This window comes from Pantoea sp. BS_8 (assembly GCF_041954965.1).
Classification (GTDB): Bacteria; Pseudomonadota; Gammaproteobacteria; order Enterobacterales; family Enterobacteriaceae; genus Pantoea; species Pantoea stewartii.
Genome location: NZ_JAVAXU010000009.1, coordinates 1 through 188,779, shown reverse-complemented (window position 1 = coordinate 188,779; position 188,779 = coordinate 1). Strand labels below are relative to the sequence as shown.

Below are 188,779 nucleotides of genomic sequence, written 5' to 3'. Positions count from 1 at the left end.
AGCGTACCCGTCGAATAAGTGGGTACGATACGGCTGTCCGCAGCGGGTGCCGGTGTGACAGCCGTGGACGGCTGCTGATGCACGACGGCAGAGGCTTTTGGTGCGGCATTCACTGTAGTCAGGGGGGCAGTTTTGGTTTTGACGTCTGTCGGCGTAATGACGGCGCGATTCTGCTTCGCCGTTGTGTGTGCAGCAGCTGCGGTTCCCGCTGAAACTAAAGAGGCTGGCTTTTGAGAATGGGCCGTTAAATTTCCGGAGGTTACTGACGACTGACTCTGCTGCAGTACCGGTGAGGGTACGCTGAGGCTCTGCGGTTTAAGCCCTGAGGGTGTGACCACATCGCCGGTGAAAGGGTTTCTGGCAAGCCCGGGTGCAGGCGTCTGTACTGATAGGGCTTTAGTCTGCACAACGGGAGCTGCGTATGGCCTGGTAACAGGGGCGCTGACCGCAGGGCGAATGGCCGGAAGGCTGGCAGCCGGCGCTGAAAAACTGCGGTACTGGTCACGGAGCTCGAAGCAGACCTCACGGTTTACTTCGTCCACCTTCAGACGCCAGGCGGGACCCGCGACAACCTGAAGCGCTTCGCTGAGCTTCAGCGGGCCGATGGTGCGCTGAACGGCGGGCAGCGGGCGGCTTAAAAGTTCAGAAAATGCAGCGGTCGTTGCTGAACACAGTGAATAGCCTGACTCAAGCAGCAGATAGCGGAATCCTTCACCGACCGTGCTGACCAGCTGCGCCGGCATAGTGATATCGACAACCTGATTCAGCGGGTCCAACTGCGCATCGGCAGGGCGGGTGCTGACCAGGGTATAGCGATCGTAGCGCACCACCTCAGGCGAGCGGTTGCGGTAGATATCATCAAACCGGGCCGGTGTGCGGCTGCGGGAATACACCGATGCGTTGTCTGTCGCGGCTGCATTCACACAGCCTGCCAGCATCACAGTGCAGGCAATGATGCCGGCACGTTTACCGGCCTGTCCGGAAGGTACTGCCATCAGGTTCCACCCCAGGAATAGTCTTAATCAGGATTGCTATTCTGGCTGTGGCGTAAAACCGGACAATTCAAAACTCTGACCGGGAATCTAACAAAAAAACTCGGGGCGGGCATTGAGAGAAAGAAGCGATAATTTACAGCTTGCGCTTTCATAAAAGGGGTTAGCGGACAAATGGATTGATGCTCTACGCAAAGAACTTATCTTACGAAATGTGTAAATGACTTAACCGTCCGTGGGAGATTTTTTTTCGCAGCAATATGACTCCACTGAATATCACCACGTGGGAACACCGCAAGCCCCAAAAACAAGTTTTGTGACCTAGCAGTGTTTTCATTTAGGTAGCGAGCTAATACTTTTTTGTTCGCGATTCGAATAACTCAATTTTTAGCTTTTCTGAGTGATCTAATACTTTCTGTATATATGCGGGTATTTTAGCTTTGTTTAGTCCCGCGCTATTAAATTCCGCCCCCGTACAAGCATCACATAGATCCAAATATTTTTCTTCAATCTTATTTAGTGGGTGAATCTTATACTCCTTGGCGAGATGGTTGATGAGCATTCCAACCTGACCTTGCCTTCCCAATATTTTTGCCTCTGTAATTTCTTTGTTTTCTTTGTTAGTTGACGACCAGTAAGAGCAAGACATTTCTTCTAAGGATTCTATTTTTTTTAGTACCTCTTCGACTCTTTTAGAAAAGTCCTGTGCTTTCACTGTATATCTTGTACGCCACCAGTTTGTAAATATAACCACCAAGCCGCCAATTAAAGCTGATGTAACAGCAATAGCTATTTTTTCATAATCCATTATTTCGCACCTTTAATATATCTAATGGCTTGTTCGGTCAAAAAAGGTTTATCACTTATGATGTTTAATTTTGATAAGAGCACATCTATATCATAACCGTTTTCACGGACTAAACCACCGAAAGCTTCTTCAAGGAAAGATGACCCGCAAGTAGAGGGCCCGTCTAATTCAAGGTTTACTAAATCATATTTTTCAAGAGCTGGTACAAGATGGTCTTCTCTCAAATGTTGACCGCTGGACGAACTATCTGATTTATAACGCCCAAAAGGAATTGATCTAAGTGTCTTTGAAAGAACGAGAGTGATTGATTTTGCTTCTGGCTCGTCGTGAAAATTTTTGCTGGTGACTTTGAAGGTAACTTTCGTCCCTTTTACTAAATCGTTCTTCTTTTGAAAAAGGATCTTGCCCGCTGAATTCGCCTCAAAATATGCAATTCCAGAATGTATCTTTAAGTTTAATATATTTTCATTTTCAAGTGCCCCTAGCAACGAGGGTAGTCCCTTCCCTCTGAATCCCCCTAAATCAAGTTCACCAGCCATAGCCATATTCAAAATTTGATCATCTTGCTGAGTTGTGGCTAAAGCAGGCAGTTTATTTAATATTGTAACCGGTATGGTAGCACCATAATCTAATAGAACAAGTTCAAGAGCGTCATCATCATAATTAACATATACAGAAAAGATATTTTTCTCTTTTGATCTGTAAGTGTCAGGGTAACCATGTTGCATGGAATTTAAAACTACTTCTGAGCCACAACTTAATAAATAACTAAGAGTAGAGTCTTCTAAATCACAGGAGCTAATTATTTCGACTAATTTCTCAATGATATCAAAACCAGAAGTTGACTCATTAAAATGATAAACACGCTCTTCCATTCTGTTTCCTTGTTATGGATGAAAATTAACACTAATGCTCAGGTGAGTTCTCCAGAGGGGGGCACTTGAACTTTTCCTTAAACATCAATCTATATAATCTTAATGGCTAAAGCAATGATCTTGCATCTTATTGATTTCAATAAGATATAATTACAATGGCGATAGTAACGAACTTGCTGCGTTAACTTGATCTACCACATTCTCTTATCAAAGATGATAAAAAGCCAGCATAAGCTGGCTGTGTTGATCCGTGACGAAACAGCGGCAGTTTTATTCCGGATAGAACTCCAGAGACAGGATCTGCCCCATATCCCAGATACAGTCTTCAGGAAACACATCAAGTTGCGTTTCCTGAGCGGCAGAAGAGACAGCATCGGCCCAGACGGTCGCAATCCAGTCTGGATCGGCCAGTGCCACTTTCAGACTCGGCGTACCTTTTATATGCAACGCCAGAGCTTTACGCTGCTCTTTAATGGTACGTTGCCAGCTTGATCCTCGGCGTCCAGACTGGAACTTCCATTTGAGAAGATGTGCAAGCAGAACCGCCATACGACTGGCTAATTCACGCTTTTCGCTTTTGCCCACGTCTTCGATCTCCTCGGCGATATTAGCAATATCAATCTCAGAGAAACGACCCGCACGCAGTAAAGCCGCCTGCTCCTGTGCCCAGGCAACAACATCGGCTTCATATCGTGTATTCATGGTTGATCTCCAGTGACATTCCTGATTTATGAATATCATTATAGAATAAAAAAGCGCCAGAAAAAACTGGCGCCGCGAGGGTGTAACCTAATGAATCCTTTACGAAATTGCGTAAATGGCCTTACGGCAGACTCCATAGCCGTGTCCGAGGAACGGTATGTCATCGTCAAAGTCCATTGGCGGCTCGTTCGCCGGATTACTCGGAGCCGTCTGTTGTGCCTGAGAAGGCTGAGGCTGTTGTGGCTGACCCCATCCGCTCTGCTGGCCTGACGGCTTATTGTTTCCACTGGTGTTGGTGCTGCTTTTAGCCCCGCCCAGCATCTGCATTGTTCCGTTTACATCAACCACGATTTCGGTCGTATAGCGTTTAGTACCTTCGCTATCCTGCCATTCCCGTGTTCTGAGTTTGCCTTCGATATAGACCTGTGAACCCTTACGCAGGTATTCACCGGCAATTTCAGCCAGCTTTCCAAACAGAACGACACGATGCCATTCGGTTTTTTCCCGGTTTTCACCGGTCTGTTTGTCACGCCAGGTTTCTGAGGTGGCCAGAGAAAGACTGGTCACTGCAGTGCCGTTTGGCATGTAACGAACATCAGGGTCCTGACCGAGGTTGCCGACCAGGATAACTTTGTTGACGCCGCGTGCGGACATAATGAATTCCTCTTAGAAATGGGGTTGAGAGGAACACACCCGCCGGGATGTGTTCCGGCGGTGTGTCCGTGACGCTTAGAAAGATTCCGGATCGTAAGCCTTTTGAGTGGCCGGACCGGTTTCTGGCGTCTGGGAAGCGTTAGGAGCCTTGTAAACAATGTCCTGCCCCTTTTTGATGAACTCGACCTTTATCAGGCGAGCCTTCAGGGAGGGACGTGATTCACCGGCGTGCTCACCGCTTTGCAGGGTAAACACATCGGCTTTCAGGCCACTGAGGACAAATCCAATCAGGACTTTTTCCTCTTCATCAACGGCTTTCTGGCAACGGTTGATGAGGGAGGTCGCTTCTTTACCCGATACAGTAATGTCGAAGCGGGTATAGGATGCACTGTCAGTCGGACCAGTCAGGGCATTGATAACGGCGCAGGTAAATTCACCTTTTTGCCCCTCAAGACGACGAATCGAACTGAGGTAGCCGATACCACTGACGTTGAGGTTGAAATACTCTTTCTGGTTGTTGCCGGTAGTGACAGAGCCAGCAGAGGCAGTGTTGTTTGAAGCAGGGGTGTTTGCAGTTGCAGTCATGATGTTATCTCCGGAGTAAAACGAAACAGGGTGCGGAGAAACATCAGTCCCGTGCGGGAGAGAGTTTCCCGCAGGGGGTCAGCAGATAACTGCCGACAGGCTGTATTGGTGAAGTGGACCTTGACCTTAAAAGGCACCTGTTTGCAAAGGTTAAACAGGTTTAAACCGCCCGAAAGCGCCATCTCTCAGGTTGTGATGGCATTGGCATGTGATTACCCGAAGGCGTTCCTCTCAAATCACCGGAACATTGGCAGTTGTCGGAAGGACAACGTTTAGCCTCTTTATCTTTCACGCACACGCGGCGCTTGTCAATCTGGCCGCGTATAAAAATTCATCAGTGCGCGGATAATAAAAAGCGGCACCTCTCGGCACCGCCATCGGGGTCTGCACCATCGACCTTTTGTTAACCTGCCTGAGGCAGTTGCTCCGCTGGCGTGTTCAGCGCCCGGCACGGGTTTCACGGAGTTTTCGTGCCTTACCGTCTCACGCTCAGGTGTGTGCATGGGCGGTCAGTCTGTACTCCGGCAACACATGCATTAGATGCTAACGGAGCCCGCAGTCACGGGGTGCGGCTTCAGAGCCGGCGTCACAATAACAAAGGCGCTACCCGCCCGCAATCGGATAAAACGGGTTAATTCTTTTTTGTTTTTGGCGACTTAGCGCGGGCGGGGCTTTTACGCCTGCCTGAATCCAGACTGATGATGCCTTTGCATTCCGGGTAACGCGTACAACTGCGGAATTCTCCTTTAGGGCTTCTGCGAAGGGCAGTTTTGCTGCCGCAGAGCGGGCACGGAGGCGAAGGCGGCACCCGGATGCTGATGCGCTGCTGCATTCCCTGGCTGACCAGCGTCGAGGTCCAGGCGGTCTGACGCTGCAGAAAGTCGTTCAGGTTCATACGGCCGGCAGCCACTTCATCAAGCGCCTGCTCCCAGAGCGCAGTCATACCCGGGTCGGTCAGCTGCGCTGGCAGGGCATCAATGACGTCCGCCCCCAGTTCTGTTGCCAGCAGTTTGCTGCCTTTGAGCGTGATGAAACGACGGCTGAGCAGTTGCTCGATGATGCCGGCACGCGTTGCTTCAGTGCCGAGCCCGGCGTTTTCTTTGAGGATTTTACGCAGCTGAAGGTCCGCGACATAAGTAGCGGCGTTCATCATGGCACCAATCAGCGTGTCAAAGCTGTAGTGCGCAGGCGGCTGGGTCATCAGCTGTTTAACGTCTGCGCCAGTAACGCCGCACTGTGACCCTTTGCTGAGCGGTGGAAGGGCTCCTGCGCTCTCTTCGTCATTAACTTTCTTATCCTCTTCATCCTTTGTAAACAGCAGTTTCCAGCCCTTTAAGACTTCAGTGCGGCCAGTCGTGCGGAACAGCTGGCCACCGATATCAAAGGAAATACGCGTTGCGTCCGATTCACTGAGTGGAAGGAACTGGGCAAGGTAGTTGCGGCGGATAAGCAGGTAAACCTGACGCTCAGTCTCAGTCAGGGTGGACAGCTGAACGGCATTGCGTGTGGGGATAATGCCGTGGTGCGCCGTGATTTTTTTATCGTTCCAGATGCGGGAAACAAATCCTCTGTCCAGCTGTGAAAGCAGGGATGCGAACTCAGGTGAGGGGTCAGTCCGCGCCATGGCATCAAACACGGCCGGGATTTCTTCCCGCATTGATTCCGGCAGCCAGCCGCAGTCTGTGCGGGGATAGGTTGTGGCCTTATGCTTTTCATACAGGCTCTGAGCAGTGTCCAGCACCTGCTGTGGCGACATATTCCACATCTTGCCGCAGGCCCGCTGCAGCGTTCCCAGTGAAAAAGCCAGCGGGGCGGGCTCTTTCTCGCGTTTTGTTTCGTACTCCGTCACCGTAGCGACACCCGCCTGACGGCAGAGCTGCGCCACCTGCTGAGCAATATTCTGAAGAATACAGCGCTTTTCCTCATCCGCATAGACGGCGGCCGGCACCCATGACGCCTGAAAACTGACACCTGAGGCGCTGAGCGTTGCCTTAACCTGCCAGTAGGGCTTCGGCACGAAAGCGGCAATCTCACGGTCCCGACGAACAACCAGTGCCAGCGTGGGCGTCTGTACCCGACCGACTGAGACCACGCCCTCAAAACCTGCTTCGGCTGCCCGGAGGGTATACAGCCGGGACAGGTTCATGCCGACCAGCCAGTCCGCGCGTGAACGACCCAGCCCGGCATGGTACATCCCGACCGAAGCCTGTCCCGGACGCAGGTCGCTCAGAGCAGCCCGGACGCTGAGCTCGTCCAAAGCCGAGAACCACAGGCGCAGAATTTTCCCCTCCCAGCCGCAGTAGTCCAGCAGTTCGCGGGCGATGACTTCACCTTCGCGATCGGCGTCGGTGGCAATCACCACTTCATCTGCCACCCTGAGCAGTTTCTCAATGACTTTGAACTGATCCTGCGTGTCCTTTTTAACGACAACCTGCCACGCTGAAGGGAGGATTGGCAGCGCAGACAGCGACCAGGGCTTGCCGTACTGCTGGCCATAGACCTCTGGGGGCGCGGTCTCCAGCAGATGACCGACCGCCCAGGTGACCGTCACGCCGTTACCCGTCATAAAACCGTCACCCCGGCGGGTCGCGCCCAGTACCCCGGCCAGATCGCGGCCCTGGGAGGGTTTTTCGCACAAGAATAACCGCATCACCGGCCCCCCGCTTACTGGCCAGCTTTATAGCGCAGGCGCAGAAGGTTCACGCTGGCTTCATTAACTGGCGGGGAGAACGCCGAGCGTTTGTCACCGAGCAGAACGGCCCGGTCGGGTTCACCAGCTGCTTCGCAAGCTTTTCGCCAGGTTTCATTATCTTCAGCGGCATCGATACGAGTGGCGTCAACATGACGGTATGAAAGTACCGCACCGTAAATCTGTCGTAGAAGACGACCACCTTCGCTCAGATACTGATCTCTTTTAGAACGTGTTATAAGACCGTAATGTGATGCCTGCAAAACCTTTTTGGCAAACTGATCGAATCCCATGAGCAGGAATACACAGCGATAACCCAGAGGGGTTCGGGTAAAGACATTAATGTCGAGTGGCTCAGCTGATTCAACGTCGCTGACCGACACACCTTTAGGCAGCATGCTCATGTCTTTATCAATCTGTTCCAGCAGAGAAGTCATGGCTTCAGAAGCAGACCTTATTTTTTCTTCAAGCTGGTACATCGCCTGATCTGCCCAGGGGTTATTCCTGAGCGAATCCTGATTTATCTGGCCTGCTCTCTGGAAAAACTGAGGCATACCGATGATCCCGTGTCGCCCGGGCTTATCAGACTCATTCTTTTCAGGTTTGCGTCCCTGCCAGAGTCCAATTGCATAATTAGTATGAAGCGCTATCGTCATTTCGGACTGCAATGCGCCCGTCCGCTTGTCCGTTTTATCAGCCATTGTTGTCACCTGCCGTCAGTTAAGATGAGGCGACATAGTCCTGAATTATCAGGTTTTACAACAGCCTGAAACTCATAATTCCAAACCGCTAATTATTATCAGTAAATCTCAAGACCCTAAAGCACCAGCTGAGCTGATTATATTTAGACACTGTTGCGCTCCGCATCTCTGTTTGCTATTTGACCGCTGTTGCGCCCCGCAACACTGGTTGTTATTTGATCGCTGTTGCGCCCCGCAACACTGGTTATTATTTGACCACTGTTGCGCCCCGCAACACTGGTTGTTATTTGACCGCCACTCCGCTCCCTTACATCGACTTTTATAAATCGCAGAATATTTGACCAACATAAACAACTCAGTTAACTGAACTGTCGTCTGATAGCGGCGATCGCAGCGCTGACCTGTTCAGCGGTCGCACGGTTTTCAGGCAGGACAGGAGCCGTATGTTTTGCCTCCGATTTTGGCGAAGACCTGCCTGCACCAGTGTTTACAGGCTTTGCAGAGCCCTGCGTAGAATGCGTCGCAGGAGCTTCAGACGGCCGGAATTCGCCCTGTCTGGCGCGTTTCAGCATGGCGAACATCCAGCCGGCTGGATTCGCCAAGCGGCCTTTGCGCAGCTGTTCCTGCAGCAGGCCGCTCAGCGCGTCAGCCACCTGCACCGGCAGCGCACCGAACTGCACGCTGACCATCTGGCTGTCCTCACTGCTCAGCATGGCCAGAAAGCTGTCAGGCAGCACCGGCGCGTCAGGGACGTACGTTTCTTTAATCACACTCTGTGTGAAAGGACGTACGTTACGGTTCGATTTTCGAACTCTGTTGTAAGTTACTGATTTCGTGCTGAGTTCGGATTCCGTACTCAGTGATTTTCGACCCTGCACATGACTGAGTTCGGATTCCGAACTCAGTGTTAAAGGGGATTTTTCAGAAGTTTTCTGACTGAGTTCGTTTTTCGAACCCGGTAGTGCCGAGCCGCTTTTCCGCACCATGGCGATCGGCGTCGACGGAGCATTCAAGCGACTTTCAATCAGCGCCAGGCGGCTGTGACGGTGGCGCATATTTTTGTCCAGGAGAATGTCGTTAACGATTGCCAGCGCCGTCATGCGCACGGATTTGTTCTTACTCTGGCAGCTCTGCTCAACCAGCGTCAGCCAGCCCGGGTCGAAGGTCTCTGTATCACGATAGCCCAGCGGCTCATCGTGCTGGGCATAGATGTTGCCACGTACCCGGCCGCCCTCGTCGCGCACCTTTTTGCACAGGCTTATCCAGCCCGTGAGCCGCAGCATCAGCAGAGTACGGCTCACCGTTTCCCGCGAGGCCCTGTCGGAATGCGCCGAGGCCAGTTGCGCCTGCAGTTCGTCATAGGTCGGAAAAACCGCCCCCTCATTCTGCTGGGCATAAAGGCGTATCATCACCCAGGCGGTTTTATCGAGCGGTGACAGGCGCGTGTCGAGAAATAAACGGCGGGGAAACGCGTCGTGGACGTTGCCCATAAACAGCAGGCCGCTCCGTTCCTGACCGGCTTCACCGTTAACAGCCCTGCGCTCAAGGCTTTTCTCCATACGTGACAGCGTGTGCGCCACGATGCTGTCGGCGGGTATGTTCATTTTTTGTTCCCCTTTTTAGCCTGAGACAGCACAGTGCCGGGATAAACCCGGCACTGTCTGGTCATCGCTGGTCTTCCGTTACCGGCGTATTTCACGGTTATACGTCTCATGGTCCATCAGCCACCACTGCCGTCCCCCGTCCTTGCTGAGAATACGCCAGCAGGGGCCGACGTCTATCTTGAGGTAGCCGTTGCGGGCCAGTCGCCGGAACACCTTTTTACCGCTGCAGACCGCCAAGAATAGCTGCTGAGCGCGGCGTCGTACCGACGGGGAGACCTGCTGACGCCTGGTGAAGTCGCTTAACCGCATCAGGCCCCCTTGCGCAACGCAGGTAAAGAGGAAGTATGCAATGCCTCCCGGCACCACTGGCAGACCTTCGTCCATACGGCGGTCAGCGACAGACCGTGAAGCTCTGCCGCTAGCATCATCGCCTCCAGCGCCTTGTGTGATTCCGGCGACTCAATTCCAGCGTTTTTCCACTCGTTCCACAGAAGCGCATCCTGCTCCTCGGTCAGAGACTGCGTCCGGCCCTGGCGGCTCTCGATGCCCATCAGCCGACGACGGCTGCTCACATCAGAGGGTGACATGCCAAAGTATTTGTCCATCAGCTCCATAGAGCCACCCAGCTCAAGGGCGCGGTCGATCATCAGCATACGGGCCTGCTCGTTGCGGGCCTGGTTGAGTATCAGCCAGAAGTTCTCGTGGTTTAATTTGACGTCCAGGACGGACACCTTTGACTGACCAATGTAATGCAGTTCGTCGAGGCTTAGGCCGCTGAGCACGCGAATTTCCTCAACTGACAGGCCCATCGATTCGCAGCGGCGGATATTCCCACATTTGATGTCCATGAGCAGTGAGTTCAGAATACTGGCTGTCGCGCCGGGAAGGTTTTGCTGGTTCACAGACCACCTCCCGTACTGACCTGGCTGGTCAACTGTATTGCATCAAAAAGCCAGCCTGACAGGCAGGCCCCCAATAAGAGTGTGTTAATCATTGCGTGTGTCTCCCGCCGTAAGCTGCTTATTAGCCTGCGCTCCTGCCAGGCCGTGACTGAGTTCGGCCTGACGGCCTGCGAACCATCCCGCCGTGCGTGCCGACATATCGCCGCGACAGCTTTTCGCCTCGCGCGTGACAAGCGTGGAGAAAGCCTGCCCCGAATGCCGCTGCGCAAGCCAGCGCTGTAGCACCTGATTCTCACTATCAGGCGTACTAAAAGACTGCAGAACCTGCCACACGCCGGAGACCCATCCTTCACGGAACTGGTCGGCGCGGCCGCGAAGCGTACTCTTCTTAATGCGCTGCCTGTGGTAAGTCGACATGTGCGAATCAGTTGCCGCCCGCACTTTGCGCTGCAGCACGGTATAGATATAGAGGGCCAGCTCGGGACGTTCCCCGAAGCCGTAGAAGTGGAGTGAACGACGGACCAGGCGCAACCCACCCTTGCTCACGTAACCGTACCAGCCGAACCAGCACCGGCAGCCTGTAGCCATGCATACCACTATGGCCAGCGAGTGCATCCAGGCGGGCACTTTCTCAGCGTTACTGATCAGTTGTTCGCAGACCGATTCACCTATCTCACTCAGCGTAATCTGATCGTCAGTCATGCCGTGACGGCGCATAAGCCGCTGGGCCAGCGCAACCGCCCGGGCGGCTTCATGATCGTTGCTGTTCTGCGTCCCAAGCGCCATCAGGTGACGGATGCGCCGGGTGAGTTTTGACTTATCTGCCATGATGAGCCCTCCTGTTACCGCCCGCCATGTGGCGGCTCTTTTTCTCCTTAAAGTCCTGACAGCCTGCGCAAAGTTTCGCGCCCGGCATCGCACGCTGACGGCCTGTGGGAATGTCAGCACCGCAGCACTCACAGAAATCATTTGACGGCTCATGAGAACGCAACTGCGAGCGGGCGGCGTCAATGCCGCGCTGAATGAATAAGGCCGTACAGGCCTGTGCCATTTCGTCGTTCAAATCATCAGACATTTTCTCCCCCTTTTGCGGCAAGGCGCTGCAGCTCTCGCAGCCGGCGAATGACGCGGATAAGGCGCATCATTTTGACCACCATGACGTCGTCAAACACCGGCGTATCAGCCGGTTCCTGTGAACCAAAGAAGTTCAGACAGAACAGAAACATGTTGCACTGCTGATTGGGCAGACGGCCGGACAGACCCGCAAGGAACAAGCTGAACTCGCGACTGCCGCCGGATACGGAAAAACCGGCAGACTCAGGGCTTTTGTCCTCACTGATGTCGCTTACACAGCCCATCCCCTCGGCAATTTCGAAGACCAGCCGGTAAGCCATGTCCTGAAGGTGCTCAACATCATCCTGCATAGCCGGGATCAGCCAGATGTCGCTGACGGGCTCAAGGCCGGTTTCGGCAAAGCTCACAGACCCGGCTGATACCGGTGCCGTATCGTCATGCTCGCTGAAGGCAGAAACAAGGGTAAGGCTGTCCGAAGAAACCATATCAACGCCGTGCTCACTGTTTGTGCTTACGGCATCACCGGTAATTACGGGGCGGCCTCCAAACAGGTCATTCTGGATTTCACTTCTGGGAAGACTGCCTGCGCTGATGCCAGTGCTGTCAGGCAACACTGTAAGGCCAGCTGGCTCAGGAGCGGGGTCGGGGCGGGTTGAGCCAGTGAGAGTGCCTGAGCGCAGGCCGGTGACGGGCGTGATGGAAGTCGTGTCATCCGGCAGAACGGTAAGGGGAGCATTGTGCCCGCCGGAACGATCCGGGACTGGACTGAGAGTAAGTGAGGGCATGGCCGGCGGCTCCCCAAACTGCTCGCGGCGCTTCTGTTCCTTAGGGTCGAGCTCAATCAGCCAGCGGTCATAGTTCAGGCTGGGGTGTGGCAGAGCCTTTATAAGATGACCAATAAATTCGTCACGAAAATGCTCAAGGGTAAAACTGTCAGGGTCGTTGAACTGGCTGCAAGTCTGAGAAAAAACTGACTGAAAATTATCAGTCGTGTCCACAGCTAATCCAAATTTCAGCCACACTTTCTCCGCGAGGGAACGAAGATTAAGTAATGGAATAACCTGACTCCGGCTCAGCCCACTTTCAAGTAACTCAGGCATAGAGGGATAAAGATATTTTAACGTATCCTCCATTCTGCTGATGCTGGATGCATGAATCGGATAACCCTCTAAATTCAAAAGGTCTGAAAGTTCACGAAGCGAAACAGAATGCCCAAGTAACTCCTCCTGAATAGTTCTCGCATTGTGTACGCCAAGTGCTTTATCCAGATATGTCAGATCCCCCCTGACCTCATTCTCAGCAAGATGGCCAACCAGACATTTAAGACGGCCCGGCCACGGTTTGAATATGGTGTGAACACGATAAAAACGCTCTTCGCCTGTTTCCTGCCACAGCTCACATAAGATTTGATAGCGGGTATTCCCGCCATCACTGAAAATATAAATATCGTCACCCTCTGGGTCACGGGTAACTTTGGGGATAGAATCCAGACCTCTCGCCCGAATTGACGCTTTAATTTCGTCAAAACGGGGATTTCTGCTTTTGCGCGGATTGTCGGGATTCGGACGAAGTTGATCCAGCGTCAACACCATGGCCATCTCGCTGACTGGCAAGGGGGCCGCTGAGACATTATCCCCCTGCTGCGCCGGTGATTTTCCCCGCAGCAGCATGGCTGATCCCAGGTTCAGGTTGCGAACGTTACTCATACATACCTCCCGACATCGCTCTGAAGATTTTCAAAGCGGGTATAGCGGCCTTCAAAGCGCAGGCGCAGTGTGCCGGTTGGCCCCTGACGCTGCTTGCCAATAATGAGCTCAGCCAGCCCTTTGTCCGGGGAGTTTGCGTTGTAGACCTCATCGCGATAAACAAAGATGATAACGTCAGCATCCTGCTCAAGCGCACCTGAATCGCGCAGATCGCCGTTGTTGGGGCGTTTATCGCCCCTACTTTCCAGTGCACGATTGAGCTGTGAAAGTGCCACCACAGGACAGCCCATCTCTTTGGCCAGCGCCTTCAGCGAACGGGATATCTCTGCGATTTCCTGGGTGCGGTTTTCCTGATCCGGACAGCGCATGAGCTGAAGGTAGTCGAGACCAATGATGTCAGGCTTACCGTAGCGGCGGGCATTACGTCGCGCACGAACACGAAGCATGGCTGGCGTCAGATCACTGGTGTCATCAATGAGCAGACGATCTTTAATATCCTCTGTGAGTAACTTAAAAACATTCGATACGCGGGCCCAGTCCTCTTCGTCCATCATTCCGCTTTTCATACGGGTCAGGTCAACATTGCCAAGCGACGAAACCACGCGCATCAGAATTTGTTCTTCAGGCTGCTCCAGGCTGTAAAACTGGCTGTTTGAGGCCACGTTTTTCATAAGAGAATTCATGATGATATTAATTAGGAGTGCAGTTTTTCCCATGGAGGGGCGTGCCGCGACGAGAACAAGGTCACCCGGCTGAAGTCCGCTTGTGAAAGCATCCAGGTCGTCAAACCCTGTTGGCGTGCCCGTGATGCCGTCAGGAGTCTGACAGCGTCGTTCAAGTTCGGCCGCCAGCTTTTCCAGCCCGTCAACGATGGTCACGCCCTGCTGTGGTTCGGCCCGCTCTGCAAGTTGCGTGATTTTCCGCTCGGCCGTTTCCATCGCGGCCGCGATGTCAGCGCCCGGCGCGGTGGCTGACGCATGTATCTCACTACCGATAGCTGCCAGTTGGCGCCCGCGACTGTAGCGGGCCACGATGTCGCAGTAGTGCGTGATGTTAGCCACGCTGGGGGTGTTTTTGGCGAGCTCAGCCAGATAGGCAAAACCGCCAAGTTGCTCAAGCAGGTTCTTGCCCCGGCTTTCAATGCTCTCGGTAAGCGTTAGCAGGTCAATCGGCCTGCCTGCCGCCACAAGATGCGACATGGCATTGAATATTTCCCGGTGAGCCTTATGAAAGAAATCATCAGGCCCAAGACGCATGACAACCTCATCCCAGCAATCATTGTCCAGCATCAGGCCGCCAATGACGCTCTGTTCCGCGTCCAGTGCATAGAGGCCCGGAATATTTCGGCGGTTATCAGACATGACACCCTCCACTTACAGCAAAGGCGTCAAAACGCTCTTTGAACTCGGGGAACAGTTCACTCGCAAGCTTGTGCATAGAGTCAAATGCTGAATCGCTGACGCGGGACGTTTTGTTCTCAAGCCGGTGAACGGGGAGTCCGCTGGCATGGCCCTGCTCATAGACGGTGAGATCGTAAATACGCGTCTGCAGCATGGATATGGCTATTTCATCAGCATGAGCGCTGTACTCTCTGCTGTTAATGATGGCTTCGGCCTGCTCAAAGGTTGTTTTTGCAAGAGCTGTATATTTCATGCAGTTAACGAGCATGCGCACAGCCGGCAGTCTTATCCCGAATGCAGAGTAGGAACGCAGGTCCTCCATCAGCGCGACCGTTCCGCGTAAAAACTCCCTGACATCTGGCAGCACAGGCTTGACCATGCCAATCATTTCACCCGTCGAAGCCAGTATAATCAGCTCCAGCATTACGGATTTGGCACCCTGTGAATCAATCAGGATCACGTCATAGCTTTTAAACAAAGGAGCTGAGAGCGCATTGCGCAGACGTACACGACCATCGGGCACATTAAGCATGTGGGTCGGGAGGAGATTACGGGGATCGTTCGATGCAATGAGATGAAGGTTATCGATGGCGGTGCGGGAGATGATGTTATCAGCCACTGACAGGTCTGCATTCTGCATAAGCAGTTCATACAATCCGCAGGGGGCTTCATAAGTCAGAGGAAATATACTGCTGGCCGTTGGCTGGGCGTGATCGCCATCAATGATGAGAACCTTCAGGCCGGCATCGGCCAGAAATCCACCAAGATTAGCGGTTTGAGTGGATTTACCTTCTCCCCCCTTAGTCGAGACAACAGGGATAACTTTGACGGTTGAAGGGCCGCTACAATTTATTGATTTTAAATGCATTTTAACACCTGAATAATTTCAGGTGCGCGTAAACATTTTTATAACATTTGTGCGTTGGATTTTACATTTCAACACGGGGATTGAAAATCCCCGTGTCCCTGGTTCGATTCCGGGTTCGGGCACCACAAATTTGAAACCCTCGCTTCGGCGGGGGTTTTTGCGTTTTAGCACTCATAATGCGCCTTAGCACCGCCAGAAAGTGAATTTTCTACGTTCATCATGACCAGTCGCCCTTTCTGCATGACAGCCTGCCTGTAATAGCGGTTGCATTCGCCATCTCCTCCTCTGTAGTCATGCGCCCTTTCCTGTATTGGATTCAGAGGCGTTGCCTTTTAACAAGAAAAGCGATGATACATTTTTCACTGTTCAGGATTCGCCATGAACGCTTCGACCAGCATCAACATCGGCCTGCTGCTGTTCCCCGCAAAGACGCCTGGCGACACAAAAAGCGGCGGCCTGGCTGGGTGATAACCGATTGGCGTAAGCGATGGCTTTCAACTGTGCGACAACAAACGCTGTCACTGCCGCAACCAGAAAGCCACCAGTCATCTGACCCGCATGTCGTTGATTTCCCCCCTGCTCACCGCTTCGTGACGCACGGGCATCGGTAAGAATGAAAAAGACATTCCATGTTACTTACACTCTGAGAAGCATGTCGGGCTGACATCGTGCTGCTCAGCACGTTGAAGGCGCGTCTCTACGTCGAGCATTTCGGATCCCTCTGGCAATTCAGAGCTGAACTAAATGCGTTTTTTCATGGCGAACATGCAAAGACACCTGGGTGTGATCTTCAGTATGCTGACGTTATCTGATACGTGGCAGAAACGGAGCGGCCGACGAGACGGATAAGCGTTATGGACAGCAGATATTTTCTGAGGTCGTCAGCACGATTCGGGCGCGTGGCCATAACTTCCACTCAGACGTGCTGAGAAGTCACACCCGGGCCTGCCAGTGCTGTGACGCGTCGGGAATAGTGCACCTTAAAGGAAACGCTTTCACGCAGCGACTCAGCAGGTTGCGTCGGCTATTCCGGGCCTGAAGGTCAATGCATAACGCCATCTCCAGCCTCGCCTTGCGTTTGCGCGCGGTCATCTTCGTTATGACGTTCACGATCAGGCTGCGGAATGAATGCAATGCCTGCCACGCATCGGGGACCGACGCGACAGTGAAAACGCGGCCCCTTTTCAGCATTGCGACATTTGACCCAACGTGGAATAGCAAAATACTGACGCGATAACAGAGCCCCCTACGGAAATTCACCTCGCCAAAATATGCGCCATTTCCGTCGAGGGCCCGACACTGAATGACAAAGCCGGAAGTTAAAAAAACCGTAATCTGAATAGCATATACAATACCAGATAAGCCACTCTGGCATTCACATTCATGACGTGGTACTTCACTTTCTCGCTTCTGTTTAATAATGCCAGTACGTTTGCCGGATAGCGTTTCTCTTTGATGCGTTTGATACTTTTCCGGATTTCATTAATGTTAAGCGTGGTGTAATACATGGCAGTAACGATTTGCATATCGAGGGTGAGCTTACGTTTGGTGACACCAGTAGAGAAAAGCGACAAATCCTCGTTTTTATATTTAACAAATAACCTTTCATACAGATCAGTCAGGTAACGCTTACGATCCAGCAATTCTTCATACGGGACGCGTCTTTTCGACAGCGAGTTTTCCACATCATCATAGTGATAAGATGCACTGTCAAAAATAAACAGATTATCGACATAGTAAAGACAGTTGAGATTAAACAGCAGGTCTTCACTCATCGATATCCCTTTAGTGAAGCGGAGCTGGTGATCCTCAAGCAACTTTCTTCTGTAGCACTTGTTATGGAGATAGCCAATGTTATCACTTAACTCAAGCTCATCCAGCACAGCAGGAATAGACTGATGGCCGAAATGGCCGTAGGTGGAAAGGCTACCCACGCGCGAGCACCTGAGGTTCCCCACCAGTAAATCAACAGGTTGTGATACGCTCGGAGAAAGGTGCTGATGAAACATAGCCAGAAAGTCATCATCCACCCAGTCATCGGCATCAACAAAAATAACGTATTCTCCCCTAGCCACTTCCAGGCCTGCATTTCGCGCTGCGCTGACGCCGGCATTACTCTGCGAGATAACATTAAAATTTTTATAGTGTTTAAATTCATCAAGAACAGAGGCGCAGTTATCTTTGCTGCCATCATTCACCAGGATAACTTCATAATCTTTGCATGTCTGAAGGAGAAGACTTTGCAGGGTACGCATAATCGTCTTTTCAGCATTATAAACAGGTATTATTATACTGAATAAATATTTATCATTCATTTCAAAACCTCGTAACCAGCCCTAATGCCTGCCGCCCTTAAAAAGGCGAAAAAGATAATGAAAATAAAAGCCTTTCCTTTTCCTGATAACCGAAAAGAAAATAAGCATCTAATTATTTATTAACCCACTCTAAGATTATAAAAGCGCGAAATTAAACTGACCGTAAACGGGCATTATTCGGATCATGAAGATACGCTTTCATTTTTATTAAGCGATAATTAAAAAAAAACAAACAGGCAGGGTACATCCTCCCGCCACATGGCAGGATATTAACGTTACTCACGCGCAGATAAAAAACGCGTTATATTAAAGATACTGTTCAAGACGTTTTATTTAAACGTCTTACAATGCATATCTTTAAGAAATATTTGCATCACCGCCCAGAAAAGAGCGAGCGATTAATGAGAAACCACAGTTTTCCGGGTTGAATGAATATTTTGTGAATTTTCATCATCGGCTGCCCACGGAAAAAATAGTTTAACAGCGTAAAGGCCATAAACTCAGTAATCACCACACTTATGGCGCCGCCAGTAATGCCGAAGGCTGGCACCAGTGTCACCGTCGTGATCAGACATACCGCCAGCACACAGAACGTTTTTTTGATCAGGTAGCGATAGCCATTGTATTTAATAATGAAGCGATCCATGACGCTGCTTAGTACACCAAACATGGCGCCGATGCTTAATAACACCATCGGAGCAATCGCTTCGGTGTAAGCTGCGCCGTAGAAATGCCGGATAAACCAGGGGCCGATCAGGGCAATACCGCCGATAACGGCCCCCGACACGGCAATGACCATTAGCTGTAGCTTCTGCGCGCGGACAATCGCCACATCAGGATCACGTTCGGCAAACAAAGCAGGATAAAACGAGGCAAGTAAAGCGTTGGGTAAAAAGACCCAGGCCACCGACAGCGTCATCGCGACAGAAAAGATGCCCGCCTCTTTTAACCCTAAGAACCATGAAACGCTGAGCTGGTTAAGGCGGGTATAAATCGTAATCGCAATCACCGACAGCACCAGGGATCGTCCGGCCTGCAAAATATACCCGCTGTAACGTCGGATATGAGTGAGTCGGGGAAGCGGCGGCTTCTCATGCGTACGTCGTTGGTGCCAGCTAAACACGCAGAGTTTGATCAGAAAAGGAATGAAGGTAGCCAGCACAATGGGAATGGCCAGCAATTCCGGTTTGAGCTGGAACCAGGAAATCCCATAACGGATAGCCAGACTGATCAGGAGACCGGTAAGGTTAGCCATCACGTTCAGCTTCGCATTCAACACCGCTTCATTGTAGATATTAACCAGATCGATAGCCGAGAACAGACAAGCCAGTGCCGCCGCGCAGATAAAGACAAACGCTTGCGAGTTCATCTCTTCCCGCATCACCACAATGCCAATGGTAGAGAGCACACAGTAAAGGCTAAACACCAAAATGACAGCCGGCACCATAAGGCGGATGCCAGAACGGTGATTCTGGGCAATGCGCTTGAGCAGGATGACGTCGCAGCCCATCATCGCCACAGACTGGATAAACTGAAATATCAGCATGGAAATGGCGATCACACCAAACGTGACAGGCCCGACGTACTTAGCGACGAAGGACGTTACAAACATCAGGCCAAATACCGCAACCAGCTTCTCAATGATCATCCATAACGAGTTTTGCAGCTTTTGTTTCACGAACGCGCCCTCAACAGAGTCTGTACGGCATGACGCAGCCCGGACACCAGGCGTGGAGACAGGTAGAAAAGCGTAAAATAAAGGCTCCAGGCATCTGGGAGCATGCCCGCGACAATATAGGCACGATAGTTTTGCCGGTAAAGTTCAATATACTGCCTGACGAATGCCGCGCTGAACGTCCCACTATACAGGGCTTTATAGATGTGCGAGGCCGTAACCTTCAGAAATAAGAAGTAGTAATAGCGTTCCTGCGGCCGTAGCAAGACGCGTTTAATCCCTGTAAAAGCCCGGACGTAAGTGAAGTGTTTTTCTTTGAGCGCCGAGCGCGTTGCCGAATCGTGTGACTCAACATAGTGGTAGACGACCCGAGGGCTGAACACGACCTGTCCCTGCGGGGCACCGGACAGGTAGCTGATCACAAACAGCAGATCTTCAAAGTTGAAGATATCTTCCCGAAAGCGTAACTGCTGCTGTTGCACGATCGTCCGGCGGAAAAACTTGTCACAGATACCGTGTTTCGGCGTGTAGTAGAGCAGTTCACCGATCGCCTTATCAGCGCGCAGACTGCGCAGTGCGGTCTCTTCAGGCTCCCCGGACAGCGGCTCGCCGTCATGAGAAAAGGTGCGGGATTCGCCTACGGCCAGAATGACGTCTTCATTCATCAGCCCCAGCCAGGTATCCAGCACACCTGAAGGCAGAAAGTCGTCGGCATCAATGAAAGAGAGGAATGTGCCACGCGCAGCATCCAGACCGCAGTTACGTGCCGATGAAACGCCGCCATTGGGCTTATCTATAATCTCTACGCCAGGATAATTCTGGTATTTTCTCATTAGCTCAAGTGAATTATCACTTGAACCATCATTGACTAAAATAAGCTGGCAATGCTCAGCATGAGGTTGCTGAAGAATACTCTCGACGCAACGTTCAATAAACATCGCGCCGTTATAAACAGGCACGATAAATGACACTAAAGGGGCGTGTTGATCATTAAACATATAACCTCTGGCGTGACATATTTATTAAAGTGTAGCGCAGGGAAAGTGTCGGTTAGTTCCAGCTATTTTTATTCGTAAAAATTTTTCGCTACTCTAAATCAGTCATCTGCATGCACATCGCCAATTTTTGTATCAAAATATGTACAGCATGAAACCAGAAAATAAAAGACAGCATAAACATGAAGATGACATCAAAACTAAGAGTATTCTGTAATTTAAAATGGCGTTACTGAACCCTGCGGAAATACAGAGATCCTGTCTGTGATACTCTACTCAGGCGCGGACCGTTTCCGCAATAAGCCACCTTCGCAATGTAAAGCGTAAAGAGAACATTCAGACAATAGCCAGTGAAGTGAAAAATGGAAGACACTTTTCCCGGAAAAAATTAATAAGAACTTCCTTATAAAAATCGACATATTTCAGATGACACATTAATAAAAAACAACGCGTGTCCAGTAAAAATAAATAAATATGCCAGAAGAAACAGAAGTGTTTAATTAACGTTTAACTTTTTGGGGCATATAAAAATTTCAGCGCCTGAAAATATGCGTGGACTGGCACACCCCGGGGCTGCATGGACTGGCTTTCTGCGGTGAGATTGATTCCGCCCGGGTGGCGGAGAGAATCGCTAAATATGCTTCCGGCATTGCCTCTTCGTTCAACGGCGCCCGAGGAAGCCGTGCGATCAGACTGCTAACCTTATCGTCATTGCTTTCCGGCGGCTCCGTCTGCCCACGGTTATCATGGGCAGCCGCACGCATCCCCGTCGTCCTCAGTCGCTGGCGTGCCGGTGCTCAGCACATCCTGCACAGCCGCTACATCCTGTCTTACGCGATGAGGTGAGCGGTGCGGAAACCGGCTTCGTGCGCGCACGTCCACCTGCGTGGCGCAGCAGGCTAATGACCAGACCGTTAAGCACGACCACACTCATCAGGCACAGCGCGCTAAACCCCGGATGCAGGCGAAAACTGACACTCTGATAAAACAGCGTAGCAACGGAGTACGCAACGTTCAGGCCCCAGAAAAAGGAAAACAGCATCCAGTTTTTCCCGGCTTCCCGGGCTATTGCGCCCATCACCGATACGCAGGGAACGTAGAGCAACACAAACAGCAAATAGCTGTACGCTGCGAAGCCGTTGCCGAATTTCGCACTCATCACGCCCATTTGCGTCGCATTGATTGTGCTGTCACCTTTACTCGCTTCAATGGGGTTGGCCAGCGCACGCAGGCTGAATGCGCTCTTCAGGCTGTCACCGGTTTCTTTCAGCGCGTCACCTAACTCACCCGACAGCGAAAAGTCCTGCGGGCGAAACGCGCCGCTTTGAACATCTTCGCCGACATAAAGACTGTTCAGCGTACCGACCACGACTTCTTTCGCCATGATGCCTGTCACCAGCCCGACCGTGGCCTGCCAGTTGTCTGATGTCACGCCGACTGGTCGCAGGGCTGGCGTGACGACTTTACTCACAGTAGCCAGCGCAGAATCATTGATATGGTCTACGGTTGCCCCACTAAACGAAAAGTTGCTGAGTAATCCGATCACCATGCTGACCACAATAATGACGCGACCTGCGCGTACGATAAACATCTTTAAACGTTGCCAGGTCTGGATCAACAGGCTTTTCACATGGGGGCGATGGTAGACCGGCAGCTCCATAAGAAAAGGTGACGCTTCGCCGCGTAGCAGCGTATTTTTCAGGATAAGCCCAGTGACGATGGCCACGATAATGCCCAGCACGTACAGAGAGAAAACCAGGCTGGCGCGCCAGGCGCCAAAAAAGGTGGCGGCGAAAACCGCAAAAATCGCCAGCCGCGCACCGCAGGACATAAAGGGCGCAATTAGCACGGTAAGTAAGCGCTCACGGGGTGTATCCAGCGTACGCGTGCCCATTACTGAAGGCACGTTGCAGCCAAACCCGACGATAAGCGGTACAAAGGATTTTCCCGGCAAACCCAGCGACTGCATCAGGCGATCAATTACAAACGCTGCACGCGCAATATATCCCGAGTCTTCAAGAAAAGACAGAAACAGGTACATCAGGCCGATCTGGGGCAGAATCGGCAACACCGTGTTAATCCCGGCCCCTATGCCCTGCGCAAGGAAGACCGTTACCCAGTCGGGAAAGTGGCAGGTATAGCCCAGCCACTGCGCGCCATGAATAAACAGCGCCACCGATCCGCTGTCGAACAAAGGCTGGAAGGCTGCACCGATGTTAATTGACAGCACAAACATCAGATACATCACGCCCAGAAAAACCGGTATTCCCAGGAACCGGTTCAGCACAAGGTTGTCCAGCCACTCAGTCAGCGCAGCGGGTGCGGCTTTATTGAGGTTACAGACCGCGGCGCAGAGCGCGTTGATAGCCTGATAACGACAGTTCACCACATGCATTGCCGGATCGCCGCCCGCCGCCTGCCTGATCGCCGGCAGTTGGGGGACGACTGTGGGACAGATGCGCTGACTGTTAATGTCACCCGCCAGCAGCTGTAGCGCCAGCCAGCGCTGCTTTTGCCTGGCGATGTCCGCAGGCATCATCGTTTGCAGGCGCGCGATGGCCGTCTCAATTTCACGAGGATAAACCAGAGGTTGTGGCGGTCTTTCTCCCTGCCAGTCGTCAATGGCGCGTTTAAGCGAGGCGATGCCTTCGCCACGTGTTGACGTCAGCGCCACGACCGGGCACCCCAGCCGGGCTGACAGCGCTGCCCTGTCGATGATGATATTCTGGCTGAGCGCGATATCCTGCATGTTTAACGCCACGATACAGGGCATGCCCAGCTCCAGTAGCTGAAAAGTCAGGAAAAGATGACTCTCCAGGTTTGAGCTGTCTACCACATTAATCACCAGGTCGGCGTGATCCTCAAACAGATACCCACAGGCGATACTTTCATCGATGGCGCTGTCCGCCGAAAGCGTTGTAAGCGAGCGCGTGCCTGGCAGATCAACCAGCCGTACATCCGTTTCAGCCGTAAAGAACTGCCCTTCCTTGCGTTCTACCGTCACGCCCGCCCAGTTCCCTACGCGCTGGCGGGCCCCGGTAAGCTGATTAAATAACGTGGTTTTACCGGTATTCGGGTTGCCGATCAGACCCAGGGTTAATGTTTTCATCAGCGGACTTCTTCCAGCAGAACCGAAGCCAGATCGCGTTGCCGCACCGCCAGACTGAGGCGACGCGTACGGATATGAACGGGATCGCCCAGTGGTGCAGTACGGATAATGTCAATCAGCGTGCCGGGCAGCACGCCCATGGTTAGTAATTTTTGCCGCCAGGCGGGATCAACAGAAGACTGGTAGCCTCTGACACGATAGGTGGTGTGTGTTTTGATTTTCACAGATATATCCCAACCGTTAACAACTAAGGCAGGAATTATACAAATGATAACTATTCTTGTTTCTTGATCTGGATGGGGGTGATGCGCAGGATAACGACAAAAACACGCTGATATGCCATTTCACCCTGACGGCCCGCTCGGGTTAATGGCCATCCGGAAAGAAGCATTGCGGAAGATTGTCAGAAACGTCCCTCAGCGGCAAACCGGCTGAGCGGCCTCAGCAGTGGGAAAATAACAGATGGTGTTGCCATACCTATTTTCAGCCCCCTGTCTGTGAAGCACGGCTTATACAGCGAAGACGGACACAACGTCAGATTGCGGTCACGTATGAGGGCAGCGAAAAATATTAACGCGCAAATGTCTCACCCAGGCCTTCATCTTATTATTGCGCGAAAAAACGTAACTTCCGGTACATTTCTGCATAAACGGACCCTTGATCACCCCGTTTTTGTGACTATGCCAACCCCTTAAAAAAACACGCTTTTCCTGAAAGCGTCATTTTATTTTTAAACTAATCGTTATAGATCACATTATTTATGGCGTCACTATTAAGGTAATCCGTTAAATACCGATATACCTGTATCCACGTTTATCAGGTATCGCCGCCATGTTTAAAAACCTTAAAATTACAACGGGCATTATTGCCGTATTGTTTTTGTTCAGTGCGCTGTTAATGCTTGCCGGGTCGCTTTTTTATTCGTCTGTCAGCCAGGCGGGACGCAACTTTTCTCACACTGAACAACTGACGCTACAACAACAGCAACTGAGCGACAGTGTGCAGACGCTGATAAAGACGCGTGTCACCGTCAGCCGGGTGGCTATTCGTTTTCTGAAAAACCAGAAGGATCCGGCATCTCTGGCCTCAATTGCCACACTGCTGGACACAGCGAAACAATCTGCTGAAAAAGCCGATGAGTATTTTTCAGCCTACAAAGCCGCCCCGCCCTTACCCGGACAGCATGCGGAACTGACCCAAAACGTTCAGACGGCTTACAGCAAAATGCACGATACCATGCTCGCGTCGGTCGAGTTCCTGCGAAATAACAACTATCAGGCTTACGGCAATCTTGATGCACAGGAAGCGCAGGATCAGCTGGATAAGGCTTATCAGGCCTGGCGGAGCGCTAACTATCAGCTGATGAAGGAAATCGCCGCAGAAAACGATCACAACTACACCAATATGCTGTGGACCTTGTTGATTATCGCAGTTATTGCTCTGGTGACCGTTGCCAGCGTATGGGCTGGCCTGCGGACACTGCTGCTGAAACCTCTGACTCTGGCAACCGACTACATGCGCGCGATCTCTGCCGGGGATCTGACCCGTGAGATCGCCAGCGACAGTCACAATGAAACCGGACGGCTCCTCAGCCAACTGGAAGAGATGCGCAGCGCGCTGGTGGTGACGATTCGTTCTGTCGATGATGCAACACAGTCCATTTTCACCGGCGCAGCAGAAGTGTCGGCCGGCAGCATCGACCTCTCTGCCCGCACCGAGCAACAGGCGGCCGCACTGGAAGAGACGGCAGCCAGCATGGAGCAACTGACCTCGACAGTAAAACTGAACGCGGAAAATGCACAGCAGGCCACCGCGATGGCGAACGATGCCGCGGTGATGGCGTCGCAGGGCGGCCAGATTGTGGCGAAGGTGATTTCCAATATTGAACAGATCAGTGAAAGTTCAAAACAGATTGCCAGCATCATCGGCATTATCGACAGCATTGCGTTCCAGACGAATATCCTGGCGCTTAACGCTGCGGTCGAAGCCGCGCGCGCAGGCGAACAGGGGCGCGGTTTTGCTGTAGTCGCCGGTGAGGTGCGTTCACTGGCGGGACGCAGTGCAAGCGCGGCGCAGGAGATCCGCACGCTGATTGAACAATCGACGCAGCGTGTCAACAGCGGTTCGACTCATGCCTCCGAAGCGGGTGATGTCATGGGAAGCATTGTGCATTCCGTTAACAGCGTGACCCAGTTGATGGCTGAGATTGCCTCGGCCTCGGCCGAGCAGACACGCGGTATTGAACAGGTGACGAAAGCGGTATCGGAAATGGACGGCGTCACGCAACAAAACGCGGCGCTGGTAGAGGAATCGGCCAGTGCGGCAGCCTCACTGGAAGATCAGGCTACGCAGTTACGTCAGTCGGTCTCCGTGTTTAACACGGGCAGAAAGCCGACCACAGGTCTGGCGACGTCCCGCAGCACAGCTTTGAAAAAACCCGTTATGACGCCTGTGCCTGCCGCACCGTCAGCGGATAACTGGCAGTCATTCTGATCGACTTGCCGCGGAGCGATGCCCTGCTCCGCGGCAAACGGCTTCAGGCGCGGTGGGCCATATCAACGACCTTCGTTTCACTGCCCCAGTCGGCGTCAAACACAGAAGAAACCAGGGCTGGATGAACGCCCGTAACAGCCACATCAACCAGTCCCAACGCCACAAAGGGATCCTCGGTCAACCTGTCGCGAACAGCCTGCTCATCAGAGGCGAGAAACAGCACAACGCCGCCCTGCTGATTTTCCAGCGGTCCGGCCAACACCACCTCGCCCGTCTTGATGTGCTCCATCAGCCAGCTTTTATGACCCGCGCTGTGTTTTTCACGTTCGGCGGCGGCACCACGATAACTCAGCGTAACAATGTAAAGCATAAGGTTCTCCTGTGGATTACAACGCAAGTGACTGGATGAGCGTGCTGGCGGCATTAAACGCGTTGCCGATTTCACGCTGTTGAATGGCTTCCCCTTTTGAAGCCCCTTCTGCACGGATAACATGAATATGCTCAACGCCTAAAAACCGAAAAAAAGCGGCCAGATACCGTTCCTGAAAATCCCACTCTTCAAGGGAACCGCCGTGGTAAAAGCCGCCTCGCGCCGAGGCCACGATCACGGTTCGCCCACCTGACAACCCCACCGGGCCTTGTGCCGTATAACTGAATGTTTTGCCTGCCTGCGCGATCCGGTCCAGCCAGGATTTTAGTTGGGCAGGCACCGAAAAGTTGTACATCGGCGCACCGATGACTATCACATCACTGGCAAGAAACTCCGCCACCAGCAGGTCAGATAAGCGATGCTGTTCTGCTATGTACTCACTGACGTTGTCGTCGTTTCCCGCCCTGAAACCTGCCGCGATGGCCGCGTTAAGAGGACGGATTTCCTCGGCCACGACATCACGGTAAGTCGCCTGAGCAGCGGGGTACTTTGCCAACAGTTTTCTGACGATGTCCGCGGTAAGCTGCCGGGTAACCGACGGCGTCTGGAAAATACTGGCGTCAATATGAAGTAATCTGTTCATGGGATTCCCCTGAGAGTGATGGTGCTATGACGATGGAAGGGTTCTGGCCGCGCGATCGATAAACGCAGCCACCTGTTCAGGATGTGAAACCAGCGATAAATGACTAGATGCGAGACGCTGAACGCGTGCGCCAATATGCGCAGCAATGTCAGACTGGACACGGGGCGGCAGCGCCCGGTCTTGCGTGGTCAACAAATACCAGGTGGGTTTGATTTTCCATGCGGCTCGCATCACCTTGTCAGTGAAAGCGCTCGCCGCAACAGGTTGTTGTACCGCAGCCAGTTCGCGCACCCGCGCATCAGGCACGTCGCCGGCCAGCATTTCACCAAACTGTTGGGCATTATCCAGCCAGATCATCCCGTGTTTATCCGGCCTCATTGCCGTCATCGGGGCATGAAGTCGTTGCAACAGCCCGGCAGCAGATTCATTACTGTCGGGCACCAGCGCAGAGAGAAAAACCATGCCCCTTACGCGCGAATCGTTGCCAGCATCAGCCACCACCACACCGCCCCAGGAATGCCCAACCAGCAGCACCGGGCCTTGCTGACGCGCAATGACCGCCTCCGTCGCCTTTACGTCATTCTGCAATGAGGTCAATGGATTCTGAACGGCGGTGACGTGATAACCTTTGTGCTGAAGGCGTGAAATCACTGCCCGCCAGCCTGAGCCGTCAGTAAACGCCCCGTGGACTAAGACGATGTTTTTCACCGTCGCCTGCGCAGCGAGCGGCACATTCAATAACGTCAGCCCCAGCAGCACCGCATGCTTTAATCTTTTCGCCTTACTGCTCTTTCGCCGCATCTCGCCTGTTCCTGTGGTCGTTTTCATGCTGACCATGGTAGATCGGGCGAAAAGAGTGTGTAAGATGGCGAATAAGACAACTAACAGGCAAAACTCGCCATAAGGAGTGACTGGCTATGCGCATAGCGATTGTGGCGCTTGAAGGCAGCCTGCCTTCTGCCGTCAACGGCTTTTGTGACACCTTATGGATTGCGCGCCAGGTGATTGCGTCTCGCCCCGATACTGCGGCGCAACTGACCCGCGCGCCGCTGGAGGTCCAAATCGTAAGTGCTGATGGCCAGCCCGTGCGCGATGCGCAGGGACGATGGCTACATGTCGATGCTGATTTCAGCCAGGCAGAGGCGTCAGATATCGTCCTGGTCGGGGGAATGGCGTTGGGCCGCGATCGGTTTCCGCACCATCCGGAGGCGGTCATACAGGCGGGGACCTGGATAAAAAAAATGTACCATCAGGGTGCCATCGTCGGTGCCGCCTGCGCGGGCTGTCTGGTGCTGGGCGAAGCGGGGCTGCTCAGTCGTCGGCGTTGTACCACAACCTGGTGGCTGTTTCCAACCTTGCGGGAGCGCTATCCGGATGCGCGTCCGGTATGGGGAAAAACGCTCGAACAACAGGAAAATATCATTACTACGGGTGGCCCACTCTCGTGGAGCGCGCTCACGTTGCATTTGCTGCACAGGATACTGGGGGCGGACGTGTCCAGACAGGTTGCTGATATGGCCGTTGCCGATGCCCAGCCCGTGTCGCAACGTTTGTATGCGCCGCCCGGGTTTATTAACACTCAGCACCCGTTGCTGATGCGGGCGGAAGAGATTATTCGCTATCAACAGCCAGGCATCACGGCAGAACGGCTGGCCTCTGCGTTACATACCAGCGAACGTACGTTGCACCGTAAAATGAAAATGCTGACCGGCGAAAGTCCTAAGGCGTTTATTACCCGGGTCCGCATTGAAGGTGCCTGTCTTCTTCTGGAAAACCCCACCGTAAGCATCCGTAAGGTGGCCGCCGATTGTGGCTATTCTGACGAAAGCAGCTTTCGCAAAGCGTTTAATCAGGTGATGGCGATGACACCCGCGCGTTATCGACAGTGGATTGCCGCCAGAGCGGCACCCGCAACGCGTTAATCAGCGTAGCGCATGCAGCGCTGCCCAGCTGGCGTCTTTGATTTGGCCGTCTTTAGCAAACAGCAACGGTCCGGTGGCCAGCCCATCGCTTGCCTTCGGCGTCGCCGCCGTCCGGTGGGGCGTGTCCCAGACACCCCACGTGAGCACTGCGTCGACACCGGCTTCCAGCACAAGCGAAAGATAGCGCTTATAGGTGCTGGCGACCGCCATGGCGCGGCGCGCCATCGGCAGGCGGCTGTCATCAACATCCAGTTCGGTGATATACACGGCCAGGCCCAGCGCTTTCACTTCACGAATAAATGTCGCCAGTCCCGGACCAGACGCGTACTGCGGACCGGCCTTGAGATGAGACTGAATGCCCAGCGCACCAATGGGGATCTGTCTGTCCTGCAAATTGCGCAGCAGCGCCAGCACAGCGTCGCGTTTTCGTTGCGCGTTGTCATGGTCGCTTTCCAGCCCGTAATCGTTATAGCAAATGACGGTGTGAGGATCGGTCTGATGCAGCGCGTCACAGGCGATATCCAGATAACGCGTCCCCAGACGTTGATACCAGAAACTGTTGCGCCATCCACCAGGCAAACCGTCAGACAGGTTGATAATCTCGTTCGCCACGTCCCAGCTCTGTATCTGTCCCCGATAGCGCCCCGCGACGGTATGAATATGGTCTCTCAACACTTTTTCCAGCTGCGTGGCATCGCGAATCGCCAGCAGCCAGTCCGGCACCGCGCGGTGCCAGCAAAAGGTATGCCCGCGTAGCAGCAGGCCCTGCGCTCTGGCAAAGGCGGCAAGCGTATCCGGGCCAGAAAAATCGTAGCGATTCTGCTCAGGCTGAACGACCACCCACTTCAGCGCGTTTTCCGGAACAATAATATTGGCCTGGCTGGCCACAAACTGCCGGTAATGCGCATCGGACCGCAAACGCTCGGGCCGGACCGCGAACCCAAACAGAAGATGACGCTGCGCGGCTATGCGCTTTAAGGGGGGGAAAGCCGGTTCGGCCGCGAAGGCCGGTATCGGCAATGCGGAACCCAGCAACAGTGCCGCGCTGCGTTTTAAGAACCGACGTCGCGGCGTGGATGTGAAGCCAGAGAGATTATGAGGTTTCATCAGTGCCACGTCTCCTGTGACGTTTTTGCCCGATCATCGTGAAGGTCGCATCACACCAGCCCGGTATTCTTATAACCCTAAGCCCTAAGGCCCGTCAGCAACGATTTTGTCCACGTCGGTAAAGCCAGATTTCTGAATGTAAAATCCCTCGCTTTACGGTATCGGGTTTTCTGGCATTCGCGGGGCTGTGTGCCTGCACGTTTCAGGACGGGCGCTGCCGTGCCAGCGGTAAAAGTGACCTTTGCTACCTTGTTATGCCGCACTGGCGGACAAACCGAATGAAAAGCTGTCGATTTACCTTTGCTAAGCTGATAAGTACACCTGATACGTTTAATAAAGGAGAATGCTATGACGCAGCCTAAAACCCGCCCCCTCGGCAACAGCGGCCTCTCTGTGCCGCTTCTGACCTTTGGCGGCAATGTCTTTGGCTGGACGGTAGACGAGAAAACCTCGTTTTCTCTGCTCGACGCGCTGGTGGAAAAAGGCCTGTTCTTTATCGATACCGCCGATGTCTATTCACGCTGGGCGCCCGGCAATCAGGGGGGCGAATCCGAAACCATCATCGGCAAATGGCTGAAGAAAAGCGGTAAACGCGACAGGATAGTGCTGGCGACCAAAGTCGGCATCGAAATGTCACCGGAGAAGCAGGGACTGAAACCTGGGTATATTCGCCAGGCCGTCGAGGACTCGCTGCGCCGTCTGCAAACCGACGTGATCGACCTCTATCAGGCGCATCGCGATGATGAAACCACGCCACTGACCGACACGTTAAGCGCCTTTGACGCTCTGATCAAAGCCGGCAAAGTCCGGGCTATTGGGGCCTCCAACTACAGCGCCGCGCGACTGCAGGAGGCGCTGGACATCAGCAAACAGCATGGGCTGGCGCGTTACGAAACCCTGCAGCCGCTCTACAACCTTTACGACCGTGAAGAATATGAAAGCGAGCTGGAGCAGGTAGCGCGTGAGAATCAGCTTGGCGTGATCAACTACTACGCGCTGGCCAGCGGCTTTCTCAGCGGCAAATATAAAAAACCGCAGGATGCCAGCAAGAGCGCGCGCGGTCAGGGTATTATAGATAAGTACCTGAATGAACGCGGTAAACGCATTGTTGAAGCGCTGGAAGACGTGGCGGCGTCACATGATGCGTCAGCCACGCAGGTGGCGCTGGCCTGGCTCATCGCGCGCCCGAGTATTACCTCCCCTATCGTCAGCGCGACCTCCTTGTCGCAGCTTGATGAACTGGTCAAAGCCACCGAATTGACGCTGAGCAAGCAAGAAATTGAAGAGCTGTCCCAGGCCAGCAAGCCATAAAACCTCCGGGGATGCCGCGGCATCCCTTTTACTTTGCCTCGCAATAAATGCCTTTTTAGCTATAAAAATATTCATTCAGCGATAACTGTCACAATTGCGTTAATTCCTTACCACTTTGCAGTTACATACGCACAGATTTGCAAAAATTGACATTTAGTCAGCATTATTCTCTGCCCTGTCTTTTCCTGTCATTTCATAAAGAATAACGCTGATGAATACAAAAAAAGCAGTGCAGTTTATGCCTCGCCTGGCCGCGGGCAGCCTGATGTTTGCGATGCTGAGCGCCTCCGCGCTGGCCGCCGATGCCTTTAGCTATGACTCACCTTACCTGTTTGGCGACTGGGGCGGTAACCGAACGCAGTTAGAAAACGACGGCATTAAGTTAGATGTTAACTACACCATGGAAAGTGCCGCCAATCTGGGTGGCGGAGCCGACAGCCATACCTCGATGCGCTACAGCGACCAGTGGGCGTTTGGTGCCAATTTCGATCTGCAAAAACTCCTCGACTGGCAGGATACGCAGTTCCAGGTCACCATTACCGATCGCAATGGCCGCAACATCTCCGATCAGGTGGCCGATCGCCGCACCGGGATGCTCTCTTCTACCCAGGAGGTGTACGGTCGTGGCCAGACGTGGCGCCTGACGCAGTTCTGGTTAAGCAAAGGCCTGTTCGATAACACGGTCAATCTGAAAGCCGGACGCGTTACCGTCGGCGAAGATTTCGATAACTTCGACAGCAAGTTCCAGAACCTGGCGTTTGGCAGCGGCCAGGCCGGTAACTGGCGCGGCGATCGCTGGTTTAACTGGCCGGTTTCGCAGTGGGGCGGCAGGCTAAAAGTCAACGTTACGCCAGAGGTGTTTTTCCAGGTCGGTTTCTACAATCAAAACCGTGCGAATTACGACCGTGGCGATGGTTTCCGGCTGGATACCAGCAACTCAGAGGGGAATCTGGTGCCGGTCGAGTTAGGCTGGAAACCGACGTTAGGCCCCGACAAGTTGCCGGGTAACTATCGTATCGGCTATTACTACTCGTCCGCAAATGGCGACAACTATGGCAGCTGGCGTGACGGCGCTTACCAGCGCAAAAATCATGCTTACGGCGGCTATGTCCTGTTGCAGCAGCAGTTGACGGCGCAGGGCGGCGATGCCAGCCGGGGTCTGGGCGTGACGGTTCAGGCGGTGATGAACGACCATAAAACCTCGAAAACCGATAACTATCAGTCCGTCAGCTTCACCTGGAAAGGACCGTTCGATGCCCGTCCGCAGGATGAGATTGGCATCGGCGCGGCGCGTATTCACGTCAACAGCGCCTACACGCGTTCGCTGCGTGAACAGAACGACGCCAGCGGGCAGACCGATTTTAACAGCCCGACCTATCTGCCTGTTCAGGACGGTTCGGAGTACAACTACGAAATCTATTACAACGCGCAGCTGACCAAATGGCTGCAACTGCGTCCTAACCTGCAATACGTTGTTGCGCCGGGTGCCGTTAGCGACGTGAAAGATGCCTTTGTCGGCGGAATCAGCGCTAACGTGAATTTCTGATCCGCCCTTCAGACCTGCCCGCAGGGCAGGTCTGCTTTCCCGCCTGCCCTGACGCTTTCATCCCGTACCTGCTCTGTTGATTCGCCTCAGTTTTCCGCAATTTTTTGCAAGCCCTGCCCCACTTCACGCGGTATAACCTCATCCATGTCTTACCACTGCGCATAACGGAAAAACCATGAAAACCTATATCAGCAAAGCGTTCTCAGCCGACCGGGCCTGGGGTGCACTCGACATCGCTAACTTTGATGGCACAACCGTACGGCTTCACTGGACGGATCAACCCTACAAGTGGCACATCAATGACGGTCAGGAAGTTTTTGCGGTGATGGATGGCTGTGTAGAGATGCACTACAAGGAAAACGGAGACATCAGGACAGTGCGCTTGCAGACAGGGGATATTTTTTATGCCAGCGTGGGCACGGAACATGTTGCCCATCCACAGGACGAAGCGCGCGTACTGGTGATCGAGAAAGCGGGATCGGTCTGACCCCAACCGGCCCTGAGGCACGATGGCTGGCGCACATTTTCCGCGTATACTGAGGCGCAAACACAGCCTTGACGGAGGTTTCGCCTGATGACACCGTTGCCGCCGCTTGCACATCTGGGTCCGCGCATTTGTATCATGGGCCCCTCAAACAGCGGTAAATCTACCCTGGCCGTGGCGATTGCGGAAAAGCAGTCGCTGCCCGTTATTCATCTCGATCAGCTTTATCACCAGCCCAATACCGACTGGCAGCCCAGAGAGCACGCCGTGTTTTTACAGCTTCACCGCGAGGCAATCAGTGCAGAACGCTGGGTTATCGAAGGCAATTATACGCGCTGCCTGCCCGAAAGACTGGCGCGCGCAACAGGCTATATCCTGCTGGATCTCGCGATGCCTGTCAGTTTACTGCGTTATATCCGGCGCTGCTGTGCCACCACGCCGCGTGCCGGGGCGCTGCAAGGCAGCACCGATCACATCAATCTCGCCATGCTCAGGCATATCACCTGGGTGACGCCGGGCAATCGCCGTCGCTATCACCTCCTGTATCAGGGACTTAGCCTGCCCAGGTGCCGTCTGGTAGGTGCAAAAGCGATAAACCGCGCCTGGCAGGAGTGGTATCTGACGCCCCGTCCTGCGACAGGGATCTTACCCGGCAAAACAGGCCGGTAGCCTTTCCTGCCTGTCTTTTGTATTGTCATGATCCTTACTGGCTCACTCCGGAATCGCAGAATGCACATCACGCTCGCGCAGGATGACCACATTCCCGCCCTGCAACAGATTTATGCTCACCATGTTGTGCATGGCACGGGCAGTTTTGAACTGGATCCGCCTGATGAAGCCGAACTCGCCAGCCGGTTAGAAAAAATCCGTGCCGCCGGACTGCCCTGGTTTGTGGCCATCGAAGACGGCCAGGTTTGCGGTTACTGTTATCTGGGCTTTTATCGTCCGCGCCCGGCTTATCGTTTTACCCTGGAAGATTCCCTTTATATCCATCCGGCTTTTCAGGGGAAAGGTGTGGGTAAACGCCTGCTGGCGCACGCGATTGACTGGGCTGAAAGCCGGGGCTTTCGCCAGATGGTCGGGAATGTGGGCGACAGCGCCAACGTGGCCTCCATCGCTCTGCACCGATCGGCGGGCTTCACCGTGGCCGGTACGCTAACCTCCGTAGGCTACAAACACGGGCGCTGGCTGGACACGGTATTGATGCAGCGGACACTTGGCGCGGGCGACAGTATCCCGCCTGAAAACGGATAACGCAGGATGCGTGCCAGGCGGGCCGCTGCCCAGGGCTCAGGCGGAAGCGCCCAGCTCGTGTGAGATCGCCTGGGCGGTCGCTACCACCTTCGCCATCAGGTTTTTTGCCCCAATCTGTTGCAGCTTGGCCGTCGGCAGCGAGACCGACACCGCATAGGGAACGCGCTGCTGAATATCAAATACCGGCGCGGCGATACAGGTCACGCCCAGCTCGTTCTCTTCGCGATCCATCGCGGTGCGCTGCTGCAGAATATCTCTCAGTTCCTGCTGCATCTCAGGCAAGGTGGTGATGGTGTTTTTTGTCAGTTGCTCAATGCTGTCCTGATGGCTTTGCCAGTAGTGCAGCAGGTATTCTTCACTGCCCCAGGCCAGAAAAATTTTGCCCATCGCCGAGCAATAGAGCGGCATATGCTGCCCGATGTAGGCGCGTGTGCGCATCATGCCAGTGGTAGGTTCCAGTTTATTGATCAATACAACATGATCGTCTTCACGGCTGGAAAAGTTAACCGTTTCGCCCACGTCCAGGTTGAGCTTTTCCAGATGCGGTCCGGCTACGTGGATGATATTGAGCGATGACAGCGCTTTCTGACCGACCGAAATAAATTTGGTCGTCAGGCGATAGCTGCCAGGCGACGGGGCCTGGGTGACATAGCCACTGCTGTGCAGCCCCTGTAACAGGCGATGGACGGTGCTTTTATTCATGCCGGACAGCTCAGCGAGATGGGCCAGCGGGCAGCCGTTCGGGAAATTGCTCAGTAACTCAATTAACTGAAGGCCACGAAACAGACTCTGTGTTCCCAACGGCTTATCGTTTTTATTTTCCTTCGCTTTATCCACTTTACCCACCATCCGCCGATCCTCTCCGTTTCTGACTTCCTGAGCGCACTATCGCATGATGTTAACTCATGGCATAACAACTGGGAATCTTTCGCTTTTTTAGTGTGGCCTGGCGATCGCATTCCGCCTGGCAGGAATTGCGCTGTTCATCACAATTTCAAAACAATATTTTAACCCTATGTTTCTAATGAGGAAATAGTCGCCTCGCTTCTTTGCTTTTCCGCATTTTCAGGGATAGTATTTTTTGGAATAGTATTTCACATGTTGAAATCAGCAAGAGCGCGTCACCACGCTTGCTGCCACTACTCACCAGGCGTCACGGGAGGCTGGAATGCAAACTAACCCGGATAAACCGGTCCTGACACTAAGCCATATCACCAAACGTTTCGGGGGGAACCCTGCCGTCAATGACGTAAGCCTGGATGTCTTTCCGGGCGAAGTGGTCGCGCTGTTAGGTGAAAACGGTGCGGGTAAATCGACGCTGATCAAGGTACTGGCCGGCGTTTATACCAGCGACGAAGGCCAGATAACCTTTAATGGCAACCCCATCCCCTCAGCGGCCGCGCTAAAAACCGCCACCAGCCAACCTGTCGCCTTTATTCATCAGGATCTGGGGCTGATCGAGTGGATGACGGTGGCGGAAAATATGGCGCTGATCATGGGCTTCAACCGTCGCCTGGGCCTGATTAACTGGCGGGCCGTGCGTGAACGGGCACGTTTAGCGCTGGAAGACGTCGGTATTCAGCTCGATCCCGATGCCCGCGTATTTGAACTGTCACGCACGGAAAAATCGCTGCTGGCCATTGCCCGCGCGGTAGCCGTCAACGCGCAAGTACTGGTACTGGACGAACCGACCGCCTCGTTACCCGCCAATGACGTACGGCATCTGTTTAGCGTGATAGAACGCCTGAAAAGTCGCAACGTCGGCATGATTTACGTGACTCACCGTCTGGATGAGGTGATTGAAATTGCCGATCGCATTTGTGTGATGCGGGACGGTAAACGCGTCGCAGAGGGCAACACGGCAGACTACAGGTTGCACGATCTGGTTGAAATGATTGTCGGCGAAGCGCTGGAAAGCAATCAGCGCCTTGTGCTGCCTGAGGGGCGTCCGCCCGTGCTGTCACTGAATCAGCTCTGCATCGATGAAGTGGGCCCGGTCTCGTTCAGTCTGCAACCCGGCGAAATGCTGGCGCTGGCCGGCCTGCGTGGTGCCGGTCAGGAAGAGATTGGCCGGATGCTGTTTGGCCTGAAACAGGCTACCCAGGGCCAGGTCATTTTTCGCGACAAGCCCTGCCATTCCCGATCGCCTCGCGAGGCTATGGCGGCAGGCATCTCGTTTGTGGCAGGCGATCGCACCGGTGAAAGTCTGGTTATGTCGATGAGCGTGCGTGAAAACCTGTTTCTCAACCCCTGCGCGAGCGGGCACCGGGTGATGTCCCATTATGGTCGCCGCGCGGAGGTAGGTGCCAGCTGGTGGAAAGTGCAGCTTTTCGACGTGCGCCCTAAAAACGTGGATCTGGATATCAGCGCCCTGTCCGGTGGCAACCAGCAAAAAGTGGTAATGGCCCGCTGGATGCACCTCAGTGCCCCGTTGCTGATTCTTGAAGATCCCACTGCGGGCGTCGACGTGGGCGCGCGCGAAGAAATTTATCACCTGCTCAACAAAGCGCTGGCAGACGGCGTGGCAGTGCTGGTGATCTCGAATGACCTGGAGGAAATCGCGCATATCTGTAACCGCGCGCTGGTGTTTAACCGGGGCCAGGTAGTGGGTGAACTGAAAAACGAACAGGTCACTTTTGCTAATTTACTGGAGCTGGCCTCAGCCAGCTCTGCTGCCCCCTTCGCTACCGTCTGAAAAGGCAGTCAGGAGAAACGCTATGTCTAAAACCTCGGTGAAATCTACTGCACTTGAACAACGGGTCAGCCTTGCTCAGCATGGTTTTGCGCCGTGGTCGATGCAGGTCGTCACCCGCTACGGATTACTGTTGTTATGTGTGCTGCTGGCGTTACTGTTTTCGGTACTGTCCCCAACTTTCGCATCCCTGCTCACCGTGCAGGCCATTCTGTCCAGTAAGGCCAAAATCGCCCTGCTGGCGCTGGCCGCCACCTTGCCGATGATTGTGGGCAAAATCGACCTGAACGTCGGTTTCGGGATCGTGCTGTGGCACATCCTGGCCATTACGCTTCAGGTGGAATACGGTTTTTCCTGGCAGATGGCGGTGCTGACAGTGCTGGTCTTGTCGGCGCTGTATGGCCTGCTGAACGGCATTCTGGTGGCGCTGGCGGATATCGACAGCTTCGTCGCCACGCTCGGTTCCGGCACGGTGCTGTATGCCATTGCGTTGTGGCACTCCGGCGGTCGCCAAATTGTTGGTGACTTACCGGATGCCTTTAGTGCGCTGCACAGTACCGAAGTGTTTGGCATTCCGATTGGTGCCTTCTATGTGCTGGGCCTGGCGCTGGTATTGTGGCTGATCACTGAGCACACGCCACTGGGAAGGTGCATGTATGCCGTGGGCGGTAACCCCGTCGCCGCGCGCCTCAACGGTATTGCCGTGAATAAATACGTGATCGGCGCGTTTATCGCCTCCAGTGTGATCACCGGCTTCAGCGGGGTGCTGATTGCGGCGGAACAGGGCGTCGGCCAGGCCAGCGTCGGGATGGATTACCTGCTGCCTGCGCTGGTCGGGGCTTTTCTGGGCAGTACCACCATTCGTCCGGGGCGGGTAAACGTCTGGGGCACCGTGGTCGGCATCGCTATCCTGGCTATCGGGATTGCCGGTATTCAGCAGTTTGGCGGCGCGTTCTGGGTGGAGCCGCTGTTTAACGGTGCCACGCTGCTGCTGTCGATTACGCTGGCCGGCTACGCTCAGCGCCGCCGTATGTTGAATCAAAAAGCCGTCGTGCGCAGTCAGAGCGCGCCGGCGACCACACCTGACTCACAGCAAAAAACCATCACACCAGGGAACTCATTATGAAAAATCCGGTATTTGGTCTTTCTCTCATCGCCATGCTGGTCGCCACCTTACCAGCCCATGCAGACAGCTATCTCGATCAGGCGACAGCGGCCGTGGCCAAAGCGACGGCCAGCGCCACGACCTGGGACGGTCCGACGACCGGGCCAACGCTACAGCCTAAAAAGAAACTGATCTTTATCGCCTCGGATATGAAAAACGGCGGTGTGCAGGGCGTTCAGCAAGGCCTGAGCGAAGCGGCGAAAGTGGCTGGCTGGACGCTGGATACGCTGGACGGCGCAGGCTCTGTCAAAGATCAACTGGCGGCGCTGAATCAGGCGATTGCCCAGCGCCCTGACGGTATCGTTATCGGCGGCTGGAACCCGAACGTCGCCAAAATGCCGCTGAAAAAAGCCCTGCAGCAAAAAATCGTGCTGATGGCCTGGCACGCAGAGCCTCAACCGGGCCCGATTAAGCAGTACGGGATCACCGATAACATTACGTCCGATTCTAATGAGGTTGCCCGTCTGGCGGCGCAGTACGCCATTGTGAAGTCAGGCGGCAAAGCGCAGGTGATTATCTTCACCGACTCGCTGTACAAAATCGCGCTGGATAAAGCCAATGCGATGAAGCAGGAAATTGAGAAGTGCAGCGAGTGTAAAGTCATCGACTTTATTGACACGCCGCTGGCCGATACCTCTAACCGTATGCCGTCGCTGACCTTTAGCCTGTTACAGAAGTACGGCGACCGCTGGCAGTACTCGCTGGCGATTAATGACCTTTATTTTGACTTTATGGCACCCGCGCTGAAAACCGCAGGGAAAGGCGGCAAAAACGCGCCATATAACATCTCGGCAGGCGACGGCTCGGTGTCGGCCTTCCAGCGCATTCGCAATGGTGAAAGCCAGGTCGCGACCGTCGCTGAACCGCTGAAACTGCATGGCTGGCAACTGCTGGATGAGTTCAACCGCGCCTTCGCCGGACAGCCCCCGTCAGGCTATGTCACGCCTGCGCACCTGATTACACCGGAAAATATCAGCCGGGATGGCGGACCGCAGAACCACTACGATCCGGAAAACGGCTATCAGGACCATTACAAAGCTATCTGGGGCGTGAAGTAACGGAGGCCAGCATCATGCAGGTAGAAAAACTGTGCTCCCCTGCCACCTGGGCCGAAGGCCCAGTCTGGTTACCGGCGCTGGATGGGGTGGTATTTAGCGATGTCAAAGGCAACCGTATGTACTGCTGGCAGCGCAATGGCGAGCTGAGTATCTGGCGTCATCATTCTCACTATGCCAATGGCAATGCCCGCGACCATCAGGGACGCGTGGTCAGTTGCGAACACGGTCGCCGGGCTATCAGCCGGACAGAAACAGACGGTACGGTGAACGTGCTGGTGGATAAAGTCGAGGGCAAGCGGTTTAACTCGCCTAACGATCTGGCGATCCGCTCCGACGGCACCATCTGGTTTACCGATCCGCCTTACGGGATCGTCAGCGATCATGAGGGTTACCTGGCTCCCAGCCAGGTGATCGGCTGCTATCTCTACTGTTTTGATCCGGAAAGCGGGCAGCTCAGCATTGCCGCCAGCGATCTGCAGCGGCCAAACGGGCTGGCGTTCTCGCCTGATGAAAGCGTGCTGTACGTGGCGGACATGTCGGTGGTGGATTTCCCGACGCTCGGCCGCCATGAGTTGCGCACCTATAAAGTGGACGGTCGCACGTTGTCTGCAGGGCAATTTTTTGCCGATGTCTCACCCGGTTTCCCGGACGGATTTTGTGTGGATGCCAACGGCGATATTTACTGTAGCTGCGCTGACGGCGTGATTATTTTCGACAGCAGCGGAAACCGTAAAGGCAAAATCCCGATTCCTGAAACGGTATCCAACTGCACCTTTGGCGGACCGAATAATGATGAACTTTATATCACAGCCAACACTTCACTCTACCGGGTAACGCTACGCTAACGCCCCTGCACAGGCAGGGCGAAAAGCAGAGCAAAACAGGTCAGCTGTCTCTCAGCTGACCGGCCTGACTGTGGCCGGAATCGGGCAAAAAAGCCCAAGATCACAGAAGTCAGAATTAATTATATCCTTCTGATTTAAATGAAATAATTTTTGAGTCATTTCTTTGACTCGCTGCATTTTTCCCCATAGCATTTAGTTGAAATGACATTCCACATTATGAAATAAATAAGACGCGGGGAGTATCAGTCAGATGAGAATCAGCTATCAGCAGTTGTATCAGGAGTTTCTTCGCGTACTCCTCAGCCGCAACGTGCCGCAGGCCAAAGCCGAGGCCTGCGCGCACATGTTTACTGAAACCAGTCTTAACGGCGTCTATTCCCATGGCGTTAACCGCTTCCCGCGTTTTATTCAGCAACTGGATGCCGGCCACATTATTCCCGATGCGGATGCGCAAAAAGTCCTGTCGCTGGGTGCGATTGAGCAGTGGGATGCGCAACGCGCCATCGGCAATATCACCGCCCATAGCATGATGGACCGCGCGATGGCGCTGGCCACGGAACACGGCATTGGGCTGGTGGCCTTACGCAATGCCAATCACTGGATGCGCGGGGGTAGCTATGGCTGGCAGGCGGCGGAAAAGGGCTTTGTCGGCATCTGCTGGACCAACTCCATTGCCGTAATGCCGCCCTGGGGCGCAAAAAGCTGCGCGATCGGCACCAATCCGCTGATTATCGCGGTACCGGGCGAGCCGGTTACGATGGTGGATATGTCCATGTCGATGTTCTCCTACGGCATGCTGGAAGTGAATCGCCTGGCGGGGAAAAGCCTGCCGGTCGATGGCGGCTTTGATGATGAGGGCAACTACACCCGCGATCCGGCCACGCTGGAAAAAAACCGCCGCATTTTACCAATGGGTTACTGGAAAGGCTCAGCGCTGTCTGTGGTGCTGGATATGCTGGCCACCCTGCTCTCTAACGGCGCCTCCGTGACTGAAGTCACTCACGACAACGGCGATGAATTTGGCATTTCTCAGGTGTTTATCGCCATCGACGTCGATCGGCTCATTCCGGGCGAAACCCGCCAGCAAAAACTCGATCGTATTCGCGCATCCATCACCGGTGCGGAACCGGCTGACAGCACACAGGCGATTCGCCTGCCGGGTGACAAATTCCCGCCACTGCGTGAAGAAAACGAACGCCTGGGTATTCCGGTTGATGAGCGCGTCTGGGCGCGCATTCAGGCGCTACAGGAGAAGGCATCATGATTACCGGACACCTTGCCAATACCGATCCCCGTCACTATCCCGCCGCGATTGCTCATGCTCTGGCCTACCTCGCCGGTCATGATCTGGCAAACATGGCCGCCGGCCGTTATCAGGACGAAGAAACCGGCTGGGTCGTACAGGTGTTAGATCTGCACACGGTTCCCGCCGCAGAGAATTACCCGGAGGCGCACCGCTATCACATCGACGTGCAGTATCTGGTGGCAGGCGAAGAAGTGATCGGCGTCGCCACACAACCGCTGGATCTGGCGGTGCATCAGCCTTACGACAGCGAACGCGACATCGTTTTTTATCAACATGCCCCCGATGAAACCCTGGTACGGATGCTGCCCGGCACGTTCGCCGTATTTTTTCCTCAGGATATTCATCGTCCTAACTGCGCGGTCAGTCAGCCCGGTCCGATCCGCAAAGTCGTGGTGAAGATCCCCACGCGCGATCTGGTGTAAGGCAGGGAGGCACGATGAGCATCACCACAAGCGCTGTCAATCATGAAAAGGTCCCCGCACTGCGCTGGCTGCGGATCATTCCGCCGATTCTGATTACCTGCATCATTTCGTATATGGATCGGGTCAACATCGCCTTTGCGATGCCGGGCGGCATGGATGCTGAACTGGGCATCAGCGCCTCGATGGCCGGACTGGCAGGCGGCATTTTCTTCATTGGCTACCTGTTCCTGCAGGTGCCCGGCGGCAGGCTGGCCGTTTACGGCAACGGTAAACGCTTTATTGGCTGGTCGCTGCTGGCCTGGGCGGTGATTTCCATACTGACCGGCATGGCCACCAGTCAGTATCAGCTGCTGGCGCTGCGCTTTGCGCTGGGGATTGCCGAAGGCGGCATGTTACCGGTGGTGCTGACGATGATCGGCAACTGGTTCCCGGATGCGGAGCGCGGTCGCGCAAATGCCATCGTGATCATGTTTGTGCCGATCGCCGGGATCATCACGGCTCCGCTCTCAGGCTGGATCATTACCGGCTGGGACTGGCGCATGCTGTTCTACGTGGAAGGCGCGTTATCTCTGGTCGTGATGGCCCTGTGGCATTTCACGATCAGTAACCGCCCGCAGGAAGCGAGATGGATTTCGCCAGCCGAAAAACACTATCTCATCACCACGCTGCATAACGAACAGTTGATGATCAAAGGGCAGAACGTGCGCAACGCCTCGCTGATGCGCGTGATGCGCGAACCGGTTATGTGGCGGCTGATTCTGGTCAATTTCTTCTATCAGACCGGCATTTACGGCTACACGCTGTGGCTGCCTACCATCCTGAAAGGACTGACGCACGGTAATGTGGAGCAGGTGGGCTTTCTGGCCATTCTGCCCTACATCGGGGCGATCGTCGGCATGTTTCTGTTTTCTGTTCTGTCGGACACGACCGGACGGCGCAGGCTGTTCGTGGCGCTGCCGCTGGCCGGCTTTGCGCTGTGCATGGCGCTGTCGGTGTTACTGAAAGCGCATATCGGGTGGTCCTACGCGGCGCTGGTGGGCTGTGGCGTCTTTATCCAGTCTGCGGCGGGCGTGTTCTGGAGTATTCCGCCGCGCCTGTTTAATGCCGAGGTGGCTGGCGGCGCGCGCGGCCTGATCAACGCGCTGGGCAACCTGGGCGGCTTCTGCGGTCCCTACATGGTGGGCGTTCTGATGGCGTTTTACAGCCGGGATGCCGGGGTTTACAGCCTTGCCATTTCACTGGCGATTGCCGCCCTGCTGGCGATGACGTTGCCCGCACGCTGCGATTCCCCTCAACAGGAGGCATTATGAAACGCTGGCTGGGACTGGACTGTGGCGGCACCTTTATTAAAGCCGGGCTGTACGATATACAGGGCCGCGAGCTGGCCGTCGCCCGGCAAAACCTGCCGGTTGTTGTACCGGAACCGGGTTATGCCGAACGCGATATGACGCTGCTGTGGCAACAGGCGGCAGCCGTCATCCGTGAGGTGCTGACCACCAGCGGCGAGGATGCGGCGTCGGTCGCCGGTATGGGCATTTCCGCACAGGGTAAGGGGCTGTTTCTGCTGGACAAACAGCACCGCCCGCTGGGCAACGGCATCCTCTCCTCTGACCGCCGCGCCCTGAGCCTTGTGCAACAGTGGCAACGGGAAGGCTTGCCGCAGAAACTCTATCCGCTGACCCGGCAAACGCTGTGGACAGGCCACCCGGTGTCGCTGCTGCGCTGGATCAAGCTGCATCAGCCACAGCGCTATGCGGCGATTGGCAGCGTCATGATGGCCCATGACTATCTGCGTTTCTGTCTGACCGGCGAGCGGGCATGCGAAGAAACCAATATCTCTGAGTCCAATCTGTATGACATGCAGGCAGCCGACTGGTCGCCTGCACTGGCAGAGATGTCAGGTATCCCGGAGATAATATCGGCACTGCCGCCGATTATCGGCCCGACGCAGATTGCGGGCTATGTCACCGCCGGGGCCGCTGCCGAATGCGGTCTGCTGCCCGGTACGCCCGTCGTGGGCGGCCTGTTCGATGTGATGTCAACAGCGCTGTGCGCGGGTTTGAATGATGCGACGCGCCTGAACGCGGTGATGGGAACCTGGTCAGTGACCAGCGGCATTACCGACTGCATCAGCGATGAAGCAGACTATCCCTACGTTTATGGTCGTTATGCCATTGAGGGCCAGTACCTTATCCATGAGGCCAGCCCGACGTCAGCGGCCAATCTGGAATGGTTTTGTGACCAGTGGGGCATTAAGGACTACAGCCAGCTTAATGCGTGGGTAGCAGCGCTGGCCCCCGCCAGCAGCAGTGTGCTGTTTCTGCCTTTCCTGTATGGCACCAATGCCGGCGCCGATCTGCACGGCAGCTTTTTTGGCCTGCAGGCAGGTCACACGCGCGCCCATCTGGTTCAGGCCATCTACGAAGGCGTGGTGTTCTCACATCTGACGCACCTCAACCGTATTCTGCAACGTTTTCCTCAGGTTACCGCCCTGCGTCTGAGCGGTGGGCCTACGCGCTCTGCGCCCTGGATGCAGATGTTTGCCGATGCCAGCGGCCTGACGGTTGAAGTTCCGCAGATCAGTGAGAGCGGCTGTCTGGGCGCGGCGCTGGTGGCATTAACCGGCACCGGGGCTTATGCCTCACTGCAGGCGGCCCAGCAGGCCCTGGCCCCTGACATCGTGTGCTGGCAACCGGACAGCACGTGCTATGACCGCTACCAGCAAAAGTATCAGCGTTATCAACATCTGATTCGCGTCCTGCGCGACGCCCAGGGAGACCTGCCATGAGCCTGCCCTTACTCCAGCTGGCGCTGGATCACACCACGCTGGATGCCGCGCTCACTACCGCCCGGCAACTGCATCCGCATGTCGACATTATCGAAGCCGGTACGCTTTTGTGCCTGAGCTGCGGTGTTGAAGCCGTACGTCATCTGCGCCAGCAGCACCCGGAAAAAACGCTGGTCGCGGATTACAAAGTGGCGGATGCCGGCGGCACCCTGGCGGAGATGGCTTTTGCGGCAGGGGCTAACTGGATGACGGTGATCTGTGCCGCGCCGCTGGCAACCTTTGCCAGCGCGCTGGCGGTGGCGCAGCAGTACCAGGGGGATATTCAGATCGAACTGTTTGGCAACTGGACGCTGGATGATGCCCGGCAGTGGCGAAAGCTGGGTCTGACCCAGGCTATTTATCACCGTGGACGGGACGCACAGGCCAGCGGGCAACAGTGGAATCAGCACGATCTGGATACCATGAAAGCCTTATCAGACCTGGGTTTTGCCCTGTCCGTCACGGGCGGTATCACCCCGGATGACCTTTCTCAGTTTCGCGATATCGATGTGAAGGCGTTTATTGCCGGCCGCGCCCTGAGCGATGGCGAGAACGGCATTGCATGCGCCACCGCATTTCACCAGGCCATTGGCCGCCATTGGGGGACAGTATGAAACGCCTGCACCCGTTAGGGATTTACGAAAAAGCCCTGCCTGCGAATCTCACCTGGCCAGAACGTCTCGCGCTGGCCAAAGCCTGCGGGTTTGATTTTGTGGAAATGTCGGTCGATGAAACCGATGAACGGCTGGGCCGGCTGAACTGGAGCAAAGAGCAGCGCCTGTCGCTGGTCAACGCGACCATCGAAACCGGCGTCACCATTCCTTCCCTGTGCCTGTCCGGCCATCGCCGCTTTCCCTTTGGCAGCCACGATCCGGCGATCCGCCAGCGCGCAGACGATCTGATCGATCAGGCCATCCAGCTGGCGAAAGATGTGGGGATCCGCACGATTCAGCTGGCGGGCTATGACGTCTACTACGAACCGCATGATGCAGGCACGGTCGCGCGGTTTGCCGAGGGCTTGTCACGCGCAGTACAGCGCGCAGCAGCGGCGCAGGTGATGCTGGCGGTGGAGATCATGGATACCGAATTCATGAACGCCATCAGCAAGTGGAAAGCCTGGGAACAGCAGCAGGCTTCTCCGTGGTTTTCCGTTTATCCGGATGTGGGCAATCTCAGCGCCTGGGGCAATGACGTGACTGCCGAACTGACGCTGGGCATTGATCGCATCGCCGCCATTCATTTGAAAGATACCCAACCGGTCACCGCCCATTCGCCGGGGCAGTTCCGCGATGTGCCCTTTGGTGAAGGCTGCGTGGATTTCGTTGGCGTGTTTCGCACGCTCAAAGCGCTGAATTATCGCGGATCGTTCCTGATTGAGATGTGGACCGAGAAAGCCGAGGAGCCGGTTGCTGAGATCGTACAGGCACGGCGCTGGATTGAACAGAAAATGCAGGAAGGAGGCTTACTATGAGCATTGCCATGATGAAAGAGCAGGTGCTGGCGGCAAACCTGGCGCTGCCGCGCCACCATCTGGTGACGTTTACCTGGGGCAACGTCAGCGCCGTTGATCGTACGCAAGGGCTGATGGCGATTAAGCCCTCCGGCGTGGAATACGACGGCATGACGGTGGACGATATTGTAGTACTGGAACTGGCAAGCGGCCGCGTGGTGGAGGGCACGAAAAAGCCTTCATCGGACACGGCCACCCATCTGGCACTCTATCGGGCCTTTGAGGACATCGGCGGCATTGTGCACACGCATTCGCGTCATGCCACCATCTGGGCGCAGGCGGGCCAGGACCTGCCAGCCTGGGGCACCACGCACGCTGACTACTTCTATGGTGCCATTCCCTGCACCCGACTGATGACGGAGGCCGAAATTACTCACGATTACGAGCACAATACCGGCGAAGTGATTATCGAAACCTTCCGCTCACGCGGCATCAGCCCGACGGCCATTCCCGCCGTGCTGGTTAATGCTCACGGGCCGTTTGCCTGGGGGAAAGACGCAGATAATGCCGTGCATAACGCAGTCGTGCTGGAGGAAATCGCCTATATGGGGATTTTTTCCCGCCAGCTGACGCCTGATATCACCCGAATGCAGCAGCCGTTACTGGATAAACACTTTCTCAGAAAGCATGGAGCAAACGCCTATTACGGCCAGTAATTCTCTTCTTTTTACTCAGCGGGAGCGGTGAAAAATGAAAACAGGGTTTTATCTGACGTCCCCGGCCGATCGGCATTACGGTGCGGCGCTGTGGGCAGGGTTTTGGGGCGGTAACGTCGCCAGTTTTGTCAAATGGGGCACGGAGAATCCGTTTCCGCCCAGAACGCCGGACAGGGCAATTCCCCCCGCCGAGATGCTCCAGGATATGGGAATCAACGTCAGCAACCTGGTCTATCACTATTCCGGTCATGTGGTGAACTGGGGCGTGGCCGGTGTTCATCATATGTTCTCGATTTTCTTTGCCCTGCTCTACTGCGCCCTGGCCGAGATTATCCCGATCATTACGCTGGGTCAGGGCGTGGCGTTCGCCCTGATCATTACCGTGGCATTTCACGCCGTGATCCTGCCCATAAACGGCTGGGCACCGCCCTTATGGCACCTGCCGCTGGCGGAAATTGCCTCGGAAACGCTGGGACATATTCTGTGGATGTGGACGATAGAAATCTTTCGGCGCGCCCTGGGTGGACACGTATCGCCGCGCCGTGCTGCATGAGTCTGTTGCGCATGTAAGTTATCAATTTTGGTTAAGAACCCTCTGAAATCCTGATGGCGCACTTTTCTCCTTGTGCGCCCAACAGCCTCGATCGCCGCGCTTTATTCAGCAAAAATACGCTATCGTTTGGAAATGTATTTTTCTGCCCGATAAACGGCGGTTGACCATTGTTAAGTCATTTTTACAATACGGCCTACGCTTAACCGTATCGGCTCGCCCGCGCGACTGCCGCTAATGAGTCAACCGACAGGCTGTAACATTCATGAAAATCGTCTCAATCCAGTATCTGCGCGGCCTTGCTGCGTTACTTGTGGTACTGGCGCACAACTCATCGCTGTTAGAGGGTCACTGGACCCGACACATTCCAGGCGCGCTGGGCGTGGACGTGTTCTTTATTATCAGCGGCTTCATCATGACCTTCATTACCCATCAGTTTAACGAAGCCCCGACCTCATTCATGGTGAAACGCTTTTTCCGCATCTGGCCGGTCTTCTTTGTCGTCTGGCTGTTGTCTTTCGCAGTGGTGTATCACGATCGCTCTCTTCATGATATGTCCTGTGCGCTCTATTTCTGTCTGCAGGATTACAGCAGCGCCGGACCGACGTTTGGATTCAGCGCGTTAGGGCCGCCCTGGACGCTGTCTTACGAGATCCTGTTTTACGCCGTTTTCACCGTAGCGATGTGCATCAACTACCGCTATCGCAGCTACCTTTGTGCACTGATTTTCATCGTCTCCAGTGTGGGATTTCAGCTTTACTACAACGGCAGTTTTGACTTTTCCTCACAGGTTTCGCCGCATCTGACGGTGACGCACTGGTGGCAGGCGTGGATTAAGTTAATCAGTAACACTATCTGTATGGAGTTCATCCTGGGGATGCTGCTGGCAGAATTGCTGGTGAAGCGTAAGCTACCGGAACTGGATAACAGAATGCGCCGACTGCTTCAGGCAGGGCTGGTGCTGGCGGTCATTACCGCCCTGATTACAGGACCTCAGCCCTTTGGCCTGCACGGCGGTTTCTGGCTGGCCGCCGCCATCATGATCATGACGGTGATGCTGAGCTACCGTGCCGACACCGGTCACAACCGTACGCTGATTTTCCTGGGGGATATCTCATATTCGCTGTATCTCATCCACTATCCGCTCATGGTACTGCTGATGAACAGCCTGGCAGATAAAGCCTGGACAGATAACCTTATGATTTTCGTACTGTCGGTCAGCGCCAGCGTGGCGCTGGCGTCGGTAATGTTTTTCTACATTGAAAAGCCCGCCATCAAAGCAGGTAAGCGCGTCGCCCGCTGGTTGTCTGCCCCGCTGACGCTGCATCGCAGTTCGTAATCCGGTAAACACAGTGGCCTGAACCGGTCACTGTGTTTGTTGTACTCAACACGCTGCCAGGATAACGGGCGTGAGGCTTGCCCGGCGCAACACCGGGCAAGAATACCGACTCAGAACAGCACGGAGTAGTTCAGACCAAACGTCCGTCCCCGGCCTTTGTACTGATACAGCGACGGTGAACCATAGGTCGGGCTGTAGTACAGCGGCGCGCGCTGGCCCCATACCGTGGTGTAATCACGATCCAGCAGGTTTTCCACGCTGAAGCTCAGCTTGCCGACAGGCAGTTCATAGCTGCCAATGAAATCAACAGTGGTGTAGCCGTTGATGTTGTAGCCCGCGTCGTCGCTGAGATTAAACGAGGTAGTGCTCTGCACCTTCAGGCTCCACGGATCCGGCGACCAGCCAACATAGGCGGTCGCTTTTGACGGGCTGGCGACTTTCACGTCATATTTTCGCCAGCTGCCATTCACTTTGGACTCGGTTTTGAGCACGTTGAAGTTCGCTCCGGTGCTCCAGTCGGTGTCCGGGATAAAGTAATCCACGGCCCCTTCCACCCCGTAAATGCGGCGCTTATCGTCAACCACGCTGATCGTCAGGTCCTGATTCTGCTGCACATTCTTGTCTGACAGCGAGTAATAGGCGCTGAGCTGCGTACGCAGATTATCGCCGGTATAGCGCCAGCCCAGTTCCCATGAATCGACTTTGATGCCCTGCAACTTGCTGGCATCCACATTAACGCTGTTGGTCAGCGGGAGATTGCCGTTAACCGCCCGGCCATAGGTGCCGCGCCCGTAATATTTGCCTGGATCGGGCAGCTCAACGCCCTGCGAGAAGTTAAACCAGGCCTGCTGCCGCGCCGTGATATGCATCAGGATACCGGCGTTATACAGGAAGTTATCGTAATCGGTAGAGCCGCCTGGAATCGCATCGGCGGAGCGCGCGGTACCGTTGGCAATCGCCTGCTGCTGAGCGTAACCGACGAAATCATCCACTTTGTTTTCGGTGTACTGATAGCGCACACCGCCACTCAGCGTAAACGTCTCATTGATGTCGTAGCTGGACTGCAGGAAGGTCGCCAGATTAGTAATGTCATAACCCGGATAACGGCCCGTGGTGTAGATGCTCTGGTTGTTCAGCCCGCCCGAGGCGGCTGACTGGCCCAGATCAAAGAACATCTGGTTGGAACTGAAACGCTCATGATCGGCGTCTACGCCGTAGGTCAGCTGCAGCCCATCGACCGGCTTACTGGTGATCGCCAGCTTACCGCCGTACTGATCGGTGTTTTGCTCTGAGGAGGACAAACTGGTGACGCGTCCGCCGGACACCGTGGGGAACGGATAAAACGCCAGTGACTCGTCCCGGTAGTAAACCTGCCCCACCAGCTCCTGACCAAGAAAATCAGTATTGGAGTACTGCAGGCTGACCAGATGGCGTTCGGTGCCGGGAAGGCGGTCGGAGTTCAGCCCTTTGCGGGTGTACGCGGTGCCTCCGCCCGTTACTGCGGAGAAGTTACGCCCAAGATAGAGGCCATAATCGTCATCGCCCTGACTTTTGTAGTACTGCGTGACCAGCTGCAGTTGCTGGTGGTCATCAATCTCCAGCGTGCCGGTGCCCATAATGTCCAGACGATCGGAATACTGCAGGCCCGTCTGGGTATTGTCCATCAGCAGTGAGTCGCCCTTGCCATCATACCAGCCGCCAAACTTTTGGTAGGCAACGGACAGGCGTCCGGAGGCACGATCGGTGCCGCCGGAGAGGGCAGCCGCCACGCGTTCATCATGGTCTTTGCTACTGTTGAATCCGGTTTTGGTGCCGGTTTCAAACTCAAACTGGGTCCCTGGCTGGCCTTTTTTGGTCACGATATTGATCAGGCCACCGGTACTGCCGCCGCCGTATAGCGAGGTGGAACCGGAGATCACTTCAATATGATCGATATTAAACGGATCGATGGAATCCAGCTGACGGCTGTCGGTACGCGAGGAGTTAAGGCGTACGCCATCTACCAGCACCACAATTGCGCGGCCACGCATGTTCATACCGTAGTTGGTGCGGCCCTGGCTACTGACGTCCAGGCCCGGTACCAGTTGTGCCAGCGCATCTTTAAACTCTTTTCCGCCCTGGACCTGTTGCTCCAGTTCGGCCCCTTCAATCACCCAGGTGGTCTGTGCCATTTCCGCCACGGTGCGGTGCGTACGGCTGGCGGAGACAACCATTTCATTCTCACTGGTTTGCTGTGCCACCGCCGGTGCCATCATGGCTAATAACAGCGGATTAAGCAGCCAGATATTTTTGTTTTTAGTCTTCATCGTCGTTCCTGCATGCGAGGTTAAGGTTTACCCCAAGGACTCGGTATAGTTTTGAGTGGATGCAGCACCCTGCTGCGGTTTTTCCCGGCTCGCGCTGCGCCACTGAATCAGGGCAGGCGGCGTGCTGAGATCGAATAAATCACGCCCCAGCGCGCGATTCAGAATACGGGCGGAACGCCAGGCCATCAGGCTGAGTTGCGGTTCAGCGATGCCGTGCGTTTGCATACTGGCGTTGACCGCAAAGATGTTAGTGTCCCTGGGTCCGTTCCACTCCAGCGTGAAATCTTCGCGCACGCTGAACGTGCACTCGTCTTTCATGGTCAGGCGGCTCATCAGCGGTGACAGTAGCTCGGGCAACGCCGGGCGATAACCGGTGGCAAAAATCACCACATCGCACTCAATCAGGTCATAACCCTGATCGAGCTGATGCTGTAACTGCAACTGCCAGCATTGCTGATGGCGGGTCAGTTCCACCACCGAGCGGCTGGGAAGCAGATGCGCATTGCGCGGCTGCCCCAGCACCTCAAAGCGATGATACAGCTCGCGATAAATCGTCAGCAGCGACGCTGCCGTAATGCCATCCGAAGTCATCTTTTGCTCATCCAGCATGGTCTGGCGCGCCTTCTCACTCAGGCCGACAAAGCTGGATACGTACTCAGGGGTGAAATATTCATTGGCAAAGGCCGCTTCATCCAGCGCGTTAAAGTTATTGCGGCGCGACACCCAACTGACATTCGCCGGTTCACCCCACTCTCCCCGGAAGGCGTTCAGGAACAGATCGGCACCGCTCTGCCCTCCGCCAATCACGGCAACGCGTTTGCCGCGCAGATCCGGCTTGCGCAGGCTCATCTCACTGGCGTGGAAACAGGTCGCACTGATGCGGTTGACGCACGGCGGCAGATAGGGCTGTTTACCAATACCAAGACAAATATTGCGTGCGTAGCGCTCACCGTCATGGCTGTGAATCACGAAACGCTGTTTCGTGTCGTCAAACTCGATGCGCTCCACCGTGTGATTAAAGTGCAGGTTATCCATGCCCTCGGCGGCCCAGCGCAGATAGTCAGAAAACTCATCCCGCGATACGGTTCTCAGCTCTGCCGTCATAAAGCGGTAGAATTTCTTACGCTTCACAAGGTAGTTCACAAAGCTGAACGGGCTGGTGGGCGCAACTGCCGAGACCAGATCCTTTAAGAACGAGGTCTGCATATGGCAGTCCGGCACCAGCATGCCGGGATGCCAGGCAAAATCCGGCCGACTGTCTAAAAACGCACTGGTAAAACCCTCGGCTTCGTGTGCCAGCGCCGCGATACTCAGGTTGAACGGGCCAATACCGATGCCAATAAAATCAACAGTGTTTGTCATGATTCAGTCCTTGGTGACCAGCCACAGCGGGTTTTGCAGATTTTCCAGGTAAGTGGGCAACATACGGCTCCCGCCATCCTGATCGGGCCAGGTGAGCTTTACCGGGTTCAGCACGACGCGAATGATTTGTGGCTTGAAGAGGGAGAAAAGCGCAAAGCGCGCCGACAGCTGCGGGTGCGCCTGCATGTAATCGCTCAACACTGCGGCAAGCAGTTGGTAAAAGCGCCGCTCGGGTACGCCAAGGCGCGCCATCAACGGCGAAATAAAACGCAGAACCGTGACAAAATGTCCGGTTTGCAGGTCATGAATCAAGTAGTCCGCGCTCAGGCGGGCCGTGACATCACGGACCGCCTGAGGCAGAGAGGCCATCTCGGGAAAATCGTCCTTCACCAGCCGCATGTCGCCCTGAAAATCCTTCAGCAGGACGCGCTGCGGAATACTGTCTTTCATCGCCAGGGTAATATTTTGTCCGTGCGCGATCAGCGCCACGCCGTAACGGCACAGCAGGTGATACAGCGGCACGACGACCACGCGAAACATCTGACTGAGCCAGGCCTCGGCGCTCAGGCCCGAGCGGGCAATGTAGGCACCGATAAGCGGCTGTCCCTGTTCATCGCACTCCATCAACGTCGCCATCAGAATCGGCGTTTCGTCCTGATGCAGCCAGCGCGCAGGATTTTCGCGCCAGATCACGCCCAGCATTTCCTGGTAGCGATAGGGGGCTTCGGCCAGCGCGGCGTAACCTTGATGAGCGACATAGCCTGCGGCCGGTTCGCCCAAAATCACCGCCCCGCTTTGCTGCAACGTTGCATCAGTGGCAAAGACATGTTGTAACCAGCGCGAGGCCAGCGGGCCCGCCGCGATGTATTTGCCAGGAATGCCGCGATAGCAGGAGGTGTTGTAGATAGTCAGCGGCAGTTTGATATCCAGTCCGCCCTGACGGCTGGCGTTGGTCAGCGTGCGCAGTGACTGCTGTGCCAGCCACCGATCGCCAAACTCGCCCAGCGAGACCATTTTGCCAGTGGCCAGATCCGCGACAAAATCGAGTGCGATTTTTTGCTGCCATTGCCAGGGATGAACCGGTAACGGCAGCCAGCTGTCGTCCAGTCCCTGTGCCTGCCAGGCCTCGGTGAACCGGGCATATTCGCCGTCATCCATCGCGGCATGCAGCAATTGCTGGATGTCCAGCGCGCTGTCGCAGCGCCAGACCAGATGCTCACGCTGAACCGCCAGCCAGTGCAGGCGGAACGTGTTCAGGTATTCCGGGGCGTAGCGCGCCAGTGCCGCCAGTCCCCAGCCGCGTCGGCCTTTGTTGAAGACAAATTTGGGATGGCCGCTGAGCAGGCACTGCAGGCGGTCGGCATCCAGATCGATAAGCGCGTCCGCGCTCATTCCCTGACGCGCCTGCATAAGCTGAAGATCGCCGCGCAAGGTGGCGTAGAGATCCTGCATATGCTCCGCTACCGTGGCATCGCTCATCGACAGCACCGGCTGTAACTGGCAGAGCAGGGTCTGGGCCAGTACCGGCGTATCCGCACAACGCAGGCTTTGCGCATCGATCCATAGCCAGCCCCAGATGCCGCGCTCGGCGGTGAAGTGCCACTCAGCGCCCAGCAGGCTGATGCAGTAACGGTTATCGCCCTGCGCCTGGGCCTGAAAGACCTGCTCGTACTCCAGCTCGGCCAGCATTTTCGCCACCAGCTGACGGTTCACGATTTCCCATGCGTGCGGATTCATCACAGGCCCACCTCGCTGAAGAAGCGGGCACGCCGGGTCATCACCAGGCGAGAGCGCTTGTGAGGGAAGTCGAACTCTTTAACGGTGGCATAGCCCGCAGGTGCCAGATGACGGAACAGGCGCTGATTATCAGCGCGTGGCTCCAGCACCAGGCGCTGGGTGTGCGGGTTATCCAGGAACAGGTAGTGGCTGATACCGCGCAGCCAGCTCTGCACATAGTGCGGTCCGCGCCACTGCGATTCGCCCACCAGCAGATGCAGGCCGCGGTCATACGGCTGCCAGCTATAGTGGCGTCCGATACGATCTTCGGCGGCCCAGTAGATTTCAAAGTAGCTGAAAGGCGCATCATCAAAGCAGCCAATCAGCGGAAAGGCATAGCTGCTGGTGAGCTGGCGTTGCAGGTAGGCGGTCTGCACCGCCAGCGATCCGCTCTGCTCCCAAAAATAATCCACGCGCGGATCGTTCATCCAGCGGGTGAACATCTCGGCATCCCGCGCAGGCTCGGCCACGCGGAAACTCAGCGTCCTGCGCACACGCGGATCGTAACGGCGATAGACTTCGCCTTGAGGGCGCGGCGGACGCTGGGGGAAGTAAATCTCACGTTCGGCATCAAAGACCATCTCGCCGAACGCCTGCTGACGCGGCGTGGACAGCCACAGCGGCAGTTGCCAGAACGCCTCGCGGTGCACGATATCGCTTTTCAGCGCGGCAAACAGGGCCAGCGCCTGCGGCTCTTCCCGCCATTCGGCATAGGGCAACACAATGGCGGAAAGCGACGGAGCCGCGATAAACATCTGATCCAGCGCATCACGCAACCAGCCTTCGGCAAGCGGGCCGGTATAATGCAGGACCGCACTGTTGTCCTGTCCCCAGCCCAGATTCAGGGCCTTACCAGACTTCTCGCAGCGCAAACCGTGGCCGCTGTGAACAATCGTTGCCTGAGACATTTAGCGCTCCTGGGACAGAAGAGGATTGGTGAAGTTGAAGTAGATTACCGACGGATCGACGATGGTGTTTTCGTTGTGATCGTGCAGGTAACAGAAGAAGTTGCCTTTCACATTCCAGTGCGGACTTTCCAGCACGTAATCGAGACAGTCCGTGTGCGTGACCTCGCAACGCAGCGCAGACAGCGCATCACGTACGCGCGCCATCAGGTGCATTTCGCTGTCCATGCCCGCCGCGCCCAGTGCCGCCGTGACCGCGAACGTGGAATTCACTAACAGGTAATAGGGGAAATAGCGCAGCAGCTGTTCGCGGCTAAAGACGTTTTCTGCCTGCGCTTCGCTAATCTCATCCAGCCAGCCTGCGGCGTGCGGCATAAAGGCGCTGCCCTGGCAATCGCGATAGATCAGGCCAACCGGCAGGTCTTGTGCCATTTCCACCAGGATATTTTGCTGATGCGCTAACAGCACCAGTCCGTAATCGGCTTCGGCCGTAAACAGCGGTTTCAGCACCTGCTGGCAGTATGCGTCCACCCAGGCATGGGCGGCCTGTTGTTCGCTGATACGCAGGCGCTGGCTCAGGCGCTTAACCGCCGCCGTCAGCAGTGCGTCGCCGCCGTCCGGCGCGGACTGCGTCAGGGAAACCAGCACGTTGGTCTGACTCTGCGGCTGGTCGACAATCAGGTTTTCACGCAGGGCGAACAGGCTCTCTTCCCTGATCGTGCCCTGCATATCACGCAGCCCGGCCCAGCCGTCTTCCTGCATCACACGAAACGTCGGGAAACGCGCCTGCATCGCCTGCCAGCGCGCGGTCTGCGCCAGCCGCGCCAGCCGCATGCCGCGTTTGACTTCTTTCACCGATAAAGTGCGGACGGAGTTAGTGAGTCGCACGCTCAGCGAGAACTTGATCATGTCACGACTGGTCGCGCAATAGAGCGAGCGTGATGACGTGGTGGGCAGCCAGGATGTTCCCGCCTCACCCAGATCTTGTAGCCGTCCTTGCTCCATCAGTTGCTGACACCAGCTCTGCTGCAGCAAATAGTCGGCCTGCCAGGGATGCAGCGGGAATAACCACCGCTGGTCCGTCAGCGCATGCAGCAGCTGCGGTGCGTTCTCGGCCGCAAAACGCGTCAGGCGCTGCTGTAAGTTCAGTTTCAGGCTGTCGCCCGCCAGGTAGTCTTTATCCACCGCGAACCAGCGCAGCGGAAAATGCGGGGCAAAATCGGGCAGGTAGCGTCTGGCCTGCTGCGGCGTGAAAGGTTCGTGCGATTTGGGGGCAGGATGGAAAGCGTGCCCGACCAGCAGCGCCTGTTCGGCCTCGGCAAAATTGAGTGCGTTTTCGCGCAGGCCGCCCCAGTCATGACGGGACGTCGCCGCTTCGCGGGTGTGAGCATGACTTTGCATTACGCGCTGGTAAAACGCCTCGCAGCCTGCGACGGGCAGCGCGTGCTGGTGTTGTAACTTATCGACAATCAGCCTGGCGACGGTTTCAAACGCCACCGGCTGGCTGCCCCGCTGCGTCACCAGCCGGGCCGGAAAGACAAAACGGTGGTGCTGCGTCGGAGAAAAGTAAGCCACCTTAAAGTGTAAGGTCTGCTGTTCATCCAACGGGATCGTCAGTTCAGCGGGGTCACTCTGGCTCAACTGCCAGTCCCTGGTTTCACGGATCAGGGCGTTCAGGAAGCATTGTGCCGCCACGTCCCAGGCCCCGTCATGCGTTGATTGTATCATTATCAAACAATTTCCAGTCGTTATGATAATGCGAATTCTGCCGATAACAGTTCTCATTATCAACGACAATTGTTAGAATTGGCAGAATAAATTTTACAAATACATACAACAAAGATACGGGTTAGCAACATCGTGACATCTCCTGAACTGGCCATGACGCAAAAAAAAGCGTTAGCAAACTGGCCTTTAGCCATCAGCGCCGGGTTGCTGGGTGTGGGACAAAATGGCCTGCTGGTCGCGATTCCGGTGCTGGTTGCTCAGACCAGCCTGAGCCTGTCGGTGTGGGCAGGACTGTTAACGCTCGGCTCCATGTTGTTTTTGCCCGCGTCGCCGTGGTGGGGAAAGCAGATTGCCCGTCAGGGAAGTAAACCGGTGGTCCTGTGGTCGCTGGCCGGTTACGGCACCAGCTTTTTGCTGCTCGGTCTGGGCTGTGCGCTGCTGTCTGTGCAGGCCGTCAGCGCACCGATTGGATTAGGCATATTAATTATTGCCCGGGTTTTTTATGGTTTGATGGTATCGGCCATGGTGCCCGCCTGTCAGGTATGGGCGCTGCACCGGGCGGGCGAAGAGAAGCGCATGACGGCGCTGGCGACCATCAGCTCCGGCCTGAGCTGTGGCCGACTTTTTGGCCCCCTCTGCGCGGCCGGAATGCTGGTGATTCATCCGCTGGCCCCGCTGGCGCTGTTGGTGGTGGCGCCGCTGCTGGCGCTGGCCCTGTTGCTGCCGTTACAACGTTCGGCCCCGCAGCCAGCGGTGACGCGTAAAAACGCCCGCCTGCGCCCTCATTGCCTGCCCTACCTGCTATGCGCCCTGCTGCTGGCGGCCACCGTCAGCCTGATGCAACTGGGGCTGTCTCCGGCGCTGGCCCGACAATTTGCCGGGCAGACGGCGGCGATAAGCCATCAGGTTGCCTGGCTGCTGAGCGTTGCCGCCATCGCGTCACTGGGTGCGCAGTTTCTGGTGTTGCGTCCGCAGTTACTGACGCCGCTTTCACTGTTAATCAGCGCCGGGATCCTGATGGCGCTGGGCCTGGGCATGATGCTGACCACGCCGCTCTGGCTGTTTTATGTCGGCTGTGCCGTGATGTCGTTCGGTGCGGCGCTCGGCACACCCGCCTATCAGTTGCTGCTCAACGACACGCTGGCAGACGGCGCCGGAGCAGGCTGGATCGCCACCAGTCATACGCTGGGCTATGGCTTGTGTGCCCTTCTGGTGCCAGTGATCACGCACTCGCACGGCGAAGCCGCGCTGATTGCCGCCGCACTCACTGCCGCCATGCTCTTTATTGCCCTGTCGGGGCTGATCTGGCGTTCACGATCAGCCTTATCGGCTCATTAACCACAAGGAACGACGATGGCTGACGTCCCTGCTTACCGCCTTTTTGAGGTCAAACTGGCCCGCAAACATCACCTTTCACCTTCGATGCTGAGCCTGGTGTTTAACGGGCCCGACGTGGCACAGATGAAATCGGATGCGCCCGACCAGCGGATTAAGATTTTGCTGCCTGCCGAAGATGGCAGCCTGCCCGACCTGCCCAATAACGATGAGTGGTACCAGACGATTCTGTCGCTGCCCAAAGCGCAGCGGCCGCTGCTGCGCACCTATACGCTGCGCCATCTGGATGCCCAACGTGAGGAGCTCACCATTGAGTTTGTCAGCCACGGTACAGAAGGTCCGGCCTCGGCCTGGGCCATCAACGCGAAACCGGGCGACAGCCTGGTAATCGTTGCGCCGAATGCGGCGTTTGAGGCCGACAGCGGTGGCTATGAATGGACGCCGCCAGACGGCCTGCGCAATGCGCTGCTGATTGCCGATGAAACCGCCTTGCCTGCCGCGAAAGGCATTCTGGAATTGCTGGCCCGCCAGCCCCATCCGCCCCGGGTTCAGGCTTTTTTTGAGGTGCCGGATGCTGAGGATTGCGTCGATTTACAGGCGTACGCGTTTGCCGACATTGTGTGGTTGCCCCGCAAACCTGCGTTTGCTTCACATGGTGAATGCCTGATCGCGGCAATTCAGTCCCAGGTCAGCGTACCCGATGGCGGCCAGCAGCAGGCCGTGCAGGAAGAGGAAGACGGTGAGTTACTGTGGGATCGTGCGCAGGCGCGCAACAATGAATTTTACGGCTGGGTGGCCGCCGAATCGACCGTCGTGAAACTGCTGCGTCGCCATCTGATTGGCGAGCGCGGCGTTGATCGCGAAGCGATTAACTTTATGGCGTACTGGGCCAAAAAGCGGGCACACTAAGCGTCTTCTTAACCGCATTTTATTCAGGGAAGCCAGCATGATTTCAGGACGTTGTTTATGCGGAACGGTGGTATTCAGGCTGACACAAAATCCCAGTCATTTTTACCGCTGCCACTGTTCGCTGTGTCGTCGCCAGACCGGCACGGGCCATAATCTGGCGACGATCGTTAATGCAGACCACTTTCGCTGGTTGGCCGGTGAAACCTTTATCGCCAGCTGGCGTCGCCCGCAGGGATACCGCAATGACTTCTGCAGGAACTGTGGATCCACCGTGCCGAACGACTTACGTGACCGGCCGCTGATCTGGCTGCCGATTGGCCTGCTGGATGACGATCTTGATCTGCATTGCGCCGGCGACTATTGCCTGGACGATGCCCTGTCGTGGAGCGGTCATCCGGTTGAAAACCGCCATCAGCAGGCTCCTGACTCGCTGGATGCCCTGCTTCACGCCCTGCACGTCACACCGTAAATCCAGTCCGCCGCGTAACTGGCTCACGAAAGCTGTGCCGTGGCGGATCGTCTGCCCGGCCCGTGGCGCCCGTTACGGTACGTCCGTTTGCGGTGCCGTTTTCAGCAGGTCAAGTAAGGTCGCGATGGGCGGATCCAGCATGATAATGTCTTTTTTAATCAGCAGATGCAGCGTGGTGGCGCGGCGCACCCCATGCCGAAGCGGCAATATCTTCAGGATGCCCTGTGCCAGTTCGTGACGGATGCGCTCCTGCGGAATCCAGCCATAGCCCACCTGATGCATTACCGCTTCTACCGCCGCGTCAATGGTTGAGAAAGACCAGTAATCGCCACTGCTGCTTTCATTCTGCACTGTAAAATGTTCGCGATCCGCAATGCGAATCAGCGGATACCGCGCCAGTTGTTCCTCATCCAGGTCTACGCCGCATTGATGCAAGGGGTGATCGCGGTGCGCCACAGCGACAAAATCCACGTTCATCAACCATTCGCCCCGCCCGGCCATATCCTGACGCTGGGTTACCACCATCACATCGGCCTCAGCATAATCGGTATCGGTTTCGAGCACTTCGGTGAGATTAATTTGCGTGTGTGGGTGGCGTTGCTGAAAGGTTTTCAGGACAGCGAACAGGCGGCGGCGCGGAAAGATGCTGTCCACCACCAGATCCAGTTTGGTTCTGACGCCGCTGCGTATGGCGCCCGCATACGCCTCCAGCGAATGAAACGCCTTAAGAAGCGGCCGCACCTGCGCCAGCAGCAATTCACCGGCGGGCGTAAGTACCGCTTTGCGCCCCTCAATGTGCAGTAAGGTGATGCCAATACGCTGTTGCAGCATGGCAAGATTGTAACTGACTGAGGACTGGCTGCGGTTGGTCAGGTCGGCGGCTTTTGCAAAGCTGCCTTCTTTCATAACCTTATCCAGCAGGCTCCATTGTTCCAGCGTGGTTTTATGCATCATCAATCCATTTTTTGAATGGTTTTCATCATAAATTAGCGTTTTTAATTCATAAAGTGAATGACTAAGCTGGATTCACCAACAGAGGAGAACGAAAGATGAGCAGCTTCGACAAACACAATCTTGACGGTTTCACAGGTAAACATCTGGTTTATACCTACGACAACGGCTGGAATTATGAGCTGTACATTAAAAACGAAGACACCATTGATTATCGTATCCACAGCGGGATGGTGGGCAATCGTTGGGTCAAAGACCAACACGTTTATATCGTCAGAGTCGCGGAAAATAGCTATAAAGTGTCCTGGACCGAACCTACCGGCACCAGCGTCAGCCTGATTGCCAACATGAGCGACAAGCTGTTCCACGGCACCATTTTCTTCCCACGCTGGGTCATCAATAATCCTGAACGTACCGTCTGTTTCCAGAACGACCATCTTGACGAAATGGCGAAATACCGCGATGCGGGCCCAACCTACCCAATCGAAGTGATCGATGAGTTTGCCACGATTACCTTTGTACGGGATGCCGGAAAAAATAACGAAGACGTGATTGCCTGCGCGGCAAGCGAGCTGCCGGCGAATTTCCCTGAAAACTTAAAATAGTCACCAGGCAGGAAAGGGGCTAAGCCCCTTTTTGTTCACCAAGACGCACACAGCAATACAATTCCGCCAATGCAAAACGGCCCGGTTGATCTTTACTGGCGGTTATCCCTGACCGGTTCCTTTCCCTTATCACGCCTCTTTTATCCTGTCCGGACACCCACCTCTGTCCGTACCCTCTCCCCGTACACCTGGCGCAAAACAGATCTGTGCACAGAACTTTTATGTGCCTCACACGAAGCCGATTGATAAAGACGGCAGATGCCGTCATCCTGCTTTAAAAGCCGGTAAGCACAGTTCGTCAGCTGTGTGAAAATAGCCTGTGACAGTCGTCAGCAGAAGATATTGCCCGGCCACCGCAGCGCGACCACGTTATTTGCGCTGAGGCGCATGGCGTTGCAGGTAAAGCGCAATCGCGGTCGTTCACCTGAGAGCGACGGTGAACGCTAGCTGGAACAGGGCGTGTTTAAAGCACGCATTGGCAGATCACAAGGAGTCAACGGTAATGCATATCGATCTGGACCATTTTACGCCGATTCAGAGTCTGGCAGGTGGCCTGCTGATTGGCGCGGCGGCGGGTCTGTTAGTGCTATTTTGTGGCCGCATCGCCGGTATCAGCGGCATTCTGGGCGGCCTGCTGAAACGTCAGTCGGCTGACAAGCCGTGGCGGTTCGCGTTCATTGCGGGCCTGGTGTTGTCACCGCTGGTGTTTCAGTTATTCAGCGCGCTGCCCGCTATCGACATTGACGCCTCATGGGGACGCCTGGTGCTGGCCGGCTTACTGGTGGGCCTGGGCGCGCGCCTGGGCTCGGGCTGTACCAGCGGTCACGGCGTCTGTGGTTTATCGCGACTGTCGCCGCGCTCACTGGTGGCGACACTGGTCTTTATGTTAACCGCCATGCTGACCGTCGGCATGATGGGTCACGGGTAAACATCAGGAGGCACGATGGTCGTTTTATTTTCTCTGCTTAGTGGACTGTTGTTTGGCACGGGCTTGCTCGTCAGCGGCATGGCGAATCCGGCGAAGGTTTTGGGTTTTCTGGACATTACCCGCGCCTGGGATCCCTCTCTGGCGCTGGTGATGGGCGGCGCGGTTATCGCCGGGCTGGTAACGTTCTGGCTGGCTTCCCGACGCAAGCGGCCCGTCTTTGAGGAAACGTTTTATCTGCCTGGCAACCGCACACTGGATAAACGGCTCATCAGCGGCGCGGCCCTGTTTGGCATCGGCTGGGGACTGGCGGGCATCTGCCCCGGCCCGGCGCTGGTCCTGCTCGGCGGCGGCGTGCTCAAAGGCATTGTCTTTGTCCTGGCGATGCTGGCAGGCATGCTGCTTTTTGAGTGGCTCGACAGCCGCACGTTATCGCGTGGTCAGTAATCCCAACTGGCCATCATGAAAACGTTCAGATGGCCACATGGCGAAGCACGGCCTGATACCGTCCCCGTTTCGTGAGCCCTGTCCGTAATCTTGCCCTGATGCAGAAACGGAGTGGCAACAGCACGGGATCGGTTACCTGAACCACGCTTGTGGCCTGCCGCTGAACCGGATCACCCCGCCAGCGAGGAGCGGTAGCGCAGCCTAGCGGGCAAAACGATCTGCCGCTCCGCCAGGTCCTGCCCCTGAATCATTTGCGTGATGACCGAAAAGCACTCCTGCGCCAGGCGCGGCACATCCTGCTCTACGGTATCGATATGCAGTGACAGCGAGTCATATAAATAGTGATCGTCGAAACTGGCGATATGGATATCACTCTCCAGCAAATGGTGCTGGCTCATGTAGCGCAAAACCCCTTCCAGTAAGCCACAGGCGGCGGTAAACACGGCTTTCGGCGGCCTGCCTAACCGCGCACAGAGCGCGGCAAACATCTCATAGCCGCTGCTGGGGTGGTAGTTGCCCTGGATGATCCATTCCGGTCGCGGCGTGACGCCCGCCCGCGCCAGGCCCTGCATAAAGCCAGCCAGCCGATCTTTCGTCGGTGACAGGCGCGGCTGCCCACCCAGAAAATAAACCTCATCAGGATGCGCGCGCGCCAGACGTTCTACCAGCTCGGCAGTTGGCGTTAGTGAATCCGTTATCACCAGCGGCAAACTGCTGTTATTTACGTGGCGGTCAAACAGCACGACCGGCAGTTGCTCGCTCAGCTTCAGGTAGTCGCTGTCGCTCTGCTGACTGGAGGCGACGATCAAACCATCCACCTGACGCGAGACCAGATTGTTGACCACCAGGGTTTCCTGACTGGCATTTTCATCGGTGCAGGAGATCAGCAGTTGCAGACCCGCTTCACGGCACAGGTTTTCCAGCGCGTGAGAAAACACGGCGAAACCATAGTTGGTGATTTCAGGCACCACCAGCCCCAACGTATGGCTGCGATTTTCACGCAGCAGACGCGCGTGGATGCTGGGCTGATAGTGATGTTGCTGAGCAAGGGCCATGACGCGTTCACGCGTTTCCTGCGCCACGCGCAGTTCTTTACCGCGTCCGTTAAGCACCAGGCTGGCCGTGGCTTTTGACACCCCGGCCAGCGCAGCGATATCACTGATGGTAACGCGCTTTGTTTTTTTCACGACGGTGCTTCGGTTAAGGAAACAAGGGCTTATTCTACCATGCAGGATCGTAACGACCAGTAGCAGGCCGTGACTTCTGCGCTACCGCGCAGGCGTAACTCCGCCGGATGCGTGGGAAAGTAACGGCTACTCATCACGCCTTCTCCGTCATTGATAAAAATCTCTACGCTGGAGTGGTCACACAAAATATGCAGTTTGTGCGCCCGCCCGTTCCAGTGGCGGTAAAGCCATTCGCCGGTTTCCAGACTGCGGCGCGCCAGGCACAATGCATCCGCATGCCAGGTCAGCAGCAGTGAACCGGCGAAATCCAGCGTGATCCCGCCGCCTGATTCCAGCATCAGCTCAAGCCGTTGTGCAGCGAGTAACGGAGCCTGACTGGCGTTGCCGTGATAGCGCTGCGTCTCGCCGCGCAACGCCTGCAGTTCCGCCACCGGTTGCTGGTACAGTTTACCGTCGCGCGCGCTCAGTTCCCGGATACAGGTCATTTGATGAATCCAGCCGAATTTCACGGTAGGCTGATGCATCTCCTCCCCGTCCGGGACGCCCATCCAGCCCACCAGCAGCCGACGGCCATCCTCGGTCAGCGTGGTCTGCGGCGCATAGAATTCAAACCCCGCATCCAGCTCAGTGAACCCCCCGTGCGTATAGCGGGCGTTTTCATAATCCAGCGTGCCGCTGAGACAGGCGCAGGGATGGCTGTTCAGAAAGCGTTTCTCTTCCCGTTCAATGCCCTGAGGACAGCAGATCAAAAACGTCGATTCTCCCAGGGTGAACATGTCCGGGCATTCCCACATATAACCGGCTTCGCCCAGTCCACCCAAACCGCTACCGGCAATTTCGCCGAGGTTTTCCCAGTGGTGCAGATCGCTTCCGCGCAGTAGCAGGACTTTGCCCTTGAGCTGCTTGTCCTGCGCGCCCAGCACCATGTACCAGTGTGCGCCATGACGCCAGACTTTCGGATCACGAACATGGCCGGTGTAGCCCGCCGGCAGGGGAAGCACCGGCCCCAGCTTATCGAATCCCCCGTCAGGGTTCTGCACCGCCAGGCACTGCCAGGCGGTACGGGAGCCGTCGGCAAACTTAACGTTGCCGGTATAACACAGGGTTAAGGTGCCATTATCGTCTACCGCGCTGCCTGAATAGCAGCCGCTCCGGTCGTACTCTTCATCTGGCAGCAAGGCGACAGGTTCATGCGACCAGTGCAGCAAATCCGCAGAGCGCCAGTGGCCCCAGCATTTATGCTTATGCTCACAGCCCAGGGGGTTCCACTGGTAGAACAGGTGATAGTGCCCGTCGAAATGGATAAACCCATTGGGATCGTTAAGCAGCCCGGTGACCGGCGCCAGGTGCCAGCCCGGATAGTGGCTGTCCTCGCGTGCTTTAGGCTGGCCTTTCATTACCGCCTTCAGCATGGCGGGCAGCAGAGTGTTGTTAGCCATCATTCAGAGTCCGTTTTGTATTTCAGCAGGAAGGCGATCACAAAGGCGACGCTAAAGGCAATAACCATACCAATAATATAATTCAGCAGCGAACTGGCCTGAACGATCGCCATACCGGGTAAGCCCGTCAGGCCCACCGCCGTCATATACACTTTCATCGACACCACCCAGGCACCGCCGATGGCTCCCCCGATCAGGCCGGCGATGAAGGGCTTCATGAAGCGCAGGTTAATACCAAAGATGGCCGCTTCGGTAATGCCCAGCAAGGCAGAAAACGCAGAGGGCAAAGTAATCGCCTTGATTTTGGCATCCTGCGTTTTAAACCACACGGCCAGACATGCGCCGCCCTGTGCCACGTTAGCCATCGCCCATATCGGCAACAGGAAATTGACGCCGATAGACGGGTTACCCAGCAAGCCAGCTTCAATCGCGTGGAAACTGTGATGCACACCAGTAATCACGATAACGGAATACAGCCCGCCAAACAGCAATCCGGCCAGCCAGCCTGCATGGGCAATCAGGGTGCTGAGCACAAAGGAGATACCATCCCCCAATGCGCGCCCGGCCGGGCCAATGATGAGCAGTGCCACAAAGCCAGAGATGATCACTGTCAGGAAGGGCGTCAGGATCAGATCGAGAGCATCCGGGATGATGCGGCGCAGCTGTTTTTCCAGCAGACTCATAAACCACACGGCCAGCAGGACCGGAAAGACCGTGCCCTGGTAGCCAATCATCGCCACTTCGATACCAAAGAAGTTCATGGTATGGAAACCGGCCGCCACGCCCCAGGCATTAGTCAGCGCAGGATGCGTCAGAATACCGCCCAGCGTAGCGCCTAAGAACGGGTTACCACCAAACTCACGGGCCGCCGTAAAGCCAATCAGAATCGGCAGAATGATAAACGCCGCCGAACTGCACATATCCAGCATGATATACAGGGCGTTTTCCGGGTTAACCCAGCCATAGGTTTTGACCATGCCCAGCAAGCCCATCAGCAGGCCGGAGGCAACGATCGCCGGAATAATCGGGACAAAAATATTCGACAGCAATCGGGCGATACGCTGGAAGGGATTGAGCTTACGGGCCGCAATGTCGGCCGCTTCCGATTTACTGGACTCGCTGATGCCCGCTTCCGCCACAAACGCCGCATAGACTTTGTTGACCACGCCAGTCCCAAAAATGACCTGCAGCTGGCCCGCGTTGCGGAAACAGCCCTTCACACCGTCGATTTTACCGATCGCGGCGGTATCCGCTTTGGCATCCTCGACCAGCACCAGCCGGAGCCGGGTTGCGCAATGGGCTGCGCTGGCAATATTTTCTTTGCCTCCCAGCAGCGGCAGTAATGCGCGGGAGATTTGTACAAAATCCATAAAAAACCTCTGTGTTGTCGTGTAATGTTGTCAACCCGGTTGAAACGGCCCTACAGGGCCGCCCGGTCAGAACCAGGTTTCCATTTGTACGCCGAAGTTCCATTCACCGCCGGCTTCAAAGCCGCTGCTGCCAAACGCATCGCCGCGCGCATAGTTGTCCAGTCGGTGATCCCAGTCCATCCAGGTGGCAAAAAGGCGAATTTCCGGACGTTTCAGGAATTCCCCTACGTTGCTGGCTTTCAACGTAGGCGCAACGGTCAGTTTGTAGAAGTTACCACTCACTGCGCTACGCTGATTGAAGCCCTCCGGACGCAGATCCATATATTGATAGGTGGCTTCGTACTGCATTTCGAAATTCTCCGTCAGCCCCTGAATCAGGCGCATGTTGGCGGTCGCCCACTGATAGCTGTCGCCTTTGGCGTAACGATCTTTACTGCTCTGCGCCAGCACCGCCGGAGCGATATGCCAGCCGCCGCCCAGTGGGGTGATCCCGTAGCTGGCCAGACGCCAGGTATCCGCATCCGGCAGCAATGCGCCGTCGGACCCAATGGCTTTGACCTCTGCACCTAAGCCGTGACCATACAAGAGCGCGGTTTTCGCCGTTCCTTCACGCAGACCATAAAAGCTGTCGTTGTGCAGCCCCACCAGGGCATGCAGACCGGTATTCGCAGCATCGCCTTTCACTTTCAGGCCATTCACGTCCAGCCGATCGTCATTGTCTTTGGCGCGCATACCGCTGAGCATCAGCTGGAACGGGCCGTAATAGTTGTTGGCTGTCAGAATGTAGTTCTGTGCGGTGTTATCGTTGTTTTCGATATCACCAAAGGTGCGCCCGTAGAGCGACAGGTTGCTGTGAGCCTGATCGCTCCACTTCATGTCGTAAATACCGGCACCGGTCCCGGCGAGGAACACAACGTCGGAGTCTATCCAGTGAATATCGAAATTGTCGCGGTCAAAGCGTTTCCCCGCCCAGACGGTGGTGTCTTTGAACGCGTCCGTAAAGGTGGGCAGTTGACCGAGTTCCACAAACGCCTGCCGCAGGTTGAGATCGCTACTGGCGGCCGTCCAGTCGTTATAGGTCCGCTGACCGTCGGCCAGCATGGCTTTAAAGCGGGTGGTCGCCCCGTTTTCCAGCGTTTGCTTATGTTCCAGATTCAGTTCGACATAGGTATCCGGTTCGTTGCCTAAGCGCCCGACATGCCCACCGGTTTCCCCTGCCGGCGTCACGGTCGGGCCGCCCTGCGTTTTGGCCGCCGAGCTGTTCATTAATAAGCCAGAACGCGCATAGCCGTGAAATTCAAAGCCCCCGTCATCACTCGCCTTCTGTTCCAGTTTCGCCGTGCGCTGTTCCACCTGGGTGGCAGTGGCCTGGGTTTGCTGTTGTGCGCTGGCAAGCTGCTGGGCCTGTTTTTCTGCTGAAGCGGCCTGTTTTTCTGCGGCGTTTGCGCGACGTTCGGCGGCGTCAGCACGCTGCTCAGCCGCCTGCAGGCGCTTTTCCAGCGCGGCCAGCCGGGCTTCGATACTGCTCATGCTCGGTTCCGCAGCCAGAGCCGGGCCTGCGCAGAGCAACAATCCAACGGTTGCAGCAAGTCTCTTTTTTCTCATCGTTTTGCCATTCCAGAAAGGTTCAGGTCGTGGTGTTGTCATTTTGCTAAACCGGTTTAGGTTTTGGATAATATTGATCGCCGGATTTCCAAGCAAAGCAATTTGCTAAACCGTTTTTATGATTGTGAGTCAGTTCGCAAAACGACACGATGTGGTGGGAAAGGAAGCGGCAAAAAGCGGGGAGCGCGGACAAAGCAATGGGCAGTCTCCTGCCCAGTGTTAAGGGGATAATTGTGCGTCAGACAGGCTGCCGACGTAACGCTGTCAGCGGCCCTGGCCCGCTGAGCGTGAAGACGGAAAGCAGCGTGAAGGCCAGTGCAATACAGCCCAGCACCAGATACGCGCCCTGGAAGCCAATGCTTTCGTACATATTGCCTGCCAGTACCGACATAAAAATCATCGCTAACTGCTTAAAGAAGCAGAAGCACACCAGATAAATCGTGGCGGAGAAGCGCACCTCAAACTGGCTGGTGATGTATTTAAAACAGCCGACGATCAGGAAAGGGATCTCAAACATATGTAATGTTTTCAGGATCACCACCTCCACCGCCGTGGTGGCAAAAGAGGAGCCCATAATGCGCACAGACATGATCATGCCCGCCAGCAACAAGGCATTTTTGCCGCCGATACGGTTAACGATGAGCGGCGCAAAAAACATGATGCAGGCGTTCAGCAATTCGCCCAGCGTGGTGACGTAACCAAAAACGCGCGTGCCCTGCTCACCCGACGTAAAGAACGAGGTAAAGAAGTTGGCGAACTGCTGATCAAATACATCGTACGTACAGGAAACGCCCACAACATATAGCGACAAAAACCACAGTTTGGGTTGCTTAAACAGCTCCAGTGCCAGCTTCAGACTGAATGCGGACTGGTTCGCCCCCACGGCCTGCGCCACCGTGGCAGATGAGGAATTGCTGGTGCGTGAAAAGAACAGCAGCAGCGCCAGGATCACGGCACAGCCAGAGCCTAACCAGAAAACAAACTGGTTATTAATGGTGAACATGATGCCGACGATAGAGGCGCACAGTGCCCAGCCAACGCAGCCAAACATACGGGCCCGGCCAAATTCAAAATGGCTGCGGCGACTGACTTTCTCAATATAAGCTTCAATTGCAGGTGCCCCCGCATTGTAGATAAAGCCCAGATAAATACCGCCCACAACCGAACCCGCCAGAATATTCACCTGCAGGAGCGGGCCAAATACATAAATAAAGAAAGGGGCGAACATCACCAGCATGCCGGTGATCACCCATAACAGGTGTTTGCGCAGCCCGAGTTTGTCGGACAGCAGCCCAAACAGCGGCTGGAACAGTAACGAAAACAATGAAATGCTGGCGAAGATAATGCCGGTGTCCCCTTTGCTGATGTGGTTAATATCATGCAGCCAGATGGGGAAGAACGGGAAATAGGCACCCATGATGAAAAAGTAAAAGAAGAAGAAAAGGCCAAACAACCAAAAGTTAGTATTTTTTAAATAGTACATAGCGGACTTCCTTATACGAGAGTCAGGCAGGCCGGAGCCTGCCCGCTAAGTTACTTTTGTTGCCCCCAGGTAAACTGGTAGCCATAACGTCCGGCACTAAGCAGGAATTCAGGGGACACCGACGGACTCCAGGAGTCATCGCCGCCGACGCCCATATGGAAGCCATCAATGTTGAGCCAGGTGCCTGCTTCAGGCTGCAAAAGGTGACGGTGGCTGGTATCCATCAGCTGTTTCTGGCTGTAGCGGCTGATGTTGAACTGAAAATCACCGCGCCACTGATGGACACCGTACCGCAGTTCACGCGTGCCACAGCGCAGGCCGTTCTCGGTGGGGAAGACATACGGCGTGTACATGTCGTCCAGCGATAAATCCCAGCGATCAAAGCAGGCCGCGGTCAGGCGATCCGGGTAGTTTTCATGGGGACCCAGACCTAACCAGTTCACCCGATCAGCCACCTCCGCTAACTGGCAACACATCCCGATGCGGGCCGGATACGGCGTATCGCGGGCGACCTCGACATTGACCGTCACCTGCATCTCACCAAAGCCATCGATACGGTATGTTTTGCGGCTGACAAACAGGGTCTTGCCCTGGAACTGCCAGGCATGTGCGGTGGTAATCAGTACGGCATCGGTGAGCGTTTCCGCGCTGCACTGCAGGGTGATAACGTCCGCCTGGTAATGCCCCGCCGCTTTCCAGCGCTCAACCCAGGCGTTGGGATCGATACGCGTGGCTTCGCTGACACCGATATCGTTATCCAGTGGCGCGCGGGTGAACTGGTCCGTCAGCGGCGACAGTAACTGTGCTTTTTCATCAATCCAGTACTGCGTCAGGACGCCCTGCTCCCGACTGAACGCCCAGCGCTGGTTATTCACCACCACGCTAAAGCGGTCTTCGCTGCGCTCAAGCACGGGGGCGCTGGCGGCCACAGACGCAGGCGCGATATCAAGAATCGTCTCCAGCGGCCACTGCTGCCAGGCACTGATGTGTCCGGCTTCGGACCAGGCGGTAGGTTGCGGCTGCTCTACGCGCACCGTTAACCACAGTTGCCCTGCGGATTCTGGCAGTGGCATGGCGGGCAGGGTAATACGCTGACGGCCCTGCGGTGCGATGTCGAGCGTGACCTCACCTGTCGCCAGCAGATTACCGTCCTGGGCCACGGACCAGTGCAGAATTTCATTGTCACTATGGCGGAACAGGTATTCGCTGGTGACCTCCAGCGTGCGCTCACTGCCGGGCAGCAGGCTGAACTGGAAGAACTGCTGTGCGTGGCGCGCTTCATACAGCGACGGATGCGGCGTCCGGTCGGCAAAAACCAGCCCGTTCATGCAGAACTGACGGTCGTTGGGCGTATCGCCAAAGTCACCGCCATAAGCGGACCAGGCTTCGCCGTTCTCATCGTACTGAATTAATGACTGATCGACCCAGTCCCAGACAAAACCGCCCTGCAGGCGGGGATACTGACGGAAGGCCTGCCAGTACTTCGCATAGCCGCCCAGGCTGTTGCCCATCGCATGGGCGTATTCACACAGAATCAGCGGCCGTTGCTCGCCCGGCATCGACAGCCATTTCTTAATCGACCATTTTGGCACCGCCGGGAACGGCTGGTCCTGATCGACGCGCGCATACATCGGGCAAATAATGTCAGTGGCCGCCGTGTTGGCGCCGCCGCCCTCATACTGCACCGGACGGGACGGATCTTCGCTTTTCAGCCAGCGATAGAGCGCATCATGGTTGGCCCCATGGCCTGATTCATTGCCCAGAGACCAGATAATAATGCAGGGGTGATTGCGGTCACGCTGCACCATGCGCGTAACGCGCTGGCTCATCGCGGGCAGCCAGGCCGGATCGTCACTCAGGCGATTCATCGGCACCATGCCGTGGGTTTCGATATTGGCTTCATCCACCACATACAGCCCGTAATAATCACACAGGCTGTACCATAGAGGATGATTGGGATAATGGGAGCAGCGCACGGCATTAAAGTTATTCTGCTTCATCAGCAGAATGTCCTGCACCATCGTATCGCGATCCATCACCTGGCCGTGGACAGGATGGTGCTCATGACGGTTGGTGCCGCGGATAAGCAGTGGCTGGCCATTGAGTAACAACAGGCCGTTCTCAATACTGACGTGACGGAATCCCACATCGCAGGCTTCCGCTTCAATCAGCGTGCCGTCCACCCGGTGCAACTGCACCACCGCCCGATAGAGATGCGGCGTTTCCGCGCTCCAGAGCGCAGGATTGTTCACGCGGAGGGACAGCGTTGTCCGATCGTTCCAGGCGCCGCGCTCGTCAACGATCGCACTGCCCAGTGGCGATGTCGCGTCCCCCACCAATTCAGTGCCTGCAAAGAGCTGTATGCTCACCTGTAAGTCGTCATCCAGCGTGCCGGCGACGCGCACCTCGGCGTCCAGCCGGGCACGGCTGAAATCGTCATTGAAATGTGTGCGGATACGCAGATCGCGGATATGGGTGGCCGGTTTGTGCAGCAGGGTGACATCGCGGAAAATGCCGCTCATGCGCCACATGTCCTGATCTTCCAGGTAGCTGCCATCGCTCCAGCGTAACACCATGACGGCAAGACGGTTTTCACCCCTGACCAGGTACTCCGTCAGATCATACTCCGAGGGCAGACGACTGTCCTGACCATAGCCAACCCAGCGGCCGTTGCACCACACATTAAACGCTGAATTCACACCGTCGAATACCACTCGGGTTTGTCCTGACACCAGCCACCCGGCATCCAGATTAAATGTGAGCGAATAACATCCTGTGGGGTTTTCAGCGGGAACGAAGGGGGGATTTACCGGGATGGGATAGGTGACATTGGTATAGATGGGAACATCATAACCCTGCATCTGCCATACCGACGGCACGGCTATCGGCGCGGCTTCGGCCAGATCCTGCGTCCGCCAGCTCTCCGGTACGGCCTCGGGCGCGGTGAAATAAGCAAATTGCCACTCGCCATTCAGACACTGGACGTGCGCTGACTGGTGCTTCTCACGAGCAGCTTCTGCACTGCGCCAGCTGCAAAAAGGGGGATGGGCTTCAAGCCGGTTACGTTCGCTGATACCAGGGTTTTCCCAGTCGCGCCGGGCCAGTACGGCAGCCAGTGAATCTCTCTCCAGGGCCATGTTACTCTCCTGCGTAAAATTGTTATCCGCTCACATAAAAATGACATTACGAGCCAGGTCAGCGCTTGTAAAGCAGGGAAAGGCGAATGAGTGAACTGCCTCACAGCAAAGCGCATTCGGGCATAACGTAGCGTCGGGGGCCTGGCGAAGCAGGACAAAGCGGGCGCGGTCAGGCAACGTCGAAGCCGTCACAGGTCAGTGAAATCAGCCGGGAAACTGATAAGGCCAGCGCAACGCGGTGAAATGATACGGCAGGAGAAGGGGGCAGGTTCGGGTGCGTAATCCGTCGTGGTCGCCAGGGTGACGGAACGCGCGCATCTGGGCGTTCCGCCAACGGTCACCTGCCCCGTATGGGTTCTGCTGCCCGCCGGGCGGGCCTGAGCGCGGCGACAGTGGGCATTAGCCCGCAATCTGATGACGATAGGGCAGCGCCGTCATCGCGCCTTTGGCGGTCGTCGCCAGCGCGCCACATTGCTGAGCGCTGGTTAGGCATGCCGCCAGCTCCGTTTCATTGGTGGGCAGGCCTTTTTCTGCCAGTCCCCACAATAACCCCGCGACAAAAGCGTCACCGGCACCGGTGGTGTCCACGCTCACCACGGGTAACGTGGGATAGTGATAATGCTGGCCCTGGTGCCAGACTTTTACGCCGGCTTTGCCCTGGGTAACCATCAGCAGACTGATCGCATAGCGTTCTGCCAGCATCTGCAGGCTGTCACCGCCCTGCGCCTCTTCGGTCAGAAAGGCCAGCTCTTCCTCCGACAGCTTGACCACATCTGCCTGTTGCAGCGCGCGGTTCACACAGTCACGTAACTGCGCGTCATCGCGCCACAGGTCGTGACGAATGTTGGGATCAAAGCTGACATATCCCCCGGCTTCGCTTATCCGCTGCATCGCCGTAAAGGTCGTGGAACGGGACGGTTCGGCGGCCAGCGCAATGGAACAGCAGTGAAGCCACTCGCCCGGCTGAAACGGCGGCAGATCGCCTTGTTCAAGAAACAGGTCTGCGCTGGGCCGGACCATGAAGGTAAAAGAGCGTTCGCCCTCATGGTCGAGCGCGACCACGACCGTTGACGTGCGATGCGCGCTGTCCAGCGTCATATACGCCGTCTCAACCTGCTCACTGGCCAGCGTTTGCTGCATAAAATGGCCAAAGGGATCGTCCCCGACCCGGCCGATAAATCCGCTCTTGCCCTGCAAGCGGGCAATGCCGACGGCCACATTGGCGGGCGCGCCGCCTGCACACTGAATTAAATGCCCCGGTCCGTCCGGAAGCAGGTCCACCACGGCGTCACCCAGACACCAGACTCGCGCTGTCATCGTTATCTCCTGCTCAGCTATAGCTAAATTTCACTAAACCGTTTTAGCATAGCAATACTCAGCCGTCATCAATGTGATTTAGGCAGAGAAAACAGACACAGGGCTGACGGTCAATTGCCTTAAGCATTGTAGTAAAGCGATACAAAGTCATCGCCACCAGGGTTAAACCGGCGTGCTGGCAACTGCTACACTCGTGACACTCCAAACACAAAAAGGCGAACCTCATCATGTCTGAACAACACTATCAGCCCGCTAAAGTCTGGAAGTGGGACCCGGAAGCCAAAGGTAACGGCGCCAAAACAAATCGCCCAACCGCAGGCCCAACGCATGAAAAAGCTCTGCCGGTCGGTAAACATCCTTTGCAGCTTTACTCCCTTGGTACGCCAAACGGCCAGAAAGTCACCATTCTGCTGGAGGAGCTGCTGGCGCTGAACGTAAATGATGCGGAGTACGATGCCTGGCTGATTAACATTGGCGAAGGCGACCAGTTCACCAGCGGCTTTGTTGATATCAACCCGAATTCCAAAATCCCGGCCCTGAGTGACCACTCTGCCACGCCGCCGATTCGGGTGTTTGAATCCGGTAATATCCTGCTCTATCTGGCAGAGAAATACGGTTATTTTCTGCCAAAAGACATTGCGAAGCGCACCGAGACGCTGAACTGGCTGTTCTGGCTGCAAGGCTCTGCCCCTTATCTGGGCGGCGGTTTTGGTCACTTCTATCACTACGCGCCAGAGAAAATTGAGTACGCCATTAACCGCTTCTCACTGGAAGCCAAACGTCAGTTTGACGTTCTGGATCGTCAGTTGGCCAATAACCGCTATCTGGCCGGTGATGACTACACCATAGCTGATATCGCCACCTGGCCGTGGTACGGCAGCATGGTGCTGTACAACCAGTACAACGCGGCCGAATTCCTGGATCTTCAGTCCTATAAAAATGTGGTGCGCTGGGCCAAAGAGATCGCCCAACGTCCGGCTGTGATGCGTGGTCGCAAAGTTAACCGCGTGATGGGCGATCCCGCCGACCAGCTGCGTGAACGCCATGATGCATCGGACTTTGATACCCAAACCCAAGACAAGCAGGCCTGAGGAGAAAGACAGTGAGTGCATATGTCGTATTTATTCGTGATAACACCCTGAATCAGGATGAAATGGCTGCCTACGCGGAAAAAGCGGGCAAAGCACGGGGTGACCATCCCATCAAACCGCTGGCGTTCTATGGCGAACTGGAAACGCTGGAAGGGCCTGAAGCCGAAGGCGTTGTGATTATTGAGTTCCCGACGACTGAGGCAGCGCATGCCTGGTATGACAGTCCGGAATATCAGGCGGCGAAACAGCATCGCCTGAAAGGCGCCAACTACCGTGTACTGTTAGTGAAAGGCGTGGACAGCTAACGGCCAGGGGCCGCTGTCGTCCTGCGGATCACGACGTCATCCTGACGGACCCGCAGGCCGGCGGCTGCCCACTTAGCCAGCCAACGTAACCCCTGCCCTTGTGAACCTCATCCCGGGATGGTTCCCCTGTCTTTAATCAGCTAAAACGAAACAGCGAAATCGCCTGCTGCAACGCGCCTGCCTGCTGCCGTTGCTGCTGCGCAACCTGAAGCGTTTCGGTCACATGTTTGACGTTATGCTGCACGCTGTGATCGATACTGCTAATACTTTGCTGAATCTGCGCAATGCTCTGATTCTGCTGGACACTCATCTCAGAGAGTTCACTTACCAGCTGTGACAGGCTGTCGATACTTACGTGAATGGCCTGCATGGTTTGCGCGGCCTGGTCAACCTGAACGGTGCCCTGACCGGCGCTGGAGCTGGAGGCATCCATCAGTTGCCGGATTTCCCGTGCCGCATTCTCACAGCGTAACGCCAGGGTACGCACCTCACTGGCAACGACTGCGAATCCGCGTCCTTCCTGACCGGCTCGTGCGGCTTCCACCGAGGCGTTCAGCGACAGGATGTTGGTCTGGAAGGCAATGCCGTCAATCAGTTCAAGAATGGTTTTTACCCGCCCCGACTCGACATTAATCTGGGCCATTGAGTGCATGGCCTGCTGAATATTCTCCTGGCCTTTACTGGCGACCTGGCGGGTTTCCCGGGCCAGATCGCAGGCCGTTTGCGCTTTGTCCCGCGCAAGACTTGCCGCCACGCTGATTTGTGACATTGCACTGGTCGCAACATCCAGCGCCTGCGCCTGCTCGTCAGTGCGCTGTGACAGCGCGGCATTACGAGACAGCATACTGTCTGATTCCTGCAGCAGTTCCGCAACGCCGTGGCTGACCTGATTTAACGTACCGCGCATCGTCCCCAGCGTCTGACTAAAGGTGCGGGCAAAGGGCGTTTCGCTCTGCTGACTGTCCGCAAACAGCGTCAGGCAACCAGGCTCGCGGTTAATGCGGGCAGCCAGTTGCGCCACTTCGCTGGAGGCGCGCAAATCCGCAGCCATCTGCCGGGCAATAAGCACCAGCATCGCGGTTTGCGCCACCACAAACAGTGAATGAAACAGCACCATCTCCAGACCTGGATGGTGAAAGACCACGATGCCAAACCGATCGTGCTCCTGCAGATAGTTGAATACCAGGTGATGCACCGCGCCCGTCGCGGCTGCCATCAGAAGCGGTCGGCTGTCGCGGTAAACCAGCAAGACCGACAGTAAAACAAACACCGAAAAGTGAAACTCGGTTTCGCCCCGGCCCAACTGAATCAGCAGCCCCGCAAACCCAATCAGCGTGAAGGCCAGCCAGAGTCGGGAAAACAGCGTTCCGTTTGCCAGCCATCCCACCAGCGTGGCGACCAGCGCCAGCGCGGTACCCACGGTTATGGCCAGCCACGTTGACTGATACAGACTGCCGACGATAGCGGAAATCACTACCAGGGCCCAGCACAGCATAACAATCAGCCTGTCGGCCTGCTTCGCAATACGCTGAGGGGAAACCCCCTCCCCGACGCGGGTTAAATCTGTATTCATAGGTACGCATCCACCAGAGGTTGCACCGCGCCTCAGACCTGAGGCGTGCCCAGAGTTGGTCGGCGCAACGGGCGCAGACACATAAGATTGGTATCGACGCGTTCCGTAAATACTTTATGGCGGGTAATGCATAACTGAGGGCGATTTTTCAAAACCTCACAGATTCGTTAACGATGCATCCATCTGCAAATTTTCCTGCAGAAAAGTCACAAACGCCGAGATGCGTGCTGGCGGCTGCCGCTGCGCCTGCCAGACGGCAAAAATATCGCCATCGGGCGCATGCCAGGCAGGCAGAACATGCAGCAATTCCCCCGCCGCAATGCTGTGTTTTGCGTCCCACCATGAGCGCAGCAAAATACCATGACCATCCAGCGCCATGCGCATCGCCACTTCCCCGTCGTTGGTCACCAGATTACCGCGCACCTTCTGGCTCAGGCTCTCAGCGCCGCTGACTAAGCGCCACAGAGCGAAGTCGCTGTCATGTTGCCTGAGTAAAATGCAGTTATGTTGCGCCAGCGCACGGATACTGTCTGGCAGGCCGTGCTTCGCCGCATAGCCTGGCGAGCAGCACAGCACACGCGGATTCTGGACCAGCTTACGGGCGATCAGCCGCGAATCCGGCGGCTCGCCTACGCGAATATCAATATCCACATGCGCATCAAGAAAATTCAGCGGCTGGCTGCTGAGCTGCAGGGAGAGGGCCAGATGAGGATGGAGGGCGGCAAAAGCTGACACGCAGGGTGCAATATGGCGACGGCCAAAGCCGAAGGAGGCGTTGATGTTCAGCGTGCCGCGTAACTGCGTCGTTTCACCACTGACCGCCTCTTCCAGTGCCGCCAGTTGCTCCAGCAGCGGACGTGCACCGTCCAGATAGCGCCGCCCTTCCGGCGTCAGCTCCAGCCTGCGCGTGGTGCGGCGCAGTAACTGTACGCCCAGCCGCTGCTCCAGCTGGCTTAATCGTTTGCTGACGGCCGCCAGCGATAATCCCAGCTCGCGCGCCGCCGCCGTTAAGCTGTCCAGAGAAGCGACGCGCAGAAAGAACACTAAGTCATCACTGGATGTGCGTGATTCTCTACTTTGATTCAACATGGGATTAACTTCCAGGCTAATTATTTACCTCAGGTGGAGAGTTATACTGCGCCGATGCCCGATCATTAATCAAGCTGCATATCGACAGCCTTCACCCACTGACGGGCCCCTACAACATCAACCTCAGAGGTACCCTGTGACAGAGAAAATTCATCGTATCGCCGTGATTCCCGGCGACGGCATTGGTAAGGAAGTAATGCCAGAAGGTATTCGCGTGATGAATGCCGCAGCAGAAAAATTTAATATTCCGCTGCAGTGGACGTGGTTCGATTATGCCAGCGCGGAATACTGGCAACAGCATGGCAAAATGCTGCCTGATGACTGGTTTGCTGAGCTGAAAACCTTTGATGCGATCTATTTTGGCGCGGTCGGCTGGCCCGATATCGTGCCGGATCACGTTTCTCTGTGGGGGTCGTTACTGCAGTTCCGTCGTGAGTTCGATCAGTACGTTAACCTGCGTCCGGTCCGCCTGATGCCCGGCGTGAAAGCGCCGTTAGCCAACCGGCATCCCGGTGATATCGACTTTTACGTCGTGCGCGAAAACACGGAAGGTGAGTACTCCAGCGTCGGCGGCACGATGTTCCCCGGCACAGAACGAGAAGTGGTCATTCAGGAAACCGTGATGACCCGGGTGGGCGTTGACCGCATCCTGAAGTTTGCCTTTGACCTGGCGCAGCGTCGGCCTAAAAAACACCTGACCTCTGCCACCAAATCAAACGGCATCGCCATCACCATGCCTTACTGGGACAACCGCGTTCAGGCAATGCAGGCGCATTATCCTGACGTTAAGGTCGACAAGTATCATATTGATATTCTGACCGCGAATTTTGTTTTGCATCCCGACTGGTTTGATGTCGTGGTGGCCAGCAATCTGTTCGGCGATATTTTGTCAGATCTGGGCCCTGCCTGTACCGGCACCATCGGCATCGCGCCGTCCGCCAATATTAACCCGGAAGGCAACTTCCCCAGCCTGTTTGAACCGGTACACGGTTCCGCGCCCGATATCGCCGGTAAAAACATCGCGAACCCGATTGGTCAGATTTGGTGTGGTGCGATGATGCTGGAGCATCTGGGCTACAAGGCGGCAGGAGATGCCGTGCTGGATGCCATCGAACGCACGCTGGCCGCAGGCGAGCACTTAACCCGCGACCTGGGCGGCAGCGCCAATACACAGCAACTGGGCGACGCTATCGCAGCGGCGCTGTAAGTTACTCTGCCAGCAGCACCACGCTGTCCGGATGCCAGCCTGGCGGCAGTGGCTCAGGCCGCTGAATCGCCAGGTGGTGCAGGTGCAAATGTTCAACGCCGCGCGCGAACAGGCCCGGCAGCCCGCCCGGATAGCGCTCCACGCCGTACGCCTCGCCCGTGGTCACATCGACCCGGTACGCGTTGTCCAGCCCCATCCCGGTCGGCGAGTCCGGATTACAGGGCGGGCGAACATCGAACTGACCCTGTACGCCCTGCGCGACTGTCTGACGCAGCTGTAGCTGGCTGATGACGATGTCGCGGATCCAACCCGGCTGCGCCGCATGCAGGTTGATCGCCCCTTCTGCCACACCGCTGAGATGGCTGAACTGAACCTGTTCAACGATCCCCGGTGGCACCTGCGGATCGCGCGTGCGCACAGAAATAAACAGGGGATCGGCTTTGCCCCAGTGGCAGGCGGCAACATGGTGACAGTGAAAGGTGATGTGACTGAACAGGACGCGCCGTATCGCACCGCCGTCCCGCGAGACGATGCCAATGCCGCGGTTGGAATCAAATAGGCTGCAGCCGGTCACGGTAATATCTTCGACGTCATCCCAGGTTTCCGTGCCGATTTTAATCGCGCAGCTGTCGCTGCGCAGCAGGCAGTTGCTGATCGCGATGCGCCGGGCCGGACGGCGCAGACTGCCAGGCTTCAAGGTCGTTTTAATGCAAATCGCATCGTCAGCGGCGCTGAAGTAGCTGTTGCTAATCAACACGGCCTCGCAGCTGTCGATATCCAGCGCGTCCGTGTTGGGCAGCGTCATGGCGTTATCAATGGTCAGATGGTCAATGTGTACATGGCGGCAGCTGACAAGGTGCACCGTCCACATTGGGGCCTGAAACAGGGTAAAGTCCTTGAGTGTCACCTGCTCGCAGTCCTCAAAGACGATCATGCGCGGTCTGTCTGCCCTGGGCATGCGATAGCCCTGTTCGTCGGCCTCTGCCGCAAACCAGGCTTCGGCGTCGCCTTCTATACGGCCTTTGCCACTGATCGTCAGATTGCGCTGCCCCAACGCATACAGCAGGACGTTATGCGATTTCTCAGCACTGCTCAGCGTCTTCCATTGCTGATAATCTGCCAGGTGCCGGCTGGCAATCAGCACCGCCCCGGCGGCCAGATGCAGCTCAAAATTGGAAGGCAGATTCAGGCTGCCACTGCGATAACGCCCCGGTGGCAACGTCAGCCGACCGCCGCCCGCTTCGGCAATCTGATCGATCGCGCGTTGCAGTGCCTGCGTGTCCGGCGTTTCACCGTCCGCTGCCGGATGAAAATCAGCAAGAGAAAGATCCATTTTTCGGCCTCCGTCGTGAAGTGTGGCCTGGTGGGGTTATTTCACCGCGCCTTCGGTCACGCCACTGATGAATTTGCGCTGGAAGAACAGGAACACCAGAATGAGCGGCATAATGACGATCATCGCCCCTGCCATCAGTACCGGGATATCGATGGTGTTTTTATTCTGAAAAAACATCATGCCAATCGGCAGGGTGCGCAGTTCGTCTTTATTCACCAGAATTAACGGGATAAGAAATTCGTTCCACGTCCAGATAAATAGCAGCAAGGCCAGCGTGGAGATCGTCGGCCAGATAGCCGGGACTAAAATGCCCCACAGGATTTTGACGCGCGACGCACCATCCATCACGGCCGCTTCAACCAGCTCTTTCGGAACCTGCTGGAAGGCGCTGGCAATCATCAGCGTCGTAAAGGGCAACGAGAGCGCAATCTGCGGCAGGATCAGGGCCAGAGTGGTATTAGTTAATCCCATCCAGTGCAGTTCGTGATACAGCGGAATGATAAAGGCTTCACTTGGTAATACCATGCCCAGCGCCAGCATCGCCGCCACCAGCTTTTTACCGGGAATTTTTAGCATGGCAAAGCCAAATCCGGCCAGAATACCCAGCAAAATACTGCACAGCACCACCGGAATCACGACCAGCACGGAGTTCATAAAGTAAACGTTAAAATGCCCCTGTTGCCAGGCGGTCACGTAATTTTTGATATTCAGTGACGCAGGCAGCGTAAACACGCCCTGAAACAGCTCCATCTGAGTCTTAAATGAGGTCATAAACGCCATCAGAAACGGCATGATGGTCAGCAACGCGACGACCCAGATGAGCGCACGAGAAATAACCGGAGTGCTTTTCATCAGTAACGCTCCTTCAGGGCCAGATGAATCAGGTAGTTAATCCCTAGCACAATCACCATGCTGAATACGGCAACCGATGAGGCATAGCCGAAGTAGTGCAGATCAAAACCCTGCTTATACATAAAGATATTGGTGACCATCGTGGAAGTGCCCGGCCCGCCCTGGGTCATCACATAAACCAGATCAAAGGCTTTTAAGCTGGCAATCACCGTCAGGAGCAGCGCGATACGCAACTCCGGGCGCAGGCCCGGCAGCGTGATGCGTATAAACTTACGCCGCCGCGACGAGCCATCCAGATCGGCCGCTTCCAGCAGGGACGGGTCCATACGCTGCAGGCCCGCCATAAACAGCACCAGACAGAAGCCAAAGAAGTACCAGGTGGCCACCATGCCCACGGCAGGCAGTGCCCAGGTAAAATCCCCCAGCCACGACATTGCCAGCTGCGGTAAACCGACAGTACGCAGGAACTGATCGATCGGGCCAAATGCCGGGTTATAAAGCCAGCGCCAGACCACGCCCAGCACCGCCATCGGCATGATATAGGGCAGGAAGAACAGAATCCGCAGCACGCTGCGCTCGGTATTGTTGCGGGTTTCATACAAAAAGCTGCATAGCAGGAGTCCGACGCTGATCGGCAGCAGCGTATAAAACAGCATCAGGATGGCGTTGTTGCCCAGCGCAATCCAGAACACCGGATCGCTGAACATGCGCAGGTAGTTAGCGACGCCGGCGAAAACCGGCATGGATATGCCATCCCATTCGGTAAAACTGATTCCCAGTGACGCCAGCAGCGGCAATAACAGAAACAGTCCATAAACCAGCACGGCTGGAAGAAGATAGAGAAAATTGCGCCAACTGCTTTGATTCAACATAACCGTACTCGTCGTAGTGAGATCGACATTCAGGCCCGGCAGATATGCTGCCGGGCACCCGGCTTAGTGTTTCAGGGTTTTTATATAACGCTGATAGTTGTTATCGAAGTTAGTGACCATCTGATTCGCCGTGAGTCGTCCCGCCAGCAGCAGCTGTACGTTTTGATTGAGTTCGGCGTTCATCGTCGGGGTGGCCCAGTCCACATAGTGACCTAGTCCGTCATAGGCATTGAGCGTCAGCCAGACCTGATAGGCCTCGCCTAAGAGCGGATTATCGGCCGGGATTTTTGCGTCTTTACTGGTGCTGGCGGGCAGGAAGCCCACACTCAGCCAGCGGTTTGCCATGCTGTCTGACACCATATAGTTGATAAATTTGGCTGAGGCATCCTGCTGCGCTTTGGTTTTTGCCATGCTGGTCATCGAGAAGGCCAGGTCAGTCCCGCCGACCATCAACGGCTGCTTCACACCCTCACCCGCCGGCATCGCGGCAAAGTGAATATCTTTATTGTCTTTAAACTGGCCCAGATACCAGGTGCCGCTGACCAGAAAAGCCGCCTGACCGTTCTGGAACAGCGTGGCGGCATCATCGTGGCCAATGCCCTGATAGCCAGGGAACAGGTAACCTTTATCGGCCCAGCCTTTCATCATCGTGGCGGCCTTAATCAGCTTTTCATCTTTGAACGTGCCGCCCACGTCATAAATCAGGTCATCCAGCGCTTTACGATCGTGACTTTCAATCTGCGCTTCCCACAAGGTGCTGAGCAGTTGCTGACCCATATTGCCGTCCAGCAGACCTAACATCATTGGCGGCGTGCCCTGCTGCTTCAGTTTTGCCATGGCGGCTTCCAGCTCGCTCAGGGTTTTCGGCACCGCAATACCGGCTTTATCCAGTAGCGCTTTGTTGTAATACAGGCCGACCATTTCACCGAGGCTGGCAACACCGTACAGCTTACCGCTGCCAAACTGACCACTGTCAGACCAGCGGTTACGCTTCAGAATGGAGTCCGGGAAGCGTTTGGTCCAGCCGTACTCGGCCGCATAGCTGTCCAGCGGCAGCAGCAGTTTGTCTTTTACCAGCGATCCCATATCGCCGCCGCCCTGGTTCACCTGTGCGATCTGCGGCCCTTCACCTGCGGTTAACGCCAGCTTCAGTGGAATTCGGGTATCTTCGAAAGAGTGCACGGAGCGATTAATGACGATGCCGGGGTTTTGTTGAGTGAATTCTTTAATGCCTTCATCGACTGCCGCCGTTTGCTGAGGATACGTATAGATATCCCACTCATTCAGCGTGACTTTGCTGTCGGCATGCGCAACGCTGCCCATCAGCAAGCCCGCCGCCAGGAGGCTACGAACCGACGTGCGAAAACGGAACGAACGAACTGAGGAATCAGACATCATGCTCACTTTCTCCAATAGAGGACGGGCATCCTTTCTTCACACGGTCTGCACTCCCGCAGACTGAAGCCGCATAACTCACCTTCTCATCCATAGTTACTTTAATAAAAAAATAAAGTCAAACACCGGGCCGGCGGAATTGCCAGGTTGTGAGCCTGCGCAAAAAATCAACCTGGCAGCCCGCTTATCCGAATAAGCGCGGGGTGATAAAAAGAAATGCAGCGTAATATTCATGCTGATCTTTTCCGCAGCAGCACAATAATCCACCGCCAAAATGACGTAATAACCTGCTGATAAAAAATATGAAAATCCTATGACGCTCACATTTTTAACTTTTAATTTAAACGGGTAATCCGCGCAGGCCTTGCGGTAGCACGCCACAAGGGTGCACGGAGACTGGTCTGGTCAGGCAGAGCGCGGGCATAACGGGAAGCCCACTGACAGCACGGTAATTATTCCATCTTGAAAACTAAGTCAGCTTTCATTAACGTGAGATTGTTCAATGACTGACCTGTGAGAAATGACGATGGTGAATCAAGGTGTCATTCGTCCGGCGACCGCGTCGGATTATCCCGCGCTCTACCGTATTTGTCTGGAAACGGCCAATGCTGGAAAAGATGCCAGTCACTGCTATTCCGACCCTGAGTATCCCGGGCAGCGCTTTGCGGTGCCCTATGCACGCTTTGCCCCGGATTTTGCCTTTGTGCTGGAGGTTGAGGGTGAGGTGATGGGATATGTCGTTGCCACACCGGATACCGTCGCCTTTGAAGCGCAGCTTGCACGCGACTGGTGGCCCCGGCTGCAGGAGAAATACCGCGATCGCACACCTGTCGCCCCTTACGACAGCAAGATCCTTGACAGTATCCGTCAGCCTGAGCCTGCCGCACAGGCGCTGGTGACGCAGTGGCCTGCCCATCTGCATATCAATCTTCTGCCGCCCGTTCAGGCGGGCGGCTGGGGACGCAGGATGATCGAACATGAACTGGCAGCCCTGCGCAACGCGGGTGTGCGCGGTGTCCATCTTGGCGTCAGCCTGCAAAATGAGCAGGTTTGCGCGTTTTATCAACGCCTGGGATTCAGCCATATCCTGCGCAGCAACGCCATCTATATGGGCCAGTTACTTTGATCAGGGGAAGCTTATGACCAGCCTGCGCTTACAGAACGTTAAGAAGTCCTATGACAACATCGGGGTGATTCATGGGGTCGATCTCACCATAAACAGCGGCGAGTTTGTTGTGTTTGTCGGGCCTTCCGGCTGTGGCAAATCCACCCTGCTACGCATGATCGCCGGACTGGAAGAGATTACGGACGGAAAGCTGCTCATCGACGACAAAGACATGACCCGCCAGCCTGCCACCGAACGCGGCATTGCCATGGTCTTTCAGTCTTACGCGCTCTATCCCAATATGACCGTGCGCGGCAATCTGGCGTATCCGTTAGAGGTAATGAAGAAATCAAAAGCGGAGATTGCCCAGGCCATTGAACAGACCGCCGCGCGCTTACACCTGACAGAACTGTTAGACCGCCTGCCGCGCGCACTGTCCGGTGGTCAGCGCCAGCGCGTCGCCATTGGCCGGGCCATCATTCGTCATCCCCGCATTTTCCTGTTTGATGAGCCGCTGTCCAACCTGGATGCCGAACTGCGTCTGCAGATGCGCATTGAAATCGCCCGTCTGCATGCCTCACTGGGCAATACCATGATCTATGTTACTCACGATCAGTCTGAGGCAATGACGCTGGCCGATCGCATCGTCGTGCTGCGTAAAGGCAAGATTGAGCAGGTGGGCGCGCCGCTGAGCCTGTACAGCGATCCCGACAACCTGTTTGTGGCCGGATTTATTGGCTCACCGAAGATGAATTTCCTGCGGGCTGAGATTACGGCGACGCGTCAGGGCGAAGTGCAGTTAACCGTCCCTGATCTGGCCATCACGCAGCTGGTACTGAAGATTGAGGCGCCCTGCCATGAAGGTCAGCGCGTAACGCTGGGCATTCGCCCTGAACATATTCAGCCCGCTGCCGCCACACCATCTGCACAGCAATTTAGCGGAACGCTGTCCTTTGCCGAAATGCTGGGCCATACCAGCTACCTTTATCTGGATGTGGGCATTGAACAGATGTTGGTGGTAGAAGAACGTGAGGCTCAGCCACGTGAGTTGGGGACGGCGGTCAGGCTGGGACTGTCGACCGATCACTGCCTGCTGTTTGATGAGCAGGGGCAGCGTCTGCGCTAAACCGGATGGCGCCCCGGCGCCGTCAGATGACTTTTCCAGCTTCACCAGTGCAGACCGCATCATCGTACCAGCGGCCTGCGTGCCCCTCGTCAGGTCACCGGTTCTTCGTCTGCCTGTGCAGCCAGCAGGTCGAGCAGCATGTTCACGGCGAAACCCGCCGCGCCCAGGGCCCACATCCGGTTGGATTCGGTCAGAAACTGCAGCGGTGTCATATGAGGCGTAAGCTTCAGACGATAGGCCTGAAAGCTTTGGGTGATATGGTCTAAAAGAATACGCGAGGCCATATGCGGCTCCATAGCCAGATAAACGATATCCGGATCGTAGGCGACCGACAGGTTTGCCAGTGAAATTCCCAGCTCACGACCGGCCTCTTCCAGCGCCGCCAGCACATCGGCCGTCGGACGCTGATCAAGCGCCTGCAGCGTTAACGGACCGCCCTCCTCATCCTGCGCCACACGTTGCAGAATGGCGCGGGACGAGGCCACATCCTCCAGCAGGCGCATCGAGCCATCACCGACCAGGCCATTGCCAATTTCGCCCGCTTTGCCGTGCCGTCCACGGTACAGTCGCCGGTTGAGAATGATGCCCGCACCGATGCCTTTGCCGTACGTGGCGATAACGGCAGACTGTGCATGACCCAGTTGCCCAAAGACCATCGTTGCCATCGCCATCGCGTTGGCATCGTTTTCGATAAAGACCGGCAGAGAAAAGCGCGTTTCCAGTAGCTGCGCAATGGGGACATTTTCCCAGTCGAGAACTTTAGACCGGATGCAGTAGCCGTTTTCGGCATCGACTAAACCGGACAGGGCCAGGCCAATCGCACCGACGTGTTTTTCTTCAACACCGCGTAAAAACCTGGCCAGTGCGTCGCCTAACTGACGCGGCGTGATCGCGCCCGCAGGCATCTGCTGTTCCCCCAGCAAATTGCCGCTGAGATCCGTCATGACGATCAGGTTACGTTCGGCATTCAGCTGGATTCCGATGACGCTGGCGCGATCGGGATTCAGCCCCAGCAGCGTTTTAGGCCGCCCCATTGAGACCCGCCGCAGGCCAAGCTCCTGCACAATGCCCTGGGCGAGCAGGCGGTTGGTCGCCTGAGACACGGTCGACATACTGAGTCCACTGCGAACCTTCAGGTCAGACTGACTGATGGGCGCATGTTCCACAATCAGTCGCAGAATGCGCGCGGTGACGTTGGGAGCGATCATAAAGTCCTCAGATTTGATCGTGCCATCATTAATGCGCCGTCCAGCGCATCGTATTGCGCAGCGACCAGGCGAGCCTGCACATCGCTTGCCAGCCAGGGCAAAATCGGGGTTGCCAGCCCGCCCATTAACGCAACCTGCCCCTGACTGATGGCGGAAAGACGATTCACCATCAAACCAATATCGTGAGCGGTTTGCCGCAGTAAGACGGTCGCATGAGGATCGTCTGCATGTGCCGCGGCGAAAACCTCGGGCACCACGCGCGCCCAGTCGGCCGGCATGGCATCGCGCGTCCACAGCAGCATGGATTCCGGGCTGTGATCAAAACGCGCCATCAGGCTGTGCGTCAATGCGGTACGTTCAACAATGGCTTCATGCGCCAGCAGCGCCAGTCGCAGTGCCCGTCGACCAAGCTCAGCGCCCGATCCCTGGTCGGAAAGCGCAAATCCCCAGCCGCCCAGCAGCGTAAAGCGTTCGCCATCCCATGCCGCGCCCTGGCTCCCGGTGCCGGTAATAAAGACCGCGCCCGGTGCCGCCGCATGCGCACCGGCGCAGGCGATTTCCACATCACTGACGACCTGCAGGGCCGCGCAGTCGGGCTGCCATTGTGCCAGACGTGCCTGAACGGAGGCCACATTGGCCCCTGCTAAACCGGCTACCAGCGACGTGTGAGACAGCGCCTCGGGGGCCAGGCCGGCCTGAGACAGCACCGCCGCGATTAACTGTTCAACGCTGTTCAGTGCGGCATCGAACTGGGACCAGACGTTAGCGGGACCGCCCACAGCCTGGGCCAGGAGCGTGCCCTCGCTGTCGGTTAACCGTGCGCGACACTGGGTGCCGCCGCCATCAATACCAAGGAGATAGTGTGATTGCACGCGCTTCCTCCCGCCTTAACTCATCTCGATTCTGTAATCTGCGAACGATAGGTGAAAAAAACTTAAATCGCAATAACAAATAAATATAGGGAAAAAACAATAACTATTTTTTATTTAAAATCAGTTAAATAACAAAAAATACGTACGCAAATCACACAACCCGTTATTGACATTACTTTTTCCATCGTAATAAGTTGGTGGTCAGCATCTCAACCATAACGTCCGGTCAGCGGCGTGATTACCGTTGTCAGAACTCAGGATCAGGGGTTTCCCATGAAAGTAGGCATTATTGGTCTCGGCTTTCGTCTTTCTCACGTGGTTAAAGAGTTTCACAAAGCCGATCCCGCATTTTCGCTGGTAGGCTATTACGATCCCGCACCTGCCGGGCTGCCGAATCTGCACAGTTTTGGTATCGATCCCGGCAAGGCGTTTGACTCCATTGACGCGCTGCTGCAGCACGGCGGCTTTGATTTGTTGCTGGTGGGCTCGCCAAACTTTATGCATCTTGAGCATGTCACGCAGGCGCTGGCAGCAGGTTATACCGTATTTACGGAAAAGCCTGTCGTGATCAATGAAGAACAGACGATGGCGATGGCAAGACTGGTGCGCCAGTACGGTGAAGACCGAATCCTGGTTGGGCTGGTGCTGCGCTATTCACCGCTGTACCACGATCTGTTGGCCGCACGGGACGATCGTCGGCTGGGTGAAATTACCTCAATTGAAGCCACTGAGCATATCAAGCCTTACCATGGCGCGTTCTTTCAGCGCGACTGGCGCAGGCTGGAAAAATATGCCGGCCCCTATATTCTGGAAAAATGCTGTCACGACATCGATCTCTATCAGGGATTAATGCAGGAACGTCCTGTGCGGGTTGCCAGCTTTGGTGGACGCAAATCCTTTACACCGCAACATGCGCCGCAGGGCGCAGTGAATGCGCAGTCTGAGATTTACCATACTAAACCGAGTGGCTGGGCGAGTACCGACGCGGTCTTTGACAGCGATGCGGACATCGTCGATTACCAGACGGCCCTGATTGAATATGCCAGTGGCGCGACGCTCGCCTTTCACGCCAACCTGAATGTCCCGGACGAGTTCCGTCGCTTCTGCGTGATCGGGACTGACGGCATGGCCGAGGGCGATTTTGTCCGTAACTATTTTCGCGTGCACAACGCACGTACCGGCGAAAAAGAGGTTGAAACCATCTATAACGGTAATGCCTACGATGGCCACTACGGGGCCGATGCCTTGATGGCTGAAGAGATCGTGAAACATATTAAGCAGGGCACGCCGCTAAAAGTTTCTGTGATCGATGCACTGGAAGCGGGCCTGACGGCCATTAAGATTGACGAAGCGCGCAAAACCCGCAGCGTCATCGATCTGACCGAAAGCTGGAAAAATTTTGACGCCAACCTGGGAAAAACGGGAACGCCTTAGTTCCCTCCTGATCTTTTCTCCCCCGAGAGCATCAGGTTGATCGCTAGCATCACTGACTGGTACCTCACTCAAACCAGCCCTCTGGGCCGGTTTTTTTTTAGGGCAAAGGGAAACGTACCGTTTCTTACCAGCCTGCCCGCCGACACGAAAGGTTGCTGACAGCCTGTGCGTGAACGACGCTCCGCACCTGCGACGCCTTCATCAGGTTCACGCTGAGGCGCGCCAGTGTGGCTGCCTGCTTACAGGAGCCACATTCAGAGTGGCTCCTGTAAGCAGGCCATTCGGCGCTGCACGCGCCTTGCGGCGTCAGGGACCAGTCAGCCACAGCCCGGTTTCTTCGGGCGTTGAGGACAATGCCTGTACCCGCCCTGTCCGGCGTGCCATACCGTTTCGTACGCCCCTCAATTCGTCCCGCTATTTAGCAATCTGGTCGCGTTTTCTGTCACGATTATCACAATCATAATTACGTGCGAACGATAAAAAAAACCGATAACTCTGCTGCTAACTTTAGCCAGGAGAAAATAAAGCCATAACCGAAGCGGTAAGTCAGGCAAAAACACGACAGTTTATTCTGTGAATCTTAACTGCGGACTTTCCCGATTTCGTAAAGTTATCGCGTGTTGCTAAATTAACATGCGTGCAGTAATCACGTCTGGAAAAACCATTCAACGTTATAATTAGATGTCATATAAAGTTAAATGAATGCCTAATAAGAAGAGTGAGATAATGTGTTTGCCAACAGAATAGCGTATATTCATTGCCGTACTTCACTTTGTTAATGAAAAAATATAACGCACAGCAAACATAAAAAACGTTTCGAAGAGATAATGAAAAATAGCTTATATAACCCTTATATTACTGAGCCTATTCATCACGTCACGAGCCAGGTGGCCGGTATTTGCTATCATCTTCCCAATGCGGACTTTGCACGTCCTGAGAAAATGATACTTAATGACGACAACATTATTTCATTACACAATCACCTTGCAACTGAAGCAGCATTAATGATTATTCCGCTGTGCGATCGCCAGTTAAAGGAATGGATGAATCAGCCTGCGCGTTATTTACCTTTGCAGGATTCACGGGTGCGTATTGGTATTAATTATCACAGTCTTTTGCTTTACCGGGAAAGATTACTGGAATTAATTAACACCTATGCTTTCTGGCTTTTTGATTTCGCACCGCCTGGCGCAGAGTGGCATTTAGTCGAATCTTTTCCCTTTTCCGCAATTGTCCTGAGTGAAACCTTCTTTAATGACAACTATCGGAAATTTAGTTTTCCTTTCTTAATTGAATCGTTAAGGGAAAAAGGCGCCGAGATATTCGTCCGCGGTTATGATCCAACGTTAAGCGCAGAACAACTCGCAGCCGTGAACATCAGCGGCTGGCAATTACAGCGTTTATCGGGCGATCTCATTCCTTTTACGCTTTAACCTTTCCTGCGTTCGATTAGTAATGGATCATATCGAGATGAACCATTAACCCCTTCTAAAGTGTTGCCTTAGGTGCGTTGTTAAGAGTTTTAAGCCAAAAAAATCAAAACTCATACCAATTTTGCTATAACATTTAACACATCTGGATCATCGAGCTTAACGGAAGAGCCTAATTAAGAATGCCTTTAACTTTTGTACTTTATGACTGAAAACAATCTATCTGATTGTTTTCTTGTGTTTTATGGCAACGAAACGAGGTCAACATTATGGGGAAAAACTCCTCATCCTTTAGCGTGGTCCGTTTTTTAACGGTGCTGTTCGCCGTGCTAACGGGTGCGTTCATGTTAATTGGTGGTATCTGGTTAGCCACGATTGGTGGTTCCTGGTACTACATCATTGGTGGTGCAGCTATGCTGCTTACCGCTTTTCTGCTCTGGCGTCGAAACAGTGCTGCGCTGCTGGTCTATGCATTACTGCTGCTGGCGACCCTGGCATGGGGCGTTTGGGAAGTCGGTACTGACTTCTGGGCGCTGGCACCTCGCACCGATGTCCTGGTCATTTTTGGCGTCTGGCTGGTGTTGCCTTTTGTTTACCGGGTCTTTTATCGCCCAGGCAAAGGCCCATTGAGTGCGATGGCGGTTGCCCTGGTGGCCAGTGCAGTCGTATTAGCCTATGCCGTCTTTAACGATCCGCAGGTTGTTAACGGCGCCGTGCCTGCCACAGCAGATACGGCGACGCAGGCTCAGCCGTTGAGCAATGTTGCCGATGCTGACTGGCCAGCTTATGCACGCGATCAGCAAGGTACACGCTATTCACCGCTGAAGCAGATCAATCACGATAACGTGAAAGAGCTGCAGGTTGCCTGGCAGTTCCAGACCGGCGATATGAAAAAGCCGAGCGATCCCGGTGAAATCACCGATGAAGTGACGCCGATTAAAATCCGCGACACGCTGTATCTCTGCTCACCTCACCAGATTTTGTTCGCCCTGGATGCGGCAACGGGTAAGCAGAAATGGAAATTTGATCCCGGTTTGAAAACTGACCCAACCTTCCAGCATGTTACCTGCCGTGGTGTGTCCTACCACGAGTTCCCGGCAGCTAAAGATGCCGCGAATACGCAGCCTGCGCTGTGCTCGCGTCGTATCTACCTGCCTGTGAACGATGGTCGCCTGTTTGCACTGGATGCGGAAACCGGTGAACGTTGCCCGGCCTTTGGTAATAACGGTGAGCTGGATCTTCAGCACAAACAGCCGGTCACTACGCCTGGCATGTATGAGCCGACCTCTCCGCCAGTGATTACCGACACCACCATCGTGATGGCGGGTGCGGTGACCGATAACTTCTCAACCCGTGAGCCATCCGGCGTTATCCGTGGTTTTGACGTTAATACCGGCAAACTGCTGTGGGTATTTGATCCGGGTGCGAAAGATCCTAACGCGATACCGGCGGATGAACACACGTTCACCATGAACTCGCCGAACTCCTGGGCACCTGCGGTCTACGATCCGAAACTGGATATCGTTTATCTGCCTATGGGCGTGACAACGCCTGATATCTGGGGCGGTAACCGCACCCCAGAGCAGGAGCGTTATGCGAGCAGCGTCCTGGCCCTGAATGCCACCACCGGTAAGCTGGTGTGGTCTTATCAGACCGTGCATCACGATCTGTGGGACATGGATCTGCCGTCGCAGCCGACGCTGGCCGATATTACCGATAAAGACGGTAACACCGTGCCGGTGATTTATGCGCCAGCGAAAACCGGGAACATTTTCGTCCTGGACCGCCGTACCGGTAAAACCGTTGTACCGGCCCCCGAAACCCCGGTTCCACAGGGTGCCGCAAAAGGCGACCACGTCTCTCCGACTCAGCCTTACTCTGAACTGACCTTCCGTCCAAAACAGAATCTGACGGACAAGGACATGTGGGGCGCCACGATGTACGACCAACTGGTGTGCCGCGTGATCTTCAAACGCCTGCGCTATGAAGGTCCGTTCACCCCGCCTTCTGAGCAAGGTACGCTGGTGTTCCCGGGTAACCTGGGCATGTTTGAGTGGGGCGGGATTTCGGTCGATCCGCATCGTCAGATTGCCATTGCCAACCCAATGGCACTGCCGTTTGTGTCCAAGCTGATTCCGCGCGGACCGGGTAACCCGGAAGAGCCACCAGCCGGCGCAACAGGCGGTTCCGGTACCGAAACCGGTATTCAGCCGCAGTACGGCGTGCCGTATGGCGTGGAACTGAATCCGTTCCTGTCACCGTTTGGTCTGCCCTGTAAACAGCCTGCATGGGGTTATGTATCGGCAGTTGACCTGAAAACCAACAAGGTCGTCTGGAAGCAACGTATTGGTACCGTTCGTGACAGTGCGCCAGTGCCGCTGCCATTCAAAATGGGTATGCCAATGCTGGGTGGCCCGGTCGCCACAGCCGGTAAAGTGTTCTTTATTGGCGCAACGGCCGATAACTACCTGCGTGCTTACAGCACCGATACCGGTGAGCTGCTATGGCAGGCGCGTCTGCCAGCAGGCGGTCAGGCGACACCAATGACTTATGAAGTTAACGGTAAGCAGTACGTCGTGATTGCTGCCGGTGGCCATGGTTCATTTGGTACCAAACTGGGCGATTATGTCATTGCCTATGCACTGCCGGACCAGAAATAACCTGAACCTGTAAAAACAAGGCGGACTCCGGTCCGCCTTTTTTATGCCGACCTTCCGCCCTTTCTGCCCTGCCGCCAGTTTAGCCAGGCGCACACGCCCACCACGAGGCTGGTCGCCAGAAAGACGGGCCGCATGCCCCATGCGCCGCCAATAAACCCGCCGAACACCGGCCCCGTTACCTGCCCGATATACTGCGCCGAGGTGGAATAGCCCAGCATCCGCCCCACCTGCGTGGCCGGAACAGTGTGACGAATAATGGCGGTAATACAGGGCATCAATCCGCCCAGCGCCAACCCCATCAAAAAGCGCAGAGGCAGAAGTTGCCACGCGTCGGTAATAAACGCCTGCGGAATGAGTAACAGCGCACAGCTCAGCAATCCGCCACTCAGTACGCGCCAGTGGCCGATACGGTCGGCCAGCCTGCCGGCATAAGGCGCGGAAAGAATGCTGCCCAGCGCGGCTGCCGCCATGACCACACCCGACATCAGCGTTATGGCATGCTGCTCATGTAAAAACTGGCCGATATACAGGGTAATGATCGGCTCAATCGACATGTTGGCAAAAATCAGCAGCATGCCTGAGAGCCACATCAGCCTGACGTTAACAAGCTTGTGCGGCGACGGGTCGTCAACCGGCTGAGACAGCTCCTGGTCGGTTTTTCGCACCGGCGGCCGCGCTTTCAGTAAAAAGGTCGTCGCCAGAAAGGCCACAAAGATGATCGCCCCCATCAGCCAGAAGGTCGCTCTGATCCCTATCAGCGGCGGCAGGACGCCACCCAGCAGCGGACCAACAATGTTACCGGCCATCATGCCGGATGCCAGCACACCCAGAGCCCATCCGGTGTGCGCTTTGGGCGTTTGTGCCGCAATTAAAATGGTCGAACCGGAGGCATAACCGCCCAGTAATCCCGCCAGTAAACGCAGCGCCACCAGTTGCCAGGCCGCCGTCGCCATGCCCGTCAGCGCCATGGCTACTGCCATACCCAGACTGGCGCGGATGAGCATCAGCTTACGTCCGTAGCGATCGGCCAGTTTCCCCCACAGCGGCGCGGTTAAGGCCGCACTGAAGAAGGTGGCACCATAGGCGATGCCCGACCAGCGAGCAATTGCAGCGGGTGCGTTGACGCCAAGCTGTTGCACATACAACGGCAAAAACGGCAGCAGAAGCGTCATCGCTACCAGTGTGATAAAGGAACCGAATACGCAAACCCACAAGTTGCGTTGCCAGTGTTCAGAGTCAGGTGCTTCCGACGCGGTTGCCATGCGATATCCCCCTTATGTTCAGGGATTCAGGCTACCAATGGTCACGAGACAACAACAGTGAGGGCGGGATATTTGTCTGCTGGCATAGTTTGTTGCTGTATTGCAACAATCAGCGACCACTGAGCTGGCTGATAAGCACATCACAGAGCAGATTGACCGCGGAAACCGCCAGACTGTCCTGATGCACCAGCAGGTAACTCTGCAAGCGATCCATCTGCCACTCTGACAGCACCTGCACAATCGTGCCCTGCGCCAAGGCTTCCTGCACCATGTACGAAGGCAAATAGGCAATACCCGTGCCTGCCAGCGCGGCATTCAACAAAGCCATGCTGTTGTTAGCGCGAAAGCGGCTGCGGACATCCACCGCCAGGCGCTGTTTATCACGGCGAAAAGGCAGCGCAGCCGTATGTGCCGGACCGTGGAACATCAATAAATCATGGCGTGGTAACAGGCGAGGATGCGAGATAGCAGGATGCTGCGCCAGATAAGCCGGGGCGGCATACAGCCCCCAGTGGATATCGTTCAGTACCCGGAAATTGCCCTGACGTGGCGCATGAGCGCGGATGATAACCGCGACATCCACGCCTTCGCCCATCGTCTCGTCGTTGTTATCCGTCAGACTGAGGTCGACGTTGATGTGCAGATGACCGCGCAGAAAGCGATTGAGGATGGGAACGATGCACTGACAGCCGAAGGTAACGGGAGCCTGCAGGCGCACATGTCCAACGGGATGTTGATGCGTCTCCTGAACAAACGCCTCTGCCCGCTGCATTTCATCCAGCATGCGCACGCAGTAGGGATAGTAAGCCTGGCCTAATTCGGTCAGGGTCATCCTGCGGGTGGTGCGCTGCAGTAAACGGATCCCCAACCGTTGTTCCAGTCCGGCGATCTCCCGACTGATGTGGGATTTTGACACGCCGAGTACGCGCGCGGCTTCTGTGAAGCTTTTTAGTTCAACCACGCGTGCAAACACCATCATGGCGATGAGGTTATCGCTGTTATTCATGGGCTTCCTGCGGACATCGCGGCATGCTGCCGCCGGGTGCAACATGGCAGGCGCGCCATGTATCAGGCGTTAAGCATAAAGGAACGTCAGGAAAGCTGACAACATCACGGCGGAAAGGAGGCAGAACATCGCGCGGGCGATGTATGGACATTGCCACAAGCGATCAGGATGGCAATGTCCATACAGAGACTAACTGGCCATGGCGAGAGGAAACAACAAGCGATCCGGTTCAACACGGCGCTGGCGTCGTAACTGGCCGGGCGTCATCATAAAATAGTTTTTAAAGGTGCGCGTGTAGGCCTGTTGCGTATCAAAGCCGTAGTTCATCGCCACCTGCAGGATCGCTTCATTGCTGTTGAGCAGCGTCAGGGCCGATTCGGTCAGGCGGCGCTGGCGGATGTACTCGGCAAGTGAGAAACCGGTGTGCTGGCGAAACAAACGCTGTAAGTGCCAACGGGAATAGCCCGCCCGGCGGGCGACTTCGTCCAGATGCAGATCGTGTCCTAAATTGCTTTCTATCCATTCCAGCAAACTACGAATAAACTCGCGCTGATTCATGGTGTTCTCCTGGTTAAAGCAGATGTGCAGGAACACACTTTAGCGCGCTAAATTTATCCCTTAATTAGCGGAAAATTAGCGCAGAATTAGCAAAGCGCTCCATGCCTGCACCGACGCCAGGTTTTGTCGCCTTCCCGGCCAGTGCGGTAAGAGTGCTGAGGCTGGTAACAGCAATAATTCTGCGCTAATAATCCAGCGCTACACTGGGGTCATTTTTCTGGGGGACGTCATCCATGCGCGTGTTGCTGGTTGAAGATGATGAAATGATCGGTGCCAATTTACAGCAGGCGCTGGAAGCCGCGGGCTGGTCTGTCGACTGGGTACGCGATGGCGTGTATGCGCACAATGCCTGGAGCGAAGGCGGTTACAGTTGCGTGCTGCTTGACCTCGGTCTGCCTCGCGACGACGGGTTGCAGGTGCTCAGACGCGCACGTGGGCGCGGTGATGCCACACCGGTATTAATTCTGACCGCACGCGACACGGTCGCTCAGCGGGTGCAGGGCCTGGATTACGGGGCAGATGACTATTTGCTCAAACCCTTTGATCTGCAGGAAGTCATGGCCCGTATGCGCGCGATCACCCGACGCCACCATGGTTCTGCCGATTCGGTGCTGGGCAGCGGCGATGTTCAACTGGATATGTTGACCCGCGAAGTCCTGTACAAAGGGCAGCGTGAACAGCTCACCGCCCGGGAATATGCCCTGCTTTATGCTCTGCTCGAGCGGCCCGGTGCCATTCTGTCACGTGAACAGCTGGAAAACCGTATCTACGGCTGGGGCGAAGAAGTCAGCAGCAATGCCGTGGACGTTCTTATCCACGGGATGCGGCGCAAGCTGGATAATGATGTGATTCGCAACGTGCGTGGGCTGGGCTGGCGAGTACCGGCAATATGAAAATCTTTATGCGTTCATTACGAAATAAATTACTCAGTACCCTGCTGTTGATTCATTTACTGATGATTGGTGGCGTCGCCTGGTATTTTTTTAACTGCTACGGCGAAATGGTTGGCGTCATTAAGGACGAACAGCTCGCCAAGCTGGCCGATGCGTGGTCCGTTAACCGTGAAATCCCCCCGTTGATGCCGGTGATTGCGCCTGCGCATAAGATCAAAAGTGCCTTTGTCATTCAGCTGTGGGATGCGCAGGGCCGGTTACGATCCAGCTCATGGCCAGAGCTGCATGCGCCCTTACAGCCGGAAAATGGCTACAAAGACGTGCAGATCGGTGACTGCCGCGACTGTGAATGGCGCATTTACACCCGTTCCGGTCAGCCAGGCAGTGAGATTAAAACCATTCAGGTCATGCTGAACCTGAGCTACATGAAAGAGATGATGGTGCGACGGGCGCTGTCGGCGATTATTCCGCTGATTTTGATGATGCCGCTGTCGCTGCTGGTCATCTGGCTGGTCGTGCGCAAGATCACCCGGGATTTGCGCGTTGCCTCGCGAGAAATCGCCGCCCAGGATGCGCACCATCCCCACAGCGTATCGCCGGAACGGCTGCCCGACGAAATTCAGCCCCTGGTTGAGGCCTACAACTCCTTACTGGATAAACTGCGTGCCGCCTGGTCTTCACAACGTCAGTTTATGGAAGATGCCGCTCATGAACTGCGGACGCCGGTCACCGCCGTCACGCTGCAACTGGAAAATCTGCGTCAGCACATTCAACCCGGCGAGGCCAGCCGTCAGTTCGCTCAACTGGAATCAGGTGTGACCCGCACGCGCCATCTGGTCACTCAACTGCTGAATATGTCGCGCTGGGAAGATCAGTCAGTCGTCGCGCACCTCGAAAATATCGATCTGGAAGATGTGCTGAAAGAGAGTATTGAACAGCTCATGGTTGTGGCGGATAAACGCGGTATCGACATTGGCTTTAGCGGCACCACGCACTATCGACTGCAGGCCGGGCGTTCCGAACTTCGCAGCCTGTTTGATAATCTGATTGGCAACGCGATGTTACATACGCCTGAAGGCAGCATGGTCGATGTGCTGCTGCATCGTGTGGCGGGACAAACCGTTGTCGACATCGTTGATAACGGTCCGGGTGTACCGGAATCCTTTCTTGAACGCGCATTCGATCGCTTTGCCCGTTCACCCGACGTTAAAGCGCAGGGCAGCGGTTTAGGTCTGTCTATCGTGCGCAGCGTCGCCCAGAAACACCATATCGTCGTTGCCCTTGCCAACTGTCGGGACGCACAAGGCCTGCGCTGCGGTTTTCAGGTGCGCGTTACCTTTCCCTGATTCCTGCCGATCGATTCGGAACCCGACAACGTAAACGGTTGCCTGGTTCCGTTCGCCACAACCCTATATTGTGACAATCATCACAATTATGATGAATTGTTATGCAACACATTTTGACAAATGTGATCAAAAGCTATTTTCTATCTCTCTGTTACAGGCACGCTACGCTAACTAAAACAGGCGGCCTGAGTACATTACTGCCCAACCTTTGGGATTGATTTCCAAACAGCACGCAAACGATTGTCTTGCGTATGAAAACCAGTGGTCAAATATAATGAAATTTAAAACGTTAGTTGCAGGTGCCCTGCTGGCAGGCTCCCTGAACGGTGCAGTGCAGGCTGCAGAAAACGATCCCCAGTACCTTTCCGACTGGTGGCATCAGAGCGTCAACGTGGTGGGCAGTTACCACACCCGCTTCGGGCCCCAGTTCAATAACGATGTCTATCTGGAATACGAAGCGTTCGCCAAAAAAGACTGGTTTGATTTTTACGGCTACGTTGACCTGCCAAACTTCTTTGGCGTAGGTAACAACAACGCCAACGGTATTTTCGACCACGGTTCACCGCTGTTCATGGAAATCGAACCGCGTTTCTCTATTGATAAACTGACCGGCACCAGCCTGGCTTTCGGTCCGTTTAAAGAGTGGTATTTTGCCAACAACTATATCTACGATATGGGCCGTAACAGCGCAAACCGCCAGAACACCTGGTACATGGGCCTGGGCACCGACATCGATACGCACAGCGATATCGGTCTGTCACTGAACGTCTATGCCAAGTACCAGTGGGAAAACTACGGTGCTGCGAACGAAGACAGCTGGGACGGCTATCGCTTTAAGGTGAAGTATTTCGTGCCAATCACCACACTGTGGGGTGGTAACCTGGGCTATGTAGGCTTTACCAACTTCGACTGGGGCTCAGACTTGCGTGATAAGACCGGGCCGATCCGTACCAGTAATTCCATCGCCTCCAGTCATATCCTGTCACTGGGCTACGAGCACTGGCACTTCTCTGCTGTGGCGCGTTACTTCCATAACGGCGGTCAGTGGGGAGACGGTCAGGAGTTAGGTTTTGGCAGCAGCGCGTCTGAAATTAAATCAACGGGCTGGGGTTACTATCTGGTGGCTGGCTATAACTTCTGATCAGTTTGTTGCAAGACAGGCACGGTAATTGACGGTGGCCTTCCCCCTGGGAAGGCCACTGTTGTATGCGCCATCCAACGCCGTTGAACGGCATCACCGACAAATTACTCGTCTGATTTAACAACGTTAATGCGCCACGGAATATTGAATTTATCAATAAACATGGCGAAGCCATCAGACCAGAAAGTTTTTTGCCACGGTGTGGTCACTTTCCCGCCTGCCGACAGCTTTTCAAACCAGGCTTTACCCTGTTCTGCATCCGTGGTCGCCAGACTGACCGCATAGCCTGCGTGCTCTGACGCCGGTGGCTGGTCAGGATTGCCGTCACTCATCATCAGTTCGCCCTGCCCGATACGCAGATGCGCATGCATAATTTTTTCAGGTGGCAACGGGGGTGCAGACTGGTCGCCAATCTGTTCACCCTGCTCCGGCATATCACCAAACGTCATTTTTTGCAGCAGCTGTCCACCTGTTGCCTGCAAATAGAATTCCATCGCCTCTTCACAGCGACCATAGAGAAACAAATAAGGACATACTTGCATTATTACCTCGATACAGGTGAGTAGAAACTTCCTTATAAAGAAGTAATAAGTGTAGACGACAGCGTAGAGAAGAGGATTCATAATGGCGCAAAGAATCTCCTTTCAGAGGATTTACCCAATCGCCTGAGATGTCGCACCCGTTTTTTCAATTAAATCAATGCCTGATACGCTAATAATGTTTTACGTGTCAATAACCATATTATCTCACAGGCAATAGTCACCTTTATTTACTACTGCAAGAATTAAAATTAACCATTAAATTACTATAACTTAAAATAAATAATAAATGAACTGTTCAGACAAATGCTGACAACCGCACTTTCCTGCTTTGCACTTCCTCGTTGACTCAACCTATTACTGGACCTGAAAACCATACCGCCGGCGTTAACGCATGAAATAACCGAAGCGGCAAGCGAAACGTCAACCTGATAATAGTGAATCAGTTGGTTCATTATTTCGCTTATGTTTTATGCACTTAATTCTGTGCTTATTTCGGTGCGTTCCAGCTAAATATTTAGCCCCAGGATGCCGATATATCTGTCCATAATCCCCCCTGTTCAGGACTGTGTTATGTCGTTAAAAAAATCATCACTGTTGGTGTTGTCTTTTCTGTTAATTCTTTTTCTTATCAGTATTTCCGTCAGCATCTGGTTACTGGCCCGCAGCAACGCGTCACTTAATGCCGTGAATAAAGAAATTCGTGTGGTGCTGTCGGTGATTGACCCTATCAACCACAGTCGTACCTTACGCGTCCGTCTGATGGAGTACATGAAAGAGACGGAGAATGGTGGCCCGCAGGGCGCCGCTTCACTGGACAGCGTAAAAAGCGTTGCCGCTAAAGCCGATGCCGCTTTCCAGGCTTATCTGAACGCGCCACGTATTCCGGGAGAAGAAGCGGAAGCAGAACGCTATCGTCAGGCTTACCTGGCCTACCGCGATCAGGGCATTCAGCCTTTAATCGCAGCGGCCGAGGCCGGGGACCAGCAGCGCTTTAAAAACCAGATCGCAAACGTCGTGCGCCTGGATCGCCAGTATGAAATTGTCCTGGACAAGGTGCTGGCACAACATGAAGCCTTTGCGAAGAAGCTCAATACGGATGCCCAGAGCAACTTTTCCTCTGGGATCCTGTTGTTAGTCGTATTTGGTGTGCTGTTTCTTGCCATTATCGTGGCCATACTGGTCTTTGTCAGACGCTATATTTTATCGCCGCTTGATCACGCCAAAGCCCACTGCAGCCAGATTGCCGCAGGAATTCTGGACAAACCGGTGCCGGTCAACACCGGTTCAAAGAGCGAGATTCAGCAGTTAATGACCTCTATGGAAAGCATGCGTACCGCGCTGACCGGCATTATTACCCGCGTCCGCCAGGCAACCCAGGCGGTCTCTTTCGCCTCGCAGGAAATTGCCAGCGGCAACGTTGACCTGGCCTCGCGCACGGAACAGCAGGCCGCAGCCCTGACCGAAACGGCCGCCAGTATGGAGCAGCTGGGCGCGACCGTGAAACAGAATACAGACAATGTCTTTGAAGCCTGCCGTCTGGCCAGCGAAGCCGTGAAGAATGCGGAGAGCGGCGAACACGTGTCCCAGCAGGTCATCGTTTCCATGTCAAAAATTAACGAGAGTTCGAAAAAAATCGAAGACATCACCAACGTCATTAACGGCATAGCGTTCCAGACCAATATTCTGGCGTTGAACGCGGCCGTTGAAGCCGCGCGAGCCGGTGAGCAAGGTCGCGGATTTGCCGTGGTAGCGGGCGAAGTACGCAATCTCGCCCAGCGCAGTGCGGTGGCGGCAAAAGAAATTGAAGGACTGATTGCAGAATCGGTGGCGACAATCCGGGTCGGCTCCGATCAGGTCAGCCAGACCGGTGAAGCGATGAATGCGATTATTGCCTCGGTCGGCCGGGTCAACGTTCTGATGGATCACATTTCGACGGCCTCCAATGAGCAGCATCATGGTATCAGCCAGATTGAAAAGGCGGTGACCGAAATGGACAGCGTGACCCAGCAAAACGCCGCACTGGTGCAGGAATCGGCCGCCGCGGCCGCGTCGCTGGAGGAGCAGGCGCAGTACCTGACGCATTCCGTGTCGGCGTTCCGTCTGGCTGACGCCTAATTGCCTGCCCGCCCCGGAAAAAAAGCGGGGCGGGCAGGGAAGTCTGTCAGGTGGTATCTCCACCTGACAGGCTGTTATCGCATCTGACTTGACCTTATTTCTCTCTGCACCGCGTCTGAACGCTGACTGCCCATCCGATCCAGCCATAACTGGACTCTGCCCTGTTAAAAATTCACCACTATTCCTATCGGCAAGAATCAGAGAATTGATTATTCTGCTGCTTCCTGCTCGCGAACGGGCACCTGTTTCAAAGCGATTATTGCCTGTAGTGAGAATGGCCATCATCCTTACATGAGGTTTACCCTAAATGACACCAGCCTTGACTTCAGGGATGGCACCGACGTCTGCCTCGTCGACTGCCCATACCAGCTTAGCCGGGCGCATTGACGCGCTGCCCTCTTCTGGCGGTTTGTGGCGATTCATCTCGCTACTGGCGTTAGGCGGCTTTTTTGAACTCTACGATCTGTTTGAAACCGGCTATATCAGCACAGGGTTACTGGCCGCCGGCATTTTCCATGCGGGCAGCGCCGGTATTCTGGGCATTACCGATCAGGCCGCATTTGCGTCGGCGACCTTTCTGGGCTTATTTGTGGGGGCCAGTTTGCTTACGCCTTTTGCCGATCGGTTTGGCCGTCGGCTGACCTTTATCTGTGCGTTAGCCTGGTACGGATTTTTCTCGTTACTGATGGCGTTTCAGCACAGCGCAGAGATGGTGATTCTGTGTCGCTTTTTGGTCGGTATTGGGTTGGGCGTGGAGCTGGTAACCATCGACACCTACCTGAGCGAATGGGTACCCACGCATCTGCGTAACCGGGCGTTTGCCTTCTCCTTTTTTATTCAGTTTTTATCGGTGCCAACAGTGGCGCTCATGTCATGGTGGCTGACGCCGCAACATATTCTGGGCCTGGAGGGCTGGCGTTGGGTGGTCATCGCGGGCGCTGTCTGCTCGCTGATTATCTGGCTGGTGCGTAAAAACCTGCCGGAATCCGCCCGCTGGCTGGCCCAGCAGGGACGGCATGAAGACGCCCATGCCGTGATGTCGGCCATGGAAAAACGCTGCGGCATCGTGCCCGGCCAACACCTGACGCACTCACAGCCTGCGGCAGCCTCTGACACGAAAAGCCGCTTCCGCGACATCTGGGCTCCGCGCTACCGTAACCGCACCCTGATGCTGGTGATAATGAACTTCTTCCAGGCGATTGGCTTCTACGGCTTTGGTAACTGGCTGCCTGCGCTGCTGTCCGGGCAGGGTACGTCCATTACCCATAGCCTGCTGTATGCCTTTTTTATCACGCTGGCCTATCCCATCGGCTCGTTGATTTGTGGCAGCTTTACCAGCCAGCTTGAGAATAAATGGCAAATCGTCCTTTCTTCGCTGATGACAGTGGTGTTTGGTACGCTGTTTGCCCTGCAGACGAACCCGGTGTTGCTGGTGATATGCGGATTTTTGATCACCTTCTCTAATGCCTGGCTGACCTGCAGTTATCATGCTTACCAGACCGAGATTTTCCCGACCGCTATCCGCGCCCGAGCAGTAGGTTTTTGCTACTCCTTTAGTCGGTTATCGACCGCCTTTAGCAGTCTTCTGATCGGCGTGATTTTGCAGCACACCGGTACGCATGGCGTCATCGCCTTTATTGTATTGAGCATGCTGATGGTGATGCTGTCGGTGGGCGTTTTTGGTCCTAAGACGCGCGGTGTGACGCTGGAAAATATTTGATCGTGCAGCCTTCCCCGGTGGGGGAAGGCTGCAACGTACGTGTTACTTGCCTTCTAACACCTTGATATCTGCACTGCCCTGACGATCTTTCACATCCTTGCGCAGGTCAGCCACCTGCTTCGCGGTGACCGTTCCCGGTACGTTATTGCCCCAGCTGTGACGGATGAAGTTCACCACGTCCGCGACCTGTTGATCGTTCAGACGCCAGCCAAAGGCAGGCATGGTAATCGTTGACGGCGCGCCCTTCACCCCACGCAGCTCGCCTCCGACCAGCACAATGTGAATCAGCGAGGTCGGATCGTCCGCCATCACCACCGGGTTGCCGCGCAGCGCGGGATAAAAGCGTGTATAACCGCTGCCGTCCGTTTTATGGCAGGCCGCACAGCTGTCGACATAGGCCGCAGCGCCTGTCTGGCTGTCATCGCCTTTCCATAAGGCCTTCGCGGTCGCGTCATCCACGCTAAAAGCCACCTGATGCGGATCTTTCGCACCCAGCGACTTCAGGTAACGGGCAATCGCCGTGATGTCGTCATCCGTCAGGTGCTGCAGGCTGTGATCAACCACATCCACCATGCCGCCAAAGGCTGAGGTGTGATCGTTACGGCCATAGCGCAGGAACTGGCGCAGGTCATCCTCACTCCAGCGGCCCAGGCCGTCACGGTTGTCCCCGCGCAGGTTGCTGGCGGTCCAGCCATCAATCGGCGCACTGCTGCCCGCCAGATAATCGTTACTGTCGGCGTTGGTTAACGCTTTCTCCTGCATGGTCACGCTACGCGGCGTATGGCAGGCACCGCAGTGACCCAGCCCTTCTACCAGATAACGGCCTCGCGCCAGCGTCGGGTCCTCCTGCGCGGCAGGCTGGAACGCTTTTACATCCGGTGCGAACAGGTTGCGCCAGATCGCCAGCGGCCAGCGCATCGACAGAGGCCAGGGGATATCGCTCGCTTTGTTGGCCTGACTGACAGGGGCGACGCCATGCATGAAGTAGGCATACAGCGCCTTCATGTCCTCATCGCTGACCACCGCATAAGAGGGATAAGGCATGGCGGGATAGAGCGTATCGCCATTTTTCGCAATACCGTGCCGCACGGCTTTCTGAAAGTCATCGTAGCTGTAATCACCAATCCCGGTCGATTTATCCGGCGTGATGTTCGTTGAGTAGATCGTGCCAATCGGCGTGGCCATCGGCAAGCCACCTGCGAAGGGCTTGCCGCCCTCACTGCTGTGGCAGGCGACACAGTCGCCCGCGCGGGCCAGATACTCGCCGCGTTTTATCAGATCGCTAGTGCTCTCATCGGCCAGGGCAACAAAGGAAATACCGCCCAGAATCAGGGCTAAAATGCCGTTTTTCATCGCCATCATCCTTATGCCTGCACCAGAGGGCCTGGGTTTTTCAGATACTGCTCGCGAATCGCTTTCGCTGACCAGTAAGTCAATGCCGCCACCATACCGGTGGGGTTATAGCCGAGTCCCTGAGGAAACGCCGATGCGCCAGGCACAAAGACGTTAGGCACATCCCAGCTTTGCAGATAGCGGTTAACCGCGCTGGTTTTAGGATCCTCACCCATAATCGCCCCGCCGCTGATGTGGGTGGTCTGGTAGACGGTGGTGTCGAAATGTGTGCCGGGTTTTTTAGCCCCGCCAATGATCATTTTCGGGTTCATGGCTTCGGCGATTTTATGCATTTTCCCCACCATAAACTGCGCCATCTTTATGTCATTTTCCTGCCAGTCAAACGTCATACGCAGCAGTGGCTGACCGTAGGCGTCTTTATAATTCGGGTCCAGATCCAGATAGTTCACGCGGTAAGACTGGTGCGCACCATGGGCATCCATAGAAAGGTGGTGCGTGTACGTATCGGCAACGGCGGCCTTCCACTGGCTACCCCAGTTAGGTGTTCCCGGCGGGGTGGGCAGACCCGAGATGGGTTTGGTGCCCGCCTGATTGACCCAGAATGGCGATCCACCGACAAAACCGTGCGGCCCGTGGTCAAAGTTATCGGCGTTGAAATCATCCACGCCGACACCGGCACCGCCTGCCCCAATAAACGGGTTGGTGGTGGTGTTTTTGTCGAACAGCGCTTTCAGCGTCGACAGGTTCTGGTAGGCAAAGTTGCGTCCGACCGTGCCTTCGTTAGTGATCGGGTTGTAAGGCTGGCCAATGCCGGACAGCAGCATTAAGTGGACATTGTGGAACTGGAAGGCTGACAGGATGACCAGATCTGCCGGTTGCACATGTTCACGCCCCTGCGCGTCTACATAGGTGACGCCGGTAGCGCGTTTCTTATCGTCCGTGAGGTTGACGCGCAGCACATAAGCATTATTGCGCAGCTCAAACTTTGGCTCCTGACGCAGCGCAGGCAGGATATTCACATTGGGTGAGGCCTTGGAATACATATAGCAGGCGTAACCGCTGCAGTAGCCGCAGAAGTTGCATGGTCCCATCTGCGCGCCATAGGTGTTGGTATAAGGACCTGAGGTATTCGCCGAGGGCAGATCGTAAGGATGATAGCCTACTGACTCGGCGGCCTGGGCAAACAGCTGTGCTGACCAGGTGCGCTTTTGCGCGGGCAACGGAAAGTTGTCAGAGCGATCGGGCGCAAACGGGTTACCGCCTTTGTCTTTGCCGACAACCTTACCCTGAATACTCCAGGCACTACCGGAGGTGCCAAACACTTTTTCTGCTTTATCAAAAAATGGCTCCAGCTCCTGATAGTCCACGCCGAAATCCTGAATGGTCATCCCTTCAGGAATAAACTTTTTACCGTAGCGCGCCTCATAGTGGCTGCGAAGTTTTAGCTCAACCGGATCGACCCGAAAATGTACACCTGACCAGTGCAGTCCTGCGCCACCGGTGCCGGTGCCCGGCAGGAAAGCTGCTAACTGGCGATACGGCACGGCAGTCTGTGACGCATCATGACGGATAGTGACGGTGCTTTTGGACAGATCCTGGAACAGCTTTTTCCGGATGTTATAGGTCAGTTCATCAATCGACTGTGGATAGGATCCATCGGGATAGGTATCACGATGCGGACCGCGTTCCAGTGCCAGCACATTCAGACCGGCCTCGGTCAGCTCTTTGGCCATAATGGCCCCTGCCCAGCCAAAGCCGACAATCACGGCATCCACTTTCTTTAATTCATTTGCCATGCTCAGCTTCTCTCTCCACGAATCGACACTGACGGGAACGGATACCGTTCACCGCGCTCTACCCAGTCCATAAAATCGGCGCGGGCGCCAGGGAAGTTGATGAGCTTCCAGCCCACCATGCCCTGATTGCCACCGTGGATCGGATCGCTAAAGAAGCCTTCACGGGTGTTTTGCAGGAGATAAGAGAAAAACACGCTGGCGGGGAGCTGGCTGAAATGGGCCTTGCCGCTCTCCATCGCCTGAAGCGCCGCATCCTGCTGTTCAGCGTTCAGTTGGGCAAAGACCTTACCGTACTGCTGCCGGCTATACTGGTCGGCGTCGGCCAGGCCGAGACGGTAAATCTGCTGCGGTACCAGCGGCAGCTGATAGCCCATTTCTTTGGGGAGATCCGGGTTAAAGGGGCCCTGCATATACCAGTTGGCCCCGGTGGCATAAGGCGTATTCATCTGGCGATCGATAAACTCCGGCACGCCCGCATCCAGCGCGCCCGGACCGCGTTCATCGGCGGGGATCAGCCGCGCCACGGCAGCGTTGATAAACGCAAATTCCTCGGCAGTAAACCAACTGGGTTGATAGTCTCGGGCGACCTGGCTTTCGGCAGGCGTTGCGGCCTGTGCCTGAGCGGGTGCAGAAAAGGCACCCAATGCGCTGCTGCCTACCGCCACTGCGGGCGCCAGGGTGATGGTCTTCAGCAAAAAATCCCTGCGTGAATGACCCTTTTTCTGGTCTGACATGACATTGCCTCATCACCGCATCAACTGCGGTACGAAAAAGAGAAGTGAATGCGCGTTGTAGTGGTTTTTATTTGCGGATTTCGGGTACAACAAGCTGTTACCGGTAACAGTGGCGCTAAGTGTAACACCATTACCGACAAATACTTAGTTTAAGGAAACAAAAAAGCACAATTTCATTAACATATAAGTTGTCAATGTCATGTTCAGAAACAACAGGCTACAGACAGATGGCCGTTAAGACGTTATAAAAGCGATTACACAACAGCGGAGTACCTATGTTTAAGTCTTTCTTTCCACGACCTGGGCCGTTTTTCAGTTCGGCGGCCATCTGGAGTTTACTGGCGATTTTTGCCTGGTTTGGCTTTGCCAGCGATTTACCGGCCCATTTCTGGCCTGCGTTTCAGGCCGCCATCAGGCAGCCCCTGCCCACGACGGTGATGCGCTTTATTGCGCCGGGTGAGTTATGGTTCTATGGCTATTACTGGCTGATGGTTGCCCTGTTCGCTCTTGCGTGGCGCATCATTGATAACCATCCCTGGCAGCGCTGGTCGGTCTGGGGCTCCGCGCTGATTATTTTTGTGACCTGGTTTGGCGTCCAGGTTGGCGTGGCCGTCAATGCCTGGTATGGCCCGTTCTACGATTTAATTCAAAAAGCGCTGACGAAAGCCGGTTCGGTACAGATTGCCGAATTTTATGCTCAGGTTATCGCCTTCTTGGGTATCGCGTTGATTGCGGTGGTCATTGGCGTGATGAATGCTTTTTTCATCAGCCACTGGGTATTCCGCTGGCGCACTGCGATGAATAATTACTATATGCATCACTGGCAGCGCCTGCGCCACGTTGAAGGCGCGGCACAGCGTGTGCAGGAAGATACCATGCGCTTTGCTACCACGCTGGAAGGCTGGGGCGTGAGTTTCATTCAGGCCATTATGACCCTGGTGGCGTTTTTACCCGTTCTGGTGGCGCTTTCACATCATGTAAAAAGTATCCCGATTCTGGGTAGCATCCCCTATGCGCTGGTGATCGCGGCGGTGTTGTGGTCACTCTTTGGTACGGCGCTGCTGGCGCTGGTGGGCATTAAGCTTCCCGGCCTGGAGTTCCGTAACCAGCGCGTCGAAGCGGCTTACCGTAAAGAGCTGGTTTACGGCGAAGATCACGCCGATCGCGCCACGCCGCCGACCGTAAAAGTGCTGTTCCACAATGTGCGGATTAACTATTTCCGTCTCTATTTTCACTATCTTTACTTCAATATCAGCCGCATCCTTTATCTGCAGGTGGATAACGTGTTCGGGCTGTTCCTGTTGTTCCCGTCTATTGTGGCCGGTGCCATTACGCTGGGCCTGCTGAACCAGATCACCAACGTGTTTGACCAGGTTCGGGGATCGTTCCAGTACCTCATTACCTCGTGGTCCACCCTGGTCGAGTTAATGTCGATCTATAAACGTCTGCGCAGTTTTGAACAGATTCTGGACGATGTGCCGCACGATGAAATGATGCACGACGCTTCAGAAGAGGTGTCATAACCTTTCTGGTCGCCTGGGGTAGTTGCCGCAGGCGACCAGCGGTCGATTCCGCATTGTCTCCCCCACTTTCCTTTTCCTTCTCCTGCCATTCATTGCGCATGATGCCGCGGTGTTGTCCGTTCAGGACGACATCCGCGCCCGGGTTATCGCCGGTACGCGCAGCATTGAGGGATGATGGCGCGCATACAAGGGGCTTTTCTGGCAAAGGCTGAACGGTTAAGCGAACGATCTGTTGGTCAAAGAGACAGGCCGGATGGGGCAGAATGATGCAGGAAAGCGGAGTAGAGGCGGTAAAGTGACAGGTTCTGTTGCGCTAAAAACGGAGCCAGGACGCCATCAGGCGTCCTGTCAGCACAGACGTTCAAGGCTTATTTATACAGCTCAGCCGTCATGTGCACACCGTTGTTGGTGTTCGCTTCGGTGATCTTATAGGAAGCACCAGCATCCTGCGCCTGAGCAGCAATTTTCGCTTCTGCGCTGTCCAGTGTTGAGCCGGTCGCCGTCACAGTTTGTGCAAAAGCCGCAGCAGGCAGAATAGTCAGGGCGATTAAAGCAGCAAAAGTTTTGATAGTTTTCATGGTCAATTCCTCGGTCTTTTTCGTTTAGATAAGGCTACATGCCTTGTGTGAAAGCATAATAGGAGGAATATCGCACAAGAAAAAGCAGAGGGTTTTGCTCATATCATTCAATAAAACTGAAAATGAAAAGCACGTTTAGCGCTGTTTAAACACGAAAGGTTAAATGACTACACCTTGCATAGCAGGCAGTATTAATGACTACCTGTGCGCCTGACGACTTTCGCCCAGCGCTATGCTGTTATGTCACAAGACGGCAAAGACAGGCGTTACGCCGTGATGCTCTGAGACGAGTCAGGCCGTGATGGGATGTTGGCTGAGGGTACGCAATTGGGCAGCAGAAGAGACGACTAGGACGGGAAAGCCTCTTAGCGATCATGCCGTACCAGACGGCATGATCACGGTTCGCACCCTGCGCGCGCGAAGAGCGTGATCACGCCGAATGGCACAACACCATCCGGTGGCAGGCCGGTCAAAACTTAGCGGAACACGCTGATCGCTTCCACCAGACGGTTAGCCTGATGGGTCATACGGCCCGACGCTTCTGCGCTTTCCTGAACGCGGGCGGCGTTTTGATGGGTAATATCGTCCAGATCTTCTACCGCCGTGCTGACTTCACTGAGCGCGGTCGCCTGTTCCGCCGTGGCCGCGCTGATTTGGGCAACGAGCGAAGTGACGTTCTGCACCTGCTGCACAATATCCTGCATGGTATGTCCCGCAGCACCGGCGTGCTCGTTGCCTGAACTGACCCGGCTGGCGCTGGTTTCCACCAGTGCTTTAATCTCGCTGGCGGCTTTTGCGCTGCGCTGTGCAAGGCTGCGTACTTCGCCAGCCACAACGGCGAAGCCTTTACCCTGCTCACCTGCGCGTGCCGCCTCAACGGCGGCGTTCAGCGCCAGAATATTGGTCTGGAACGCGATGCTGTCGATTACGCTGGTGATGCTGGCAATGCGTTCTGAGCTGTCGGCGATATCCGCCATCATGCTCATCATCTCTTTCATCACCTCGCCACCTTTGCTTGCCGCATCGCTGGTATTGACGGAGAGCGAACTCACCTCCTGGGCCGTTTGCGTATTACTCTTCACGGTGGCGGTCATTTCGTTCATGGTCGCGGCCGTTTGCTGCACGTTCGCTGCGGCCTGTTCGGTCCGGCGGCTCAGTTCATTGTTACTGCGGGCAATGGCGTCACTGGCGCTCAGCACGTTAATCGCCTGGCCACTCACATCGTCCACCAGCCAGCGGAACATCAGCCCTAGCTGTCCAATGGCGCGCAACGTCAGCCCCACCTCGTCAATGCGGTCCATCTGCTCCACCTGGTGACTGGCCCCGGTGGCCACGCGCAGTGCCTGTTTGCACATGCGCTCAACAGGACGGGAAATTTGCTGCTCCAGCCACAGGCTGGCAAGCAGCAACAGAACGGCCATGCCGCCCGCAAATCCGCTCAACGCCAGCGGTGCCATTCCCAGCGCCCAGACGCCTGCGACGGACAGCGGCAGTAAAGCCAGCAGCGCCGTACGGATGCGCCAGCGCAGTGGCAGCGTTTTTAAGATCGAGCCGAGGCGGCGCCAGCCGCTGCGGACAATTAATCCTTTGTGAAAACGGCGGCCTTGCGCGCGACCTTCACGAAAATCACGGTAGATTGCTTCACTGGCTTTCACGTCCTGTGCGGATGGCTTCGTCCGCACCGACATATAACCCTGCACCTGACCATTACGCACCACCGGAATCGCGTTCGCCCGCACCCAGTAGTGATCCCCGTTTTTGCGGCGGTTTTTCACCAGCGCTGTCCAGGGTTCGCCCTGTTTTAACGTCGCCCACATATCGGCAAAAGCTTCGGGTGGCATATCCGGGTGACGCACCATATTGTGCGGCTGCCCTTTGACCTCATCAGATGAAAAGCCACTGGCTTCAACGAATGCATCATTGGCATAGGTGATATAGCTGTTGAGATCGGTCGTTGTCATCAGTGTGGCATGATCGTCATACACATATTCACGCTGAGAAACAGGTTGGTTGTTGCGCATAGGAGTCCTTGATAGTACCAGTCAGACTTGCACCAGAAGCATGGATGAAAGCACGTGAAAGGTAAGCTTTACCTTTTTTTATGTTTTCGGCAGTGGCGCATTTACACTTTAGTGCTACGCGTTAATTTATTGCATTAAAAAAGCCGCTCAGTAGCGGCTTCGTTTACTCACGGGGATTTTTAACCCATTACATTTTAACGATTTACTTTAACGCAACTGATTAGCGCGCAGCACCATCCCACCCGCGCCCGGCGCGTGACATCCGCAGTGAGACTAACGTCTTACCGTACCGCTTGACGGGTTAATAGCGCATTCCTTATGGATTCAGCTTAAATCGACATCCCGTAAGCCAAACCACCACGTCAGTACAAAGCCACTGACCCAGGCCACGATCAAACCGCCCAGGTACACGGCCATGCCAGCAAAAATGCCCTGATGCGAGGTCATTAACGGAAGCGTGACCAGACCCGAAGGACCAAACACCGTATTCATGCCGACCGGCAGCCCCAGCCAGGCCACCAGACCGATAAAAAATCCGCCCACTGCCCCGCCGCCGCAGGCCGTAATAAAGGGTCTGAGCCGCGGTAGCGTGACGCCATAAATCAGCGGTTCACCCACGCCCAGCAAGCCGGGCACGATGGCGCCTTTTATCTGGGTGCGCAACAACGCGCCTTTTTCCGCTTTACACCAGAGCGCCAGTGCGGCCCCCACCTGACCGGCACCGGCCATAGCCAGAACAGGGAACAGTGAATTAAATCCCTGGGTTTCCATCAGCGCAAAATAGACCGGAGTAAACCCCTGATGAATGCCAAACATCACGGCGATCAAAAACAGCCCAGCCAGCAGGGCGCAGCCGAAGGGGTTGTTATTGAGGTGGATAAACAACCACGACATTCCCTTAAACAGCTCGCCGCCGAGCGGCATGATGAGCAGATAAGTCAGCGCGCCCGTGATTAATAAGGTTAACAGGGCGGTAAGAATCATATCCAGGTTATCCGGGATGACCTTGCGCAACTGCCTTTCCAGCCAGCCACCAAACATCGCGGCCAGCAGCACACCGATAATGTTGCCACGCGGATCGATAGCCAGACCAAAAAAGCTGTCCATGCCGCTGTAATAGCCGACCTTCGCATCGGGCACATAGCCCAGAAGAAACAGCGAGGCGATAATGGCCCCGTTTACGCCGGTGCCACCAAAGGCTTTTTGCGCGTTATAGCCAATCAGGATGCTGAGAAAGGTGAATAACCCTTTACTGAACACTTTCATATAGGCCACGGTCTGCAGTAAGCCTGCAGGATGTGCGCCCGGCATGCTGAGGTGCAGGCTTTGCTCAATCAGTGTGGCGAATCCCAGCAGTAAACCTGCGGCGATAAAGCCGGGGATGAGCGGTGTGAAAAGGGTGGCGAAACGTGCCAGAAACTGATGCACTGCGCGGGTCTGTCTGGCCTTTATCTGCTGTTTTTGTTGCGCAGCCACCTGTTGCAGATTCGGTGCCCCCTGTGAAAGCAGCAAATGCATCCGTTCCGCCGCCGTTTGCGCCTTGCCGGGACCGAGCACGATCTGCAGTTGATCGTCACCCTTGATGACACCCAGCACGCCAGGCAAACCTTTCAGCCGGGCGATGTCAGCCTGATTCTGCTTCAGCGTCAGGCGTAAACGGGTCATACAATGGCCGCAAACGGCAATATTGTCTGCGCCGCCTGCTGCCTGCACGATAGCGTGCAGAAGTGCATCGGTCACGTCCGCCATCAGCGTGCTCCCGCAGCCTGTAGCGCCCGACGAATAAAGCCCTGATGTTGGGTCAGCAACGTTTTTGCCTTATCAGCACTCAGTTCCGCCAGCACCATGAGAATGGCGGTTTTGCAGTGCCCGCCGCAGGCCGCCAGGGCGGCACTGGCGCAGGCTTCGTCACAATCAGTAGCCTGCATCACAATATTGACCTGGCGCTGTACCAGCTTCTGGTTCGTGGCTTCAACGTCCACCATCAGATTGCCGAAGACTTTGCCTGTACGAATCATCGCGCCGGTCGTCAGCATATTCAGGACCAGCTTCTGTGCGGTCCCCGCCTTCATGCGTGATGACCCCGTCACCACTTCAGGCCCGACCACGGGCGTCAGGGCAATATCGGCGACGTCAGCCATTTTGCTGTGCGGATTACAGGTCAGCGCAACCGTCATCGCCCCACATTGCCGGGCGTAATCGAGCGCGCCCAGAACATAAGGCGTGCGTCCACTGGCAGCGATGCCCACCAGCACGTCCTGCTGGCTGAAGTGGATGTCTTTCAGATCCTGCGCGCCTTGCGCCACATTATCTTCAGCGTTTTCCACCGCCTGCAAAATGGCCTGATGGCCCCCGGCAATCAGGCCAGTTACCTGCTCACGCGGTGTGCCAAAAGTTGGTGGGCATTCACTTGCATCCAGGATCCCCAGGCGGCCGGAGGTGCCCGCGCCCACGTATATCAGTCGCCCACCGGCCTGAAAGGCGGCGCAGATAATATCCACAGCGCGGGTGATAGCCGGCACAATAGCCTCAACGGCCAGCGCAACTTTTTTATCTTCATCATTAATGACGCGAAGCATCGCTTCCGTGCTCATTTCGTCAATATTCAGGCTGGCCGGATTGCGCCCTTCCGTGACCATCTGACTGAGATCAATTTTCACGCTTGTTCTCCACAGGAATAATTTATTCTGGATATTTTTAACACAGCGAATGAAAAATTCATCCTTTCCAGCTGCTTTTTTGTGGCGCCGTGAGCGGTGCAGCCAGACAGAATAAAAAAAAGGCCCAACCATCGTTGAGCCTTTGATTTGCTAATCCGCATTAAGGCGCGGTTTGCGTCCGTAACTGCAATTCATACGCTTTCGCCTGCTCTGCATCGAACTGGTTTTCCCAGCGGGCAATCACCAGCACCGCCAGGGCGTTACCCACGACATTCAGCGCGGTACGGGCCATATCCATGATGCGGTCAACGCCAGCAATAAACGCCAGTCCTTCCAGCGGAATACCGACGCTGCCAAGCGTCGCCAGCAGGACGACAAACGAAACGCCTGGCACGCCTGCAATCCCTTTAGAGGTCACCATCAGCGTCAGCACCAGGATGATTTCATCAGTCAGTGACAGGTCGATACCGTACAGCTGCGCGATGAAAATCGCGGCGATACTTTGGTATAACGTTGAACCATCCAGGTTAAACGAGTAGCCGGTGGGCACGACGAAGCTGGTGATGGCTTTTGGTGCACCGTAAGCTTCCATCTTCTCCATGATGCGTGGCAGCACGGTTTCAGAACTGGAGGTCGAGTAGGACAGGATCAGCTCGTCTTTTAAAATGCGCATCAGCGTAGTAATGCGCAGTTTGCAGAAGCGTGCTACCGCCCCCAGCACCACAAACGCAAAGAACAGGATAGCGACATAGACCAGCAACACCAGCTTCGCGAGTGGCCACAGCGAGGCAAAACCAAAGTTAGCAATCGTCACGGCGATCAAAGCAAACACGCCTACTGGCGCGTAGCGCATGATCATATGCGTCACTTTAAACATGGTTTCAGACACGCCGCGGAACAGGTTGACCAGCGGATCGCGCTGTTCGGAGGGCAGGGCCGACAGCCCCAGACCAAACAGGACTGAGAAGAAAATAATCGGCAGCATTTCACCCTTCGCCATCGCGGCAAAGATGTTCTGCGGGATCAAAGAAAGGATGGTCGCAACCAGACTGTGCGTCCCTTCCTGTACCTGCGCCGTCGTGGCTTCATATTTAGAGATGTCCACCGTTGCCAGCGTAGACATATCAATGCCAGTGCCGGGCTTAAACACATTTGCCAGGGTAATCCCGACCACAATGGCAACGGTGGTAATCACTTCAAAGTACACAATGGTTTTGAGACCAATACGACCCAGCTTTTTCGCATCACCAACACCGGCTATACCGACAATCAGGGATGAAATCACGATAGGCACGACAATCATCTTTATCAGGTGAATAAAGATATCGCCCGCCGGGCTGAGAATATTATTGACTAACCATTCACGATCATCTGGCTGATTATGCAATACGGCACCCACGATGATGCCGAGCACCAGTGCTATCAGAATCTGCCACGCAAGGCTGATTTTAAAACCTTTCATAACGCGTAATTTCCTCAGTCAAAACCCGTTTCTCTCTACTGCGAAGGTGCAGAAGACAATACACACAGGGAAGTGAGCAAAAAGCCCGGTAAAGTAGAGGGTGTTTTAGACAGCGTCCCGCATTGCGATGCGATGATTTCTAAACCCATTTCAGACGCGGTCTGAGTTGATACCTGATTATCAGGGGCGAGATAAGTACCATTTTCGCTGCAGTAAATGCAACCCTTGGTGGCTTCGATTAAAACTTAACCATCTCTTAAGCATAAAATGCTGATGCGGCTATTTATTCCTAACCTGCTGTTATGAAAAGTAAACTTTCGATAAGTTTTCGCATAGCTATTCAGATTGTGGGCAAACACTACGCGGTTCGTTCGCTGCTTTTTTAAACAGCGCAAGACACAAAATGTTGCAATCTAAATCCCTATCCTTTGCATGGCGTTAGCGCGTTTTTCATTCTTTTGCGACGTTTTTATGTCAACAAGGTTAACGCGTGATCTATGGCGCAAAAAAGAAACAAATCTTGTTGCTCTGCTTCACTTAACTATTGATTGACATATGATTAACATCTTCAAGGAGAATCGCCATGAGCCAAAATCATAACTATCCTGTTCCAGAAAATATCGCAGCAACCGCGCTGATTACGGCCGAACAGTATCAGGCGATGTACCAGCAGTCTGTTACCGATCCAGAAACCTTCTGGGGGGAACAAGGTAAAATCCTCGACTGGATAAAACCTTACAGCAAAGTCAAAAACACCTCATTTGCGCCAGGCAATATTTCAATTCGTTGGTATGAAGACGGCACGCTCAATCTGGCCGCAAACTGCCTGGATCGCCATCTGGCTACCCGGGGCGATCATCCCGCCATTATCTGGGAAGGCGACGATGCCAGTGAAAGCAAAACCCTGACCTTCCGTCAGCTGCATGCTGATGTATGCCGCTTTGCCAATGTGCTGGAACTGCTTGGCGTCAAAAAAGGCGACGTCGTGGCGATTTATATGCCCATGGTGCCCGAGGCCGCCGTCGCGATGCTGGCCTGTGCTCGCATCGGGGCGGTGCACTCCGTCATTTTCGGCGGCTTCTCACCGGAAGCCGTCGCGGGCCGGGTGATCGACTCCAGCGCATCATTGATTGTGACAGCCGACGAAGGCGTACGTGCGGGCCGCACGATTCCACTGAAGAAAAATGTGGATGATGCATTAAAAAATCCCAATGTGAACAGCGTGAAAAACGTGGTGGTCTTTCAACGAACCGGCAAAGATGTCGGCTGGGTTGAAGGACGCGATCGGCACTGGCATGAGCTGATGCAGAACGCCAGCACCAACCACTCTGCCGCCGAAATGCAGGCCGAAGATCCACTGTTTATTCTCTACACCTCCGGTTCAACCGGTAAGCCTAAAGGCGTACTGCATACCACGGGGGGCTATCTGGTTTACGCCGCCACGACCTTTAAATTTGTCTTTGATTATCATCAGGATGACGTTTACTGGTGTACGGCGGACGTGGGCTGGGTCACCGGCCACAGCTATCTGCTCTATGGTCCCCTGGCCTGTGGGGCCACGACGCTGATGTTTGAAGGCGTGCCAAACTGGCCGACGCCAGCCCGCATGGGCCAGGTGATTGATAAGCACAAGGTGACCCTGTTGTATACCGCGCCTACCGCTATCCGCGCGCTGATGGCGGAAGGGGATAAAGCGATTGAGGGCACCGACCGTAGCAGCCTGCGTATCATGGGTTCAGTGGGCGAGCCCATTAACCCGGAAGCCTGGGAGTGGTATCACAAAAAAATCGGCAACAGCCGGTGTCCGATTGTCGATACCTGGTGGCAGACAGAGACCGGCGGTTTCATGATTACGCCGTTGCCGGGTGCCACCGTGCTGAAACCCGGCTCGGCGACCACGCCGTTCTTCGGTGTCCAGCCTGCCCTGGTGGATAACGAAGGCAATCCTCAGGACGGCGCCTGTGAAGGTAATCTGGTGATCACGGATTCCTGGCCAGGTCAGGCGCGCACGCTGTTTGGCGATCATGAACGTTTCGAGCAGACCTACTTCTCGACGTTTAAAAATGCCTATTTCAGCGGCGATGGCGCGCGACGTGATGAGGACGGCTACTACTGGATTACCGGCCGTGTGGATGACGTACTGAACGTGTCAGGGCACCGCCTGGGCACTGCCGAGATCGAATCCGCGCTGGTGTCGCATCCGAAAATTGCCGAAGCGGCCGTAGTAGGTATTCCGCACAGCATTAAGGGCCAGGCTATTTATGCCTATATCACCCTGAATCACGGGGAAGAGCCCTCACCGGAGCTTTATACCGAGGTCCGTAACTGGGTGCGTAAAGAGATTGGCCCGATTGCCACGCCTGATGTACTGCACTGGACGGATTCGCTGCCAAAAACCCGTTCCGGCAAAATCATGCGCCGTATTCTGCGCAAGATTGCCGCAGGCGATACCAGTAATTTAGGCGATACCTCCACGCTGGCCGATCCTGGCGTCGTTGAGAAACTGCTTGAAGAGAAACAATCCATCACCCTGCCGTAATACCACGCCGGCGGAAAGCATCAGGCTTTCCGCCACCGCTTCCCTACGTAGTGTGTTTCTGTAGTCACAAAAAATATAACGCATTCACGCCGTTGCGTGAGGTCCACGCCTGCAAGCTTCTGGAGATAATGTGATGAACGATGCCCTGCCCGAACAGGAAAGAATCTACCAACAAATTGAAAAAAATCCGCGCTTTCAGGAGTTGGTCCATAAGCGCCAGTCCTTTGCCCTGCTGCTGTCGCTAATCATGCTGGTGCTCTATGTCGGCTTTATTCTGCTGATTGCGTTTGCTCCCGGCTGGTTAGGTACGCCGCTGCATGCCGGTACCAACGTGACGCGCGGTATTCCGATTGGCGTGGGCCTGATCGTTATCTCCTTTTTACTGACCGGCGTGTATGTCTGGCGCGCCAATGGCGAGTTTGATCGCCTGACAAAAGCTATCCTCAGCGAGGTAAAACCATGATGCGTCTTATGCTGTGGATGCTGGCCGCCCTCCTGCCCTTTTCCGCCCTGGCCGCCGATGCGATTACCGGGGCGGTGCAGAAGCAGGCCGTTAATTATCAGGCCATTGTGATGTTTGTCATTTTTGTCGGTGCGACGCTGAGTATTACTTACTGGGCGTCAAAGCGAACCCGCTCGCGTAGCGATTATTATACGGCGGGCGGCAATATTACCGGCTTCCAGAATGGGCTGGCGATGGCCGGTGACTTTATGTCTGCCGCCTCCTTTCTGGGGATTTCTGCGCTGGTTTATACCTCGGGTTATGACGGCTTAATCTATTCGCTCGGTTTTCTGGTCGGCTGGCCGATGATCCTGTTCCTGATTGCTGAACGTCTGCGTAACCTGGGCCGATATACCTTTGCCGATGTTGCCTCTTACCGCCTCAAACAAAAGCCCATTCGCACCCTGTCCGCCTGCGGCTCACTGGTGGTGGTTGCGCTTTACCTGATTGCGCAGATGGTCGGTGCCGGTAAGCTGATTCAGTTACTGTTTGGTCTGAACTATCATATCGCCGTCATTCTGGTGGGCATTTTGATGGTGCTGTACGTGCTGTTTGGCGGGATGCTGGCGACGACCTGGGTCCAGATCATCAAAGCCGTTCTGCTGCTGTTCGGTGCCTCATTTATGGCGATTATGGTGATGAAAAGTAGCGGCTTCAGCTTTAATACGTTGTTCACTGAGGCGATGGCAGTGCATCCGAAAGGGGCGGCCATTATGCAGCCTGGCGGGCTGGTTAAAGACCCGATCTCTGCCCTGTCGCTGGGGCTGGGGCTGATGTTTGGAACGGCGGGCTTACCGCATATCCTGATGCGTTTCTTTACCGTCGCCGATGCGAAAGAGGCGCGTAAAAGCGTTTTCTGGGCCACCGGCTTTATGGGTTACTTCTATTTCCTGACCTTTATCATCGGATTCGGTGCCATTTTACTGGTCGGAGCTAACCCGGCCTTTAAAGATGCTTCGGGTGCGCTGATTGGCGGCACCAATATGGCGGCAGTGCATCTGGCTAACGCCGTGGGCGGCAGTACCTTCCTGGGCTTTATTTCCGCCGTCGCTTTCGCCACGATTCTGGCGGTGGTGGCGGGCCTGACCCTGGCTGGCGCGTCGGCGGTGTCGCATGATTTGTACGCCAGCGTTTACCGTAAAGGCCAGGCCAGCGAGCGCGACGAACTGCGGGTATCGAAAATTACGGTGCTGGTGCTGGGCGCAGTAGCCATCGCGCTGGGCATTCTGTTTGAGAAGCAGAACATCGCGTTTATGGTGGGGCTGGCCTTCTCGATCGCGGCCAGCTGTAACTTCCCGATTATCCTGCTGTCCATGTACTGGTCAAAGCTCACCACACGAGGTGCGATGGTGGGAGGCTGGCTGGGGCTGATCACGGCAGTGGTGCTGATGATCCTGGGACCCACGGTCTGGGTACAGGTGCTGGGACACGCTTCCCCCATTTACCCTTATGAATATCCGGCGCTGTTCTCCATTGCCATCGCCTTTATTGGCACCTGGCTGTTTTCCATTACCGACCATTCACCGCAGGGTGCTGAAGAACGCTCCCGTTTCCGGGCACAGTTTATTCGTTCCCAGACGGGTTCAGGTATTGAGCAGGGTAAAGCACACTAATCTGTAGTGCCTGCAATAAAAAAAGGGCAGCCACCGCCAGGTCGCTGCCCTTTTTCTCAGACCGCTGTCAGAAACGCAGTGACGCGCCGACGTACGGGCCGTCGACCAGTACGTTATCTTTACGGCCACCTTTGTTATTCAGCTCGATATACTGATAACCGACGCGCAGGTTAAGCAGAGAAACAGGCGTGAAGCTCACACCACCGCTTGCCTCCTGATAGCTGTCCAGGTGGTCAGTCAGGCCTTCTGGTGCGTAATAGTACTGACCGAATAAGCCCCACATGCTGTTGATGTTGTACTGCGCGCTGCCACCCAGCGCCACCGCAAATCCGTCTTTCCCGTCTTCAGGATGGGTAAAAATCGCCTTTGCGGTTGGTGCCAGGCGCAAATCGCCAACATCAACGTTGTAACCCAGTCCTGCACCGTAGGTGCTTCCGTCATGATCGCTACGTAACCAGTTGCCATTCAGGAACAGGCCCGGTGACGTGGTGCCCAGTCCGAGATTGAGATTCGTACTGTGCTCGCCCACATCCACGCTGCCTTCGATAGCCTGCGCAGCGCCGCTCAGCAACATAACGCTCAGCGCGCTTCCTGTGACAAGTTGTTTAAACATGATTCTACTCCATGAGGGGTCCAATAATTCCGCCTCAAGGGTAGCAGTCTGAAACGAGGTGACAACTTTATTTGGAAAGCTTTACGTAAAAAGTGATGTCATTCATGACAATCATGTCTGTCAGCTGGCCAGTGACGGCGGGCACCGTTGTGCCGTCTGCCGCCTTACTGTGCCCACATAATGTGCCCGATTAACGGTGCCAGAATCACCGTAACCACGCCGGATAACATCATCACCAGGCTGGACACGACGCCTTCCTGTTGGCCCAGCTGGTAAGCCCGCGCGGTGCCCGCACCGTGGGAGGCGGCCCCAAATCCAGCCCCTTTCGCCACGCTTTGCTGGATAGCAATGCGTAAAAACAGGACGTCGCCGACCGCCATGCCAAATACGCCAGTAATGACCACAAACAGCGCCACCAGATCGGGCTGTGCGCCCATGGGTTTGGCGGCCGCCAGGGCAAAAGGCGTGGTAATGGAGCGCACCGCCAGGCTGCGTTGCAGGCTTTCGGGCAAACTCAGCAAACGCGCCAGCCACACCGAGCTGCACACCGATACCGTGGTGGCGGTCAGCACACCGGCGCTGAGCGATAACCAGTGGCGTTTTATCACGTCCATGTTTTCGTACACGGGCACTGCAAAGGCCAGCGTGGCGGGCCCCAACAGCCACAGCAACCAGTGACTTTCGGCAATGTAGTTTTGCCAGCTGATATGGGTGACCAGCAACAGCAGCACCAGAATCATGGGCGTCATGATCAACGGCATCAGCAGCAGCGTTGGCCAGCGTCGATACAGCCGTTTATTCACGTAGTAGATCACTAACGTGGCGGCCGCGCACAGGAGGCTGATCGGCAAATCAGGCATCGTTGTTCTTCTTACGCGCCGCGCGCGCCACTTCAAACCGATAAAGCCGGTCCACAACCAGCGCCGTTGCCGCCAGCACCAGCGTGGTACTGACCGCAATCACCAGAAAAATTCGCCAGCCGTCCACCTGCAGCAGGTCCGCGTAGTTGATGACCGCAACCACCGCCGGGATAAAAAACAGTAGCATCTCTGCCAGCAACCAGCTTGCCCCGGCCTTTACCCAGCGCAGGGGTAAAATACGCAGCGCGATAAGCAACAACAGCAGGAGCATGCCTACCACGTTGGCTGGCAGCGGCAAGTGCAGCCAGTTCACCAACTGTTCGCTGGCGATAAACAGCGAGATGTAGAGCGCCAGTTGTACCGGCACGCTCAGCCGGTTTATGTGGCTGACGTTCAGGCGACCCAAGGCCAGTGCCATTTGTCTTTCCCCTCTGGAATGAATGCGTCCAGTATAGATTTGCTGCATGGGGTGAAAGAAATGAATTAAAATTATCCAAATCATGCCAAAAGGGAATAGTTATGGACGTTCGCGCCCTGCGTTACTTTACCGAGGTCGTCCGCCAACAAAGCTTTACCCGGGCTGCACAGGCGTTGTTCGTGACGCAGCCGACAATCAGCAAAATGGTGCGCCAGTTAGAAGAGGAACTGGGCTGTGCCTTACTTCTGCGTGATGGTCGCCGCCTGCATCTGACGGACAGCGGTCAGGCGGTCTACCAACGCGGTCTGGCGATTCTGCAAGAGTTTCATCAGCTTGAGGCAGAGATAGGCGATATTAACGATCTGAAAACCGGCCAGTTGCGCCTCGGTATTCCCCCAATGGTGGGCATGCAGATTGCCGGTTCCGTCTCCGCGTTTCGCCGCCGCTATCCGGGCGTGGAACTCAACATTGCTGAATTTGGCGGGCTGACGGTGCAGGAAGCCGTGCTGGCCGGAACACTGGATATCGCCCTGACGGCGCTCCCGGTCGATCCCGAACTGCCCCTCGCCACCTTATCCCTTATGCGCCATCCGCTCTGTGTGTTGCTGCCGCGTAAGGCGCCCTGGCTACGTCGCACCCGGCTTTCACTCTCTGAGCTGGCGGCGCATCCGCTGCTTATCTTTAACGAAGAATTTTCACTGAACCGGCAGTTGATGCAGGCGTTTCAGCGTCAGGGAATAACGCCCACGATTGCCGTCCGAAGCGGGCAGTGGGATTTTCTGGCCGCCATGGTTCAGGCAGAGATGGGCCTGGCCATTCTGCCTGAACCCATTTGTCAGCGTTTAGATAAGCAGTCGTTACTGTGGCTGCCGCTGGCGTCTGAACTTCAGTGGCATCTGGGGCTGATTTGGCGGGAAGGAAGTTATCTGTCGCGCAGTGCGCAGGCCTGGATCGCCTGTTGCCGGGCCCACTGGCCCGATGATGCACCCCGCCTGTCTGTCTGATGCCCCGCCTGCTCACCGCCGCACGGCGAAGCAGGCTGGGCCCGAAAGCGGCGGCGAGTTACGCCTCTTTCTCGATCAACAGCGCTTCCAGCAGATCCAGATCGTGCAGCAATTTTTGCATGGTCTCGTTCGAAATCGCCTTGGTGGCACGCAGGTGATAGACCTCCGCACGCTCGGCACGGAGCGCGGTCAGACGGAAACGGCGCTCCAGATTTTCGGCAAACAGGGCATGTTCAAGGTCATTTTTGCCCTCGGCGCGACGGCGCAGATTCCCGGTCACGCGCAGGCTTACCTCTTTTAGCAGCTCTGGATCGATGTTTTCATCGGTTTCTTTTTCGAGCCTGGCTTCCATTTTTTGCAGACTCTCAATCGCCGCCCCCGCCATTACCGCCTTCGCATGCTGTATTTCATGGCGATGCGCATTTTTATCCAGTGTTTCGACGCCGCGCAGCAGGACGGGCAGGATAATGACGCCGACCAGCAGGGAGAACAGAATCACCCCGGTCGCGATAAACACCAGTTCGTAACGGGCCGGGAAAGGATTGCCGTTGCTCAGAAATAGCGGGATCGACAGCACACCGGCCAGCGTAATCGCACCGCGCACGCCCGCAAAGGAGGCGATTAACAGTTCACGCAGTGAGTACGAGGAGAACACTAACGGCTTGTTTTTCAGCAACCGTTTACTGAAGCGCTGCATAATCCACAACCAGCCGAAGCGCACCACCATTAACGCCGCATAGACCAGCACGATATCGGCAAAAATCATCCAGATATCCACATTGGGATCCGCATTGGCCTCGGCGATGGATTTTTGCAGGATAGAGGGCAGTTGCAGACCCAGCATCAGGAACACCATACCGTTAAACACAAATTCCAGCATATGCCAGACGCTGTTGGCGCGCAGGCGCATCGTCAGCGGTGCCTGACGAATAATGCCAGAGCGCGTAATCGTCATCCCGGCCGCGACGGCGGCTAAGATCCCGGATACGCCGAGGTGCTCAGCAATCAGATAAGAGGCGAAAGGAAGCAGTAACAGCAAAACAATTTGTGTGGCTGCGTCATCACTGCCGCTCCAGCGGTTCAGCACACGTAGCGACTTCCCGTAAAGCCAGCAGACCGCAACCCCAGCCACCAGGCCGCCCAGCGCCACCTTGAGGAACTCTACGCTGGCACCGCCCCAGCTAAATACCATGGTGCCCATCGCGACCGCGACGGCGAACTTCAGTGAAACCAGGCCAGAGGCATCGTTCATCAAGGCTTCGCCCTGCAGAATCGCCATGATTTTCTTAGGAATGCGGCCTTCACCGACGATACCAGAAAGGGCCACGGCATCGGTGGGTGAGAGCACGGCGGCCAGCGCAAACGCAGGGATAAGCGGAATGCCCGGCACGGTCCAGTAAATCAGGTAGCCGATACCGACGACGGTGATCAACACCAGTACCAGCGCCAGGCCAAGGATTTCCCGGCCATAGTGCAGAAACTCGCTGACCGGTGTTTTCCAGCCGTCGGCAAAGAGCAGCGGCGGAATAAACAGGACGAGGAATAATTCCGGGTCAAAATCCACATGCAGACCAAACGTGGGCCAGGCCAGCAGCGCACCAACGGCAATTTGCACCAGCGGCAGCGGGATTTGAAAAGGCAAGATACGCGCGGCGACCCCAGAGAGCGACACCACCAGCGTCATGATCAAAATAGTAAAAAAGATTTCCATGCTTTCCTTAGGCGGGTTGTTATCTTTGAATCAACGTGAAGATAAAGTGTAAAACAAACTGGCAAGCGCGGAAAAAGCTACGTGTGCTTCGGTGAGGAAAAAGCGGAAAATTCCGGACGCACGGCTGCACGTCCGGTCAGACAGTCAGATCGCCCAGCCTCCGGCATAAAAAACCACCAGCGCAACGGCAATCACGACCGTGCCAATATTTAACTTACGCCATTCACCGGCAAACAGTCGGCCAACTACCAGGGTGGCAAAACCGATCATGATGCCGGTAACAATGTTACAGGTCAGGACAATAATGACTGCGGTGAGCAGGCCCGACATCGCATCGACAAAGTCGGCGAAGTCGATTTTAGCGACGTTGCTCAGCATCAGCAGGCCGACATACATCAGGGCGGGTGCCGTCGCATAAGTTGGTACCAGATAAGCCAGCGGAGACATAAACAGAATCACCAGAAACAGCAGACCCACGACGATTGCCGTCAGGCCGGTTTTACCGCCTGCCGCCGTACCGGCCGCCGATTCAATATATACCGCGGCAGGCGACGCGCCCACCAGTCCGGCAAACAGGCTGCTCAGCGAATCCGTGGTCAGTGCCCGTCCGCCGTTAATAATCTGCCCGTCTTTATCGAGTAAATTGGCCTGCCCGGCCACGGCGCGAATCGTGCCGGTCGCATCAAATACCGCCGTCATTACTAACGCCAGTACGGTGGGCAAGACGGCAGGCTGCAACGCGCCCATAATGTCGAGGCTGAAAAACAGCGATGTCCCCTGCGCATCACGCAGGCTCGGCAGCGCAAACAGCCCTTGCCAGCGGACGGCGGGATCGAAGGCCAGGCCGAGAGCAGAGATCACGATGACCGTCAGCAAAATACCGCCAGGCACCCGGCGCTTCTCCAGACCAAAAATCGCCGCCAGCCCCAGCAAAGACATGAGGACGGGGAAGGAGGTAAAGTGCCCCAACGCCACCGGTAAACCTGAGCCAGGGTTTCTGACCACCAGCCCCACGTTGTCAGCGGCAATCAGCAGTAAAAACAGGCCAATCCCGATGCCCGTACCGTGTGCGACGCCCATGGGCAAATTACGTAAGATCCAGGCCCGAATTCCGGTGGTGGAAATCAGCGTAAACAGCAGCCCCATGAGGAACACAGCGCCAAGCGCGACCGGCACGCTGATGTGCTGACCCAGTACAAGACTGAACGCTGTAAAGGCCGTCAACGAGATTGCACAGCCAATCGCCATGGGTAAATTGGCCCACAGCCCTATCAGGATTGACCCGAAGCTTGCCACCAGGCAGGTGGCAACAAACACCGCCGTAGGAGAGAACCCCGCTTTACCCAGCATACCGGGGACCACGATCACCGAATAGACCATGGCAAGAAAGGTCGTCAGCCCGGCCAGGATTTCCTGTCGCACGCTGCTGCCACGGGCCGAAATGGCGAACCAGGCATCCAGTCTTCCACTGGTCGGGCGTGATTCAATTGACATAGTTAAGCCTCAAAAATTTTTATTGTGTAATTCACGCGGTCACCGTTCTGCATTCCCTGAATATGTCTTTACCCACGGGCAACCGACAAAAGGCAAACGTTTACTTCGCCACGCAGAACGGGTGTAACAAGCACCACCAGACTGAAGGGGGCAGATTATCCGGTCTTTAACCGCCGCTTTTCAACCGTTCAGAGGGAATTACTGCGTATAAAGATCAGGTTAGTAACATCAGGAACGTGCTGGAAACCTGCCAGTAACATTCTTGCAGGCAGCGTGGCTGGTCGATGAAGGAGGATGTTGGTGGAAGAGAGATGACGCCGGACGGCGTCATCAGAGCGCATCGCCTCAGCCCGGCAGAGTGAGTTCACCGCCCTGCTGAATGGCCCGTTGCCATGCGGCGCGCTGCTGAACGGTGGTTAACCATTTTTGCGTGGCGGGCGCATTGTGCAAGCCGGCGCGCTGGCTCAGCGCCAGAACAGGAAAGCTCATTTGCACATCGGCGATGCTGAATCGTTGACCGGCAAACCAGGGATTGGCCGAGAGATGATCTTCAATCATTTGCCTGTGGACGTGGAGCTGTTTGTCCAGCCAGGCTTTTTGTACGCCTTTCCCCAGCGCGGCACCCACGGGACGCAGCAACCAGGGCACGGGCGCGCTGCCCAGCCGGCCAAACACCAGCTTCATGACCAGCAGCGGCATCAGGGAACCTTCAGCGTAATGTAGCCAGTAACGCGCCTGGAGGCGCGCCTCTTCGTCGGTAAGCTGTAATCGCTTCTCGCTGTCGTACTTTTCTTCGAGGTATTCCAGTATGGCCCCGGACTCCGCCACCACCCGATTGCCATCTGTGATAACCGGCGATTTGCCTAAGGGATGCACTTTTTTCAGTGCTTCCGGTGCCAGCATGGAGGCTTCACGCTGGTAACGTTTAACCTGATAAGGCACTTCCAGCTCTTCCAGCATCCACAGCACGCGGTGCGAACGAGATTGTTCCAGATGGTGAACAGTAATCATCATGATTCCCTGCGAGTGAATATGCAGACAGTATAGACGTCACTTCACCTTGTGCAGAGAACCATCCTGCTCGGGATCCAGCAGGACCGCACCTGATCCCTGCTGTCCCAGCCGATCACCGGGGTTACGGAGCGGACAGTCACGCATGGATAAACAGCCGCAGCCAATGCAGCCATCCAGGTCGTTACGCAGGCGCGTCAGGGTTTCGATGCGCTTATCCAGTTCATCCCGCCAGTGCTGCGTCAGATTGCCCCAGTCCTGCGCAGACATGCGTTTATCCGCAGGCATGTTTTCCAGACTGTCGCTGACGCTGGCGAGCGGAATGCCGATGCGCTGGGCAATTTTAATGATCGCCACACGGCGCAGGACATCACGGCTGTAGCGCCGCTGATTGCCGGGATTGCGCGTGCTGGAAATCAGCCCTTTGCTTTCATAAAAATGCAGCGCTGATACGGCCACGCCGCTTCGCCGCGCGACTTCCCCCGGTGTCAGCACCGGTTTTGGATAATTGCGATCTTTTTTCATCTGGCACTTTACCTCAAGTTAACTTGAGGAATTATACTCCTTTCCCATCAGAACAACACCCGCCCTGACGACGTCACGCCCCCTGCAGGCTGATTATCAGCCTCACAAACTGCGGCATGCACGGTGACGGGGACATTCACCAGAAGGATGAGGCCATGATACAAGAAGAGATCATTCATTCACTGACCCACTGGATTGACCAGAACCTGGATAAAAGCCTGTCAATCGATGAGGTGGCCGCGAAGTCCGGTTATTCGAAATGGCACCTGCAACGTATGTTCCGTAGCGTAACGAAACAGACGTTGGGTGGTTATATCCGCGAACGCCGGCTGACGCTGGCCGCAGAAGCGCTGCGTCAGACGCAGCGTCCGGTATTCGATATTGCGATGCAGTACGGCTACGATTCGCAGCAGACCTTCTCACGGGTCTTTCGCCGCCAGTTTTCCCAGACGCCTACGGCGTATCGTCACTATATGCGTCGCCAGGCGGTTCAGCGTCCACGCCTGCTGAGCTTTGACTGTGGGGAAACGATGAGCAGCTTTACGCAGCGTACAACGGGTGAATGTTGTCCGCTTAATTAACAGCCCGCGTGCGCCCGATCGGGCGCACGGCTTTATCCCCTCTTTTTTACCCTTCCGCTGGCTTGACACTGCGCTGACAAATCAAACAAATTCTGTACAAAAATTGAGAACCAGATGATATAATGTGACCCACATCACATTATGACGTTTGTTGCCGACGAAAGAGCCCCACCTGACAGACTTTTCCGCCGACGTGATGTTCGCAGACAGTCAGGCGTCCTTTCCGATTTTGAGGTCAAAATTGATGGCTACCCTAACCACCAGTTTTCTTGTTATGCGCTGGGAATTGCTGAGCGCTGTAATGATGTTTTTCGCCAGTACACTGAAAACCCGCCTTCGCCAGGACAGCCATCATGTCATGGCCTTTCTCTGTGGCGGCGTGGGCGTTGGTCTGTCGTGCTGGTTTGTGACCGGTTTAATGGGCATCACGCTAAGCATGGAAAACGTGCACCATTTTTTGAGCGTCTCTAAAGAAGTGTTCATTGACATGATGAGCCGTGCGCCTGCGAACTGGCCAATGCCCTGAATGACCAATAAAAAACCCCGCAAAGCGGGGTTTTTTATATTGCTGTGTAAAGTCAAATTTTCTTCAACATGACAGGAATGGCGACATCCTGTACGTCAACGTCCGGTCTCTGCGTTCCGCGACGTTCCTGAATCCACATTTCACCCATCATTTTGTCTAAGCCACGATCCAGTCCGGTTACCATGCCTGCGCCAGGCGTAAACGTCAGTTCACCAAAATAGATGTGCTGGTCGTGGATATACCAGTCGACTCGCACGTAGTCAAAGTCACTGGCCAGCGTTTTGCTCAGGGCAAGTGCCCGCTCCAGTGAGGGCATGATCGGGGAAACATCCAGGCCGGTATCGCGAATTTTATGGTAAGCCTCGGAGAGGTTATTAACGTAAAAATTCATCGAAAGCTGAGGCTGACAGCGGTTGTAGATGACCTGAAGAACATACTCAAAATTGCCATCGCGCTTATTGAACATATGAAACTTGTAATCAACCGGCGCGCTTTTACCGTCACCAATATACTGCTCAACCAGAATACGTGGCTTGATATAGCGATAGTGGATCTCACGCGCTTCGTTGGCGAAATCGGTTTTTAACCACGAATAGCAGTTATGAATGATTTGCTGCTTACGAAGCGCATCCGGTTCTTCCAGCACGATCTCTACCATGTTTGAAGCATGATTCGGTTTGATAACCGTGCCCTGCCAGCGCGTAAGATCATTCAACGTGGTGGGATCGGTGGTGTCGTGGAGCAACGGAATCAGATAGTCATTACCGATCTTTTCCGCAATATAGTCGCGCACCGAATACTTATCGGACAGGCGCGCATACAGCTGGTAATCACCATGGATAAACTTGCGATACAGCACTTTTTCGTTGAAGACCTTGGGCTCACGCAGATTCGGGAGCTTTCTGAACTTGCGGAAGTAATAAATACGATCCTGATAAGTCCAGGGCATCTTCTTAATAAAGTACTGCAAACTTCTTCTGAGCTCTTGCTTCAACCTGAGCATATTTGACCTCATTTGTAGGTTTTGTAGTTAAGTGAGGAAACCTGAATTTTTTGAATCACGCCGCGTTTAAAGAAGTAATTCATGACGGTGAGGGACAGGAGCTCAGACAGAAAAACGCTCCAGGCGGCCCCCATGATGCCGTAGCCCTGAATTAGCCACCAGGAAAGCGGGATGCTGATGAGCACCAGACAAATGATTTTCTTCAGTAAATAATCAAAGCCCCCTTCTTTCACCATAAAACGGTACGCGACGGTTCCCATTGCCGAAAAACTGGTCGCCAGGGATAACAGCGTGATGAGGTTGCCTGACTGCCTGTAGGCCGGGCCATATAACGCCACAATAATGTGCTCACCCCACAACGCGACGATAAACAACATCAACAGCGACACGGCCATCACGTAGCCATTGAGCCGGGCCGTCAGCCTGACGGCGTCGTCTCCACGCGCACGAAAAATCTCGCTGAAACAGGAGGTAATCAGCGCCACGGGAATAAAAATCCAGGACGCGGCAATCGTATTGGCAGCAGCGAATAAACCCAGCTCGCGCGCCGAGGCGATGCCGGCCAAAAACATCTGCGCGGTTTTGACCTGGACAGAAATAAAAATGCTGGAAATGGCCAATGGCAAGCCCGCATACAGCAGATAACGCAAATACAGGGTGCGTGTTTCCCGCGGGGGAAATTGCTCCTGATGCTGTTGGTAAAAGCAGTAGCGTTTAATGACATACGGCACCAGCGTTACCGTGATAACTGACAATGTCAGCCACAGCGGATTCAGGCGTAGCCAGGCAATAGTGAAACTCAACGCAAAACTCACCAGCATGCCGACGGCATTCGCCACGGTATTCAGCTTTGATGCCAGACGTGCATTGTTATAAACGCTAAACGTATCCTGCGTGACAAAAACAGAGGCAACAAATGAAGCCAGCGCAAATGCCAGGAAATTTTCCTGCATGTTGTACCAGACCCAAATTAACACTGGTGCCGAGGTAATAAGTAATAAAACCATACGCAAAGTACGTGCAATACGCATTAAGCGCAAACCTTTGGTGGCATTTTTGCTGACACGTTTAAACAAAATAGTTTCAGTGCCAAATAGGGCTATGGTTTGCACCATGGCAAATAACGATGTTGAAAACGCCATCTGCCCAAATAGGGTTGGGCCAAAGGATTTAGCCACGTAAGACGTCACGAAAATGACGCCAAAGACGGAGATAATCTTTTCAGACATCATCCAGGCGGCATTAGACATTACGCTAAATTTCATCGACTGTTCCTTAGTAATACTCAACATCTACCGCTTCGGCACGCCCATCCATGGGCGAATTAATAAGCGCTTAAATTTCAAAGCGAAATGATAATCATCAAGCCAACCCGGCTCGAAAATGAGAATCCGATTATATTTTAATGAAAGAATTCAGGAGAATTCTGATTATATCTGGCACGAATGCCGACTACTGGAAACGATTTCAAAATGAAATCATTAATGTTAACAAAAACCGTCATTCCTGAATAAAACGGATGCGGAGGCGTCAACCAGCCAAATTACAGTCATTTTTTATCTTTGGGGTGCGATGAATTTATATCAAAAAACCCATACCAGGAAGGCGCGGCATCCCGATCAGAATAAAATAAGATTTATCCCATGATGATATTTATTCTAAATATCTTAATTTAACCCACGTAATTTAACGTCCGTATTTAAACACGGCATTCCACACACTTTTACAGTACCAAAGGTTAATAAAGTAATCCTCATCCATTAATTGATAAGAAAGGTAAGAGCATTTATGAGAAAGTCACGATATAGCGAAGATCAAATCACAAATGCCATTAAAGCTTCTGAATCGGGCGTTAAGGTTAAAGAGATTTGTGAAGAGCTTGGCATCTCTGAGGCAACCTTCTATAGCTGGAAGAAGAAGTTTTCTGGGTTAGCCTCGGAAGAAGGCAGAAAAATCAAGGAGCTGGAAGAAAAGGTTCAGTTACTGACGCGCGAACTGCACGCACTTCATTCCGACAAGGAGATGCTGCAAAGCGTTCTGAAGAACTTCTTTACTACGCACGAGAAGCGTCAGGCCGTCAACTTCCTGCAGGACACATTCGATGTCGGCACCCGCCGCAGCTGCCGTTTGCTGGATATTAGCCGTAGTGTTTACCATTACCCAACGGGATCAGAAAACCGTTAATACTGAGAGCATTGCTTTTGATAGCTACCTCGCTGAGATTTGTTCTTACCAGAAGAGATGAAGAGCATTTAACAGGACATTAGGATGGCGCGCCTCGCCCAGTCCGTAATTAATGAATGGATTTGCGGTTACGCTTCCTTTTTTGCGGTAAAATTGATTTACAACAGCAAAAGTCTCTCAATCTACACCACTTTTATCCCCCCAGTCTCATTTCGGTGAGACTGGACCTTCCTTTTTTTTCATTAGCTCGTCTAAAAGAAACTGCCGCTGTTCCACTTTTTCGTTTAATCCCAGTAATCATATTTTGATTTCTCCGTACATTTCCTTAGCACCGACTGGTCCTGAGAAATGTTTTGCCGATCGTCAGATTATGCGTAATCGCATAAAAAGATAAAAATGGACCAGAATAATCTCAGATTAACAGTTTATTGATACTTAACACTTTCATCCGGTAGCGCACAATTGATAACTATTTCTGCCTGCTATTGATGTCTGCTGTTAAACAGTAAATATAAGCGAAGCGCAGTCTGATTCTGCTGAAATTAAGGCTGCCTGAAGTAAAAGGTGGTTTCTGATAAGGATTTCTCTTAGCCAAACGGTATGTTTTCCCCGTTTTTTAAACATAAAAGCTGGGTGCGGGTTAGCGCTTTACCTTCATCTGTCCGCTTTTTGAGGAATAAACGCGCTTTACTCAGCCATTTTCTGGCTATTTATTGAACAATATGTGCGATTGTCTTGCTGTTAATGGGGCGGAAGCCGCCTGTGTGGATAAATACGGCATGGCTGAGTGGCGGTTTTGAGGAAGATTTAAACCCGGCAGATTACCGAGGCGGCTTTATTTCGCCGTTTTACACCTCGGTATAATCCGAAAAAGCGTGAATATCACTCCCAGTAATTATTCATTATCCGGGACGTTCAGATGATTTCCTGTTCAGGGCGGTCACGCGGGGTTGTGGCTTGATGCGCATCGCCCAAATCACGCCAACGATCAGGCAAACAATACCGATCATTGTCAGAACAGGTGGCCAGTGTTGATACCAGATAAACGTCCATAGCAAGCCAAAGAGAATCTCAAAGACGATGAGTGGCCCCATCAATACGGTAGGCAGTCGCTGGCTGGCCGCATTCCAGCATAACGTTCCGGCCCATGAGCACAGCAGGCCAATCGTCAGCATTAATGCAATAAACACCAAAGGCCGGGGGCCGAAAGGCAGCGCAAAATCAGGCTGTTGCCACGCCAGCTGTATGCTGACCAGCGCATACATGATAAGTGCCAGCGGTAAGGTCACAATGCCCTGCGCGGTGGCCCAGGTCGCAGCCTTAAGCTGAGGATGGTTGCGTAACCAGCGCGCATTGCGCAACGGATACCAGGTCCAGCACACCACCGCCATCACCGCCAGGGCAATGCCGGTCAGATAACGCTGGCCGTTGAGCGTTGCCCCCTGGAGTTGCCATTCCGCCGCATTAACGCAAACCAGGCCTGCGCCCGTCACCAGCAGTGCCGGGATAAGCCGTCGCCATGAGAGCCGTCCTTCAAGATGGCCATAACAGAGGTTTGCAGTGACAGCGATGACGATCGGTAAGGTACCAATGATCATCGTGGAGACCGGAGCCCCAGTTCGCTGAATCGCATTGGCGAGAAACGCGTAATAGAAGAGATTGCCAACCAGCGACAGCTTTAATGCTTCCCGCCAGTGGGCGGCGCTCAGTTGGCGCAGTCGGAAACGATCGTGCCAGGCAAGCGGTAACGCAACCAGGCCAAACGCGACATAGCGCCCGGCTGACTGCAACGCGCCCGGATAATCCGGGACGATGACCGGTCCAACAAAAATCAGCCCCCACATCATGCCTGCGGCAAGGGCAAACATTATTCCTGTCAACATGGCTTTTTCCTGTCTGTCTTTTTGCTTCAGTGTGAACCAAACAGGTAAGCATGCCTTGTAGCAAATTGCGGTCAGGACGTGTGTGGCGCGATCTGCTTTTGATAGCGGCCCGGTGTAATGCCGTAACGTTGGGTAAACGCACGGGTCAGATGCGCCTGATCGGTTAAGCCTACCGCTGCCGCGACGCTGGCTATGGCCTCACCCCTGGCAAGCATCTGTTTGGTTTCATAAAGCCGGTAAGCCATTAACATTTGCTGGGGCGTGACATGGAAATGATCGCGGAAGGCGCGTAAAAAATGCCACGGTGATAACGACGCTAATGCCGCCAGCGTGTCCAGCCTGACCGGCTCCCCAAGATGGGCGCGCAGGTAGTCGCGCACGTCATCAAAACGGTGTCTGGCATCGACTTTACGCGCTGAGGCCATACGGGCCTGTGGACGGATGCGCACCAGCAGGTCTGACAGCAGGCTATAACGCGCCAGGGCCGTATCGGCCTGCCACAGCGCCGCCAGACACTGCGACACAGGCTGCGCAAGTCGCACGTCCGTTCGCAGCGCATCCCCGAACCACCAGCCACGGTCGCCACTCAGCTCATCCATACAGTCGGGCTGGATGTAGATCATTTGATAACGCCAGCCCGTTTCGCAGGCCGATTCCCCGGTGTGCAGCTCATCAGGATTCATCATGACCAGAGAATGGACAGGGGCAGTGTAGTGCGTACCGCGGTAACGGAAGCGCTGTGCCCCGGCCTCGATGGTGCCGATGCCAAAGGCTTCGTGCGTATGCGGAGCAAAGGCATAACGGGAAATATGCGCCTGGTAAAGTTCCACGCCCGGCAGTTCAGGCAACTGCCGAAACAGCGCACGATCTTTTTCACAGGGAAAAACAGCTGGAACGCCTTCCACGTTATCGCTCCTTATCTGGTTGGCAGAATGTGCAAGCATGCCGTTAAAAGGGGATGAAATGCAAAGATTGTCATCCCCGGTTGAATACATGACACTGCGTAACAGGTGTACTGACGAGGAAACATCATGCAGCGTGTTGTAATGGTAGTTGATATGCAAAATGGCGTATTTACCACGCCGCGTTTCGATCGGGCTGGCCGGGTCAGGCAGATTAACCGCCTCATCGAACAGGCTGATCTTACGCTGTTTATTCAGCATAGCGAAGGCGACATGGTGCCAGGCAGCCAGGCCTTTGCGCTGTTACCCGAGATGGCTCAACCCCGGAATGCGCACTTTATTACCAAGACAGCCTGCGACAGTTTCTGGCGGACGTCCCTGGCCTCACTGCTGAGTGAGCTGGCTATTCATGAGTTTGTTATTTGTGGGTGTGCCACTGATTACTGCGTCGACACCACCATCAAGGTCGGCGCAGGACTGGGCTATCGCATCACCGTCGCCGCTGACGCCCATACCACCGCCGACCGGACCTGTGCCAGTGCGGAACAGTTAATTGGCCAGCATAATGAAGTCTGGGCGGGCTTAAGTCTTCCGGGTAACGTACCACGCGTGATCGATACCGATACCGTGCTGGCCGGGTGGCGTTAAGCGACCACGCTTTCATCCGTGTCAGACCATCTGACTCTTTCTTCATCCTGAGTCGCATCAGCCCGGCCAGTCATGGCCGATTTTGGAGGCGCTATGTTTGAGTCGTTTGCCTGGATCAATGAGCCTGCAACGTGGCAGTACCAGAACGGTACGCTACAGGTCACCACCGATGATAAGACCGATTTCTGGCACAAGACCTGGTACGGGTTTGAGCGCTTTTCCGGCCATGTCTTTGCCACGGAGGTGGACGGCGACATGACTTTTCAGCTCAAAATCTGCGCAGACTTTACCACGCTGTACGATCAGGCCGGACTGATGCTGATACGCGACGCACAGCACTGGCTAAAAGCAGGAATTGAATATAACGATGGTGCGCCCGCCATTGGCAGCGTGCTGACGCTCGGCCATTCCGACTGGGCAACGGGGATATTTCCTGGCGATCCGCGAGCGTTCTGGCTCCGGCTGACGCGCAAAGGTGACAGCCTGAGACTGCAGTATTCGGCAGACGGACAGACGTGGCCTTTATTACGTCTGAGCTATTTTCCACCCGGTCCGCTCAGGATAGGTGCTATGTGTTGCACGCCGGAGCGTGCCGGCCTGGCAGTCACCTTCCGCGACATGCTTCTGACGCCGCCGCTGGATAAAGCACTGCATGATTTAAGTTAACGGCGGACGCGTCGTCCAGAGATGTGATGACATGTTTTTTGTCGCCCGTGCCCGATCTTGCCCGGGCTTTCAGGATACAGGCCATGTATTTCGGCCAGGTCATGCCCGCCGGGTCATCGCGCCTCCAGTGTCGGCGCTGGATAAACCACGCCAGGGTGTGCGTGAAAGGCGGGATAGTGGTGCAGAGTTAAACCAGACATCCCCAACAAAACAAAAAAGCCCCGGTAATGGGGCTTTCTGCAACAGAGACTGACAGACGGCTTAGAACGGAATGTCGTCGTCAAAATCCATCGGCGGTTCGTTATTGTTGCTGGCCGGAGCGCTGGGCTGCTGCTGCGGACGAGACTGTGCGCCGCCGCTGAACTGGTTGTTATTGCCCTGCTGCGGTTGCTGAGGCTGGCCCCAACCGTTGTTGTTGCCCTGACCGCCGCCTGCTGGCGCGTTACCGCCCTGCTGACGTCCACCCAGCATCTGCATGGTGCCGCCCACGTTGACAACCACCTCCGTGGTGTAACGTTCCTGACCGCCCTGATCCTGCCATTTACGGGTGCGCAGCTGGCCTTCAATATACACCTGAGAACCTTTACGCAGGTATTCGCCCGCCACTTCTGCCAGTTTGCCAAACAGCACGACACGGTGCCATTCGGTAATCTCTTTGTTCTCACCGGTCTGCTTGTCGCGCCAGCTCTCAGAGGTAGCCAGCGTAATGTTGGCGACAGCGCCACCATTTGGCATGTAACGTACTTCCGGATCCTGACCCAGATTCCCGACAAGAATCACTTTGTTAACGCCACGACTGGCCATGTTGCTGTCTCCCGATGAATGATTACGTCAACTCTAAACGATCAATTCTAACACGTCCCGCGCCTGGTTTCCCAGTTTCGAGCGGTGTTCCATTTTTAATCATTCGCCGGAAAAAAGCAAAAACTACTGGATATTTATTCAGTCTATTTTTTGTGCCATAATGATGCGTTTATTCTGGCCGTGTCACAGGGCGCGGTGAGTGCAGCTAATCCGGGAAAGGTGAATGGATAAGATCGAAGTTCGTGGTGCCCGCACCCATAATTTGAAAAACATCAACCTGACCATCCCTCGCGACAAACTCATTGTGGTTACTGGCCTTTCCGGGTCCGGTAAATCCTCTTTGGCGTTTGATACGCTGTATGCGGAAGGTCAACGCCGCTATGTGGAGTCGCTCTCTGCCTATGCGCGCCAGTTTCTGTCTTTAATGGAGAAGCCGGACGTCGATCATATTGAGGGTTTGTCGCCGGCCATCTCCATTGAGCAAAAGTCGACCTCGCATAACCCGCGATCGACGGTAGGCACGATTACGGAGATTCACGATTATCTGCGCCTGCTGTTTGCCCGCGTGGGTGAACCGCGCTGCCCGGATCATGATGTCCCGCTGGCTGCTCAGACAGTGAGCCAGATGGTCGATCAGGTGCTTGAACAGCCCGAAGGTCGCCGTCTGATGCTGCTGGCACCGGTCGTGAAAGATCGCAAAGGTGAACATACCAAAACGCTGGAAAACCTGGCGACGCAGGGCTACATCCGCGCCCGGATCGACGGCGAAGTGTGCGATCTTTCCGATCCTCCTAAGCTGGAACTGCAGAAAAAACACACCATTGAAGTGGTTATCGATCGCTTTAAAGTCCGCGATGATCTGGCGACACGCCTGGCGGAATCCTTTGAAACGGCGCTGGAACTCTCTGGCGGTACCGCGATTGTGGCCGATATGGACGACAGCGCGGCAGAAGAGTTGCTCTTCTCCGCGAACTTTGCCTGTCCGGTTTGCGGATACAGCATGAGTGAGCTGGAACCGCGCCTGTTTTCGTTTAACAACCCCGCCGGTGCCTGCCCGACCTGTGACGGTCTGGGTGTGCAGCAATATTTCGATCCCGATCGCGTAGTACAAAATGCAGAGCTGTCGCTGGCAGGCGGCGCCATCCGTGGCTGGGACCGTCGTAACTTCTATTACTTCCAGATGCTGCGCTCACTCGCCGATCATCTCGACTTCGATATAGAAGCGCCGTTTAACAGCCTCAAGGACAGCGTGCAGAAAGTCATTCTGTACGGTTCCGGCAAAGAAACGATTGAATTTAAATATATTAATGACCGTGGCGACACCTCCGTGCGCCGCCATCCGTTCGAAGGCGTGCTGAACAATATGGAGCGCCGTTATAAAGAGACGGAATCCTCAGCGGTACGCGAAGAACTGGCGAAATTTATCAGCAATCGCGCCTGCGCCAGCTGTGAAGGCACGCGTCTGCGTCGTGAAGCGCGCCACGTCTATGTCGAAAACACCACGCTGCCGACCATTTCAGACATGAGCATCGGTCATGCCATGGCGTTTTTTGAAAATCTGAAACTCAGTGGTCAGCGGGCTAAAATCGCGGAAAAAGTGCTGAAAGAGATCGGCGATCGCCTGAGTTTTCTGGTCAATGTCGGCCTGAACTACCTGTCGATGTCGCGTTCTGCAGAAACACTGTCGGGCGGTGAAGCCCAGCGCATCCGTCTGGCAAGCCAGATTGGCGCCGGTCTGGTCGGCGTGATGTACGTACTGGATGAACCGTCAATCGGCCTGCACCAGCGCGATAACGAGCGCCTGCTGGGCACGCTGATTCACCTGCGCGATCTGGGTAATACCGTGATTGTGGTAGAGCACGATGAAGACGCGATTCGCGCCGCCGACCACGTGATCGATATCGGTCCCGGCGCGGGCGTGCACGGCGGCGCTATCGTCGCGGAAGGTACGGTTGAGCAGATTATGGCGGAAGAAGCTTCGCTGACCGGCCAGTTCCTCAGCGGCAAACGCGCAATCGCCGTGCCTGAAACGCGCGTGAAGGGCGATCCCTCGAAGGTCCTGAAAATTACGGGCGCGCGCGGTAACAACCTGAAGGACGTCACCTTAACGCTGCCTGTTGGCCTGTTTACCTGCATCACCGGCGTCTCCGGGTCAGGGAAGTCGACGCTGATCAACGATACGCTGTTCCCGATTGCCCAGCGCGCGCTGAACGGGGCCACCATTGCTGAGCCAGCACCGTATCGCGATGTCGCCGGTCTGGAGCACTTCGATAAAGTCATCGATATCGACCAGAGCCCCATCGGCCGCACGCCGCGCTCTAACCCGGCCACCTACACCGGTATTTTTACGCCGGTTCGTGAACTGTTTGCCGGCGTGCCTGAATCACGTTCACGTGGTTATAACCCAGGCCGTTTCAGCTTTAACGTGCGTGGCGGACGTTGTGAGGCCTGTCAGGGCGACGGCGTGCTGAAAGTGGAAATGCACTTCCTGCCGGATATTTATGTGCCGTGCGATCAGTGCAAAGGCAAACGCTATAACCGTGAAACGCTGGAGATTAAATACAAAGGCAAAAGCATTCACGAAGTGCTGGAAATGACGATTGAGGAAGCGCGTGAGTTCTTTGATGCCGTTCCTGCCCTGGCGCGTAAGCTGCAAACGCTGATGGACGTTGGATTGTCCTATATCCGCCTGGGTCAGTCGGCCACCACCCTGTCCGGTGGTGAAGCGCAGCGCGTCAAGCTGGCGCGTGAGCTGTCGAAGCGCGGCACGGGACAGACGTTGTATATTCTGGATGAGCCCACCACCGGGTTACATTTTGCCGATATCCAGCAACTGCTCGAAGTGCTGCATCAACTGCGCGATCAGGGCAACACCATCGTGGTCATTGAGCACAACCTCGACGTCGTGAAAACGGCGGACTGGATTGTCGACCTGGGGCCGGAAGGCGGCAGTGGCGGCGGTGAAATTCTGGTGGCAGGCACGCCAGAAACCGTGTCCGAATGTGAAAAATCACATACGGCCCGCTTCCTTAAACCCTTGTTGAAAAAATAAAATTGCAGGCCCGCATCACGCGGGCCTTCTTACAGGGATTGCACAATTTACCCTGAAAAATGCAGGATCAGGCAAGATTCAGACACATATAGGCATATACGCTTTTCTCTCCCCTGACTATCCTTAATTCGTTCCCCTTTGGTACGCCCCTGGCGTCACCTTCTTGCTGCGCGCGTTATGCTGCGGCGTTGATCGAAAAATCACGACACACTTTAACTGGAGACACCATGAACATTACCCATGCGTATGCTGCTCAGGATGCAAAGTCCAAACTGGCACCGTTTGATTTCAAACCGCGTGAGCTTCGTGCTCATGACGTACAGCTTGACGTGCTGTTTTGTGGCGTTTGTCATTCTGACTTGCATCAGGCGCGCAATGAGTGGAAAAACACCATTTTTCCTGTGGTTCCGGGACACGAGATTGTTGGCCGCGTGACCGCAGTCGGCCCCGAGACGCAGAAGTACAAAGTCGGCGACCTGGTCGGCGTTGGCTGTATGGTTGATTCCTGCCGCAGCTGCCCAAGTTGTCAGGAAGGTCTGGAGCAGTACTGTGAAAATGGCTTTGTCGGCACGTATAACGGTCAGGATCGCCAGACAGGGGCTATCACCTACGGTGGATACTCCACCTCTATGGTAGTGGATGAAAGCTTTGTGCTGCGCGTTCCAGAAAACCTGGAGCTGGCCGGTGTGGCACCGCTGCTGTGTGCCGGTATCACCACCTATTCACCGCTGCGTCACTGGAATGTCGGCCCGGGTAAAAAAGTCGGGATCGTGGGGCTGGGTGGCCTGGGCCACATGGGCGTAAAAATTGCTCACGCGATGGGCGCGCATGTCGTGTTATTCACCACCTCACCGTCAAAAATCGAAGACGGAAAACGTCTGGGCGCAGACGAAGTGGTCATTTCGAAAGATGCCGACCAGATGGCGCAACATGCCAACAGTTTTGACTTCATTCTTAACACAGTGGCGGCGCAACACGACCTTAATCCGTTTATCACCTTGCTGAAGCGTGACGGCAATATGACTCTGGTCGGCGCGCCTGAACACGATCATCCCGCGCCACAGGTTTTCAATTTGATCTTTAAACGCCGCAGCATCGCTGGCTCGCTGATTGGCGGTATCGCTGAAACCCAGGAGATGCTGGATTTCTGTGGCAAACACGGCATCACGTCAGATATTGAGCTGATCGCCATGGATCAGATCAACGAGGCTTACGAACGTATGCTGAAGAGCGATGTAAAATATCGCTTTGTCATTGATATCGATACGCTGCGTAAAAACGCAGCGGCGTAATCCTGTCCTGTGCCCTTTCCCACGCCGGGAAAGGGCCGTTACCGCCCGGTATCTGCCTGCTGAAAAGAGGCATCCACCAGATAGTAAATTTGCGAATCTTTCAGCGTGCCGTCTAAAAACAGCGTGTTCCAGTGTGATTTATTCAGATGTTCACTGGGAAACACATCGCTGTGCTCATCCCGCATCAGTTCAGCCAGCGCGGGCGAGGATTTGAGCGACACCGCCGGACGCCCTTTGACTTCATGCACCATGGCAAACAGCACGCCGTTGCTCTTGATCTGCGTAGCTTTCCAGTCGCTGTGAACGCTCTGCTCTGCGCCGGGTTTGCTCATGCAGTACGTCAGTAAGTCCGAATTATTCATACTCATTCCCCTTGTAAGGTCGCCACAATACGTCGGGCTCCGCCATGAATACGATGTTCCCCCAGCCAAATGCCCTGCCAGGTGCCCAGTACCAGCTGTCCACGCTGCACCGGTAGCATCAGTGAAACGCCCAGCGTGGACGACTTAATGTGGGCGGGCATGTCGTCACGGCCTTCGTAATCGTGTTGATAAGGAGCCGCTTCCGGGACATGGCGCATAAAGTGTTGTTCCATGTCGCTCCGCACTGTCGGATCGCAGTTTTCATTCAGCGTCAGTGAGGCCGACGTATGCTGCAACAGCAAATGGAGTAATCCGGTGTGGATATCACGGAGTGCGGGCAACTGTTGCACAATCTCTTCCGTGACGAGGTGAAAACCTCGCGATTTTGCGCTTAAGGTCAACGTTTGTTGATACCACATACTTTTTTCCTGAATCTGTGAGACACAGTTAAGTGTGCAGAATGTGGCGCAAAGGTAAACCCGATCCGTAAAAATAAAAAAGCCGCCAACAAGGTTGGCGGCCCGGGGAAGATTGTGTGCGGAATTACATTACTGCCGCAAAGGCTTCCGCGACCTGATGCACGTTTTTGCTGTTCAGACCTGCCACACACATACGGCCGCTGCCGACGAGGTAGATCCCAAACTCTTCACGCAGGCGGTCCACCTGCTGCGCACTCAGGCCGGTGTAGCTGAACATCCCGCGCTGCTTCAACAGGTAGTCGACGTTCTTACCGGGTAGCGCCGTACTCATCACCTGTACCAGCGCCTGGCGCATGTCGATAATGCGCAACCGCATGGCTTCGACCTCGGCCAGCCAGTTAGCTTTCAGCGTAGCGTCGTTTAACACGCGGGCCACAACCTGTGCGCCGAAGTTTGGCGGGCTGGAATAGTTACGGCGGACGGTCGCTTTGAGCTGACCTAATACGCGGCTGGCCTCTTCAGCGCTGTCACATACCACAGACAGGCCGCCGACGCGCTCGCCATACAGCGAGAAGATTTTTGAAAAGGAGTTGCTCACCAGCGCAGGCAGACCTGCCGCAGCAACCGCACGCATCGCGTACGCATCCTCTTCCATGCCAGCACCAAAGCCCTGATAAGCGATATCCAGGAACGGGATCAGCTCCTGTGCTTTCAGCACGGCAACGGTTTCGTCCCACTGCGCATTGGTCAGGTCGGCCCCGGTTGGGTTATGACAGCACGGATGCAGCAGCACGATGCTTTGCTTTGGCAGGGTTTTAAGCGTGCTCAGGAACGCATCAAAACGTACACCGTTGGTTTCCGGGTCATACCACGGATAGGTCTTCACCTCGAAACCGGCACCGTTAAAGATGGCGATATGGTTTTCCCAGGTCGGATCGCTGACCCAGACGTTGGACTGCGGGAAATAACGCTTCAGGAAATCCGCACCGACTTTCAACGCACCTGAGCCGCCCAGGGTCTGAATCGAGGCGATCTGGCCCGCTTTTAATACGGGATGATCGGCTCCGAACAGCAGTGGCGCTATCGCGTTGCGGTAGGTATTTAATCCTTCCATAGGCAGATAGAGCGAAGCCTGCTGCGGTTCGGCACGTAACTGCTCTTCAGCATCAGCCACCGCCTGCAGCTGAGGGATGATGCCTTGCTCGTTGTAATAAAGCCCAATACTCAGGTTCACTTTATGCTCGCGCGGATCCTGTTTAAAGGCTTCCATTAGCGACAAAATCGGGTCGCCAGCATAGGCATCAACGTTCTGGAACACGGTGCAGATCTCCATGATTGTTCTTGAAATAAAAAAGGGCGATTAAACCCTGTACCGCCCGGGACGATGGTTCATTGCGATGATCATATTCAGTATCACCGCGCCCGCAATGGACGCAAGCAACATCGGCAGGCTGACGACAAACAGCGAGGCCAGCACCACGCAGGTATCGACCGCCATTTGCAGTTTACCGGCGCGAATGCCGAAACGGTCTTGCAGCCAGAGCGCCAGGATATTGATCCCGCCCAGGCTGGCTTTATGGCGAAACAACACTATAAACCCAATCCCCATGATGACGTTACCGAACAATGCCGCATAAAAAGGATTCAGTGTGGAAAAATGCATAAACAGGGGATGAAGATGGGTAAAAAGCGACACCAGCCCCACGGCACAAAAGGTTTTTAGCGTAAATTCCCAGCCCATTCGCTTCACAGCCAGCCAGTAGAACGGCAGGTTGATTACAAAGAAAACGCTGCCAAATGACAGGGGCGAAAGATAGCTGATGAGGAATGCCAGCCCAGCCGTGCTGCCGGTCAATGCGCCTGCCTGCTTCAGCATGAGCACACCAAACGAGACCATTAAGGTGCCGAGCAGGATAGCCAGCGCATCTTCAAGGCGAGAGTGAGGAATATCGGCGGGTTGTACAATGTTGTCCATAAAGCAGTCTCAGTGCGAATGATGCAGCACCAATGCAATAACTGCGCCAGCCTGTGCAGGCGCTCAGGCGTAAGCGTCTTACCGGATTTTACTGCCCCGCCGGGGAGGTCGATTGTGCATTACCCGACTCAAATACGCATAAAAAACGCATCATTCCGCCACATCATGCACCACCTGCGCGCATTATGCTCTTTTTTGGCGCACAGCCTGCTGCTCGCCCATCATTAATCCGTTCTCTTTGAGTCTGCCCAGTACCACCGATGTTTTGACATGGGAAACGCTCTGGTGACCGGCTAACAGCTGGCTGATTACCGCGCTCAGTGAGGCCAAATCGGCCACGGCGACTTTCAGCAGGTAGTCGGCATCACCGGTGGTTTTATAGGCATCAATAATTGCGTCTTCCTGTTCCACCATGCGATGGAAGCTGTCGACATAGTCAGCGGTATGGTTAATGAGCCGCACTTCAATGAGTCCGACAATGCCCAGCCCCACCGCGTCCGGCGACAGCCGTGCGTGATAGCCAAGAATCAGGTTGGCCTGTTCAAGATTGATACGCCGACGTGAACATTGTGAAGCAGAAAGACCGACCAAATCGCTGAGTTCCTGATTGGTCAAACGGCCATTAGATTGGAGCAGAGTAAGGATTTTTAGATCGTAATCGTCTACGTGCGTCATGCTGTTTCCGTCGCGTATCAGTGTCGCTTTGCTACAGATAACCCGATTCACTGCGACGTTGTCCAACACTATTTTGCACGGTCCTGCCTGCCATGCACAGATCGTGCATGGCAGGCCAGTGACGGATTATTCGTCGTCGTACTGCGGGCCTGCATAGTTATCAAAGCGTGACCACTGACCGTTAAATGTCAGGCGTACGGTACCGATCGGGCCGTTACGCTGCTTACCCAGAATGATCTCTGCGATCCCTTTCAGGTCGCTGTTTTCGTGATAAACCTCGTCACGATAAATAAACATGATCAGGTCAGCATCCTGCTCGATCGAACCCGATTCACGCAGATCCGAGTTTACGGGACGTTTATCGGCACGTTGCTCCAGGGAGCGGTTCAGCTGAGATAACGCCACCACGGGCACGTTAAGCTCTTTTGCCAGCGCTTTTAATGAACGGGAAATCTCGGCGATTTCCAGCGTACGGTTATCTGACAATGCGGGCACGCGCATCAACTGCAGGTAGTCGATCATGATCAGACTGAGGCCACCGTTTTCACGATAGATGCGACGCGCGCGGGAACGGACCTCGGTCGGCGTCAGGCCAGAAGAATCATCGATATACATATTCTTCTTTTCCAGCAAAATGCCCATCGTGCCGGAAATGCGCGCCCAGTCTTCATCGTCAAGTTGACCGGTACGAATACGGGTTTGGTCAACCCGCGACAAGGAGGCCAGCATACGCATCATGATCTGTTCGCTGGGCATCTCCAGACTGAAAATCAGTACCGGTTTGTCCTGCAGCATCGCCGCGTTTTCACACAGGTTCATGGCGAACGTGGTTTTACCCATTGAGGGACGTGCGGCCACGATAATTAAGTCTGAGCGTTGCAGCCCGGCCGTTTTCTTATTCAGATCCTGATAACCGGTATCGATGCCCGTGACGCCATCGTGCGGCGTCTGAAACAGCGACTCAATCCGTGAAACCGTCGCTTCCAGAATTTGTTCGATGTTTTTGGGGCCATCGTCTTTGTTAGCCCGCGCCTCAGCGATTTTAAATACGTTCGACTCGGCAAAATCCAGCAGGTCTTCACTGCTGCGCCCCTGGGGATCATAACCGGCATCGGCTATCTGATTCGCCACGGCGATCATTTCGCGCACGACCGCACGTTCACGCACGATATCCGCGTAAGCGCCGATGTTCGCCGCACTGGGCGTGTTTTTCGCCAGCTCAGCCAGGTAAGCAAATCCGCCAGCCATCTCCAGTTCGCCGCGCGTTTCCAGCGATTCTGACAGCGTAATCAGGTCGATAGGTTTGCTGTTTTCCAGCAGACGCTGCATCTCGGAGAAAATAAGACGGTGCGAGCGATTGAAAAAATCATTTGCCACGACGCGTTCGGACACGTTGTCCCAGCGCTCGTTATCCAGCATTAACCCACCCAGCACCGACTGCTCCGCTTCCAGCGAATGCGGGGGCATTTTCACGCCTTCTAACTGGCGATCCTGCGTTTCGTTCGATTTGTTGGTGGGTTTATTTCCTGCCATAGTGAATGCATTACCGATCTTCTGTGGGGACGCGCAAGTATACCTCAGTTAAGGGGCGTGCCTCACCTTCATGATGAAACAATCACAGGAGTAAGCATGGCAAAGCGTATTCAGTTCAACGCACACGGTGGCCCGGATGTCCTGACCTGGGTTGATTTTGAGCCTGCCGATCCCGCCGATAATGAAATCCAGGTCGAAAACCGCGCGATTGGCATTAACTATATTGATACTTACGTGCGCAGCGGGCTGTATCCGACAGGTCATTTTCCCTCTGGTCTGGGCACCGAGGCGGCGGGCGTGATTACCCGCGTGGGATCGGCGGTCACGCGTTTCAAACCCGGCGATCGCGTCGTGTACTGTCAGGCCGCACTCGGGGCTTACAGCGAGCTGCATAACGTGGCGGAAGACCGTCTGATGCTGTTACCCGACGCCATCAGTTTCGAGCAGGCTGCCGCCAGTTTTTTGAAAGGCCTGACGACGCAGTACCTGTTACGACAGACCTATAAGCTCAAAGCCGACGAAATTTTTCTGTTTCATGCCGCGGCGGGTGGCGTGGGGTTGATTGCCTGCCAGTGGGCAAAAGCGCTCGGCGCCCATCTGATCGGCACCGTCGGCTCCGCCGAAAAGGCGACACTGGCCAAAAACGCGGGAGCCTGGGCCACCATTAATTATCAGCAAGAGGACATTGCACAACGGGTCAGTGAGCTGACCGGCGGCAACAAGGTTGGCGTGGTGTACGACTCTGTGGGGAAAGCGACCTGGGAAGCCTCGCTGGACTGCCTGCGTCGTCAGGGACTGATGGTGAGCTTCGGGAATGCTTCAGGGCCGGTGACCAATGTTGATCTCAGCATTTTAAATAAGAAAGGCTCGCTGTTTGTTACCCGTCCTTCCCTGTTCGGCTACATCACCAATCGTCAGGAGCTGGAAACGGCCAGTGCAGAATTATTCTCTTTACTGGCAAGTGGCGCCATTAAGGTCGATGTGCCCGAGCAGCAAAAATTTGCACTGAAAGAGGCCAGCCGCGCTCACCAGTTACTGGAGAGCCGCGCGACGCAGGGATCGAGCCTGCTGATTCCCTGATGTAAAAAGGGCTTCCCGCAGGAAGCCCTTCTTTTATTTTTCATTCGCACTGATGTAGGGGCAGAAGCGATGAATATGTTATGAATCAACGACAGCTATCCTGACAGAAAACATAAGTAAAAAGTATGATTGTTGTTAATATTCTGAGCACCAATTTTTCACTGTGTGATCACGCACACATTTATCCCCTGCCATTCCGCTCCAGCCTGCGGATCCTGCGCCTGTACAGGACGCGCTGGCGAGTGTCTTCGTCAGTGAAAAAGCGCCGACAGAGCCATACTACGGCCACGGACAGCAGTAGCCAGGGTAGCACCTTCACAATCAGCATCACCATGCCGCCGACAAACATCACGATCGTGGCCACGACCAGGGCAGCAATGACGCCGATTAAAGACACGCCAGTCAGCAACAGCATCAGGAAGAAACCGAATACAAAAATAATGTCCATTTGTTCACTCCTCACGATGAATACGTTACGTATTACAAGAACCATGCCAACAAGTAACCTGTTGATAGTGATGAGTTAAGTATGAAGTATGCAAAATCAACCTGGCGAAATTCACCAGATTATGGTGAAAAAAAACCAGCCGGCTGGCTGGTTTAACTGTATCAGGCTTCCTGAGGGATCTTATCGGCGACCAGTGCTAATGCAGCCTCCAGTACCCGCACATCGGCACCGGGCTTATGGGCATTCTCGCTAAGGTGACGACGCCACTGGCGCGCGCCAGGGATCCCCTGGAACAGCCCCAGCATATGGCGCGTCACATGGCCAAGGTACGTGCCTTTTGCCAGCTCGGCTTCAATATAAGGGTACATGTCGCGCACCACCGCCACCGGATCAGCGGCAGGCTGTTCCCGGCCAAACACTTCCCGATCGACATGCGCCAGGATGCCGGGGTTTTGATAGGCCTCGCGGCCCATCATGACACCATCCAGGTGCTGAAGATGTGTTTTAGCCTCTTCCAGCGTTTTCACGCCGCCGTTAATGGCAATCGTCAGTTGTGGAAAATCACGCTTTAACTGATAAACCCGGGGGTAATCAAGCGGTGGAATCTCGCGGTTTTCTTTCGGACTCAGACCCGAAAGCCATGCCTTGCGCGCATGAATGATAAAGGTGTCGCAGCCACCGCGCTCTGCCACAGTGCCGATAAAATCGGTCAGGAAGGCATAGCTGTCCTGTTCATCGATACCGATACGGGTTTTGACCGTGACCGGAATATCCACCACATCACGCATCGCTTTAATGCCGTCAGCGACCAGCCCGGCTTCCGCCATCAGGCAGGCACCAAAGCGGCCATTCTGAACACGATCTGACGGGCAACCCACATTGAGGTTAACTTCATCGTAACCGCGCTGTTCAGCCAGCTCCGCACACTGCGCCAGTGCAGCCGGATCGCTGCCGCCCAGTTGTAACGCGACCGGGTGCTCCTCTTCATTAAAGGCCAGATAATCGCCTTTACCGTGAATAATGGCTCCCGTGGTGACCATTTCGGTATACAGAAGCGTATCGCCGGTCAGCAGACGATGGAAATAGCGACAGTGACGATCCGTCCAGTCGAGCATGGGGGCAACAGAGAAGCGTTGGGAGGAAAAAGTGTCGGTCATGAAGCGCAGTCGATCCGGTGGTTAACAGTGATGATATTCTGCGCAAGGATAGCATAAGGGCGGGCGACAAGGTATCGCCCGCCCGTTAATGGCACGTAATCAGAAGTTAAATCCGAGTTGCGCCATGGCACCCCAGGTATTGTTTTGCCCCACCGAGCCTGCCAGATCCAGATGCACAGAATTGTTGAACGGTGACAGCCCAAAGCCTGCGGTCGCCACATTTTCGTCGTTGGAACGCATATCTGCGCGATAACCGGCACGTAACTGCAACCAGTCCAGTACGCGATATTCCGCGCCCACGCCTGCATACTGGCTGTTTTCCTGAGATTTGAAACGGTGCGTTTCGGTCAGGTCAACATCGCCTGTCAGCGTTACCGGCCCTTTATCCCAGGCTAAACCCGCCGTCACTAATGGACGGATTTCATAGGTATCCTGATAGCCATTCACCTCTTTGGTTTGCAGGTCACGTGATACCAGGTTCTGTCCGGTCACGCCTAATGTCCAGTTTTCTGCGAATACCGTCGCCAGGCCGGCGTCAACGTTGAACCCGCTTTCGGTGCTGCGGTAGCGGCCATCCCGTAAATCGTTTTTATCGTAGTTATACACGCTGGCGGAATAGTTATACAGCCAGGTCTTTTGCAGCTTAGGCGTCACACCAATCGACACCGGATGGCCGGCAATCGTGAACTCATGGGCAACGGCGATACCATAATCGGTATTTAGCGCAGCCAGCCCGTTCGCGCTGGAGCCCAGCAAGTTTTGTACATTAGGCAGACCAAATACACCGCCAGGAATACCGGCAAACGTTCCGTCAGCCACGCCTTGTAAAATAACGATATCGCCTTCTTTTACATTCGCGCGGACATGCGCCGTACCATAGGCTTTGGTGACAAAGGCAAAAGGCAGCGTTTCATTCGGAACGGTGACTGCAATCGCGACACCTGCTGTCGCGTTGGCTTTGTTACCGCGTAAATCTCTGAGCGTATTGGCCAGATCCCCTGACGCAGCCTGAATCTCAGGAATACGGCGCAGCAGCTCTAACGTCGAGGCATTATCAAACAGATCCTGATAGCGATTTACCGTGTCAGTAATGTTATCGATCTTATCGACCATCTTGTCTTTATCAGTAATTTGCGCGCCCGCACTGGGAAAAATGATGCTGACGTTGTCATCGGGCTTCGCTTTGGTCATTAACGCCGGGTTAGCTAAAACGGCAGACCCGTAGGTAGAGGACGCCACGCCCGTTCCCCCCATTGCATCGTTACGGGCATCGTACCAGGTTCCCGCGGCCAGCGCGGATGATGAAAAAACCAGAGCATTAAACACTGCAGGGAAAACCAGAACGGAACGTGGGACGGTTAATTTTGCCATTTGCTTATCATCACCTGAAAAATTGCCGTTAAAACATTAACGACCGAATAGTTTGTTAGCCCCATTGTGGAGGATGGCTAACGCTTTATTGCTGTGAATTCAGAGTAAATAGTGGCGCAATTCCATTGATTGATTATTTTTCGATCCGTTATGTCTGGTTACCGTCCAAAAAGCGTTAAAAGAAGGAGGCCGGGACCAGCACTTTATTAAGAACTTTTAAACATTAGTTCTTAACTCAGTGAGATGTAAAGCAAAAGGAAAAAATATTTACAAACATTCTGACATATATTGGCATCGCAGACGGGCGCAAAGTCGTAAGGAACAGATAAGCACGGGTAAAGGGAGGAGGTGCAGACAGGCAAGGTGCATCGTACGTATCATTAATGTGATAAGATAACATCACCTGTCAAACGGAGAAATTCCATGTCAACCATGACGCCAGAGCAAATCATGACCCAGGCTGAGAAACTGTGTTTACAGCGCGGTGTACGCCTGACGACCCAGCGCGCAGAGGTCCTGCGGTTGATGGCCGGACAGCCAGGATCGATCAGTGCTTATGACCTGCTTGATCAGTTGCGTGTCAGTGAGCCCCAGGCCAAGCCTCCTACCGTCTACCGTGCGCTGGATTTTCTTCTTGAGCAGGGTTTTATCCACCGCGTCGAGTCCAATAACAGCTATGTGATGTGTCACCATTTCGACGCACCCGCCCATACATCGGTGATGCTGGTCTGCGATCGCTGTGCAGTGGTCACGGAAAAGCAGGCGCAGGGCGCAGAAAAAATCATCGCATCGCTGGCGCAAGAGGCAAGCTTTGTCCTACGGCATAGCGTGATAGAGGCGCACGGGTTATGTGAAAACTGTGCGGAAGTTGAAGCCTGTGAACAGCATGAACATTGTGGTCATGACCATCAGGCTGACGGGAAGAAACGCAGTAAACGAAGTTAATTGCACATCCTTGTGCGGTCTGGCCGGCATGAGCGTACCGGCCCGGGTAGGAGCATCCCTGAATAACGTGATTACCAGCGGTAATCCTTGTTGTGACCTTCCCAGTCCGTTACTTCTTTCTCCGCCTGATCTTTCGCGTAGCCGTAACGTTCCTGAATTTTGCCGACCAGCTGATCGCGTTTACCTTCAATGACTTGCATGTCATCATCGGTCAGCTTGCCCCATTTCTCTTTCATTTTTCCTTTGAACTGTTTCCAGTTACCACTCGCTTCGTCTTTATTCATTGCAGACCTCCACGTCATCCTTCGATTTCGTTTTATTTTACCATCAGGCAAAATTACGATATAAAGCGCTGTTTAATAGCGCCATTCAAAGATAATTGTAGTAGCTAATTTCAGTTTTGCCGGAAAAAATGAAAATTTTATGTATCCTGCGTCATATTTCAGGCAAGTTGCTCAGGCGCTAAACCAGGTGCCATTGCGCCAGTGCCTGCGCCAGACCAGCCAAAGTGACAGGCCGCGAAGCGCCAGAAAAACGGCTATCGCCAGCCATAAACCGTGATTACCGATAAAAGGCACGGTTAACAGCGTCAGGAAATAGCCCAGTGCGGCAATCGCCATACTGTTGCGCATTTCTCTTCCGCGGGTCGCACCAATAAACATGCCATCCAGCAGATAGCACCAGACGCCAACCAGCGGCATGACAACCTGCCACGGCAGAAAACGGTCAGCCGCCTGTTGAAGGGCGGGAATCGATGTCAGGAGAGCCACGATCTGATAGCCACAAACAGCATAGACCAGGGAGAAAAACAGCGCGACTGACAGGGCCTGACGGCAGGCAGCAATCCATACCAGTTGCAACCTGCTGCCGTCCTTTGCGCCGTGTGCCTCACCAGCAAAGGCTTCGACGGCGTAAGCAAAGCCATCCAGCGCATAGGCGGTAAACGTCATGAACATCAGCAGGATGGCATTTACCGCCACCACATTAGGTCCGATACGCGTTCCCAGCACGGTCAGAGAGGCAAAGCAAAGCTGTAACAGTAAGGTACGCAGCAGGATATCGCGATTCAGGCGAAGCAGGCGGTGGATATCGCCACGCCAGCTATGGACCAGACTGTGCAGCGTGATGCCGCGCAGCGCCAGCACGCGCCAGACCATAAGTGCCCCGACCAGCAACGTCGCATATTCCGCGATAGCCGTCGCGGCTGCAGCCCCGGCTACGCCCCAGTGCAGCCCCAGCACCAGCCAGAGGTCCAGCAGAATATTGATAACGTTGCCCACCACCAGCAGGATGACCGGCGCTCTGGCATACTGTACGCCCAGCAGCCAGCCCAGAATCACCAGGTTAGCCAGCATGGCGGGCGCACTGAGCCAGCGAATATGGATAAACAGCGCAGCCTGCTCAAGCACGGCGGCCTCTCCGCCGATAAAGCGGATTGCTAATGCCGTAACAGGATGACGCAGGGCAATAAACAGGCTGCCAGCCAGTAAGGCAATGATCAGGGGCTGTGCCAATGCGCGCGCCAGCGCCGTTTTATCGCCCGCGCCAAACGCCTGAGCCGTCAGGCCTGTCGTACTCATCCGCAGAAAAAGCAGCAGCATGAAGATGAAACTGGTAACGGTCGTCCCGACCGCAACGCCGCCCAGATAAACCGGGCTGTCGAGATGGCCAATAACGGCTGTATCGACTAAGCCGAGCAGAGGAACGGTGATATTTGACAGGATCATGGGCAGCGCCAGCCGCCACAGTTTTTTATCGGTAGCTGTCAGGAAGCGCATGTAACGTCCGTGCAATGCGCCGCTGGTGTTACAGATGAACCCACAGCGGCAAAACAGGGGCAGACTGGGTAACGTCAAGGTTGACGTAAAGAGCCAACCTTAAGAAGAGTTACAACCACTCACCGTTACGTACGATGCCAACCGCCAGACCTTCAACCGTCAGCGACTGCGCACGCGTATCGACAATGATAGGCTCAAAATCCGTATTTTCAGGTAACAGATGCACCACTGATCCCTGTTTTTTCCAGCGCTTCACAGTGACTTCGTCGTCAATGCGCGCTACCACCACCTGACCATTACGCACTTCCTGCGTTTTATGCACGGCCAGCAAATCACCATCCATGATGCCAATGTCTTTCATTGACATGCCGCTAACGCGCAGCAGGAAATCGGCAGAGGGCTTGAACATGTCTGGATCCACTTTGTAGTGGGTTTCGATATGTTCCTGGGCCAGCAACGGCTCACCCGCCGCAACGCGCCCAATGAGTGGCAGGCCATCTGAAGGTTCTTCTTCCATTAACAAACGGATACCGCGGGACGCACCAGAGACGATTTCAATCACGCCTTTACGCGACAGCGCTTTCAGATGCTCTTCTGCCGCGTTAGGTGAGCGGAAGCCCAGTTGCGCAGCAATTTCTGCACGCGTAGGCGGCATGCCCGTTTGGTTAATGTGGTCGCGAATCAAGTCGTAGACCTGTTGCTGCCTGCTGGTTAATGCTTTCATCCCGCCCCCTGGTTGTTTATACAGTCGCTGTGAGTATATACAGGTATTGGTGAAATGGAAACCAAAAGTCAGGCCAAAATCAGTAATTTGACGGGAGATGGAATGCTTATCGCAAATGCGACCAAAGTAGCGTTCCCCAAACGAACAGGGCCAGTACTATTGCCAGCAAAACAGCGGCCGATCCCATATCTTTGGCACGGCCGGCAAGAGGGTGACGTTCCTGCCCTGTGCGGTCCACCACCGCTTCGATGGCGCTGTTCAGAACTTCAACAATCATCACCAGCATGACCGCGCCAATCATCAGGATGCGCGAAATAGTATCGACATCCAGCCAGCAGGCCAGGATAATTGCCGCCAGTGAAATTACGGCTTCCTGGCGGAAGGCAGCTTCATGCTGCCAGGCGGCGCGAAGACCTTGCCATGAGTAGCCAGCCGCTTTCACAATCCGGGTAATGCCGGTGACATTATTTGTCATGATAAAGGAACTCTTTTCAAAGGATTGACGTCAATACCGGGCAGCGCACAATTGTCGCTGTCACAGATTTTTGCTGCGCGTTCTGATATGCTTGCGCCGCTTTGCTAACAAGAGGCTTCATGTTGTCTATGTCAGGTTGGCGTAAAATTTTCTATAAATTGCTGAACTTACCCCTTTCATTTCTGGTAAAGAGTAAGGCCATTCCGGCTGATCCCGTGTCCGAACATGGGCTGGATCCTACCCGGCCTATTATGTATGTCCTGCCTTATGATTCAAAGGCCGATCTCCTGACTTTACGCGCGCAGTGTATCCGGCACGATCTGCCTGATCCGCTTATTCCGCTGGAGATAGACGGCGCCCTGTTGCCGCGTCATGTCTTTATCAATGACGGTCCGCGTGTGTTCCCCTATTTCGTGCCCAGCCTTGAATCGGTCAAAATCTTCCACGAGTATCTTGATCTGCACCGCAGCAATCCTGAACTTGATGTTCAGATGTTACCGGTTTCAGTCATGTTTGGCCGTGCGCCAGGTCGGGAAGTCCAGGGCGACGATCATCCGCCTCATTTGCGGCTCCTTAACGGCATTCAAAAATTCTTTGCCGTTCTCTGGCATGGCCGCGACAGTTTTGTGCGTTTTTCGCCCACGGTCTCCCTGCGTCGTATGGCGACCGAACACGGTACCGACAAGTCGATTGCGCAGAAGCTGGCTCGCGTAGCGCGCATCCATTTTGCCCGTCAGCGCCTGGCTGCGGTGGGACCGCGCCTGCCGGCTCGCCAGGATTTATTCAATCGCCTGTTGCAGTCGAAGGCGATTGAAAAAGCTGTGGAAGACGAGGCGCGTAGCAAGAAAATCTCCCATGAGAAAGCGCAGCAAAACGCCATTGAAATGATGGAAGAAATTGCGGCCAACTTTTCCTACGAAGCGATTCGTATCACCGACCGCGTGATGGGTTGGCTCTGGAGCCGACTCTATCAGGGGATCAACGTTAACGGCGGTGAGCGGGTACGTCAGCTGGCGCAGGACGGCCATGAAATTGTTTATGTGCCTTGCCACCGCAGCCATATGGACTACCTGCTACTGTCTTATGTGCTGTATCACCAGGGCCTGGTTCCGCCGCATATTGCCGCAGGGATTAACCTGAACTTCTGGCCTGCCGGGCCGATTTTCCGTCGTCTGGGTGCCTTCTTTATTCGTCGTACCTTTAAAGGCAACAAGCTCTATTCAACCGTGTTCCGTGAATACCTTGGCGAGCTCTTTACCCGCGGCTATTCCGTCGAGTATTTCGTGGAAGGTGGACGCTCACGTACCGGCCGACTGCTGGATCCGAAAACCGGCACCCTCTCTATGACGCTGCAGGCCATGCTGCGCGGCGGCACGCGACCTATCACGTTAGTGCCCATTTACATCGGTTATGAACATGTAATGGAAGTGGGTACTTACGCTAAAGAGCTACGCGGTGCGGCAAAAGAGAAAGAAGGCTTTATGCAGATGGTGCGCGGCCTGCGTAAGCTGCGCAACCTGGGCCAGGGTTATGTGAACTTTGGTGAGCCGTTGCCGCTGATTAACTATCTGAACAAGCGCGTACCGGAATGGCGTGAGTCTATCGATCCCATTGAAGCGCAACGTCCGGGCTGGTTAACGCCAACGGCCAATGATATCGCCGCCACCATCATGGTACGTATTAATGAAGCCGGGGCCGCGAACGCCATGAACCTGTGCGTAACGGCACTGCTCGCTTCACGCCAGCGTTCACTGACCCGTGAACAGCTGATTGAGCAGCTGGAATGCTATACCCAGTTATTACGTAATGTGCCCTACTCGCCGGATGCCACTTTGCCTGACATGTCTGCGGAAGCGTTGCTGGATCACGCGCTGAGTATGAACAAGTTTGAGAGTGAGAAGGACAGTATCGGCGACATCATTATTCTGCCGCGCGAGCAGGCGGTACTGATGACCTATTACCGGAATAACATCCACCATATGCTGGTGATGCCCTCTCTGATTGCGGCCATCATCCAGCAGCACCGTAACCTGAGCGAAGCCGAACTGCTGCGCCAGGTCAGCCTGATTTACCCCATGCTGAAGAGCGAGCTGTTCCTGCGCTGGGGCAACGACCAGCTGCCGCAGCTGCTGGCTGACTTATGCCAGGAGCTGGCGCGCCAGGGACTGATTACCGTTGAGGCAGGTCTGCTGTCGTTCAACACGGCACGTTACCGTACGCTGCAGTTGCTGGCTGCCGGTGTGCGTGAAACGCTGCAACGTTACGCCATCACCTTCTCGATTCTCAGCGCCAAGCCCACCATCAACCGCGGCACGCTGGAAAAAGAGAGCCGTACGCTGGCCCAGCGTCTGAGCGTACTGCATGGCATCAATGCGCCTGAGTTTTTCGATAAAGCGGTGTTCTCTACACTGGTACTGACCCTGCGCGATGAAGGCTATATCAGCGACAGTGGCGATGCGGATGTGGCGCAGACGCTGGCGACCTGGCACATTCTGGCAGAACTGGTCACCAGCGATGTCCGTATGACCATCGAGAGCGCCGTTGCACACAGCTAACGTGCTGGCATGACAAAAAAAGGCGACCTGACTGGTCGCCTTTTTTATTGCTTACTGAACCTCACACTGTGCATCGCACTGGCGCTACGTTCGGTGCCTGCCCTATAACAGGTTTAAGAACGGCGGAGTATTCATTAACACGCCGAGAAACAGCACCAGCCCTACATAATTGTTATTCAGAAACGCCTGGAAACAGGCCTGACGCGCGCGCTTTGCGATCAGTTTTTGCTGATAAACAAATAAACCGCCCGCCAGTAACAGCGTCCAGTAAAACGCCCCATTCAGATGCAGCCGTGTCCCTACCAGCGCCATCAGCCCCAGCGTCGCCAGTTGCAGCAGGCCGATAATCAATTTGTCGTACTGGCCAAACAGAATGGCTGTGGACTTCACGCCAATCTTCAGGTCGTCCTCGCGATCCACCATGGCATATTGCGTATCGTAGGCCACCGTCCAGCAAATGTTGGCCAGAAAGACCAGCCAGCAAACCAGAGGTAAGGACTCACTAACCGCGGCCCAGGCCATGGGAATTGCCCAGCCAAATGCGGCGCCAAGGACTACCTGCGGCAAATGCGTATAGCGCTTCATAAAAGGATAAACCCAGGCAAGCGCCAGCCCGACAACAGAAAGCATAATCGTCATCAGGTTCATGCTCAGTACCAGGCCAAACGCGATCAGCCCCAGTACCACAAACAGCATTTTAGCCTCTTTCGCCGTGACAGCACCGCTGGCCAGTGGCCGGAGCTTTGTGCGTTCCACATGGCCGTCGACTTTACGGTCAGCATAATCGTTGATCACACAGCCAGCTGCACGCATGACAAATACGCCCGCGACAAACACGATCAGTACCGGTAACGGCGGCATCGCCCTGTTAGCCAGCCACAGCGCCCACAACGTCGGCCACAGCAGCAGCAGTGTGCCAATAGGTTTATCAATTCGCATGAGGCGGCTGTAAGCCTGCCATTTGGTCATTTGTTGTCTGTTTTGCACAGGTCAAATCCTTAACCCTGGTAACGGTAAACCGGCGACGCCGGTAAAAATAATTCGGTTAGTAGCAGGGGCTTCCCCGATAAACGCAGGCGCGACCGACGTCCCCACAGCGATTCGACGTTACCGGGCTCGATAAAATCGCGTGTCAGGGTTGAAGAGGAGAACAGGTAACGTCCCAGCGGCCGCGTTCCGAGCTGCTGCAACATCGCTTCGGGACCGTTCAGGGTGCTTTCAGGCACCAGCGTGCGTCCCGCCAGCCAGGGTTGTTCGTCGCCGTACAGGATCACTTCACGCAGCCAGAAGCGCTGATCAGCGGGTAACAGCACACCTTCGTCACCTAATTCGTCAGCGTGGATAAACCCTTCACGAACGGGCTCCACCCTGACCTTCTGGCAATGCTGTTCGAAGCGCCTGGTCATAGAGTCCTCCTCCATCAGCCAGTCACGAAGTGATGGCGACAGAGCAGCACCGTCCAGCGCCAGCCAGTTGAGTGAACGTAATAAACGGAGCGGGTCTTGCGTCATGACACTTTCCCCCAAAAATTTTCAGGCAGGTAGTTTAGCGCAGAGCGATTCACGGCACACCCGTCCGTCATGCAAACGCGAGGTTATTCGCGCTTAAGCCGGTTACTGTTTGCCAGCCACAGGGTGATAACCAGCAGCAGAATAGCAGCCGAGTAGCACAGCGTATCAAAGGGATTTTTGTGGTCGACGATAATCAGCCTGATGATAGCCGTGATGCCGATATAGACGAAATAGCGTAACGGGAAATGGTAACCCGACTGGAAGTACTTCACGATGAGGGCAATAAACTCAAAGTAAAGGAAGTAAATCACGATGCCTTCGATTAGAAGATAGGAGGACGCCTGCTCGCCCGTGCTGAACAGGACGTTGGCTAAATGGACCGTCTCTTTGCCCAGGAAGACCATTAAAATGAACGCCAGAATCAGCAATCCTGCATTCAGCACCCATTGCATCAGGCGCGCTATCTTTTGTGCTATCGGGTTTTTATCACTCATTTCACGCCTCGAAAATAAAGGGATGTTTTCTGGCATTATCATGCTTTAGTGTGACGTAAATCACAATATAGCCGTCAGGCTTACTTAACAGCGTCTTTCAAATCACCAGACTGCGCGATGGAATGCCAGCCCCGGCATCCTGGGTTATACCGCCGGGACCGTACGAACCTGTCTTTTGATGAAAGCAAACCGGACAGACCGATCATATCGGCTGGCAGACCCACTCCGTCGTGCCGTCCTGTCATACGGTTTTAACATCCGACATTTACATTGGCTCGGTTTTTCAACCCCGGCAGTCAGCTAGCGCCCGCTTTCATACCCGACTCAATGGATAAGCGTCCTGAGGCATGAACGCCGCTGTTGGCCTCCGCGCAGCCAACAGCGGCGTTCATGCCCGGCCAGGCTTAATCTGTTCCGCATTAACGGTTACGGGATTACGTCAGGTTAGTGTGCACTTACTCAACTATTAAGATGCGGCCGGACGGCGTTGCGCTGGCGGCGTTAAAACAGCCCGACGTCAGAGACGCAGACAAACGCCCCCTGTGGCGTGAAGACGCCGCAGCAAGAGAGGACAACATGAAAACAATTCTGGTGATTCTGGACGGCCTGAGCCATCACGTTGCCCATCATGCGATGGGTTATCTGCACGCAGAATGTGCGCAAGGTAAAGGGCATTATTATCATCTCACCTGTGCACTGCCTTCTCTGTCGCGTCCGCTGTATGAATGCATTCTGACCGGTGTTGCGCCTGTGCAAAGTGGAATCATCCACAACGGGGTAAACCGCCTGAGTCACGAACAGAGCGTATTTCACTATGCGCGTGATGCGGGCCTGACCACCGCCGCAGCGGCTTATCACTGGATCAGTGAACTTTACAACCGCAGCCCTTTCGAGCCCGCGCGCGATCGTCATACCGAAGCGCCGGCCCTGCCTGTCCAGTTCGGGCACTTTTACGTTGACGACAGTTACCCCGATTCGCACCTGTTTGAAGATGCTGAGAGCCTGAGGTTGCGGCACAACCCGGACTTCCTCCTCATCCATCCAATGAATATCGATTATGCCGGTCATCAACATGGCCTGTCCTCGCCCCAGTATCGTAACCGGGCACGCATGGCGGATGGTTACCTGTCGCAATGGATGCCTGGCTGGCTGGCAGAAGGCTATCAGGTGATGGTGACCGCCGACCATGGCATGAACGACGACCGCTCACATGGTGGCATGCTGCCGGAGGAAACGACCGTTCCCCTGTTTGTCTTTGGTGACGGGTTCTCGCTAAAGCCTGGGCTGGAACTGCAACAAACCGATCTCTGCGGCACGCTGTGTACACTGCTCGGCGTTCCTCATGACAAGCCGGTGCATCACGATCTGCTGGCACAGGTTTCGCTCTGATCCTCTTCCCGCTTCTGGCGGCAGGAATACAGTAAACTGCCGCCCCGGGTCTGGCGGGTTGGGCGAACGGCACAACCCGTACTTCTGTTGCCGTTATTCCGCTGATCACCTGCCGTACTGACTTTGTCGCCACGCCCTTCACTGACCACAGAAAAAAGCGCACCGGCCGCGCGCGGCGGGAAAGGTCCGCCTGAGGCCAGCCGGATTTGTCGTGAGGTATCCGCAGAGTGGTCTACATTTAAAGGGGCCGACGCTGCGCAGGTCATTTAAAACACTGGAAAAAAGTTCGCAACGTCCGGCAGCCATGTTCGCAGATTGCGCTCTCCATCAGGCTGGCAATCTGTCATGCCGTAAGCCTGATGGTTGAGGAGCAACGTTACGTGTTAACCCTGCTTAACTTACTGTCTGCCGTTGCGCTTCTGGTCTGGGGCACGCACATTACGCGCTCCGGCATTATGCGCGTTTACGGGGCCGATTTGCGCCGGGTGCTCAGTCGCAGCGTGGAAAAGAAGCCGATGGCGTTTCTTGCCGGTATCGGCGTAACGATGCTGGTGCAAAGCAGTAATGCCACCACGCTGCTGGTTACCTCGTTTGTGGCTCAAAATCTTGTCAGCCTGACACCCGCTCTGGTAGTGATACTGGGCGCTGACGTCGGTACGGCCATTATGGCGCGCGTCCTGACATTCGATCTCTCCTGGCTTTCCCCGCTGTTTATCTTTTTTGGCGTGGTTTTCTTCCTGAGTCGCAAACAAAGCCGGGCAGGTCAGCTTGGCCGGACCAGCATAGGTCTGGGGTTAATTCTGCTGGCGCTACAGCTGATTGTTGAAGCCGCCCGACCGATTACCCAGGCGGCTGGCGTGCAGGTTCTGTTTTCCAGTTTAACCGGTGACGTCATGCTGGACGCTCTGCTCGGAGCCGTCTTTGCCATTATCAGCTACTCCAGTCTCGCCGCTGTGCTGATTACCGCCACACTGACCGCCACAGGCGTGATCGCCTTCAAGGTGGCCCTGTGCCTGGTAATCGGCGCGAACCTGGGCAGCGGCTTACTGGCGGTTATTAACGGCAGCGGATCCAATGCGGCCGGTAAACGCGTTGCAATGGGCAGCTTTCTGTTTAAGCTGACGGGTTGTGTAATAATTCTGCCCTTTGTTGAAACCGTAGCGGGCTGGCTGGATAAACTGCCCGTTAATGACGAAGAGCTGGTGATCTTCTTTCACGTTTTCTACAACCTGTTTCGCTGCATTATCATGGTGCCCTTTGCCGATGCGATGGCACGCCTGTGCCGTCGACTGATTGCGGACGATGCCGAAAGTGACGTCACGCTAAAACCCAGACACCTTGACAGCAGCGCGCTGGATACGCCCGCTCTGGCGCTGGTGAATGCTGCGCGCGAAGCGTTGCGTATGGGCGACGTGCTGGAGCAGATGCTGGATACGTTTCTGCAGGTGGTGCGCGGCGAGTCGCGGGCAGAACGCACGGTACGGCGGCTGGATGATGATGTGGATGTCCTGTATACCGCCATCAAACTCTATCTGGCGCGCATGCCGAAAGAGGATTTATCAGAGGAGGATTCCCGCCGCTGGGGGCAAATCATAGAAATGTCGCTGAATCTGGAGCAGGCCGGTGACATTATCGAGCGCATGAGCGGGGACGTCGCCGATAAATCTCTGGCTGCCCGGCGAACCTTTTCGCCCGAGGGCCTGAAAGAGCTGGAAGCCTTGCATGAGCAGCTTATCGCGAATCTACGGCTGAGCCTGTCGGTATTTTTATCTCACGATGTTACCAGCGCTAAGCGGCTACGCCGCGCCAAACACCGCTTTCGCCTGAAAATACGCCGCTATTCACACTCGCATGTTGATCGGTTACATCAGCAGAACATTCAGAGCATTGAAACCAGTTCGCTGCACCTAGGCTTGCTGGGCGATATGAAGCGTCTGAACTCGCTGTTTTGCGCGGTCGCTTACACGGTTCTGGAGCAGCCTGACGATGAGCGGGATTATGACTAAAGAAAGTGCGAAGGCCGTTTGGCCTGCGCACTGTGTCTCTCAGGGACGGGATGACGGCTTTTTATCTGTGGGCTTACCGGACCAGTAGCCCGCCAGCAGGGAACCGGAAAGGTTGTGCCAGACGGAAAACAACGCCCCCGGCAGTGCAGCCAGTGGCGAGAAATACAGTTTACCCAGCGTCGCCGCCAGCCCTGAATTCTGCATGCCCACTTCCAGCGCCAGCGTGCGGCAGGTAGATTCATCAAAGCCAAACAGCTTGCCGCCCCAGTAACCGCCGAGCAGACCAATAGCGTTATGTAACATGACGGCGGCGATCACCATCACGCCAACCGAGGCAATAAAGCTCTGGCTACCGGCGACCACAGCACTGATGATCAGCAGAATACACACCATTGAAAAAGCGGGAAGATAAGGCTCTACCCGACGAACCAGACCGTTAAACGTGTGGTGAATGATCAACCCTAACCCGATAGGGATCACGACGATCCTGATGATGCTCAGCAGCATACCGGCAACATCAACCTGAATATGCGTATCCACATAAAAACGGGTCAGCAGTGGCGTGGCAAATACCCCGACCAGCGCGGACACCGAGGAGATGGTCACCGAGAGCGCCACATCGCCTTTTGCCAGATAAATCATCACGTTCGAGGCGGTTCCACTGGCAACGCTGCCCACCAGAATCATCCCGGCAGCCAGATCGGGCGGCATGTTAAACAGTTTTGCCAGCGCCCATGCCGCCAGGGGCATCACCAGATAGTGCAGGAATGTACCTGCAAGCACCGGTGCCGGACGGGTTAAGACGCGTTTGAAATCATTGATATTCAGCGTGACGCCCATACCGAACATAATCAGCATCAGCAGATACGCGACCCACGGGCCAATGCCAAGAAAGGTGGTGGGCGAGTAGTAAGCCGCGACAGACAACAGGACGGCCCACAGGGGGAACAGACGGGTTAAGGTGGCAAGCATCAACAAACATCCTTTTAGCAAAATCAGCGACGTGCGTGGAATGATGTCCGGCGGCATCACAGCCGGTCAGTAAAAAGCCGGACAGGGTCCGGCTTTCTTTTGATGTCAGCGGCGCTTATTCAAACAAGTTGTGGTGCAGCGTACGCACCACACTTTCCGCATCGTCACCTGGCACCAGGAAGCAGAGGTTATAGCTGCTGGCTCCGTAGCAAATCATGCGCAGGTTAAAGGGCTCAAGTACGCCAAACACCTCTTTACCTACCCCACAGGCTTTCGACAGTTCATTGCCGATTATGGCCACCAGCGCCAGGTTTTCCTCTACTTCCACCCGACACAGGGATGAGAGCTCGGTTAACAACGCCTGGCTCAGCAGATGGTCGCCGGTTGAAGTCGAGCCGGTCGTATCCAGCGTCAACGCGACGCTGACTTCCGAGGTGGTAATCAGATCCACCGACACGTTGTGACGCACCAGGATATTGAACACTTCAGACAGGAAGCCCGGCGTATGCAACATATTCAGGCTGTGCAACGTGACCAGGGTTTGCTTGCGACGTAGCGCCAGCGCTCTGAACAGCGGCGGATTCGCCGTCTCATTGCACACGCGCGTACCGCCCGCTGCAGGATCTTTACTGGAGCCGACGAACACCGGAATGTCGCTACGGACAGCGGGCAGCAGCGTGGCAGGATGCAGAACTTTGGCACCAAAAGTGGCCATTTCAGCCGCTTCTTCAAAAGTGATTTCATCAATACGTTTAGCCGCAGGGACTACACGCGGATCGGTGGTGTAAATGCCCGGCACGTCTGTCCAGATATCCACGCGCGCAGCGTTTAATGCTTCACCCAGCAGTGCGGCCGTGTAATCACTGCCGCCGCGGCCCAGCGTGGTGGTGCGTCCTTTTTCTTCGCTGCCGATAAAGCCCTGCGTGACCACCAGAGCGGCGGCAATGCGCGGCTGCAACTGCACACTGACCTGCTCGGCCAGTACGGCAACATCAGGCTCCGCACGGCCAAAGCGATCGTTGGTGCGCATGACTTTACGCACGTCAAACCATTCCGCATTGACCCCGCGCTCACGCAGGATCTCGACAAACAGCAGAGTCGACATGAGTTCGCCGTGGCTGACCAGTTCGTCGGTTAAGGCGCTGGAGGTGGCGAGAGCGGCGGCGTCAGACAGCATGCCGATATTGTCGATAATGCGGTCGATTTCATCGCGGATAACGTCTGGATTGTTCAGGCGATCGATGATGGCATATTGAATGCGGCGGATATCATCGAGCTGCGCCGCGCGTTGCGATGTCTCCTGACCTTCGGCAAGGGAGACCAGCAGATTGGTGATGCCTGCAGAGGCAGAAAGCACCACCAGCCGGGTATTGCTGTCCTGCAACACCACATCGGCGCTACGGTTCATGGCATCGAAATCGGCAACGCTGGTACCGCCAAATTTCGCTACATTCAGATTCAGAGACATTGTATGACCTCGTGTCAGGATACGTTGCCCTCACCCGTTAAGAGATGAGAAACAGTAATTCAGCCTAAGCACAAGGAAAGAGCAGAAACGGGTAAAATCGAATAGACGAGTCACCCAGAAGCGCTCCACCTTGCGAAACGTCCGACTGTGGACGTTTCTGGTGACAACCCAGGGGATTCAGCCCCTGTAGCCGACAGCCAACACACCGTGATGTTGACCACCTCGGCGTCGCTCCCCCTGATGTGTTATCTCTGGATACGGTTCCTCCAACACACTGCCTGGTCGACGCGCCTCTTCTGGCTTGCGCACAGGTGCACAAGTAGCGCGCATAGATTTAGCGATTTCTGGCCCTGCTGTCAATGACCGTCACGGGACAATTTTTCATGCAGAGCGCACCGGATAACAAATTTTGCCTAATCGCTGCGACTACAGTGCTAAATGGCTTCAGCAACGTCCTCACATTCTGATTCGGCACAATGTTCGTGGGCTGCCGTTGCGCCATACTTTTCAGCCTTTCGCCCATGGAAACAGTCCGAATGATTGCCGCATCATCCACTGCGAAACGGGCTGTATTCGTGCGCTGACACCATCGCACTGACAAAGTTTTTCCTTTCAGTTGCAACTGTGGTCATACTGAAATGCTAACCGGGTACGATGCGACCCCGATGGAATGACGGTTCTTAATATCAACAAGAGTGTTGCCATGAAAAATATCAATCCGACCCAAACCGCAGCCTGGAAAGCGCTGCAAGAGCATTATGAACAGATGAAAACGGCGAAAATCGCCGACCTGTTTGCCCAGGATGCCGATCGTTTTGCTAAATTCTCAGCCACCTTTGACGACCAGATGCTGGTAGATTTCTCGAAAAACCGCATCACGCAGGAGACGCTCGATAAACTGCTGGCCCTGGCAAAAGAAACCGATTTAAGCGGCGCGATTGCGTCCATGTTCTCGGGCGAAAAAATTAACCGGACGGAGGATCGCGCCGTCCTGCACGTCGCCCTGCGCAACCGCAGCAATACGCCAATCAAGGTGGATGGCAAAGATGTGATGCCTGAAGTCAACGCGGTGCTGGCGAAAATGAAAAGCTTCTCCGAGCGCATTATTGGCGGTGACTGGAAAGGTTACACCGGCAAACCGATCACCGATGTGGTGAACATTGGTATCGGCGGTTCCGATCTGGGGCCGTTTATGGTGACTGAGGCACTGCGCCCGTACAAAAACCACCTGAACATGCATTTTGTGTCCAACGTTGACGGCACGCACATCGCCGAAACGCTGAAAGACCTCAGCCCCGAAACCACGCTGTTTCTGGTGGCGTCAAAAACCTTTACCACCCAGGAAACCATGACCAATGCGCACAGCGCACGCGACTGGTTCCTGAAAACGGCCGGCGATCAACAACACGTTGCGAAGCACTTTGCTGCGCTCTCCACCAATGCTAAAGCCGTGGGCGAATTTGGTATCGATACCGACAATATGTTCGAGTTCTGGGACTGGGTCGGCGGCCGCTATTCGCTGTGGTCGGCCATTGGCCTGTCCATTATTCTGTCGATTGGTTTTGAGAACTTTGAGCAGTTGCTGAGTGGCGCGCATGCCATGGATAAGCACTTCTCTACCACGCCAGCCGAAAAGAATATCCCCGTTCTGCTGGCGCTGATTGGTATCTGGTATAACAACTTCTTTGGCGCGGAAACCGAAGCTATCCTGCCTTACGATCAGTACATGCACCGTTTTGCAGCCTATTTCCAACAGGGAAATATGGAGTCGAACGGGAAGTACGTTGATCGCACAGGCCAGCCGGTGACCTATCAGACGGGCCCGATTATCTGGGGTGAACCCGGCACCAACGGCCAGCATGCGTTCTATCAGTTGATTCACCAGGGCACCAAACTGGTACCTTGCGATTTTATTGCACCTGCCATCAGCCACAATGCCCTGGCCGATCACCATCCTAAGCTGCTGTCGAATTTCTTTGCTCAGACCGAAGCGCTGGCATTTGGTAAGTCACGCGAAGTGGTGCAGAAAGAATTTACTGATGCGGGTAAATCGGCGGAATCTGTCGCGCACATCGTGCCGTTTAAAGTGTTTGAAGGGAACCGCCCGACCAACTCAATTCTGTTGCGCGAAATCACGCCATTCAGCCTGGGCGCGCTGATTGCGCTCTACGAGCATAAGATCTTCACCCAGGGGGCAATTCTGAATATCTTCACTTTTGACCAGTGGGGCGTGGAATTAGGCAAACAGCTGGCTAACCGTATTCTGCCGGAGCTGGAAGATGACAGTAATATTACCAGTCATGACAGTTCGACTAACGCCTTAATTAACTGCTACAAGAAATGGCGCTAATCGTATAGTGACAGAGGCGGCCTGCCGGCCGCCTTTTTTTTGTCATCACGATCGGGCACGCTGCTTTTTATCTGAAAAGCCTGCTGGCAGACTGGAAAATTCTTAAAATGCACTGCGGCAATTCTGAACCTCGCGCTGCGCAGAGCGCATCACCCTACTAAAAACCGGATCTAAAACGGTAAGCCAATGCTTCTTACCTCTTGTTTTATAAGGTGATTGGATTTTACGCTTATTCAGGTAATTCCGATTATTCTCATTCCGTACCAAAAGATACTAAATAAGTAGAAACCGCTTTGCTTTCCTCTTACTCACAGACAAATATCCGGCCTTTCACGGTAAATCCACCAATTTAAAATAAGTTAACGCTGAATCCGCTTAATTTGCCCCGTTTTTTTACGCGTCATTTACCAGGTTTTAAGACTACTCAACTCTGGTATTTTGTTGCCCTATACTGGACGCGCCCATAATGGGTCTGTCCTTCGGTTTGCGATAACCGTTTATTCTGTTTCGCGAATGTGTTGGATAGCAATCCTTCATTCAACCAATGTAGGTGTTGTTATGAAAAAACGCATGATTGCCGGTCTGGCATTACTCGTCGCCGTCTCTTCCAGCGCTTATGCGGCACCGGAAGAAGCTGGTGCCGCAGCAGGCGCACAGGCGGGGACAATCTCCGCAGGTACGACTACCGCTGTAGGTATCGGCGTGCTCGGCGCGTTAGTAGGACTCGGCGTTGCCGCTTCTGGCGGTGGTGACGGGGCAAATACGGGTACAACTACCACGACCACAACGGGCACCACACGTTGATGGGTACCCTGATTCTTTAGGCTGCAGCAAGGCCGCGAACGTGTGAGTCGTGATGCATTTACGCAGGTGAGTGTGTTGCGACGAGGACGCCAGCGTGTCGGCAGCTGAAAGAACAGAGGTATGGGAGCATTAATCATAACCACACATTCGTGTGGTTATTTTTACTTTGGCATCATTTATCAGGGACACATTGTGCGCCAACTTCCGCTGCTGCTCGTTTGCCTGCTGCTGCAGGCCTGTACACAAACGCAAAAAGGACTCGAACAGACGGTGATAATGGCCATCGAAGGGCCAAAAGATGTCACTGTCACGCCTCAGGAAATTGATGCGCTGCCCTACGCCAGCCTGTATGCACGCATTAATGACGGCCCACGCATTTTTGTCGTGCTGGGTTACAACGAAAACGGCCAGCAAAAATGGATTACGCGTGACCAGTCCATGCTGGTAACGGCCCACGGCAGGCTGATTAAAACGCTGGGCCTGCCCGACAACCTGATGAACGTCAGTAACCTGCAACAGGATCCGCTGGCGAAAGGCCTGTCGCTGACCAACGGCCAGCACTGGACGCGGATTGTGCAGTGGACCGGGCAGGGCAAATTCCAGAGCGCCACCGTCAGTTCCACTTTCGAGCGTGGCGATGATGAAGTTCTGACGATTGCCGGAAACCGCATCCCCTGCCGCGTCTGGCATGAGGCGTTACGTATCGACAGCCTTGGCCGTGAGTGGCAAAACACGTTCTGGATCGATAACAGCAGCGGTCAGGTCGTGCAATCCCGACAGATGCTTGCTGCCGATACCTTCCCTGTTGAAATCACCATTCTGAAACCGGCGAAATCATGAAAAAAATAACGCTATTGTTGGCAGGCGTGAGCCTGCTTACCAGTCTGGGTGCCCGTGCCGCAGGTCAGGTTACCGTCCATGCCCCGCAGGACACCGCCAGTGTGCAGCTCAATCAGGTCGAAAATCTGGCGCAGTTGGTGACGCAGCCCGCATTAATGGCCCAAACCGACTGGCGACGGGCCGTGATTGCTGAGCAGGGAGCGACAACCCAGGCCCGGCAGCAGTATCAGCAGGCCCTGGCCGCGCTGCGTACCTGGCGGGCGGACAGCAGTGGTGAACAAGCCGCCGCCATTGACGCGGTGATTCGGCAGTTCAGCAACATGAAGGTGACGGGCCGCCAGTTCGTCACGCTGGATCCTGATCGCATCCGGCTGCATTCAGCAGACAATCGCCGCCTGGACGGGCGTTATGATCTCTATCTCACTCAGCCCAGTCATCATGTGCTGCTGCTGGGCGCGATTGCCGGAGCCGGACGCGAAGCCTGGCAACCGGGCAAGTCCGTGCGGGAATACCTGCGTGACCATCCACGGCTGGCCGGCGCAGAACGCAATTTCGCGGTTGTGATTGCGCCAGACGGAACGACGCAGAACGTCCCGATTGCTTACTGGAACCATCGCCATGTCGAACCTGAACCTGGCAGCATTATTTTTGTGGGCTTTTCCTCATGGAGCCTGCCAGGCGCCTTTGACGATCTGAATAGCCGCCTTGTTTCTGTTCTGACTCACCGGATACCAGACTGATGAAAAAACGTTATCTTCTCAGCCTGTTGGCTGTTTCAGTAGCAAGCGCCTGCCAGGCGCAGGCGGAAATGTATGAGGCGCCCGTCACGCCGTCACAGTCTGATTTCGGCGGCGTAGGGCTGATGCAGGTACCGACCGCGCGAATGGCAAGAGAAGGCGAATTCAGCCTTAACTTCCGCGATAATGACCAGTATCGCTACTATTCCGCCTCATTACAGCTTTTCCCATGGCTGGAAACGACTGTGCGCTACACAGATGTGCGGACACGACGTTACAGTGCGGTAGAGAGTTTCAGTGGTAATCAAAGCTATAAAGATAAAGCCTTCGACCTGAAACTGCGGCTGTGGCAGGAAGGATACTGGTTACCTGAAGTCTCGTTCGGTACGCGCGATCTTGGCGGTACCGGCTTATTTGACAGTGAATATCTGGTCGCCACCAAAGCCTGGGGGCCCTTTGACTTTACGCTGGGCTTTGGCTGGGGCTATCTGGGCAACAGCGGAACCGTTTCCAACCCCTTCTGCTCTTACAGCGACAGCTTCTGTCAGCGCCCGGGCGTAGGACAGGCTGGCTCGATTAACGGTTCTCAGATGTTTCACGGCCCTTCTGCCGTGTTCGGCGGTATTGAATACCAAACGCCGTGGCAGCCGCTGCGCCTGAAAGTGGAATATGAAGGCAATGATTATAAAGATGATTTTGCCGGACGCCTGCCGCAGCGCAGTAAAGTTAACGTCGGTGCGATCTACCGCGTAACTGACTGGGCGGATATCAATGCCAGCTATGAGCGCGGCAATACCTTTATGTTCGGCTTTACCATCCGGACTAACTTTAACGATATGCATCAGGATCATATCGACAGCCCTAAACCGGCCTATGATCCGCATCCGCAGCCGAAATTGCTGGAGACCACGGTGACAGGCAATCAGCTGTCTGCGCTGAAGTACGACGCAGGCCTGGCGGGCCCGAAAATCCAGACCAAAGGCAATACGCTGTATGTATCGGGCGAGCAGACCAAATATCGCGATACCCGCGAAGGGGTCGACCGCGCCAATCGTATCATCATGAACAACCTGCCGGACGGCATCGATACGATTAACGTCACAGAGTCGCGCTTCAATATGCCGCAGGTGACGACAGAAACGTCCGTTGCCAGCCTGCGTAATGATCTGACTGGCTACCCGTTAGGACATGAGCAGTCTCTGCAGCAGGTACGCAAAAATCCGGTCGATCCGGGTCAGACCGAGCAGGGGATGTTTATTCGCAAAGATCGCCTGGATTACGGTCTGTCTCCGGTACTCAATCAGTCTGTCGGCGGCCCGGAGAGCTTTTATCTGTATCAGGTCGGCGTCATGGGCAACGTCGATTACTGGCTGACCAATCATCTGCTGGTCAGTGGCAGCCTGTTTGCTAACGTGGCAAATAACTATAACAAATTCAATTACAACGGTGCCCCCGCCGATTCCACCCTGCCCCGCGTGCGTACGCATATTCGTGACTACGTTGAGAACAACGTTTACGTCAACGATCTGCAGGCTAACTACATGGATTATCTGGGCAATGGTTTCTACGGCCAGGTCTATGGCGGCTATCTGGAAACCATGTACGGTGGTGTCGGGGGCGAAGTGCTTTATCGTCCGGTGGACAGCAACTGGGCGGTGGGCGTAGACGCCAACTATGTGCGCCAGCGTGACTGGAACGACATGATGCGGTTTACGCATTACGAAGCCCCGACCGGCAACCTGACAGGTTACTGGCGGCCGTGGTTTGCGGAAGATGTGTTGGTTAAGGCCAGTATCGGCCAGTATCTGGCGAAGGATAAAGGCGTCACGCTGGATGTCTCTAAACGCTTCGACAGCGGCGTCATGGTCGGCGTCTATGCGACCAAAACCAATGTCTCCTCTCAGCAGTACGGCGAAGGCGACTTTACGAAAGGTTTCTACATTTCCATCCCAATGGATCTGTTTACCGTGACGCCAACGCGTGGCCGTGCGCAGATTAACTGGGTTCCGCTCACCCGCGATGGCGGTCAGATGCTGGGACGCAAGTACCAGCTGTATGACATGACCTCGGATCGCGATGCGCGGTTCAACTGATAAAGAGGGCAGCCTGCGGGCTGCCTTCTTTTTTGTCTGCGTCGTCCTCAGCTGAAAGGCCCGCGCGCCACGCCGCTCACCGACGTGTTTTTACAGCCGCATAATCTTCCACCCGATCGCGCTGGCTTTGCGCCACCGCAACATAGCGGCTGGCAGGATGACTAAAATATCTGCCTCACCTTGACGCGCCTGACCACATCACAAATTACCCCCACAGGTTTCATTCCAGCGTGTGCCTTCACATCCGGCCAGGCCCGGCGGATTGCGGAGACGGAGAGCAGGTCTGACCAGCGCACCAGCGTTTGCATTTACGGTGATTAAAACGAAAATGGTTTCCACTATGTGAAAGGAGAGACTCTATGGCTACGCCTGTTGCCGCCAAACGCGGTAAAAAACCTCGCAGCACGTCGGCACCTCCCGCTCCGGCTGGCGGTCAGGTTCAGTCACTGACACGGGGGCTGACGTTGCTGGAGTTGATCGCCAGTTCACAGGGTAGCGTGGCACTTACCGAACTGGCACAACAGGCGGGTTTACCAAACTCGACCACCCATCGTCTGCTGACCACAATGCAGCAGCAGGGCTTTGTACGCCAGGTGGGCGATCTGGGTTTCTGGACAATCGGCGCGCATGCGTTTGTGGTTGGAAGCAGTTTTTTGCAGAGCCGCAACCTGCTGGCGCTGGTGCATCCGGTGTTACGTTCACTGATGGAGAGTTCGGGCGAAACGGTCAATCTGGCGGTGCTGGACCTGAGCGACTTCCAGGCGGTCATTATTGACCAGGTACAGTGCACGCAGCTCATGCGCATGTCCGCACCGATCGGCGGCAAGCTGCCCATGCATGCTTCCGGAGCGGGCAAAGCCTTTCTTGCCCATCTCAGCGACGACAAAGTGACCGCGCTGCTGCACCAGAAGGGCCTGCATTACTACACACCCAATACGCTGATGTCTCCGCAGAGCCTGAAAACTAACCTGGCACAAATACGTACCCGTGGATTTTCTTTCGATGACGAAGAGCATGCGCTCGGCTTGCGTTGCGTGGCGGCACCCATTTATGACGAACACGGCGAGCCTTTTGCCGCGCTGTCGATTTCGGGTCCAATTGCCCGCATGACTGACGATCGCATTACCGAACTGGGCGCGCTGGTCATTCGGGAAGCGCGCCAGGTTACCCAGGCTTACAGCGGTCGTTAAGGAACGGGCTTCGCACCGTGCGCGAGTCCGGAAATCGACGCGTAGATCACTGGCGCGATCCAGCGCGCCAGTGGCTGATAGCCTGTCATATCAGACGCTTAGTAAACCTTTATAGACGGCATCACGCACCATCACAGGAAACTGCCCATTCACCCCCTCCGGTGTGGTATTGGTCATGGCGACCACGCACAGCGCGTTTTGACGATCCACGAACCAGGTGTGTCCATACGCTCCACTCCACGACAGCGTACCGGCTGACTGAGGCGACAGGGCAGCATCCGGATCCACCAGCAGTGCCCAGCCCACACCAAATCCCCATCCCGGCCCCTGCGTAGCCCAGTTTGCCGTCACGTGTTCCTGCGTCATGTAGTCAAAACTTTCACGCGTGATTAGCGGCGCGCCTTCACGCCGGACGGTTTCCAGCACTTGCATAAAATCGAGGGTCGTTCCTGCCATACCGCCGCCGCCGCACGGCCAGGCATCGGGTTTGAGAATACGGCCGGGGCTAAAAATCGCGGTGCCTTCACCGAAAGGGATCTGCTGATTATCACGCATGACTGAAGGCACCGGGTTGTCGTCCGTGTAGACCGTGGTTAATCGCGACGCGTCTCTGACGCTAAACAGCGTGTCTGCCATCCCCAGTGGGCTCGTTATATGGTGATTCACCAGTTCTGGCAGGCTTTTACCGGTCGCCCGCACCATGATTTCACCGAGGACATCGATGCCCAGGGAATAACGCCAGCCGGTGCCGGGACGGAACTGTAACCGGGTGCCCGCAAGGCGCTGCAGATTCTCTTCCAGGGTGAGTCCGGGCTGATAGTCGATGCCGTCTGACACATTGCGTGAGTGATAAAGCGAATCCGCCGGGGCGGAATAACGATAGCGTAAACCTGACATATGGCTCAGCAAATGCCGCACCCGGATAGTGGCTGGCTCACCGTTCTCAAGGCAGGGACGGAAATCCGGAAGCCAGCGGGTGATATCGTCGTCCAGTGTGATATCCCCTTGCTCGATCAGGCGCATGGCGGTCAGGCTGACAATGGGTTTGGTGAGTGACGCAAGACGGTATATCGCATCCACAGACATGGCTTTATTTTGCTCTCTGTCCGCCCACCCCGCCGCCCGTTGATAAATCAGTTTTCCCGCCTGAGCCACCATCACTGTGGTACCCACAACACGCTGGCTATTAATCGCATGATCAATAACCGCATCCATTGCGGCTTCGAACTTTGCCGGGGCAGGAGAGAGTCCAGAGGTAAAATAAAACATAATGAAGTCCTTTTTTAATCAGAAGTAATGAGAAAGATAAAACATCTAATCTCAGGAAATATTTAATCTTTAAAGAATGTATTCACTTAGATAATTTAACAATGAAAAATAAAAACCAAACCACAATGGTTAAACTAGATAACATCTCATCATTAAATAACACACGTCTTACATAATAACTCTCTCCCATTTTCAACTGGTCAACCAATAGGGAATTTGAGTCTACCTTATCGGCATCCATAGTATTTGTGACCGACCTCTTTTTTTTAAAAGGGCAGAATGATTACCATGCTCTACGCCGAAAATACGCGTATTAACGCATCAGTACAAATAACAGCGCGCCTTTTAGAGAACACAGAGCGGGGCATTATTCTGGTCAACCAAAATTTACCACGCTAAATAACGGCGTTAAAAATTACTATTTATTTAACAAAAAATACTCACCTGCATTAAAGACTGACAACGCAAACACACACCCGCGTTGTTTATTCTTTAGAGCTTTATTTAAAAGTTCGCATTACTTTTTCACGCTTATACGACACCTGAATGCGTCTGAGCGCCACTCCGATTTTATTAAGGGAATATTATGACAACGTTAGCACAGCCCGTGCGCAGAAAAGTGGGGACAGGCACCGCCATTGGCTATGGCATTACCGATATTTTTGGCGGTGGGTCCATGGCTTTAATCGGTACATGGTTACTGTTTTTTTATACGACGTTCTGTGGGCTTTCAATGTTGGAAGCCAGCTCAATTTTTGCTATTGCCCGTATTATTGATGCCATTCTGAGTCCGGTGATGGGATATATCACCGATAAATTCGGCAGTACCCGGCTCGGTAAGCGCTTTGGTCGCCGTCGCTTCTTCCTGCTCATCAGCGCGCCAATGATGTTTGTTTACGCGCTGGTCTGGGTCAGCGACATGAACTACTGGTACTACCTTGGTACCTACCTGGCGGTAGAACTGCTGGTTGCCATGGTGCTGGTACCGTGGGAAACCCTGGCGGCAGAAATGACCAATGATTTTGGTGAAAGAACACGGATGGCCGCCATCCGCCTGACATTTTCTCAGGTAGGAACCTTCCTGACCGCTTCGGTGCCGGGCATTGTGATTCAGTATTTTGGCCAGGATTCGGCGCTGACCTATACCTACACCGGTATTATGTTTTCCTGCCTGTTCTTTATTGTGGTGTTGATTACCTGGTGTTGTACCTGGGAGTCAAAAGATATGAACCCGGAAGAGTTTGAACGGCGCAATACGGGTCCCAGCCTCGGATTATTGAGCCACCTGAAAAATATGTTTGTCGAGTTAATGACAACCTTCAAAATAAAAATATTCAGACAACATTTAATTATCTATATCTCTTCATTTACTGCACTGGATATTTTTATTGCTGTCTTCGTTTACTTTGTTGTCTACGGTTTAAATCTGGATGCGGCCAACGCGTCGGCCTATCTTTCCATTGCGACGTCCGTCTCCATTCCTTCCACGCTGCTTTTCATGTTTATGCTGGATAAACTGAATGTCAGGCCCGCCTACGCCATGCGTATTTCCTACCTGTGTATTTTAGGTGTGCTGGGTTATCTGATTTTAATGTTTATCGGCCATTCGGCAGTGTCGTCATGGTGGTTGACCACGCTCATTTTTGTCCTGCTGGGTTTTGGCCGTGCGGGGCTTTACTTTATCCCCTGGAATATTTACAGCTTTATTCCCGATGTGGATGAAATGGTCACGCGTCAGCGGCGCGAAGGCGTTTTTGCTGGCGTCATGACGTTGATGCGAAAAAGTACCGTGGCCGTCGCCATTATGGTGGTGGGTGCGGTACTGGAACACAATCATTTTGTTAAAGGCCAGTTAATTCAACCGGAAAGTGCGCTCAATGCGATTACCGGGCTCCTGGTCTTCGGCACCGGCGGTCTGTTACTGATCAGTTTATATATGACCTTCAAATTTAAACTGACACGCGAAACGCATCGGGTATTGGTGAATGAAATTGATCGCCTCAAGGCAGGCGGCGATAAAGCCGACTGCACACCCGAAACCAAAGAGGTCGTGAAAGCCCTGACGGGCTACGACTACGAGCAGGTCTGGCAACAGGATAAATGCACCCGGCCTTAATCTGGTCGGGTTGACGCGGGTCAGGAAAGGTAAAACGCAAGGCATGCGGATAACCGCCCGGCCCGACGTCATCCGGCTCTGTTCACATACGGTATGGATACGTGATGAAAATTGCCCTATTTTGCATTCTGCTTGTCAGCCTGTTTTTCCCGTCCTCTCCGCTTTATGCTGCCGCGATTAATGACGATGAGGACAGCCTGCGCATTCGTCTGAAAAACGATTTTCGGCGGGCCGACAAACCCAGCGCGGGTTCAGATCGTCATATTTACGCCTGGGTACAGGGTGGGCTGATTGATGTGAATACGCGCTATTACAATGACGTCATCGGCGTGAGCGCGGGAGCGTATTATGTGTACAAGCTGGGTGCAAACGCCGGCTGGAGCACCCGCTATTATCTGGACGGTCACGACAGCTTTGGTGTGGCCATTGGCGCGGTCAAACTTAAACCGGCAGAGAATCTTCGCCTGACGCTCGGGCGGTTTGGGACGGATTATGGTTACGGCAGCCTGCCTTGGCGCATCCCGTTGATCGCCGATAATTCGTCACGCACGATACAGACGATTTCTGAAGGTGCACTGGCCCACTTTGAGGCGACGGAGAATCTGGAATTCTGGTCAATGTGGCGTAAGCGCGCGTTCTATTATGTCGACTCTGCCACGGGCGTGCGTGATGAAGGCGTGATTAACAGCACAACAGGGAAATACCATCCCCATCGGAGCCGCGGCTATCTGGTGGGCTCCTGGCACGATGCTTCTTCGCGGTATTCACTGGGTGCCTCTTATCAACAAGATGTATCGACTCAGGTGCAAAGCATCGTCGAAAAAACCTATGCCTTTGCTGACGATCGCGCACTCAAATGGGAGCTGATGGGTTTTTATGGTCAGGTTGAGGGGATGAGTAAGCCTCTCAGTTATCACCACGAGACGGCGTTGATTTCCGGGCGATTAACCTATTCGTTTGCGAATGCCCGGTTATTTGGTGCCGTGGGTAAGCTTACCCATGATATTGATGGTCGCATTATCTATACGGATATTGGCTATCCCGACTCGCTGAGTATTGATCGCAATAAAGAAGGCATGCTGTCTGTACAGCTTGGCGGACAATATTTCTTCACCCCGAACGTCGGCGTTATGCTGGGCCCGATTCTTACCCACGGTTATGAAGACAAACAGCGCCATACCAGAATCAACGGAGTGGGCCTGATGGGCGCGATCCTGTACAACGTCGCAGAGGGCCCGTTTAAAGGCCTGAACATGTATATTGCCGCCGACAGAGCCAGGGAGAAGCGCCCCGGTAGCTCACTGGGTGACCGGCTCAATTACTGGGATGTGAAAGCCGGTATGCAATATGACTTCATGCTGAAGTAACAAATCATCAGATGAAGTAGTCTGTATGTTTCCAAAGTGGCATCTCTTGATGCCGCTTTTAATTATTCTCGCAATTTATTGTTAAATAAAGAATAAAACAGCGTGCCAACGCGTCAGCCTGCTTATCTTAACGTGCGCTGAACCCTGTTATCCCGATCGTGAGGTGGTAAAATTTTTGCCGCAACGGTATCTGACGGGAGCATCACTATGAGATCTGTCTCTCAGCAACGTCCTTATCAGCAAGTCGCCGCAAAAATCCGGCAGCGCATTGTGGAAACGCCCTATCGCCCGGGCGGGCGCCTGCCACCCGAGCGTGAAATGGCTGGCATGCTTAACGTCAGCCGCACCGTCGTTCGCGAGGCGCTCATTATGCTGGAAATCGAAGGGCTGATCGAAGTCAGACGGGGAGCCGGTATTTACGTCACAGCGCACAGCTCTCCATGCCGTATTAGTGAGGCAAATCCCTCCTTTCACAACGATGCCGGCCCGTTTGAGCAGCTTCAGGCGCGACAGTTGCTGGAAAGCAATATCGCGGAGTTTGCCGCCCTGCAGGCGACACGGGCGGACATCATCAAAATGCGTCAGGCTTTGCTGCTGGAAGAACGCGAGCTGACCTCGTGTTCGCTGGGAAACCCGGAAAAAGGTGATATGCACTTTCATCTGGCCATCGCTGAAGCCACGCATAACAGTATGCTGGTCGACGTATTTCGCCAGTCATGGCAGTGGCGCGAAAACAACCCTATGTGGATTCAGCTGCACAGTCATCTTGGCGATACCCAATACCGTAAAGCGTGGCTGGTCGATCACCGGCAAATTCTTGCCGCGCTGATCAAAAAAGATGCCCGCGCCGCTAAGCTGGCTATGTGGCAGCATCTGGAAAATGTGAAGCAGCGTTTACTGGAATTTTCCAACGTGGACGATCTCGACTTTGATGGTTATCTGTTTGACTCCTGGCCGCTGGCAAAGAGTGACGGCTGAAGCGGTTCCCGTTCCTGGTCGGGGTGCTCTGGGATTTTATGCCGCGGTGCAAGCCTGCTGCCATAGCGCACACAGAAGCGCTGGGCGGGCTGCCAGGCAATAACATCCTCAATATGCCCCTGCGCAATGCGCCGCTGCTGGGCGCGCCACCAGCTCGCGTCAAAAATTTCCGGATGCCGTTGCTGGAGCAGCGCCCCGACTTTCGGCTCACTGCACAGGGCATAACGAAAGGTTTCAGGAAAAACATCATCTGGCCCAACGCTGTACCAGGGCTCGGCGCTTAACTCGTCCTCCTCGTAACGCGCCGCAGGCACGTCACGGAAATGGAGTTCCTGCATCGGGCGAATCTCATCGTAGTCATAAAACACCACGCGTCCATGACGGGTGATGCCAAAATTTTTAAACAGCATATCACCGGGAAAGATATTAGCGGCAGCCAGTTGTTTGATCGCGTTGCCATATTCTTCAATGGCCTGAGCACGTTGGCTGTCGCTGGCCTCAGCCAGAAAAAGGTTAAGCGGCTGCATACGACGTTCCAGCCACAGATGACTGATGATCAGGCGATCGCCTTCAATACGCATTTTTCCGGCAATCGTATTCTGGAATGCCACCAGCAGTGCCGGCGTAATACGTGCGAGCGGCAGCGCAAACTGTTCAAAGGCCTGCGTGTCAGCCATGCGTCCCACACGGTCATGTTCTTTAACCTGCTGATAGCAGGCCCTTACCTGCTCTTCCGTGACCTCTTTTTGCGGAGCAAAGCGATCTTTGATGACTTTGAACACCCGATCAAAGCCCGGCAGCGTAAAGACCAGCATCACCATGCCAGGGATGCCTGGCGCAATCTCAAAGGCGGCATCCGTTTGCTCCAGCGCCTGCAGATATTCCCGGTAGCTTTCCGTTTTGCCATGTTTCTGGCAGCCGATGGCCATATAACGTTCTGCCAGCGTTTTACCCGGTAAGACAGGCTTCAGCCATGCGACCAGCGCGCCGGGTAATGGGGCATAAACCATGAAGTACGCGCGGGCAAAGCCGAACACGATGCTGGCCTCGTTCACATCCGTCAGGCAGGTATCGATCCACAATTCACCTTGCTCGCTGCGCTGAACCGGCAACAGGCATGGCAGGATAGCGTCGGGCAGATGCAGGCGAGCCACGATCCAGGCGGTTTTGTTGCGGTAAAACAGCTCACAACAGACGTCCAGCCAGCCCTGTGCCAGTTGCGCGGAAGAGAACGCCTCATGCAAATGGCGTACAATCCAGGCTTCATCGCGCGCCTGATCCTGCCAGGGCAGCGTCAAAGGCACATCGCGTAGCACCTCATGCAGCAGTGTTTGCCAGCCCCGATCGGGCCGATAGGTTCGCGCCAGTGGACGCGAAACCTGACGTTGTGGCGCAGGCGGTTGCGAGCTGAAGATAAATAACCGTTCCGGCTGTAATGCATGGTGACCATGCAGCCGGCAGTAAACGGAATTGAAAAAGCTTTCAGCAATTTCATAACGCGGATAACCGGGTAACAGGGTTTCATAGTGGTTTTTGATCTTCAGCCAAAAAGCATCGTCCCAGTGCGCCGCCCCGTTCAGTGCGCGCAGTTGATCGGCAACCAGCGCCACATGGTGGTCATAAAGATGAATTCGTGCCTTCATAGCCTGCTGTACGGCCAGCCACTCAGCCTGTTCAAAACGCTGCTGAGCACCCGCCGTAATATCAAGAAAACGGCCATACTGCGCATCGAAGCCCTGCAGAATGGTGTGCGCGATTAGGGATTCACGTGGCGGCATAATCCACTCCTGAAAAAGCCCGCCCACCGTTACCGGGCGGGAAAGACACAGACTTCACTCAAAACTGATGCTCTTCGGTCGATCCGGTCAGCGCCGTAACGGAGGACTGACCGCCCTGAATAATCGTGGTGACCTGATCGAAATAGCCGGTGCCCACTTCCTGCTGATGCGAGGAAAAACTGTACCCCCGCTCCCGGGCAGCGAACTCTGGTTGCTGGACTTTTTCAACATAGTGACGCATGCCTTCGCCCTGAGCATAAGCCTGTGCCAGGTCGAACATGTTGAACCACATGCTGTGAATACCGGCCAGGGTAATGAACTGGAAGCGATAGCCCATCTCACTGAGCGCCTGCTGAAAGGCCGCGATGGTGCTGTCGTCGAGGTTCTTTTTCCAGTTAAACGAAGGCGAACAGTTGTAAGCCAGCAGTTTACCGGGAAAGCGGGCATGGATGGCTTCGGCGAAGCGCTGCGCCATCGCCAGGTCGGGCGTCGACGTTTCACACCACAGCACGTCAGCATAAGGCGCATAAGCCAGACCGCGGCTGATAGCCTGCTCAATGCCGGCATGAGTGCGGTAGAAGCCTTCCGCGGTACGATCGCCACGGATAAACGGACGGTCATAGTCATCGCAGTCAGAGGTGATCAGGTCAGCGGCATCGGCATCCGTTCGCGCCAGCAGAATGGTGGGAACACCCATCACATCGGCGGCCAGGCGTGCAGCAACCAGTTTCTGTACGGCCTCCTGGGTAGGCACAAGTACCTTGCCTCCCATGTGGCCGCATTTCTTCACGGCCGCAAGTTGATCTTCAAAGTGGACCGCTGCTGCCCCTGCGCTGATCATCGCCTTCATCAGTTCAAAGGCATTCAGTACGCCACCAAAACCCGCTTCGGCATCCGCCACGATGGGCAGAAAATAGTCGATAAAGCGGCTGTCGCCCGGTTCAATGCCGTTGGCCCATTGAATCTGATCGGCACGTTGAAAGGTCTGATTAATCCGGGTGACAACCTCAGGCACCGAGTTCACCGGATACAGCGACTGATCGGGATACATTTGCCCCGCCAGATTGGCATCGGCGGCTACCTGCCAGCCAGAGAGGTATATGGCTTCTATTCCGGCTTTGGCCTGCTGCAATGCCTGACCGCCGGTTAAAGCGCCGAGGCTATTGACGTAACCTTTGCGCGCGCTGCCATTAAGTAATGACCAGAGTTTACCGGCACCCCGCTCGGCCAGCGTACAGGCTGGCAGAACTGAACCGCGCAGCGAGATAACATCTTGTGCGCTGTAAGGGCGGGTAATTCCCTGCCAGCGTGCTTCCTGCCAGTCTTGTTCGAGTTGCTGAATCTGTTGTGTACGTGTCATGGCAACCACTCCTTATGTCAGGGAAGCAGGCGATAGCCCGGCAGAGTAAGAAAAGGAACCAGTTCGTTTTCGGTAGTGATTTGCGCCATTAATCGCGCTGCTTCCTCATAACGACCTGAACTGAACGTCTTATCACCCAGATTCATCTGCAGCGTGTGCAACTCATCGTTGAGCAACTGCTGAAACAGCGACGCCGTGACCTGCTGCCCATCGCGCAGGGTTTTCTTGTGATGGATCCATTGCCAGATAGAGGTACGGGCGATTTCGGCGGTGGCGGCATCTTCCATCAGGCCGTCAATAGGAACGCAGCCGTTGCCGCTAATCCAGGCTTCGAGGTATTGCAATGCCACACGGATATTGGCGCGCATCCCTGCTTCCGTTCTATCGCCTTCGCAGGGCGCCAGAAGCTGTTCGGCCTGCACCGGAGCGTCTTCGTGGCGCAGAACATGAAGCTGATTGGGGTGATCGCCCAGCGCCTGGTTAAACACCGCCATTGCGGTATCGGCCAGGCCTGGATGTGCGATCCAGGTGCCATCATGTCCGTTACTGGCTTCGCGCTGCTTGTCTTCCCTGACGCGCTGCAACACCCACTGATTACGTGCGCTGTCTTTACTGGGAATAAGCGCTGACATACCGCCCATAGCAAAGGCACCGCGGCGATGACACGTTTTAACCAGCAACCGCGAGTAAGCATCCAGAAAAGGCTGAGCCATGGTCACGGACTGACGATCAGGGAGAACCCGATCTTCATGTTCCCGTAATGTTTTGATGTAGCTGAAAATGTAATCCCAGCGCCCGCAGTTCAGGCCTACGATATGATCGCGCAGATTCCACAGAATCTCGTCCATCTGAAACACGGCGGGCAGCGTTTCAATTAAGACTGTGGCTTTAATTGTGCCTCGCGCCAGATCAAAACGATCCTCAGCGAAGCTAAAGATCTCTCGCCACCAGGCCGCTTCCTGCCAGCTTTCCGTTTTAGGCAGATAAAAATAGGGACCGCTACCTTTCGCCAGGAGATTCGTGACGTTATGAAAAAAGTAGAGTGCAAAATCAAACAGTCCGCCAGGAATGGCATTGCCCTGCCAGCTGACATGTTTCTCTGACAGATGCAGTCCGCGTACCCGACACATCAGGACAGCCGGATCGGCGCGAAGCTGGTAGATCTTGCCTGTCTCGCTGGTATGAGACAATGTGCCAGCCACGGCTTCACGCAGGGTTTGCTGCCCTTCCATCAGCTTTTCCCAGGTCGGTGCCAGGGAATCCTCAAAGTCAGCCATAAATACTTTTACGTTCGCATTCAGGGCATTAATTACCATTTTGCGATCCGGCGGTCCGGTAATCTCCACGCGACGATCCCGTAAATCCGAGGGAATACCGCGAATCGTCCATTCTCGCTCTCTGATGGAAGCCGTTTCCATTTCGAAATCAGGTAACGACCCGGCATCGTACTTTTCTTGTCGTGCCTGTCGCGCCGCTAATAACGTATCGCGTTGGGGGGCAAAACGGATAACCAGATCCTGTAAAAACGCGACGGCCTCTTCAGTAAGAAGCTGTTTTTCAAGATGATAAAAGGGCTTCTGGAAGTGTAATTCGTGGGTAATAACTGAGTCTGTCATGCTTGCTCTCTCCTGTTTACAGGCAGATCAACATGGTCGATCCACAAAAAGGGTGATTAGTGAGCTACAGGATCAGAGCATATGTATTTTAAATGTAAAATCAAAAACTATTTCCATTTTAATTAAATATTATATTTATAGCATTGAAATTTATGGTTTTATTTTTACTTTCCTTTAGGTAATGCCTTTCAAAGCTTTTTAAGGACGAAAAAAAACCGTGTTGCCAGCCAGCTAACACGGTTCAGTTGTAATGAAAGTGCGCTTATTCCAGCGTCGGATTCATATGGCGCAGATCAAACGGCGTAATTTGATAGACGTAATAGTTCAGCCAGTTTGAAAACAACAGGTTTCCATGGCTACGCCATGTGGCGCGTGGATGACGCTGCGGATCATCGTGGGGGAAGTAATTGTACGGCACGTCAGGGTTCAGCCCTGCGTCATAGTCGCGCTGAAACTCTCCCGCCAGTGTTAACGCATCATATTCCGGGTGACCCGTAACGAACACCAGCCTCTTGTCCTTGCTTGCCATCAGGTAGGCACCGGTTTGTTCCGATTCAGCAAATAATTCCAGATCGGTGTAATCGGTGATCAGCTGAGTGGGGAAATCCGCATAACGCGAATGCGGAGCGAGGAAATTATCATCGAATCCCCGCGTCAGTAAGGCATGGGGATGAAGAATCTGATGTTCAAATACGCCTGCAAGTTTCGTCTGTCGGGTTTGTTTAGGAATACCATACAAAATATTCAGTGCTGCCTGTACAGCCCAACAGACAAACAGGGTCGAGGTAACATGATCTTTCGCCCACGCCAGCACCTGCTGTATCTGGGGCCAGTAGGCGACATCGTTAAATTCAACCAGGCCCAGCGGCGCACCTGTAACGATTAAGCCATCATAGTTATCGTGCTGGATGTCCTCAAAGTTACGGTAGAAATTATTAAGGTGATCGCTGGGTGTGTTACGCGATTCACGGCTGTCGATACGCAGCAACTGGACATCAATCTGCAAAGGTGAGTTAGAGAGCAAGCGCAGGAACTGGTTTTCGGTCTCAATCTTTTTAGGCATCAGATTAAGTACCAGAACTTTAAGTGGGCGGATCTCCTGAACACTGGCGCGCGACGACGTCATCACGAAGACATTTTCGTTACGTAAAAAATTCACTGCCGGTAATTCATCGGGAACCCTGATTGGCATGACTTAATCACCTCTTGTAACCATATATACGTTTAGACATCCAGACAGCCAAAGATAACGGCTCTTTTGCTAAATGTCGAGTCTGCATATCGACAGGTGAAAAAGTTTCAAGGCACTGTTACAGCCCGCACTGGCGGGTCAGAGACAGGCTTTACCTTGTGCGGGCTTTCTGGAACCAGACGGTGGCAAAAAACCGTAACGCCGCAAAATACGCTGTGCCTCATCTGTATGGAGGAAGGCGGCAAGCGGCATGGCGGAGGGTGAAAGAGTGGCCCAGCCGTATTGCGCCCGTACGTTGTAAGCAGGAGGAATATTAAGCACCAGCAGGGACTGGTGATGCCTCAGGCGGGGCGCATAACTGGCATAGCCAATAAACAGTTCAGCGTAGCCTTCATCAATGAGCCACTGGGCTGCCAGTCTGCCAACAGGAACAGGCAGACTGTCCGGGCCACCAACCAGGGCGTTTGCTTTGTTCCGGATTCGGCTGCCCTGACCGGGATATCGCTGCTCAATGTTTTCGAATAACTGCCACGTGTAATCCCCTGAGGGATCGTACAGGGGCGTTGAGGTTGCCAGCCGTAAATCATCACGTTGCAGTAATGACAGCCAGTCGTCTTCTGCAGAGACATCCTCCCGCCTGGCAGTCAGACACAGCCTGTTATCGATGAAATGACCGGTGTCCTCTGCCGGACCTTGTCGCGACAGGCTTGTGGGATGCTGCAGGTTGGCCGAAACAAACATGTCACCGACTTCACCCTGTTCGATGCGCTGACGCAGTAAACCAGCCGGGCCATAGTGTGTTTGTGTCGTTATGCCGTATTCCGCGCTGAACGCGGCAACCAGCACCGGCCATACATCGCGCAGACTACCGGCCGCCAGAATCTGGAGAGGTTTCATGATAGGCGGTCCGGTAAAAGCGACGATACCAGCGGTCGGCCCGCTGCTGCATATCCACATCGCGAAATTTGTCAGGATAGAGTTTTTTCGCCATCCACAGTTCACCTAACCCTATGGCTTCTGGCATCGGATAGCCCCATGCCTTGGCATAGTCAGGCATCAACCAGACACGGTGATGTTTGACAGCATCAATGGTCTGCCAGAGCGGATCGTGCTGAATCGCCTGAACAACCTGCGGATAGCGGTTCTGCACAAAAATTACCTGCGGATTCCAGACCACCACCTGTTCCATGCTGACCTGCCTGAAACCCTGAATAGTCGATGCTGCCACGTTCAGTGCGCCAGCATGGGCCATCATCAGCCCCGTATATTTCCCGGCACCGTATGTCGTCAGACTGGGATTGGCCATATAAGCGCGTACACGCTGCTGTTCAGGGAGATCGTGGAGACGATCAGTCACCTCTTTACGCCCCGCAAAGGCTGCTGAGATGAGAGCTTTGGCCTGCTGCTGCCTGTTCACCACCTCACCTATCAGGGTGATGCCTTCCTTTATCCCGAGATCGTAGGCCTTATCTTCATTTTGCATACTGGGATTAATTTCGCCCTGCTGCCCGGCGTCATCGTGACGCAGTGAAATCGCCAGTACAGGAATGCCCAGTGCGGAGATCTGGTCAATCATCTCTTTCGGCGCATAGTTGGTGACGAATACCACCTGTGGATGCAATGCAATTAGCTTTTCCAGATCAACATGGGTCAAATCACCCAGCATTGCTTTATGCGTCAGCTCAGGCACCAGCGTTGCGTAATTGTCCCCTAACTGCTGTTTCCAGTTAGCCAGTATCCCTACAATTTTATCTGTCGCATTTAACTGCACCAGAAGATTCAGCGTCTGGTGCTGAAGCACAACCACGCGATCAACCCGATCCGGGATTGTAACGTTACGACCAAGCTGATCGGTCACGATGCGGCTGGCGTAGCTGTTCCATGCGGTAAAGATAAGTAAGCCTGTAAAGACGAGGTGATTCGGTCTGATTTTCAATGAAGGTCCCCTGTAGCGTAATGTATTTGATTATATAGCGATGCACCGCGACAAGGTAAACAGTGGATGCGCCTGTCGTTGTCACGGGTCTGCGTGGCAGGGATGACTGTCGGTGTCGTGGCATTTTCGATGCAGGGCGCGCCTGACAGACAGCGCCAGCCCATTGGTTCGGTTTGCTGACCCTGAAATGCGCGTATGCCCTGACATCGCTCTGCATGCTGATATCCACTTAAGAGGGCATGTTTTTAGCTGAGACAAACTACAAAAGATGAGAATAAATCGGCAGGATTAGTGCGTACTCAGCAAATACGCTTTATCCTGGTGCATTTAACCTGTTTACTTATGATTAGGGCCTGAAAATGTCAGTTCAAAATAACGTCCCCATTGTTGAAATATGTTATTTCCGTATTAAATCCCTACACAGTTAACCTGATGATATTCACTTTTACACACTGCAATTAATCTTATCAGCTTGATATTAATTAGAGCACACGACGTTAATTTTAGATCGCGTTCCTTTTGCTAATTTGATTTTAACGGAGCCAGACAGACTCCTTCATCAACCGGAATCAAGGGGTAATGTTATGAAAATCAATAAAGTATCATCAGCCGCTGCGGCTGTAGCATTGACACTGATGTCTTTTGGTTGTTTCGCCGCAGAAACGGTCTCTGCCACCTCGTTAACGCTGGATGGCGCGGTTTCTAAAATCGCCAGACAGGCTAAACAGCAGGGCGAGCATTTTAAAGTGATTAGTGCTGACACGAATAACTACGCACACGTCACCGCTGAATTATATAAATAATGTCAGTAAGTGAAATAAAAAGCCGGTTTTAAAACGCCTCCCGGCGCTTTAATTACCGGCTTTTCAAACTTTTTTATTCATATCTTACCGTGCCGACGTATATTTCCCTGCATTAACACGTAATTAAATCACCAGTATTTAGCCCCTGTACGTCCCATCTTTTCTTCCAGTAAAACGAATGCGCCCAAAGTCACGTTAAGCACAGACATAACTGTTTCTTGGATCACGGCAGGGGTGACGCGTTCGTTTGATTTACTGGTTTTGATATTGAAAGAGATCGGATGTCATAACGTCGGGATGATGGCAGGCTTACCCTGTTTCACGACATTATTTATATTTAGGAAAGGAGGCGGAAATACGTCATAAGCCATCGTTTCATCGCGTTGCTATAAACGGGATGAGGATGGGCTGACAGTCGACGGAGGGTTCCGGCATAACGGTTCCGCGCGCCCGGTCAGGCAGCAACAGAGCTCTGCCCTGAAGCCCGCAGAGGCCCGGCAGCCCCGGACG

The 188,779-nt window shown here is 54.8% G+C and carries 163 protein-coding genes and 1 riboswitch; of the genes, 66 read left to right on the top strand and 97 right to left on the bottom strand.

The genetic code is table 11. The annotated features are described in order from the left end of the window. The 21 genes from RAC65_RS16730 to RAC65_RS16630 form a co-directional block, all read right to left on the bottom strand. Positions 1–995: pilus assembly protein PilL (locus RAC65_RS16730; RefSeq protein WP_375096918.1), on the bottom strand; the 995-nt coding region annotated here is incomplete at its 3' end. A gap of 346 nt (positions 996–1,341) precedes the next feature. Next, a complete protein-coding gene (locus RAC65_RS16725) occupies positions 1,342–1,800 on the bottom strand; it encodes a hypothetical protein (RefSeq protein ID WP_375096917.1) in 459 nt (152 codons plus the stop codon). After that, positions 1,800–2,675, bottom strand: a complete 876-nt coding sequence (locus tag RAC65_RS16720) for an STAS-like domain-containing protein (RefSeq protein WP_375096916.1) — start codon at positions 2,673–2,675, stop codon at positions 1,800–1,802. The genes RAC65_RS16725 and RAC65_RS16720 overlap by 1 nt, the downstream gene beginning before the upstream one ends. Positions 2,676–2,945: 270 nt before the next feature. Beyond that, on the bottom strand, positions 2,946–3,377 hold the full coding sequence (locus RAC65_RS16715) for a DUF29 domain-containing protein (RefSeq protein WP_375096915.1): 432 nt from the start codon (positions 3,375–3,377) through the stop codon (positions 2,946–2,948). A 99-nt stretch (positions 3,378–3,476) separates the two neighbouring features. Further along, a complete protein-coding gene (locus RAC65_RS16710) occupies positions 3,477–4,031 on the bottom strand; it encodes a single-stranded DNA-binding protein (RefSeq protein ID WP_325992165.1) in 555 nt (184 codons plus the stop codon). Positions 4,032–4,106: 75 nt separating this feature from the next. Continuing rightward, entirely contained in the window at positions 4,107–4,616 is a 510-nt protein-coding gene (locus RAC65_RS16705; protein ID WP_194761733.1) for an STY4534 family ICE replication protein, read from the bottom strand. Positions 4,617–5,247: 631 nt separating this feature from the next. Further along, positions 5,248–7,266, bottom strand: coding sequence for a DNA topoisomerase III (locus RAC65_RS16700; RefSeq protein ID WP_375096914.1), 2,019 nt, complete (start codon positions 7,264–7,266; stop codon positions 5,248–5,250). A 14-nt stretch (positions 7,267–7,280) separates the two neighbouring features. Next, positions 7,281–8,006 carry a PFL_4669 family integrating conjugative element protein gene (locus RAC65_RS16695; RefSeq protein ID WP_375096913.1) on the bottom strand — a complete coding sequence of 242 codons (726 nt, stop codon included), beginning with the start codon at positions 8,004–8,006 and terminating at the stop codon, positions 7,281–7,283. A 359-nt stretch (positions 8,007–8,365) separates the two neighbouring features. Beyond that, on the bottom strand, positions 8,366–9,610 hold the full coding sequence (locus RAC65_RS16690) for an STY4528 family pathogenicity island replication protein (RefSeq protein ID WP_375096912.1): 1,245 nt from the start codon (positions 9,608–9,610) through the stop codon (positions 8,366–8,368). Positions 9,611–9,688: 78 nt separating this feature from the next. Continuing rightward, positions 9,689–9,919, bottom strand: a complete 231-nt coding sequence (locus RAC65_RS16685) for a hypothetical protein (RefSeq protein ID WP_029569407.1) — start codon at positions 9,917–9,919, stop codon at positions 9,689–9,691. Next, positions 9,919–10,512 (bottom strand): DUF2857 domain-containing protein, encoded by a 594-nt coding sequence (locus tag RAC65_RS16680; RefSeq protein ID WP_375096911.1) that lies wholly within the window; start codon positions 10,510–10,512, stop codon positions 9,919–9,921. Before RAC65_RS16680 ends, RAC65_RS16685 begins: the two co-directional genes overlap by 1 nt. Before the next feature lie 84 nt (positions 10,513–10,596). Further along, positions 10,597–11,340 carry a DUF2786 domain-containing protein gene (locus RAC65_RS16675; protein ID WP_375096910.1) on the bottom strand — a complete coding sequence of 248 codons (744 nt, stop codon included), beginning with the start codon at positions 11,338–11,340 and terminating at the stop codon, positions 10,597–10,599. Continuing rightward, positions 11,330–11,587, bottom strand: a complete 258-nt coding sequence (locus tag RAC65_RS16670; protein WP_375096909.1) for a TraR/DksA C4-type zinc finger protein — start codon at positions 11,585–11,587, stop codon at positions 11,330–11,332. Before RAC65_RS16670 ends, RAC65_RS16675 begins: the two co-directional genes overlap by 11 nt. Beyond that, positions 11,580–13,292, bottom strand: coding sequence for a ParB family protein (locus RAC65_RS16665; protein ID WP_375096908.1), 1,713 nt, complete (start codon positions 13,290–13,292; stop codon positions 11,580–11,582). The genes RAC65_RS16670 and RAC65_RS16665 overlap by 8 nt, the downstream gene beginning before the upstream one ends. Next, positions 13,289–14,653, bottom strand: a complete 1,365-nt coding sequence (gene dnaB-PI, locus RAC65_RS16660; protein WP_375096907.1) for an SPI-7-type island replicative DNA helicase — start codon at positions 14,651–14,653, stop codon at positions 13,289–13,291. The genes RAC65_RS16665 and dnaB-PI overlap by 4 nt, the downstream gene beginning before the upstream one ends. Beyond that, positions 14,646–15,560 (bottom strand): ParA family protein, encoded by a 915-nt coding sequence (locus RAC65_RS16655; protein WP_375096906.1) that lies wholly within the window; start codon positions 15,558–15,560, stop codon positions 14,646–14,648. The genes dnaB-PI and RAC65_RS16655 overlap by 8 nt, the downstream gene beginning before the upstream one ends. A 1,319-nt stretch (positions 15,561–16,879) precedes the next feature. Further along, entirely contained in the window at positions 16,880–17,875 is a 996-nt protein-coding gene (locus RAC65_RS16650) for a glycosyltransferase (RefSeq protein ID WP_205955872.1), read from the bottom strand. A 373-nt stretch (positions 17,876–18,248) separates the two neighbouring features. Next, positions 18,249–19,553 carry an oligosaccharide flippase family protein gene (locus RAC65_RS16645; protein WP_039338998.1) on the bottom strand — a complete coding sequence of 435 codons (1,305 nt, stop codon included), beginning with the start codon at positions 19,551–19,553 and terminating at the stop codon, positions 18,249–18,251. Then, positions 19,550–20,548, bottom strand: coding sequence for a glycosyltransferase family 2 protein (locus RAC65_RS16640; protein ID WP_375096905.1), 999 nt, complete (start codon positions 20,546–20,548; stop codon positions 19,550–19,552). The genes RAC65_RS16645 and RAC65_RS16640 overlap by 4 nt, the downstream gene beginning before the upstream one ends. Before the next feature lie 772 nt (positions 20,549–21,320). Next, positions 21,321–23,654, bottom strand: a complete 2,334-nt coding sequence (feoB, locus tag RAC65_RS16635) for a Fe(2+) transporter permease subunit FeoB (protein WP_375096904.1) — start codon at positions 23,652–23,654, stop codon at positions 21,321–21,323. Continuing rightward, on the bottom strand, positions 23,654–23,878 hold the full coding sequence (locus RAC65_RS16630; RefSeq protein WP_033739127.1) for a FeoA domain-containing protein: 225 nt from the start codon (positions 23,876–23,878) through the stop codon (positions 23,654–23,656). Before RAC65_RS16630 ends, feoB begins: the two co-directional genes overlap by 1 nt. A 607-nt stretch (positions 23,879–24,485) precedes the next feature. Between RAC65_RS16630 and RAC65_RS16625 the strand changes: the two genes are divergently transcribed. Beyond that, positions 24,486–26,147, top strand: coding sequence for a methyl-accepting chemotaxis protein (locus RAC65_RS16625; RefSeq protein WP_375096903.1), 1,662 nt, complete (start codon positions 24,486–24,488; stop codon positions 26,145–26,147). 43 nt (positions 26,148–26,190) lie between these two features. Here RAC65_RS16625 and RAC65_RS16620 read toward each other — a convergent pair whose 3' ends face one another. From RAC65_RS16620 to RAC65_RS16610, 3 genes are read right to left on the bottom strand one after another with little or no spacing between them, the layout of a single operon-like run. Next, on the bottom strand, positions 26,191–26,517 hold the full coding sequence (locus RAC65_RS16620; protein WP_054688363.1) for a YciI family protein: 327 nt from the start codon (positions 26,515–26,517) through the stop codon (positions 26,191–26,193). A gap of 16 nt (positions 26,518–26,533) precedes the next feature. Continuing rightward, entirely contained in the window at positions 26,534–27,160 is a 627-nt protein-coding gene (locus tag RAC65_RS16615) for an FMN-dependent NADH-azoreductase (protein WP_033739123.1), read from the bottom strand. 24 nt (positions 27,161–27,184) lie between these two features. Next, the gene (locus RAC65_RS16610) at positions 27,185–27,961 is read right to left on the bottom strand and encodes an alpha/beta fold hydrolase (RefSeq protein WP_375096919.1); all 777 of its coding nucleotides are present in this window, start codon (positions 27,959–27,961) and stop codon (positions 27,185–27,187) included. Between the two features lie 116 nt (positions 27,962–28,077). On the opposite strand from RAC65_RS16610, the gene RAC65_RS16605 reads away from it, so the two are divergent. After that, a complete protein-coding gene (locus RAC65_RS16605) occupies positions 28,078–29,082 on the top strand; it encodes a GlxA family transcriptional regulator (protein ID WP_185200036.1) in 1,005 nt (334 codons plus the stop codon). On the opposite strand, the gene RAC65_RS16600 is transcribed toward RAC65_RS16605, so the two are convergent. Beyond that, a complete protein-coding gene (locus RAC65_RS16600) occupies positions 29,083–30,189 on the bottom strand; it encodes an endo-1,4-beta-xylanase (protein ID WP_367143459.1) in 1,107 nt (368 codons plus the stop codon). Between the two features lie 348 nt (positions 30,190–30,537). On the opposite strand from RAC65_RS16600, the gene RAC65_RS16595 reads away from it, so the two are divergent. The 5 genes from RAC65_RS16595 to RAC65_RS16575 all read left to right on the top strand — a co-directional run bounded on the left by RAC65_RS16595 (position 30,538) and on the right by RAC65_RS16575 (position 34,784). After that, on the top strand, positions 30,538–31,500 hold the full coding sequence (locus RAC65_RS16595; protein ID WP_006121615.1) for an aldo/keto reductase: 963 nt from the start codon (positions 30,538–30,540) through the stop codon (positions 31,498–31,500). Between the two features lie 211 nt (positions 31,501–31,711). Then, a complete protein-coding gene (locus tag RAC65_RS16590; protein ID WP_033739112.1) occupies positions 31,712–33,046 on the top strand; it encodes a carbohydrate porin in 1,335 nt (444 codons plus the stop codon). A gap of 175 nt (positions 33,047–33,221) precedes the next feature. Next, a complete protein-coding gene (locus tag RAC65_RS16585) occupies positions 33,222–33,533 on the top strand; it encodes a cupin (protein ID WP_375096902.1) in 312 nt (103 codons plus the stop codon). 87 nt (positions 33,534–33,620) lie between these two features. Further along, on the top strand, positions 33,621–34,199 hold the full coding sequence (locus RAC65_RS16580; RefSeq protein ID WP_375096901.1) for an AAA family ATPase: 579 nt from the start codon (positions 33,621–33,623) through the stop codon (positions 34,197–34,199). Positions 34,200–34,259: 60 nt separating this feature from the next. Then, the gene (locus RAC65_RS16575; protein WP_054688377.1) at positions 34,260–34,784 is read left to right on the top strand and encodes a GNAT family N-acetyltransferase; all 525 of its coding nucleotides are present in this window, start codon (positions 34,260–34,262) and stop codon (positions 34,782–34,784) included. 36 nt (positions 34,785–34,820) lie between these two features. On the opposite strand, the gene RAC65_RS16570 is transcribed toward RAC65_RS16575, so the two are convergent. After that, positions 34,821–35,633, bottom strand: coding sequence for an IclR family transcriptional regulator (locus RAC65_RS16570; RefSeq protein WP_006121620.1), 813 nt, complete (start codon positions 35,631–35,633; stop codon positions 34,821–34,823). Between the two features lie 319 nt (positions 35,634–35,952). On the opposite strand from RAC65_RS16570, the gene RAC65_RS16565 reads away from it, so the two are divergent. From RAC65_RS16565 to RAC65_RS16505, 13 genes are all read left to right on the top strand, one after another. Next, positions 35,953–37,479: a sugar ABC transporter ATP-binding protein gene (locus tag RAC65_RS16565; protein WP_033739106.1), complete on the top strand. Its 1,527-nt coding sequence runs from the start codon at positions 35,953–35,955 to the stop codon at positions 37,477–37,479. A gap of 22 nt (positions 37,480–37,501) precedes the next feature. Continuing rightward, positions 37,502–38,602: an ABC transporter permease gene (locus RAC65_RS16560; protein WP_033739104.1), complete on the top strand. Its 1,101-nt coding sequence runs from the start codon at positions 37,502–37,504 to the stop codon at positions 38,600–38,602. Beyond that, positions 38,599–39,699, top strand: a complete 1,101-nt coding sequence (locus RAC65_RS16555; protein ID WP_033739103.1) for a substrate-binding domain-containing protein — start codon at positions 38,599–38,601, stop codon at positions 39,697–39,699. The genes RAC65_RS16560 and RAC65_RS16555 overlap by 4 nt, the downstream gene beginning before the upstream one ends. A 14-nt stretch (positions 39,700–39,713) precedes the next feature. After that, positions 39,714–40,544, top strand: a complete 831-nt coding sequence (locus RAC65_RS16550) for an SMP-30/gluconolactonase/LRE family protein (protein WP_006121624.1) — start codon at positions 39,714–39,716, stop codon at positions 40,542–40,544. A 250-nt stretch (positions 40,545–40,794) separates the two neighbouring features. Further along, positions 40,795–41,808 carry a 3-dehydro-L-gulonate 2-dehydrogenase gene (gene yiaK, locus RAC65_RS16545; protein WP_375096900.1) on the top strand — a complete coding sequence of 338 codons (1,014 nt, stop codon included), beginning with the start codon at positions 40,795–40,797 and terminating at the stop codon, positions 41,806–41,808. Beyond that, the gene (locus RAC65_RS16540) at positions 41,805–42,272 is read left to right on the top strand and encodes a YhcH/YjgK/YiaL family protein (RefSeq protein ID WP_054634626.1); all 468 of its coding nucleotides are present in this window, start codon (positions 41,805–41,807) and stop codon (positions 42,270–42,272) included. The genes yiaK and RAC65_RS16540 overlap by 4 nt, the downstream gene beginning before the upstream one ends. A gap of 14 nt (positions 42,273–42,286) precedes the next feature. Then, entirely contained in the window at positions 42,287–43,582 is a 1,296-nt protein-coding gene (locus tag RAC65_RS16535; protein ID WP_375096899.1) for an MFS transporter, read from the top strand. Continuing rightward, positions 43,579–45,060: an FGGY-family carbohydrate kinase gene (locus RAC65_RS16530; protein ID WP_205953878.1), complete on the top strand. Its 1,482-nt coding sequence runs from the start codon at positions 43,579–43,581 to the stop codon at positions 45,058–45,060. Before RAC65_RS16535 ends, RAC65_RS16530 begins: the two co-directional genes overlap by 4 nt. Next, entirely contained in the window at positions 45,057–45,713 is a 657-nt protein-coding gene (ulaD, locus tag RAC65_RS16525) for a 3-keto-L-gulonate-6-phosphate decarboxylase UlaD (protein ID WP_162286140.1), read from the top strand. The genes RAC65_RS16530 and ulaD overlap by 4 nt, the downstream gene beginning before the upstream one ends. Next, positions 45,710–46,570 (top strand): L-ribulose-5-phosphate 3-epimerase, encoded by an 861-nt coding sequence (locus tag RAC65_RS16520; protein ID WP_205957171.1) that lies wholly within the window; start codon positions 45,710–45,712, stop codon positions 46,568–46,570. Before ulaD ends, RAC65_RS16520 begins: the two co-directional genes overlap by 4 nt. After that, positions 46,567–47,265: an L-ribulose-5-phosphate 4-epimerase gene (araD, locus tag RAC65_RS16515; RefSeq protein WP_375096898.1), complete on the top strand. Its 699-nt coding sequence runs from the start codon at positions 46,567–46,569 to the stop codon at positions 47,263–47,265. Before RAC65_RS16520 ends, araD begins: the two co-directional genes overlap by 4 nt. A gap of 34 nt (positions 47,266–47,299) precedes the next feature. After that, positions 47,300–47,818 carry a DUF1440 domain-containing protein gene (locus tag RAC65_RS16510; RefSeq protein ID WP_058707847.1) on the top strand — a complete coding sequence of 173 codons (519 nt, stop codon included), beginning with the start codon at positions 47,300–47,302 and terminating at the stop codon, positions 47,816–47,818. Positions 47,819–48,080: 262 nt separating this feature from the next. Then, positions 48,081–49,154 (top strand): acyltransferase, encoded by a 1,074-nt coding sequence (locus RAC65_RS16505; RefSeq protein ID WP_033739089.1) that lies wholly within the window; start codon positions 48,081–48,083, stop codon positions 49,152–49,154. Between the two features lie 110 nt (positions 49,155–49,264). On the opposite strand, the gene iutA is transcribed toward RAC65_RS16505, so the two are convergent. From iutA to iucA, 5 genes are read right to left on the bottom strand one after another with little or no spacing between them, the layout of a single operon-like run. Further along, the gene (gene iutA / locus RAC65_RS16500; RefSeq protein ID WP_375096897.1) at positions 49,265–51,460 is read right to left on the bottom strand and encodes a ferric aerobactin receptor IutA; all 2,196 of its coding nucleotides are present in this window, start codon (positions 51,458–51,460) and stop codon (positions 49,265–49,267) included. Positions 51,461–51,487: 27 nt separating this feature from the next. Beyond that, positions 51,488–52,822 carry an NADPH-dependent L-lysine N(6)-monooxygenase gene (gene iucD, locus RAC65_RS16495; protein ID WP_039339019.1) on the bottom strand — a complete coding sequence of 445 codons (1,335 nt, stop codon included), beginning with the start codon at positions 52,820–52,822 and terminating at the stop codon, positions 51,488–51,490. 3 nt (positions 52,823–52,825) lie between these two features. Next, the gene (gene iucC, locus RAC65_RS16490) at positions 52,826–54,559 is read right to left on the bottom strand and encodes an aerobactin synthase IucC (RefSeq protein WP_375096896.1); all 1,734 of its coding nucleotides are present in this window, start codon (positions 54,557–54,559) and stop codon (positions 52,826–52,828) included. After that, the gene (iucB, locus tag RAC65_RS16485) at positions 54,559–55,506 is read right to left on the bottom strand and encodes a N(6)-hydroxylysine O-acetyltransferase (protein ID WP_324029223.1); all 948 of its coding nucleotides are present in this window, start codon (positions 55,504–55,506) and stop codon (positions 54,559–54,561) included. Before iucB ends, iucC begins: the two co-directional genes overlap by 1 nt. Beyond that, complete coding sequence (gene iucA, locus RAC65_RS16480) at positions 55,507–57,231, bottom strand: aerobactin synthase IucA (RefSeq protein WP_375096895.1); 1,725 nt, start codon at positions 57,229–57,231, stop codon at positions 55,507–55,509. A gap of 132 nt (positions 57,232–57,363) precedes the next feature. Between iucA and RAC65_RS16475 the strand changes: the two genes are divergently transcribed. Genes RAC65_RS16475 through RAC65_RS16465 form a run of 3 tightly spaced genes read left to right on the top strand, consistent with a single transcriptional unit; the run spans position 57,364 to position 59,944 of the window. Next, positions 57,364–58,569, top strand: coding sequence for an MFS transporter (locus tag RAC65_RS16475; protein ID WP_110268063.1), 1,206 nt, complete (start codon positions 57,364–57,366; stop codon positions 58,567–58,569). Between the two features lie 15 nt (positions 58,570–58,584). Then, a complete protein-coding gene (locus tag RAC65_RS16470) occupies positions 58,585–59,475 on the top strand; it encodes a siderophore-interacting protein (protein ID WP_375096894.1) in 891 nt (296 codons plus the stop codon). Positions 59,476–59,512: 37 nt separating this feature from the next. Beyond that, positions 59,513–59,944 carry a GFA family protein gene (locus RAC65_RS16465; RefSeq protein ID WP_263757134.1) on the top strand — a complete coding sequence of 144 codons (432 nt, stop codon included), beginning with the start codon at positions 59,513–59,515 and terminating at the stop codon, positions 59,942–59,944. 72 nt (positions 59,945–60,016) lie between these two features. On the opposite strand, the gene RAC65_RS16460 is transcribed toward RAC65_RS16465, so the two are convergent. After that, on the bottom strand, positions 60,017–60,895 hold the full coding sequence (locus tag RAC65_RS16460) for a LysR family transcriptional regulator (RefSeq protein WP_033739074.1): 879 nt from the start codon (positions 60,893–60,895) through the stop codon (positions 60,017–60,019). A gap of 98 nt (positions 60,896–60,993) precedes the next feature. On the opposite strand from RAC65_RS16460, the gene RAC65_RS16455 reads away from it, so the two are divergent. From RAC65_RS16455 to RAC65_RS16445, 3 genes are all read left to right on the top strand, one after another. Next, a complete protein-coding gene (locus RAC65_RS16455) occupies positions 60,994–61,500 on the top strand; it encodes a phenolic acid decarboxylase (protein WP_033739073.1) in 507 nt (168 codons plus the stop codon). 502 nt (positions 61,501–62,002) lie between these two features. Further along, a complete protein-coding gene (locus RAC65_RS16450) occupies positions 62,003–62,428 on the top strand; it encodes a YeeE/YedE family protein (protein WP_033739072.1) in 426 nt (141 codons plus the stop codon). 15 nt (positions 62,429–62,443) lie between these two features. Beyond that, positions 62,444–62,872 carry a DUF6691 family protein gene (locus tag RAC65_RS16445; protein WP_039339027.1) on the top strand — a complete coding sequence of 143 codons (429 nt, stop codon included), beginning with the start codon at positions 62,444–62,446 and terminating at the stop codon, positions 62,870–62,872. Between the two features lie 170 nt (positions 62,873–63,042). Here RAC65_RS16445 and RAC65_RS16440 read toward each other — a convergent pair whose 3' ends face one another. From RAC65_RS16440 to RAC65_RS16410, 7 genes are all read right to left on the bottom strand, one after another. Further along, positions 63,043–64,059: a substrate-binding domain-containing protein gene (locus RAC65_RS16440; RefSeq protein WP_033739070.1), complete on the bottom strand. Its 1,017-nt coding sequence runs from the start codon at positions 64,057–64,059 to the stop codon at positions 63,043–63,045. Positions 64,060–64,088: 29 nt separating this feature from the next. Beyond that, positions 64,089–65,498 (bottom strand): sucrose-6-phosphate hydrolase, encoded by a 1,410-nt coding sequence (locus RAC65_RS16435; RefSeq protein WP_205959155.1) that lies wholly within the window; start codon positions 65,496–65,498, stop codon positions 64,089–64,091. Next, positions 65,498–66,868, bottom strand: coding sequence for a sucrose-specific PTS transporter subunit IIBC (locus RAC65_RS16430; RefSeq protein ID WP_033739068.1), 1,371 nt, complete (start codon positions 66,866–66,868; stop codon positions 65,498–65,500). The genes RAC65_RS16435 and RAC65_RS16430 overlap by 1 nt, the downstream gene beginning before the upstream one ends. A gap of 66 nt (positions 66,869–66,934) precedes the next feature. Continuing rightward, a complete protein-coding gene (locus RAC65_RS16425; protein ID WP_375096893.1) occupies positions 66,935–68,473 on the bottom strand; it encodes a carbohydrate porin in 1,539 nt (512 codons plus the stop codon). 238 nt (positions 68,474–68,711) lie between these two features. Then, a complete protein-coding gene (locus RAC65_RS16420) occupies positions 68,712–69,956 on the bottom strand; it encodes an MFS transporter (protein ID WP_054688393.1) in 1,245 nt (414 codons plus the stop codon). Between the two features lie 50 nt (positions 69,957–70,006). Continuing rightward, positions 70,007–73,093, bottom strand: a complete 3,087-nt coding sequence (locus RAC65_RS16415) for a beta-galactosidase (protein ID WP_375096892.1) — start codon at positions 73,091–73,093, stop codon at positions 70,007–70,009. Between the two features lie 399 nt (positions 73,094–73,492). After that, positions 73,493–74,410 carry an aminoimidazole riboside kinase gene (locus RAC65_RS16410; RefSeq protein ID WP_058702349.1) on the bottom strand — a complete coding sequence of 306 codons (918 nt, stop codon included), beginning with the start codon at positions 74,408–74,410 and terminating at the stop codon, positions 73,493–73,495. A 227-nt stretch (positions 74,411–74,637) separates the two neighbouring features. On the opposite strand from RAC65_RS16410, the gene yghU reads away from it, so the two are divergent. Both yghU and RAC65_RS16400 read left to right on the top strand, forming a co-directional pair. Then, a complete protein-coding gene (gene yghU, locus RAC65_RS16405) occupies positions 74,638–75,501 on the top strand; it encodes a glutathione-dependent disulfide-bond oxidoreductase (protein WP_006121666.1) in 864 nt (287 codons plus the stop codon). Positions 75,502–75,512: 11 nt separating this feature from the next. Then, positions 75,513–75,806 (top strand): DUF1330 domain-containing protein, encoded by a 294-nt coding sequence (locus tag RAC65_RS16400; RefSeq protein WP_006121667.1) that lies wholly within the window; start codon positions 75,513–75,515, stop codon positions 75,804–75,806. Between the two features lie 136 nt (positions 75,807–75,942). Here the strand turns inward: RAC65_RS16400 and RAC65_RS16395 are convergent, their stop codons facing one another. Both RAC65_RS16395 and RAC65_RS16390 read right to left on the bottom strand, forming a co-directional pair. Next, entirely contained in the window at positions 75,943–77,379 is a 1,437-nt protein-coding gene (locus RAC65_RS16395) for a methyl-accepting chemotaxis protein (RefSeq protein WP_033739053.1), read from the bottom strand. A 156-nt stretch (positions 77,380–77,535) separates the two neighbouring features. Further along, positions 77,536–78,468, bottom strand: a complete 933-nt coding sequence (locus RAC65_RS16390) for a LysR family transcriptional regulator (RefSeq protein WP_039339035.1) — start codon at positions 78,466–78,468, stop codon at positions 77,536–77,538. A gap of 136 nt (positions 78,469–78,604) precedes the next feature. Here RAC65_RS16390 and RAC65_RS16385 point away from each other — a divergent pair, with 136 nt between their 5' ends. Then, positions 78,605–79,675: a tartrate dehydrogenase gene (locus tag RAC65_RS16385; RefSeq protein ID WP_033739048.1), complete on the top strand. Its 1,071-nt coding sequence runs from the start codon at positions 78,605–78,607 to the stop codon at positions 79,673–79,675. 1 nt (position 79,676) lies between these two features. Here the strand turns inward: RAC65_RS16385 and RAC65_RS16380 are convergent, their stop codons facing one another. The 5 genes from RAC65_RS16380 to RAC65_RS16360 all read right to left on the bottom strand — a co-directional run bounded on the left by RAC65_RS16380 (position 79,677) and on the right by RAC65_RS16360 (position 84,451). After that, complete coding sequence (locus RAC65_RS16380; RefSeq protein ID WP_033739046.1) at positions 79,677–81,008, bottom strand: glycoside hydrolase family 28 protein; 1,332 nt, start codon at positions 81,006–81,008, stop codon at positions 79,677–79,679. 36 nt (positions 81,009–81,044) lie between these two features. Then, the gene (locus RAC65_RS16375) at positions 81,045–81,860 is read right to left on the bottom strand and encodes a carbohydrate ABC transporter permease (protein WP_054634647.1); all 816 of its coding nucleotides are present in this window, start codon (positions 81,858–81,860) and stop codon (positions 81,045–81,047) included. Beyond that, positions 81,860–82,732, bottom strand: a complete 873-nt coding sequence (locus RAC65_RS16370) for a carbohydrate ABC transporter permease (protein ID WP_282498374.1) — start codon at positions 82,730–82,732, stop codon at positions 81,860–81,862. The genes RAC65_RS16375 and RAC65_RS16370 overlap by 1 nt, the downstream gene beginning before the upstream one ends. 63 nt (positions 82,733–82,795) lie before the next feature. Continuing rightward, complete coding sequence (locus RAC65_RS16365; protein WP_033739253.1) at positions 82,796–84,127, bottom strand: ABC transporter substrate-binding protein; 1,332 nt, start codon at positions 84,125–84,127, stop codon at positions 82,796–82,798. 96 nt (positions 84,128–84,223) lie between these two features. Continuing rightward, positions 84,224–84,451, bottom strand: coding sequence for a hypothetical protein (locus tag RAC65_RS16360; RefSeq protein WP_152607470.1), 228 nt, complete (start codon positions 84,449–84,451; stop codon positions 84,224–84,226). A 202-nt stretch (positions 84,452–84,653) separates the two neighbouring features. Between RAC65_RS16360 and RAC65_RS16355 the strand changes: the two genes are divergently transcribed. Continuing rightward, on the top strand, positions 84,654–85,253 hold the full coding sequence (locus tag RAC65_RS16355; RefSeq protein ID WP_172913030.1) for a GNAT family N-acetyltransferase: 600 nt from the start codon (positions 84,654–84,656) through the stop codon (positions 85,251–85,253). A 13-nt stretch (positions 85,254–85,266) separates the two neighbouring features. Next, positions 85,267–86,358, top strand: coding sequence for an ABC transporter ATP-binding protein (locus RAC65_RS16350; RefSeq protein WP_033739035.1), 1,092 nt, complete (start codon positions 85,267–85,269; stop codon positions 86,356–86,358). An 89-nt stretch (positions 86,359–86,447) separates the two neighbouring features. Here the strand turns inward: RAC65_RS16350 and RAC65_RS16345 are convergent, their stop codons facing one another. Then, positions 86,448–87,566, bottom strand: a complete 1,119-nt coding sequence (locus RAC65_RS16345; protein WP_033739033.1) for an ROK family transcriptional regulator — start codon at positions 87,564–87,566, stop codon at positions 86,448–86,450. Beyond that, a complete protein-coding gene (locus RAC65_RS16340) occupies positions 87,563–88,438 on the bottom strand; it encodes a BadF/BadG/BcrA/BcrD ATPase family protein (RefSeq protein ID WP_039339041.1) in 876 nt (291 codons plus the stop codon). The genes RAC65_RS16345 and RAC65_RS16340 overlap by 4 nt, the downstream gene beginning before the upstream one ends. Before the next feature lie 273 nt (positions 88,439–88,711). Between RAC65_RS16340 and RAC65_RS16335 the strand changes: the two genes are divergently transcribed. The 3 genes from RAC65_RS16335 to RAC65_RS16325 all read left to right on the top strand — a co-directional run bounded on the left by RAC65_RS16335 (position 88,712) and on the right by RAC65_RS16325 (position 93,962). Beyond that, positions 88,712–89,872, top strand: coding sequence for a Gfo/Idh/MocA family protein (locus tag RAC65_RS16335; protein ID WP_058707832.1), 1,161 nt, complete (start codon positions 88,712–88,714; stop codon positions 89,870–89,872). A gap of 827 nt (positions 89,873–90,699) precedes the next feature. Beyond that, complete coding sequence (locus tag RAC65_RS16330; RefSeq protein ID WP_033739027.1) at positions 90,700–91,305, top strand: hypothetical protein; 606 nt, start codon at positions 90,700–90,702, stop codon at positions 91,303–91,305. Between the two features lie 266 nt (positions 91,306–91,571). Further along, positions 91,572–93,962, top strand: coding sequence for a glucose/quinate/shikimate family membrane-bound PQQ-dependent dehydrogenase (locus RAC65_RS16325; protein ID WP_039339042.1), 2,391 nt, complete (start codon positions 91,572–91,574; stop codon positions 93,960–93,962). 41 nt (positions 93,963–94,003) lie between these two features. On the opposite strand, the gene RAC65_RS16320 is transcribed toward RAC65_RS16325, so the two are convergent. The 3 genes from RAC65_RS16320 to RAC65_RS16310 all read right to left on the bottom strand — a co-directional run bounded on the left by RAC65_RS16320 (position 94,004) and on the right by RAC65_RS16310 (position 96,788). Next, positions 94,004–95,224, bottom strand: a complete 1,221-nt coding sequence (locus tag RAC65_RS16320) for an MFS transporter (RefSeq protein ID WP_375096891.1) — start codon at positions 95,222–95,224, stop codon at positions 94,004–94,006. Between the two features lie 109 nt (positions 95,225–95,333). Further along, positions 95,334–96,230 (bottom strand): LysR family transcriptional regulator, encoded by an 897-nt coding sequence (locus tag RAC65_RS16315; protein ID WP_054634654.1) that lies wholly within the window; start codon positions 96,228–96,230, stop codon positions 95,334–95,336. 189 nt (positions 96,231–96,419) lie between these two features. After that, positions 96,420–96,788 carry a helix-turn-helix domain-containing protein gene (locus tag RAC65_RS16310; RefSeq protein WP_006121688.1) on the bottom strand — a complete coding sequence of 123 codons (369 nt, stop codon included), beginning with the start codon at positions 96,786–96,788 and terminating at the stop codon, positions 96,420–96,422. Positions 96,789–97,021: 233 nt separating this feature from the next. Between RAC65_RS16310 and RAC65_RS16305 the strand changes: the two genes are divergently transcribed. From RAC65_RS16305 to RAC65_RS16295, 3 genes are all read left to right on the top strand, one after another. Beyond that, on the top strand, positions 97,022–97,681 hold the full coding sequence (locus RAC65_RS16305) for a response regulator (protein ID WP_033739018.1): 660 nt from the start codon (positions 97,022–97,024) through the stop codon (positions 97,679–97,681). After that, on the top strand, positions 97,678–99,027 hold the full coding sequence (locus RAC65_RS16300) for a sensor histidine kinase (protein WP_375096890.1): 1,350 nt from the start codon (positions 97,678–97,680) through the stop codon (positions 99,025–99,027). Before RAC65_RS16305 ends, RAC65_RS16300 begins: the two co-directional genes overlap by 4 nt. Before the next feature lie 274 nt (positions 99,028–99,301). Further along, the gene (locus RAC65_RS16295; RefSeq protein WP_006121691.1) at positions 99,302–100,168 is read left to right on the top strand and encodes a nucleoside-specific channel-forming protein Tsx; all 867 of its coding nucleotides are present in this window, start codon (positions 99,302–99,304) and stop codon (positions 100,166–100,168) included. 104 nt (positions 100,169–100,272) lie between these two features. Here RAC65_RS16295 and yjdN read toward each other — a convergent pair whose 3' ends face one another. Then, a complete protein-coding gene (gene yjdN, locus RAC65_RS16290; RefSeq protein WP_039339045.1) occupies positions 100,273–100,710 on the bottom strand; it encodes a VOC family metalloprotein YjdN in 438 nt (145 codons plus the stop codon). A 570-nt stretch (positions 100,711–101,280) separates the two neighbouring features. Between yjdN and RAC65_RS16285 the strand changes: the two genes are divergently transcribed. Together RAC65_RS16285 and RAC65_RS16280 are read left to right on the top strand one after the other, a co-directional pair. Then, positions 101,281–102,825: a methyl-accepting chemotaxis protein gene (locus RAC65_RS16285; protein ID WP_033739011.1), complete on the top strand. Its 1,545-nt coding sequence runs from the start codon at positions 101,281–101,283 to the stop codon at positions 102,823–102,825. Positions 102,826–103,132: 307 nt separating this feature from the next. Continuing rightward, positions 103,133–104,545 (top strand): MFS transporter, encoded by a 1,413-nt coding sequence (locus RAC65_RS16280; protein WP_375096889.1) that lies wholly within the window; start codon positions 103,133–103,135, stop codon positions 104,543–104,545. 42 nt (positions 104,546–104,587) lie between these two features. Here the strand turns inward: RAC65_RS16280 and RAC65_RS16275 are convergent, their stop codons facing one another. Genes RAC65_RS16275 through RAC65_RS16265 form a run of 3 tightly spaced genes read right to left on the bottom strand, consistent with a single transcriptional unit; the run spans position 104,588 to position 108,428 of the window. Beyond that, the gene (locus RAC65_RS16275) at positions 104,588–105,898 is read right to left on the bottom strand and encodes a cytochrome c (protein ID WP_164482801.1); all 1,311 of its coding nucleotides are present in this window, start codon (positions 105,896–105,898) and stop codon (positions 104,588–104,590) included. A gap of 11 nt (positions 105,899–105,909) precedes the next feature. Next, positions 105,910–107,694 carry a GMC family oxidoreductase gene (locus RAC65_RS16270; protein ID WP_006121596.1) on the bottom strand — a complete coding sequence of 595 codons (1,785 nt, stop codon included), beginning with the start codon at positions 107,692–107,694 and terminating at the stop codon, positions 105,910–105,912. A gap of 2 nt (positions 107,695–107,696) precedes the next feature. Then, positions 107,697–108,428, bottom strand: a complete 732-nt coding sequence (locus tag RAC65_RS16265) for a gluconate 2-dehydrogenase subunit 3 family protein (RefSeq protein WP_375096888.1) — start codon at positions 108,426–108,428, stop codon at positions 107,697–107,699. 275 nt (positions 108,429–108,703) lie between these two features. Between RAC65_RS16265 and sbmA the strand changes: the two genes are divergently transcribed. Continuing rightward, positions 108,704–109,951, top strand: a complete 1,248-nt coding sequence (gene sbmA, locus RAC65_RS16260; RefSeq protein ID WP_033739005.1) for a peptide antibiotic transporter SbmA — start codon at positions 108,704–108,706, stop codon at positions 109,949–109,951. 368 nt (positions 109,952–110,319) lie between these two features. Here sbmA and RAC65_RS16255 read toward each other — a convergent pair whose 3' ends face one another. The 5 genes from RAC65_RS16255 to gltP all read right to left on the bottom strand — a co-directional run bounded on the left by RAC65_RS16255 (position 110,320) and on the right by gltP (position 116,672). Next, entirely contained in the window at positions 110,320–110,529 is a 210-nt protein-coding gene (locus RAC65_RS16255) for a DUF1471 domain-containing protein (RefSeq protein ID WP_006121592.1), read from the bottom strand. Positions 110,530–111,005: 476 nt separating this feature from the next. Then, positions 111,006–112,550: a methyl-accepting chemotaxis protein gene (locus tag RAC65_RS16250; RefSeq protein ID WP_375096887.1), complete on the bottom strand. Its 1,545-nt coding sequence runs from the start codon at positions 112,548–112,550 to the stop codon at positions 111,006–111,008. A gap of 324 nt (positions 112,551–112,874) precedes the next feature. Continuing rightward, positions 112,875–114,299: a PTS N-acetylmuramic acid transporter subunit IIBC gene (gene murP / locus RAC65_RS16245; protein ID WP_375096886.1), complete on the bottom strand. Its 1,425-nt coding sequence runs from the start codon at positions 114,297–114,299 to the stop codon at positions 112,875–112,877. Next, positions 114,299–115,210 carry an N-acetylmuramic acid 6-phosphate etherase gene (gene murQ / locus RAC65_RS16240; RefSeq protein ID WP_375096885.1) on the bottom strand — a complete coding sequence of 304 codons (912 nt, stop codon included), beginning with the start codon at positions 115,208–115,210 and terminating at the stop codon, positions 114,299–114,301. The genes murP and murQ overlap by 1 nt, the downstream gene beginning before the upstream one ends. 160 nt (positions 115,211–115,370) lie before the next feature. Beyond that, entirely contained in the window at positions 115,371–116,672 is a 1,302-nt protein-coding gene (gltP, locus tag RAC65_RS16235) for a glutamate/aspartate:proton symporter GltP (protein WP_006121589.1), read from the bottom strand. Positions 116,673–117,255: 583 nt separating this feature from the next. Here gltP and acs point away from each other — a divergent pair. The 3 genes from acs (at position 117,256) to actP (ending at position 121,326) form a co-directional block, all read left to right on the top strand. Further along, positions 117,256–119,211, top strand: coding sequence for an acetate--CoA ligase (gene acs / locus RAC65_RS16230; protein WP_110268077.1), 1,956 nt, complete (start codon positions 117,256–117,258; stop codon positions 119,209–119,211). A gap of 133 nt (positions 119,212–119,344) precedes the next feature. Then, entirely contained in the window at positions 119,345–119,674 is a 330-nt protein-coding gene (locus RAC65_RS16225; protein ID WP_054688417.1) for a DUF485 domain-containing protein, read from the top strand. Next, positions 119,671–121,326: a cation/acetate symporter ActP gene (gene actP, locus RAC65_RS16220; RefSeq protein WP_375096884.1), complete on the top strand. Its 1,656-nt coding sequence runs from the start codon at positions 119,671–119,673 to the stop codon at positions 121,324–121,326. The genes RAC65_RS16225 and actP overlap by 4 nt, the downstream gene beginning before the upstream one ends. Before the next feature lie 67 nt (positions 121,327–121,393). Here actP and RAC65_RS16215 read toward each other — a convergent pair whose 3' ends face one another. The 3 genes from RAC65_RS16215 to RAC65_RS16205 form a co-directional block, all read right to left on the bottom strand. Continuing rightward, entirely contained in the window at positions 121,394–121,939 is a 546-nt protein-coding gene (locus RAC65_RS16215; RefSeq protein ID WP_006121584.1) for a YfaZ family outer membrane protein, read from the bottom strand. 164 nt (positions 121,940–122,103) lie between these two features. Next, complete coding sequence (locus tag RAC65_RS16210) at positions 122,104–122,799, bottom strand: LrgB family protein (protein WP_033738999.1); 696 nt, start codon at positions 122,797–122,799, stop codon at positions 122,104–122,106. Next, a complete protein-coding gene (locus RAC65_RS16205; protein ID WP_058707826.1) occupies positions 122,792–123,217 on the bottom strand; it encodes a CidA/LrgA family protein in 426 nt (141 codons plus the stop codon). The genes RAC65_RS16210 and RAC65_RS16205 overlap by 8 nt, the downstream gene beginning before the upstream one ends. Before the next feature lie 101 nt (positions 123,218–123,318). Between RAC65_RS16205 and RAC65_RS16200 the strand changes: the two genes are divergently transcribed. Then, positions 123,319–124,221: a LysR family transcriptional regulator gene (locus tag RAC65_RS16200; RefSeq protein WP_039339057.1), complete on the top strand. Its 903-nt coding sequence runs from the start codon at positions 123,319–123,321 to the stop codon at positions 124,219–124,221. A 58-nt stretch (positions 124,222–124,279) separates the two neighbouring features. On the opposite strand, the gene RAC65_RS16195 is transcribed toward RAC65_RS16200, so the two are convergent. The 4 genes from RAC65_RS16195 to soxR all read right to left on the bottom strand — a co-directional run bounded on the left by RAC65_RS16195 (position 124,280) and on the right by soxR (position 128,962). After that, positions 124,280–125,932 (bottom strand): Na+/H+ antiporter, encoded by a 1,653-nt coding sequence (locus RAC65_RS16195; RefSeq protein ID WP_033738994.1) that lies wholly within the window; start codon positions 125,930–125,932, stop codon positions 124,280–124,282. Positions 125,933–126,076: 144 nt separating this feature from the next. Next, positions 126,077–127,426 carry an NCS2 family permease gene (locus RAC65_RS16190; protein ID WP_375096883.1) on the bottom strand — a complete coding sequence of 450 codons (1,350 nt, stop codon included), beginning with the start codon at positions 127,424–127,426 and terminating at the stop codon, positions 126,077–126,079. Positions 127,427–127,771: 345 nt separating this feature from the next. Further along, on the bottom strand, positions 127,772–128,437 hold the full coding sequence (locus RAC65_RS16185; protein WP_033738991.1) for a glutathione S-transferase family protein: 666 nt from the start codon (positions 128,435–128,437) through the stop codon (positions 127,772–127,774). A gap of 39 nt (positions 128,438–128,476) precedes the next feature. Beyond that, positions 128,477–128,962, bottom strand: a complete 486-nt coding sequence (soxR, locus tag RAC65_RS16180; protein ID WP_006121571.1) for a redox-sensitive transcriptional activator SoxR — start codon at positions 128,960–128,962, stop codon at positions 128,477–128,479. 155 nt (positions 128,963–129,117) lie between these two features. Here soxR and soxS point away from each other — a divergent pair, with 155 nt between their 5' ends. Then, positions 129,118–129,543: a superoxide response transcriptional regulator SoxS gene (gene soxS / locus RAC65_RS16175; RefSeq protein WP_006121570.1), complete on the top strand. Its 426-nt coding sequence runs from the start codon at positions 129,118–129,120 to the stop codon at positions 129,541–129,543. Between the two features lie 244 nt (positions 129,544–129,787). Further along, positions 129,788–130,069, top strand: coding sequence for a YjcB family protein (locus RAC65_RS16170; protein ID WP_006121568.1), 282 nt, complete (start codon positions 129,788–129,790; stop codon positions 130,067–130,069). Between the two features lie 52 nt (positions 130,070–130,121). Here RAC65_RS16170 and RAC65_RS16165 read toward each other — a convergent pair whose 3' ends face one another. After that, positions 130,122–131,072 carry an ATP-grasp fold amidoligase family protein gene (locus tag RAC65_RS16165; protein WP_039339061.1) on the bottom strand — a complete coding sequence of 317 codons (951 nt, stop codon included), beginning with the start codon at positions 131,070–131,072 and terminating at the stop codon, positions 130,122–130,124. 8 nt (positions 131,073–131,080) lie between these two features. Continuing rightward, positions 131,081–132,337, bottom strand: coding sequence for an oligosaccharide flippase family protein (locus RAC65_RS16160; RefSeq protein ID WP_282498362.1), 1,257 nt, complete (start codon positions 132,335–132,337; stop codon positions 131,081–131,083). A gap of 523 nt (positions 132,338–132,860) precedes the next feature. On the opposite strand from RAC65_RS16160, the gene RAC65_RS16155 reads away from it, so the two are divergent. Next, the gene (locus RAC65_RS16155) at positions 132,861–133,256 is read left to right on the top strand and encodes a transposase (RefSeq protein WP_033738988.1); all 396 of its coding nucleotides are present in this window, start codon (positions 132,861–132,863) and stop codon (positions 133,254–133,256) included. Between the two features lie 902 nt (positions 133,257–134,158). Here RAC65_RS16155 and RAC65_RS16150 read toward each other — a convergent pair. Together RAC65_RS16150 and RAC65_RS16145 are read right to left on the bottom strand one after the other, a co-directional pair. Next, positions 134,159–135,139: a DMT family transporter gene (locus RAC65_RS16150; protein WP_039339063.1), complete on the bottom strand. Its 981-nt coding sequence runs from the start codon at positions 135,137–135,139 to the stop codon at positions 134,159–134,161. 71 nt (positions 135,140–135,210) lie between these two features. Next, positions 135,211–136,044: an AraC family ligand binding domain-containing protein gene (locus tag RAC65_RS16145; RefSeq protein WP_375096882.1), complete on the bottom strand. Its 834-nt coding sequence runs from the start codon at positions 136,042–136,044 to the stop codon at positions 135,211–135,213. Positions 136,045–136,170: 126 nt separating this feature from the next. Here RAC65_RS16145 and RAC65_RS16140 point away from each other — a divergent pair, with 126 nt between their 5' ends. Together RAC65_RS16140 and RAC65_RS16135 are read left to right on the top strand one after the other, a co-directional pair. Continuing rightward, on the top strand, positions 136,171–136,689 hold the full coding sequence (locus RAC65_RS16140) for an isochorismatase family protein (RefSeq protein WP_033738983.1): 519 nt from the start codon (positions 136,171–136,173) through the stop codon (positions 136,687–136,689). Positions 136,690–136,782: 93 nt separating this feature from the next. After that, positions 136,783–137,355 (top strand): DUF1349 domain-containing protein, encoded by a 573-nt coding sequence (locus RAC65_RS16135; RefSeq protein ID WP_375096881.1) that lies wholly within the window; start codon positions 136,783–136,785, stop codon positions 137,353–137,355. Positions 137,356–137,616: 261 nt separating this feature from the next. On the opposite strand, the gene ssb1 is transcribed toward RAC65_RS16135, so the two are convergent. Further along, positions 137,617–138,159, bottom strand: a complete 543-nt coding sequence (gene ssb1 / locus RAC65_RS16130; protein ID WP_006121517.1) for a single-stranded DNA-binding protein SSB1 — start codon at positions 138,157–138,159, stop codon at positions 137,617–137,619. Between the two features lie 223 nt (positions 138,160–138,382). Between ssb1 and uvrA the strand changes: the two genes are divergently transcribed. Together uvrA and RAC65_RS16120 are read left to right on the top strand one after the other, a co-directional pair. Further along, complete coding sequence (gene uvrA, locus RAC65_RS16125) at positions 138,383–141,211, top strand: excinuclease ABC subunit UvrA (RefSeq protein ID WP_033738980.1); 2,829 nt, start codon at positions 138,383–138,385, stop codon at positions 141,209–141,211. 227 nt (positions 141,212–141,438) lie between these two features. After that, complete coding sequence (locus tag RAC65_RS16120; RefSeq protein WP_033738979.1) at positions 141,439–142,503, top strand: NAD(P)-dependent alcohol dehydrogenase; 1,065 nt, start codon at positions 141,439–141,441, stop codon at positions 142,501–142,503. A gap of 38 nt (positions 142,504–142,541) precedes the next feature. On the opposite strand, the gene RAC65_RS16115 is transcribed toward RAC65_RS16120, so the two are convergent. The 6 genes from RAC65_RS16115 to dnaB form a co-directional block, all read right to left on the bottom strand. Further along, positions 142,542–142,865: an MmcQ/YjbR family DNA-binding protein gene (locus tag RAC65_RS16115; protein ID WP_006121520.1), complete on the bottom strand. Its 324-nt coding sequence runs from the start codon at positions 142,863–142,865 to the stop codon at positions 142,542–142,544. Positions 142,866–142,867: 2 nt separating this feature from the next. Then, positions 142,868–143,284: a secondary thiamine-phosphate synthase enzyme YjbQ gene (locus RAC65_RS16110; protein WP_033738976.1), complete on the bottom strand. Its 417-nt coding sequence runs from the start codon at positions 143,282–143,284 to the stop codon at positions 142,868–142,870. A 124-nt stretch (positions 143,285–143,408) separates the two neighbouring features. Then, positions 143,409–144,602: an amino acid aminotransferase gene (locus RAC65_RS16105; RefSeq protein WP_133745551.1), complete on the bottom strand. Its 1,194-nt coding sequence runs from the start codon at positions 144,600–144,602 to the stop codon at positions 143,409–143,411. A 42-nt stretch (positions 144,603–144,644) separates the two neighbouring features. Continuing rightward, positions 144,645–145,259 (bottom strand): YitT family protein, encoded by a 615-nt coding sequence (locus RAC65_RS16100; protein WP_006121564.1) that lies wholly within the window; start codon positions 145,257–145,259, stop codon positions 144,645–144,647. A gap of 183 nt (positions 145,260–145,442) precedes the next feature. Beyond that, a complete protein-coding gene (locus RAC65_RS16095) occupies positions 145,443–145,934 on the bottom strand; it encodes an Lrp/AsnC family transcriptional regulator (protein WP_039339069.1) in 492 nt (163 codons plus the stop codon). A gap of 126 nt (positions 145,935–146,060) precedes the next feature. Further along, entirely contained in the window at positions 146,061–147,467 is a 1,407-nt protein-coding gene (gene dnaB, locus RAC65_RS16090; protein ID WP_006121562.1) for a replicative DNA helicase, read from the bottom strand. Positions 147,468–147,563: 96 nt separating this feature from the next. On the opposite strand from dnaB, the gene RAC65_RS16085 reads away from it, so the two are divergent. Next, on the top strand, positions 147,564–148,547 hold the full coding sequence (locus tag RAC65_RS16085) for a quinone oxidoreductase (RefSeq protein ID WP_162286160.1): 984 nt from the start codon (positions 147,564–147,566) through the stop codon (positions 148,545–148,547). A 181-nt stretch (positions 148,548–148,728) separates the two neighbouring features. On the opposite strand, the gene pspG is transcribed toward RAC65_RS16085, so the two are convergent. The 3 genes from pspG to RAC65_RS16070 all read right to left on the bottom strand — a co-directional run bounded on the left by pspG (position 148,729) and on the right by RAC65_RS16070 (position 151,523). Further along, positions 148,729–148,995 carry an envelope stress response protein PspG gene (gene pspG, locus RAC65_RS16080; protein WP_375093991.1) on the bottom strand — a complete coding sequence of 89 codons (267 nt, stop codon included), beginning with the start codon at positions 148,993–148,995 and terminating at the stop codon, positions 148,729–148,731. A 161-nt stretch (positions 148,996–149,156) separates the two neighbouring features. Next, positions 149,157–150,152: a tRNA dihydrouridine(20/20a) synthase DusA gene (dusA, locus tag RAC65_RS16075; protein WP_375096880.1), complete on the bottom strand. Its 996-nt coding sequence runs from the start codon at positions 150,150–150,152 to the stop codon at positions 149,157–149,159. Positions 150,153–150,251: 99 nt separating this feature from the next. Beyond that, positions 150,252–151,523 carry a conjugal transfer protein TraF gene (locus tag RAC65_RS16070; RefSeq protein ID WP_033738961.1) on the bottom strand — a complete coding sequence of 424 codons (1,272 nt, stop codon included), beginning with the start codon at positions 151,521–151,523 and terminating at the stop codon, positions 150,252–150,254. A gap of 423 nt (positions 151,524–151,946) precedes the next feature. On the opposite strand from RAC65_RS16070, the gene zur reads away from it, so the two are divergent. Next, positions 151,947–152,468, top strand: coding sequence for a zinc uptake transcriptional repressor Zur (gene zur / locus RAC65_RS16065; protein ID WP_058707822.1), 522 nt, complete (start codon positions 151,947–151,949; stop codon positions 152,466–152,468). Between the two features lie 71 nt (positions 152,469–152,539). Here zur and RAC65_RS16060 read toward each other — a convergent pair whose 3' ends face one another. The 4 genes from RAC65_RS16060 to RAC65_RS16045 form a co-directional block, all read right to left on the bottom strand. Continuing rightward, positions 152,540–152,752, bottom strand: coding sequence for a CsbD family protein (locus tag RAC65_RS16060; protein ID WP_006121556.1), 213 nt, complete (start codon positions 152,750–152,752; stop codon positions 152,540–152,542). Between the two features lie 171 nt (positions 152,753–152,923). Further along, on the bottom strand, positions 152,924–154,246 hold the full coding sequence (gene dinF, locus RAC65_RS16055) for an MATE family efflux transporter DinF (protein ID WP_375096879.1): 1,323 nt from the start codon (positions 154,244–154,246) through the stop codon (positions 152,924–152,926). Between the two features lie 109 nt (positions 154,247–154,355). Beyond that, on the bottom strand, positions 154,356–154,970 hold the full coding sequence (lexA, locus tag RAC65_RS16050; protein WP_006121554.1) for a transcriptional repressor LexA: 615 nt from the start codon (positions 154,968–154,970) through the stop codon (positions 154,356–154,358). Positions 154,971–155,076: 106 nt separating this feature from the next. Continuing rightward, positions 155,077–155,445 (bottom strand): diacylglycerol kinase, encoded by a 369-nt coding sequence (locus RAC65_RS16045; RefSeq protein WP_006121553.1) that lies wholly within the window; start codon positions 155,443–155,445, stop codon positions 155,077–155,079. A gap of 128 nt (positions 155,446–155,573) precedes the next feature. On the opposite strand from RAC65_RS16045, the gene plsB reads away from it, so the two are divergent. Beyond that, positions 155,574–158,000, top strand: a complete 2,427-nt coding sequence (gene plsB, locus RAC65_RS16040; RefSeq protein ID WP_039339074.1) for a glycerol-3-phosphate 1-O-acyltransferase PlsB — start codon at positions 155,574–155,576, stop codon at positions 157,998–158,000. Positions 158,001–158,102: 102 nt separating this feature from the next. On the opposite strand, the gene ubiA is transcribed toward plsB, so the two are convergent. The 3 genes from ubiA to psiE form a co-directional block, all read right to left on the bottom strand. Beyond that, on the bottom strand, positions 158,103–158,969 hold the full coding sequence (ubiA, locus tag RAC65_RS16035) for a 4-hydroxybenzoate octaprenyltransferase (RefSeq protein WP_217271717.1): 867 nt from the start codon (positions 158,967–158,969) through the stop codon (positions 158,103–158,105). Positions 158,970–158,998: 29 nt separating this feature from the next. Further along, on the bottom strand, positions 158,999–159,511 hold the full coding sequence (gene ubiC, locus RAC65_RS16030) for a chorismate lyase (protein ID WP_039339077.1): 513 nt from the start codon (positions 159,509–159,511) through the stop codon (positions 158,999–159,001). Between the two features lie 83 nt (positions 159,512–159,594). Next, positions 159,595–160,005: a phosphate-starvation-inducible protein PsiE gene (gene psiE, locus RAC65_RS16025; protein WP_006121549.1), complete on the bottom strand. Its 411-nt coding sequence runs from the start codon at positions 160,003–160,005 to the stop codon at positions 159,595–159,597. 576 nt (positions 160,006–160,581) lie between these two features. On the opposite strand from psiE, the gene RAC65_RS16020 reads away from it, so the two are divergent. After that, positions 160,582–161,394, top strand: coding sequence for an alkaline phosphatase family protein (locus tag RAC65_RS16020; RefSeq protein ID WP_033739245.1), 813 nt, complete (start codon positions 160,582–160,584; stop codon positions 161,392–161,394). Positions 161,395–161,774: 380 nt separating this feature from the next. Continuing rightward, positions 161,775–163,400, top strand: a complete 1,626-nt coding sequence (locus RAC65_RS16015) for a Na/Pi cotransporter family protein (protein ID WP_006121547.1) — start codon at positions 161,775–161,777, stop codon at positions 163,398–163,400. Between the two features lie 39 nt (positions 163,401–163,439). On the opposite strand, the gene panS is transcribed toward RAC65_RS16015, so the two are convergent. Both panS and lysC read right to left on the bottom strand, forming a co-directional pair. Beyond that, the gene (gene panS / locus RAC65_RS16010) at positions 163,440–164,372 is read right to left on the bottom strand and encodes a ketopantoate/pantoate/pantothenate transporter PanS (RefSeq protein WP_039339079.1); all 933 of its coding nucleotides are present in this window, start codon (positions 164,370–164,372) and stop codon (positions 163,440–163,442) included. Between the two features lie 115 nt (positions 164,373–164,487). Beyond that, entirely contained in the window at positions 164,488–165,840 is a 1,353-nt protein-coding gene (lysC, locus tag RAC65_RS16005) for a lysine-sensitive aspartokinase 3 (RefSeq protein WP_006121545.1), read from the bottom strand. A gap of 110 nt (positions 165,841–165,950) precedes the next feature. Further along, positions 165,951–166,144, bottom strand: a riboswitch (Lysine riboswitch). A gap of 399 nt (positions 166,145–166,543) precedes the next feature. Between lysC and pgi the strand changes: the two genes are divergently transcribed. The 6 genes from pgi to iclR all read left to right on the top strand — a co-directional run bounded on the left by pgi (position 166,544) and on the right by iclR (position 173,854). Further along, the gene (gene pgi, locus RAC65_RS16000) at positions 166,544–168,190 is read left to right on the top strand and encodes a glucose-6-phosphate isomerase (protein ID WP_033738948.1); all 1,647 of its coding nucleotides are present in this window, start codon (positions 166,544–166,546) and stop codon (positions 168,188–168,190) included. 558 nt (positions 168,191–168,748) lie between these two features. Then, positions 168,749–168,994 carry an exopolysaccharide production protein YjbE gene (gene yjbE / locus RAC65_RS15995; protein ID WP_006121543.1) on the top strand — a complete coding sequence of 82 codons (246 nt, stop codon included), beginning with the start codon at positions 168,749–168,751 and terminating at the stop codon, positions 168,992–168,994. A gap of 192 nt (positions 168,995–169,186) precedes the next feature. Next, a complete protein-coding gene (locus tag RAC65_RS15990) occupies positions 169,187–169,834 on the top strand; it encodes a YjbF family lipoprotein (protein WP_006121542.1) in 648 nt (215 codons plus the stop codon). Further along, positions 169,831–170,574 carry a capsule biosynthesis GfcC family protein gene (locus tag RAC65_RS15985; RefSeq protein WP_054688442.1) on the top strand — a complete coding sequence of 248 codons (744 nt, stop codon included), beginning with the start codon at positions 169,831–169,833 and terminating at the stop codon, positions 170,572–170,574. The genes RAC65_RS15990 and RAC65_RS15985 overlap by 4 nt, the downstream gene beginning before the upstream one ends. Then, entirely contained in the window at positions 170,574–172,664 is a 2,091-nt protein-coding gene (locus tag RAC65_RS15980; RefSeq protein ID WP_006121538.1) for a YjbH domain-containing protein, read from the top strand. The genes RAC65_RS15985 and RAC65_RS15980 overlap by 1 nt, the downstream gene beginning before the upstream one ends. 359 nt (positions 172,665–173,023) lie before the next feature. Continuing rightward, a complete protein-coding gene (gene iclR / locus RAC65_RS15975; protein WP_039339083.1) occupies positions 173,024–173,854 on the top strand; it encodes a glyoxylate bypass operon transcriptional repressor IclR in 831 nt (276 codons plus the stop codon). Between the two features lie 90 nt (positions 173,855–173,944). On the opposite strand, the gene RAC65_RS15970 is transcribed toward iclR, so the two are convergent. Next, positions 173,945–175,123, bottom strand: a complete 1,179-nt coding sequence (locus RAC65_RS15970; protein WP_375096878.1) for a serine hydrolase domain-containing protein — start codon at positions 175,121–175,123, stop codon at positions 173,945–173,947. Positions 175,124–175,709: 586 nt separating this feature from the next. Here RAC65_RS15970 and RAC65_RS15965 point away from each other — a divergent pair. The 3 genes from RAC65_RS15965 (at position 175,710) to uxuR (ending at position 179,584) form a co-directional block, all read left to right on the top strand. Continuing rightward, positions 175,710–177,239: an MFS transporter gene (locus tag RAC65_RS15965; protein ID WP_058702327.1), complete on the top strand. Its 1,530-nt coding sequence runs from the start codon at positions 175,710–175,712 to the stop codon at positions 177,237–177,239. 104 nt (positions 177,240–177,343) lie between these two features. Beyond that, on the top strand, positions 177,344–178,606 hold the full coding sequence (gene uidC, locus RAC65_RS15960; RefSeq protein ID WP_006121536.1) for a glucuronide uptake porin UidC: 1,263 nt from the start codon (positions 177,344–177,346) through the stop codon (positions 178,604–178,606). A 207-nt stretch (positions 178,607–178,813) separates the two neighbouring features. Next, positions 178,814–179,584, top strand: coding sequence for a Uxu operon transcriptional regulator (gene uxuR / locus RAC65_RS15955; protein WP_039339087.1), 771 nt, complete (start codon positions 178,814–178,816; stop codon positions 179,582–179,584). On the opposite strand, the gene aceK is transcribed toward uxuR, so the two are convergent. The 6 genes from aceK to RAC65_RS15925 form a co-directional block, all read right to left on the bottom strand. Continuing rightward, positions 179,542–181,362: a bifunctional isocitrate dehydrogenase kinase/phosphatase gene (gene aceK / locus RAC65_RS15950; protein ID WP_283788224.1), complete on the bottom strand. Its 1,821-nt coding sequence runs from the start codon at positions 181,360–181,362 to the stop codon at positions 179,542–179,544. The genes uxuR and aceK overlap by 43 nt on opposite strands. A gap of 58 nt (positions 181,363–181,420) precedes the next feature. Continuing rightward, entirely contained in the window at positions 181,421–182,722 is a 1,302-nt protein-coding gene (gene aceA, locus RAC65_RS15945; protein WP_058702324.1) for an isocitrate lyase, read from the bottom strand. Positions 182,723–182,739: 17 nt separating this feature from the next. Beyond that, positions 182,740–184,338: a malate synthase A gene (gene aceB, locus RAC65_RS15940; protein WP_039339090.1), complete on the bottom strand. Its 1,599-nt coding sequence runs from the start codon at positions 184,336–184,338 to the stop codon at positions 182,740–182,742. A 262-nt stretch (positions 184,339–184,600) separates the two neighbouring features. Then, a complete protein-coding gene (gene metA / locus RAC65_RS15935) occupies positions 184,601–185,530 on the bottom strand; it encodes a homoserine O-succinyltransferase (RefSeq protein WP_033738928.1) in 930 nt (309 codons plus the stop codon). A 138-nt stretch (positions 185,531–185,668) separates the two neighbouring features. After that, the gene (locus RAC65_RS15930; protein WP_375093986.1) at positions 185,669–186,427 is read right to left on the bottom strand and encodes a substrate-binding domain-containing protein; all 759 of its coding nucleotides are present in this window, start codon (positions 186,425–186,427) and stop codon (positions 185,669–185,671) included. Beyond that, positions 186,396–187,466, bottom strand: a complete 1,071-nt coding sequence (locus tag RAC65_RS15925) for an ABC transporter substrate-binding protein (RefSeq protein WP_110268089.1) — start codon at positions 187,464–187,466, stop codon at positions 186,396–186,398. Before RAC65_RS15925 ends, RAC65_RS15930 begins: the two co-directional genes overlap by 32 nt. Before the next feature lie 584 nt (positions 187,467–188,050). Here RAC65_RS15925 and RAC65_RS15920 point away from each other — a divergent pair. Continuing rightward, positions 188,051–188,269, top strand: coding sequence for a YdgH/BhsA/McbA-like domain containing protein (locus RAC65_RS15920; protein ID WP_006122329.1), 219 nt, complete (start codon positions 188,051–188,053; stop codon positions 188,267–188,269). Positions 188,270–188,779 lie beyond the last annotated feature (510 nt).

Bases quoted from the DNA above. Each gene is read 5' to 3' on its own strand.
- RAC65_RS16725 (WP_375096917.1), bottom strand. From the start codon at position 1,800: ATGGATTATGAAAAAATAGCTATTGCTGTTACATCAGCTTTAATTGGC.
- RAC65_RS16720 (WP_375096916.1), bottom strand. From the start codon at position 2,675: ATGGAAGAGCGTGTTTATCATTTTAATGAGTCAACTTCTGGTTTTGAT.
- RAC65_RS16715 (WP_375096915.1), bottom strand. From the start codon at position 3,377: ATGAATACACGATATGAAGCCGATGTTGTTGCCTGGGCACAGGAGCAG.
- RAC65_RS16710 (WP_325992165.1), bottom strand. From the start codon at position 4,031: ATGTCCGCACGCGGCGTCAACAAAGTTATCCTGGTCGGCAACCTCGGT.
- RAC65_RS16705 (WP_194761733.1), bottom strand. From the start codon at position 4,616: ATGACTGCAACTGCAAACACCCCTGCTTCAAACAACACTGCCTCTGCT.
- RAC65_RS16700 (WP_375096914.1), bottom strand. From the start codon at position 7,266: ATGCGGTTATTCTTGTGCGAAAAACCCTCCCAGGGCCGCGATCTGGCC.
- RAC65_RS16695 (WP_375096913.1), bottom strand. From the start codon at position 8,006: ATGGCTGATAAAACGGACAAGCGGACGGGCGCATTGCAGTCCGAAATG.
- RAC65_RS16690 (WP_375096912.1), bottom strand. From the start codon at position 9,610: ATGAACATACCCGCCGACAGCATCGTGGCGCACACGCTGTCACGTATG.
- RAC65_RS16685 (WP_029569407.1), bottom strand. From the start codon at position 9,919: ATGCGGTTAAGCGACTTCACCAGGCGTCAGCAGGTCTCCCCGTCGGTA.
- RAC65_RS16675 (WP_375096910.1), bottom strand. From the start codon at position 11,340: ATGGCAGATAAGTCAAAACTCACCCGGCGCATCCGTCACCTGATGGCG.
- RAC65_RS16670 (WP_375096909.1), bottom strand. From the start codon at position 11,587: ATGTCTGATGATTTGAACGACGAAATGGCACAGGCCTGTACGGCCTTA.
- RAC65_RS16665 (WP_375096908.1), bottom strand. From the start codon at position 13,292: ATGAGTAACGTTCGCAACCTGAACCTGGGATCAGCCATGCTGCTGCGG.
- dnaB-PI (WP_375096907.1), bottom strand. From the start codon at position 14,653: ATGTCTGATAACCGCCGAAATATTCCGGGCCTCTATGCACTGGACGCG.
- RAC65_RS16655 (WP_375096906.1), bottom strand. From the start codon at position 15,560: ATGCATTTAAAATCAATAAATTGTAGCGGCCCTTCAACCGTCAAAGTT.
- RAC65_RS16650 (WP_205955872.1), bottom strand. From the start codon at position 17,875: ATGAATGATAAATATTTATTCAGTATAATAATACCTGTTTATAATGCT.
- RAC65_RS16640 (WP_375096905.1), bottom strand. From the start codon at position 20,548: ATGTTTAATGATCAACACGCCCCTTTAGTGTCATTTATCGTGCCTGTT.
- feoB (WP_375096904.1), bottom strand. From the start codon at position 23,654: ATGAAAACATTAACCCTGGGTCTGATCGGCAACCCGAATACCGGTAAA.
- RAC65_RS16625 (WP_375096903.1), top strand. From the start codon at position 24,486: ATGTTTAAAAACCTTAAAATTACAACGGGCATTATTGCCGTATTGTTT.
- RAC65_RS16620 (WP_054688363.1), bottom strand. From the start codon at position 26,517: ATGCTTTACATTGTTACGCTGAGTTATCGTGGTGCCGCCGCCGAACGT.
- RAC65_RS16615 (WP_033739123.1), bottom strand. From the start codon at position 27,160: ATGAACAGATTACTTCATATTGACGCCAGTATTTTCCAGACGCCGTCG.
- RAC65_RS16610 (WP_375096919.1), bottom strand. From the start codon at position 27,961: ATGCGGCGAAAGAGCAGTAAGGCGAAAAGATTAAAGCATGCGGTGCTG.
- RAC65_RS16605 (WP_185200036.1), top strand. From the start codon at position 28,078: ATGCGCATAGCGATTGTGGCGCTTGAAGGCAGCCTGCCTTCTGCCGTC.
- RAC65_RS16600 (WP_367143459.1), bottom strand. From the start codon at position 30,189: ATGAAACCTCATAATCTCTCTGGCTTCACATCCACGCCGCGACGTCGG.
- RAC65_RS16595 (WP_006121615.1), top strand. From the start codon at position 30,538: ATGACGCAGCCTAAAACCCGCCCCCTCGGCAACAGCGGCCTCTCTGTG.
- RAC65_RS16590 (WP_033739112.1), top strand. From the start codon at position 31,712: ATGAATACAAAAAAAGCAGTGCAGTTTATGCCTCGCCTGGCCGCGGGC.
- RAC65_RS16585 (WP_375096902.1), top strand. From the start codon at position 33,222: ATGAAAACCTATATCAGCAAAGCGTTCTCAGCCGACCGGGCCTGGGGT.
- RAC65_RS16580 (WP_375096901.1), top strand. From the start codon at position 33,621: ATGACACCGTTGCCGCCGCTTGCACATCTGGGTCCGCGCATTTGTATC.
- RAC65_RS16575 (WP_054688377.1), top strand. From the start codon at position 34,260: ATGCACATCACGCTCGCGCAGGATGACCACATTCCCGCCCTGCAACAG.
- RAC65_RS16570 (WP_006121620.1), bottom strand. From the start codon at position 35,633: ATGGTGGGTAAAGTGGATAAAGCGAAGGAAAATAAAAACGATAAGCCG.
- RAC65_RS16565 (WP_033739106.1), top strand. From the start codon at position 35,953: ATGCAAACTAACCCGGATAAACCGGTCCTGACACTAAGCCATATCACC.
- RAC65_RS16560 (WP_033739104.1), top strand. From the start codon at position 37,502: ATGTCTAAAACCTCGGTGAAATCTACTGCACTTGAACAACGGGTCAGC.
- RAC65_RS16555 (WP_033739103.1), top strand. From the start codon at position 38,599: ATGAAAAATCCGGTATTTGGTCTTTCTCTCATCGCCATGCTGGTCGCC.
- RAC65_RS16550 (WP_006121624.1), top strand. From the start codon at position 39,714: ATGCAGGTAGAAAAACTGTGCTCCCCTGCCACCTGGGCCGAAGGCCCA.
- yiaK (WP_375096900.1), top strand. From the start codon at position 40,795: ATGAGAATCAGCTATCAGCAGTTGTATCAGGAGTTTCTTCGCGTACTC.
- RAC65_RS16540 (WP_054634626.1), top strand. From the start codon at position 41,805: ATGATTACCGGACACCTTGCCAATACCGATCCCCGTCACTATCCCGCC.
- RAC65_RS16535 (WP_375096899.1), top strand. From the start codon at position 42,287: ATGAGCATCACCACAAGCGCTGTCAATCATGAAAAGGTCCCCGCACTG.
- RAC65_RS16530 (WP_205953878.1), top strand. From the start codon at position 43,579: ATGAAACGCTGGCTGGGACTGGACTGTGGCGGCACCTTTATTAAAGCC.
- ulaD (WP_162286140.1), top strand. From the start codon at position 45,057: ATGAGCCTGCCCTTACTCCAGCTGGCGCTGGATCACACCACGCTGGAT.
- RAC65_RS16520 (WP_205957171.1), top strand. From the start codon at position 45,710: ATGAAACGCCTGCACCCGTTAGGGATTTACGAAAAAGCCCTGCCTGCG.
- araD (WP_375096898.1), top strand. From the start codon at position 46,567: ATGAGCATTGCCATGATGAAAGAGCAGGTGCTGGCGGCAAACCTGGCG.
- RAC65_RS16510 (WP_058707847.1), top strand. From the start codon at position 47,300: ATGAAAACAGGGTTTTATCTGACGTCCCCGGCCGATCGGCATTACGGT.
- RAC65_RS16505 (WP_033739089.1), top strand. From the start codon at position 48,081: ATGAAAATCGTCTCAATCCAGTATCTGCGCGGCCTTGCTGCGTTACTT.
- iutA (WP_375096897.1), bottom strand. From the start codon at position 51,460: ATGAAGACTAAAAACAAAAATATCTGGCTGCTTAATCCGCTGTTATTA.
- iucD (WP_039339019.1), bottom strand. From the start codon at position 52,822: ATGACAAACACTGTTGATTTTATTGGCATCGGTATTGGCCCGTTCAAC.
- iucC (WP_375096896.1), bottom strand. From the start codon at position 54,559: ATGAATCCGCACGCATGGGAAATCGTGAACCGTCAGCTGGTGGCGAAA.
- iucB (WP_324029223.1), bottom strand. From the start codon at position 55,506: ATGTCTCAGGCAACGATTGTTCACAGCGGCCACGGTTTGCGCTGCGAG.
- iucA (WP_375096895.1), bottom strand. From the start codon at position 57,231: ATGATACAATCAACGCATGACGGGGCCTGGGACGTGGCGGCACAATGC.
- RAC65_RS16470 (WP_375096894.1), top strand. From the start codon at position 58,585: ATGGCTGACGTCCCTGCTTACCGCCTTTTTGAGGTCAAACTGGCCCGC.
- RAC65_RS16465 (WP_263757134.1), top strand. From the start codon at position 59,513: ATGATTTCAGGACGTTGTTTATGCGGAACGGTGGTATTCAGGCTGACA.
- RAC65_RS16460 (WP_033739074.1), bottom strand. From the start codon at position 60,895: ATGCATAAAACCACGCTGGAACAATGGAGCCTGCTGGATAAGGTTATG.
- RAC65_RS16455 (WP_033739073.1), top strand. From the start codon at position 60,994: ATGAGCAGCTTCGACAAACACAATCTTGACGGTTTCACAGGTAAACAT.
- RAC65_RS16450 (WP_033739072.1), top strand. From the start codon at position 62,003: ATGCATATCGATCTGGACCATTTTACGCCGATTCAGAGTCTGGCAGGT.
- RAC65_RS16445 (WP_039339027.1), top strand. From the start codon at position 62,444: ATGGTCGTTTTATTTTCTCTGCTTAGTGGACTGTTGTTTGGCACGGGC.
- RAC65_RS16435 (WP_205959155.1), bottom strand. From the start codon at position 65,498: ATGGCTAACAACACTCTGCTGCCCGCCATGCTGAAGGCGGTAATGAAA.
- RAC65_RS16430 (WP_033739068.1), bottom strand. From the start codon at position 66,868: ATGGATTTTGTACAAATCTCCCGCGCATTACTGCCGCTGCTGGGAGGC.
- RAC65_RS16425 (WP_375096893.1), bottom strand. From the start codon at position 68,473: ATGAGAAAAAAGAGACTTGCTGCAACCGTTGGATTGTTGCTCTGCGCA.
- RAC65_RS16420 (WP_054688393.1), bottom strand. From the start codon at position 69,956: ATGTACTATTTAAAAAATACTAACTTTTGGTTGTTTGGCCTTTTCTTC.
- RAC65_RS16415 (WP_375096892.1), bottom strand. From the start codon at position 73,093: ATGGCCCTGGAGAGAGATTCACTGGCTGCCGTACTGGCCCGGCGCGAC.
- RAC65_RS16410 (WP_058702349.1), bottom strand. From the start codon at position 74,410: ATGACAGCGCGAGTCTGGTGTCTGGGTGACGCCGTGGTGGACCTGCTT.
- yghU (WP_006121666.1), top strand. From the start codon at position 74,638: ATGTCTGAACAACACTATCAGCCCGCTAAAGTCTGGAAGTGGGACCCG.
- RAC65_RS16395 (WP_033739053.1), bottom strand. From the start codon at position 77,379: ATGAATACAGATTTAACCCGCGTCGGGGAGGGGGTTTCCCCTCAGCGT.
- RAC65_RS16390 (WP_039339035.1), bottom strand. From the start codon at position 78,468: ATGTTGAATCAAAGTAGAGAATCACGCACATCCAGTGATGACTTAGTG.
- RAC65_RS16380 (WP_033739046.1), bottom strand. From the start codon at position 81,008: ATGGATCTTTCTCTTGCTGATTTTCATCCGGCAGCGGACGGTGAAACG.
- RAC65_RS16375 (WP_054634647.1), bottom strand. From the start codon at position 81,860: ATGAAAAGCACTCCGGTTATTTCTCGTGCGCTCATCTGGGTCGTCGCG.
- RAC65_RS16370 (WP_282498374.1), bottom strand. From the start codon at position 82,732: ATGTTGAATCAAAGCAGTTGGCGCAATTTTCTCTATCTTCTTCCAGCC.
- RAC65_RS16365 (WP_033739253.1), bottom strand. From the start codon at position 84,127: ATGTCTGATTCCTCAGTTCGTTCGTTCCGTTTTCGCACGTCGGTTCGT.
- RAC65_RS16355 (WP_172913030.1), top strand. From the start codon at position 84,654: ATGGTGAATCAAGGTGTCATTCGTCCGGCGACCGCGTCGGATTATCCC.
- RAC65_RS16350 (WP_033739035.1), top strand. From the start codon at position 85,267: ATGACCAGCCTGCGCTTACAGAACGTTAAGAAGTCCTATGACAACATC.
- RAC65_RS16345 (WP_033739033.1), bottom strand. From the start codon at position 87,566: ATGATCGCTCCCAACGTCACCGCGCGCATTCTGCGACTGATTGTGGAA.
- RAC65_RS16335 (WP_058707832.1), top strand. From the start codon at position 88,712: ATGAAAGTAGGCATTATTGGTCTCGGCTTTCGTCTTTCTCACGTGGTT.
- RAC65_RS16330 (WP_033739027.1), top strand. From the start codon at position 90,700: ATGAAAAATAGCTTATATAACCCTTATATTACTGAGCCTATTCATCAC.
- RAC65_RS16325 (WP_039339042.1), top strand. From the start codon at position 91,572: ATGGGGAAAAACTCCTCATCCTTTAGCGTGGTCCGTTTTTTAACGGTG.
- RAC65_RS16320 (WP_375096891.1), bottom strand. From the start codon at position 95,224: ATGGCAACCGCGTCGGAAGCACCTGACTCTGAACACTGGCAACGCAAC.
- RAC65_RS16315 (WP_054634654.1), bottom strand. From the start codon at position 96,230: ATGAATAACAGCGATAACCTCATCGCCATGATGGTGTTTGCACGCGTG.
- RAC65_RS16310 (WP_006121688.1), bottom strand. From the start codon at position 96,788: ATGAATCAGCGCGAGTTTATTCGTAGTTTGCTGGAATGGATAGAAAGC.
- RAC65_RS16305 (WP_033739018.1), top strand. From the start codon at position 97,022: ATGCGCGTGTTGCTGGTTGAAGATGATGAAATGATCGGTGCCAATTTA.
- RAC65_RS16300 (WP_375096890.1), top strand. From the start codon at position 97,678: ATGAAAATCTTTATGCGTTCATTACGAAATAAATTACTCAGTACCCTG.
- RAC65_RS16295 (WP_006121691.1), top strand. From the start codon at position 99,302: ATGAAATTTAAAACGTTAGTTGCAGGTGCCCTGCTGGCAGGCTCCCTG.
- yjdN (WP_039339045.1), bottom strand. From the start codon at position 100,710: ATGCAAGTATGTCCTTATTTGTTTCTCTATGGTCGCTGTGAAGAGGCG.
- RAC65_RS16285 (WP_033739011.1), top strand. From the start codon at position 101,281: ATGTCGTTAAAAAAATCATCACTGTTGGTGTTGTCTTTTCTGTTAATT.
- RAC65_RS16280 (WP_375096889.1), top strand. From the start codon at position 103,133: ATGACACCAGCCTTGACTTCAGGGATGGCACCGACGTCTGCCTCGTCG.
- RAC65_RS16275 (WP_164482801.1), bottom strand. From the start codon at position 105,898: ATGAAAAACGGCATTTTAGCCCTGATTCTGGGCGGTATTTCCTTTGTT.
- RAC65_RS16270 (WP_006121596.1), bottom strand. From the start codon at position 107,694: ATGGCAAATGAATTAAAGAAAGTGGATGCCGTGATTGTCGGCTTTGGC.
- RAC65_RS16265 (WP_375096888.1), bottom strand. From the start codon at position 108,428: ATGTCAGACCAGAAAAAGGGTCATTCACGCAGGGATTTTTTGCTGAAG.
- sbmA (WP_033739005.1), top strand. From the start codon at position 108,704: ATGTTTAAGTCTTTCTTTCCACGACCTGGGCCGTTTTTCAGTTCGGCG.
- RAC65_RS16255 (WP_006121592.1), bottom strand. From the start codon at position 110,529: ATGAAAACTATCAAAACTTTTGCTGCTTTAATCGCCCTGACTATTCTG.
- RAC65_RS16250 (WP_375096887.1), bottom strand. From the start codon at position 112,550: ATGCGCAACAACCAACCTGTTTCTCAGCGTGAATATGTGTATGACGAT.
- murP (WP_375096886.1), bottom strand. From the start codon at position 114,299: ATGGCGGACGTGACCGATGCACTTCTGCACGCTATCGTGCAGGCAGCA.
- gltP (WP_006121589.1), bottom strand. From the start codon at position 116,672: ATGAAAGGTTTTAAAATCAGCCTTGCGTGGCAGATTCTGATAGCACTG.
- acs (WP_110268077.1), top strand. From the start codon at position 117,256: ATGAGCCAAAATCATAACTATCCTGTTCCAGAAAATATCGCAGCAACC.
- RAC65_RS16225 (WP_054688417.1), top strand. From the start codon at position 119,345: ATGAACGATGCCCTGCCCGAACAGGAAAGAATCTACCAACAAATTGAA.
- actP (WP_375096884.1), top strand. From the start codon at position 119,671: ATGATGCGTCTTATGCTGTGGATGCTGGCCGCCCTCCTGCCCTTTTCC.
- RAC65_RS16215 (WP_006121584.1), bottom strand. From the start codon at position 121,939: ATGTTTAAACAACTTGTCACAGGAAGCGCGCTGAGCGTTATGTTGCTG.
- RAC65_RS16210 (WP_033738999.1), bottom strand. From the start codon at position 122,799: ATGCCTGATTTGCCGATCAGCCTCCTGTGCGCGGCCGCCACGTTAGTG.
- RAC65_RS16205 (WP_058707826.1), bottom strand. From the start codon at position 123,217: ATGGCACTGGCCTTGGGTCGCCTGAACGTCAGCCACATAAACCGGCTG.
- RAC65_RS16200 (WP_039339057.1), top strand. From the start codon at position 123,319: ATGGACGTTCGCGCCCTGCGTTACTTTACCGAGGTCGTCCGCCAACAA.
- RAC65_RS16195 (WP_033738994.1), bottom strand. From the start codon at position 125,932: ATGGAAATCTTTTTTACTATTTTGATCATGACGCTGGTGGTGTCGCTC.
- RAC65_RS16190 (WP_375096883.1), bottom strand. From the start codon at position 127,426: ATGTCAATTGAATCACGCCCGACCAGTGGAAGACTGGATGCCTGGTTC.
- RAC65_RS16185 (WP_033738991.1), bottom strand. From the start codon at position 128,437: ATGATTACTGTTCACCATCTGGAACAATCTCGTTCGCACCGCGTGCTG.
- soxR (WP_006121571.1), bottom strand. From the start codon at position 128,962: ATGAAAAAAGATCGCAATTATCCAAAACCGGTGCTGACACCGGGGGAA.
- soxS (WP_006121570.1), top strand. From the start codon at position 129,118: ATGATACAAGAAGAGATCATTCATTCACTGACCCACTGGATTGACCAG.
- RAC65_RS16170 (WP_006121568.1), top strand. From the start codon at position 129,788: ATGGCTACCCTAACCACCAGTTTTCTTGTTATGCGCTGGGAATTGCTG.
- RAC65_RS16165 (WP_039339061.1), bottom strand. From the start codon at position 131,072: ATGCTCAGGTTGAAGCAAGAGCTCAGAAGAAGTTTGCAGTACTTTATT.
- RAC65_RS16160 (WP_282498362.1), bottom strand. From the start codon at position 132,337: ATGAAATTTAGCGTAATGTCTAATGCCGCCTGGATGATGTCTGAAAAG.
- RAC65_RS16155 (WP_033738988.1), top strand. From the start codon at position 132,861: ATGAGAAAGTCACGATATAGCGAAGATCAAATCACAAATGCCATTAAA.
- RAC65_RS16150 (WP_039339063.1), bottom strand. From the start codon at position 135,139: ATGTTGACAGGAATAATGTTTGCCCTTGCCGCAGGCATGATGTGGGGG.
- RAC65_RS16140 (WP_033738983.1), top strand. From the start codon at position 136,171: ATGCAGCGTGTTGTAATGGTAGTTGATATGCAAAATGGCGTATTTACC.
- RAC65_RS16135 (WP_375096881.1), top strand. From the start codon at position 136,783: ATGTTTGAGTCGTTTGCCTGGATCAATGAGCCTGCAACGTGGCAGTAC.
- ssb1 (WP_006121517.1), bottom strand. From the start codon at position 138,159: ATGGCCAGTCGTGGCGTTAACAAAGTGATTCTTGTCGGGAATCTGGGT.
- uvrA (WP_033738980.1), top strand. From the start codon at position 138,383: ATGGATAAGATCGAAGTTCGTGGTGCCCGCACCCATAATTTGAAAAAC.
- RAC65_RS16120 (WP_033738979.1), top strand. From the start codon at position 141,439: ATGAACATTACCCATGCGTATGCTGCTCAGGATGCAAAGTCCAAACTG.
- RAC65_RS16115 (WP_006121520.1), bottom strand. From the start codon at position 142,865: ATGAATAATTCGGACTTACTGACGTACTGCATGAGCAAACCCGGCGCA.
- RAC65_RS16110 (WP_033738976.1), bottom strand. From the start codon at position 143,284: ATGTGGTATCAACAAACGTTGACCTTAAGCGCAAAATCGCGAGGTTTT.
- RAC65_RS16100 (WP_006121564.1), bottom strand. From the start codon at position 145,259: ATGGACAACATTGTACAACCCGCCGATATTCCTCACTCTCGCCTTGAA.
- RAC65_RS16095 (WP_039339069.1), bottom strand. From the start codon at position 145,934: ATGACGCACGTAGACGATTACGATCTAAAAATCCTTACTCTGCTCCAA.
- dnaB (WP_006121562.1), bottom strand. From the start codon at position 147,467: ATGGCAGGAAATAAACCCACCAACAAATCGAACGAAACGCAGGATCGC.
- RAC65_RS16085 (WP_162286160.1), top strand. From the start codon at position 147,564: ATGGCAAAGCGTATTCAGTTCAACGCACACGGTGGCCCGGATGTCCTG.
- pspG (WP_375093991.1), bottom strand. From the start codon at position 148,995: ATGGACATTATTTTTGTATTCGGTTTCTTCCTGATGCTGTTGCTGACT.
- dusA (WP_375096880.1), bottom strand. From the start codon at position 150,152: ATGACCGACACTTTTTCCTCCCAACGCTTCTCTGTTGCCCCCATGCTC.
- RAC65_RS16070 (WP_033738961.1), bottom strand. From the start codon at position 151,523: ATGGCAAAATTAACCGTCCCACGTTCCGTTCTGGTTTTCCCTGCAGTG.
- zur (WP_058707822.1), top strand. From the start codon at position 151,947: ATGTCAACCATGACGCCAGAGCAAATCATGACCCAGGCTGAGAAACTG.
- RAC65_RS16060 (WP_006121556.1), bottom strand. From the start codon at position 152,752: ATGAATAAAGACGAAGCGAGTGGTAACTGGAAACAGTTCAAAGGAAAA.
- dinF (WP_375096879.1), bottom strand. From the start codon at position 154,246: ATGCGCTTCCTGACAGCTACCGATAAAAAACTGTGGCGGCTGGCGCTG.
- lexA (WP_006121554.1), bottom strand. From the start codon at position 154,970: ATGAAAGCATTAACCAGCAGGCAGCAACAGGTCTACGACTTGATTCGC.
- RAC65_RS16045 (WP_006121553.1), bottom strand. From the start codon at position 155,445: ATGACAAATAATGTCACCGGCATTACCCGGATTGTGAAAGCGGCTGGC.
- plsB (WP_039339074.1), top strand. From the start codon at position 155,574: ATGTCAGGTTGGCGTAAAATTTTCTATAAATTGCTGAACTTACCCCTT.
- ubiA (WP_217271717.1), bottom strand. From the start codon at position 158,969: ATGACCAAATGGCAGGCTTACAGCCGCCTCATGCGAATTGATAAACCT.
- ubiC (WP_039339077.1), bottom strand. From the start codon at position 159,511: ATGACGCAAGACCCGCTCCGTTTATTACGTTCACTCAACTGGCTGGCG.
- psiE (WP_006121549.1), bottom strand. From the start codon at position 160,005: ATGAGTGATAAAAACCCGATAGCACAAAAGATAGCGCGCCTGATGCAA.
- RAC65_RS16020 (WP_033739245.1), top strand. From the start codon at position 160,582: ATGAAAACAATTCTGGTGATTCTGGACGGCCTGAGCCATCACGTTGCC.
- panS (WP_039339079.1), bottom strand. From the start codon at position 164,372: ATGCTTGCCACCTTAACCCGTCTGTTCCCCCTGTGGGCCGTCCTGTTG.
- lysC (WP_006121545.1), bottom strand. From the start codon at position 165,840: ATGTCTCTGAATCTGAATGTAGCGAAATTTGGCGGTACCAGCGTTGCC.
- pgi (WP_033738948.1), top strand. From the start codon at position 166,544: ATGAAAAATATCAATCCGACCCAAACCGCAGCCTGGAAAGCGCTGCAA.
- yjbE (WP_006121543.1), top strand. From the start codon at position 168,749: ATGAAAAAACGCATGATTGCCGGTCTGGCATTACTCGTCGCCGTCTCT.
- RAC65_RS15985 (WP_054688442.1), top strand. From the start codon at position 169,831: ATGAAAAAAATAACGCTATTGTTGGCAGGCGTGAGCCTGCTTACCAGT.
- RAC65_RS15980 (WP_006121538.1), top strand. From the start codon at position 170,574: ATGAAAAAACGTTATCTTCTCAGCCTGTTGGCTGTTTCAGTAGCAAGC.
- iclR (WP_039339083.1), top strand. From the start codon at position 173,024: ATGGCTACGCCTGTTGCCGCCAAACGCGGTAAAAAACCTCGCAGCACG.
- RAC65_RS15970 (WP_375096878.1), bottom strand. From the start codon at position 175,123: ATGTTTTATTTTACCTCTGGACTCTCTCCTGCCCCGGCAAAGTTCGAA.
- RAC65_RS15965 (WP_058702327.1), top strand. From the start codon at position 175,710: ATGACAACGTTAGCACAGCCCGTGCGCAGAAAAGTGGGGACAGGCACC.
- uidC (WP_006121536.1), top strand. From the start codon at position 177,344: ATGAAAATTGCCCTATTTTGCATTCTGCTTGTCAGCCTGTTTTTCCCG.
- uxuR (WP_039339087.1), top strand. From the start codon at position 178,814: ATGAGATCTGTCTCTCAGCAACGTCCTTATCAGCAAGTCGCCGCAAAA.
- aceK (WP_283788224.1), bottom strand. From the start codon at position 181,362: ATGCCGCCACGTGAATCCCTAATCGCGCACACCATTCTGCAGGGCTTC.
- aceA (WP_058702324.1), bottom strand. From the start codon at position 182,722: ATGACACGTACACAACAGATTCAGCAACTCGAACAAGACTGGCAGGAA.
- aceB (WP_039339090.1), bottom strand. From the start codon at position 184,338: ATGACAGACTCAGTTATTACCCACGAATTACACTTCCAGAAGCCCTTT.
- metA (WP_033738928.1), bottom strand. From the start codon at position 185,530: ATGCCAATCAGGGTTCCCGATGAATTACCGGCAGTGAATTTTTTACGT.
- RAC65_RS15930 (WP_375093986.1), bottom strand. From the start codon at position 186,427: ATGAAACCTCTCCAGATTCTGGCGGCCGGTAGTCTGCGCGATGTATGG.
- RAC65_RS15920 (WP_006122329.1), top strand. From the start codon at position 188,051: ATGAAAATCAATAAAGTATCATCAGCCGCTGCGGCTGTAGCATTGACA.